Raw genomic sequence first — 223,429 nt, 5'->3', positions numbered from 1 at the left:
CGAGGGCAGCCGATCTATTTACTTGCGTGAATCAGTGTTTTACGATCCGGTAACGCAAGTTTTCGCACACAATCCACCATGACTGCACGCTCTGGCGCACCCCGGAGGCTGCTGTGGACCGTCGTACCTTCCTGGCCGGAACCGTCGCCGTGCCCGCCGTTGCGGCGGCCACCGGCCTGATCGCCAGGCCGGCCCACGCCGCCGCACCCGGCTACGTCGTCAACCGCGCGCCGTTGCACCCGGACGCGTTCCTGCGGCTCGCACCGGGCCGCACCCGGGCCGGCGGCTGGCTCGCCACCCAGCTGGCCAACCAGCTCACCGGCCTGAACGGCCGGCTCCCCGAGGTCTCGCACTTCCTGCGGTACGACGAGACCGGCTGGATCCACCCGGAGCTGGGCGGTTGGGAGGAGGTGCCGTACTGGCTCAAGGGCTTCAGCAGCCTGGGCTACGTCACCGGCGACGCCCGGGTCATCGCGGAGACAGAACGCTGGATCGACGGGGTGCTCGCCACCCAGGCGGCGGACGGCTACTTCGGCCCCACCCGGCTGCGGACCGCGCTGAACAACGGCCCGGACCTGTGGCCGCACATGCCGATGCTGCACGCCGTCCGCACCTGCCAGGAGTTCACCGGCGACGGCCGGATCGTGCCCTTCCTGACCCGCTTCCTCCGCTACGTCAACGGCTGCCCGACCAGCGTGTTCTCGCAGAGCTGGGGCAGCTTCCGGTGGGCCGACACGCTGGAGGTGGTGTTCTGGACCTACAACCGCACCGGCGACGCGTTCCTGCTCGACCTGGCCCGCAAGATCCATGCGAACTCGGCGAACTACGTCAACAACCTGCCGTCGCTGCACAACGTGAACCTGGCACAGGGCTTCCGTGAGCCGGCCGTCTACGCGACCCTGTCCGGCGACGCCGCGCACCGCCGGGCCAGCTACCAGGACTACGACCTGATCATGACGACGTACGGGCAGTTCCCCGGCGGCGGGTTCGCCGGCGACGAGAACGCCCGGCCCGGCTTCGGCGACCCCCGGCAGGGCTTCGAGACCTGCGGGATCGTCGAGTTCATGGCCAGCCACGAGATGCTCGGCCGGATCACCGGCGACCCGGTCTGGTTCGACCGGGTGGAGGACCTGGCGGTCAACTCGCTGCCCGCGGCGCTCGACCCCCGGCAGCGGGGCATCCACTACATCACCAGCGCGAACAGCATCGCGCTGCGGGACCGGACCGGCAGCCAGGGACAGTTCCAGAACGGCTTCCCGATGCAGGCGTACATGCTCGGCATCGACAACTACCGGTGCTGCCCGCACAACTACGGGATGGGCTGGCCCTACTACGTCGAGGAGATGTGGGCGGCCACCCCGGACGGCGGGCTGGTCGCGAACCTGCACGGCCCGTCGCGGGTCACCGCCGAGGTCGCCGGGGGTACGACCGTGACGGTCGCCGCCGACACCGCCTACCCGTTCGGCGACACCATCACGTACACGGTCAGCACCCCGGGGCCGGTGGCGTTCCCGCTGCTGCTGCGGATCCCCGGCTGGTGCACCGACCCCGTGCTCACCGTCAACGGCGCCGCCGCGGTGGTCGCCGCCGGCCCGGCGTACGGGAAGATCAGCCGGACCTGGCAGAACGGTGACCGGGTGGTGCTGCGCCTGCCGATGCGGACCCGGGTCCGCACCTGGGCCGCCATGCAGGACGCCGTGTCGGTCGACTTCGGCGCCCTCACCTTCTCGCTGGCCATCACCGAGAACTGGGCGCGCAGCGGCGGCACCGAGACCTGGCCGACCAGCGAGGTGCGGCCCGGCTCGGCGTGGAACTACGGCCTCGACGGCGCGACGTCCTTCGCGGTGACCACCGGGCTCGGCAACCCGGCCGACCCGTTCACCCCGGCGACCGCGCCGATCCGGATCACCACCCCGGCGCGGAAGATCCCCGCCTGGACGGCCGACAGCGACGAGATCGTCACGCCGTTGCAGGACAGCCCGACGCCGTCCGCGGAGCCGGTCGAGACGGTCACGCTGATCCCGATGGGCGCGGCCCGGCTCCGGCTCACCTCGTTCCCCACGATCGGCGCCGGCCGGCCCTGGGTGCCGCCGGGCGTCGCGTTCCGGATCCAGAACCAGCACAGCGGCAAGGTCCTCGGCGTCGACCAGATGTCGCAGGCGAACAGCGCGCGGGTGGTGCAGTACGCGGACAGCGGCACCGCCGACCACCTCTGGCAGCTCGTCGACAACGGCGACGGCTACCTGCGGATCCGCTGCGTGAACTCGGGCAAGGTGCTCGGCGTCGACCGGATGTCCACCGCCGACTCCGCCCAGGTGGTGCAGTACGACGACAACGGCACCGCAGACCACCTGTGGCAGCTCGTTGACAACGGCACCGGCTACCTGCGGATCCGGAACAAGAACTCCGGCAAGGTGCTCGGGGTGGCCGGCATGTCCACCGCCGACTCCGCCGACGTCGTGCAGTACGCCGACAACGGCACCGCCGACCACAACTGGCGGCTGATCCCGGACGGCACGGTCAAGCTCCAGGCCACGCACAGCGGCAAGGTGCTGGCCATCCAGGACATGTCCGCGGCCAACGGCGCCCAGCTCACCCAGTGGCCGGCGACCGGCACCCCCGACCACGTGTGGCGGTTCGCCGACGCCGGCGGCGGCCACTTCCGGATCGTCAGCAACCTGACCGGCAAGTGCGTCGAGGTGAGCGGCGCCGGCATGAGCGACGGTGCCCGGGTGACCCAGTGGGACTACCTCGGCGGCGCCCACCAGCAGTGGCGGCTGGTCTGGGCCGGTGCGGGGGCGTTCGCGCTGGTCGCCCGGCACAGCGGCAAGGTGCTGGAGGTCTCCGGGCAGTCCCCGGCCGACGGTGCCGTGGTCACCCAGTGGGCGGACCTGGGCGGGGCGAACCAGCGCTGGCGGCTCACCCCCGGTTAGCAGCCGGGCGGGGCGGTCGGCCGGGCGGCGGCGAGCAGGGCCGTGTTCATCTCCGTCGAGGTGGCCAGCCGCTGGAACTCGGTGCCGAGCACCAGGTCGACGGCCCGGCCGTCCCGATCGGGCGAGAACTGCATGACGGCGTCGCCACCCACCAGCGCCCGCACCAGGCCGGCGGCGCCGATCGCGCGGGGTCCGTACCGGATCACCGCCACCGTCCCGACCGTGCCGGTCTCCCGGTCGATCAGGGAGTGCCCGGTCGCGGTGAAGCCGCGCCGGTCGAGCTCCGCGGTCACCGCGCCGGCCTGCAGGGCCGCGGCGTAGACCTGGACGTCCAGCTCGCCAGGCGTGTGGGGCAGGTTGAGGTCGACCGGGAACCGGCAGCTCACCCGCGGGCCGGCGGGCGGCGTCGCGACCGGCTCCGGGGTGCGGCCGGTCACCGAGGCCAGGCCGAAACCGGCCGCCGCGACCACCGTGACGAGCGCGACCGCGGTGCCGGCCCGGCGGCGACGGGCCCGGGTGCGGCCCCGTGCCCGCACGTCCGCGGCCGGGGCGAGCCGGACCTGATCGACGTCAACCGCCAGCTCGGCGAGACGCTCACGAACGGGGTGCGACATCGCTGACCTCCGGGGAGTGGTCGCCGAGCAGCCCGGCGAGCGCGGTGCGGGCCCGGGACAGCCGGGCTTTGATCGTTCCGGTGGGGGTGCCGGTGCTGTGGGCGATCTCCTGCACCGACATGTCGAGCAGGTAGTGCAGGGCCACCGCCTGGCGCTGGGCCGCGGGCAGCCGCTGCAGGGCGGCGACCACCGCCACCCGGTCCGGCGAAGGGCTCGCGGTCACCACGTCGGGTGGACCCATCCGGGCCTGGGCCGCCCACCGGCGCCGCAGGCCCCGCCACCGGTTGGCGGCCAGCCGCCAGCCGACGGTGCGGACCCAGCCCTCCGGGTCGTCGAGCGCGGACACCCGGGGCCAGTGCTGCCAGGCCCGCGCGTACGACTCCTGCGCGAAGTCCTGGGCCTCGGCCACGTCGCCGCAGACCGCGTAGAGGTACAGCACCATGCGGCGGGCGCTCGCTTGGTAGAAGGCGTCGAAGTCAGCGGTGCTCGGCTGCATACCGGAGAACACCCCGCCGGGCCGGTTGCGGTTGCATCCCGCTAGTAGACGACCGCCTGGGCGCCGTCGGACATGATCTCCTCGACGAACACGGCGGCGCCCGCGATCCGGATGCCCGGCAGCACATCGCCGGGCCCGATCTCGCGGCGGGCCGCGCACTGCGTGCAGGCGGTGACCCGGCCGCTGGTGAGCAGCAGCTCGAGCAGGTCCGGCAGCGGCGCCGCGTGCGGCAGCTGGAACTCGGCGGCCCGGTCCGGCAGGGCGAACCACGTCGACTCACCGGTGAGCCAGAACGAGACGTCCACCCCGGACGCGGCCGCGGTCGAGGCCACGGTGAACGCCTGCGAGCAGCGCTCCGGGGCGTCCGCGCCGGCGGTTGCCTTGACGACGAGCAAGCGGGCCATGGGGCTCAGCATAAGATGGCCCGGTCATGGTTACCGAGGTCGGGTTCGTGAGTCTGCTGGTCGCCGGGTTCGGCGGGCTGGCCGGCGGTTTGGGCTATCTGGCGATGCGCATAACAAGGGGACGCTGGTGAGCAGTGAGACGGAAAACCCGCTGGGCCCACCGCCCTGGCTGAACGCGCCGCCGGTCGAGGCGTACCCGTTCGAGGACACGCACGACCTGCGCAAGGGCCCGGACCTGCACCCGGCGCTGCTGGGCCTGCTGCCGTTCATCGGGTTGTGGCGCGGGCGCGGGCAGGGCGGGTTCCCGGAGCCCGAGGACTTCGACTTCGCGCAGGAGGTCCGGATCAGCCACGACGGGCGGCCGTTCCTGGCATACGAGTCGCGGATCTGGATCCTGGACGCCGACTCCAAGCCGGTGCGGATGGCCGAACGGGAGCTGGGCTGGTGGCGGCCCGTGCTGGTCGACGACCGGCCGGGCGACGAGATGGAAGCCACCATGATGACCCCGTCCGGCGTCATGGAGCTCTACGTCGGCCGGGTCGCCGGCACCCGGCTGGAGATGGTGACCGACGCGGTCGTCCGGACCCCGTCGGCCACCGAGGTCACGGCCGGGCACCGGCTGTTCGGCATCGTCGACGGCGCGCTGCTCTACGCCCACGAGATGTCCGGCCAGGGCCAGACACTGGTGCCACACCTGTCGGCGAGATTGCTCCGGGTGGGTGGGTAGGCGGCGTCCGAAGGTCAAAAGCTTGCGGTCGTGCCTGGTTGCATGGTGCTGACCGTCGCTCCCGCCGATCGCGAGGTCCGTGCGTGGCTTCCGGTCGGCTCGGGCTGGTTGCACGAGCTCGGCCTTTCACTTGCCGCCGGTGCCGCCGCCTGCGCCGCCTGCCTTTCGCCGCCTGCCGCCTGCGCCGCCTGCCGCCTGCGCCGCCTGCCGCCTGCGCCGCCTGCCGCCTGCGCCGCCTGCCGCCTGCGCCGCCTGTCGCCGGTGCCGTCGCCTGTCGCCTGCGCCGCCTGTCGCCGCCGTTGATACTGCAGTGCCGCAGCGCGGCAGGTCGTTGCCGGGTAACGAATGCCCCATACAGCGCGTTATCGCCCTCCCCGACAGCGCTCCGCGGCTCGATCACTGCGATCTTGGAGCGCACGGGTTAGGAGCTGACCCGACTTCAACAAGATCCATCGGTGGCAGGCGACAAAGCGCCCACAGTCCCCCTTATCGCGTCCCTGGTGGCTGCCGCGCTGCGGATCTTGGCGCTCGCAGGCGGGGCTCGGCTTTCGCCTCTTTGCGATCAGCGGCTCCGGGGCATCCGGATCATCAGCAACGACATTTGTCGGGCTCTTCGCTTCGGGTGCCGACGAGCATTCCACGGCGACCGCCACGGTCGATCTTCAATCGTGCCGGCGTGGAGTGAGTCACCACGCTCCACGCTCGACAGCCCTCAGCCTCGACCCAGCGCTACCAGCGAGACGGGTCCCGCAGAACGAACCGCTGCCGGTGCCGCTGCGCGCGCAGCCGCCCCGGGTCGGACGCTGTCTTCGGGTCGGACGCTGTCTCCGGGCCGGTGGCGGGTGTGGCCAAGACGTGCGTGATTCAAGGTGTGGTGAAGCCCAGCAGGTTGAGGAGGCGTGACGTCCAGGTCGACGGTGGGCGGGCGGCACCGTCCAGGGCTCGGGCCTCGGCAAGACCGCGCAGTGAGCTCGCCAGCCAGATCGCGTCCGTCGTGGCCAGGGCGGCTGCGCTGATCATGCGTTCCTCCGTGCGGAGCCCCAGCTCCGGGGCTCGGGCGAGCAGGTGGGCGGCCGTGGTGCCGGGGAGGATGCCGGTCTCGCCGGCCGGCACGGTGCAGAGGGTGTCGCCCGCGAGCCAGATCAGGCTTGCGGTGGGTGCCTCCAGGGCTTGCCCGTCGGCGCGGAGCCACAGGACGTCGTCCGCGCCCTGCCGCTGCGCCCAGCGTCGGGCGGCGAGGTTCTCCGCGTACGACAGGGTTTTGGCCCCGGCCAGCGACCAGGGTGGGCGGGCGACGATGCCGGAGTTCGCGGTGATCAGGCGGATGCCGTCGCGGCGTTCGCGGCGGGCGGTGGCCGGCACCGCGGTGACCGTGGCGTAGACCGTGGCCGGGGTGACGATCAGGCGGAGGGCGCCCTCGCCGCCGGTCCAGGCGGCCGCGGCGCGGGTGGCCAGCTCGGCGAGCTCCGGACGCGGCGGCAGTGGCAGGTCGAGCACGGCCGCGGAGGTGGCCAGCCGGTTCAGATGGGCGTCCAGCAGCCAGGGGCCGTCGGGGCGCAGGTGCAGGGTCTCGAAGACGCCCTCGCCGTACAGCAGGCCACGGTCCACCGGGGTCAGCTCGCCTGAGCCGGGGATCACCATCGGACTGTCGCTCACAGCGCGGAGGGTAGCGCCGCGCGAACTATGCTCGTGGCGTGTCCTCCTCTTCGCTTGCCGAGATGCTCCGGGAGCGCGGCCTGCGGCTGACTCCGCAGCGCCAGCTGATCCTGGAAGCCGTCCACGAGCTGGGTCACGCCACCCCTGAGCAGATCCACCACACCGTGCGGGAACGCGCCGCCGGCGTCAACATCACCACCGTCTACCGCACCCTCGAGCTGCTCGAGGACCTCAGTCTGGTCAGCCACACCCACCTCTCGCACGGGTCGCCGACCTACCACCGGGCGGGCGAGGACCAGCACGTCCATCTCGTCTGCCGCGGCTGCGGCTTGATCGACGAGGTTGATCCCGCCGTGCTGCTGCCGGTCACCGAGCAGCTGCAGCGGGACCGCAACTTCCGGGTCGACGTGGGGCACGTGTCCCTGTTCGGCGTCTGCGGCGACTGCAAGGAGCAGCCATGACCACGGTCCTGATCGAGGAGCTGGAGCCGGCCTCGGCCGACGCCGGCGTCCCGGCCCACTACGGCGACCCGATGCGCGAGCAGCGCACCCTGGACACCGCGGTCGGCCTCGTCGACCGCAGCAACCGCGACGTGCTCGCCGTGCCGGGCGAGGAACGGGCGAGCTGGCTGCACACCCTGACCACCCAGCACCTCAGCGACCTGCGCGCCGGGCAGGGCACCGAGCTGCTGGTGCTCTCCCCGCACGGGCACGTCGAGCAGCACGCCCTGGTCGCCGAGGACGGCACCACCGCCTGGCTCGACACCGAGCCCGGAGCGGGCGCCGGCCTGCTCAAATATCTCCAGATGATGCGCTTCTTCACCAAGGTCGAGCCGCGGGACGCGACTGCGGAGATCGCCGTGCTGTCCCTGGTCGGGCCGCAGGCGGTGGCGGCGGCCCGGGAACACCTCGGGGTGGAGCTCGCCGAGCCGCGGATCTTCGACGTGCCCGGCCCCAAGTTCGCCGCCGGGGCGGTGCCGGCCGAGCCGACCGCGCTCTACGACGTCCGGCCGTTCGGCGAGGGGGCGCTGGCCCGCCGGGTGCCGCTCGGGGTCGACCTGCTGGTGCCGCGGGGTGCGCTGGCGGGCGTGCTCGCGCTGCTGGCCGATGTGCCGAAGGCGGGGCTGTGGGCGTACGAGGCGATCCGGGTGGCACACCGGGTGCCGCGGCTGGGCTGGGAGACCGATCACCGGACCATCCCGTCCGAGGCGAGCCTGGTCGCGGCCGCCGTGCACCTCGACAAGGGCTGCTACCGGGGCCAGGAGACGATCGCCCGGGTGCACCACCTGGGCAAGCCGCCGCGTCGGCTGGTGCTGCTGCACCTCGACGGGATCGCCACCGACCAGCCGCCGGCGCAGGGCACTCCGGTGACCCTGGACGGGCGGGCCGTCGGCTTCATCGGCACCGGCGTCCGGCACCACGAGCTGGGCATGATCGCCCTGGCGGTGCTCAAGCGGAACGTGGCCGACGACGCGTCGCTGCTGGTGGGGGAGTCGGCCGCGGCCATCGACGTCTCCTGAGCGGGTCCCGCATGGCAGGATCGCGGCATGACCGGGACCCTCATCACCGTCGCGCCCACCGGCGCGGAGAGCAGTAAGGCAGCCGTACCCGCGCTGCCGGTGACGATCGACGAGCTCGTGGCCACCGCCAAGGAGTGCGAGGCGCTGGGCGCCGCGATCGTGCATGTCCACATCCGCGACGACGCGGCCCAGCCCACGCTCGACCAGGGCCGGCTGCGCGAGACCGTGGCCGCCCTGCGGCAGTCGACCGACCTGATCGTGCAGCTCTCCTCGGGCGGCGCGGTCACCGACCCCGAGGCCGACCGGCTGGCCGTGCTGGCCGCCGGCCCCGAGATGGCCTCCTGCACGATGGGTACGGTCAACTTCGGCGACGGCGTGTTCCTCAACCGCTGGGAGTTCATCGTCGACCTGCACACCCGGATGCAGGAACGCGGCATCGTGCCCGAGTACGAGATCTTCGACCTGGGTCAGCTCACCACCCTCCAGCGCCTGCTCGACCGGCACGGCCTGCCGTACGGCGGCCACGTCCACGTCGACCTGGTGATGGGCGTGCCCGGCGGCATGCCCGGCACCGCCGCCGCGCTGGTCGCGTGCCACCAGGCGATCCGGGACCTGCCCGCGGGCACCACGTTCTCGGCGACCGGCATCGGCCGCAGCACGATCCCGGTCATGCTGGCCTCGCTGTCGGCCGGCGGGCACCTGCGGGTCGGCATGGAGGACACCGTCACGTACGCCAAGGGCCGCGCGGTCGAGTCGAACATGCAGCTCGTCGCCCGGGCGGTCGGTTTCGCCCAGCTCGCCCAGCGTCCGCCGCTGACCACCGCCGAGGCCCGCGAGCTGCTCGGGATGGCGAGCCGATGATCCTCGCCGAGGTGGTCCGCTCCGGGTTCGTCGAGTCCGTGCACCACGGCTCGGTGGTGGTGCTGGACGCGGCCGGCGGGGTGGTCGCCGCGGCCGGTGACGTCACCGGCCCGTCGTTCCCGCGGTCGTCCAACAAGCCGTTGCAGACCGTCGGGATGCTGCGCGCCGGGCTCCGGACCGCCGAGCCGGCCGACCTCGCGCTGATCAGCGGCAGCCACTTCGGCGAGCCGTTCCACGTCGCCCGGACCCGGCAGATCCTCGCCGCCGCCGGGCTGGACGAGTCCGCGCTGCGCTGCCCGCCGTCGCTGCCGCTCTCCGAGCACGAACGGGACGTGGTGCTGCGCGCCGGCGGCGGCGCCACCCCGGTGCTGATGAACTGCTCCGGCAAGCACGCCGGGATGCTCGCCACCTGCGTGCTGAACGGCTGGTCGCTGGAGGACTACCGGGACGCCAAGCACCCGCTGCAGGTGGCGCTGGCCGCGGCGGTGAGCGAGCTGACCGGGGAGCCGATCGCCGCCACCGGCATCGACGGCTGCGGCGCGCCGGTGTTCGCGGTGTCGCTGACCGCGCTCGCCCGGGGCTTCCAGCGGCTGGTGGAGGCCCCGCCGGGCACTGCCGAGCGACGGGTGGCCGACGCGATGCGGGCGGACCCGGAGCTGGTGGCGGGCACCGGCCAGGACGACACGCTGCTGATGCGGGGCGTGCCGGGGCTGCTGGCCAAGGGCGGCGCCGAGGGCGTGGTCGCGGTGGCCGTCGAGGGTGTCGGCGCGGTGGCGATCAAGGTGGCGGACGGCGCCATGCGGGCCCGGATGCCGGTGCTGGTGTCCGCGCTGCGCCGGCTCGGCGTCTCGGCGCCGGTGCTCGACGAGCTGGCGACCGTGGCGATCGTCGGTGGTGACACCCGGGTGGGTGAGGTGCGCTCCGCCTGGTGACCAGCTTCACGCTAGCTCTTGTTAGCGTTTGCTTGCAAGAGCTAGCGCGGCGGACTACCGTCGGATACATGGCCACCCCGAAGGATCTGCCCCAGGACGTCGGCGCGTTCATCCGCGACCTGCGGCAGACCGCGAAGATCTCGCTGCGGCAACTCGCCGACCGGGCGGGCGTGAGCAACCCGTACCTCAGCCAGATCGAGCGTGGCCTGCGCAAGCCCAGCGCCGAGGTGCTCCAGCAACTGGCCAGCGCACTGCGGGTGTCGACGCCCGCGATGTACCTGCGCGCCGGCCTGCTCGATGGTGAAGGCCAGCAGGGCGTGCTGGCCGCGATCGCGGTTGATCCCGATCTGACGATCGCGCAGAAGCAGTCCCTGTCGCAGATCTACGAGACGTTCCGCAACGAGACCATCCGGCACGCGCCGGCGGCGACCGCGCCCGACCAGGGCGCAGCCGGCGAGAGCACGCCTGACGAGAGCCTGCCCGACGAGGACGAAGCGCTGCGCGCCGTCGTCCACGACGTGGCGGTCGCCGAGGGCGGCGCCGCACCCGCACCCGCATCCCAGACCACTGAGCCCGAGGAGAAATCATGACCGAGCAGACCAAGACCCGCATCCCCGCCCCGCTCTACGCCGCCGCCGGCGCCGGTGACCTGGCCTACCAGCAGCTGCGCAAGCTGCCGGCCGTGGTCAACGAGCTCGGTGACCGCGCCGTCGCCTCGCTGCGGACCGCGAACGACACGGCCAACACCACCGCCGCCTCGCTCAAGACCACCGCGACCACGACCGACTTCGACAAGCTGCGGGAGACCGCCACGGCGACCGCCATTGCGCTCGCCCACGCCGCTCAGGAGCGTGCCGTCGCCGTCTACACCTCGCTGGTCGCCCACGGCGAGCGCGTGGTCGGCACCGGCGTGGTCGAGGCCGCCGAGGTGGTCAACGCCGACATGGTGACCACCGAGGAGCCGAAGGCCGTCGAGGCCGCCCAGGCCGTCGAGGCCACGGAGACCGCCAAGCCGCGCAAGCGCACCACCCGCCCGGCCGCCAAGTAAGTAACGACCCGCCACGCATTGATCCGCGGGCCCCGGCATCCGCCGGGGCCCGCGGCATAGACTGGCGGTCATGGCCTACAGCGCGACACCCATCTTCTACGACGACGTCGCGAACCTCATCTCGTTCGCCGTCCTGATCCTGTCGTTGGTGGTGCAGGCAGTCGCACTGATCCACTGCGTGACCCAGCGCGGCGACGGATTCCAGGCCATCGGCACCCTGCCCAAGGGCGCCTGGCTGGCCATCCTCGCGGTCTGCATCATCCTGACGCTGCTCGGCGTCGGCGGCGGCGCCACCGGCCTGTTCGGCCTCATCGGCGTGGCCGCGGCGCTGATCTACCTGCTCGACGTCCGGCCCGGCCTGCGCGACCTGTCGGACGGCAAGGGCTTCTGGTGAAGCGCCTCCGCTGGCCGCCGCCCCCGGACGGCGGCCCGCGGAGCTCCGGTCCCGGCCCGAGCGCGCCGCGCAGCGGCCGGCCCACCCTGCCGATGCCGCCCACCCAGCTGATCGGCACCCCGCGCGGCGGACGGCTCGAACAGCTGGTCACCGGCGTCGGCGAGCCGGTCACCGTCTTCGCGCACGGGCTGGCCGGCGACATCGCCGGCACCCGCCCGCTGGGCAGCGCCGTGCTCGGCCGCCGGGTGTTCTTCCACTTCCGCGGGCACGGCCGCTCCGAGGCGCCGCCCGGGCCGTGGAGCTTCGCCGACCTCGCCGAGGACCTGCGGGCCGTCGCCGACCGGGCCGGGGCGACCCGGGCGCTCGGGGTCAGCATGGGCGCCGGCGCGCTGTGCCGGGTGCTCGCGGCCACGCCCGAGCGCTTCGAGCGGATCGTGCTCTACCTGCCCGCGCCGCTGGACGGCGTACGGCCGCCGGTGGCCGCGGCGCGGCTGGCCCGGTTGCTGGCCGCCGTCGAGTCCGGCGAGGCCTCGCTGGTGGCCGAGGCCGTCGAGCCGGAGCTGCCGCCCTCGGTGCGCAACACCCCGACCGGCTGGAGCTACCTGCGCCAGCGCGTGGAGCAGTTGCTGACCGACGGCCTGGCCCCGGAGCTGGACACGCTGTGGCGCGCCCCGGCGGTGCCGGACGAGTCGGTGCTGGCGGCGTTCCCCGGCCGGGCGCTGGTGATCGGCTGTGTCGGCGACGACGTGCACCCGGCCCCGGTCGCCGAGCGCCTCGCCGGCCTGCTGCCGAGTGCCGAGCTGCAGGTGTACGAGCGCCCGGCGCTGCTGTGGACGCACCGCAAGGAGCTCCGCGAGCGCATCTCCACGTTCCTGAACGACTGACGGCCCGGACCTTGCGGTCCGGGCCGTTTCCGAGATTCAGCGGGGCTCAGCTGGTGAGCTTCTGCACCCGGTACTTCCAGCCGTTGGCGTTGCCGGCCCGGTCCAGGGCCACGTAGTCGACCTCGAGGTAGTAGCCCTTGGAGAGACCGGCCACGCCGACCTTCCAGACGCCCTTGGCGTCCACGCCGCGCCAGGAGACCGCGGCGTTCGGGATCTTGGTCTTGCCCGGGGTGTACTTGACCCACTTCTTGGTGGAGAAGTTGTAGTAGTAGTCCTTGGTGCTGGTCCACTTCCACAGCTGCACGCCGACCGAGTCCATGCCGATCTGGTTGTCCTTGGCCGTGCCCTGGATCGTCTTCCAGGACGCGGCCTTGCTCGGCTTGCTCGGCACCTTGAGGGTGCTGGTGGCCGGCTTCCAGGTGTCGACCTTCGCCGCGTAGCTGCCGGCGGCCTTCGCGGTGGTCTTGCCCTGCGCGTTCTCCAGGGTGACCTTCGCGGCGTAGCTGCCGACCGGGTAGTAGTGCGTGGTCGAGGTGTGGGTCGGGCCGAGCAGGCTGGTCTTGCCGTCGCCCCAGGCCACCCAGACCCGGGTCGCGTTGGCCGGCACGCCGGAGAGCAGCAGCTTGGCGGTCGCGCCGCCGCCTTCCCAGGTCCAGTTCGACGACACGTTGAACTTGAAGGTGCCGGCCGCGGAGGCGACCTGGACGGCGGGCCCGTTGGCCAGCGTGACCGCGCCCGCGGTCTCGCCCTCCGTCAGCGTCACCTTGACGGTGTAGCTGCCGTTCGCCGCGTACTTGTGGGTCGCCTTGACCGCGTCCGCGGGCAGCGTCTCCACCGGGGAGCTGTCGCCCCAGTCGACCGTGCGCTCGGCGGGTGTCTCCGGGGTGTCGTCCACCAGCTCGGACTGCGTCAGCGTGACCTGCTGACCGGTCCAGATGCTGGTGCTGTCCAGGGTGTACGTGCCGCTCAGGGTGCCTTCGGCCCAGGCGGGCGTGGCGAGCAGACCCGCACCGGCCACCGTGCCGGCGCCGAGCGCGAGTGTGAGCATCGCGGCGAGACCGCGAGGGCGTGCGGAATTCATTTCTCTCCCCGTGGAAAAGTGTTCGCATTCGATGCGAGCCGATGGACAGTACCGGGCGGGCCGTCGCCTGATCAAGCGATTGCCGGGCCGACAGTTCGGGTGAATCCCACTACGCCGTAACTTTTCGGGCGCCAATACCGGTGATGGGGACGTGCGGTTCTCCCCCAGATCCATCTTTCTCGGCGTTGTCGCTCTCGGCCTCCCGTTCGCCGTCACCGTCGGCTGGACTATCGGCGCGCCGTCGCCGGTGCCGCCCTCGGTCAGCGCGCCCGGTGGGCTGGGCGGGATCGGCACCGCGCCGTCGCGGGCGACCACCGCGGCCACCTCGCCGGTCGGCGACTGGTCGCCGCGCGCGCCCCGGCCGGTCTCGGTGGAGTCGACGCTGCCGGGACTGCCCCTGACCACCGGCACCGCACCGAGCGGCGCCGTGCCCTCGGCCGTCGTCTCGTCCGGCTCGCCGGATCCGACCTTGACGCTGTTGCCGCCGGTGCCGACGCCGACCTCGGTGCTCACCACGCCGCCGAGCCCGTCGGCGACCGTGCCGTCGGAGAGCGCCGAACCGGAATCACCCGGACTCAACGCGGCACGGCTGGTCCGCAGGTCCTAAGCTCCGGGACCGTGGGAGACAGTCAACTGCGGTCCGTGGCCGGCCGGGGCGCCGCGGCAACCGGCGGCGCGGCACGCCGGTTCGCCACCGGCGCCGGCCTGCTCGGCCGCGGTCTGGGCCTGGTGCTGCGCAACCCCCGGATGCTCGGCCTCGGCCTGCTGCCCGCGGTGCTCTCCGGCGTGCTGTACGCGGCCGCCCTGATCACCCTGGTCGTCTTCATCGGCGACCTGTCCGCGGGTGTCACCTGGTTCGCCGACGACTGGTCGACCGGCTGGCGCGAGCTGATCCGGGTGATCGCCGGCGCGGCCCTGGTCGGGTTCAGCGGCCTGCTCGGCGTGCTGACGTTCACCGCGGTGACGCTACTGATCGGCGACCCGTTCTACGAGAAGATCTCCGGCCTGGTCGAGGCCCGGTACGGCGGCGTGCCGGACGAGGTCGAGGTGTCGCTGGGCCGTTCGCTGGCCCGCAGCCTGGTGGACTCGCTGCGGCTGATCGGCCTCTCCGTGCTCTTCGGCATCCCGCTGTTCCTGGCCGGCTTCATCCCGGTGGTCGGGCAGACGGTCGTACCGGTGGTGGGCGGGGCGATCGGCGGCTGGCTGCTCGCGGTCGAGCTGACCGGCGTGCCGTTCCAGCGGCGCGGCCGGCGGCTGCGGCACCGCCGGGCCGCCCTGCGTGCCGACCGCCCGATGGCGCTGGGCTTCGGGGTGGCCGTCTTCGCGTGCTTCCTGATCCCGCTCGGCGCGGTGCTGCTGATGCCGGCCGCGGTGGCCGGCGGCACGCTGCTCTCCCGCAAGGTGCTGGGCCTGCCCATCGAGGCCTGAGCCGGGCCTACGCCGAGGCGCGGACCACCAGCTCGGTGGGGAGCACGACGGCGTCCGGGACGTCGTGCTTGTCGTTGACCAGCCCGAGCATCTGCCGGGCCATGGTGCGGCCCATGTCGACGATCGGCTGGCGGACCGTGGTCAGCGGCGGATCGCTGAGCCGGCTGATCTCGAAGTCGTCGAAGCCGACCACCGCGACGTCCGCCGGCACCCGCCGGCCGGCGTCCTTGAGCGCCTGCAGCGCGCCGTGGGCCATCATGTCCGACGCCACGAAGACCGCGTCCAGCTCCGGATCGTCGGCCAGCAGCCGGCGCATCGCCCGGATGCCGGACTCGCGGGTGAAGTCGCCGAAGGCCACGTGCTCGGGCAGGCCGGCCGCCCGCAGCGCGTCCTGGTAGCCGGTGAGGCGGTCGATGCCGGCGATCATGTCCTGCGGGCCGGCGATGGTGGCGATCCGCCGGTGACCGGTGCCGATCAGGTGCCGGACCGCCTGGCCCACCCCGCCGACGTGGTCCACGTCGACGTAGGGGACCGGCAGCTCGGCCGGGGTCATCGGGCGGCCGCTGCACACCACCGGGATGCCGAGCCGGGCCAGGGTGCCGGGCAGCGGGTCGGCGCCGTGCATCGAGGCGAACATGACGCCGTCGACGTGGCCGGCCATCGCGTACCGCTCGACCCGGTCGTGGCTGGCCGCCGAGCCCGCCATCATCAGCACGAGCTGCTTGTCCGCCGCCTCCAGCTCCATGCTGACCCCGCGGATCACCGCGGGGAAGAACAGGTCGTCGGAGAAGACCCGGTTGGCGGTCTCCGGCAGGATCAGCGCGATCGACTCGGTGCGCTGGGTGACCAGGCTGCGGGCGGCCTGGTTCGGCACGTAGCCCAGCTCCTCGACGGCCCGGTGCACCGCCTCGCGGATCGCCACGGCGACCGTGGTCGAGCCGTTGACGACGCGGGAGACGGTCGCCCGGGAGACGCCGGCGCGCCTCGCCACCGCCTCGAGGGTCGGTCGCTCCCGCGTCACCATTCAGCTCACTCCCCGATCCGGCCCTGGTCGGTGAGACCGTTACGCCGGATCACCTCCTGGTACCACCGTGCGCTGTCCTTGGGCACCCGGCGCTGCGTGGCGTAGTCCACGTGCACGATGCCGAACCGCTTGGCGTACCCCTCGGCCCATTCGAAATTGTCCATCAACGACCAGGCGAAGTATCCCCGAAGGTCAACGCCGTGGGAAATGGCATCGAGGCAGGCGCGCAGGTGCCCGTCGAAATACTCGATCCGGTTGGTGTCGTGGATCTGCCCGTCGGCGTCCGACGGGCCGTCCGGGTAGGCGGCGCCGTTCTCGGTGATCATCATCGGCGTGCCGGGATAGTCCTGGTGGATGCGGTCCAGCAGGCGGGTCAGCGCGCCCGGCTCGATCTGCCAGCCGATGTCGGTGATCGGGCCGACCGGCTTGCGGAAGGCGATGCCCTCGGTGCCGGGCGCGTCCGGGGAGGCCGGCTGGCCGGGCTTCGCCGAGACGTACGAGGGGGTGTAGAAGTTGATGCCGAGCACGTCGATCGGCGCGTTGATGATCGCCTCGTCGCCGTCCCGGATGAAGCCCAGGTCGGTGAAGCGGGCCATGTGCTCGCGCATGTCGTCGGGGTAGCGGCCGCGCAGCAGCGGGTCCAGGAAGATCCGGTTGCTGAGCCCGTCGACGATCCGGGCGGCATCGACGTCCACCGGGCTGTGCTCGTCGAGCGGGAACACCGCCGACGGGTTCAGGGTGATGCTGACGCTCTGCGCGCCGGCCGACCGCAGCGCCCGCGCGGCGAGCCCGTGGCCGAGCAGCAGGTGGTGCACGGCCTTGAAGGCCGATGCCGGGTCCTGGATGCCGGGCGCGTGCACCCCGCTGGCGTAACCCAGGTACGCCGAGCACCACGGCTCGTTCAGCGTGGTCCACGTCCGCACCCGGTCACCGAGGCGGGCGTGCACGATCTGGGCGTACTCGGCGAAGGCCTCGGCGGTCTCCCGGACCGTCCAGCCGCCCCGGTCCTGCAGGCTCTGCGGCAGGTCCCAGTGGTAGAGCGTGACCACCGGGTCGATGCCCTTGCCGATCAGCTCATCGGTCAACCGGTCGTAGAAGTCCAGGCCGCGGATGTTGACCGGGCCGGTGCCGTCGGGCTGGATCCGCGGCCAGGCGATCGAGTACCGGTACGAGGCCAGGCCCAGGTCGGCCATCAACGCGACGTCCTCGACGTACCGGTGGTAGTGGTCGCAGGCCACGTCGCCGGTGTGCCCGGCGTGCACCCGGCCGCGCTCCCGGCTGAACGTGTCCCAGATGGACGGGCCCCGACCGTCCTCGTTCACCGCGCCCTCGATCTGATACGACGCCGTGGCGGCGCCCCAGACGAAGCCGTCCGGGAACCGTACCCCCGATGCCAGCGGGTCCTCGCTCGGTTCCACCGAGACGGTTGCCGTCATCTTCACCGCTCCCTGCATGATCCGCCGCTGCCGTACCGGGCCGCGCCGACCGGCTTTGATCAGCGGCGGGACTGTGACGGACGACCGGAAGCGATCGTCCTTAACCGGTACAGCGTAGAGCCATTCATCCTTCCGGGAGACATCCGAAAGTTACGGAGTCCCGTTTCGGGAAATGATCGATCAACCGGCCTGTAAAGCGTTGATCAGGCGCCGATCACCCGTCACGACCAGATTGTCCGCTTCGATCCGGCCCATCAGCACCAGCAGCAGGTCGCTGGCCGGGCCGCTCGCCTCCGCCCGCGGGTGGTGGTCGTCGCTGTCGAGGATCGTGCCGGTGTCGAGCAGCGCGATGCCCGCGCCGCGGAGCCGGACGAACCACTCGTAGCTGGCGTCGGTGGCGGTCAGGTGGACCACCCCGTGCAGGTCGGTGGGGCCCTTGCGGCGGCCGGCCGGCAGCCAGGTGTCCAGCACCTCGTTGACCCCGTCGGCGGCGAGCTTGGTCTCGATCGGGGTGGCCCGGCCGGCCGCGGCCTCGGCGTCCCAGCGGTGCACGGACACCTCGTGGGCCATCCGGCGCTGCCAGAAGGCGGCCTTGCGGGCCTGGGCGGGCCAGGTCCAGCTCGGGAAGTCGGGGTCGAGCGCGTCGAGCGTCTCGATGGTGCCGGTCAGCTCCCGGCGCAGCGCGTCGAGCGCCTCCGGCCAGGCCGGCCGGGGCGCGGGGACCACCCGGTCGGCGGGCCGGTCGATCACCCCGCGCGGGGCCAGCTCGCGCACCCAGTGCAGCAGCGAGGTGAGGTGTTCGGTGAGGTCGGCCACCGTCCAGCCGGGACACGAAGGCACGGCGGCATCCGGACCTGTCTCGGCGACGGCGTCCTGGAAGGCCGGCCCGTCGGCGCGCAGGGCGGCGAGCCAGAAGTCCTTCGTCGCGTGCAGCCTGTTCATCAGCCTTCTCCCGCTCGAGGAGGACCACCGGTTTCCACCCGGGGCCCGCGGCCTAGGGTGAACGTCGTGCCTGACGTTAGCGCTGACCCACCAACCGCCGCATCCGCTGTGCATGCCAGTTCGCTGGGGGCGTACACGACGCTACGCCTCGGCGGTCCGGCAAGCACGTTGACGGTCGCGGTCGAACCGGACGAAGCGGTGTCAACCGTACGGGCTGCTGCCCGAAAGGGGCAACCGGTGCTGGTGCTCGCGGGCGGCAGCAACGTGGTGATCGGCGACGCCGGGTTCCCCGGGACGGTGCTGCTGCTGCGCACCCGCGGGGTGCGGCTGCTCGATCGGGACCCCCGGGGCACGCTGGTCCGGGTGGCCGCCGGCGAGCCCTGGGACGACTTCGTCGCGCACACCCTGGAGCTGGGTCTGTCCGGGCTGGAGGCGCTCTCCGGCATCCCGGGTTCGGCCGGTGCGACCCCGATCCAGAACGTCGGCGCGTACGGCCAGGAGGTCGCGCACACGATCGAGGCGGTGCACGTCTACGACCGGCACGAGGACGCGCGGCGGGTGCTCACGCTGCCGGAGTGCGGGTTCGCCTACCGGTCGAGCATCTTCAAGCACAGCGACCGCTGGCTGGTGCTGGAGGTCGACTTCCGGCTGGCCGAGTCCGCCGACTCGGCCCCGATCCGGTATGCGGAGCTGGCCCGCCACCTCGGCGTGACGCCCGACGACCGGGTGAGCGCACGGCGGGTCCGCGAGACGGTGCTGAAGCTGCGCGCCGGCAAGGGCATGGTGCTCGACCCCGAGGACCCGGACACCCGTTCGGTGGGCTCCTTCTTCACCAACCCGGTGCTCTCCGCCGAGCAGTGGGCCCGGGTGCAGGACCGCCTGGTCGACGCCGGCGAGCCGCCGAGCTGGCCGGCGCCGAACGGCACGGTCAAGGTGCCGGCGGCCTGGCTGATCGAGAAGGCCGGCTTCGGCAAGGGGTACGCCCACCCCGGCGGCGTGGCCATCTCGTCGAAGCACACGCTTGCCCTGACGAACTGCGGCGACGGCACAACGGCCGCGCTGCTGGACCTGGCACGCGAGATCCGCGACGGCGTCAAGGACCGGTTCGGGGTCGTCCTGCATCCCGAACCGGTCCTCGTCAATTGCGCGCTTTAACGGTTCAGTTCCAGCCGAACACCTGGGTCCAGTAATAGGTGCCGTTGATCGCCTGCTGCACCCCGGCGCCGAACGATTTCAGGTCGCAGTTGAGGATGTTGCGGCGGTGCGGCGGGCTGGCCATCCAGGCGGCCATGACCTCGGCCGTGCCGGCGAAGCCGTAGGCCACGTTCTCGCCCGCCACGGCCTGGTAGCCGGCCGCCCGCGACCGGGTCTGGAACGTCGAGCCGCGCCAGCCGAAGTGGCCGAAGTCCCCGGTCGCCGCCATGTAGTGGCTCTGCCGGACGGCGGCGACGCTCAGTTCCTCCTCCACGGTGAGCGCGGCACAGCCGGCCCGGACCCGTTCGGCATTGGTCAGCGCGACCACCTCGTCGCCCAGCGTCGGCGCGGTCCTCGGCGCCGTGATCATCGGGCCGGTCGCGGTCGCCGGGACCAGGGTCCCGGCCTGTGCGGGCGCCGCGGTCAGCCCGAACAGGGCGACCGGTGCGGCCGCGGCGAGGGCGAGTCGACGTACGGAATCCAACAAGGTGCTGCCTCCCGGTCCACGGCCGGGCGCCTCTCGCCCGGCACCGTAATCGGACCGGCTTTTCGGGGATACGTCTTTCCTTTCGCCGTTTAGGCAGTACACCTGCGAAGTCTGTGTCAATCTGGGGGGATGGTCGGCGGAAGGGCGATCTCGGCGCCGGCGCCCGTTTCGGGGTCGAATGTCAGGCGCACCGACCCGCCGTGCCGGGCGGCGATGGCCTCCGCGAGCAGCATCCAGACGGCGGTGCTGCGGCGCCGGTGCGGCGGCTCCGGCGTGGCCAGCATCCCGGCCATCAGGTGCTCGTCGGTCAGTTGCTCGGCCTGGCGCGCGGTGACCAGCACCGTCCAGCCCGCCGGCCCGGCCACGGCGTGCACCGTGGCGGACCGGTCGGCCGCCCCGCTGGCCACCGTGCCGACGACCGCGTAGAAGAGGTCCCGCAGCAGGGCGGCATCCGCCATGATCGGCGGTCCCGGGTCGGCCCGCACGGTCGCCGCGGTGTACGGCTCCCGGCCGGCCAGCAGCTCCGCGGCCTCCCGGACGAGCGCTCCCGGGTCCACTTCGCTCGGCCGCAGCTCCAGGTCGCCGGTCTGCAGCCGGGTCACCAGCATCAGATCCTCGACCAGCGTGAGCATCCGCTCGGTGTTGCGCCGGACGGCGGCCAGCGCGACCGAGCGTTCGGCCGCCGCCAGGTCGTCGGTGTCCAGGCTCTCGGTGAACGAGGCGATGGTGGTCAGCGGCGTCCGCAGCTCGTGCGAGATGACCGTGAGGAAGCGTGGCTGCAGCGCGCCGCCCGACAGGGTCGGCGGCGCGGGAGCGGGGACGGAGGTCATCGGTTACCCACCGATCGGCCCCGGAAGCGGAAGCGCACGGTGAACTATAACTTTCCGTATATGAACGGACACGTCACGCTATCGTGGTTTTGGACATTTCATCTTCGTCGTCCGCGGTCGCGGGGGACGCACGCAAGACGCTGACCGATGCCGAGCACGTGCCGTGCCGTTCGGGCAGCCGCGTCTGGCGACGCAGGCGTTGGGGGGTCATGGTGATGGCGGCATGAGCAGATTGCTCGTGGTCGAGGACGACCCGGACATCGCGTTGGCCCTGCGGCTGCTGTTCAGCCGGGCGGGCTACGAGGTGGCGCACGCCGGTGACGGCCGTACCGGCCTCAAGGAGGCGTACGCCGAACACCCCGATCTTGTGGTGCTCGACGTCGGGCTGCCGGAGATGGACGGCTGGCAGGTGCTCGAACGGCTGCGGGACGTCTCGGACGTACCGGTGCTGGTGCTGACCGCGCACGGCCAGGAGGCCGAGAAGGTCCGCGGTCTGCGCGGCGGCGCGGACGACTACCTCACCAAACCGTTCGCGAACAACGAACTGCTCGCCCGGGTGGAGGCGCTGCTGCGCCGCTCCTCCGGCGCGCAGAACAGCTGGGCCAGCCAGATCTACGACGACGGCCTGGTGCACCTCGACCCGACCAAGCGCCGGGTCTACGTCAAGGGTGACGAGAAGCGCCTCACGCCCACCGAGTTCCGGCTGCTCAACGCGCTGGTCCGGCACGCGGGGGCGGTGCTGAGCCCGAACCAGCTGCTGACCCAGGCCTGGGACGACCCGACCGGCATCGGCCAGGAGCGGGTCAAGTTCGCCGTGCTGCGGCTGCGCCGCAAGCTCGGCTGGACCGATCCCGAGGATTCACCGATCGAATCCGTCCGTGGATTCGGCTACCGCTACCGGCGTCCGGGTGGTGACAGCTGAGCCGGACGCGTAGCAGTCCGGGTGTCCTCAGGTGAGGACCCGGTGGGTCGATGAGGGCTTTGGGAAACGAGCAGGAGGTAGTCCGTGGAAGACCTTGGCGAGATCGTCGGCGAATTCCTGATGGAGAGCCACGAGAACCTGGATCAGATCGACCGCGATCTCGTGGCGCTCGAGCAGGAACCGGGATCGCGTGACCTGATCTCACGCATCTTCCGGGCAATCCACACGATCAAGGGAACGAGTGGATTCCTGGCCTTCAGCCGGCTCGAGACGCTCGCGCACGCCGGCGAGTCGCTGCTGTCGCGGCTGCGGGACGGCGTGCAGCCGGTCACCCCGACCACGATCACGACGCTGCTGGCCACGATCGACGGCGTCCGATCGCTGCTGGAGGCCATCGAGCAGGACGGCAACGAGGGCGACGTCGACGTCGACAGCATCATCACCGCCGTGCACGCGCAGATGAACACGCCCGCCGAGGCCGAGGCCGCGGCCGCTGCCGCGCCGGCTCCGGCCGCCGAGGCGCCGGAGCCGCTGGACGAGAAGCCGGCCCGCCAGGCGCCCGAGCCCGTGGAGGGGCAGCGGAAGCCGCTCGGCGAGATGCTCGTCGAGTCCGGCGCCGCGGCGCCCAGCGACGTCGGCTCCGCGCTGCAGCAGCAGCTCGAGGGTGACGAGCGCAAGCTCGGCGCGATCCTGCTCGACGAGGGCAAGGCGGCGCCGGCCGCGGTCAACGACGCGCTGCAGGCGCAGGCGCCGAAGCGCAGCGTCGCGGACAGCGCGATCCGGGTCGACGTGGACCTGCTGGACGGGCTGATGAACCTGGTCGGCGAGCTGGTGCTGGCCCGTAACCAGCTGGTCCGCGGCGTGATGGAGACCGGCGACTCCGGCCTGGTGCGCAGTGCCCAGCGGCTCGGCATGATCACCAGTGAGCTGCAAGAGGGCATCATGAAGACCCGGATGCAGCCGATCGAGCACATCTGGTCCAAGCTCCCGCGGGTCATCCGGGATCTCAGCCAGTCGCTCGGCAAGCAGGTCGAGCTGGTGATGGAGGGCAAGGAGACCGAGCTCGACCGCAGCCTGCTCGAGGCCGTCAAGGACCCGCTGACCCACCTGGTGCGCAACGCGGTCGACCACGGCATCGAGGAGGCGGACAAGCGGGTCGCCGCCGGTAAGCCGCCCGTCGGCACGCTGACCCTGCGGGCGTACCACGAGGGCGGGCACGTCGCTGTGGACGTGGCCGACGACGGCGCCGGCATGGACGTCAACCGGATCGCCGAGAAGGCCGTCGAGAAGGGCCTGCTGCGTCCCGAGCAGGTCGCCACGATGGACAAGCGCGAGATCATGGCGATGGTCTTCCAGCCCGGCTTCTCCACCGCCACCAAGGTGACCAACGTGTCCGGCCGCGGCGTCGGCATGGACGTGGTCAAGACCAACATCGAGCGGATCGGCGGCGCGGTCAGCGTCGACTCGACGCTGGGCGAGGGCACGGTCTGGCGCCTCACCATCCCGCTGACCCTGGCGATCATCCAGGCGCTGACCGTGGACTGCGGCGACCAGCGCTACGTGGTGCCGCAGGTGGCCGTGCTGGAGCTGGTCTTCATCGACGGCCAGTCCACCAAGATCGAGTACGCCTCCGGCGCGCCCGTCTACCGGCTGCGCGGCAAGCTGCTCCCGCTGGTCCGCCTGGACCGGGCCCTCGGCCTCGACGTCGGCGGTGACCAGGGTGTCTACATCATGGTGCTGCACGCCGACGGCCGCCGCTTCGGCCTGGTCGTGGATCGTGTGCTGAACACCGAGGAGGTGGTGGTCAAGGCGCTCAACAGCAGGTTCAAGGACATCGGCCTGTACGCCGGCGCCACCATCCTGGGCGACGGCAAGGTCGGCCTGATCCTCGACGTCTCCTCGCTGGCCCGCCGCTCGCACCTGACCGCCGAATCCGACCGGGAGAACCTGGTCGGCACCTCGCGCGCCAGCAGCGCCTCGGCCAACGGCGAACGCCTGCTGGTCACGGCCGTCGGGGAGCGCCGGGTGGCGATCCCGCTGGACGCGGTCACCCGGCTGGAGGAGTTCCCGCGGGACCGCATCGAGCACGCCGGTTCGCGGGAGGTCGTGCAGTACCGCGGCCAGATCCTGCCGCTGGTGCGGCTGTCGCACCTGCTCGGGGCGTACAGCGAGACGGAGGAGGGCGACACCGTGTCCGTGGTCGTCTACAGCGAGGGTGCGCGCAGCGTGGCCCTGGTCGTCGACCGGATCGTCGACATCGCCGAGAACTCCACCACGGCCCGCCGCGAGGCGGAGGAGGACGGCCTGGTCGGCACCGCGGTCATCCAGCAACGGGTGACCGAGCTGCTGGACGTGCGCCGGGCCATCCTGGCCGCCGACCCGAACTTCTACACCGAGGTCGCCGACGAGTTCCTGGTGGAGGCCTGACATGGCGAGCCGTCAGTTCGCCACCTTCGAGGTGGCCGACCAGCTCTTCGGGGTCGAGGTGCACACGGTGCAGGAGGTGCTCTCCTACAACGAGTACACGCCCGTACCGCTGGCGCCGCCGGCCGTCGGCGGTCTGTTCAACCTGCGGGGGCAGGTGATCGCCGCGGTCGACCTGCGGGTGCAGCTCGGCCTGGTCCGCCAGGCCATGCAGGGGCCCGTCATGAACGTCATCCTGCGCGGCGACGGCGAACCGGTCAGCCTGCTCGTCGACCGCATCGGCGAGGTCGTCGACCTGGACGACGAGGCCTTCGAAGGACCGCCGGACACCCTCGCCGGTCACACCCGGGAACTGGTCACCGGAACCTTCAAGATGGACGGGCGGCTCATGCTCGCACTGGACGTGAACCGAGCAGTCGACACCTCTCGAGCCACCACCTGATGTACAGCCTCGTCAGCGCCCCCGTCCTCGGCTTCGACCTGACCCGCCTCGGCGGCGGGTCGGCGACCGCCGAGGTGCTGCTGCGCGCCTTGCGCCTCAGCGTCGGGGATCTGCCGACGCTGGCCGACCGGCTGCCCGACGAGGGTGTCCGCGGCCCGCTCTGGGTCGAGGTGGAGAGCGCGGCCCGCCGGATGCCGACCCTCAAGGGCCTGAAGGCCGACGACCCGGCCAGCTCGCTGGCCCTGGTCGAGCGGGCCCCGATCGGGTCGGTGGACTCGCTGCTCACCTGCCTGCGGTACGACGTGATGGCGTGGACCTGGCACGGCGCCGGCCGCGACGCCAAGCAGAGCGAGGCCGCCGCCTCGGCGACGGCCCTGCTCTGCGACGCCGCGGTGGCCAGCTACCTGCGTGAGGTGCTGGACGACACGACCCGCCGGATGCTCGGCGCCGGCTGGGTGTCCGCGCTGCGCAAGCTGCCCGCGGGCAAGCCGATCGACCTGGGCCCGCACCACTACGCGATCTCGGCCCTGCTGGACCGGCTGCGCTCGATCCGGGCCAACGACCTGACCCGGCTGCTCCAGTCCGCCGAGGACGCCCGGCGCAACGCCGGCGGGTGGTCCCCGGCGGTGCACTCGGCGTCGTGGGCGGCGTACCTGTCGGACCGGGTGCGCACCGCCGCGGCCGCCCAGATGCTGCTCGTGCAGGCGATCGACACGGCCGCGATCCCGCTGGCCGATCGCGCCGGCGGGGTGTGGAACATGCTCAGCGGCGCGGTGCAGGCCCTGGTGGTCCGGGACCTGCTCGACACCGCCACGGCCCATCGCCTGCTGGCGCCGGTGGTCGCGGCGCTCGGCCCGGCGTGGCTCGGGTGAAGGGCCCGGTGACTTCATGATCAGAGTCCTGGTCGTCGACGACTCCGTGGTCGTCCGCCGGCTCATCGTCGACTCGCTGACCGGCGCGCCGGACATCGAGGTGGTCGGCACGGCCGCCAACGGCCTGCTGGCCCAGGCGAAGATCGACCAGCTCAAGCCGGACGCGGTCACGATGGACATCGAGATGCCGCAGATGGACGGCATCGCGGCGGTCCGGGAACTGCGCAAGCGGCACAAGCACCTGCCCGTGATCATGTTCAGCACGCTGTCGGCCTCCGGGGCCAGCGCGACGCTGGAGGCGCTGTCCGCTGGCGCCACCGACTATGTGACGAAGCCGAGCAACGTCGGCTCGATCGCCGAGTCCATCGCCGCCGTCCGGGACCAGCTGGTCCCGAAGATCCATGCGCTGGCCGGCCGCCGCCCGTCCGGCCCGCCCGGCCCGCCCGCACGGCCCGGCCCGGTGCCGGGCCGGCCGGGGCTGAACCCGGCCCTGGCCACCCGCCCCGGCGGTCCGGTGCCCGGCCGTCCCGGCCTGGCTCCGACCCGTCCGGGCGCTCCCGCCGGCGCCGGCCCGGCCCGGCCGGCACGCCGTGCCGGAGTGGCCGGCCGCGTCGACATCCTGGCCATCGGCTCCTCGACGGGCGGCCCGGACGCGCTGACCAAGGTGCTCCAGGCGCTGCCGGCGGACCTGCCGGTGCCGATCGTGGTCACCCAGCACATGCCGCCGGTCTTCACCCGGATGTTCGCCGAGCGCCTGGACCGCAGCACGCCGTTGCACGTGGTCGAGGCCGGCGACGGCATGGAGCTGGCGCCCGGCACCGTCTACATCGCTCCCGGCGACAAGCACCTCGTGCTGCAGCGCCGGGGCACCGCGACGCTGACCCAGCTCAGCGCCGCGCCGCCGGAGAACTCGTGCCGTCCGGCGGTCGACGTGATGTTCCGTTCGGTGGCCGCGCTCTACGGAGCGTCGGCGTTCGCCGCGGTGCTGACCGGCATGGGATACGACGGACGGGGTGGTGCGAAGGTGCTGCGTGAGGCAGGAGCCGAAATCCTGGCGCAGGACGAGGCCAGTTCCGTGGTCTGGGGCATGCCGGGCGCCGTGGTCGGCGCGGGCCTGGCCGACGAGATCCTGCCGCTGGACCGGATCGCGGCCGCGCTCATGCAGCGGCTCCAGGCCGGTCGCGTGTCGCGCCCGACGGCGGTGACCCGATGAGCCTCTCGGCTGCCGACTTCGCGTTCGTCTCGGCCATGGTGCGCCGGGAGGCGGCCATCGTCCTCGCCCCGGGCAAGGAGTACCTGGTCGAGGCCCGGCTGATCCCGGTGGCGCGGCAGGTGGGCGCGGCCAGCGTGGCCGACTTCCTGGCCAACCTGCAGCGCCGGCCGAACCAGGCCGACCAGCGCCGGGTCATCGACGCGCTGACCACCAACGAGACGTCGTGGTTTCGCGACCGGGAGCCGTTCACCGCGCTCACCGACGTGGTGCTGCCCGAACTGGTCCGCACCCGGGGGACCAACCGCACGCTACGGGTCTGGTCCGCGGCCAGTTCCAGCGGCCAGGAGGCGTACAGCCTGGCGATCACGCTCCAGGAGAACCTGCCTGCCGGGTGGTCGTACGAGATCCTGGGCAGCGACATCTCCACCGAGATGATCAAGCGGGCCGAGGCGGCCGAGTACAGCCAGGTCGAGGTCAACCGGGGGCTGCCGGCGTCCCAGCTGGTCCAGTACTTCGAGCGGGCCGGCGCGCACTGGCGGATCACCCCGGGGCTGCGGCGCAACGTGTCGTTCAAGCTGATGAACCTGACCGCGCCGCTGCCGCCGCTGCCGCCGTTCGACGTGATTTTTCTCCGCAATGTGCTCATCTACTTCGACGTCGCGACGAAGAAGTCGGTGCTGCGCAACGTCGCCCGGCTGTTGCGGCCGGACGGATGGCTGTTCCTCGGAGCTGCCGAGACCACGATCGGCATCGACGACAACTACGAACGGGTGGCGGCCGGCCGGACCTCTGCCTACCGAGTCCGGAGCGCGGTGCCCGTCGGCACCGCGAGGAAGGGGTGAGCTGCGGTGCGTGCCATGGTGATCGACGATTCCCGAGCGATGCGGATGATTCTCAAGCGCATCGTCGCCAAGCTGAACTTCGAGTCGATCGAGGCCGGTGACGGCCAGGAGGCCCTTGATCTGCTGGCCACGATGACCGAGGTGCCGGAGTTGGCCCTCATCGACTGGAACATGCCCAACATGAACGGGCTCGAGTTCGTGACGAAGGTCCGCGCCGAGCCGCGGTTGCGCGAGATGACGCTGGTCATGGTCACGACCGAGAGCGAGCAGAGCCAGATCGTCCGGGCGCTCGCCGCCGGCGCCCACGAATACGTGATCAAGCCCTTCACCGAGGGCGCCATGATCGAAAAGCTGGCCCTGCTGGGCCTCGTTCCGACCGGAGCAAACTCATGAGCAAACCTGTGGTGACCGAGGGAGACCTCGCCGAGATGGTGGAGCAGGTGTGGGTTTCCTACCTCGATCCCGAGGGGATCAGCCCGCTGGTGATCCACGGCGACATGAAGCAGTCGTCCGATGTGCACTCGACGGTCTCGATCACCGGGAACTGGCACGGCCACCTGGTCTACGCCTCGTCGCGGGAGGCGGCCAAGAAGGCCGCCGCGGCGTTCCTGGCGATGGAGCCGGACGAGGTCAGCCAGGAGGACATCTCGGACGTGCTGGGTGAACTGGCGAACATCGTCGGCGGCAACGTCAAGGCGATGCTCCCGGCGGGCTGCTTCCTGTCGCTGCCGACGGTGGTGCTCGCGCCCGACACAGCTTCGTACTACCCGGCCGCCGAGCGGATCAGCGGACTCTACGGCATCTGGGACGGCGAGCCGGTTTCCATCTCGATGTGGCAGAGCGTCAAGCAGGAGGCAAGCGCATGAAGATCCTGATCGCGGACGACAGCCGGGTGATGCGGCAGATCGTGACCCGCACCCTGCGGCAGGCCGGCTTCGGCGACCACGACCTGGTCGAGGCCGCGGACGGGCAGCAGGCCGTGGACATGGCGGTCAACGAGAAGCCGGACCTGGTGATCTCGGACTGGAACATGCCGGAGATGACCGGTATCGAGGTGCTGCGCAAGCTGCGCGCGGCCGGCAACGACGTGAAGTTCGGCTTCGTGACGTCGGAGTGCACGCCGGAGATGCAGCAGGCGGCCGAGGCCGCCGGTTCCGCCTTCTTCATCGTCAAGCCCTTCACAGCGGAACGTTTTGACGAGGTCTTCTCTCCTATTTTGGGATGATATAGCTATGTCTGACACCTCGGTTATCCCCGTCGCACTCAACGTGCGTAACCTGTTCGAGGACCTGCTCGGCCGCGACGTCAACGTCTCGCCGGGTGATCCGATGACCGCGGCCGACCTGCCGACCGGCGTGTTCGCCGTCTACACCGACGAGATGCAGCAGTTCTACGCGGTCCTCGGCATGCAGCTCGCGCTGGCCGCCAACGCGGGCGCCGCGCTGGGCCTGCTCCCGGCCGGCGCCGCGGAGGACAGCATCGAGGAGAAGACGCTCTTCCCGAACCTGGCCGAGAACGTCTTCGAACTCTGCAACGTGCTGACCAGCCTGCTCAACCGCGAGGGCAGCCCGCACGTGAAGCTGTACCAGGTGATCTACCCGGGCATGGAGCTGCCGAACGACGTCCGGGCGCACCTGCTGGCGCTGGGCAAGCGCCTGGACCTGACGGTCGAGGTGGCCCGGTACGGCAAGGGAAAGCTGTCCCTGTCGCTTGCCTAGGCCGCCGGGGCGCGGGTGACCCCCGCGCCCCGTCCGGTCACGGCTGTCCGGCGTCGATCCGGTCACCGGCGGCCTGCGGCTCCGACGGGCCCCGCTGCGGCAGCACCATCCCGGGCACATAGGCCAGGTCCCGGCTCGGCCGCAACCGGCTCGCCGCCCGGCTCAGCCCGCGGCGGGCCGGGGCAAGGCGCTGCGGAACGGCCGTCCAGCCGTAGCGGAGCAGCTCCGCCGGGGCCGGGCGGATCGTGCCGGACAGCTCGTAGCCGCCGGCCAGCAGCCGGGAGCCGAGGGCCGCCTCGCACAGCGCGATCTCCTCCGGGTCCAGCCGGGTCTGCCAGCTCTGCACCCGCTGCGTGGTCACCGGGGCGTGGGTCAGCGCGTGCCAGGTCTTGAACGACGGCACCGCCACCTCCGCCACCGCCGACGGCTCGGCCATCGCCGGGTCGTACTCCTCACCCAGGTACGCGCACATCGCGGCGAGCCGCCCGTGCGGGTCGGACACCAGATCCTCGTAGCGCACCTCGTGCCACTGTTGCGGTCCCAGCCGCCGGGCGGCCCGGCGGGCATCGTCGACCGCCCGCGCCCACGCCGCCACCGTCGCGTAGATGTCCTTGCGGTGCCAGGACATCTCCTTGAGCGAGGCCACGCAGTCCCGGCCGTCGCGGACGATGTTGATGAACTGCGCGTCCGGGAAGAGCCGCAGCAGGATGTCGATGTTGTGCAGGTACGCCGGCCGCTTGTCACCCCAGCGCGGCTTGCCGAAGCGGGCCGCGTACCGCTGGAAGATCGTGCCCAGCGCGGACCCGAGCGTGCCCGGCCCGGCCGTGATGCGCTCGACGATGTCGTCGCCGTCCAGTCCCAGGTCGCAGAACCGGGTGTCCTGGCGGTCGACGATCCGGCGGGCGAGCGCACGCCGGTTCTCCGGGACCGCCAGGTCGCCGAACTCCCGGCGCTCCCGGTACACGGCCAGCATGAACCGGGTCTCGGGCGGAATGGCGATGCGGGGATGGGCGTGCAGCATGAGCTGGAGCATCGTGGTGCCCGAACGCGGGCAGCCGACCACGATGATCGGGCGGTCAGTGGGCACGGTGCACCTCTGGGCAGTCGATCACCAGAGGTAACATATGCTAACAAAACGGACTTGTTAACTACCGGTCAACGCGTGTCGCAGAATCCCGGCAGGGACCTGCCCTCAGGACGGTCCCGCCTCGGCCTCGGCTCCACCGGGCGACGGCCGGGTCGGCGTGCCCGGCTCCTCCGTCGTGCCGTAGCCGTCGGTGACGAAGCGCAGGCCGGCGAGCAGGACCGCGGCGATCGGCACGGCGATGAGGAACCGGATCAGCGTCTGGCTGATGTCGATCTCGTCGGTGACGTAGCGGTACAGCGCCGGTGCGCTCATCAGCAGCGCGAACAGCAGGACGGAGGGCCGGATCACGAGCTACCTGCCCCGCGACGGCCGCCGCGGGAGGGCGGCCATCGGGACCACATCCGCGGCGATCCGGGCGCAGAGCATCGCGGCCCAGGAGTGCGGGGTGGCGGGCTTGCCGTCCAGCGAGACGATCGGCAGGTCCAGGCCCAGCACGGTGGCCGGGTCGGCGGTGATGTCGACGCTGTGCACCACCAGCGCCTCCACCTCGCCCAGCGTCCGCAGGTGCCGCGCGGAGTCGGCGGTCTTGCGGGTCGCGTCCACGACCGCCCAGACGGCGGTCGCGCCCAGCGCGTCGCACATGTCGCTGACCCAGATCGGGTCGGTGCCGCCGACCGGTGCGTCGACCACCACGATCCAGGCGTGGTCGGCGTTCTGCAGCCGGTCCGCCTTCGCCGCGGCGGCCGGCGGATCGCCGAGCACCCGCGAGGAGTGCATGCCGGTGCCGGCCGCGGTCGGCCCGCCCAGCATCAGGTGGGCCTGGTCGATCCCGGACTGCTCGCAGAGCTTCTTGGCGATCGGCAGGGCGTGGTCCAGGTCCCCGCAGACCACCAGGATCTCCCCGGGCGCGTCCGGCACGGGCGGTGCGCTGGGCCGCGAGGCCAGCACGCTCAGCACGCCGGCGTAGGTGTCCCCGCCGACGATCTGCGCCGCCATCGCCTCCGGCATGCCGACCTTCATCAGGTTCAGCTGCACCGGATCGGCCTGCACCTGGCGCAGCACGGCCGGTGGCTGGGCGGTGGTGGTCGCGTGCAGGGTCGGCCCCGGCGCGGTCGCCGGCACCCCCAGGCCCAGCCCGGCCAGCGTCTCGGCCAGCCCGCCGCCGGCCGGTGCGGGTGAGGTCGGCACCAGCCCGTACGCCGCGGCGGCGGTGCGGGGCGGCGCCGGGTTCTGCGCGGCCCGGGTCGCGGCGACGTTGGTCGGGTAGGACGACGAGTCGTTCACCCCCAGGCCGCCCATGAGCTCCGCCAGCGACGGGACCGTCGGCTGCGAGCGGGTGCCGGAGTGGCCGCCGTTGACCGGTGAGCCGGTGGCCTGGGCCGGGCGGAACGGCCGTACCGTCGGCCCCTCCGGCCGGGTCTCGGCGGCCGGCGGCCGCCCCCACGGGTTCGTGTCGGCCTTGTCCAGGCCGGCCATCAGCTCCGCGAACGCGGTGCCCGGGTCGGCCGCGGCCCGGCCGGCCGCGCCCGGCATCCCGGCGCCGATCCCGGGCCGGCCCACCGCGGCTTCCGCGTCGCCCATCCCGGCGTCCCGGCCGGTCAGCCGGTCGGGCGTGGCCGGACCGCCCTCGGGCGCGATCCGGTCGCGTGACTCGGCTCGGGCCAGTAGTTGTTCCAGCGACTGCGGCGGCTCCTCGGCCGCCGGTTGCCGCCTTGACGTATCGCGTTCCTCGACGTCCGGGACCTCGACCGACAACTCGTAGTGCTGCTTGGCGAAGAAACCGCCGAAGCCACCGCTACGGACCTTGTCGGCCGAGATGATCCGGACCGAGGAGCCGTACTCATCGCGCACCTGCGCCAGCAGCGGCTCGATGGCCGGCCCCTCAAGCAGTACCCGCGTAGGCACCGTTCACCACCCCCATGGTCTCGATCTGTGCGGTGGAACCTGAAATCTCGGAATAGGACAGCACCTGCACCCGGCGTGAGCCGGCCCGCAGGAGACGCATCAGTGGCAGCCGCAGCTGCGGTGAGCAGGCCAGCACCGGGGTGATGCCCTGCTGTTCGGCGGCCTCGACCAGCCGGCCCGCCTCGGTGACCATGGCCTCGGCCCGCATGCCGTCGATCGCCATGAAGGCGCCGGTCTCGCTCGGCCGCAGCGACTCGAGCAGGTTCTGTTCGAGCATCGGTTCGAGCGTGATGACGGTGAGCCGGCCGCCGGCCGCGTACTGGGCGGCGATGGCCGGGCCGAGCGCGGCGCGGGCCGCCTCGACCAGGCCGTCGTGGTCGACGGAGACCTTGGCGCGCAACGACAGCGACTCGAAGATCCGGACCAGGTCACGGATCGGCACGCCCTCGTCGAGCAGCGCCTGGAGCACCCGCTGGATCTGGCCGAGGCTGAGCAGCGTCGGCGTCAGCTCCTCGACGACGACGGGGTGGGTGCGCTTGACCATCTCGCTCAGCGCCCGCACGTCCTCGCGGCCGAGCAGCCGGCTGGCGTTCTGCCGGACGATCTCGGCCAGGTGTGTGATGATCACCGAGGCCCGGTCGACGACCGTCGCGCCGGAGAGTTCCGCCTGGTAGTGCAGCTCGGCCGGGACCCACTTGCCGGCCAGCCCGAAGACCGGCTCGACGCCGGCCCGGCCGGGCAGCGCCTGCAGGCCGTCGCCGATCGCCAGGACCGTGCCGGGCGGGGCCTGGCCGGTGCCGGCGTCGACGCCGCTGATCCGGATCGCGTACGAGGAGAGCGGCAGGTCCAGGTCGTCCCTGGTGCGCACGGGTGGCATCACCATGCCCAGCTCCAGGGCCATCTTGCGGCGCAGCGCCCGGACCCGGTCCAGCAGGTCACCGCCGTTGGTGTCGACCAGGTCGACCAGGTCGGGGGAGAGCGCCAGTTCCAGCGGGTCGACGCGCATCTCACCGAGCAACTGCTCGGGCGAATCCGGCGCGGGCCGTTCGAGCTCGGCCGCCGGCGTGCCGGCCGTGTCGGGTTCCGGGTCCTTGATCCGCTGGGCGATCAGCAACACGGCCGCGCCGACCAGCAGGAACGGGATCTTGGGCAGGCCCGGGATCACGCAGAGCCCGAGCGCGGCGCCGCCGGCGATGCGCAGGGGCAGCTTGTTCTGGCTGAGCTGAGTGGTGACGCTGCTGCCCATGTCGCCGCTGGTCGCCGAGCGGGTGGTGATCAGGCCGGTGGCGACCGAGAGCAGCAGTGCGGGGATCTGCGAGACCAGGCCGTCGCCGACGGTCAGCAGGCTGTAGTGGTTCATCGCGTCCGCGGGGGACATGCCCTCCTGCAGGATGCCGATCGCAAAGCCGCCGACCAGGTTGATCACCGTGATGATGATGGCGGCGATGGCGTCACCCTTGACGAACTTGGAACCACCGTCCATCGCGCCGTAGAAGTCGGCCTCGGCGGCGACGTCGGCGCGGCGCTGTTTCGCCTCGGACTCGTCGATCAGCCCGGCGTTCAGGTCGGCGTCGATCGCCATCTGCTTGCCGGGCATCGCGTCGAGGGTGAAGCGGGCGCCGACCTCGGCGACCCGTTCGGCGCCCTTGGTCACCACCACGATCTGCACGATGATCAGGATCAGGAAGATCACCAGGCCGATGACCAGCGAGCCGCCGACCACGAAGCTGCCGAACGCGTGGATGACCTTGCCGGCGTCGCCGTCGCGCAGCACCAGCCGGGTGGCGCTGATGTTGAGCGCCAGCCGGAACAGCGTGGCCACCAGCAGCAGCGCCGGGAAGACCGAGAAGTCCAGCGGCCGGTGCACGAACATGGCGATCAGCAGGATCAGCAGGGCCCCGGTGATGTTGAGTGCGATGAGCAGGTCGAGCAGGAAGGTCGGCAGCGGCACGACCATCATGACGATGATGCCGATGACCCCGATGGGCACGGCGAACTTACCGAGGTTGCGGTTCTTCACAGCACCCCCTCCACTTGCTGATACTCCCGCAGTGGGGCGCGTGATGTGAGTAAATCTCCCAGATTGTGGCTATGCGCCCTAGACGGCCGCCGGGGTCGGGTTCGGATTGCGGTGCAGCCCGGCCGCCGAGCCCCGGGCCTTCAGGCTCATCACGAACGCCAGCACCTTGGCCACCGCGCCGTAGAAGTCGGCCGGGATCTCCATCCCCACCTCCACACTCTTCTCCAGCGCCCGGGCCAGCGGCACGTCCTGCACCATCGGGATGCGGTGCTCGGCGGCCAGCTCGCGGATCTTCTGGGCGATCGCCCCCTGGCCCTTGGCGAGCACCCGGGGTGCGCCCTTCTCCGGGTCGTATCGCAGGGCCACGGCCACGTGGGTCGGGTTGACCAGCACCACGTCGGCGGACGGCACGTCGGCCATCTGCCGGTTGCGGGCCATGGCCAGCTGCCGGGCCCGGATCTGACCCTTGATGTGCGGGTCGCCCTCGGTGTTCTTGTGCTCCTGCTTGACCTCCTCCTTGCTCATCCGCAGCTGCTTGTTGGTGCGCCGGCGCACCACGAAGTAGTCGGCGGCGGCCATCACGATGCCGGCGGCTGCCGCGGCCCGGATCAGCGACAGCGCGGCGTCGTTGATCACGCCGAGCAGCGAGCCGATCTGCAGCTGCCCGGCGGTCATCAGCAGCGGCACGATGTCCTTCATCGTCATGTAGAGCACGCCGCCCAGCACGGAGGTCTTGACGATGGCCTTGGTGCCCTCCCAGAGGGCCTGCGGGCCGAGCATCTTCTTGATCCCCGGCCACGGGTTGAGCCGGTTGAACTTCGGGATGAACAGCTTGGTGGCGACCCGGATGCCGCCCTGGGCGCCGGCCGCCGCCACCCCCACGGCCATCATGGTCAGCGCCAGCGGCAGCACGGCCCAGGCGGCGCTCCACATCCCCTCCTTGAGGATGTGCAACGCCACCTGCGGATCCGGGTCAGCGATGACGTCCGGGATCTTGGCCATCAGCTCCCGGGAGTGGTCCATCGTCGAGCGCAGCGTGCGTGGCAGCACGATGCTGGCGGCCAGCATGCCGACCCAGGCACCGATGTCCTGGCTGCGCCCGATCTGTCCTTCCGCCCGGGCCTTCTTGAGTTTCTGGGGTGTGGGTTGTTCGGTCTTCTCGCCGGCCACGGATCACCCCCCGCTCAGCCGGACGACCGCGGTGACGGCCTTGTCGACCAGGGTTTCGAGCGCCCGGGGCAGGATCGCGATCGCGGTGCCGGACAGCGTCAGGAGCAGGAAGATCTTCGCCGGGAAGCCCAGCTGGAACGCGTTCAGCGCCGGCGCCACCCGGTTGAGCAGGCCGAACGCCACGTCGGTGAGGAACAGCACGGCGATCAACGGGCCGGCGATCTGCACCGCGGCCACCACCATCTCGCCGATGCCGCTGGTCAGCAGCTTGCTCAGGGTCTCCAGCGAGAAGGTCGCATCCAGCGGCAGCGTCCGGTACGACTGCAGGAACCCCCGCAGGATCAGCTGGTGTCCCTCACTGGCGAACAGCAGCGTCGCCGCGACCAGGTTGTAGAAGCGCCCGAAGACCGAGCTCTGGTTCATCGACAGCGGGTCGTAGGCGGCGGCCAGGGTGAAACCGCCGAAGACGTCCAGCAGGTCGCCGGCCGCCTGGATCGCGGCGAAGAAGAGGTACGTGATGAAGCCCAGTGCCGCCCCCACGAAGACCTGCATGATCGTGCTGACGATGATCGCCGAGGTCTGCACCGAGGGCACCGAGGCGGTCAGGTAGGGCGCCATCGGCAGTGCCAGCCCGATCGAGAGCAGCACCTTGATCTGGCCCGGGATCAGCCGCGAGTTGAACGGCGGGCAGAGCATCAGCCACGCGCCGGCCCGGGCCGCGCCGAGCATGATCGCGACCAGCTCCGAGATCGGCAGGTCGAAGTTCATTGATACGAGCCGACCAGCGCAGTGATGATCAGCCCCCACCCGTTCACCAGCACGAACAGCAGCAGCTTGAACGGCATCGCCACGGTCACCGGCGGCAGCATCATCATGCCCAGGCTCATCAGCGAGGCGGAGACGACCATGTCGATGATCAGGAACGGGATGAAGATGACAAACCCGATGATGAACGCCGCCCGCAGCTCGGACAGCACAAACGCCGGAATCAGCGTGGTCAGCTCGACATCGTCGGGGTTCGCCGGCTTCTCCTGGCCGGACACCTTGATCAGCAGGGCCAGCTCGTCCTCACGGGTGCTCTTGAGCATGAACTCGCGCAGCGGCTGCACGCCCTCGTTGAAGGCCTGCGACTGGGTCTTGTCGCCGGCCAGGTAGGGCTGCACGCCCACCTCGTTCACCTGCGTCACCACCGGGCTCATGATGAACAGGCTGATGAACAGCGCCAGCCCGGCCAGCACCTGGTTGGGCGGCAGGCTGGTCAGGCCCAGCGCGTTGCGGGTGATGCCGAGCACCATGAACACCTTGGTGAAGCAGGTGCACAGCAGCAGCGCCGCCGGGGCGACCGAGAGCAGGGTCAGGCCCAGCACGATCACCAGCGAGGAGGCCGGTTTGCTGCCGTCGGGATTCGTACCGTTGATGTTGAAGTTGATGCTGCCGCCGCCGCTCGGGGACACCGTCGGGGCGACCGGGGCCGTCGGCCCGGGCGCCCGGGGCAGCTCGTAGCGGACCGCGACCGCGGCCGGCTCCGGGATCGGCTGCGGGGGCGCGGCCTGCGCCGCGGCGGCCGGCACCAGCGCGCTCAGCGCGAAGAAAAGGATCAGCAGGGTACGCCGCAGCATGTCAGCGCCTCGTCGTCCGGTCGCGGAGGAAGTCCAGGGTCGAGCCCCAGGTCCGCGGCGACAGCAGGGATCCGTCCAGCTTGCCGCCGTGGTGCGGCAGCACCGTCGGGTGCATCGCCGGGAGCGCGGTGCCGGTCTCGGCCCGCGGGTCGTGCCTGGCCGGGTGCGGCTCGGCCTCGAACGCCCCCAGGTCGGTCTCGCCCAGCAGGCTGACCTGGGTGTCGGTGACCCCGAGGATCAGCGCCCGGCCGGCGACCTGGACGACCGCCACCGACGAGCCGCGGCTCAGCGACTGCCGGTTGAGCACCGAGAGGGTGCCCGAACCGCGCCGGCCCACGCCCCCGCGCCGCGCCACCCGGGCCAGTCCCCACATCAGGCCGAAGACGACCAGCAGCGAGAAGGCGATCCGCAGCACGAGTTCGAACAAGGGTTACTCCCGTTCGCTGCCGGGAGAGACGATCTCGGTGATCCGGATGCCGAAGTTCTCGTCGATGACGACCACCTCGCCGCGCGCGATCAACCGGCCGTTGACCAGCAGGTCGGCCGGGCTGCCGGCGGCCCGGTCCAGCTCCACGATCGCGCCCGGGATCAGCGACAGCAGCTCCCGCACGCTCATCCGGGTGCGGCCCAGCTCGGCCGAGACCTCCATCTCGACGTCGTGCAGCATGTCCAGCCCGCCCCGCATGGGCGCGGCGCCCTCGCCGCGCCGGGCCACCCCGCCGGGCGCCGCGCCGGACGGCCACGGCGCCAGCGCCAGCGCGATCACCGCCCGGATGTCACCGCCGTCCAGCAGCGGGACCGCGACGGCGCCGTCCTTGGCGGCGATCGCGCTCAGCGCCACCCCCGGTTCCATGAGCTGTCCGGGGTCGAGCACCACCGGGCCGAACGCGCGGGCCGCGGCCTCCAGCGCCGGCCGGACGGCCGCGGTCAGGTCCAGCTCGCCGAGCGGGCTCTCCTTCAGCGCGTCGGCCAGGTCCTGCCCGACCACCACGACGACCTCGCCGGTGGCCGCGCCGCTGAACTTCGCGGTGACCGCCTGCCCGGTGGTCAGCATGTCGGCGCTCGCGGTCACGGGCGCGCCGACCAGCAGTTCCCGGCTCGTCGGCAGCACGGCCAGGGCCGCCTCGGCGGCGGTCCGGACCAGCGCGAGCTGCGGGTCGGTGATCGTGGGCGCGGTCATCGGCGCTTTTCCTCCTTGGGCGACGGCACGACGAGGCAGGCGAGCCGGGCACCCTGGTTACCGGGCACTGCATGTGCGAAAACGGTCTCGTTGACGGTGACCTCAAGCGGCACGCTGGTCGGATGGGCGAGCGGCACGACATCACCGGGCAATAGATCCACGATGTCATCGGTACGCATCCGAATGGGCTGGAATCGGACAGCTACGTCAATCGGCGCCGCGGAAAGTCCGGCCGTGAGCTTGCGCAGCGAGGTGTCGCGCACCAACCGCTCGGCCGCGGTGAGCTCGATGGTCTCCTGCTTCTCCAGCACCGGCAGGATGGTGGCGAACGGCAGGCAGATGCTGGCCACGCACTCCTCGGTGCCGATCTTCATCTCGAACGAGGCGATCACCACCGCGTCGCCCGGCTGATGGGCGCGCAGGAACTGGGCGTTGTACTCGATCTCCTTGAGCTTCGGCGAGATGTCCACCAGCTGCTCGAAGCCGTACCGCAGCTCGCCGAGCATCCGCTCCATCAGCCCGCGCAGCAGCGGCATCTCGACCTCGGTGAGCGGGCGCTCCGGCTGGGCCCCGCCGGGGCCGCCGAGCATGTGGTCGATAGCGGTCATCACCGCGGAGGAGGAGACCTCCACCAGCACCGTGCCGGGCAGCGGGTCGATGGACACCACCGCGATCACCGTGGGATTGGCCAGCGAGGAGATGTACTCGTCGTAGTTCAGCTGCTCGATCGAGACCAGCGAGACGCTGCTGACCACGCGCAGCCGGGTGGTGAACAGCGTGCCGCAGCTGCGGGCGTACGTCTCGAAGGCGATCTGCAACGTCCGGATGTGGTCCCGGGAAAGCTTGATCGGCTTGCGGAAGTCGTACGTCGTGGGCCCGGTGTTGCCGCGCCGGGACATCTTGCCGGGGGATCGGGTCGGAGACGTGGTCACGTCGTCCTCATCGGCTCGGTTCCGGAACCGCTGAGCCGCAGAGCGTGCTTTGTCGCCAGTTACGCGAAATGGGCAGATCCGCACTCGGCGGACCTGCCCATCCCCTCGGTTACTGGGTGACGAAGGAGGTGAAGTAGAGCCCCATCACCAGGTGCTTGTCGTCGACGTTGTACGCCTTCTCGATCTTCTCGAGCAGCTCCGCCTTGGCCTTGAGCCGGCCCTTCTCGGTCTCCAGCTCGGCGATCTCCATCCCGGTGTACTGGTCGATCGCCAGATCGATCGCCTCGGCGGTGTCGATCTCCTCCTCGCCGGCCTCCTCGGTCATCTGCATGGCGAAGCCGAGCTTGAGGTAGTGCGCGTCGGCCAGGTTGATGGTCATGGTCCCGTCGATCCCGATGACCGCGCCCTTGACCAGCTTCACCTCCGCGGCCTCGGCCGCGTCGCCCTTGAAGAACATGAAGTACGCGCCGGTGCCGCCACCGCCGAGCAGCACCACGGCGAGGATGATGATCATCAGCAGCTTCTTGGACTTCTTCTTCGGCGCATCCGCCGTAGCTTCCTTGTTGTCCTTGCTCATCGGAACTCCTCCTGTCGTGGTCAGTCGTGCGCTGGGGCGGTGGACCCGGTGGTTGATTCGGTTGTGCCGGCCGCTGCTTTAGCCTCGGCCGCCGCCTGTTCGGTGGTAGTTCCGGTGTGCAGCTTCGCGTCGTCACCCGCGGCGGCCGGCAACAGCGCGGCCTGCTCGGGGGTGAGCTGGGTGAGCACCACGACGTCCACCCGGCGGTTCATGGTCACCGCACGCGGGTCCTTCGGGTCGATCAGCGGCTTGGTGTCGGAGAAGCCCACCGCGGTCATCCGCTTCTTGGCCAGGCCGTGGTTGATCAGGTAGCGCACGGTGGTCGAGGCTCGCGCCGCGGACAGCTCCCAGCCGCTCGGGTAGAACGAGGTGGTCGCCTTGAGCTGGTTGGTGTTGCCGTCGACCTCGATGTTGTTCGGCAGCTTGGCCAGCGGCGGCGCGATGGTGTCGAGGATCTTCTTGCCGCCGGGACGCAGCTCGGCCCGGTTGCCGGCGAAGACGACCTCGTTGGTGATGACGGTGACCACCAGGCCGCGTTCGGTGACGGTGAACTTGACCTGGTTGAGCAGCTTGGCGGCGGCGAGCGCGTCGGCGATCTTTTTCTCGACCTCCTTGAGGTTCTCCACCTCCTTGGTCGCCGCCTTGGCGTTAGCCGACGCCTCCTTGCGGCTGGCGGCCAGGACAGCCCGGGCCACCGCCTCCTTCTGTTCCTTGGTCATGTCATCGGTGCCGGTGCTGCCGTCGCCCGGGTTGGTGCCCGGGTCGATCGGTACGACGTTGGTGCTCTGGCCGGCGCCCTCGAGGTTCGAGACGTTGCCGGTCATCGCGACGCTCTGCGCGCCGAAACCCTCGGAGAGGCCGGCCGCCAGCTCGTTGAACTTCTTCTGGTCCACGCTGCTCATCGAGTACAGCACCACGAACAGGACGAACAGCAGCGTCAACATGTCGGCGTACGACACGAGCCAGCGCTCGTGGTTGACGTGCTCCTCGTGCTCCTCGTGCCCACCCTTCTTCCGGCGTCCGCCTCCGCTGCTCACGGTTACGCTGCCTTCTTGCCGGCCGCGGCCTCGGCGGCCTTGGCGACACCCGGCGGGAGCAGGCTGCGCAGCTTCTGCGCGACCAGCCGCGGGTTGGAGCCGGCCTGGATGGCCAGCACCCCGTCGATGACCAGCTCCATCTCCTCGGCCTCGATGCCGGAGAGCCGGTCCAGCCGGGACGCGATGGGCAGGAAGATCAGGTTGGCGGAGAGCACACCCCAGAGCGTGGCGACGAACGCCGCGGCGATGGAGTGCCCGAGCGACTCCGGCTTGTCGAGGTTCTCGAGCACGTGCACCAGGCCCATGACCGTGCCGATGATGCCGATGGTCGGGGCGTAGCCGCCCATGTTCTCGAAGACCTTCTTGCCGGCCTTGTCGGCCTTCTTCTTGGCGCCGACCTCCGCGTGCAGGATGTCGTGCAGCTCCTCGGGGTCCGTACCGTCGATGGCCAGCTGCAGGCCACGCTTCAGGAACGGGTGCTCCACGGTCTTGACCGCGTCCTCGAGGGCCAGCAGGCCCTCGCGGCGGGCCCGCTCGGCGAGCTTGACGATGTCGTCCACCAGCACGTTCGGCGGGGTGACCTTCGGCAGGAACGCCTTCTTCAGCAGCCCGCCGATGCCCATCGCGTCCTTGAGCACGCCGCCGGCCATGGCGGCACAGAACGCACCGCCGAAGACCAGCAGCATCGACGGGATCAGGATGATCGACGCCGGGTGACCGCCCTCCAGGATCTGGACGGTGAAGACGATGATCAGTGCTACGACTACACCAACGATGGTGGCGATGTCCATCAGCGGTCCTTCCGGTGCAGCTGCAGCACGTTCGTCGCAGCGGTCTGGTCGTCGGCGGGGCCGGGCTCGGCCAGCAGGGCCGGCTCAGCCTCGATGCGGCTCGCCTGGGCGATCAGCGAGGCGCGGTAGTGGCGCACCGAGTCGATGAACTCGGGCACGGATTCGGCAATGACGTACTTGGTGCCGTCCACCAGCGTGATGACCGTGTCGGGTGTGCAGTCGGCACGCTCGACCAGGTCGGGGTTGAGGGCGAACACGGCTCCGTTGAGGCGAGTTACGAGAATCACGACATCCGTCCTTGGGGCGTCTCTTGGCTGGTGGGCCGTCCGTGGCCCGTCATCGTTCAGTTCGGCGTGCGGGCGGTTGCTGATGAGCGCGACCCGGTCGCTATCCGGGTGCGAGCTACCCCGGATAGAGCGAAGCCGGGGCGGCCACAGGGGCCGTCCCGGCTTGCGCGCCGGTGCTGCTGGCTACTAGCGCTTCAGGTTGACGAGTTCCTGGAGGATCTCGTCGGAGGTGGTGATGATCCGGCTGTTGGCCTGGAAGCCACGCTGGGCGATGACCAGGTTGGTGAACTCCTGCGCCAGGTCGACGTTCGACATCTCCAGGGCGCCGCTGGTGATCAGGCCGAGGCCCGCCGAGCCGGCGGAGCCGACCTGGGCCAGGCCGGAGTTCACCGTGCTGCGGAACATCGAGTCGCCGATCTTCTCCAGGCCGTTGACGTTGTTGAAGTTGGCCAGCGCCAGCTGGCCCAGGCTCTGCTTGAGACCGTTGGAGAAGACACCCACGATCTGCCCGGTGTTCGACACCGTGTACGAGCTCAGGATGCCCGCGCCGGAACCGTCCGAGGCGCTCACCCGGGCCTCGGTGTTGCCGCTGTAGTGGGTGATGTCGCTGATGTCGACGGCGAGCCCGTCCAGCGTGATGCTGGTCAAGGGGAGGCCGCCGCCGTCCACCGGCTTGCCGTTGGCGAAGGTGATCGCGACCGTGGAGCTGCCGGGCGCGGGCGTCGTGGCGGTCCATTCGCTGGCGCCGGTCTTGGTCATCGTCACGTTCAGCGAGCTGGAGGTGCCGTTGACGTCGATCACCGGGATGGGGATCACCTTGGAGCTACCGGGCAGCACACCGGTGGCGTCGACCGGCGCCTCGAACGACAGGTTGCCGGTCAGCGTGAAGCTGGTGGTGGCCTCGGGCGCCAGGCTGATGCCGATCGGCAGCTTGATGTTGCCCGGCGCGCCGGCCGTGTTGACCGTCCCGTCCGGGTCGGCGCCCCAGCCCTGCACGATCTGGCCGTTCGGGGTGGTCAGCGAGCCGTTGGCGTCGAAGGTGAACGAGCCGGCTCGGGTGTAGACGGTCTCGCCGCCGCTCTTGGTGATGAAGAAGCCGTCACCCTGGATCATCATGTCGCCGGACTTGCCGGTAGTCTGCGCCGCGCCCTGGCTGAAGTTCGCGTTGACGCTGGCCGTGCGCACACCCAGGCCGACCTGGGCGGGGTTGGTGCCACCCGCGCCGTTCTGCGGGGCGCCGGCCGCGTTGACCATCTGCGAGAGCGTGTCCTGGAAGACCGTCTGGCTGGACTTGTATCCGGTGGTGTTGACGTTGGCGATGTTGTTTCCGGTGACGTCCATCATCTGCTGGTGCGCGCGCAGGCCGCTGATGCCGGAGAAGAGAGAACGCAGCATAGGTCAGTTGTCCTTCGTGGTAGCGGAATCATCGGAGGTGGAGGCGGGCGTCGTCGTTGCCGGCGGCGTGGTGGCCGCCGGTGCCGTCGACGGCGTCGTGGCCGTCTGCCCGGTGGTTGTCGCTGGTCCGGTTGCGGTTTGCTGGACTTCCGTGACCTTGGACAGCTGCACATCCGTGTTCCCGACCACGAGCGTCGGTTCGCTGTCTCCGTTGAGCTTCGTCTTGGTGACGACGCCCGTCTGGGTCATGCCGTTCGCGTCCTGATAGGTGACCGTGCGGCCGACCAGCGCGCTCGCGCCGATCAGCTGCTGGGCCTGCATCATGTCGGCGATCTGGCCGAGCTTCTCGACCTGGGTGAACTGCGCGGTCTGCGCCAGGAACTGGGTCGAGTCGGCCGGGTTGCTGGGGTCCTGGTACTTGAGCTGCGCCACCAGCAGCTTCAGGAACGTGTCCTGGTCGGCGACGGACTTGCTGGCGCCGGCGTCGGTGCTGGTCTTGTTCGTGTAGATCGACGTCGCGGTCGCGTTCTTCGCGTCGAATTCCCTGCTGACGTTTCCGCCGATCGGTGACGACATGAACAAGTCCTCCTGAGTTCGAGTCGGTGACCCTCGCCCTCAGTTTCGGCGGGTTCACCGATTCGCTTAGGGCCTGTTTTCCGCTCAGGCCTGGATGTCGAGCCGGCTGTTACCGGTGGTGCGGGCGGGGCTGGGCGGGGCCGGCACCGGCGCGTCCGGCTCGCCGTCGCCGCGGCCGTTCCCGCCCCGGTTGCCGCCCTGGTTGCCCATGAACGCGAACTGCTGGCGGGCCTGGTCCTGCGGGTTGCCCTGGCGCAGATCCAGCGAGGTGTTCGAGAAACCGGACTGCTGGAGCTCGCGGCGCAGGTCGTCGAGGGCGTTGCGGAGCGACTCGTGGCCGGCGTCGGTCGAGCTGGACAGCCGCACGTTGATCTCACCGTTGCGGATCTCGGCGATGACCTGGACCGGGCCGAGGTCGGCCGGGTGCAGGTTGACCGTGAGCCGGTGCACCCCGTCGGCGTCCAGGCGCAGCGGCACGATCCGGGTGGCGAGCTGGGTGGCCAGCGGGCTGGGCGGGGCCGGTGCGGGCGGGGGCGCGTCGGCGACCGGGGCGGTCGGCGCGCTCGGCGCGGGTGCGGCGACACCGCCGACGCCGAACGGCGTTTCCGTGCCCGGCGCCGGGGTGGTGGTCGGCGGCGCGAACGGCGTGCCGGTGCCCGGCTGTTGTCCGGCCGAGCCCTGGCCGGTGGTGTCGCCGCCGGTGCTCGCGCTCTGGTCCGCGAGGGTGGGGGCCTCGGTCGTGGCGGGCGTGGGTTCGGCCTGGTCGGTGGCGGTGGTGGCGGGGCTTTCCGGGAGAGCGGCGGCGGTCGCTTCCGGTGTGACGGGCGCGGGAGCCGGTGTCGGGGTGGCCGCGGCGGCAGGGGCGGCGTCGGAAGCGGGCGCCGCCGGGGCCGGGGCGGCGGCGTCGCCGGAGACCTGCGTGGTGCCGGCCTCCACCGGAACCCCAGGCGCGGCCACCGCAGTCGGCGCGGCCACCGCAGTCGGCGCGGCCACCGCAGTCGGCGCGGCCACCGCAGTCGGCGCGGCCACCGCAGTCGGCGCGGCCGTCGCAGTCGGCACGGCCGCCGCAGTCGGCGCGGCTGTCTCGGCTGTCGCGGTCGGCGCGGTCGGCGCAGCTGGAGTGGTCGGCGTGGTCGCGATCGGCTCAGCGGGTGTGGCGGCAGCGGTTGACGGGGTGGCGACGGCTGGCGCGGCGGTGTCGGATGGCGCGGCGGTGTCGGCCGGCGCGGCGGCCGCTGTCGCGGTCGGTGCTGCCGGTGCTGCCGGGGCGGCTTGCTGGACCGGCGGGGCGGGCGCGGCAGGCTGGGCCGGGGCGTCGGTCAGCGGTACAGGGACGGCGGACGGTGCCGGGGCAACGGGTGTGGCGGAACCGCTCTGCGGGGCCGGCGGGGTCTCGGCGGCGACATCCGCCTGGAATGCGGCGCCCGTGACGGTCAGCGCGGCGCCCGCGTCGAGCACCGGTGCGGCGGCGGCCGGGGCCGGAGCGGCCACTGTGGCCGGAGCGGCGGAAGTGACAGTCGGCTCCGGGGTGGTCAGGACCGGGCCGACGGCTGCCATCGCCGCCTGGAAGGGCAGCAGGACGACCGGCGCGGCCTCGGCGGGTTCGGACTCCTCGACGACCGGCTCGTCGGTCTCCGCGACCACCTTCGCCGCAGCGGTCCCGGCCGTTTCCGGGCGCGGGGACGCGGAGGTCTGCGGCTGCGCGACCCGCTGCTCGGCGGTGCGGCTCTGCAGGACCCGGTGCTGTCCGGTCCGGCCCGGGGCCGCGCGGTTCTGCAGCCGGGCGTCGACCGAGCGGGATTCACCCGGCCCGGACTCCTCCCGGCTCGCGGCGGCCGAACGGTGCAGCGCCGCCTGGTCGTGCGCCCGCTGCTGCGCGGTCCGGCTCTGCGTGGCCTGCTGCCGTTGCCGGTCCGCGCGCTGGGCCTGGTCGGCGGCGCCCCGGTCCAGCTCGGCGGAGAGCGCCGATCCGAAGGCCTCCGCGCCCTCGCCGGGCCGGGCAGCCGTACGGCGCCCGGCTTCGGTCGTCGGCCTGCGGTCAGGCCCGGTCACGGAGCTCGTCATGCGGCGGTTCCCCTCGTCGTGTGTGCGCGGCTCAACCGAGCGCGGCCAGTGCCTTCTGGACCTTGGGCACGTACGCCTGGGTCTCGGCGAACGGCGGGATGCCGCCGTACTTGTGCACGCTGCCGCCGCCGGCGTTGTACGCGGCCAGCGCCAGCGGCAGCGACTTGAACTCCTTGAGGTGACTGGAGAGCAGCTTCGCCGCGCCGTTGATCGCCTGCTGCGGGTCGAACGAGTTGGCGACGCCCAGCCCCCGGGCGGTGGCCGGCATGAGCTGCATCAGGCCCTGGGCGCCGGCCTTGCTGACCGCCCTCGGGTTGTACCCCGACTCGACCTTGGCGACCGCGGCGAGCAGCTTCGGCGACACGTCGTACTTGGCGCCGGCCTTGAGGAACATGTCCGCGTACGGGACGCCGGCCAGCGACGTGGAGTTCTGCAGGCTGGCCGGGCGCACCGCCGCGGCCGCCGCGGCGCCGGTGGCGGAGCGGGCGGTGAGGTCGGTGAGGTCGGTGTTGATGACGCGGCGGATGTGCGTGGGTGTCTCGTACACCGATTGGATCTTGACCTGGTCGCCGGGCTTCGGCGCCGCGATCATCTTGTTGTCGCCCAGGTAGATCGCTACGTGGTCGACGGGCCGGTCGAAGGCGAGGATGTCGCCGGGCCTGGCGTTGCGCAGGCCGTCGACCCGGGTGCCGGCCTGTGCCTGCTCCCGCGAGCTGCGCGGCAGGTCGATGCCCAGGTCCTGGTACACCTTCTGGACCAGCCCGGAGCAGTCCACCCCGGTGGCCGGATCGGTGCCACCGAACTTGTACGGCGTACCGAGGTATTTCCTGGCGGCCTCGACCACCGACTGGCCGGTGACCGCCGGGCTGCCCTTGGCGCCCGTGGCGGCGGAGAGCGCCGTCGCGAAGGCGGCATCCGGCGCGGCCGGGGTCAGTCCGAGCTGCGACTTGAGCTCGGAGATCCGGGACATGACTCCCTGGACACCGATCATGCGCGGCTCCCGTCGTCGGTGTGGTCCTCGTTCTCGACTTCGGCGGGTTCGGCGTTGCGCTTAGCGGCAAGTGTGAGCGGGGCCCGGGCGGCGGCGATGGCCGCATCGGCGTCGGTCAGGTTGACGGTGTGCCGCTGGGCGGCGACCGAGTTCGCGGTCTCCCGGGCCACGTCCTCCCGGTCGGCGGCGGTGCCCTTGCCGTGCCGCAGCGTCAGGGCCCGCTCCTCGCTGACCGCGTCGATGCCCCGGGCGGCGTTGCGGGCCTTCGCCGTCACGGCCATCTCGTCGACGGCGAGCTGCTCGATCTTCAGGTCGTGCGCCTTGACGGTCTCGGCGTGCCGTTCGGCCATCAGCTCCACCGCCCGGCGCCGCTTCGCCGCGTCGGCCAGCTCGGCCTGCTTCTCCCGGCCCAGCTCCTCGGCGTCGGCGACCATCCGGTGCGCGCCGGAGATGGTGGCCGCCATCGACTGCCGGGCCACCATCGACGCGACCATCGCCCGCGCGGTCCCCTCGGTCGGCGCGTCCGCGCCGGCCAGGTCCAGCTGGCGCCGCTTGACCAGCGCCTGCGCCTCCCGGATCTCCTGGCGGGACTGGTGGACGGCGCCCTTGGCGGCGTCCTCCTGAGCCTTGCGGGCCCGCAGGACGGGACCGAGCCGGAACAGGCGATTCACAGGACCTCCCGATACGTCGAGGTGCACCCTCACCAGACCCCGTCGGCCCGGTGCCCGCCCGGCTGAGCACCTGCACCCGAGCTGCAACCGTCAGGAGGCGGCGATGACCTGCCGCAGTGCCTGCCACGCCTCGGGCGCGCTGACCTTCTCGTCCAGCCCCTGGCGCAGGAAGGCGGTGATCAGCGGCCAGACCGCGGTGGCCCGGTCGGCGTCCGGGTTGGTGCCGGGCACGTACGCGCCGATCTCGACCAGCTCGCGGACGTCGCGGTGCGCGGCCAGCAGCCGGCGCAGCTCCGCCGCGTCCTGCTTCTGCTCCGGGGTGGTGATCTTGTTGGCCACCCGGGAGATCGAGTCGAGCGCCTGGATGCTCGGGAAGTGGCCGGCCGTGGCGAGCTTGCGGTCGAGCACGATGTGCCCGTCCAGGATCGAGCGGGCCGCGTCGGCGATCGGCTCGTTGTGGTCGTCACCCTCGACCAGCACGGTGTAGAGGCCGGTGATGCTGCCCCGGGCGCCGGGGCCGGCGCGCTCCAGCAGCGAGGCGAGCATCGCGAAGACCGACGGGGGATAGCCCCGGGTGGCCGGCGGCTCGCCGACCGACAGGCCGACCTCGCGCTGGGCCATCGCCGCGCGGGTCACGCTGTCCATCATCAGCAGCACGTCGCCGCCCTCGTCGCGGAAGTACTCGGCGATCCGGGTGGCCACCGCGCCGGCCCGGAGCCGGACCAGCGGCGGGGTGTCCGAGGTGGCGACCACCACCACCGAGCGGGCCAGCCCCTCCGGGCCGAGGTCGTGCTCGATGAACTCGCGGACCTCCCGGCCCCGCTCGCCGACCAGGGCGACGACGTTGAGCTCGGCGGTGGTGCCACGGGTGATCATGGACATCAGCGTGGACTTGCCGACGCCCGAGCCGGCGAAGATGCCGATGCGCTGGCCGCGGCCGCACGGCACGAGGGTGTCGAGGACCCGGATGCCCAGCGGCATCGGCGCGTCGACCAGCTGGCGTTCCATCGCCGACGGCGGCGCCGCGTCGATGCCGACCAGCTCGCCCAGCAGCGGCGGGCCGCCATCCATCGGCCGGCCCAGGCCGTCCAGGATGCGCCCGCGCAGGTCCGGGCCGACCGCGACGCGCAGCGGGCCGCCGGTGGAGACCACCGGGCTGCCGGCGCTCATGCCGGCGATCGGGCCGAGCGGCAGGCAGGAGAGGCGGTCCCCGTCGATCGCGGCGACCTCGGCGAACACGGCCTCGTCGCCCTCGCCGATCCGCACCAGCTCACCGACCCGCGCCTCCAGCCCGCCGACGGTGACCCGCAGGCCGACCGCCCCGGTGACTTTGCCCCGGCTCTGCGGCTGTGCCGCGCTCAGGGCGGCGTTGATGCGGTTGCGGAAGACGTCGGTCACCCGTGGGAGTCCTTCACAGTCTCAGTGCGGCCCGCGCTCTCGCCACGGCGGTGGCGATGGAGGCGTCGACGGTTGTGGTGCCGGTCTCGGCCACCGCGTCGCCGGGGTGCAGCGCCGGGTCGGGCCGCAGGTGCACCGGCCGGCCCTCGTAGTTGTAGTCGGCGTCGGTTGCCGTGCCGACGAGATTGCGGAAATCGTCGGGATGCAGGCTCACCACGATGTCGCCCTGCTCGGGCGCGGCGTTCATGGCCCGGCGCAGCGCGGCCGCGGCCCGGCCCTCCGGGTCGTCCATGGCCCGGCCGACGATCGCCTCGGCCAGCTCGAACGCGTGCGCCAGCACCGCCTCCTGCAGCTCGTGCAGGGTGGGCATCATCTGGGTCTCCAGGTTGGTCACGGCCCGGCCGAGCGCGTTGATCGCGCTGGCCAGTGCGGCCGCGCGCCGCTGGTCGTGGGCCTGCTGCACGGCCCGGGCCCGCTCCGCGGCCGCCTCGGCCTGGAGCGCCGCGGCCCGCTGGCCCTGCGCCCAGCCCTCGGCATAACCGGTGGTACGGGCCTCCCGCTTGGCCCGCTCGACCGGTTCGCTGTCCGCGGGTACGCCGCGCCGCAGGTCCACGGCGAAGCGGGCCGCAGTGGCCGCCTCGGCGACGCTGCCGCGCAGCACCGGACCGTCCTCAGGCGATGAGCTCATCGACCTCGCCACCACGCTGGATCTCGATCTGGCCGGAGTCCTCCAGGGCGCGGATCACCGCGACGATCTTGGTCTGCGCCTCCTCGACCATCTTGACCTTGACCGGGCCCATCAGGTCGATCTCCTCCAGCAGGTTCTCCCGGCCCCGCTCGGAGAGGTTCTTGGTGACCTTGTCGCGGACCTCCTCCGCCACGCCCTTGAGCGCGGTGGCGAGGTCGGAGGGCTCGACCTGGCGCAGCACCAGCTGCACCGAGCGGTCGTCGAGGTTGACGATGTCCTCGAACATGAACATCCGCCGGCGGATCTCCTCGGCGATCTCCGGGTTGCGCGCCTCCAGGGCCTCCAGGATGAGGCGCTCGGTGGTGCGGTCGGCCCGGTTGATGATGTCGACCAGCGGGTCGAGGCCGCCGACCGTGGACAGCTCGTCCGGCTGCAGCACGGTGGAGAGCTTGCGCTGCAGGGCCAGCTCCACCTGCCGGATCACGTCCGGTGAGGTGCGGTCCATGACCGCGATCCGGTGCGCGACGTCCGACTGCACCTCGGGCGCCAGCCCGGACAGGATCGAGCTGGCCAGCGCCGACGGGATGTGCGCCAGCACCAGCGCGATCGTCTGCGGGTGCTCGTACTGCACGTACGACAGCAGCTGCCGGGGGTCGGCGTGGCTGAGGAAGTTGAACGGCATGTCGGTCATCGAGGCCTGCAGCCGGTCCAGGATCAGCTGCGCGCGTTCGGTGCCCAGGGACGCCTCGAGCAGCTCGCGCGCGTACGCCATGCCGCCGGTGCCGGCGTGCTTGGTCGTGGCCAGGGCGTAGAACTCGTCGATGACGTCGCCGACGACCTCCGGCTCCAGCTTGCCGAGCCGGGCGATCTCGGCCGAGATCTCCTCGACCTCGTTCTCCTTCATGTTGGCGAGCACCCGGGTGGAGTACTCCTTGCCCATCCGCACCAGCAGGATGGCGGCTTTGCGCAGGCCGGTCATCGACGTCGTGCTCAGCGCGGGGGTGGTCAAAGCGGTTCCTCCTTGAACCTAGGGGGAGAGATCACCGGGAGGCGCCGAGCCAGCCGCGCAGCAGGGCGGCCATCTCCTCGGGCTGGTCCTCGACCATTTGCTCGATCTCGCGCTGCCGCTCCTCGAGGGCCTCCAGGTCGGAGTTGGCGGCCTCGATCGCCGCCGACGGGATGGCCGCGTTGAGCTGGGCCAGGCGCTGCTGCTCGAGCGCGGACTGCATGTCCTCGAGGTGCCTGAGCTCGGCGGGGGTCAGCGCCTTGCGCTTCTTCGACCGCCGGCTCGCCCGCCAGGCCAGGAAGATCAGGATCAGCACCACCAGGACCATCCCCGCGGTCTTGTACAGCGAGGTCTGCTTGGCGGACTGCTCGGCGAGGGCGGACGCGGCCAGCGCGTCCTGGGCGGCGGTGGCGGCGCTGGTGTCGAACGGCATGGCGCTCACCGCGATGGTGTCGCCGCGGGTCGCGTCGATCCCGGCCGCGGCGCTGACCAGCGACTGCACGTCGGCGGAGTTGACCGCGCCGGCGGTGGTGCTGTCCAGCAGGACGGCCACGTTGAGCTTCTTGATGCTGCCCGGGGCGCTCTTCCGGGCCTCGGTGGTCTTGTTGACGGCGTTGTTGCGCACGTTGCTGCTGTTCTCGTACTGGCCGGTGCCGGCGGTGCCCGTGCCGTTCGGCACCTGGATGTTGTCCGGGCCGAGCACGCCACCCTGGCCGGTGCCGTTGCCGTTGTAGGCCTCGCGGCTGATGCTCTCCGACAGCGCGGCGACCGACGGGTCCGAGGTGTAGCTCTCGGTGGTCGTCTCGGTCTGGTCGTAGTCCAGCTCAGCGGTGGTGGTCACCACGGCGTGGCCGGGGCCGACGACGCTGTCGAGCATGTTCTGCAGCGAGGCGTTGAGGCGGTTCTGGAAGGCGACGGTCTGCGACTCCGTGCCGCTGTCGCCGCCGGTGGCGATCGCGGCGCCGCCGCCGGTGGACAGGATCTTGCCGTCGGCGCCGGCCACGGTGACCTGCTCCGGCGCGAGGCCCTCGACGCTCGACGCGACGAGGTGCACGATCGCCTGCACCTGCTGGTTGGAGAGCGGGTTGTTGGCCGAGGACTTCACCAGCACGGAGGCGGTGGTCTTGTTCTGGTCGTCGGCGAAGACGTCCTTCTGCGGCATCACCAGGCGCACGGTGGCCGCCTCGACGCCGTCGATCGACTTGATGGTGGAGGCGATCTCGCCCTCGAGCGCGCGCTGGTAGTTCGTGTGCTGCATGAAGTCGCTGGTGGTGATCCCCTGCTGGTCCAGCAGCGAGTAGCCGGTGTCCGACTCGCCGGGCAGGCCCTCGCCGCTGAGCTGCAGCCGCAGGTCGTAGACCTCGTCCTTGGGCACCAGGATGGTGCTGCCGCCGTTGGTCAGCTCGTACGACGTGCCGGTCTTCTGCAGCGACTCGACGATCGCGCTGGCGTCCTTGCTCGACAGGTTGCTGAACAGGGCGGAGTACGACGGCTTCGCGGCCCAGGTGGCGAAGAAGTAACCGCCGATGAGCAGGGCGAGCACGGCGGCGACGGTGACGACCTTCTGTCCCGGGGTGAAGGACTTGAAGGAGTCACCGACCTTGCGTACGGGCGCGGGGAGTCGGTCCGTCATGCTGTGCCTTCCTTTGACATGCCTTCCTGGCCCTCGCCTGCGAGGCCGTCGTCAGGTCCGGCTGGGTGCCGCTCGGTGCAGTCGGTCATGTCAGGCCTGCATCCTCATGATCTCCTGGAAGGCCTCCACGGCCTTGTTGCGGATCGCCATGGTCAGCTGCAGTCCCAGGGCGGCCTCGGTGGAGGCCATCGTGTACTGGGCGGGGTCCTGCAGCGTGCCGTTGGCGACCTGCACGGCCAGGTCGGAGGCCTTGGACTGGGAGGCCTGCACGCTCTCCAGGCCCCTGGACAGCATCCCGGCGAAGTCGGTGTTCGGTCCGCTGACGGTGGCGGCCTTGGCCGCACCCGCGATGCCGTCGACGCCGGAGATGCCGCTGACCGCGCTCAGGCCGCTGATCGCGCCGAGCGCGCCGATCGGAGACGTCATGGTCACGCCCTCCCGAGCTGGATGGCGGCGCTGTAGGACTCGCGCGCCCGGTCGACGACCGAGAGGTTCGCCTGGTATGCCCGCTGGGCCATCATCAGCTGGGCCATCTGGCTGCCCAGGTCGATGTCCGGCCGGCGCACGTAGCCCTCGGTGTCGGCCATCGGATTGTCCGGCTCGTACGCCAGCACACCCTCGGCGCTGCCGTACGCGATGCCGCCCACCTGCGCGCCGTTGCCGTCCTGCGCCTCCTGGGCCACGACGTAGCGGGCCTGGAAGGCGTTGTCGGACGTCTTGCTGACGTTGTCCATGTTGGCGATGTTGTCGGAGACCGCGTCCAGCCACTTGCGGTAGACCGTGACGCCGCTGGCGGCTGTCCCGATCGCGTTGAAGGTGCTCATCTACCTCACGCCCCCTTGATCGCGTCGCGGATCAGTCCGTACTTGCCGTCGAGGGCGCGCAGGGTGAGCTGGTAGCGCATCGTCGTGTCGATGTGCGACAGCGTCTCCTCGTCGAGGTTGACGTTGCTGCCGTTCAGGCGCGTCGGCTCCAGCGAGTTCTGCACGCTCGGCGAGACCGTCGAGGGCGACTGACCGTGAGCGACGGCGCTGCTCAGCGCCTCCTCGAACTTGACCTTACGAGCCTGGTAGCCGGGGGTCTCGATATTGGAGATGTTGTTGGCGATGGCGTTCTGGCGGGCGGACAAGCCGGCCACTGCGACGCGGAGCGAGGACGAGGCGACGTCGTCGAACACGGCAGTTCCCTTCATGCTCGTTCGGGTGCCCGTCCTTGGCGATCGGTCCGAGCAATCCGTTGCTCGTACCCTCCGATTCGGCCCGTCGGCCGATCCGCTGAGTCCCAAACGGTTGCTGGTGGGTTGCACGCAAGAACCCGAGACCCCTGCGTGCGGGTCCCGGGTCCGGTGCGGCTGGTACGAGTGGGTCAGATGGCACAGTCGATGTACGTGGGGACACCCTTGCCGGAGGTGCCCACCTCCACCCGGGAGGCGAAAGCCGTCTGCCGCCGGTTGGCGGTGATCGCCATGGCCGCCGCCTTCGCCGCCTCGAGCTGACGGGTCAGGATGAAGTCGGCCCGGGGCCGCAGGTCCAACGGGATGGGGCCGACCCCCGGCGGCGGCGCCCACGGGGTCGCGCCCGGCAGCTCCTGGCTGCGGTGCTCCTCGGTGATCATCCGCTCGACGGTCTCGACGTCGGCCTCGAGCTCGTCCAGCGCCGCGATCCACACTTGCCGCCACTCGTCGGCCATCGGGGTCACCCCTCGGCGGCCGCGACGGCAAGCGCCGCCTCACGCCAGGTGTCGCGCAGCGGCTCCATCAGCCCCAGCACCGCCTTCACCTTCGCCGCGTCGCCGTGCACGTTGGCGTTGACCAGCTCGGTCTCGACGAAGGCGTACAGCGCGGCCAGGCCGGCGGCGCCGTCCCAGACGTCCAGGTTCAGCGAGACGTGCAGCTCGGTGACGATGTCCTGGGCGTGCTTGAGGTGGGTGTTGGCCTCGGCCCGGTCGCCGGCCAGCAGCGCCTGCTCGCCGCGGTTGAGGTCCAGGACCAGCCGGTCGAAGAGCATCAGCAGCAGCTTGACCGGCGAGGCGGTCGAGACCGAGTCGGTGATGTAGCGCGCGCGCATGGCCGGTGAAGGTGTGGTCATGAAGAGACTCGCTCCGCTCATCCGAGGCCGGCGAGCTGACTCGCCAGCCAGGAGGACTGTTGCTGCATCTTGCCCATGGCGACCTCAAGGGCCGAGAACTGCTTCTGCAGGTTCGTCTTGCGGAGCTCCAGCCGGGTGTCCCACTGGGCGACCTGGTCGTTGAGGCCCCGGATGTTGTCGTTGCGGCGCTGGATCAGGCCCTGGAGGATGCCCTCCCGGACCCGCGCGGGGTTCGCGGGGTCGACGACGCCCTTGGTGGCGATCAGCGCCACGGTCTCCAGCTTGCGGGAGAGGCCGACAGCCTGGTCGTAGCCCGGGTCGAACTTCCCGTTGCCGGTGGTGTCGGTGTAGTGGTTGAAGTACTTCTCGGTGGCGGCCGGGTCCTTCGCGTACGTCTTGAGGAATTCTTCCTTGTTGAACGTCAGCTTGCCGTAGCGGTCGACGCCGATGTTGACCGCGTTGAAGCTCGCGGCCCCGTTCGAGCCCAGCCCGGGGGCGCCGCCGGAGATGGCGCCGATGATGTCCTGGGTGAGCTTGCGCATCGCGCTGTCACCGACCAGCGTGCCGGCCCCGGTGTCGCCAGACTTGACCTTGCTCTGCCCGGCGATCTCGGACAGCGCCACGTTGGCGTTGTCGATCAGGGCCTGCACCTTGGCGGCGATGCCCTCGCCGTCGGGCGTCATCTCGACCGTGATCGCCGGATCCGCCGCGGCGGTCACCTTGGCGGCGGTGATGGTGACGCCGGGGAGCACGTCGGTGAAGGTGTTGGAGCCGGAGGTGAGCTCGAACTGGCCGTTCGGGCCGTCCACCGTCAGCTTGGCGTCGACCGGGGCGAGGGTGATGTTCCCGGTGCCCAGGCTCAGGCCGGTCGGCCCGGCGACAGCGTTGACCTTGTCCGCGCCTGCCGTGCCGCTCTCCTTGGCGGTGAGCTGCAGCGTGTACTGGCCCGGTCCGACCATCACCGCCGAGGCCTTGTACGGCAGGTTGGATTCGCCGTTGATCGCGGCGATCACCGACTGGAGCGAGCTGCCGGAAGCCGTGAGCTGCTTCGGGGTGCCGTCGCTGAGCGTCACGTCGAAGGTGGTGCCGGCCATGACCGGCGTGGAGATCGAGGCGACCGTGGTGTCGTAGGTCTGCTTCTGTGCCACCGCGAGCTGGTCGACGCGGAAGCTCAGGGAGCCGACGGTGCCACCGGGCAGGGCGGTGACGACGGCACCGTCCGAGCTGGAGGTGGCCTTCATCGTGGTCCACGCGTCGGGGTCGTTCAGAGCACTCGCGGCCGTGGCGATGCTCGCCATCCGGGTGCTGATGCTCTGGTACGCGGTCACCACCTTGCCGGCGGTGGTGATCTTCGTCTTGAGGGCTGCCTGGGGGGCCGCTTCGATCTTCATGAGCTGGTTGATGGTGTCCGTGGTGCTCATGCCGGTCACGAGGCCGTCGACGCTGGCCATGGGGGCTCCCTCCGTCTGTGGATCAGTTACGGGGACGGGCGGCCGGCGATGACGCCGACCGCCCGTCTATTCGGTTGTCTATGCCTTGGCCTGAGCCATTCGGCGATTTGTCACGGTGCCGATCAGCGCAGGAGGGAAAGCACGCCCTGCTGCGACTGGTTGGCCTGGGACAGCATCGAGGTGCCGGCCTGGGTCAGGATCTGAGATCGGGTGAAGGACATCATTTCCTGCGCCATGTCGGTGTCACGGATCCGGCTCTCGGAAGCCGACAGGTTCTCGATCGCGACGTTCTGGCTGTTGATCGTGTGCTCGAACCGGTTCTGCGACGCACCGAGCGACGCCCGGGCGGTCGAGATGGCCTCGATCTGGGTGTCGATCGACGTGATGGCCGCCTGGGAGGCGGTCGCGTCGGTGAAGTCCAGGGTGCCGAGGTTGGTCACGACCGTGGTGAGGTTGGCCGAGGTCAGATCCACCTGGATCTGGCTGTTGGCGTCGCCGTCCGCCCCGACCTGGAAGGTCATGACGCCGGCGGCACCCGCGGTGCCGTCGAGCAGCTTCGTGCCGTTGAAGTTGGTCGAGGCGCCGATCCGGGTCAGTTCCCCGGTGAGGCTGTCGACCTCGGTCTTGATGTTGGCCCGAGCCTCGGTGTTGTTCGAGTCGTTACCCGCCTGCACACCCAGGTCACGCATACGCTGGAGGATCGAGTGAACCTCGTTCAGCGCACCTTCAGCGGTCTGCACCACCGAAACACCATCCTGCGCGTTGCGGACGGCGACCTTGAGGCCACCGACCTGGCTGCGCAGGCCCTCGCTGATCGCCAGACCCGCGGCGTCGTCGGCGGCCCGGTTGATCCGGAAACCCGACGACAGCTTCTCCAGCGACTTCGACATCTGGTTGTCGGAGACCGAGAGGCTGCGGTAGGCGTTCTGGGCAGCGATGTTCTGGTTGATACGAAGACCCATTTGAATTTCCTCCTTGAGTGGGGTCTGACCGGCCCATCCGTGAGCCGTTTTGCTTACGCCATCAGAGATCGGTCGGCCCCGGTCCGTCCTGAGAAGTATTCGAAGTTTCTTCGCGGTTGTTGCCGGCGCCCGGAATCCGGCTGCCACCCGTTTGGCAACCAAAAGGAGCCCAACTCCTCAGGCGGGCCCGAACGGTGCCGACGGTTCCGGTGAAGCGGGGGGATGTCCTCCAGCGGAGACGGAGGAGCCGGTGAGCCTGACCGACCTGTCCAGCGTCCTGTGGCGCGCACGGGAGCTGTTGGAGCTGCTGTTGTTCAAGCTGGAGGAGGAGCAGTTGCTGCTCGCCTCCAACCGATCCCGCTGGCTTGCCCACGCCACCAGAGAGGTAGAGGTCGTGCTGGATCAGATTCGTCAGACCGAAGTGGCGCGGGCCGCGTACGCCCAGGCCGTCGCGCTGGAGCTGGGACTGGACGTGGAAGCGTCGCTGGGCCAGCTGGCCGACGCGGCGCCGGCGCCCTGGTCCGACCTGTTGCACCAGCACCGCAAGGCCTTCCTGACACTCACCTCGGAGATCGGTGCCATGGCGGAGGCGAACCGGGACCTGCTCACCGCGGGTCAGCGGGCGGCTCGCGAAACCATGCTCGCGTTCGCCGGAACCGTGGAAACCTATAGCCCGCAGGGCAAAACCGTCAGCGGCGGCGTGCGCCGCCCCAGCCTGGTGGACGAGGCGATCTGATGGCCAGCAGTTTCGGTGGCATCAACACGGCGCTGACCGCGCTCTACGCGCAGCGGCGTGGCCTGGACGTGACCGGCCAGAACATCGCGAACGCCAACACCGAGGGATACACCCGGCAGCGCGTCGACATGCAGGCCCAGGTCGGCTCGATGTCGCCGGCCATGTACGCCAGGACGGACGGCCTCGGCACCGGCGTCTCGGTCTCCGCCGTGCAGCGGCTGAAGGACGAGTACCTGGAGAACCGCGGCCGCGCGGAGCACGGCACCAACGCGTACCTGGCCAGCCAGAGCGCGACCTACACCACGATCGAGGACGCCTTCGCCGAGCCCAGCGACACCGCGCTCGCCGCACAGATGCGCGACATGTGGGGCAGCTGGAACGACGTGGCGAACAACCCGCAGCTCGCCGCGCCGCGCTCCGCGCTCATCCAGCAGAGCGCGACGGTGGCGAGTCAGTTCAACTCCGCCCACGACGCGCTGTCCCGGCAGTGGGAGCAGAACCGCACCCAGACAGAGGTGCACGTCGACGAGATCAACGTCGCGGCCCGGTCGATCGCGCAGCTCAACGACAGCATCATCCAGGCGAACGGCGCCGGGGTGCCGGTCAACGAGCTGGAGGACCGTCGCGACCTGCTGGCCATGCGGCTCGCCGAGCTCACCGGCGCCACCGCGGCGAAGCGGGAGAACGGCGGCATGGACGTCTTCATTAACGGCGCGACCGTGGTGACCGGCACGACGACCCGCGAGGTGGAGTTCACCGGCGCGGCCCGGCTGGAGGACCAGACCGCCGACCCGGTGGCTCTGCGCTGGAAGGACAACGGCGGCAAGATCGAGGCCGGCGGCACCATCGGCGCGGTGGTCGACACCATGTCGAAGATCATTCCGGGCCTGTCGGACCAGCTCGACTCGGTGGCCAAGAACCTGATCGACCGGGTCAACGCCGAGCACGTCAAGGGCGTCAGCGCCGACGGCAGCACCAACCTCAACTTCTTCGCCGGCACCACGGCCGGTTCCATCAAGGTCCTGATCAGGGACCCGGACCAGGTCGCCGTCTCGGCCACCGCCGGCACCCGGGACAACTCCGTCGCCGACGCGATCGCCGACATCGGCGAACTGGCCGGCGGCCCGGACCGCGAGTACCAGAACATGATCGGCCAGCTCGGCGTCATCTCGCAGGCCACCACGCGCCGTTCCGAGATCCAGGGCGTGGTGGCCGAGCAGGTCGACGCGGCCCGCGAGTCGCAGTCCGGGGTCAATCTCGATGAGGAGATGACCAACCTGCTCACCTATCAGCGCGGCTACGAGGCCGCTTCCCGGGTGCTGACCACAATCGATTCGATGCTCGACCAGCTCATCAACCGTACGGGCCTGGTCGGAAGGTAGGTAGTCAGATGGTCAGCGGCAGAATCACCGAGAGCAGCATCCACACCCGGGTGCTGGCCAATCTGCAACGCAATCTCGCCAAGGGTGCGAAGATCCAGGAACAGTTGTCCAGCGGTAAACAGCTCAACCGCCCGTCGGATTCGCCGGCCGGGACGGTCTCCGCCCTGCAATTGCGCAGTGAATCGCTGACCAGTCAGCAATACACCCGCAATGCCGAGGACGGCATGGGCTGGCTGAGCACGCTGGAGGACACGCTGGCCAGTTCGTCGACGCTGACGAACCGGGCCCGCGATCTGACCGTGCAGGCGCTGAACATGAACTCCAACGGCGCGCTCGCCGGCGAGGCGCTGGCCGCGGAGATCGACCAGCTCCGGGACACCCTGATCTCCCAGGCCAACACCCGTTACCTGGACCGGCCCGTGTTCGGCGGCAACACCACCGACCCGGTGGCCTACGACAAGGACGGGGTGTTCACCGGCAACGCGTACGACCCGTCGCAGGTGGCCACCACGAGCGTATCGCGCACCGTCGGCTCGGGCACCAAGGTGCGCGTCGACCTGACCGGCACCGAGGCGTACGGCGACGACACCAACGGTCTTTTCAAGGTGCTGAAAGACCTTTCCGCCAGCATCCGAGCCGGTGACCGCGACCAACTCTCGACCGATCTGGGCCGGCTGGACAAAGCCAGTGATCAGCTGAAATCGGCAGTTTCTGAGATCGGCTCACGATACAATCGGATTGCGCAGATGAAGACATCCGCGCAGGACCGCCTGTTGTCCGTGACGTCGCAGTTGTCTGACATCGAGGACATCGATCTGCCGAAGACCATCATGGACATGCAGCTCCAGCAGACCTCGTATCAGGCCGCCTTGGCCGCCACGGCCAAGGTTATTCAACCGTCGCTCATCGATTTCCTGAGGTGACCATGACTACTCGCACCGCGTCCCGACCGATGGGGGCATCCGTGACCGACATCGAGCAGGACATGCCGATCATCGACATGGCTGTGCCCATGCCCGGCTTCCCCGCGCACCAGCAGTTCGTTCTCGTCCGGCTGAACGACCAGGGCCTGCTCTACGCGTTCACCTCAGTCAAGGATCCGGGTCTCCGCTTCCTGGTGGCGCCGCCGGAGCCGTTCTTCCCGGACTACGCGCCGGAGATCGAGAACGAGGTCTTCGCCGCGCTGAACACCAAGGACCCGGACCGCCTGCTGGTGATGGTGGTCATCACGGCCGGCATGAACGAGACCACGGCCAACCTGCTGGCGCCGATCATCGTCGACCGGGACAGCCGGCGGGCCATGCAGGTGGTGCTCAACGACAGCAACATGCCGGTCCGCGCGATCATGCGCAGCACCTTCTGAGCCGGCTCGACTGAGCCCAGCCGGCCGAAACCGGTGTCCTGTCCACGGATGGAGAAGGGGCAGCCACGATGCTCGTGCTGACCAGGAGGGCCGGCGAGAGCGTGATGATCGGCGACGACGTCGTCGTGACCGTGCTCGAGACGCGCGGTGACGTCGTCCGGCTCGGCATCAAGGCTCCGCGCAGCGTCCAGGTGCACCGCGAAGAGGTGTATCAGGAGCTGCAGGCGGCCAACCGCGAGGCGGCGTCGCCGGACGAGGACGCGGTCCGCGCCGTGACCGAGATGTTGCGCCCGTCGGCCGTCGAGCCGCCGGGCGTCTGACCCTCCGAAGTGGTACCGACCTGGGCCGGCTCCCTGCGGGAGTCCGGCCCGTTGGCCTGCGCCGCCCTCACCCGATGGGCAGGCCCCGGGCCGTGAGGAAGGCGATCGGGCTGATCGCGTTCTCCCGGGTCGCCGGTACGCCCGCGTGCACCTCGAAGTGCAGGTGCGGGCCGGACGACGAGCCGGACGTGCCCACGTGACCGAGGATCGTGCCGCGGGACACGACCTGGCCCACGGTGACCACGGGCCGCCGGACCAGGTGGCAATACCTGGTGATCACGTTGCCCTCGTGCTGGACCTCGACGTACCAGCCGCAGCCGCTCAGCGTGGGCTTGCCGTCCACATCGCAGCTGCCCTTCGAGACGTTGCAGACCACCCGGACGACCGTGCCGGCCGACGCCGCGCGGATCGGGGTGTTGCGGCTCGCGGCGAGGTCGACGCCGTCGTGGGCCGGGCGTCCGACGGTGCGGAAGCCACTGATCAGCCCGGCGGTCACCGGAAGCATCCAGGCGCCCGGCACGGCCGGTAGCGGCGTCGCCGAGGCGCACTTGGGGATCGCGGAGTCGGCACGCCGGACGAACGCGTCGGAGACGTAGCTGTTGTCGGCCAATCGGTCCCAGTAGCCGGTGTTCGTGACGGTCCCGCTGACGAACTGCCCGGCGACCCGGCAGACGATCGAGACGGTCGAGCCGTTCCGGAGGGTGCCGGTCCGGGCGCTGCCCGCGGAGGGGGCGCTGCGCGCGTTGAGCGGCGTGCCGCCGGTGACGACCGTGCCGGTGCCGGCGACCCTGGCGACGGTGCCGGCCGCGGCCGCGGCCGCGGGGACGGTGCTGAGGGTCAGGGCGCTGCCGACGGTGCCGGCGGCGAGCAGGGCGAGAGCGGTGCGCGGATGTCGGCGTTTCAGCACGGGATTCCTTCCGGGGCGTACGCGGTCGCGTACCCGTCCAGGACAGGCTGCCGAGCACCGGATGCCGGGCCCGGTGCGCCGGGAGTGCAGAACAGTTGCGGCAAATGACTAAAAAGGGGCGCGAGTGGGCCGATCCGCCCGGAGGATGGATCTAGTACCGCACCGGTGACGAGCCGCTCGCCACATGGTTGCCTTCGAGGGGAATGCGGATGTCGCGTTTGATGGAAATGGGCATCGCCAAGCGTCTGACGCTTATCGTGTCGGTCGGTGTGCTGGCCCTGCTGGCCCTGGCGGCCATCTCGATGCAGGGGCAGAACCGGCTCGTCGGCCAGTCCGACCGGGTGCGGGCGCTGGAGAGCTGCCTCGGTGCGCTCAACCACCTGGACACCCGGCAGAGCGAGCTCAAGGTCGACGCGTACCGGTCGGCGCTGAAGCACGACGTCACCCAGGACGTCGCCGACGACGTGGTCTCCGCGACCGAGGCGGCCGACGCCGTGCAGTCGTGCGGGCTGACCGGGGCGCTGGCGGCCGAGTTCGGCACGATCCGGCCGAACGTCGACAGCTTCGGCACCTTCATCACCGACTTCGTCACCCAGGCGCTGGCGCCGGGCGCCACCACCGCGCCGGACACCGACCAGATCGCCGAGCGCAACAACGTGGTGGACGACCAGCTCGGCGCCCTGAACGAGAAGGTCACGGCCGCGGCCGAGCAGGAACGCGCGGACATGGCCGACGCGGCCGGCGACACCGACCTGGCGGCCGCGATCGTCGGCCTCGTCGGGCTGGTCCTGCTCATCGGTCTGTCCGTGCCGCTGGCCCGGTCCATCCTGCGCCCGGTACGGCGGCTCGGCGAGGTCGTCGCCGCGCTGGCGAAGGGCGACCTGACCCAGCGCAGCGGCATCACCACCCGCGACGAGCTGGGCCGGATGGCGGTCGGGCTGGATTCCGCGCTCGCCTCGATCCACGCTTCGATCACCACCATCGGCCAGAACGCGGAGACCCTGGCCAGCTCCGCCACCGAGCTCTCGGCGGTGGCCGGGCAGATCGCCGACGCCGCCCAGGACACCGACGCGCAGACGTCCTCGGCCTCGAACGAGGCGGAGGAGATCTCCCGCAACGTGCAGACGGTGGCGGCCGGCTCCGAGGAGATGGGCCAGAGCATCCGGGAGATCTCCCGGAACACCAGCGAGGCCGCGCAGATCGCCGCGGTGGCGGTGGCGGAGGCCGCCCAGGCGACCGAGACGATCCGGCAGCTCGGCCAGTCGTCGGCGGAGATCGGCAACGTGATCAAGCTGATCACCTCGATCGCCGAGCAGACCAACCTGCTGGCGCTCAATGCGACCATCGAGGCCGCCCGGGCCGGCGACGCGGGCAAGGGCTTCGCGGTGGTGGCCAGCGAGGTCAAGGACCTGGCCCAGGAGACCGCCCGGGCCACCGAGGACATCGGCGCCCGGGTGAACGCGATCCAGCAGGACACCAACGGCGCGGTCGAGGTGATCAGCCGGATCAGCGAGGTCATCGCGAAGATCAACGACTTCCAGACGACCATCGCCAGCGCGGTCGAGGAGCAGACCGCCACCACCGGCGAGATGAGCCGCAGCATCGGTGAGGTGGCGTCGGGCAGCAGCCGGATCGCCGCGAACATCTCCGATGTCTCCACCGCCAGCGGGGCCGCCGTGCATGGTGTCACCCAGACCCGGCAGGCCAGCGAGGAAGTGGCCCGCACTGCGGAGGGACTGCGGACCCTGGTCGGCGCGTTCAAGCTCTGACCGGGCGCACCCGGACTGCACCTGGCGCGGCCCCGGTCCACAACGCCGGGGCCGCACCGTGTACCCAGGACGAGATGTGCTCGTCCGGCGGGAACGGTCTCGGGAGTCATCGTGGGTGCAGAGCGCGAATCGGTCATCGACGGCACCACCCTCGCCGCGCCGGCGGCCGCCCTGGAGCTGCGGGCCGACGGGCACGTGCACACCGGCTTCGCGGCCGGCCGGGACAGCGTGGGCGTGATCGTCTCCGCCGCCGACGGCGCCGGGCTGACCTCGGTGACCTTCGCCGACCAGGTGGGGCCGGACACGACGTGGCTGGCCGCGTACGCGGACACCATCCGCCGGGCCCGCCGCCGCACCGAGCTGACCCTGCGCATCGCCGCCGAGGTCGAGGTCGTCCGGCGGGACGGCTGGCTGGCCTGGCCGGCCGACCTGGGCCAGCTGGAGGCGGTGTCGGTGGCCGTGTCGCAGCTGCCGCTGGCCGACGGCCCGGTGACCCCGCGCGAGGTCCGCGCCCTGCTCGCCACCGGCGGGCTCACCCCGGACCAGGTCGCCGAGGTCGTGGTGACCGCGACGATCGAGGGCATGGACCGGGCCTCCCGGTACGCGCCGGTGCAGCTGGCCCGCCCGCTGAGCCTGCTCACCCAGGTCGGCGTCGACGACTCCGCGGTCACCCCGGAGATCCTGGACGCGCTCGCCACCGCCTGCCGGCGCACCGGTACGGCCGTCGAGATCAGCGAGGCCTGGCGCAGCCCGTCACCGCGCGTGGTGGCGATGCTGCGTGGGGCCGATGTGGCGATGCTCGCGGCGAGTGACGCCCGGTACGCCGGTGAGGTCGGCCGATGGCAGTACCTGCGCCGGGTCTGATCGGAAACCGGCCGCTCAATGTAATCGCCTACGTACTCTCAGTCATGCCAGCACTACAGCATGGGAGAGATGCCATGAGTATGGTTCAGCAGGCCGTCGAGATCGGTGCCCCGCTGCACGCGGTGTACGAGCAGCTCGCGACGTTCGAGAACTATCCGCAGTTCATGACCGGGGTGCAGCGCGTGACCCGGGTCGGTGCCGACCGGACCCACTGGATCATGGAGGTGGAGGGGCACCGCCGGGAGTTCGACGCGCAGATCACCGAGCGCTCCCTGGATCAGCGGGTCTCCTGGGCGACCACCGAGGGGCCGCTGCTCGCCGAGACGATCACGCTGCGGCCGATGGGCGAGGCCCGCACCCAGATCGTCGCCCAGCTCGAGGCCGACGTGGCCTACCTGCTGCCGAGCGACCGGCACGGCCAGGAGACGCTCAGCCGCCGGCTCAAGGCCGACCTGAACACCTTCAAGGGCCTGATCGAGGCCGGCAGGCTCGGCGACCCGCACCTGCCCGCCGCCAGCAGCAAAGACCTCGCCGGTATGTCGCGCACCGACCCGGCCTCGCCCGCCTCGGTCGCGGCCCGGGCCCGCGGCGGCCGGCCGCACCCCGGCGCCGGCTGGGGCACCAGCGCCGGCGAGTTCAGCAACGCCAACGCCGGTACGGACGTGGACATCACCTCGGCGCCGGGCATCACCAGCGCCGACGACCTGCGCGACGTGCTGGCCCCCGGCCGGCGCATCGGCGGGGCCAGGACGGTGAGCGGCGGCGCCGCCGCGATGGGCGGCAAGGCCATGGGCACCCGCGACCTGCGCGGCGACGGGGTCGTCAACGAGGAGGAACGCGGCGGCGACCACGACTGGTGACGCACCGGCTCAGTGCGCCGCCTCCAGCGTCACCACCAGGCGCGCACCCCGGGGTTCGGCCCGCTCGTAGCGGACCGAGCCCCGGTTCGCTTCCACCAGGTGCCGCACGATGAACAGCCCGAGCCCGGCGCCGCGCATGAACCGGTCGAAGAGCTTGAGCACCAGGTCCTCGGGGATGCCGGCGCCGCCGTCCTGCACCACCAGCGCGATCGACTCGCCGGCCCGGCCGGCGCTGATCAGCAGCGGGGCCTCGCCGTACTTGAGCGCGTTGCCGAGCAGGTTGCGGATCACGTGCCAGAGGTGCTGCCGGTCGGCCAGCGCGGCCAGGTCGTCGTCGACCTCGATCCGCACCTGGTCGGCGCAGCCCAGCTCGGCCGCCACCGCCGTGACCACCTCCAGGACCGGCACCGGCGTACGCCGCGCGGTGACCGCCCCGGTGTCCAGCCGGAAGAGCAGCTGGAGGTCGTTCATCATCTTGATGAGCCGCTGGGTGTTCTTGTCGATCTTGGTGGCCAGCTCGTGCCGGATGTCGTCGCTGAGCTCGACCCAGTCCTCGCTGAGCAGCTCGGCGAGGCTCGCGATCGAGCTGATCGGCTGGGCCACGTCGTGGGTCAGCATCGAGGTCAGGTCGTTCTTGAAGGCGAGCGCCGCCGCCAGCCGGTCGTTCGACTTCCGCAGCTGCTCGTTGCTGCGCTCCAGCTCGCCGGCCCGCTCCTGCAGCTCGTCCGCGACCCGCTTGCGGTCGGTGATGTCGACGTAGGTCGCCACGTACGCGCGGGGCCGCCCGTCGGTGTCCGGGATGGGCGCCATGGTGGCCAGCACCGGGATCTCCGTGCCGTCGGCGTGGTGGATCAGCCAGTCGCCGGTGCCCGCCGGTGGCAGTGTCGCCGGTTCCGGGCCGGGCGGCTCGCGGTGGCCGGTCAGCTCCCGCCAGCGCCGGTTGACGTCGATCACCCGGTGGTTGGCGTCGAGCACCATCACCGCCTCGTTCATCGACTGCAGCAGCGTGTCCGCGAACTCCCGGCGCTCCCGCAGCTCGGCCACCAGCTCGCGCTGCTGCCGGTCGGCGCCCTCCAGCGAGCGCACCAGGAAGGCGATCAGGGCCAGCACGGCCAGCGCGGCGAGGATCGCGCCGGTGCTGATCGCGGCGGCCGGGCGGCTGATCCCGGTCCGCACCGCCAGCGCGCTGATCAGGGCGGCCACCACCGGCACGGCGATCACCGCGGGCAGCGTACGGCGGATCTTGGTGCCGGGTCCGGCGGCCGCGGCGGTGCGCAGCGGGCCCGCCTCCGGGCGTGCCAGGATGGCGCCCACCGCGAGGGTGAGCAGCGCGCCCGCGTGGTACGGCGACATCACGCTGGCCGGGCCGCCGCCGTCCGGGAACGTCGGCGCGAACATCCGGGGCACCAGCGCGACCAGGGCGATGATCATCGCGCCCGCCAGCAGCGGGTCGGCGACCCGGAACCGGGACTGCTCGCCCGGCCGGCGGAGCCGCACGTCGAGGCAGGTCAGCGCGAGACCGGTGAGCATGGTGGCGACGGCTGCCGCGGGGTGCCGCACCAGGGCGGCCGCGCTCAGCCCCGCGGCCAGCACGGCCAGCAGGCGCGCGGCGACCCGCAGGCCCCGCGCGGTGCGGGTGGGCGCCAGCAGGGACAAAGCGAGCCCGGCGGCCAGCAGTGCGGCCGCCGGGCTCGACGTCAGGGCGTTGTGCGGTGCCGACGAGAACGAGGTGAGCAGGCCCAGTGCGCCGAGAACGGCCACCGCGACACCGGCGCACCCGGCGAGTATCCGGGACAGCCTGCCCACGTCGTGCGCCGCGATCTGCACCGGTGGAACCCCTCTAAATGTGGGCGTTTCGCCCAAGAGTGAGGGAGCGATCATATCGCGGCGGATGTGGTCAAGTGGTCACGCCGGGTGAGACTGCCCCGCCCACTCGAAGCCGTCCTCGATGGTGACCTTCGACGCGAGCCGGCCCAGCCGCTGCGCGTGCTTGTTGGCGTGGTGTCCGCAGAACACCAGGGAGCCACCGCTGCTCAGGGCGATCTCTGCCTTGGCGGCGGCGTTGCAGCTGTCGCAACGGTCGACCAGGGACGGGACGGTGACGATCTCGGGCGACAGCATGGTGGTCATCATCGCTCTCCTTGCTCGGTGGCGGTGCAGCGGTCCTGACAGCGGGTAGTTCGGCCCGCCGCCGGGGCGCCTTAGCCCTCGTGACGTAGATCGGGACCCTGCACCTGAGGCGCAACCGGCAGGGTCCCGAGGTGACTCTGCCCCATCGACAGCATTCCCCTCAGACGCCACCGCCATGCCCGATCGCGGGGGTGAAGAGTTCCGCCGGTGGCTTAACGGGAGGGAATCCAGAATGACTCGTTACGACGGCCGGCGCCGCGCCGCGCGCCTCGTGCTGACCGCCGGCATCGCCACCGCCGCCGCGGTGACCGGCGTGGCCGGCACCGCGCTGGCCGGTACGCCCACCGCGCTGCCCACCGGCTCGATCCGCGCGGCGGGGGCCGCGGACGCGATCGCCGGCAGTTACATCGTGGTGCTCAAGCCCGGTTCCGCCGCGGCCGCCCGGGTCACGTCGGCCTCCCAGGAGCTGGTCCGGCGCTACGGCGGCCGGGTCCGCACCAACTACCTCTCGGCCGTCCGCGGCTTCCAGGCGAACATGACCGCCACCCAGGCGCGCCGGCTGGCCGCGAACCCGGCCGTCGACTACGTCGAGCAGGACGCCGTGGTCCGGATGGCCGACACCCAGACCACGCCGGTGTGGGGGCTGGACCGGATCGACCAGACCTCGCTGCCGCTGTCCAAGACCTACACCTACCGCTCCGCGGCGAACGTGACCGCGTACGTGCTGGACTCCGGGCTCCGCACCAGCCACGCCGAGTTCGGTGGCCGCGCCCTCAACGGCTGGGACTTCATCGACAAGGACGCCATCGCCCAGGACTGCAACGGGCACGGCACCCACGTGGCCGGCACCATCGGCGGCACCACGTACGGCGTCGCCAAGGACGTCAACCTGGTCGGCGTCCGGATCCTGGACTGCACGGGCTCCGGCTCGTACTCGGCGTTCATCGCGGGTGTCGACTGGGTGACCACGCACGCGGTCAAGCCGGCGGTGGCCAACATGAGCGTCGGCGGCCCGCTGAGCGCCACACTCAACGCCGCGGTCGCCAAGTCGATCGCCTCCGGGGTCACCTACGCGGTGGCCGCGGGCAACGACAACAAGGACGCCTGCGGGTTCTCGCCGGCGGCCACCCCCGACGCGATCACGGTCGGCGCCACCGACAGCACCGACGCCCGGGCCTCGTTCTCCAACCTGGGCAGCTGCCTCGACATCTTCGCGCCCGGCGTGCAGGTCACCGCCGCGGGCTACTCGTCGGACACCGGCACTCAGATGATGAGCGGCACCTCGATGGCCGCACCGCACGTGGCCGGCGCCGCCGCGCTGGTGCTGGCGGGGCAGCCGGCCGCCACGCCGGCCCAGGTGCTGGCCGAGCTGACCACGAACGCGTCGGCGGGCAAAGTGACCTCGCCGGGCACCGGCTCGGTCAACAAGCTGCTCAACACGTCCTGGCTGAACGCCACCCCGACCACCGCCCCGACGGCGACGCCCACGACCTCCCCGACCACCGCCCCGACGGCTTCCCCGACGACCGCCCCGACGACCGCCCCGACGGCTTCCCCCACTGCGAGCCCGACGATCGCGCCGACGACCGCGCCGACCGTGGCTCCGACGGCCGCGCCGGTGGTCACCTGTGGGCCGTTCACCATGGGCGCCGACGTGCGGATCGCCCGGTTCGGCACGGCGTTGAGCCGCCGGAACGTCTCGACCTGCACCGGCGCCGCGGCGGCGACCTCGACGGTGAGCGTGGTCGTGAAGCACGGTTACCGCGGCTCGCTCGTCGTCTCGCTGATCAGCCCGCGGGGCACCAAGTACACGCTGAAGAACGCCAACAAGGCGGACAGGACGGCCAATCTGGTGCAGACCTACCGGATCGACCTGTCCGGCACCTCCCGCAACGGTATGTGGACGCTGATGGTCAAGGACACCTACGGCACCACGAGCGGGGTCCTGGACAGCTGGAAGTTGGTCCTCTAAAGCCGGGAAAGCCGTACCGGTGACCGGTGGCGCCGATAGCGTGTTCGTGACAAGAGGCAAGGAGGCCGCCATGACGGAGGTCACGCAGGAGCGTCCCACGGTCCTCGTCGTCGACGACGAGGAGGACCTGCGCGACATCATGCGCCGGATGCTCGAGCGACGCGGCTTCGACACCCTGGTGGCCGGCGACTCGGACCAGGCCATCGCGGTCTGCCGTGAGCACCCGGGGGTCATCGACGTGCTGGTCACCGACCTCGGCCTGCCCGGGGTCTCGGGCGGCGATCTGGCCCGGAACGCCTCGGAGCTGCGTCCGGGGATGGGCGTCGTCTACATCTCGGGCCTGCCCAAGGACATCGCCGTCACCAAGGGGCTGATCGGTCAGGACGCGTTGCTCGTCAAGAAGCCGTTCACCTCGGATCTGCTGCTCGGCGCGCTGCGCTCGATCCTCGACCCGCCGGCACCGACCGCCTGACGCACCACCCGTAGGAACGCCGCCGGACCCCGGGTCCGGCGGCGTTTTCCGTTGTCCCGGACCGGCCGAACGGCGGAGGCGCCGTCGGCCGGAAAACCCTTCATCCGCTGCGGCGTCGGCCGCCCCTGGGTCCTCTGTGGCGTGGCACCTGCCCTGCACCCGTTCACGATCCGGGGCGGCACCCGCACCCGCTGAACCTGAATGTCAGACAGCAAATCTTGTTTGACGTACAGGGGGAACGACGTGACCGCGAGGCGGGGGATGATCGGGGTCGCACTGACCGGGGTGGTGGTGGCCGGCGCGGGAACAGCGCTGACCGGCACGGCGAACGCGGCGGCGACGACCGAGAAGACGAGCACCTTCAGCACCGATGACGCATACACGTCCAGCACCCGCAAGACGGCGAACTTCGGTTCGGCGGACAAGCTGGTGGTCGGCCGGACGGCGGGGGAGACCCGGCTGTCCTATGTGAAGTTCACGCCGAAAGTGGCCGCCGGCGGCACCGTCACCGCGGCCGAGCTGCGGCTGCCGGTGGAGAGCAAGCCGGTCGCCGCGACCCTCGGCGTCTACTCCGTCGCGAGCGGGTGGTCGGAGAAGACCCTCACGGCGGCGAACGCCCCGGCCCTCGGCAAGCTGGTCGGCTTGATCAAGCCGAGGACCACCGACACCACGCTGAGCTTCGACGTCTCCACTGTGGTCACCCGGGCCGGCACGTACGCGTTCGCGCTGAAGTCGGCCGCCACCAGCGGCGTCACCCGGCTGCGCGCGCTCGAGTACGGCAGCACCACCGCGGGCGGCCCGGAGCTGGTGCTGACCGTCAAGCGCACGACGACCACCCCCACCACGCCGGCCACCACCAAGCCGGCCACCGTCCCCACGACCGCTCCCACGACGCTGCCGCCCACGACGCTGCCGCCCACGACGGTGCCGCCGACCACCGCGCCGGTCGAGTGTGTGACCGATGCCCTGCTGGTGCCGTCCTGCGGCGTGCTGTGGGGAGCCGCGGCGGGTGGCTTCACCGACGTGCCGCGCGACCAGGCCCTGAAGGACTGGGAGGCGCTGACCGGGCGCACTGCGACGATCTTCCACGCGTACCACAAGGGTGACGAGCAGTTCCCGACCAAGGCCGAGATCGCCATGACCAGGGACGCGCAGCGCCCGCGGGTGCTGCTGCTGAACTGGAAGATCGCCTACAACTCCACCTGGGCCAAGGTCGCGGCCGGCCAGCAGGACGCCCGGATCGACAAGTGGTCGGCCTACATCAAGGCGAACTACCAGCAGAAGTTCTTCCTGGCGCTGCACCACGAGCCGGAGAACGACGTGCAGACCGCGACCGCGTCGGGCATGACCGCGAAGGACTACGCGGCGATGTACCGGCACGTGATCACCCGGCTGCGCGCCAACGGGGTCACCAACGCCGTCAACGTGATCGCCTACATGGGCAACGAGAAGTGGATGGCGCAGTCCTGGTGGCCGGACCTGTACCCGGGCGACGCGTACGTGGACTGGGTCGGCCTCGACTCCTACGTCAGCGTGGAGCCGGGCTACTACCACTACGGCGACATGGGCGACCTGCTCGACCGGCAGCCCACCGGCGGCGGCCTCGGCTGGTACGACTGGGCCGTCACGAACCACCCGACCAAGCCGGTCATGGTCGCCGAGTGGGGCATGTACCACCGCCGCGCCGTGGTGACCGACAAGGCGGCGGCGTTCGCCTCCGTGGTCCCCGAGCTCAAGGCGCACCCGGCCGTGAAGGCGATCGTCTACTTCGACACCGCCAGCGACGACGAGGGTGACCGGGACATCTCGGTGAACTCCACGCCGAGCGGCCTCGCGGCGTTCCAGCAGGTCGCCGCCGACCCGTTGTTCCAGGTCACCCTCGGGTAGGCCACGGCACGGTCAGTTCGCCGCGGCGCCACCGGGCCGGGCCGGGCAGCACCGGCCACTGCTCGCGGAACCTCTCGACCGTGGCCCGCCAGCGCTGCCGCGGGCCGAACGGGGTCGCCGCGGCGTCCCAGGCCGCACCCAGCGTCAGGAGCAACTCGTGGATCGGCGTGCCGGGCACGTTGTGGTGGATCAGCGCCTTCGGCAGCCGTTCGGCGAAGGTGGCCGGATGGTCCAGATCGGACAGCCGGGCGGAGAAGGTGAGCGTCTGCGGCCCGTGGGCGTCCACCACCGCCCAGGTGGCGATCCGGCCCAGCTCGTCGCAGGTGCCCTCGACCAGCAGGGCGCCGGTGCCGGTCATCGTGGCCCAGGCGGCGGCGACCTCCTCCTCCGGATACTGGCGCAGCACGTTGAACGCGCGGACCACCTGCGGGCGCAGGCCGGCGAGCTCGAACCCGCCCCGGCGGAACTCGAGCAGCGGCGGGTCGGCGTACGGCTGGGCGGCGCTGACCCGTACCGGATCGATCTCCAGGCCGACCACCGCGAGGTCCGGCCGGACCGCGGCCGCGAGCCGCGCGCGCAGCTCGACCGCGGTGACCGGGGTCGCGCCGTAGCCGAGATCCACGACCAGCGGCGCGGCCGCGCGGGTCAGCAGCTCCGCGCAGCGGTACGCGACGAAGTTGTCCACCCGGCGCAGCCGGTTGGGATTGGTGGTGCCCCGGGTGACCGCGCCGACCGGCTTCATCGTCGCTCAGCTCTGTTCCCGGGCCACCTTGTGCTGCGCGGCCTGGGCGATCGGGCGGACCACCAGCCGGTCCACGTTGACGTGCTGCGGCCGGGTGGCGACCCAGGCGACGCAGTCCGCGATGTCGTCGGCGACCAGCGGCTCGCGCACGCCGGCGTAGATCGCGTCGGCCTTGGCCGGATCGCCGAGCCGGTTCAGCGAGAACTCCTCGGTGCGCACCATCCCGGGGTCGATCTCGATGACCCGCACCGGCCGGCCGGCCAGCTCCAGCCGCAGCGTGCCGACCAGCGCGTTCTGCGCGTGCTTGGCGGCCGTGTAACCACCGCCGCCCTCGTAGACCGTGAACCCGGCCGTCGACCCGACGGTCACCACCGTGCCGGCGCCGCTCGCCTCCAGATCGGGCAGCAGCGCCTTGGTGACCCGCAGCGTGCCGAGCACGTTGACGTCGTACATCCACTGCCAGTCGTCCACCGCGCCGGTCTCGACCGGGTCCAGCCCGCGGGCGCCGCCCGCGTTGTTGACCAGCAGCGCGACCGGCGCGCCCAGCCCCCGGACGGCGGTGGCCAGCGCGGCCACGGACGCGTCGGACGTGACGTCACAGACGACCGCGGTGGCGTCCGGGCCGATCTCCGTGATCAACTTCTCCAGCCGGTCCGCCCGGCGCGCCGCGGCCACCACGTGGAAGCCCTCGGTGGCCAGCCGGCGGGCGGTGGCCGCGCCGATGCCGCTGGACGCCCCGGTGACGACGGCGATCTTCTTCTGCACCATCCTCTGATCCTGCCTCACCGCGGCGGGAGAGCTGGGTCACCCCCGGCCGCCGGGCCTTGGGTTGAGGCCTTCCCGGTGGGGAAGATGAACGACGGCGTAACAGTTCCCCGTTACGTTCGACCGCTTCGCGAAGGGATACGACGTGGCTGAGCTGCGGGCCGCAGGCCTCTGGCCGACACCCCGGCGGATTGCCACACTCTCCGTGCACACCTCGCCACTCGAGCAGCCGGGCACCGGCGACGCGGGCGGCATGAACGTGTACATCGTTGAGGTCTCCAAGCGGCTGGCCGAGCGCGACGTCGAGGTGGAGATCTTCACCCGGGCGACGTCGAGCGAGCTGCCCCCGGTGGTCGAGATGGCGCCGGGCGTGACGGTGCGGCACGTCACCGCCGGCCCGTTCGAGGGGCTGTCGAAGGAGGAGCTGCCCTCGCAGCTCTGCGCGTTCACCAACGGCGTGCTGCGGGCCGAGGCCGCGCGGCCGCCCGGCGCGTACGACCTGATCCACTCGCACTACTGGATGTCGGGGCAGGTCGGCTGGCTGGCCCGGGAGCGCTGGGGTGTGCCGCACGTGCACACCGCGCACACCCTCGCCAAGGTCAAGAACAGACTCATCGCCGCCGGTGACCGGCCGGAGCCGAAGGCCCGGGTGATCGGCGAGGAACAGGTCATCGCGGAGGCGGACCGGCTGGTGGCGAACACCCGCTTCGAGGCGCAGGATCTGGTCAGCTGCTACGACGCCGACCCGACCCGGCTCAGCGTGGTGCAGCCGGGCGTGGACCTGGACCGGTTCCGCCCGCGGGCCACCCAGGCCGCCGACCGGCGCCGGCTGGGCCTGCCCGAGCGCGGCTACATCGTGGCGTTCGTCGGCCGGATCCAGCCGCTCAAGGGCCCGGACGTGCTGATCAACGCGCTGGCCGCGGTCGACCTCCGCGAGCAGGACGTGACCGTGGTGATCTGCGGCGGCCCCAGCGGCAGCGGCCTCGACCGGCCCACCGCGCTGATCGAGCTGGCCGCCTCGCTCGGCGTCTCGCACAAGGTGCGGTTCGTGGCCCCGCAGACCGGCGAGGCGCTCGCCGCGCTGTACCGGGCCGCCGACCTGGTCGCCGTGCCGTCGCACAACGAGTCGTTCGGCCTGGTCGCGCTGGAGGCCCAGGCCTGCGGCACGCCGGTGGTCGCGGCCGCGGTGGGTGGGCTCGTGACGGCCGTCACCGACGGGGTGAGCGGGGTGCTGGTGGACGGGCACGATCCCGCTGACTGGGCCCGGGTGCTGGCCGACCTGCTGCTCGCGCCGGCCCGCCGGCTGCGGCTGTCGGTCGGCGCGGTGCGGCACGCCACCAACTTCTCCTGGGACCGCACCGCGGACAGCCTGCTGCGGGTCTATCGCGAGGCCGTCACCGACCACCGCGCGCTGATCGCCGCCCGGCTGGCAGGCTCGTTCTCATGGTGACCGAGATCGGCGCGCTCATCGAGCGGGTCTGCGCGGAACGCGAGCTGGAGTGCGAGCCCACCGGCGACGCGTCGTGGGTGGTGACGCTGCCCGGCACGCACAAGCTCAAGACCGCCTGCAACCTCATCGTGGGCGAGCACGCCCTGCGCATCGAGGCGTTCGTGATGCGCCACCCGGACGAGAAGAGCGAGGAGCTGTGGGCCTGGCTGCTGCGCCGCAACGCCCGCATGTACGGCGTGAGCTTCTCCATCGACGCGACCGGTGACGTCTACCTGACCGGCCGGGTGTCGCTCAAGGGCCTGGACGAGGACGAGCTGGACCGGCTGCTGGGCGCGGTGCTGACCTACGCCGACGAGTCCTTCGACTCGATGCTGGAGATCGGCTTCGGCTCGTCCATCAAGCGCGAGTGGGAGTGGCGGGTCAAGCGCGGCGAGTCCCTGGCCAACCTTCAGGCCTTCGCCCACCTCGCGGATCCCGACCGGGCCGGGGGCACAAACAAAAGCGCCGGCGGCGGCGGGCGACACCCATCCCCATAGGCGTCGCCCGCACTAACCGCCGGTCTCGGGTAACGCCGTCCCCCAACGGCTGATGCCACCCGTCCCCGAACGCCGATCCGCGGTGACCCGAAGGTCAACCCGTTCCCCGAACTGACGGTTCGGCGTCCATCGACCACGCTAGTTGGGCCGGTCAAGGGTCACAAGCAGGTTCGGTGTCTGCCATCTGTCTGAACCGTCACAGCTGGCAACTTCACCCTCACGGACGATGGCCGCCTCGGTCATCCGGCTGTCGACGGCTGGCCGTCCCGGCCCCCCGGATTCCCGGTCGCGCGAGCGGTCAGTCGCGCGCCGGGACCCGGACCGCGCCGGCGGCGAGCGCGGGCGGGGTGGTGTCCTCGTCGTGGCGGAGCTCACCGTCTGACGGCGGCGGCGCGACCGGGGCCGCCGGGAACGTCTCCTCGCGCAGCGCCGCCGCCCGGCGTTCGCGGATCGGCCCGGAGGCGAGCTGGGCCGCCGCCACCACGACACCGATGCCGGCGCAGCCCAGCCACAGCACCGTGCTGCCCAGGTGCTGCTGCACGAAGCCGCCGACGATCGGGGCCAGAGCCGAGCCCGCCGACCACGACAGCGAGTTCACGCCCTGGTAGCGGCCCCGCATGGCGGCCGGCGAGAGCTCGGCGATCAGGGCTGAGTTGGACGGTGTCTGGAGCATCTCGCCGAGGGTCCAGATCACCACCGAGAGCGCGTACAGGGCGATCGTGCCGGCGAAGGCGTTGAGGCCGAAGCCCACGCCGACGATCAGGGTGGCCAGGGCCAGCGCCCGGGAGCGGTCGAACCCGCCGATCAGCTTCGGGACGAACAGCTGACCCGCCACGATCATCAGGCCGTTGACCGCGATGACCCAGCCGAAGGTGGCCGGGCTCAGGCCGTCCGCGCTCATCGCGATCGGCAGCGTCGACATGTGCTGCATGATCACCAGGACCACGAAGAAGTTCAGCGCCACGAAGCCCAGGAACACCCGGTCGCGGAAGACGGTGCCCAGTCCCGGGCCGCGGCGGGCGGGCAGCCCCGGCGCCGGCGCGGGCGGCCGGGCCGGCCGGGTCTCGGCCAGGAAGGTCAGGCTGATCAGCGCGGTGATCAGGGTCGTGCCCGCGTCGACGATGAACAGCAGCAGGTAGTCGAACTGGGCGGCGAAACCGGCCAGCACGGCCGCGCTGGCGAAGCCGAGGTTGATCGCCCAGTAGTTCAGCGAGTACGCCCGGACCCGGTCCCGGTCGGGCACGATGTCGATCATCATGGCCTGGAACGCGGGGCGGACCCCCTCGGCGAACAGGCCGAGCAGCAGCGCGCCGGCGATCAGCTGCCAGAAGCCCTCGGCGAAACCCAGCGCGAGCATCAGTGTGGCCGCGCCGAACTGGGCGGTCAGCAGCGTCGGGCGGCGGCCCCAGCGGTCGGCCAGCACCCCGCCGGTCATCGTGCCGACGGCGCCGCCGACCCCGTACGCGCCCAGCACGAGCCCGGCCTGGCTCTGGCTGAAGTGCAGCGCCTGGGTCAGGTAGATGGCCAGATAGATCACCACGAACGCGCCGAGGCGGTTGATCAGGGTCCCGGTCCAGAGGAACCAGAACTGTCGCGGCAGACCGCCCGTAGCCTGCTGTAACCACCCGCGCACGCGTGCACCCCCGTAAGCACCGGACATCCCATACAGCCTTACAACCTACTGATCGGCGGCGCGCCGCGCAGCCGCGTTTCCACGTGGTGGTCGCCACGGGAGGGTCGGCGCACACGCGGGTCCCGGCTGCGGCAGGATGGAGGCATGACTGTGGGGACCCTTGTGCTGCTGCGGCACGGCGAGAGCGAGTGGAACGCCAAGAACCTCTTCACCGGGTGGGTGGATGTCGATCTCACCGCCAAGGGTGAGCAGGAGGCGCGGCGGGGCGGCGAGCTGTTGAAGGAGCACGGCCTGCTGCCCGACGTCGTGCACACGAGCCTGCTGCGCCGGGCGATCCGGACCAACGAGATCGCGCTGCACGCCGCGGACCGGCACTGGATCCCGGTGTCCCGCTCGTGGCGGCTCAACGAGCGGCACTACGGCGCGCTGCAGGGCAAGGACAAGAAGCAGACCAAGGAGCAGTACGGCGAGGAGCAGTTCATGCTCTGGCGCCGCTCCTACGACACCCCGCCGCCGCCGATCGACGACAACGACGAGTATTCGCAGTTCGCCGACGCGCGCTACGCGGCCCTGCCGCCGGAGCTGAAGCCGCGCTCCGAGTGCCTCAAGGACGTGCTCGAGCGCGCCCTGCCGTACTGGTACGACGCGGTCGTGCCGGACCTGCTCGCGGGCAAGACGGTGCTGGTCACCGCGCACGGCAACTCGCTGCGCGCCATCGTCAAGCACCTCGACCAGATCTCCGACGAGGCCATCGCCGGGCTGAACATCCCGACCGGCATCCCGCTGCGCTACGACCTGGACGCCAGCCTGCGCCCGATCACCGTCGGCGGCGCCTACCTGGACCCCGAGGTGGCCAAGGAGGCCGCCGCGGCGGTCGCCAACCAGGGCCGCTGACCACCGCACGACCACAAGGAGCCGGGACGCCACAGGGGCGTCCCGGCTTTTCCGTGCCGTCGGGTCAGTTGTGTACCGGCTCGCCGGTGATCAGGTAGATCATCTGCTCGCCCGCGTTCACCGCGTGGTCGGCGTACCGCTCGTAGAAGCGGCCCAGCAGCGCGCCGTCGATCGCGGTCTCCGCGCCGTACGGCCAGTCGTCGTGCAGCAGGATCTTGAACAGGTCCCGCTCCAGGTCGTCCATCGCGTCGTCGTCCTTCTCCAGCTCCGCCGCCAGGTCGGCGTTCGGGCTGGCCAGCACGATAGTGATCTTGTCGGCCATGCGGTCGGCGACCTCGGCCATCTGCCGGAACACCGGCCGCAGCTCGGCCGGCACCGCCGGCGACGGGTGCCGGCGCAGGGCGGTCTTGGCCACGTGCTCGGCCAGGTCGCCCATCCGCTCCAGGTCGGCGGAGATGTGCAGGGCGGTGATGACCATCCGCAGGTCGGAGGCGACCGGCGCCTGGCGCGCGATGGTGTCCGCGACCTTGGTCTCGACCTGCCGGTAGATGTCGTCAACCTCGGCGTCGCGGGCCACCACCGCCTCGGCGGCCTGCCGGTCGGCCTTGAGCAGAGCGGTGGTCGCCTTGCGCATCGCGGCGCGGACCGACTCCGCCATGGTCACCAGCAGGCGACTGACCTCCGAGAGGTCGGCCTGAAACTCCTCGCGCATGATTCGTCCCGGGGTTCGGGGCTGCCGGCGAACCGGTGGCAGCCGGGTTGAGCTGGGCTTGCGGGGCCAAGGCTAGGTGGGTGCGGAGGACTGGACATGAACGGCGGTGAACGACGCCGGGCCGGGTGGTGAACATTATTCGAAGCGCGCCGGATTTGTCCGGTTAGCCGTACGGTCCAGGTAAACAATGACCCTACGATCGCAGCGTGGATCCGGTGTACGGCATAACCCTCGTTCTTGTCGCCCTCGCCCTTGGCGCAGTGGCGGGGTTCCTGCTGGCCCGGCGCCGCCGGACCGGGCCACCGGTCGCCGCCGTGCCGGACAAGCCGGCCAAGGCCCGGTCGACCGAGGGGGGACGAAAGATCGACATCGACGAGGAGCGCACCGGCAAGCACGGGCTCAAGGGTCTCGGCCGCAAGAGCCTGGACTCGCTGCGGGTCGGCGTGGTGGTGCTCGACGCCGAGGACGAGCCCGTCCTGGTCAACCCGGCGGCGCGCGCCATGGGGCTGCTGCGCTCCGGCGGCGCGCCCGGGACGATCGCGGCGCACCCGATCCTGCGTACCCTCGCGGGCCAGGTCCGCCGCACCGGCGTCCGCCGCGAGGTCGAGCTCGACCTGCCGCGCGGTCGCGCCGGCGGCGCCCAGGCGCCGCTCGGGCTGCACCTGCGCGCGGTCGCGCTCAACTCCACCCACGTCGCGGTCGAGGCGGCGGACGTCACCGAGTCGCACCGGCTGGCCCGGGTACGCCGGGACTTCGTCGCCAACGTCAGCCACGAGCTCAAGACCCCGATCGGCGCGCTGCAGTTGCTGGCCGAGGCCCTGCTGGACGCGACCGAGCTGCCCGAGGCGGAGCTGGCTGACCGATCCGAGGACCTGATCGCGGCCCGCCGGTTCGCCGAGCGCATCCACCACGAATCCGCCCGGATGGGCCGGCTCGTCAACGAACTGCTCGAACTGACCCGGCTGCAGGGCGCCGAGCCGCTGCCCACCCCGGAGCCGGTCGCGCTGGACTGGGTGATCGCCGAGGTGATCGACCGCACCCGCACCACGTCGTCGGCCAAGGGCATCGAGGTCGTCTACGCCGGTGCCAAGGGCGCCACCGTGTACGGCAGCGACAGCCAGATCGCCACCGCGGTGACCAACCTGGTCGAGAACGCGATCGCCTATTCCGGCGACGACACCCAGGTCGTGCTGGCCATGCGCGAGGACGACGACTGGATCGAGATCGACGTCACCGACCAGGGCATCGGCATCGCCCCGCACGACGTCGACCGGATCTTCGAACGCTTCTACCGGGCCGACCAGGCCCGGTCCCGCTCGACCGGCGGCACCGGCCTCGGCCTGGCCATCGTCAAGCACATCGCCACCAATCACGGCGGCCGCGTCGAGGTCTCCAGCACCCTCGGCGGCGGCTCGACGTTCACCCTGCGCCTACCGGCGCGCCCCCCGGAAACCCCCATGCCGTTACCGGCGGCGATTGAGATCGAGTCCGGCGCGGCCGGGCTCCCTTCGGCCTGATCCAGGCCGGCCCCGAAGGAAGGAACCCCCATTGGCACGCGTGCTTGTGGTCGAGGATGAGGAGTCGTTCTCCGACGCCCTGTCGTACATGCTGCGCAAGGAGGGCTTCGAGGTGTCGGTCGCGCCGACCGGGACCTCGGCGCTGACGCAGTTCGACCGGACCGGCGCCGACATCGTCCTGCTCGACCTCATGCTGCCGGAGATGTCCGGCACCGAGGTGTGCCGGCAGCTGCGGCAGCGTTCCGCCGTACCGATCATCATGGTGACGGCCCGGGACAGTGAGATCGACAAGGTGGTGGGCCTGGAGATCGGTGCGGACGACTACGTCACCAAGCCGTACTCGCCGCGCGAACTGGTCGCCCGGATCCGCGCGGTGCTGCGCCGGCAGGGCGCGGAGGCGGCCGAGGTGACCACCCCGACGCTGGCGGCCGGCCCGGTCCGGATGGACGTGGAACGGCACGTGGTGACGGTGGACGGCACCTCGGTGCAGCTGCCGCTGAAGGAGTTCGAGCTGCTGGAACTGCTGCTGCGCAACGCCGGCCGGGTGCTGACCCGGGGCCAGCTGATCGACCGGGTCTGGGGCGCCGACTACGTGGGCGACACGAAGACCCTGGACGTGCACGTGAAGCGCCTGCGCTCCAAGGTGGAGCCGGAGCCGTCGGCGCCGCGCTACATCGTCACCGTGCGCGGCCTGGGCTACAAGTTCGAGTCGTGACGGAGCCGGCGGGCGGCGTGGATCGCCGCCCGCCCCTTGCTCAATGACTAGTGTGCGTGACGCCGTCCCGGCGCGGCCACCGATGGAATTGGGCGAGGCCGCGCAAGCCCGCCGCACCTCGGGCCCGGTCGGCCCGGACACCCGTGAAGCGGTCCAGATGCGGATCAACGAGGCGCGGGCGAGGCTGACCAGTGCCTGACGGGGCGCGGCCGTGGACGTTGGAATTGTTTCTGGAACGCCTGGATCTCTGGGCGGACGATGCCAAGCCGTCCGCGGACCTCGTGATCATTGTGGCCACCTGGATCCAAAGCCGGATGGACGACCCCTTCGAGGGAGTCGAACGGGTTGAAGGATTCGAGGATCTGTGCCTGGCGCGAAAGGGTGATGTGGGCCGTTCCGGTTGCCGATAGCTTTTCGGCCATGAGCCTCCACACCCCCGCACGCCTGCGGCGGACCGCGCTGACCAACGTCGCCGCGGTTGCCCTTCTCCTCTCCGCGCTGACCGCCTGTGGCGGCTCCGACGCCGGCACCGAGCCGGCCGGGTCGGCCGCCAAGCCCGCCGCCGAGGGTGCGGAGGACGCCGACAAGAAGGCGGTCTCGGCCGCCGACCTCTGCGGCTTCCTGGAGAAGAACGTCGCCGAGTGGCAGTCGATCGGCAGTGAGGTCGGCGCGATGGCCCGGCTCACCACGGATCTCGCGAGTTTCTATGAGGACCACGGGGTGACCCCGGTCGGCAGTGACATGGACGAGCAGACCCTCGCCGAGTGCCCGGAGGTGCGGACCAAGGTCCTCAAGGCCGGCGGGCTGGAGAGCTTCCGCACCTTGTGAGCGTCAGGTTCAGTCGGCTTGCGGTGGGGTGGCGGGCTCGCGTCCGCCGCGCTTCTTCGGGGCCCTGGCGGCCTCCGCGGCCACCGTTGCCGGGTGCGGCGCGACCAGCTTCGACTTCAGCCGGATCGCGCAGTGCCGGGCCAGCTCGTCGTACGCCTCCTGGCCGATCAGCGCGATCAGCTCCGGCGCGTACGTCAGGTACATCGCCTCGGTGCCGACGTGTGCGTCCGGTGAGGACGTGCACCACCAGTCCAGGTCGTGGCCGCCCGGGCCCCAGCCGCGCCGGTCGAACTCGGTGAGCGTGGACAGCAGGTACTTGGTGCCGTCCGGGCGTTTGGTCCAGTCCTGCTCGCGGCGCACCGGCAGCTGCCAGCACACGTCCGGCTTGTAGGTCAGCGGGTGCACCCCGTCGCGCAGCGCCTGGGCGTGCAGCGCGCAGCCGCCGCCACCGGTGAAGTCGGCGTCGTTGAGGAACACGCACGGGCCGTCCTTGGACTGGGTCGCCGTGCGGCGGGCCGGCTTCTCGCCGTCGACCGTGTCCATCTCGGTGTAGTTCTTGAACCCGCGCCGGTAGTGCTGCCAGGTCTCCGGGGTCAGCTTGGCCGCCGCGTTCCGGGTGCGGGTCTCGTCGTCCGCGTCGGTGAAGAACGCGCCGTGCGAGCAGCAGCCGTCCTGCGGGCGGCCGGCCACGATGCCGTGGCAGGCGGAACCGAAGACGCAGGTCCAGCGGGAGAGCAGCCAGGTCAGGTCGGCGCGGACCACGTGCTGGTCGTCGGCGGGGTCGGTGAACTCGATCCATTCACGAGGAAAGTCGAGCGGGACCTCGCGGCTACGGGCGGCGGCCGCCGCGTCCATCACGATGCGAATCTGGGTGCGGCGGCTCACCTGCGACAGCGTACGCGTGCGGGTGGTAAACCCCTGCGCACCCGAGCGATTTGCGCGCTTATATCCAGACTGAGAACTGGTGGGTGTGCCGGACGGGTCTACGCTTGTCCGGTGACTTCCCGTGTCCCCGTGCTCCTGTCCAGCTCCTCCGTCTTCCCCGAGCCGACCGCCGCCGCGTTCGAGATGGCGGCGACAGTGGGCTACGACGGCGTCGAGGTCATGGTCTGGACGGACGCCGTCAGCCAGGACGCCGGCGCCCTGCAGGGCCTCGCCGCCCACTACGACGTCCCGGTCCTGTCGGTCCACGCGCCCTGCCTGCTGGTGACCCAGCGGGTGTGGAGCCCGGACCCGTGGGAACGGCTCAACCGGGCCGCGCAGCTGGCCGAGACCCTGGGTGCGCCGACCGTGGTCGTGCACCCGCCGTTCACCTGGCAGCGTGACTACGCCCGCAACTTCGCCGGCGGCCTGGCCAAGGTGCAGATGCGGCACCCGGACATCACCTTCGCCATCGAGAACATGTATCCGGTGCGGATGGCGGGGCGCACCTTCGTGCCGTACGTGCCGGGCTGGGACCCGACCGAGGCGGGCTACGACGCGTACACGCTCGACCTGTCGCACGCCGCCGCCTCGCGGACCGACTCGCTGGAGCTGGCCGACCGGATGGGCAAGGGCCTCAAGCACGTGCACCTGGGTGACGGCACCGGCGAGGGCCGCGACGAGCACCTGGTGCCGGGCCGGGGCAACCAGCCCTGCGCCGAGTTGCTGCAGTCGCTGGCCGGGCGGGGCTTCCAGGGCTCGGTCGCGCTCGAGGTTTCCACCCGAAAGGTGACCAGCCGCGCGGTCCGCGAGGCCGATCTGCGCGAGTCGCTGGCCTTCGCCCGGCACCACCTGGCGCCGGCCGCGACGGCGACCGCGGCGGTCACCCGGGGCTGAGTGCGGCGGTTACGCCGGGGTCAGGGTGGTGGTCGCGGCGCGCTTGCGGGCGCGGTGCGCGGCCACGTGCGAGCGGGTGGCGCAGCGTTCCGAGCAGAAGCGCCGGCAGTTGTTCGACGAGGTGTCCAGGTAGACGTTGCCGCAGCGCTCGTCCGCGCAGATGCCGAAGCGCGCGCTGCCGTACTCGCAGAGCCAGACCGACAGGCCCCAGACCGCGCCGGCCAGGTATTCCGCGCTGACCGAGGCGCCCCGGCTGGTCACGTGCATGTGCCAGTCGGAGGCGTCGTGCCCGGAGATGCGGGGCTGCACCGGGTACGCCTCCAGCAGAGTGTTCAGCTCGGTGACGGCGTCGGCGTCCCGTCCCGTGGTGCCGTTCTCGAAGACGTCCCGCAACCGGCGCTGGGCCCGGCGGAACACGCCGAGGTCCTTATCGCCGACCTCGTCGCGCATCCAGGCCTGGTCCTCGCTGAACAACGCCCGGAGACCGTCGAGGTCGGCGAGCCCGGCGTTGACGAGCTCGACCGCCGTTCGGGCGTACGCATCGAAGTTCACCCGACAACCGTAGCCGCACGGCGAAGCAATAAGACAGCTCTACCGCGACCCCTGACGGGGACGGGCGATACGCTCGGCCCATGCTCCGTTCCGTCTTTCTCGCCGCCGCCGGTTCGTCCCGGATGGAGCGGCTGATCTCCTCCGCCCCGGTCAGCAAGGGGATCGTCCGCCGGTTCGTGGCCGGCACCGGCGTCGACGACGCGCTGCGCACGAGCCGCGAGCTCGCCGACGACGGACTCGCGATCAGCCTGGACTACCTGGGCGAGGACACGCTGACGGCCGAGCAGGCGACCGCCACCCGCGATCAGTACCTGACGTTGCTGGGCCGGCTCCGGTCCGCCGGGCTGACCCCGGCCGCCGAGGTCAGTGTCAAGCTCTCCGCGCTCGGGCAGAAGGTCGACGACCGGATGGCCTTCGGCTACGCGCAGGAGATCTGCACCGCGGCGGCCGCGGCCGGCACCACGGTGACGCTCGACGCCGAGGACCACACCACCACCGACTCGACCCTGGAGATCCTCGCCGAGCTGCGCAAGGACCACCCGGGCACGGGGGCGGTGCTGCAGGCGTACCTGCGCCGCACCGAGGGGGACTGCCGGGAGCTGGCCACCACCGGGTCGCGGGTGCGGCTGTGCAAGGGCGCGTACGCGGAGCCCGAGTCGGTCGCCTACCAGTCCGCGCTCGACGTGGACAAGGCGTACGTGCGCTGCCTCAACATCCTGATGTCCGGCGACGGCTACCCGATGATCGCCACCCACGACCCGCGGCTGATCGCCATCGCCGAGGACCGGGCCCGCTGGTTCGACCGCTCGGCCGACGAGTGCGAGTTCCAGATGCTCTACGGCGTCCGCCCGGAGGAGCAGGCCCGGCTGGCCGCTGCCGGCCACACCGTGCGCGTCTACGTGCCCTACGGCGACCAGTGGTACGGCTACCTGATGCGCCGCCTCGCCGAGCGCCCGGCCAACGTGGCGCTCTTCGGCCGGGCCCTGGCCAGCAGGAAGTAAGTCACCTTTCGGGGTAGAACGCGCCACACGGGGCGTGTCGACTTGACTTTTTGTGGTTATTTCACGGAACGCATCGCCTTGATCACAGGAGTCTCGATACCGTACTGATGACACGCGCGCCCACCGCCGCGGCGCACGGCCCGACGGCCGCGGCGGAGGCGCCTGCGAAAGGATCGGTGCGAGGAGATGACGGGTCCAGCCCAAGCCGAGGAGCGCCTCGCGGAGGTGCGCTTCCTGACCGTGGCCGAGGTGGCCGCGCTCATGCGGGTGTCCAAGATGACCGTCTACCGGCTCGTGCACGGCGGTGAGCTCAGTGCCGTCCGGGTGGGCCGATCGTTCCGCGTGCCCGAGCACGCAGTGCACACATACCTGCGGGGAGCCTTCAGCCAGACGGCGTGAGCGTGGGGCCGTGTTGGTCCTGGATTCCCCGGGCGGCTACGCTGAAGTGGTTAGCCCCGTGATACCTGTCTGCGTCTGCTGGGCGCCGGGTCAGGGGCAAACCGCCGTCAAGCTCGGTCGGGTGTGCCTACGGGCACGCAGCGACCGGCCCCACATGGTTTCGAGAGGCATTTCGTATGGGCTCCGTGGTCAAGAAGCGTCGCAAGCGTATGGCGAAGAAGAAGCACCGTAAGCTGCTGCGCAAGACCCGCGTCCAGCGTCGCCGTCTCGGCAAGTGATGTCCGGCCGGGCGTGACGCCCGGCCCGGTCACTTGCCTCACCCACCGCCGCATGCGAAAGGCGCGCCCGTGGTGCCGTCTTCACCCGCGGCCCCGCCGAGGGTCGTTGTGGTCACCGGGGTCAGCCGATTCCTCGGTGCCCGGGTTGCTGCCCGGCTCGCCGCGGATCCCCGGATCGACCGTGTCATCGGACTGGATCCGCTCGATCCGCCCCCGGCCCTCGCGGGCCTGCTGGCGGACGTCGAGCTGATCCAGGCCGACGCGCGCGCCGCCACCGGTGCCCTCGCGGAGCTCGGCGCGGAGGCGATCGTGCACCTCGCGGTCACCAGCGCGCCCGATCCGCACAGCGGTGGCCGCGCGGCGATGAAAGAGCAGAACGTCATCGGCACGATGCAGCTGCTCGCCGCGGCCCAGGCCGCCGGGCGGCTGCGCAAGCTGGTGGTGCGCTCCTCCACCGCGGCCTACGGCGCCTCGTTCCGCGACCCCGCGGTCTTCACCGAGGACACCGAGCCCCGGGCGGTCCCGCGTGGCTCCTTCGCGCGCGACATCCTCGACATCGAGGGGTACGTGCGCGGTTTCCGCCGCCGCCGGCCCGAGGTGGCGGCCACCGTGCTGCGGTTCGCGCCGTTCCTCAGCTCCACCGCGGAGACGTCGCTCACCCGCTACTTCGCCCAGCCGGTGATCCCGACCGTGCTCGGCCGTGACGCCCGGCTGCAGTTCGTGCACGTCGACGACGCGCTGGAGATCCTGCACCGCTCGGTGGTCGAGGACCATCCCGGCACGTTCAACGTCGCCGGCGCCGGGGTGCTCGCGCTCTCCCAGGCGGTCCGCCGGGCCGGCCGGATCTCCCTGCCGCTGCCCGAGGGCACGCTGTCCACGGTCGCCGCGCTGGCCCGCAATGTCGGCGTCGGGCAGATCGGTCTCGACCAGATCGACCTGTTCGTGCACGGCCGGGTGGTCGACACCAGCCGGCTGGTCAAGGAGTTCGGCTTCACCCCGCGCACGACGGCGGCCGCGTTCGACGACTTCATCCATGGTCACCTCACCGGCCAGGCGCTGAGCGCCGACCGGCTGGCCGCCGCCGAGCGCGCGATCCTCGACGGCATCCGCCGGGTCCGGTCCGCGGCGTCGCAGGACCAGGAGCACGTGCAGTCATGACCCAGGACGAGTTCCACACCGCGCTGCCCGGGCACGCGGATTTTGAGCTGCCCACGGCCCCGCCGCCGCGGCGGCTGAACGGCAACCGGCCCGGCCGGCGCCGGGCGCTGCCCGCCGCGGCCGGCCACCCGCCGGCGCAGATCGAGGCGGCCGCCCCCGAGGCGGCGCCCGCCAAGCCCGCCGTGCCCGTCGACACGGTCGACATCTGGGACCAGCGGGTCGCCCGCGGGCTCGCGTTCCTGCGCCGCCGGCTGGCCGGGGCATACCAGGTGGACGACTTCGGCTTCGACCCCGAGCTCAACGACGCGGTCTTCCAGCCGATGCTCAAGGTCCTCTACCGGGACTGGTTCCGCACCGAGGTCTTCGGCATCGGCAACGTCCCGGACACCGGCGGCGGGCTCATCGTCGGCAACCACTCCGGCACGCTCGCGCTGGACGCGTTGATGCTCACCGTCGCCCTGCGCGACCAGCACCCGCGCGACCGGCACCTCCGGCTGCTCGGCGCCGACCTGGTGTTCCGCATGCCGGTGCTGTCCGAGTTGGCCCGCAAGGCCGGCGCCACGGTGGCCTGCAACCCGGACGCCGAGCGTCTGATGAGCGAGGGCGAGCTGGTCGGCGTCTTCCCCGAGGGCTTCAAGGGCATCGGCAAGCGCTACTCCGAGCGCTACAAGCTGCAGCGCTTCGGCCGCGGCGGTTTCGTCTCGGCCGCCCTGCGCACCGGCACCCCGATCGTGCCGGTGGCGATCGTCGGCGCCGAGGAGATCTATCCGATCCTGGCCGATCTCAAGCCGCTGGCCCGGCTGCTCGGCATGCCGTACTTCCCGGTGACGCCGACGTTCCCGCTGCTCGGGCCGCTGGGGCTGGTGCCGCTGCCGAGCAAGTGGCTGATCGAGTTCTGCCCGCCGATCCCGACCGCGCACCTCACCGAGTATGCGGACGACCCGATGGTCGTCTACAACCTCGCCGATCAGGTCCGCGAGACGATCCAGACCACATTGCACTCGCTTTTGGAGAAGCGCCCGGACCCGTTCGGCCTGTAACATGTGCAGTGAGGGGCGGCCCCGACTCTCGCAGTCAGACACCGCCCCTCGCCATGCTTGTGCTCGCCCCGCTCAGCTCCCGAAGAGGTTGCCCAGCAGGCCGCCGAGCAGACCCTTGTCCTCTTCGCCGGTGACGTCGCCGACCGGGTCCTGCGAGATCAGTGGCTCCGGCGCCTCCGCCGTCTCCCCGGTCAGCGGCTCGTCGCCCGGCGTGGCCGCGCTGTCGTCGCTGGTCGGGTCGACCGTCGGCGTCGCGGTGCCCTTCGGCCTCGCCTTCTTGCCGGCGTCACCCTTGTTGCCGGTGCCGCTCGTCGCTTCCCGTTGCCCCTGGCCCGACGGCTGGTCGTCGGTCGAGGTGCTGCCCGCGCCGGTGGTGCAGTCGCGCAGCTTCGGGCCGATCGCATCGCTGCCGGCCGGGGTCACCTTGTCGCAGCCCAGCCCGTTCCGCAGGTTGTCGGCCCGCTCGTGCACCGACTCGAGCAGCTTCATCGAGACGAGCGCCCGTTCCCGGTTGCCCGGGCTGAGCTTGTCCAGTCGCGGGTTCAGCACCCGGCGCTGGCCCTCGACGAAGCTGTCGACCGAGGTGAGCGGCGTCTTGTCCGCGCGGGTCACCGCGGACGACGTGAGCAGCTTGACGCCCTGCCGGGTGTCGTTGTCCATGTCGCCGAGCACGTCGCGGAAGCTCGGATTGTCGCCGTCCATCGCGGCCGCCTCGGCGAGCCGGTTGCGGGCGAACGTCAGCGAGAGCTGACCCCGGGTGACATCGGAGCCGGCCATGGCCAGCTGGGCTCGTTCGGTGGAGCGCTTGACGCCGTACAGGGCGTCGCCCGGTGCGGCGTTCTCGCTCGCTGCGGAGATGCCGGAGACGGCCATGGCACCGGCGGCGACGCCGATGACGATGGCACCGCGGGCGCGGATCCGGCGGCCGGTGCGGCCGAGCATCTTGCGGACCGGCTCGGCCGGCTCCTGCTCGGTGGCCGCGGCGGTCGCCCCGATACCGTCCCGCTCGGCCGTTGCCACGAGCATCGCCCGCAGGCCCATCCGGAACTCGGGGTCCACCTGGACCCCGGACCGGGCCGCGGAGAGGCTGTGCCCGATGGCGACCAGTTCGGCGAGTTGCTCGTCGGCCTGCCCCCGGGTGTGGTGGCGACGGCCGCCGTTGGTCTCGTCGAGCAGCTCCGCGAAGCGCTCGGCGCTCCGGCGATCGAAGATGTTCAAGTTCACCGCGGGCACCCCCCTTCGCTCGTGACTGAATCGCCGGCGCCATTGCCGGCGGTCGCGACGGAACCGGTGAGCCGACGGCCCACCACTGGTCGCACCCGGACAAACGCGCGACGGGCGGGCCCGGTTACGGGTGTCAGCTGGGCCGCGGGGCCCACAGAGATCGACATACGGTGAATTGCCGTCACCACTGGAACCCTTCGGGCAGCAGCCGGGCGAGCGCTCGGACGGCCCGGTACTGCAGTGCTTTGATGGCGCCTTCGTTCTTTCCCATGGTCTGTGCGGTCTCGGCCACCGAGAAGCCCTGGAGGAAGCGGAGCACGATGCACTCCTGCTGTTCGGGGTTGAGCTGTTTGACGGCGGTGAGCAGTGCCACGTTGGTGATGTGGTCGACGACGGCGGCCTCGGGACTGCCCTCGGGGCCGCGGTCCTCGCGGTCGGCGTCCAGCACGTCGCCGGTGGTGACCTCGAGCCGGTAGCGGCCGGACTTGAAGTGGTCGGCGACCAGGTTGCGGGCGATGGTGACGAGCCAGGCGCCGAGGTCGCGGCCCTGCCAGGTGAAGCTGCCGATCCGCTTGAGCGCGCGCAGGAAGGTGTCGGAGGTGAGGTCCTCGGCCAGCTGCCGGTTGCCGACCCGGAAGTAGACGAACCGGAAGACCGTGTCGACGTACCGGTCGTAGATCAGCCCGAAGGCCGCGGACTCGCCGGCTTGGGCCCGCTCGACCAGGGCCCACACCTCGGCGGCCGCGTCGCCCGGGTCGGGACGCGCCGGATACTTCGGTGGTTCCACCGCGCTGGGTGGCCCGGTGGTGCTCTGCGCCGGCACGACCACGGTGCTGTCGCTCTCGGTCGTCCCGGTCCGGCGGTCCGGCCCGGCCTGCTGCGGCGCCTGCGGCCGCCCCGGTACGGCCACCCGGCCGGTCCCCGGTTTGATGTTCCCCGTCGGTGGCAGATGCCGGCTCGGGGACTCGTTGATGTGCGGCCGGCTACGGGTCCGCTTGGGTCCGTCGCTGCGGATCGCGTGCGCGATCGTGCCGTCGATGCCCCGGCGGAGGGCGCTCAGGCCCTCCGTGAGCGCGAGACGCGCCGCGAACACGTCACGGCTGTACGGATCGCCGGCGTACACATGACTCACTGCGCCTCCTTGACCCGGCGGGCCGTCGATGAGGGGTGTCAGCACCCGATCCACACAAAAGGGGTGGGGTTGACCGCGGACAGCAGGCCGACCTCACCCACGGATGTGGACTCCGTTACACAGACGGGAAGTATCACGGAGCTTGACCACGGTCAGTCGCACACTGTGTGCGCTGTGCGAAATTACTCCGAAGTGGCGCAGAGTGCACATCAGGAACATCTGCCACCATGTAGGACACCTCGAAAGGGGGGACGGACCTGGCGTCCTGCCACCCGATCGAGGGTCTTCTGTGCCAGACTCGGGCGTCGTGGAGAACAGCGCGCGTGACCCGGTCCGCACATCCGCGCAGCAGCGCCCCGACGCCCCCGCACTGATCGCCGGCCAGACCGTCGTCACGTGGGCCGAGCTGGACGAACGCGTGTCGACAGCGGCCGGGCGGCTGGCCGTGGGCACCGCACCCGGCGACCGGGTGGCGCTGGTGCTCGGCAACACCGTCGACTTCGCCGTCGCCTATTTCGCGGCGCTGCGGGCGGGGCTGGTCGCGGTGCCGCTCAATCCGGGATACACCGCGGACGAGTTGACCTTCGCGCTGTCCGACAGCGGGGCCGGCCGGGTGGTTGCCGAGGATGCGGTGCTGGGTCGGTTGCGGTTGGCGGAGCCGGTAGCCGTACCGCCGGCTGCGCTGCGGTCCGGTGAGCCGGGCGCGCCGCACCCGGTCGCCGCCGACGACCTCGCGGTCCTGCTCTACACCTCCGGGACCAGCGGGCGGCCGAAGGGCGCCATGCTCACCCACCGTGCGCTGGCCGCCAATCACGATCAGCTCGCGCTGATCGAGCCGCCGGTGCTCGCTGCGACCGACGTGGTGCTGCTGGCCATCCCGTTCTTCCACGCCTACGGGCTGAACACCGGCCTCGGCGCGATCGCCCACTACGGCGCCTGCGGGGTGCTGGTGGACCGCTTCGAGCCCGCCGAGACCCTCGAGCTGATCGCGAAACACCAGGTCACCGCGGTCATCGGGGTGCCGTCCATGTACACCGCGTGGTCCCGCGAGGCCGGCGTGCGCTCAGCGCTGGCGACGGTGCGGACGGCGGTCTGCGGCGCGGCGCCCTTCGAGCCGGCCGACGCGGTCCGCTTCACGGCCGAGACCGGCAAGACCGTGCTGATCGGGTACGGCCTCACCGAAGCTGCCCCGGTGCTCACCACGACCGCGGTCAGTCACCGGGAGAAGACCGGCTCGATCGGCCGGCCGCTGCCCGGGGTGTCGCTGGTGCTGCGCACGGCCGACGGCGCGGTGCTGTGGCGCGACGGGCTCGCCGCCGCCGTCGAGGAGGACGCCGAGCTGGACCTCGACCTGGAGGTCAGCGCCGGCACCGACCCGGGGGAGATCGTCGTGCGCGGGGCGAACCTGTTCTCCGGCTACTGGCCGGACGGGCGCGACGGCCCGGACGCCGACGGCTGGTGGGGCACCGGCGACATCGCGTACGCCGACGCGGACGGCGACCTGGTGCTGGTCGACCGGATCGGCGAGCTGATCCTGGTCAACGGCTTCAACGTCTATCCGGCCGAGATCGAACGGGTGCTCGACGCGCACCCGGGCGTGGCCGAGGCGGCGGTGATCGCCATCCCGGACCAGCTGACCGGGCAGGCGCCGTACGCCTACGTGGTGCCCGCCCTCGACCCCCCGCCCACCCCGGCCGAGCTGCAGGTCTACTGCGCCGGCCAGCTGGCCCGGTTCAAGCTGCCGGCCGGCATCGAGCTGGTCACCGAGCTGCCGCACTCGCCGATCGGCAAGGTCCGCAAAGGGGCCCTCCGATGACTCGGATCACCTTGATCAGCCGGGACGGCTGCCATCTGTGTGAGGTTGCCGAGCAGACCCTGGACCGGATCGCTCCCGGGCAGTGGACCCGGGTCGAGCTCACCGGCTCGGTCGAGCTGGAGCGCGACTACGGCGACCGGGTGCCGGTGGTGCTGCTCGACGGCAAGGAGCACGGCTACTGGCGGGTCGAGGAAGACCGTCTGTTGCGGGATTTGGGTAGACCGGCAGGGGCACCCCGGCTGTAATCTCGCGCGGTGGCGCGCACTCATCTTGTCTGGGACTGGAACGGCACCCTGCTCGACGACCTCTCGCTGGTGGTCTCGTCGACCAACCACACGTTCAAGGCGGTCGGCGGGCGCAATGTCGACGCCGACGAGCACCGGCAGCGCTTCCGCCGGCCGGTCGCGGAGTTCTACGCCGAGATCCTGGAACGGGCGGTGGACGCGGCGGAGTTCGAGGAGCTGGACCGGATCTTCCACGAGGCCTACCGGGTCGGGCTGACCACGACCTCGCTGGCCGCCGACGCCGAGGCCGCGATCCGGGCCTGGCCGGGCAGCCAGTCGCTGCTGAGCATGTGGTTCCACGACGAGCTGGTCCCGGCCGTGCGGACGTACGGGCTGGCCGGCATGTTCGCGCGGATCGACGGGCGGCCCACCGAGGTCGACGGCGGGCTCAAGGCCGGCCACCTCGCCCGGCACCTGGCCGAGCTGGGCGTGCCCGGCGACCAGGTGGTGCTGATCGGCGACTCGCTCGACGACGCCGAGGCGGCCGAGTCGGTCGGCGGCGCCTCGGTGCTCTACACCGGCGGGTTCACCGACCCGGTACGGCTGCGCGCCAGCGGCCGCCCGGTGGCGGACACTCTGGTCGACGCGGTACGGCTGGCAAAGGCGTTGTGATACTCGTCGTCGGAATGCGGACGCCATTGGCATAGTCGGGCGTAAAGCGGTAATACTCGGCAGAGAGTTGACGGGGGTTAACACGCCGACTCGATCTTTGTCCAGTTCCGCTATCAAGATCGCGATTTGTGCACGCCTTCACAAGCGCCTACTCTGTGACTCCGACGAGCCCCGCTATCACAGCCGGTTTCCGCAGGCGCCACCGGTCGGAACCTGCAGCAGGGCTCACCGTAGGTTCGCCTCGTCGGCACGGAGTCAGATGAGTCAGCAGCGTCATGGAAGCACGCCGGCAAACACCGGCGCAGTCCCCGCCTTCCCGGATCTTCCGGAGGCGACGATCGCGCGGCTACCCGAATATCTTCGCGCCCTGCACAACCTCGCCGAGACCAGTTCCGAAACGGTCTCCAGCGAGGGCCTCGCCGCCGCGGCCGGGGTCAATTCGGCGAAGCTCCGCAAGGACCTCTCGCACCTGGGCTCGTACGGCACCCGCGGCGTCGGCTACGACGTCGCGCTGCTCATCGACCAGATCGAGTACATCCTCGGCCTGGACCAGCGGCGTGCCGTCGCGCTGGTCGGCGTGGGCAACCTCGGCCACGCGCTGGCCGGCTACGACGGCTTCGCCAGCCGCGGGTTCCGCATAGTGGCCCTGTTCGACGCCGACGCCGACCAGGTCGGCCAGCCGCTCAACGGGCTGACCGTGCGGCACATCAGCGAGCTCGGCCAGGCCGTCGTCGAGGAGGGCATCACCATCGGTGTCATCGCCACCCCGGCCGGCGCCGCGCAGGCCGTCGCGGACGATCTGGTGGCTGCGGGGGTCACCAGCATTCTCAACTTCGCGCCCTGCGTGCTGTCCGTCCCGCCGGGCGTCGACGTGCGCAAGGTCGATCTCGCCATCGAACTGCAGATCCTCTCCTTCCACGAGCACCGCAAGGCGTCGCTGACGGCGCTGCCGGGCGGGCGCTCACCGCAGGCGGGCAACCAGGAGGCGGTCGGCTCGTGAACCTGCTCAGTGTCGGTGCGTCCTATCGCACCGCGGGGGTCGACACCCTCGAACGGCTCACCATCGCCGGCGCCGACATCCCGGCGATGCTGCAGAAGCTGGTCGCGCAGCCGTACGTGGGCGAGGCCGTGGTGCTCTCCACCTGCAACCGGGTGGAGATCTACGCGGCCGTCTCCGGCTTCCACGGCGGCCTCGGTGACGTCTGCAACGTCCTCGCCGAGCACTCCGGCATCAGCGCCAACGACCTCGCCGGTCACCTCTACGTGCACTACGACGACGCGGCCGTACGGCACTCCTTCCGGGTCTCCGCGGGCCTCGACTCGATGGTCGTCGGGGAGGCGCAGATCCTGGGCCAGCTCCGGGACGCGTACCACGCGGCGACCGAGACCGACACCGCCGGCCGGCTCCTGCACGAGCTGATGCAGCAGGCGCTGCGGGTCGGCAAGCGGGCGCACGCCGAGACCGGCATCGACCGCGCCGGGCAGAGCGTCGTCACCGCCGCCCTGGAGGTGGCCGCCGCGGCGTACGACGGCGACCTGACCGGGCGCACCGGCCTGGTGGTCGGCGCCGGCGCGATGGGCGCGCTCTCGGTGGCGACCCTGACCCGCACCGGCGTCGGACCGCTGCAGATCACCAACCGCGGCGCCGCCCGCGCCGAACGGCTCGCCGAGGCGTACGGCGCCACCGCGGTTCCGTTCGACGCGCTGCAGGAGGCACTCGCCGCGGCCGACATCGTGGTCTGCGCCACCGCGTCCACCGAGCCGGTGCTGACCGCCGCGACCCTGGCCGGCCGGGAGAAGCCACTGGTCGTGCTCGACCTGGCGGTGCCGCGCGACGTGGCGCCCGAGGTGGCCGAGCTGCCCGGGGTCACCGTGGTCGACATCGACAGCCTGGCCACCGGGCGGCGCACGCTGCCGGCCGCCGCCGAGACCGCCGCGGTCGAGCAGATCGTCGTCGCCGAGGTCGAGAATTTCCTCTCCTGGCTGCGCGGCACCGAGATCGCCCCGACCGTCGCCGCCCTGCGCACCCGCGCCGACGACGTGGTCAGCGCCGAGCTGCGCAAGCTCTCCGCGCGCCGGCCGGAATTCACCGAGGAGCAACGGGCCGACGTTTCCCGTACCCTGCACCGGGTCGTCCAGCAGCTGCTGCACTCGCCCACCGTGCGGGTCCGTCAGCTCGCCGCCGAACCCGGCGGGGACCAGTACGCAGCGTTGCTGCGGGAGCTGTTCGACCTCGACGTGCCGCACGCCACCCAGGCCGACGCCGTACCTGAGATCGGAGGACAAGCGTGAGCAGCAGCCCGCTTCGGCTCGGCACCCGGGGCAGCGCCCTCGCGCTCGCCCAGTCCCAGCTGGTCGCCGACTCGCTGACCGCCGCCACCGGCCGCCCGGTGGAGCTGGTCCGGATCGTCACCGCCGGTGACCGGTCCGCCGCGCCGGTGGTCCAGCTCGGCGTCGGGGTCTTCGTCTCCGCGCTGCGCGACGCGCTGATCGCCAACGAGATCGACTTCGCGGTCCACTCGTACAAGGACCTGCCCACCGCCCAGCACCCGGGTCTGCACATCGCGGCGATCCCGGCGCGCGAGGACCCGCGGGACGCGCTTGTCGCCCGCGACGGTCTGATCCTCACCGACCTGCCGCCCGGCGCGCGGATCGGCACGGGCGCGGTGCGCCGAATCGCGCAACTGCATGCTTTGGGCCTACAGTTGCAGGTCACGCCGATCCGCGGCAATGTCGACAGCCGCATCGCGCGGGTGCTCGGTCCCGAGGCCGACCTCGACGCGGTTGTCCTGGCCCGGGCCGGCGTGGTGCGTCTCGGCCGGGCCGCCGAGATCACAGAGACGTTGGACCCGATGCTCATGCTGCCCGCTCCCGCCCAGGGTGCGCTGGCGATCGAGTGCCGATCCGACGACGCAGACCTGGTCGAGCTGCTGGCCGCACTCGACCATGCACCGTCCCGCGCCGCCGTCACGGCGGAACGGGCGATGCTCGCCACGCTCGAGGCCGGCTGCTCCGCACCGGTCGCGGCACACGCCGAGCTCGCCGAAGGCGAGCAAGGCGACGAGATCTACCTGCGCGGTGCGGTGATCAGCCCGGACGGGGCCCGAGCTGTCCGGCTGTCGCGCACCGGAACGCCCGCCGACGCGGCGGAGATCGGCAAGGCGCTCGCCGCCGATCTCCTCGATGCCGGCGCCGACACCCTGATGGGGAGCACAGAAGAATGACCACCCGCACCGCCCGCAAGTCCGCAGGGCGCATCGCTTTCGTCGGCGCCGGACCCGGCGATCCCGGCCTGCTGACCCGCCGGGCCCACGACACCCTCGCCGACGCCGACCAGGTCGTCTACGACCGTGGCGTGCCCGAGTCGCTGCTCGCGGCCATCCGGGCGGAGGCCAAGGACGACACCCAGTTCAGTCCCGCCGAGGGGGCACCCGGCGACGTCGCCAAGGTGCTGCTCTCGGCGGCCAAGTCCGGCCTGTCCGCCGTGCACCTGGTCGCCGGTGACCCGTTCGGTCACGAGGCCGTGGTCAAGGAGGTCCAGGCCGTCGCCCGGACCGCCGTGCACTTCGAGGTCGTGCCCGGCCTGGGCCAGGCCGAGGGCGTGGCCACCTACGCCGGTGTGCCGCTGCCCGGCGTGCGCACCGCGGCCGACATCGACGACGTGACCGCGCTGGACTTCGACGCGCTGGCCGCGGCCGCGGTCAAGGGCTCGTTCGCGGTCGCCGTCGACGCCGGCGACCTCGCCGCCGTCCGCGACGGCCTGCTGGCCGCGGGCGTCGAGCCCGGCACGCCGGTCGGCGTGACCGGCGACGGCACCGGCGAGACCCAGTACACGACCACCTCGTCGGTGGACAGCTTCGTCGCGGCGGCGCTCGGCTTCACCGGCCGGGTGGTGCTCACCGTCGGCGCGGAGGTCGCCCAGCGCGACAAGCTGAGCTGGTGGGAAAACCGCCCCCTGTATGGCTGGAAGGTGCTCGTCCCGCGCACCAAGGAGCAGGCGGGCGCGATGAGTGCCCGGCTGCGGGCGTACGGGGCCATCCCGTGCGAGGTGCCGACGATCGCCGTCGAGCCGCCGCGCACCCCGGCGCAGATGGAACGCGCCGTCAAGGGCCTGGTCGACGGCCGCTACGCCTGGGTCGTCTTCACCTCGGTGAACGCGGTCCGCGCGGTCTGGGAGAAGTTCGCCGAGCACGGCCTGGACGCCCGCCACTTCGGCGGCGTCAAGATCGCCTGCATCGGCGAGGCCACCGCCGACGCGGTCCGCGCGTTCGGCATCCAGCCCGAGCTGATCCCGGCCGGCGACCAGTCCAGCGAGGGCCTGCTGGCCGAGTTCTCGCCGCACGACGAGATCCTCGACCCGGTCGGCCGGGTGCTGCTGCCGCGCGCCGACATCGCCACCGAGACGCTGGCCGCCGGCCTGATCGAGCGCGGCTGGGAGGTCGACGACGTGACGGCCTACCGCACGGTCCGCGCGGCGCCGCCGCCGGCCGACATCCGCGACGCGATCAAGTCGGGCGGCTTCGACGCGGTGCTGTTCACCTCGTCCTCGACGGTCCGAAACCTGGTCGGCATCGCGGGCAAGCCGCACGCCCGCACGGTGGTCGCGGTGATCGGCCCGAAGACGGCCGAGACGGCGACGGAGTTCGGCCTGCGGGTCGACGTCCAGCCGCCGCACGCGTCAGTGCCCGACCTGGTCGAGGCGCTGGCGGGATACGCCGTGGAACTGCGCGAGAAGCTGGCGGCGATGCCGGCCAAGCAGCGCCGCGGCTCGAAGGTCCAGGGCCCGACCGCCCTGCGCTTCCGCTGATCCTCCGCGGACCGGCCCGATCCCGGGCCGGTCCGCCGCACGTCCGCCGCACCGGGCCGGCCTCGCGGTCGGCCTTTCGTTCCGCCGGACCGGCCTCGCGGTCGGTCGCTGTTCCACTGGGCCGGCCTCGCGGTCGGTCCCTGTACCGCCGGGCCGGCCTCGCGGTCGGCCCTTGTATCCGCCGGACCGGCGTTTCCGCCGGCCTGGTCGGGTCGGTTGCTCGACCGGCCCGGTTCCGCCGGCTCACCGCGGCCGGCCTGGCTGAGGGAGTGAGCATGTCGTTCCCCGACGTGCGTCCGCGGCGGCTGCGCCGCACGCCGGCCCTGCGACGGCTGGTCGAGGAGACCCGGGTCGCGCCGGCCGAGCTGATCCTGCCGCTGTTCCTCAAGGAGGGCCTGACCGAGCCGCGGGCGATCAGCTCGCTGCCCGGCGTGGTGCAGCACTCGCGGGAGTCGTTGCGAAAGGCCGCCCACGAGGCCGTCGCGGCCGGGGTCGGCGGTCTGATGCTCTTCGGCGTGCCGGACAACGCCCACAAGGACCCGACCGGCTCGGCCGGGCTCGACCCCGACGGCATCCTGAACGTCGGCATCCGCGACCTGATCGCCGAGGTCGGCGACGCCACCGTGGTCATGGGCGACCTCTGCCTGGACGAGTTCACCTCGCACGGCCACTGCGGCGTGCTGGCCCCGGACGGCACCGTGGACAACGACGCCACCCTGGAGATCTACGGCCGGATGGGCGTCGCCCAGGCCGAGGCCGGCGCGCACGTCGTCGGCCCCTCCGGGATGATGGACGGCCAGATCGGCGTGATCCGCAAGGCCCTGGACGCGGCCGGCCACCAGGACGTCTCGGTGCTGGCCTACTCGGCGAAGTACGCGGGCGCCTTCTACGGCCCGTTCCGCGAGGCCGTCGAGTCGACGTTGCAGGGCGACCGGCGCACCTACCAGCAGAGCCCGGCCAACGTCCGCGAGGCGCTGCGCGAGGTCGAGCTGGACGTCGCCGAGGGCGCCGACCTGGTCATGGTCAAGCCGGCCCTGCCCTACCTCGACGTGATCGCCGCCGTCCGGGAGCGGGTCGACGTGCCGGTCGCCGCCTACCAGGTCTCCGGCGAGTACGCGATGGTCGAGGCGGCCGCCGAGAAGGGCTGGATCGACCGGCAGGGTGTCATGCTCGAGACCCTCACCTCGATCAAGCGGGCCGGCGCCCAGGTCATGCTGACCTACTGGGCCACCGAGGCCGCCCGGCTGCTGCGCGAGCGGTACTGACCGCTCAGTCGTCGTTGGTGATCGTGCCGATCGCCCGGGGGTCGGCGAGCCGGATGTTCGCCAGGCCGGTGATCGCCAGCGTGAGCCGTTCGTCCGGCTCGCGCCACCGGTCGCCGCGGACCAGCACCGTGAAGGTCGTGCCGGCCGCGCCCGCCGCCACGACCTTGCAGGCCAGGTAGGGCTCGAAGTCGATGCCGGCCAGCGCCGACCCGGGCACCGTGCCGGCGCAGATCGTCAACGGCCGGCTCAGCGGCCGGGACAACGTCACCGGGAACACCAGCGGGGTGGTGCCGCGGTTGCCCTCGACGACGGTGGCGTCCGCGACCGACAGCGCCGCCCGGGAGTGGAAGCGGGCGATCTGCGGGTCGTGGTCGCTGGAGCCCTTCGACCCGTTGCCCTCGTCCGCGGCGGCCCAGTCGGCGTTGATGTGCGCCGCCCGCATCTCGATCAGGTCGCCGTACAGGGCCTGGTTGACGAAGAGGTGGTCCAGGGTCTGGGCCGAGCCGTCGAAGACGTACGAGTACGCCGACGCGGGCGCCTCCGCCACCAGGTCGTCCCAGAGGCTGTGCAGGCCGGCCTCGTACAGCGGGCCGAGCTGGTCGCCCGGGTCGGCCGGCACCGGGTCGTCCGGGCGCGGGAAGACGTTCAGGTCGCCGCCGTACGCGATCCGCGCCTGCTCGTGGTGCTGCTCGATGGCCGTGGTGATCGCCGCGCCGTAGGCGGCCTGCTCGGTGCGCTGCCCGACGCGGCTGTCCGGCCCCGACGAGTAGTGGTTGCTGATCACCCAGAGCGGGAACTGCTCGGGCGCGCCGGGCACCGCCTTGACGTCGAAGAGGGCCACCTGCGGCGCGCGGGTGAACACGTTCGAGCCGTCCACTCCCGTCGAGGTGTCCACGTCGGCCGGCCGGACGGCGTTGAGCGTCTTCGGGTTCGACACGTCGGTGTTGCCGGGCAGCGGGGTGCCGCGGTAGACGACCTGCGGGTCCGAGCCGAGCACCGGATCGGTCGCGGCCGGGGTGGCCAGCGTGAGGCGGTCGGTGCGGTAGAGGAAGGCCGCGGTGATGCCCCGGGCGTCGGCGCCGCTGCGGTCGGACGCGGCCGCGTACCCGGGACCGCCCTTGCCCTTGATCGTCAGGGCCAGCTCCTGCAGCGTGTCCGGCTGCCCGTCGGCGTTGTCGACCGCGCCGCAGGCCAGGGCGTTGCCGGCGACCGTGCAGAGGTCCTGGTCCTCGGCCTCCTGGGCCAGGATCACGTCGGGGGAGTGCATGCTCGAGACGATCTGGTCGGCCAGGTCGTCGAGCTTCTCCCGGTACGCCGCGTCGCTGGCCGGGACGTAGTCGAACGGCGGGCTCACCCCGGGACAGCCGGTGTTGCCGGTGAAGTCGCAGCCGTCGAACGGGTCGTCGCGGAAGTCGTACAGGTTCTCCACGTTGTAGGTCGAGACGGCGAACTCGGTGCTGCGGTTCGCCGGCCGCGGCGGGTTGTTCCGGGACGGGTCGGCGCCGGGGGTGAAGGCGGCACTCGCCGGCTGGATGCCGTACTTGTTGAAGGAGTAGTAGAGGCCGCCGAGCACGTCGCCGGTGAGCACGTCGAAGGTCTTGGCCGGCGGCAGCAGCGCGGCGCTGTCGTTCGCGGTCGCCTTCACGCCCAGGGTGCCGAGCAGCACCCGGTTGCCGTTGCCGTCGTCGACCGTGCCGGGCAGGTTGTCCAGCGGGTGCGCGTCGCGGAACACCCGCCGGGCGTACGGGTCGGCGCGGTCCAGCAGCGGGTCGTCCCGGTCGATCACCCAGATCTCCGAGTCGGCGGTGCCGGCGAACACGTTGCGCCCGGCGACGACCCCGGCGCCGTCGCGGACCCGCAGCTGCATGCCCTCGTGCCGCTCCCAGAAGCGGTCGGCGGCGGCCAGTTGGGCCGGCGGGATCGCGTCGTCGACCCGCACCTCGCTCATCGGCACGCCCGCGGCCAGCTTGGTGACCAGCGAGGCGCCGGAGAGCTGGGTCATCGAGAAGAACTCCGACACCCGGGCCCGCACCACGATCTCGTCGCCGACGGCCGGCTCGTAGCCGCCGATCAGCGAGGTGAAGCCGCCCATGAACACGAAGATGCCGTCGGAGCTGGCCGGGTCGCCGTCGTCGGCGCCGGTGCGGCTCTGCAGGAAGAAGCCGTGCTGGGCGGCGCCCGCGGCGGTGCGGGCCAAGGTGCGCTGGGTGACCACTCCGCGGACGTCGTACAGGGTGCTGCTGGTGCCGTTGCCGGACGGGTTCGCGAGCGGCGACCGGTCGGTGCGCGGGTTCTCCGTGTCGGTGGTCGGGCCCTGGACGGCGCCCACGGTCAGCGGTTCGTCGGCGGCCCGGGCGACGCCGGGCACCAGGACGGCCGCCAGCAGCGGGGCAGTGAACAGGGCCAGGACGCGGTGGTAGCGCACGGAGCCTCCACAGCTCAGTCGGTGGGCTCGAGTCTCTGCACCAGCTGGGCCACGTCCGCGCCGTACTCGTACCAGTCCCGGTCGGACTGGAAGCCGAGCTCGGCGTTGACCTTCAGCATCGACTCGTTGTGCTGCGCGTTCCAGGTCTGCACCTCGCGCAGGCCGGGCTCGGCGCCACGCAGCTCGAACAGCATCCGGGCCTTGATCGCCCGGTCGATGCCGTAGCCCCGGTGCTCCCGGACCACGATGGTGTCGTACTGGTCGGCGCGTTCCGGGTGCTGCACCGGCACGACCACCTCGGTCAGCCCGGCGACCACCCCGGTGGCCTCGTGGATGGCCAGCACGATGTACGGCTTCAGCCCCCGGCGGTGCAGGGTGTCGAGGCTGTCCCGCAACCGCTGCGGGTCGGACGAGCTGGGCCGCAGGTCGAGGTCGCTGTCGTCGCCGTCCTGCCCCTCCAGCTTGGCCTGCGCGTACGCCTCCAGCAGCGCGGCGGGCGGCCCACCGGGGTGGAACTCGACCCGGTAGCCGGTGCTGATGCCGTTCGCCATCGCGTTGAGCGAGTTCCAGTCCACGCTGGACAGGCTCAGCACGCTGCGAGTCTCCACATACTCCTGCTCGAAGCCGAGCGAGGTGAGGAACGCGATGGCCGGCGTGTCCCCGATCGCCTCGACCCCGATGGAGGAGAAACCCTCAAGATAGGCCCGGCGCGCGGCGACCGAGACCAGCTGCTGACCGAGGCCGCGGCGGCGCAGGCGGGGGTGGACCATGACCTCGAGCACGCCGATGTCGCCGAGCAGCAGCACGCTGACGTGGCCGTAGATGGTGCTCTCACCCTCGGCGAGCCGGTCGTCCTCGGCCACCCAGCTGATCCGGCGCTCGCCCGGCATGGTCTGCGCCAGATAGTCGACGACCTGGATGTCCTGCCACGGTGGATCGTCCGGGAGATCGGTGGCCAGCACGGCGTTGTACGTCTCCACGAGCGACCGGATCTCCCCCGCCGACGCGGTTCGGGGATCCCACTCACGCACCCTCACCCGTACAGCTTGCCGGTATATGGACCTTCAGGGAAGTGCCGGGTGGACAAATGTACGCGACCCGTCACTGTGGGTCGTCGGTCAGACCCGGCTGCGCTGCCCGTAATCGTTGGCCGCCTCGAACACCTTCTGCGCATAAGGACGGATCGCGTTGTACGACAGAATGGCGTCCCACCAGGCATCCGGCTTGGCCAGATCACGCCCGCCCTGGCACAGGTACCTGGCCGCGGCGAGCGAGGCGTCATCGATGTCGTTCGGGTCGGAAACCCCGCTGTTGTCGGCATCAACACCATTGCCGACGGACACCGCGGTCCACGTCTGCGGGATGAACTGCAACGGCCCGATGGCCCGATCGAACTGCGTGTCCCCGTCGAGCGCACCCTGATCGGTGTCCCGGATCTCCTGCCGCCCACCCTTGCCGTCCAGCGGCAACCCGAAGATCGGCGGCGCGACGGACCCGTCGACATTGAGCACCGCACCGTTGGCGCTGCCGTGTGAGGACTCCACCTTGGCGATGGCGGCGATGGTGGTCCAGGTGAGATGACAACTCGGGGTGGTCCGGCCGACAACCAGCTCGGCATAGCCGTAGGCCTGCACGGCGACCACCGGGATGCCGGCCTTGGTGCCGGTCTGCTGCGCCCAGGAGGTCAGCACGTCGGCGGGCCGGGCGCCCCCGACGGGAGGCTGCACACCGGGCAGGGTGCCACCGACGGCGGGCACGGAGGGAAGGCCACTCACGCTGGGCGCCGGAAGCGCCGGCCCGGACCCGGCCGGAGACCCGGCGTCCCCGCCGAAACCGGGCGTCGCGCTGGGTGACGGCACAGCCTGCAAAGCCTGGGGTACGAGGTAAACACCGGCCGTCCCGGCGGCGCCGAGCAGAAGGGCGGCGATGACGGCGGGGAGGATGAGGCGGCCGCTGGGGCGCTTGGCCCAGGCGGAGGTGGTGCGGGCGGTGCTCCGGGCTACCCGGACGGGATTGGCCCGGCGAAGCACCCGGGTGGCCCGCCCTTGCGAAGCGGCGGCGAGGGCGGCGGCTGAGGGGGCGGTGCTTGCTGGCTGGGCGCTGTCCTCTTTGTTGGGGGGTGCCGTCTTGTCGGGCGATATGGCGCTTTCCGGCTTGGCTGTGGCGCCGCCCGACGCAGCTGCGCCTTCCGCTGTTGCTCCCGCAGCCGCTCCGGACCCAGGTGCGGCCCCGGTTTTGGTTCCCGCCTTGATGGAATTCGGTCCGGTCTGCGCTCGGGGCTCGGTCTTTGGTCCGGTGGTTGGTCCGGGGGAGGGGACCGTCGCGCTCTCCGGCTCGGTGCTGCCTGCGGATGCGGTCTTCGGCTCGGTGCTGCCTGCGGCTCCGGCTGTGGCCTGCGGCTCGGTGCTGCCTGCCCCTGCAGCTGTGGCTGCTGTCTTCGACTTGGCGTTGCCTGCGGCCACGACAGCGGCCTGTGGCTTTGTGTCGCCCTCGGCGACCTTGGGCTCCGTCTCTACCTCGCCGGGCTTGTCCGCGCCGACCTTTCCCGTGGGGGATTCGGCAGCAGCGTTCGTCCCGCTCGAATCCGACTTGTCGGATGCGACCGCTGGTGCCGGAACTTCGAAAGCCGACACACCCTGAGCGTCAGCCGCCACCGGTTGGCTGCCGACCGGCGCATTCCCCGCCGACCGCGCCTCCTCGGGCGCCGCACCCGAGCTGCCGAGGGGTCCGTCGAGATGCGGCGCAGGGAGCCGCTGCCCGCGCCGCTTCGGGGATGTGTCCTGCCCGTCCGCCACCCGAACGACACTACCGGGCGACAGCGACCGCCGAGGCCCATGGACCGAGCCCGATATGTCCGCGTGTCTCGGGCAACCCGGGGCGCCGAACTGTCACAGCCGAGCCATACGCTGTGAAGATGCCGCGCTATGACTACCGGTGCCGCGCCTGTGGCGACACCTTCGAGCTCAACCGGCCGATGGCCGACTCCTCCGCACCCGCGGCGTGCCCCCAGGGCCACGCCGACACGGTCAAACTCCTGTCCACGGTCGCGGTCACCGGCCGCGGCGGCGCGACACCGTCACCGTCATCCGGCGGCGGCTGTTGCGGCGGTTCCTGCGGCTGCTGACCGGCGAACGCCACCGACCCGACCCGCTGTCCGCGCCGGATCCCGCTGACGGCCGCCGCCGGCCGGGCGACCCAGCCGCTGCCGGCTGGCCGACCCAGCCGCCGCCGGACCGCGACCCCAGCCGGCGCGGGCCGGGCGACCCAGCCGGGCTGGACCGCGATCCCAGCCGGCGCCGGCCAGGCGACCCAGCCGGCGCGGGCCGGGCGACCCCAGCCGGCGCTGGACCGCGACCCCAGCCGGCGCGGGCCCGCGACCCCAGCCGGGGCGGGACTGCGACCCCAGCCGGGGCCGGTCCGGCGATCAGCTGGCGCCCGCCACCGCCACGCTCTTGGTCGAGCCCGATGCCAGCCGATGTGTCATCCGCCATGCCGCCCTACCCTCCCGACGCCTCGCCCGGTTCGCCCGGTTCGCCCGGCTCGGCGGGTTGGCCCGGCTTGCTTGCGGTGGTGGCGGCGTGACGGTTGGCCGGGCTCGGCGGTCCGCCCGGCTCTGCGGCGCGGCATTTGGTCGACGGCGGGGCTCGCTCGGCTGGCCGGGGTCGACCAACTTGCGCGTCTCTCCCGGCTTGCGCGTCTCTCCCGGTCCCGCAGCCCGCCCACCTCCCGCGACCCATCCAAATCCGCCGCAGTTTGATGTGACCCAGAGGTATCACCACCTACCCTCCCCCGCTCTCTTGTTCTGTCGGCCGTTTCCGGCGTATCGGCGTGACTCTGTGGTGGCCACCAGGTGACCAGTCGGAGTCGCACAAGAGTGACCCGTGCGGGGCCGTCCGAACGGGTCGATGGAATTGACCGAGTGCAGCGCAACCACAACGTGAACCTCGTCGTTACGTCACGCGTAGTGCCGTGCGTAACCGTCGATGACCCGTCCGTGGGTCGCCCTTCCGGGGTCGGCCGTGGCGGGAGGACGGTTACCGACCGTTTCTACGATGTGCCATGTGATTGCGGTGCGGCAGCATGAAGCGCGACTTCCTGAGGGGGCGGAGGTTCTCACCGTGTCGGGACGGACCGAGCTGCCGAGTGGGCTTGTGACCTTCATGTTCACGGACATCGAGGGTTCCACCCGCCTCGCTCGGATGCTCGGCGATAGTTATGGGCGCGTGCTCAACGCTCATCGTGGCGTCGTGCGCGCAGCGCTGAGTAATTACGCCGGGGCCGAGCTTTTCACTGAGGGTGACTCCTTCTTCGTGGCCTTCCGGGATGCCGCGTCCGCCGTGTCGGCCTGTGTGGCAGCACAGCGTGCGCTCACCGCGTACCCGTGGCCCGACGCCGACCTTGCGCCCCGGGTCCGGATGGGGCTGCACACCGGCTGGGCCACGCCGGTCGCCGGGGAATACACCAGTGCCGTGGTGCACCGCGCCGCCCGGGTGGCCGCCGCCGCGCACGGTGGTCAGGTGCTCTGTTCCGAGGCGACCGCGCTCGCCGTCACGACCTGGTCGCCCGAGCTGACCTCCCGTCAGGACGATCTCGCCCTGCTCGGTGCCGGCGTGGGTGGCGCCCGGCCGAGTTCCGACGGGCCGCGCGGTCAGCGGCCGGCGCTCCTCAGCACGGTTGATCTGCTCGACCTCGGCCCGTTCCGGCTGCGCGGCTTCGACGACGCCGAGCGGCTCTTCCAGGTCGTCGCGCCCGGGCTCGAGCGCGCCTTCCCGCGGCCGCGCACCCCGGGCGCGCCGGTCGACAACCTGCCGGCCGCCGTCACGCCGTTCATCGGCCGGCGGCAGGAGGTCGCCGAGGTCAAGGATCTGATCGGGACGCATCGCCTGGTGACCATCGCCGGTGCGGGTGGCGCCGGGAAGACCCGGCTGGCCATCGCCGTCGCCGAGGAGGTGCGGGCCGCGTACCCGGACGGGGTCTGGCTGGTCGACCTCGCCGAGGCGCAGCCCGCCGAGGCGCTGGCGGCCGCGATCGGGGTACGCCCGGAGCCTGCCCGTCCGCTCGTCGACTCCCTGATCGAGCGGTGCGCCGGCAGCCGTACCCTGCTCATCCTGGACACCTGTGAGGGCCGGCACCACGCCGCCCGGCAGTTGGTCCGCCGGCTGCTCGCCAGCTGCCGCAGGCTGGACGTCCTCGCCACCTCGCGGGCCTCGCTGGGCGTACCCGGTGAGCTGGTCTGGCGGATCCCGCAGCTGGCCCCCGACGATGGTTTTGCCCTGCTCACCGCCCGGGCCGCCGCGGCCCGCGGCGGGCGGCCCGGTCCGGCCGGCGAGGCTGCCGACCTGGCCCGGATCGTGTCGAAACTGGACGGCGCGCCGTTGGCCATCGAGCTGGCGGCGGACCGGCTGCGGCTGCTCACCGCGGCGCAGCTGGTCACCCGGCTCGACGATCCGATCGCCGCGCTCGACGCCGGTCGCGACGAGCCGGGCCGGCACGGCAGCCTGACCCGCAACCTCGACTGGTCCTACCGCGGCCTCAGCGAGGGCGCCGCCGAGCTGCTGCGCCGGCTCGCCGTCTTCGCCGGCCCGGTGGAACTCGGCACCGTCGAATGGTCCGGCGAGGACGCCTTCGGCGCCCTGTCGGAGCTGGCCGACCGGTCGCTGGTCGAGGTCGTCGCCGGGCCGCGGTACCGGATGTCCGAGCAGGTCCGGGCGTACGCGACCCGCCGCCTCGCCGCGACCGGGGAGGAACTCGCCGCCCGGGACCGGCACGTCGCCTGGTCGTTGCACACGCTGGCCGGCGTGGTGGTCGACACCGACGGCCAGCCCCGCACCGTCTCCCTCACCGAGCTGGCCCCGTACGTGCAGGAGTGGCAGGCGGCGCTGCGCTGGTCGGCGGGCGGCGGCGACGTCCGGGCCGGCCTGCGGCTCGCCACCGCGCTGGACCCCTGGTGGCGGGAGCACGGCGGCGCCCGGGAGGGCCGTGACCTGCTCTACCGGCTGTACGGCCGGCTGGACGACGAGCCGGCCGAGCGCCTCGACCCGGCCGCGCTGGCGTCCGCGTACCTGGTCCACGCGGGCCTGGCCGAGGACCGGGAGGAGCGGACCCGCTTCCTGGACCGGGCGGAGGACATCGCCCGCCGGATCGGCCACCCGGCGTTGCTGGTCCAGGCGCTGGCCGGCCAGCGTCTCTCGCTGATGGAGGCCGGCCGCACCGCCGAGGCGGAACGGGTGTGCCGCGAGGTCATCGCCCGTGCCGAACGTGCCGGGGTGCAGGGTGCGGCTTTGCCGGCGGTGGTGACCCTGGCCGAGCTGCTCTGGCGGCGCGACGCGCTGGACGAGGCGGCGGAACTGCTCGGCGGGGCGCGACAGTTCGAGGCGGGCCGGCCGGAGGACCGGGGCAGCCGTACCGTGGACTGGTTGCTCGGGATGGTGGCGTTGCGCCGCCGTGACCTGGTCGCCGCGCACGACCACCTGGTGGTTGCCCTGCGGTCGCGGCTGCGGCACGGCTTCCGGGGCGCGGCCGCGGACGCCGTCGCGGCCATCGCCGTCCGATGTGCCGTCGGCGGCGACCCCGGCACCGCGACCGTCCTCTTCGGGGGAGCGGAGTCGGTGCGCGGTGCGCGGCGGGCGACCCAGTTCGGGGCGTTCTGGTCCGGCCAGCAGGCCGCCCTGCGGCGGACGCTAGGCGACACGGCCTTCGACGCGGCCTACGCCGACGGGGCGGAGATCGGCTTCAGCCGGGCGGTGGCGATGGCGCTGGCCGTCGAACACCCGGACCTCGAACACGGCTCGGCCCGCTTCGCCCAGACCCTGGGCTGACCGAGCCCGGCCTGCGATCCGGCCCGGCCTGCGATCCGGCCCGGCCCGGGGAACGGCCAGGGGAGCGGCCCGGCACACAGAGCGGCCCGGCCCGGGGAACGGACCGGGCCGGGCTCGCGGGTGCTACTCGATCAGGCTCTCGGCCCGGTCGATGTCGGACGGGTTCACCGCTTCGAGCGAGCCGAAGATGCTCACCGCCTGGTAGTACGTCCAGGCCAGGCTGAGGCAGGCCGGCCGGACCGCCGCGTGGTAGGTGGCGCACTTGCGCTTGAGGTCGGCGTAGAAGACGTTGTCCACCCGCGCTTTGTTGGCCGAGAAGGTGCCGAGGTCCTTGTAGTTGCGGTAGCCGAAGTCGTGGTGCCAGCACGCGTTGGTGAAGTTGAAGCCGAGCGGGTTGTCCGGGCTGGACGAGCAGTAGTCGGTGGTCCAGTCGAAGCCGTAGCTCGCCCACGGCGCGCGGTCGAGGCGGGCTTCGTTCCAGGCCGCGGTGCTGGCCGCGGTTGTCTGGGTCCAGTTGGACAGGACGGCGGCCTTGCTGTCCGCGGCGGCCGAGGCGGCGACGGAGGGAGCCAGCAGGGCCAGGGCTGAGATCAGGACGACGAGGGAACGGCGGACGGTCCGGTTCATCGAAACCTCCAGCGGTAGGCCGCCAGTGTTTGATCGACGGGTTTCGAAATACAAGACGATCAATGGAGATTTCCTTAACGTTGCCTCAACTTACCGGTGGGTATTCCGTGGCGGGCCTGTCGTGTGCTGTCCTGAAATACGGTGTGGGCCCCGGCCGCTATGGTGTGAACGTGCAGGCGGCCGTTCAGTGATCCGATTACCTCTGGTCCGACAGGGACCACTGCGAGCGCTCGCGGTGCGGCTCGTGGCGGCGATCGTCCTCGTGCTGCTCACGGTGTTGGTGATCTACCTCGACCGGGACGGCTACCGCGACGTCAACGAGGACGGGCTCACCGTCCTCGACTGCTTCTACTACGCGGTGGTGTCGCTCTCCACCACCGGCTACGGCGACATCACCCCGGTGACGTCCGACGCGCGGCTGGTGAACATCGTGTTCATCACGCCGGCCCGCGTGCTCTTCCTGATCATCCTGGTCGGCACGACCCTCGAGGTGCTCACGGAGCAGTACCGGAAGAACATCAGGGTCACCCGGTGGAGGCGAAAGTTGAAGGACCACATCATCGTCTGCGGCTACGGCACCAAGGGCCGTGCCGCGGTCAGCGCGCTCCTGGAGACGGGCTACGACAGGTCCCGCATCGTCATCGTGGAAAGCCGCGACGAGGCCCTGCGCCAGGCCGCAACCGCCGGCCTGGTCGCCATCGAGGGCAACGCGACCCGCTCGGCGGTGCTCCTCGAAGCGGACGTGAAGAACGCCAAGTCGGTCATCATCGCCACCGACAGCGACGAGGCATCGGTGCTGATCACCCTCACCGTGCGCCAGCTGACGGCAGGCCAGGTCCGGATCATCGCAGCGGTCCGCGAACAGGAGAACGCAGCACTGCTCAAGCAGAGCGGAGCACACCACGTCATCGTGTCGTCGTCGACCGCGGGCCGCCTGCTCGGCCTGACCACGACAACCCCACCGCTGATCGACGTGGTCGAAGACCTGCTGACCCCGGGCCAGGGCATGGCCCTGGCGATGCGCTCGGCGGAACGCAACGAGGTAGGCCGCAACCCCCGCGAACTCCAAACACTGGTGGTAGCCCTGATCCGCCGCGGCAAGGTGATGCCACTGGGCGGCCAGCAATCCATCACCATCGACACCGGCGACATGCTGATCTACATCCGCGACGAAGAAAACAGCGGCATCGAAGTAGCGGTATAACCCCCGGCCAGCAAATCAAGGTCAAGGTCACAATGTCGTGCCTGGTTGCATGGCGCTGACCGTCGCTCCCGCCGAACGCAGGCTGGTTGCATGGCTCTCCGTCCGGCTGCGGCTGATTGCATGTTCTATCCGCTGCCTGCTGGTTGCATGGTGGGCTTGGGGGCGGGGATAACCCACTCCGGGCGATCAGGCTTGGTCCCTGCGCGGGTCATCCCCGCCCCCAAGCCCGTTGTGGTCAGGCACCTGCCGCCGCGCACCCATCACAACCGCGGCAACCGCACAGCCGAGGCCAACCTGAGCTGAGCGACACCGCTTCCACGCCCGCACCCGCCAACCCGGCCCCTGCCCGCTGGAGAGCATCCGGAACCAAGGTCCGACGACGCCACCCTGCCAGGACCAACCCACCACCCGGCCCGCAGCCGCAGCCCTGAGCCGCAGCCCAGGAGTGACCCACCACCCAGCCGCAGCCTGCTGAGCGCAACCGGCGCGGAATGTTCGCTTGACCACCACCGAAGCCTGGCCTGCCCGACAGACCCGCCCGGAGCGACCACAGCGCGGAAGCCAGACCCCGCACCAGAAGGTGACCGCACACCTGGAGTTGCAGTCAGAGGGCCGGCGACCCATCCCTCAGCCGCAGCGGGCGAGAATGCAAGGTGGGGGCCGGGGGGGGCCCCCCCCCCCCCACAACCCCCCCCCCCCCCCCGGGGGGGGGCCCCCCCCCCCGGCCCCCGCCGTCCCAGCGCAACCACCAAACCCCGAAACCGCAAGCGTGGGTGAAAGCCTCTCGGCCGGGGCGGCACAGAAGAAGGATCGGCCCCGGGGGTAAGAGCTAGAGGATTGTCCAGGTATCGCCAGCGTTGAGAAGCTCGTTGAGCATCTGGTTCGGCGTACCCGTGACCTGAGCCTTAGCGTCTTCCAACTGCTTGGAGATCAGCTCGTCATAAGAAGGCCGGGTCACGTTGCGGAAAACGCCGATCGGGGTGGTGCCCAGATCCGAGCCCGACAGCCGGCTAAGAGCGAACGCGTACGCAGGATCGTCCACCGTCGCGTCGTGCACCACCGGCGTTTCGCCGCCCAGCTCGGCCGATGAGCGCACCGACAGGCCGAACGCGCCCGCCGGGTGGACCACCGAGAACTGCTTGTCCGCCCCGAACGTGATCGGCTCGCCCTGTTCCAAGCGGATCAAATGGTCGTCGCGGGTGTTCGCGTCCTTGAGCACCTCGAACGCGCCGTCGTTGAAGATGTTGCAGTTCTGGTAGATCTCCACGAACGCCGAGCCCTCGTGCTGGGCCGCCGCCCGCAGCACCGACTGCAGGTGCTTGCGATCCGAGTCGATCGTGCGGGCCACGAAGGTCGCCTCCGCGCCCAGGGCCAGCGACAGCGGGTTGAACGGCGAGTCCGCCGAGCCCGCCGGGGTCGACTTGGTGATTTTGCCGAGCTCTGAGGTGGGTGAGTACTGGCCCTTGGTCAGGCCGTAGATCCGGTTGTTGAACAGCAGGATCTTCAGGTTGACGTTGCGGCGCAGCGCGTGGATCAGGTGGTTGCCGCCGATCGACAGCGCGTCGCCGTCGCCGGTGACGACCCAGACCGACAGGTCCGGGCGGGACGCCGACAGGCCCGTCGCGATGGCCGGTGCGCGGCCGTGGATCGAGTGCATCCCGTACGTGTTCATGTAGTACGGGAAGCGCGACGAGCAGCCGATGCCCGATACGAAGACGGTGTTCTCCCGGGCGATGCCGAGTTCCGGCATGAACTGCTGGACCGCCGCCAGGATCGCGTAGTCACCGCAGCCCGGGCACCAGCGGACCTCCTGGTCAGACTTGAAGTCCTTGGCCGTCAGCTTCACCGGCGTCAGCGGGATGGTGGGGCTAGCCATTCTTGACCACGTCCTCGAGCATGTTCTCCAGCGTCGCGGCCGTGAAGGGCAGGCCGCTGATCTGGTTGAAGGGAACCGCGTCGATCAGGTACCGGGCCCGGATGACGTGGGCTAGCTGGCCCAGGTTCATCTCCGGGATGATCACCTTGTCGTACGACTTGAGCACCTCGCCGAGGTTCGCCGGCAGCGGCGAGAGATGCCGCAGGTGCGCCTGGGCGATCGGCAGCCCGCGCTGGCGCAGCGCCCGGCAGGCGGCGCCGATCGGGCCGTACGTGGAGCCCCAGCCGAGCACCAGCACGCGGGCGTTCTCGTCGGGGTCCTCGATCTCGACGTCCGGCACCGGGATCGCCTCGATGCGCTCCGCCCGGGTGCGGACCATGAACTCGTGGTTCGCCGGGTCGTAGGAGATGTCACCGGTCTTGTCGGCCTTCTCCAGGCCGCCGATCCGGTGCTCCAGGCCCGGCGTGCCGGGGATCGCCCACGGCCGGGCCATGGTCTCCGGATCCCTCAGGTACGGCAGGAAGCGCCCGTCCTCGCCGTTCGGCTCGGTGGTGTACGCCACCGAGATGTCCGGCAGGTCGTTGACCTCGGGCAGCAGCCACGGCTCGGAGCCGTTCGCCACGTAGTTGTCCGAGAGCAGGATCACCGGGGTGCGGTACTTCAGCGCGATCCGGGCCGCCTCGATCGCCGCGTGGAAGCAGTCCGACGGCGACTTCGGGGCGATCACCACCAGCGGCGCCTCGCCGTGCCGGCCGTACAGGGCCATGTTGAGGTCGGCCTGCTCGGTCTTGGTGGGCATGCCCGTGGACGGGCCGGCCCGCTGCACGTCGACGATGACCAGCGGCAGCTCCAGCGCGATGGCCAGGGAGATGGTCTCGCCCTTGAGTGCCACGCCGGGACCCGAGGTCGTGGTGACGCCGAGCGCGCCGCCGTACGAGGCGCCCAGCGCGGCGCCGATCGCGGCGATCTCGTCCTCGGCCTGCATCGTGGTGATGCCGAACCGCTTGTGCTTGCTCAGCTCGTGCAGGATGTCCGACGCCGGGGTGATCGGGTACGCGCCGAGGAAGACCGGCAGCTTGGCGCGCACGCCCGCGGCCACCAGGCCCAGCGCGAGCGCGGCGTTGCCGGTGATGTTGCGGTATGTGCCCGGCAGCATCTTGGCCGGCTTGACCTCGTAGCGCACCGAGAAGTCCTCGGTCGTCTCGCCGAAGTTCCAGCCCGCCTGGAAGGCCGCCTTGTTCGCCGCGACCAGATCCGGGCGCTTGGCGAACTTGCGTTCCAGGAACCGCAGGGTCGACTCGAACGGGCGGGAGTACATCCAGCTCAGCAGGCCCAGGGCGAACATGTTCTTGGCGCGCTCGGCGTCCTTCTTCGCGACGCCGAGCTCGGCCAGCGCGCCGATGGTCATCGAGGTCAGCGCCACCGGGTGCAGGGCGAAGCCGGCCAGCGAGCCGTCCTCCAGCGGGCTCACCGCATACCCGACCTTGGCCAGGTTGCGCTTGGTGAACTCGTCGGTGTTGACGATGATGTCCGCGCCGTGGGGCAGGTCGCCGACGTTCGCCTTCAGTGCTGCCGGGTTCATCGCCACCAGCACGTTCGGCGAGTCGCCGGGCGTGAGGATGTCGTAGTCGGCGAAATGCACCTGGAAGCTGGAGACCCCGGGCAGGGTCCCCGCCGGTGCGCGGATCTCCGCCGGGAAGTTCGGCAATGTCGAGATGTCGTTGCCCAGCTGCGCGGTCTCCGACGTGAACCGGTCGCCGGTGAGCTGCATACCGTCGCCGGAGTCGCCGGCGAATCGGATGACAACGCGATCGAGCTGCTCGACACGCTTCGCGGGAGCGGCCACGTTCCAACCTCCTGAGGGAGCCGACCGGCGGGTACGCACGTCGATGAGCCGGCCCGTTATAGTCACTTCCAGCCTACGTCGGCGCTCCTTACCGTCGCCGGTACGGGGGCGTGTCCGATCTCAGACCGTTGACCACAGTAGCCAGGCAAGGCTTGCCTGAGCCAACCGAGTCCACCCTTCGGTTCGCTAGGCTGCTGACCGTGCAGGGCTATCTGGGTTCGTACGCCACGCTGGGGCTGGTCATCGCCGCCGGGGTGCTCGTGTTCGTCGGCGCGTTCGGCGCGAACAAGCTGCTCAGGCCCGCCAGCCCGGCCGAGCCGGCGGGCAAGCGGCTGACCTACGAGAGCGGCGTCGACCCGGTCGGCGGCGACTGGGCACAAGCCCAGATCCGTTATTACGTGTACGCGTACCTCTATGTGCTTTTCGCCGTTGAGGCGGTCTTTCTTTTCCCGTGGGCGGTCGTTTTCGACCGGCCGGGCTTCGGCCTGGTGACCGTGGTCGAGATGGGCGTTTTCGTGGCAGTTCTGGCGCTCGGCATCGTGTACGCCTGGCGCAAGAAGATCCTCACCTGGACCTGACGTCCCTCGATCCGACCCGGGCGTTTCCGGCCGGGCGGGGTGGCGGGCTCGCACACCCGCAGCGGTCGTGCCACGATCGTGCCCATGGGTCAGCTTTTCCTTTTCGTCGTCGTGGCACTGGTCGTTGCTGCGATCGTGTTCGGGGTGACCGTCATGCTCAGCGGCGGCGACCCGGGCCTGACCCCGGTCGAGCCGGATGGCAAGGCCCTGCCGCTGCCCAGCGACCGCCCGCTGGGCGAGGAGGACGTCATCCGCACCCGGTTCGACATCGCGTTCCGGGGCTACCGGATGGCGCAGGTCGACCAGGCGCTGCAGCGGGCCGCCTATGACATCGGTTACAAGGGTGAGCTGATCGGCGTGCTGGAGGCCGAGGTCGCGGCGCTGCGGGAGGGCCGGACGGCCGACGCGGACGTGCTGCGCCGGGCCCGCGAGGCCGCGGTGGCCCCGCCGCCGCCCGAGCCCGTGGTGGTGCCCGACGTGATCTCCTCGGACGACAAGCCCGCGCCCGCCCCGGACGCCGAGGCGCAGCCGGCTCCGACTGCTGCCGCCGCGCAGCCGGAGAAGGGCCGCACGGCCGCCGCGGACGAGGAACCGGCGGAGAGCCGATGAGCACACCTGGACCGGTCGACGGCCTCGGTGACGCCGCCCGGCCCGGCACCGGTGAGGTCACCGCCACCGTCATCGTCAACGCCCCGGCCGACCGGGTCTTCGCGGCCTTTGTCAACTGGGAGCGGCAGGGCGACTGGATCCCGTTCACCCGGGTGCGGGTGGTCGAGGGCGACGGCGGCGAGGGCAGCCTGATCGAGGCGATCACCGGCGTCGGCACGACCGGGCTGCGCGACGAGATCCGGGTGGTCCGCCTGGACGCGCCGTACGAGGTCCGGGTGGTGCACTGCGGCAAGATCCTGCGCGGTCCCGCCTCGATGCGCTGCACCGCGATGGCCGGTGACCGCACCCAGGTCGTCATGCACGAGTGGTTCCACCTGCCCGGCGGGCAGGCGGTCAAGCTGGCCTGGCCGCTGATCTGGCCCGGCTCGAAGCTGAGCCTCAAGGGCGCGCTGAAGAAGTTCGGCCGCCTGGTCGAGCAGGGCCGCCTGTCCTGAATTCCTGTCGGGGGTCTCTCGTAGGTTGCTCGGCATGACAGACGTGACGGCCGCGGGCCTGGTGCTGGGGCCCGACGGCCTGGCCCGGTGCGGATGGGGCGGCAGCACCCCCGACTACCTGCCCTACCACGACCTCGAGTGGGGCCGGCCGGTGCACGGCGACGACGCCCTGTTCGAGCGGATGACGCTGGAGGCGTTCCAGTCCGGGCTCTCCTGGATCACCATCCTGCGCAAGCGGCCGGCCTTCCGGGCGGCGTTCGCGGGCTTCTCGATCCCGGCGGTGGCGGCGTTCACCGAGGCGGACGCGACCCGGCTGATGACCGACGCCGGGATCGTCCGTAACCGGATGAAGGTCGACGCCGCCCTGCACAACGCCCGGGTGGCCGCCGACCTGCCGGACGGGCTGGCCACGTTGCTCTGGTCCCACGCGCCACCGGCCCGGGCCCGGCCGCGGACCCGGGCGGAGGTGCCGGCGACCACACCCGAGTCGGTCGCGCTGGCCAAGGAGCTGAAAAAACGCGGCTTCAAGTTCGTCGGCCCGACCACGGCCTACGCCCTGATGCAGGCGACCGGCATGGTCGACGACCACCTCGCCGACTGCTTCGTCCCACCGACCCGCCCCTGACCGCCCGCCCGGCGGGAGGACCAGGCTCGGCCGTGGGCCGGGCAGCCGCCCGGCCTCGCCGAGCCGCCTCGCCGGGCGCCGGCAGCCGCCCGGCCGGGCCGGCCCGCCGCCGGGAGTCAGCCGGACCCGGGAGGGCGCTCAGGGTGATCAGCTCGATTCTGCGGGGCCGGGCTCGTCGCCCAGGCAAGACCACCCCGCGCCGCTTCCCGGCCTCCAGCGACCCGCTCAGGCCCCTCGCGCCGCCGTTCTGGGCGCTACCCCGGACACCCCGCCCGAGCCAGCGCCGACCGCTCCCGGCGCGCGTGATGAGATGGTGCGCATGGCGCAGTGGGCGGTGATCATTCCAGCGGATCGGTGGGCGACCGAGCGGTTGTTCCATCACGACACCCTGACCGTGGCGGGTCTGGCCGGGGTGCAACCGGCGGCCGGGGACCAGGTTCTGCTGGTCACGGCGGAGGAGGCCGCGCAGGTGGTGGCGCTCGGTGTGGTTGCCGCCGCGCCGGCCAGGCGGGGTGCGCACGGCGTGCCCGAGCTGTCGGTCACCTACACCCGGCGGGCCTTCGACCAGCCGGTGCCCGGCGGTGAGCTCAAGCTCGCCGAGCCGGTCGCCGAGGTGGACGAGGAACTGTTCCAGCGGCTCGCGGCCCGGCTGGCGGCCGGCCCGGACCGGCAGACCTGGCTGGTCAGCCTGGATCTGCCGATCGAGGCGGCGACCCCGGCGGAGGCCGTGCGGCAGTTCTGGTCGTACGCGCTGGAGCTGGGGCCGGCCGAGCTGCCGACCTTCGTCTCGCCCTCCGGCAACGAGCTGGCCATGCAGGCGTTCGTCCTCGGTGAGCAGGCCAACCTGGACCCGGAAGAGGACGAGGACGACGACTGAGAAGCGGGCCCGGAGCAGCTGCTCCGGGCCCGCTTTCGCACAGCGGGAGGGTCAGCCGCCGAGGCTGGTGGCCGCCGAGGCGATCGTCGAGGCGAAGTAGCTCACCTGGGTGTAGACGCCGGGCTTGTTCGGCCGGGCGCAGCCGTCGCCCCAGCTGACGATGCCGACCTGGATCCAGGCGTTGGCCGAGTCGCGGCGGAACATCGGGCCGCCCGAGTCGCCCTGGCAGGTGTCCACGCCACCGGCCGCGTAACCCGCGCAGATCTCGTTGCTGGCGATGATCTGGCCGGCGTACATGCTGCTGGAGTTGCAGGTGGTGTCGCTCACGAACGGAACGGTCGCCTTGCGCATGGTGGTCTGCTGGCCGCCGCCCTCGGTGGCCGCGCCCCAGCCGGCGATCGTGAAGGTGCCGGTGTCGTACGCCGTGGTCCTGGCGATCGGCAGCGTCGCGAAGCCGGTCACCGGGCTGGCCAGGCGGATCAGCGCCCAGTCCTTGCCGTTGCCGTTGTAGCCGGGGGCCCGGTAGACGTAGTTGGACTTGCGGGTGACCTTGCTCGTCGAGTTGAGGTTGACCACCCCGATGGTCGCGGTGATCGACGTGTTGGTGCCGGTGCCGTTCACGCAGTGGGCGGCGGTCAGCACCAGGGTCGGGCTGTAGAGCGCGCCGCCGCACCCCATCGACAGCCGGACCATGAACGGGAACTCACCCTGCGTTGCCGTGGTGCCACCGACGACCATGTCCGGGCCGTCGGGGGCGGCCGCCGCGGGCGACGACTGCATCAGGGTGCCCATCGCGGCCACCGTCAGAGCGGCTGCCGCCCCGCCCAGGATCCTGCGCCACCTTGCCATCCAGACCTCCCCAGCCGAAGGTGCGCCGTGCGACGCACCGTTCTCGATGGGGCAAAGTCAAACATTTACCGGCATTGATACGGGTATCCCGAAAGACTCATACCGTCGATACGACCCCGCCGGAAGAATCACCGTCCCTGGAAGACCGGCTTCTCCTTCGCCACGAACGAGGTCACCGCGGACTTGTGGTCGGCGGTGCCGCCGCAGATGGCCTGCGCCTGTGCCTCGGCGGCCAGCGCGTCGGAGAGCGAGCCGGCGGTGCCGATCGAGAGCTCCCGCTTGATGGCCGCGTACGCCACCGTGGGGCCGGCGGCGAGCCGGGCGGCCAGCTCCTGCGCGGCCGGCAGCACCTGCTCGTCGTCGGGGAGCAGCTGGGTCAGCAGTCCGTAGTCGAAGCACTCCTGGGCGCGTACCGGCTGGGCCAGCAGCAGCAGCTCCAACGCCCGGGCCCGGCCCACGATGTGCGGCAGCGACCAGGACACGCCGGTGTCGCCGGCCAGGCCGACGTTGGCGAACGCCATCAGGAACGTGGTGCGCGGGCCGCCGATCCGGAAGTCGGCCAGCAGGGCCAGCGACGCGCCGGCGCCGGCCGCGGTGCCCCGGACGGCCGCGACCACCGGCTTGGGCAGGCTGGCCAGCCGCTGGGCGATCGGGTTGTAGTGCTGCCGCACGGTGTCCAGCTCGGTGGCGCCCTTGTTCAGGTCGCGGGCGTGCTCGCGGAGATCCTGGCCGACGCAGAAGGCCTTGCCCGCCCCGGCCAGCACGACCGCCCGGACCGAGCGGTCGGTCTCGATGGCGGCCAGCGTGTCCCGCAGGGCCTCCTTGAGATCCACGTCGAGAGCGTTCATCGCGTCGGGGCGGTTCAAGGTGAGGGTGACGACAGCATCGGTGCGGTCGACGAGCAAGGAATCCGTCATGGTTCTGAGAATCCCACACGTCCGCCGCGGGTCACCGACGCCAGGCACCTCTCGACGAAGCGGTCGGCCTGCGGCCGCAACCGGGCGGCGTGCCGGTCGAAGAAGGTCGCCGCGCTGGTGCCCGGCCAGCGGGCCGGCAGCAACGAGGCGGGCAGCTGCGGGTCGCGGAACAGGAACGAGCGCCACGCGTGCACCAGCTGGAACCGGGCCGCGTACGCCTCCTCGTCGGTGCTGCGGGCGTTGATCGCGGTGACGATGGGTCGCTGTTCGGCGATGAACTCCTCGTAGGCCTGACCGATCCGGGGCAGGTCCCAGGCCCGCCCGACGACCTGGACCGCGCCGGGTGAGCCGGCCGTGTGACTGGCGCTGAACCGCTCGTAGGTGACCCCCGCGTCGGCCAGCACGGCGTCCACCTCGTCCGCGGCGCGCGGGGCGACCCAGGCGAATTCCCCCAACATTCCGTACCCCAGAAAAGTCAGGCGTTTCGCCTCCCGGCGCGGGACCGGGGCGTGCGTGAGCACCAGATCGAAGCGTCCGTCCCAGCCGTTGCGGCCGGTCCGGTAGATCCGGGCCGCCGCCTCGTCGAGCCGGCGGGCGGCTTTCGGGGTGAGCAGATATCCCGGGCCGGAAACCAGTCGCATAGGGTGCAACCAGCCCTGACGCACCATCCGGGAGACCGCGGTGCGGACCGCGGGCGGCGCGATGCCGACCGGCGCGAGCAGTTTGACGAGGGCGGCGACCGGCGCGCGACCGCCTCTCGGACGCAGATAGTCGCCGTAGAGGTCGAAGAGTGCCGACCGCGCCTGCATGACCGCACATTGTGACAGCCCGAAAGGCGATATGCTAGACGCTGTCACATCCGCCCGGGCTGGGTTTGGGTTCGCCGGTGTTCATCAGGGAAAATGTTTGATCGGCACGGTGGGCCACGTCGCGTGACGTCGGTCGAGGCCCGCAGCGCTGCGGTCTCGGGTCGGTCCAGCGGGGGCGACTCCGCCGGTCGGAAACGAGGTACGGCGCATCGTGGGGCTGAGCACGGTGCGTTAGCCGTTCGAAGCAAGTGGCTGTGGGGTAACCCACCGACCCTGATGTAGGTCTGAGGGGAGACAAGATGGCGGCGATGAAGCCGCGGACGGGCGATGGTCCGCTGGAGGTCACCAAGGAAGGACGCGGGATTGTCATGCGCGTCCCGCTGGAGGGTGGTGGCCGTCTCGTCGTTGAGATGACTCCGGACGAGGCCAACGCGCTTGGTGACGCGTTGAAGGCGATCGCCGGCTGACGTTTCACGTGGCCCGCCGGTACGGTACCTGCCGTACCGGCGGGCTTTCCACGTCCTGAGGAAAGGTCATCCTCCAGTGTTCGTGATCAGGCTGACGCCCGAGCTCGCCGCCGGAGCCACCCGCGTGTTCGCGGTCGGCGCCGATGGTTCGCCGACCGGCGCCGGGCCTGTGCCCGCCGACCTGGCGGCCGAGCTCGCAGCCCTGCTGAGCAGCGCGGACGATCCCGGGCAGCCCGGTGCGGTGCAGGTGCTGCCGCGCCCGACGCGGCAACCCGGCAAGGTCCTGCTGGCCGGCGTCGGCCCGGGCGACGAGGCGGGCTGGCGGGCCGCCGGCGCGGCCGTCATCCGGACGGTGCGCCCGGACGAGCCGTTGCAGATCCAGCTCCTCGCCGGGGTGCCCGCCGACGCGCTCCGTGGTCTCGCCGAGGGCCTCTGGCTCGGCGGTTACCGCTTCCGTGACGCGCCCAAGGGCCCCCGCACCACCGAGATCACCATCGCCGCCGGCGAGTCCCAGGCGTACGGGCAGAGCCTCGAGACCGCCCGCGTGACCGCCGCGGCGACCTGGCTCGCGCGTGATCTTGCCAACACTCCGGCGTCGGTGAAGAACCCGGCCTGGTTCGCCGAGCAGGTCGTCGCCGAGGCCGCGACACGCCCGGGCCTGACCGTGACCGTGCGGGAGCCGGAGCAGCTCGCGGCCGAGGGCTTCGGCGGCATCCTGGCGGTCGGCGGCGGGTCCGCCACCCCGCCCCGGCTGCTCGAGCTGAGCTGGGATCCGGGCCCCGCGTCCCGGCATGTGGTCCTGGTGGGCAAGGGAATCACCTTCGACACCGGCGGTCTGTCGATCAAGACCCGCGACGGCATGAAGCTGATGAAGAAGGACATGAGCGGTGCGGCCGCGGTCGTCGCGGCCACGCTGGGCGCCGCCGACCTGCGCCTGCCGGTACGCGTCACCGCGCTCGCGCCGCTGGCGGAGAACGCGGTCAGCGGCTCGGCCTACCGGCCCGGCGACGTGATCACCCAGTACGACGGCAGCACCACCGAGAGCACCAACTCCGACGCCGAGGGCCGGCTGGTCCTGGCCGACGCGCTGGCCTACGCCGTCGCCGAGCTGCGCCCGGACGTGGTGCTCGACCTGGCCACCCTGACCGGCGCCAACTCGGTCGCGCTCGGCAAACGCACCGCGGCGCTGTACAGCCACGACGACGCGCTGGCCCGGTCGCTGGCCGCCGCCGGGGAGGCCGCGGGCGAGCGGATGTGGCGCCTGCCGCTGCCCGACGACTACCTCGACTACCTGCACAGCGACATCGCCGACCGGCACAGCTCGCCCACCCGCGGCGCCGGCTCGGTGGTGGCGGCGCTGTTCCTCAGCGAGTTCCTGGGCGACCAGCTGGACCGCTGGGCGCACCTGGACATGTCGGCGCCCAGCTGGGCCGAGCAGGACGACGCCGACCTCAGCCAGGGCGCCACCGGCTGGGGCACCCGGACGCTGCTGCGCTGGCTGCCTACCGCTTGACCGCGGCGAGCAGGCCGGCGCCGGCCGGGATCAGCGCGGGGATCCATTCCTCGGACTCCCGGACCGCCTTGACCGTCTCGCGGATGGTGATCGTGTCCACGTCGCGGGCCGCCGGGTCGCTGATCCGGCCGCCGGCCAGGGCCCCGTTGACCACCAGCACCCCGCCGCGGCGCAGCAGCCGCAGCGCTGCCTCGGCGCAGGCGCCGAACTCGGTGGCGTCCGCGTCCACGAAGATCAGGTCGTAGACGCCGTCGGCGAGGCGGGGCAGCACGTCCAGCGCGCGGCCGGTGATGATCCGGGTCCGGGACGGGGCGTAGCCGGCCTCCTGGAAGATCCGGCGGGCGATGCGCTGGTGCTCGTTCTCCACGTCGATCGTGGTCAGGACGCCGTCGGCGCGCATGCCGCGGAGCAGCCAGACGCCGCTCACGCCCGTACCGGTGCCGATCTCGACGACCGCCTTGGCGCTGCCCGCCGCGGCGAGCACGCTCAGCACGGACCCCGCGCCCGGGGAGACGGCCGCCAGGCCGACCTCGCGGGCCAGGCTGCGGGCGGTCTGCAGGACGATGTCCTCGGCGGCGTAGGCCTCGGTGAACTGCACCGACTGCGCGGTCGGGGCGCCGAACGATCGGGCTGCGGTGACGATGACGACCTCCGTCTGGAGAGGGGATGCGCAGTCCGGAACCGGTGCACATCGGGTATGAGCGTAGAGCGATGGTCACCCTTCGCGCACCGGGACTTCGGCGGCGGAAAGCGGCGAGGACGGGCCCGAGGTCCCACTGATCGGATGATCTCCACCGATCCGTGTCATCCTGGATGTCGGACCCTGGGGTTCCGGCACGACATTGGGAGGCACCGACGTGACCGACGGCTGGAACTGGCGCCAGCCTCCACCGCCGCCGTCCGCTACGCCTGGCGCGTCGGCCGGGTCGCCGTGGTGGTCCGACGCACTGGCCGATCCGTGGCGGGACCCGTACGCGCCCACGGCGGTGGTGGTGCCGACCGCCCCGGTGAGCAGCGGCCCGCAGCCCGAGCCGGTCGTCGACCCGGACGCGCCGCGCCGCTCGATCGCACCCGTGCTGCTGATCTGCCTGGTCACCGCCCTGCTGGCGGGCGGGCTCGGCGGCACGCTGGGCTTCGTCTTCGCCACCCGCAGCGGCGTCGGCGGCGGCACCGCGCTCGGCGGCCCGCCCCAGGCGGCCCCGTCGGCCGCGCAGCGCGCCCCGGATTCGCTGGCCGGGGTGGCCAAGCAGGTGCTGCCGAGCGTGGTCACCGTCCGGGTCACCGGGGCGATCGGCTCCGGCTTCGTGATCTCCCCGGACGGGTACGTGGTGACCAACGACCACGTCGTCGAGGGCGCCAACGACACCCTCGCGGTGTCCTTCAGCGACGGCTCCACGGCGTCGGCGACGCTGGTCGGCCGCGACCCCGAGTCGGACATCGCAGTGATCAAAGTCGCAAAGAAGAATGTGACGGCGGTCGCACTCGGCGACTCCGACGCCATCGCCGTCGGCGACCCGGTGCTCGCGTTCGGCTCGCCGCTGGCGCTGGTCAACACCGTCACCTCGGGCATCGTCAGCGCGCTCGACCGCACCATCCAGGCCGGCGACCCGGGCGGCACGGTCCGCTACTACGCGGCCATCCAGACCGACGCCGCGGTCAACCAGGGCAACTCCGGCGGCCCGCTGGTCGACGCGGCCGGCCGGGTGGTCGGGATGAACTCGGTGATCCGCTCCGTCGGCGCCAGCGACACCGAGGCCGGCAACATCGGCCTCGCCTTCGCCATCCCGATCAACCAGGCGATGCGGGTGGCCCGCGAGATCATCGACCACGGCAAGGCCCGCCGTACGGTGATCGGCGCCGAGGTCACCACCAGCGGCGCCACCGGCTCGACCGGCTCGACCGGGGCCCGGCTGCGCTCGGTGGAGCCGGCCGGCCCGGCGGCGACGGCCGGCCTGAAGGGCGGCGACGTGATCACCAAGATCAACGGTCACCTGCTGGAGGACGGCACCGACCTGATCGCCCTGGTCCGCAAGTACGCGCCGGAATCGGTCGTCGCGGTCGAATACCGGCGCGGCACGAAGATCCAGACGGCTTCCGTGACGCTGGCGGCAGACGCGAAGTGAACCGCCCTCATGGGCGGACAGCGGGGGCACAGAGGGCGTGCGTACTCTGGCCCGGGAACGGGACGAGGGAGGTCCGCGCGTGTTCGAGAACCTCAACTGGTGGGAGATCGGCGCCCTGCTGATGCTCGCCCTGCTGATCTTCGGCGAGCGGCTGCCCAAGGTGATCGGCGACGGCCTGCGGATGTTGCGCGGCCTGCGCGCGATGGCCCAGAACGCCACCACCGACCTGAGCCGTGAGCTGGGCACCGACATCCAGCTCCAGGATCTGCACCCGAAGGCGTTCATCCGCAAGCACCTGCTGAGCGAGGACGACGAGCAGGCGATCCGCAAGCCGCTGCAGGGCCTCTTCGAGGACGTCAAGAGCGACCTGAACGGCGTGAAGTCGGATCTCAGCGAGGTCGCCTCCGCGGCGGACCTGAAGGCTCAGCGCACCGACGCCGGCGCCGCGGTGGAGAAGTCCACCCCGGCGCCCCGCAGATTCGACCTCGACGCCACCTAGCCCTTGCGGGCGTTCACCAGCAGCCCCAGCGGCTTGCCGACCAGCGACTCGCGCCGGATCGCCAGCCGGTCGGCGATCGCGTCCAGCGCCTTGGCGGCCGGCGTCTCCGGGTCGGCCAGCACGACCGGCGTGCCGGCGTCACCGGCCTCGCGCACCCGGGTGTCCAGCGGGATCTGACCCAGCAGCGGCACCGCGGCGCCCATCGTCTTGGTCAGCGAATCGGCCACCGTCTGACCGCCGCCCGCGCCGAAGACCTCCATCCGGGAGCCGTCCGGCAGCTCCAGCCAGGACATGTTCTCCACGACGCCGACCAGGCGCTGGTGGGTCTGCATGGCGATCGCGCCGGCCCGCTCGGCCACCTCGGCGGCAGCCATCTGCGGGGTGGTCACGACCAGGATCTCGGCGTTCGGCAGCAGCTGGGCCAGCGAGATGGCCACGTCGCCGGTGCCCGGCGGCAGGTCGAGCAGCAGCACGTCCAGGTCGCCCCAGAACACGTCGGCGAGGAACTGCTGGAGCGCGCGGTGCAGCATCGGACCGCGCCAGACGACGGCGGCGTTGCCCGCGGTGAACATGCCGATCGAGATGACCTTCACACCGTGCGACTGCGGCGGCATGATCATGTCTTCGACCCGGGTGGGCCGGCCGTCGACGCCGAGCATGCGGGGCACCGAGTGGCCGTAGATGTCGGCGTCGACCACGCCGACCGACAGGCCCCGCTTGGCGAGCGCGGCTGCCAGGTTCACGGTGACGCTGGACTTGCCGACGCCGCCCTTGCCGCTGGCCACCGCGTACACCCGGGTCTTGGAGCCGGGCTGGGCGAAGGGGATGACCGGCTCGGCGGACTCGCCGCCGCCGCGCAGCGAGGCCTGCAGGGCCTTGCGCTGCTCCTCGGTCATGACCCCGAAGTCGATCTCCACGGTGGTGATCCCGGGGACCTTGGTGACCGCGGCGGTGATGTCGGTGGTGAGCTTGTCGCGCAGCGGGCACCCGGCGACGGTGAGCAGCAGCTCGACCTTCACACCGGAGCCGGCGACGGTGAAGCCCTTGACCATGCCGAGCTCGGTGATCGGCTTGCGGATCTCGGGGTCGTCGACGGTGGCGAGGGCGGCCTGAATCGCGTCCTCGATGGTGGAGGCTGGTGCGGACATGCCGACCATGCTACGTCGCGTCCTTGCCCGCTCTCAGGCCCGCTCCTCCTCCCACTCCTTACGTTCCAGCTTCTGCCGTCGATGGGCGGCCTCGTCGAGCTCGTCGGCCAGCCGGGCCAGCTCCGAGCGCAGGAAGTCGCGGGTGGCAACCTCGCCGACGGCGATCCGCAGCGAGGCGATCTCGCGGGCCAGATACTCGGTGTCGGCCTTCTGCATGGCCGCCCGGCGCCGGTCCTCTTCCATCGTCAGCCGGTCCCGGTCGGCCTGCCGGTTCTGCGCGAGCAGGATGAGCGGCGCGGCGTAGGACGCCTGCAAGGACAAGATCAAGGTCAGGAACGTGAACGTGTACGGGTCGAAGCGCATGTCCTTCGGCGCCAGCGTGTTCCAGGCGAACCAGGCGCCGATGACGATCGTCATGTAGACGATGAACTTGGCCGTGCCCATGTACCGGGCGATGCTCTCCGACCACCGCCCGAAGGCCTCCGGGTCGAACCGTGGCAGCCGGACCCGTCCCGGCTCGATCGGCTGGTCGAGCCGGTCCCGGCGCTGGTCGGTCATGTCCCGGCCTCGTTGTCATCCGCGCGCGCCTGCCGCTGGATCGCGTGGGCCTCTTCCTGGTCGTCCTGGGCGTCCCGGTCCCGCCAGTCCCGCGGCAGCGAGTGGTCCAGCACGTCGTCCACGGTCACCGCCCCGACCAGCCGGTACGCGCTGTCCACCACCGGCATCGCGACCATGTCGTAGGTCGCCATCCGCCGGGTGATCTCGGTGAGATTCGTCTCCGGCTGCAGCGGATCAATGTCGGTCTCGATGAGGCCACCCAGGATCGAGGAGGGCGGCTCGCGGAGCAGCCGCTGGAAGTGGACCATGCCGAGATACTTGCCGCTCGGGGTGGCCGACGGCGCCCGCGCCACGAAGACCTGCGCGGCGACTACCGGGGACAGCTCGGGCTCGCGGATCCGGGCCAGCGCCTCGGCCACCGTGGTGTCCGGCGTCAGGATCACCGGCTCCGAGGTCATCACCGAGCCGGCGGTGCCCGGGGTGTAGCTCATCAGCTGCCGGACCGGCGCGGCCTCCTCGGGCTCCATCAGGTCGAGCAGCACGGCCTGTTCCGCCTTCGGCAGCTCGGCCAGCAGGTCGGCGGCGTCGTCCGGGTCCATCCGTTCGAGCACGTCGGCGGCCCGCTCCCGGTCCAGCTGGATGAGGATCTCGACCTGGTCGTGCTCGGGCAGCTCCTCCAGCACGTCGGCCAGGGTCCGGTCGCTGAGCGCGGCGGCGACCTCGTTGCGCCGCGCGTCGGCGAGATCCTGCAGGGCGTTCGCCATGTCGGCGGGCCGCATCTGCTCCAGCAGCGCCACCAGATTGGACGTGCCCTGGGTGTCGGTCGGCCCGACCAGCCCGCGGACCCGGTTGTAGTCCACCTGGTACGTGTGCCCGCGCCGGGCCAGCCGGCCGGTGTGCTGGCGGACGGCGACCCGGGTGATCAGCCACTCGTTGTTGCGGTTGAGCTCCATGCCCAGATCCACCACGTGCCCGGGCTGGCCGGGACCCTGGAGGTCCTCGGGCTCGACGGTGACCCGCCGGTCCAGCACCTCCTCGAGCACCAGCAGCTCGTTGGGCCGCTTCTCGAACCGGCGCAGGTTGAGCATGCCGGTGCCGAGCACAACGGCCTCGGCGTCCATCGAGGTGACCCGCCCGATCGGCAGGAAGATCCGCCGCCGCAACGCCATCTCGGCGACCAGCCCGACCACCTGCGGCGGCCGGTTGGTGGTGCGCAACCGCAGCACGGCGTCACGCACCCGGCCGACCCGGTCTCCGTTGGGGTCAAAAACGGGCAGCGCCGCGAGCCGCGCCAGATAAACCCTGCTCCCCATGGTCACGCCACCAGCCTAAGTTAGCGTCGGACCATGTCTACCGTGGCGTACGAGATCGTCGACGTGTTCACCGACCGCCCCTTCGCCGGAAACCCGCTGGCCGTGGTGTTCGGCGCGGAGGCGCTGGCCGGCGATCAGATGCAGACGCTGGCCCGGGAGTTCAACCTTTCGGAGACGGTGTTCGTGCTCCCGTCGGCGGCCGGGGCCACGTACCGGGCCCGGATCTTCACCCCGGAGACGGAACTGCCGTTCGCCGGCCACCCGAGCGTCGGCGCGGCGGTGACCTCGGTGCGGCGCGGCCTGGCGAAGCCGGGACAGCTCACCCAGGAATGCGGCGCAGGGATGCTGCCGATCACGGTGATCACCGACGCGGCGACGCTGACCGGCGGCAAACCGACGCTGGGCCCGCCGCTGCCGGCCACGGAGATGCTGGAGCTGGTCGGCCTGCGCGAGGAGGACTTCGCCGGCACGCCGGCGGTGGCCGGCTGCGGCCTGGAATTCGTGATCCTTCCGGTACGCCGGGAAGCGCTGGCCCGCGCATGGGCCGACCCGGAACGCGCCCGGGCGCTGGGCGTGACCGGCATCAGCGTCGTCGCCTGGGAGGAGCGGGAGAAGACGGCGTACGTCCGGGTGTTCTGCCCGGGAGTGTCGGTGCCGGAGGACCCGGCGACGGGCTCGGCGGCGTTGGGGCTGGGCGTGTGGCTGGTGGGTCAGGGGTGGCTGCCGGGGGAGGGGACGACGGCGTACACGGTGCACCAGGGCATCGAGATGCACCGGCCGTCGCTGCTGGAATGCACGGTGACGGCCAGGGGCGGAGCAGCCACCCTCGGGACGGTCTCGGGCCACGTGGTCGCGGTCGCGTCCGGCCGGATCGCCGTCCCACCCTTCATCGGCTGACCGTGGCCTGCGCCTACGGCTTGCGTTTCCGGACGCGGTGCAGGCGGAACGGGCGGCGGACCTTGATCCGGGCCGGGGTCTCGCGGGGCGGCGCCGCCGCGGAGCCCGTCGGCAGATCCGGCGCGGCGATCGGCGGCTCGTCGGCCGGGGTGAGCCGCAGCACCGCGCAGCCGGCCTGCGCCCAGCGCTCCACCAGCTGCTCGGCGGTGCCGGAGGCGTTGAGACGCTTCCCGGCCAGCTGCGGCGCGATCTCGTCCCACGCCTCGCTGCCCGGGGTCAGCCGTTCCACCGACGCTTCGACGATCACGATCAGGGCACCGTTGTCGCCGCGCAGCCGCACCGAGGCACGCTCCGCCTCGGCAAGGCCCGGCGCGGCCTGCTCACCGGGCCCGCAGACCACGATGAGCGACCCGTCGAGCGGCATGACCCACAGGCCGAGGGCCGGCCCGCCGGGCACATTGATCCAGGCGATGCCGGCCTTCTTGATCGCCTCAGCCACGAGCTCGGTCGTCACCCGGCCATCCTCGCACGCGACCCGGCCCCGTTCGGGAGCGCTCACTCGCGCCACCCCCGGCGCCTCAATGCATCCTGCATGCAACTAGGCCAGAGCGGGTTCCCGGTCGAGCAGCTCCAGCATCGCCGTCAGGGATGGCACGCTCGGCCCGGTGAAGTCCTCGTCCGGGTCGAACACCAGGTGGTCGGCCAGGTCGGGCGCGGCCAGCCGGACCGCCGTCATGCCCACCGCGGCGGCGCCCGTCAGCTCCCGGCTGCCGCCGTCGCCGATGTACAGGCAGTTCTCCGGCGCCACCCGCAGCCGCCAGCTCGCCTCCAGGTAGATCAGCGGGTCCGGCTTGCAGAGGCCCACCTCGACCGAGAAGACCGTCGCGTCCAGCAGCGGCGCGATCGGCATGCCCGGCAGGAACGCGGGCAGTTCGTGGGTGCAGTCGCTGATCAGGGCGGTGCGCAGGCCGCGCCGCCGGACCGCCCGGAGCACGGACTCCGCGTCGGCGCGCAGGCGGGTGTCGGCCTTCAGCGCGTCGACCCGGGCGGGCACCGCGGCCTGGAGCTGAGCGGTCCGGGGTCGACCGCCCGCCTGCTCGGTGACCCATCGGAGGGTGGCCTCGGCGGACCCGAGCCGGCCGCGGGCCCGGTCCTGGAACGTACGATCCAGAACGCTCAGCACCGTGTCGGGGTCACAGCCCAGCGCTCGCGCAATGTCGGCGTGCTGGGGTCCCCTCCTGACGGAACGGGTCAGCGTGCCGAAGAAGTCGAACACCACCGCTTGGAACGCGGGCATGGAAAACCACTCTCCAGAGGGATTGACGGAATGCATCGGCGGCGAGCGTAACGACTGGCTCACTTTCCGCTCAACAGAGGTCGACAAACTGTGATGCGCACATATGCAAGAAGTGACTGCGAGGGATGAATATGCGTTCACCCCGCGAACGGCCTGCCTGGCTGACCGCGGCGGCGCTGACCGTGGCGGTGCTCGCGGTCTCGACCTCGGCGCCCCTGATCGCCTTCGCGGCGGCGCCGGCCCTGGCAGTCGCGTTCTGGCGCAACGGGCTCGCCTTCGCCGCGCTGACCCCGATCACGGCCGGCCCCCGGCGCGCGGAGCTGGGTACGTTGCGCAGCCGCAGCGGGCTGTTCGCGGTGCTCGCCGGCCTGGCCTTGGCCCTGCACTTCGCCACCTGGATGCCCAGCGTGCAGCTCGGCTCGGTGGCCACCGCGACCGCGCTGGTGGCGACCCAGCCGGTCTGGCAGGGCCTGATCGCGGCGGCACAGGGCAGGCGCCCGTCGCCGGCCGGCTGGCTGGGCATCGGGCTGGCCGTCGCGGGCACCGCGTGGGCCACCGGGCTCGACGTCGGGGTGTCGGCGCAGGCCGTCCTGGCGGACGTCCTCGCGCTGGTGGGCGCGGTGGCGGCGGCGATCTACACGGCCTTCGGGGAACAGGCCCGGTCGCGGCTGAGCACCACGACCTACACCTGGGTCTGCTACGGCACCTGCGCGGCGATCCTGCTGGTCGTCTGCCTGGCCGCGGGGGTACGCCTGCACGGCTACGACGGCCGCACCTGGGCGGCGATCCTGGCGCTGGTGGTCGGCGCGCAGCTGCTGGGCCACTCGATGTTCAACTACGCGCTGCAGCGGACCTCGGCAACAGCGGTGAGCGTGCTGATCCTGCTGGAGGTGCCCGGCGCGGCGCTGCTGGCCTGGGCCTGGCTGGGCCAGACGCCCCGGGCGGCGGCGCTGCCGGGATTGGCCCTGCTGGTGGCCGGGGTGGCCGTGGTGGTGCTGGGCGGCACCCGGGACCGCCGCCGGGCCACCGCCTCGCTGGCCGACCTGGCGGATCCCGCCGGTGCCGCCGCTCGGCCGGGCTCCTCTCGTTGAACCTTGGCGAACCGCTGCCGTACGCGGTAGAGAGGGGGGATGAGATGCGCCGCTGTCGATACCGGCTCTGTCTGCTGCTGCTCGGGGCGGTGCTCGTGACCAGCTCCTGCGGCGAGCCGGAGGTCCCGGAGTCCGGGCTCACCGGTGGCTGGACCACGGCCGGATGTGAGTTCTCCCGCGAGCCCGAGACCGTGACCGTCGGCCGCCGGGTGCTGCCGGCGACCCCCGCGGCGCTCGCGGCGGCGATGGCCCGGATCGACGCCGGTGGCCGCGCCGACCACGCCGGCAGCTACGCCGGGCTGGAGGTGGACCAGCAGCGGGTGCGCGCGATCGTCTACCGGGTGCCGTCGGCCGCCTTCGACGACTTCATCCGGCTCAGCGCGGACAACACCTGCATCGTGGTCCGCGACACCGCGCACAGCCTGGTGGAGCTCGCCGACTGGCACGACCGGGTCGTCGCCGACATCCCCGCCTGGCAGCCGCACGGGGTCCACATCTCCAGCGTGGTGGCCCGGCACGACGGCGCCGGCGTGGAGATCGGCACCCCCGACGTGGACCGCGCCCGCATCGAGCTGCCCCGCCGGTACGGGCGCACCGCGCCGCTGATCTTCGTCGAGCAGGGTCAGGTGATCCCGCTGGCCGAGCCCGGCGTCCCGACCGCACCCCAGCCCGGCGGCTGAACGGTCAGTAGGTGTCGGGTTGCATGATCACGAAGGCGACCAGGAAGGCGACGCCCAGCACCGCGATGGCCGTACAGACCCAGCCGACGATGATGCCGGCCAGGGCCATGCCGGCGCCGTTCGCGCCGGTCTGGCGGATCCGGCGGCGGGCGACGTGCCCGAGGATCGCCCCGACCAGGCCCAGCACCCCGCCGACCGTCCAGGCGCACAGCCCGAGCACGCCGGCGCACGACACGACCAGGGAGGCGATGGCCAGGCCCTCGGTCGGCCGGGCCGGCGCGTACGGGTAGACCGGCTGCGAGTACGGGCTGCCCGGGTTGCCGTAGTCGTACCCCTGATAGCCGTAACCGGGCGGGGGTTGGTAGGCCTGGACCGGCGGATCCGGCGGCGGCGGGTAGACGCCGTCCGATCCGGGCGGCGGTGGGTAGGACATGGTGGCCTCCGTCCGGCGGTGCTTGTGCGCCCGCCAGGGTAGGCGGACCTGTCACGGCCCCGCCGTCCGCCGGCGCCGGATGTGACCGGTGTGGTCCCTGAGGCGTACGCCACGGTCGTCCGATGTTTGCCCCGGCACGCGGGAGCGGGCAGGATCGCCGCATGGTCTTCGACGCCCGTACCGCCAGCGGCAGCCCGTCGAGGCGGGATGCCACCCGCCCCGCAGCCGGCCGCCGGCCCCGGTCCGCTGCGCCCAGTTCCGAGCCTGAGCAGCAGCAGGGGTCCGAACGGGTCACCGAGTCCGGCCCCGCCCCCGACGAACCCGCGACCGAGGCCGAGGAGTTCCCCGTGACGATGCGGCTGGACGGCAAGGTCGCCCTGGTCACGGGCGCCGGCAGCCCGGACGGCATCGGGTACGCGACCGCGCGCCGGCTGCGCGACCTCGGCGCCCGGGTGGCGATCGTCTCCACCACGCGGCGGATCCACGAGCGGGCTTCCGAGCTGGGCATCACCGGTTTTGTCGCGGACCTGACCGACGAGGCCGAGGTAGGCGCGCTCGCCGACGCGGTTGTCGACCAGCTCGGTGACGTCGAGGTGCTGGTGAACAACGCGGGCCTGGCCAGCCGGACCAGCCCCGAGGTGCTGCGCCCGGTCGCCCAGCTGACCTACGACGAGTGGCGTGCCGAGATCGACCGCAACCTGAGCACGGCGTTCCTGTGCAGCCGGGCGTTCGTGGGCGGGATGTCGGAGCAGGGCTGGGGCCGGATCGTGAACCTGGCGGCGACCGCGGGCCCGATCAACGCGCTGCCCACCGAGGCCGCCTACGCCGCGGCCAAGTCCGGCGTGGTGGGCCTGACCCGCGCGCTGGCGATGGAGCTGGTGGCCGACGGCATCAACGTCAACTGCGTGGCGCCGGGCACGATCTACACGGCCGCGTCCACCGTCACGGAGATCAAGCAGGGCCTCGGCACCCCGATCGGGCGCCCCGGCACGCCGGACGAGGTGGCGGCGGCGATCGCGTTCCTCTGCTCACCGGCGGCGTCGTACATCACCGGGCAGATGCTGGTGGTCGACGGCGGCAACAGCGTCCGCGAGGCCGAGTTCCGCTGAGCCGGACCGCCCGGTGGACCAGGGTCCACCGGGCGCGCCGGACGTCAGTAGGACGTTGTGCCGCTCGAGCCGATCGCGAAGATCGCCACGACGATGTAGAAGGCGCAGATCAGCACGTAGATGCCGGTGAAGATGTAGCCCAGCCACAGGCCGGCGGTGGCCAGGCCGTCGCCGGACTCGCCCGTCTGCCGGATCTGCTTCTTGGCGACGTGGCCCATGACGATCGCGGCGGGCGAGAACACGAAGGCGAAGACCAGGGCCAGGATCGCCATGGTGTTGGTCGGCGCCTGCGGCGTGTACGGCTGCTGCGCATACGGCTGGCCGTAGCCGGGCTGCTGACCGTACTGCGGCTGGCCGTAGGGCTGGCCGCTGGACGGGGCGCCGTAGGGCGGCTGCTGACCGTACGGCTGCCCGCTGGCGGGCGCGCCACTCGCCGGAGCCGCGTACGGGTCCGGCTGCGAATACGGTGATGTGGGGTCGTAACCCGGCTGCTGCCCGTAGGGCTGCTGGGGCTGATATGGATCCGGCGTACCACCGGGCGGCGGGTATGTCATCAGAGGTCCTCCTCGTTCACCCCGGCACGGTACTAGCCGACGGGTAACTGAGGTGACCCGACGCAGCGGGTAGGTCCTGTCCAGGTGGGGTCAGCTCAGTTTGCTGAGCCGTCCGACGGCCCGTTCGACGGCCAGGCACCGGTCCTCGACGTAATCGAGGCCGGCCTCGGTGGCGATCTGCCGGGCCTCGGCGGAGACGATGCCGGTCTGCAGCCAGACGGCCGGCGCCTTGATCGCCACGGCCTGCCGGACGATCTCCACGGCGTCGGCGGCGGGCCGGAAGATGTCCACCAGGTCGACGGGTTCGGGCAGGTCAGCGAGGGTCGGCACGGTCTTGATCCCGAAGATCTCGGCCACGAACGGATTGACCGGAATGATCTTCCAGCCGTGCCGCAACATCTGGAGCGGGACGGTGTGTGCCGGCTTGCCGGGATCCCGCGAGGCGCCGACCACGGCAATGACGTTCGCCTCGGCCAGAATCCGCTGTGCGCTCCTCATGGCACCGACTCTAGCCACGCCCGCCCGTGATCCGCGGCCGGTACGCTGCGCCGGGTGAGCCTGCCGGTGACGTCGCTACCGCGGCCCCCCGCGCATCCGCCGTGGCCGTACGACCTGCTCGACGTCACCGCGTTGCGGCAGTCCGGGTGGCGGCCGGCCGCGATCCGGGAGTTCGTGCTCAAGGTGCATCAGCGCTGCAACCTGGCCTGCGACTACTGCTACGTCTACGAGCTGGCCGACCAGAGCTGGCGGGACCGCCCGGCGGTGATGTCAGCGGAGGTCTGGCGGGCCGCGGCGAGCCGGATCGGCGACCACGCCCGGGCGCACGGCCTGGCGCAGGTGAGCATCGTGCTGCACGGCGGCGAGCCGCTGCTGGCCGGCGTCGACCGCCTGCTCGACCTGATCGGGGACATGCGCCGCGCGATGCCGGCCGGCTGCCGGCTCGACGTGAGCATGCAGACCAACGCCGTCACCCTGGACGCGGACAAGCTCGACCGGCTGGCCGCGGCACAGGTCAGGATCGGGGTGAGCGTCGACGGGCTGCCGGCCGACCACGATCAGCACCGCAGGTTCCGGGACGGCCGGGGCAGCCACCAGGAGGTCGACCGGGCGCTGCGCCTGCTGGCCAGTCTGAGGTTCCGCTCGTCCTACGCCGGCCTGCTGTGCACCGTTGATCCCGGCACGGATCCGGTCGCCACCTACGCCGCCCTGCTCACCCACGAGCCGCCGACCATCGACTTCCTCCTGCCGCACGCCAACTGGACGACCCCGCCCCCGCGATCGTCACGGCACCCGACACCCCACGGCGACTGGCTGATCGCCGTCTTCGACCGCTGGTACGGCGCACCGCGCCGGGAGACCCGCATCCGGCTCTTCGAGGAGATCATGAATCTGCTGCTGGGCGGCTCCAGCCGCTCGGAGCAGGTAGGGCTCAGCCCGGTGGCGATAGCGGTGATCGAATCGGACGGCGCCATCGAGCAGGTGGACTCGCTCAAGAGCACCTACGCCGGCGCCTGCGAGACGGGCCTCGACGTCCGGACGGACCCGATCGACGCGATGCTGGACCATCCGGGCGTGGTGGCCCGCCAGCTGGGCGCCGCGGCGCTGAGCGACACGTGCGCCGCCTGCCCCGTGCAGCGGATCTGCGGGGGCGGGCACTACGCCCACCGCTACCGGGCCGGAGACGGCTTCCGTAACCCGACCGTCTACTGCGCGGACCTCCAGCTCCTGATCGGGCACATCCATCGGCGGATGTCCGCCGACCTCTCCCGTCGGGTCTAGAGCAAGGTCAGCTGCTGGGGCTCCACGGCACGCCGGGTGGTGCGTTCCCGCGCGTTGTCGGTCGCGTCCGCGTCCGCGTAGGCCGTTGCCGGTGCCGCGTTGGCGCCCGCGGTGCGTGCCTCGCCCAGCTCGGCCCGGTGCAGCCCGTGCCGCCGGGCCGCCATCCGGACCCGGGCGCCGAGGTCCTTCTGGAAGCTCTGCGGCGCGTACGACCCGCTGCCGAACAGCTCGCGATAGCGCGGCGCCAGCTCCGGATGTTCCCGGGTCAGCCACGCCGCATACCACTCGCGGGCGCCCGGGCGCAGGTGCAGGGCCAGCGGCGTCACCCCGGACGCGCCGGCCGCCGCGATCGCCGAGACCGTCTCCTCGATGGACTCCTCGGAGTCGGTCAGGCCCGGCAGGATCGGCGCCATCAGCACGTTCACCGGGAAGCCGGCGTCGGTCAGCCGGGCGACCGCGTCCAGCCGGCGGCGCGGGCTGGGGGCGCCCGCCTCGACCGCGCGCCACATCCGCTCGTCGACGAAGCCGATCGACACCGACAGGCTGACGTCGGTGACCGAGGCTGCCTCCTTCAGCAGCGGCAGGTCGCGCAGGATCAGCGTGCCCTTGGTCAGGATCGAGAACGGGTTGGCGAAGTCGCGCAGCGCGGTGAGGATCTCCGGCATCAGCCGGTAGCGGCCCTCGGCGCGCTGGTAGACGTCCACGTTGGTGCCCATGGCGATCGGGGCGCCGGACCAGCGCGGCGCGGCCAGCTCGCGGCGGGCCAGCTCACCCGCGTTGACCTTGACGATCACCTTGGAGTCGAAGTCGTGGCCGGCGTCCAGGTCGAGATAGGTGTGGGTGTTACGGGCGAAGCAGTTGTGGCTCACCACGCCGTCGGCGATGAAGTCGCCGGTGCCGGTGGTGATGTCGTAGAGCGGCAGGGTCAGGCCGAGATCCTCGATGTCGGCGACGGTCAGCTGCGGCTCGCTGCGCACGCCGACGCCCGCGGCGTCCAGGGGCGCCGCGCTGACGCCGGTCACGTGCCGGAAGCGCAGCGCCGCCCACAGGTCACGGGCGACCTCGACCGAGTAGACCTCGCCGAGCTGGGGGTGCGGCGGGCGGCGGCTGGGCAGGCCCAGGTGGGTCAGCGCGTCCGTGACGCGGTCGAGGAAACCCTGGTCGCGGCTGGTGAAGACGACGGCCAGCCGGTCGGCGTAGCCGGTCGCGCCGAATGCGCCGGCCAGGAAGCCGCGACACCAGCCGCCGGACGGCAGCTCCGGCCAGCGCAGCGCCACGTGCAGCGGGATGTCTTCGAGGTAGGAGTCGCCGCGAACCCAGGCGTCGCTCTCCCGGGCGCCACCCGGTGCGCCGGCGTCGCCGCGGACCAGGCCGCACAAGTAGCCGGTGCGGTAGTCGGGGGACTCCTTGGGCGGGTCGGCGAAGCGGCCCACGCCGGCCAGCCGGTCGCCGACGGCCAGCGCGGGAAGACCCGGCTCGGCCGGGCTGACATGCCGCCAGCCGCGGTCGGTGAGGAACCGATGATCTCCACTGGAGACCAGCCGGGTGCCGTCGGCCAGGGTGACCCGGAAGGCCGGCTTGGTGGTGGTCCAGTGGTTGAGCACCGTGGTGGGCACATAGCGCCGGTGCGCGCCGGCGCCCATGGTGCCGAGGACGGCGTCGCCGACCTGCACCTCGGACAGCGGGCGGGTCGAGCCGTCGGCCAGCAGGATCGGGGTGTCGCCGCTCAGGCAGTAGGAGCAGGCGTGCGAGCAGCCGCGGTAGGGATTGATCGTCCACTGGAACGGCACCCGGGAGGCGCCGGGCACCCGGTTGATCAGGGATTTCGCCCGGATCTCGTAGAACGTCATGCCGGCGAACCCGGGGGTGTCGAAGGTGCGGACAGTGGCTCCGGGCAGCGCCAACGGCAGGGGTGGAGCCGTCGGCGCTGCGTCCAGGAGCGAGGCGTTCCTGTCCACGCGCGAGTCATCGTTGGCCGGGGCCGACAGGTTTGACCATCGCATGACGGAGATTCGAACACATGTTCGATCCACTGTCTACCCGCACCCGGCGGACGTACTCAAAAGAAGCGCCGCGGACCGGAAGCGGTCCGCGGCGCCGGTGCTGCGCGGTCTCAGTGGTTGTGCGCCGCCAGCTGCTTGCGCACGTCGTCCATGTCGAGCTTCTCGACCTGGTCGATCAGGGACTCGAGCGCCGACTCGGGCAGGGCGCCGGGCTGCGAGAAGACGATGACGCCGTCGCGCACTGCCATGATCGTCGGGATCGAGCGGATGTCGAACTTCGCGGCCAGCTCCTGCTGCGCCTCGGTGTCGACCTTGCCGAAGGTGATCTCGGTGTGCTTCTCCGAGGAGCGCTCGTAGGTCGGCGCGAAGCGCACGCAGGGCCCGCACCAGCTGGCCCAGAAGTCGACCAGGACGATGCCGCCCTTGCCGGTCACCTCGTCGAAATTCTCTGCGGTCAGCGCAACGGTCGCCATGATCTCTCCGTCCACGGGAAAAAGGCCACGGGAAATTGGCCTACGTGCGGTGTCAACCCGCTGTCGCCCGTACTGATTCCCGGCCCGGCGCCGGTGACACGTGGTCTGCGGCACCCTTCCGGGTCTCCGACGAGGACCTTGGGCACCACAGCGTAACCCAAAGTGAGGAGAGCACTCTCAGTTGTGAAGCAGACTGTGTCGCCCGTTTTGCGGCGGGCGCTGCCCCGATGGCGCCTCCTGGGTACCCGTACCGCAGCTTGATAACGACCAGGTCACCACCGACGGTAATAGGTAACAAAGTTAAATGTGAGTTGGGTCACTCTTGAGAACCCTTCACATCGATACGCAGGGTAAGGCACACTCTTCCTCAACAGAGCGTGGGCGGCGGGTGCCGGGGAGGGCCCCGCCGCTCATTGCGTCTCCCCCCAGGTGCGGCCCGTGGGCCCCTGGATAGCCTGCTCGACCATGACCGTCGACGATTCCGAGACGCCGGCCGAGCCGGTCGCAGCCGACCCGCTGGGCGAGCCGGTCGCAGCCGACCCGCTGGGCGAGCCGGTCGCAGCCGACCCGCTGGGCGAGCCGGTCGCAGCCGGGACGCCGGGCGAGCCCGAACTCGAGGTCGGTGTCGGCCCCTGGCCCGGAGCCTGGCCCGAGGATCAGCATTACGACCCCGAGCTGCTCGCGCGGGGTGATCGCCGCAACGTGGTCGACCGCTACCGGTACTGGCGGCGCGAGGCGATCGTCGCGGACCTGGACCAGCGCCGGCACGGCTTCCACGTCGCGATCGAGAACTGGCAGCACGACTTCAACATCGGCGCGGTGGTGCGCAACGCGAACGCCTTCCTCGCCGCGGAGGTGCACATCATCGGGCTCCGGCGCTGGAACCGGCGGGGCGCCATGGTCACCGACCGCTACCAGCACGTGCGCCACCACCCGACGATCGAGGAGTTCGCCGGCTGGGCGGCGGCCGCGGCGCTGCCGATCATCGGCATCGACAACCTGCCGGGCTCGCGCCCGATGGAGACGGTCACCCTGCCGCGGGAATGTGTGCTGATCTTCGGCCAGGAAGGCCCCGGGCTCTCCGCCACCGCCCGCGCCGCGTGCAGCGCGTTGTTCTCGATCGCCCAGTACGGCTCGACGCGGTCGATCAACGCCGGCGTGGCGAGCGGCATCGCCATGCATTCCTGGGTGCGCGCCCACGCGGGCCCGCCGCCGGGCTGACCCGCGGCGGCCCGCGTTGATCATCACTCGCCGGACGGGTGAACGAGCGGGATGACCCGGGTTCTGCCGATTCGCTTGACGGGGACCCGGCCGGGCCCCACCTTAAGAGGGTGGGTGTCACAGTGAGTTGCCCCCGTTGTGCTGCGCAGGTCCGGCCGCCGGACCTGATGCACAGTGATTGGCGCTGCGACAACTGTGGCGACGTCTCTCCGTTCCACGTGGCGGAGCACATCGGCCCGGAGATCCTCGACAGCGTGCGGCTGCGGCCGGCCCCGACCGTCGAGCACATGCCGTTGTGGTGCCCGTGGCCGCTGCCGCCCGGTTGGATGGTCACCGGCGTGGGCTGGGCGGGCGACGAGCGTTCCGGCGTGCGGGCGACCGCCCTGTCCTGCAGCGGCCCGGAGCCGCTCGGCGGCGGCCCGGCCGACCTGGTGCTGATCGCCGAGCAGCCCGGGGTCGGGCTCGGCACCCGCTTCGCCGGCATCTCCGGCATCGACCCGGGCTACCTGATCGCCGAGGCGCTCGGCGAGCGTGACCCGGGTGGACACCCCGGCCCCCACGCCAAGATCAAGGTGGGCGGTCACCCCACTCCACTGTGGTGCGTGAAGTCCCCGGAGGATCGCAGCGCCTATGTGAGTGAAGCCAAAGGAATGTGGCTCTATGCGGTAGCGTGGCCGGCAAGCGCGGGTTACTTCCTGGCCGAGCATGTCGTCCTGCACGACCTGTCCGACGGGGTGCCGCCCGAGCTCGTGTACGGAGCGCCAAGCCCGTATCTGCACGGCAAGGCCTGAACTTCCGGGCCTGACCTGCGGGAACGGTATCGGCTTTTCGGGCACAATGTTCACACAGAGCAGTCGAACTGATACCGTGAGTGTTGCTGCGGCGATGACCGTACCCGCAACGGAGGAGAAGGCCCGCCATGATCAAGAAGGTTCTCACCTGGCTTGGCATTGCATTCTTGATCTTCTTCATTGCGTTCAACCCGAACTCGGCGGCTGCCGTCTTCGAGTCCCTGGGCGACACCATCGGGGACATTGCCCGTGGTTTCGGAACGTTCTTCACCAACCTCGTCGCTTAACATCACCTGATGGGTCCTGGCGAGCCGCGGCAACCTGAAGACGAGGGTGCGCGTCGCCCTCGGGACGACGACGAGAACTTCGGGTACGACGATCCGGCGTTTCGCGACGACGGGCCCGAGTACCGCCGGGGTGTGGCCTCGGCCGGCCCCGGCTATTCCCCCGACGCCGGCTACTCGCCGAGCGCGGGCTACGGCAGCGACCCCCGCGACGACGACTATCGCGACCCGGGCGAGTACGAGCCGCCGATCTTCACCGAGGAAGAGCTCCAGGGCCTCGGCGGCGAGGGCGCGGGTGTCCCCGGTGGACCCCGGCGGGTGCTGCCGCTCGAGGACGAACCGACCACCCTGGTCTCCCGCTATCTGTTCCCCACCGAGCGCTACCGCGGTGAGTGGAAGCGGCACTGGATCCATCTGTCCACTCCGCTGCTGGTCGGCATCGGCTCGACCCTGCTGCTCGGCTACCTGGCCGGCTTCCTGACCCGGCAGGAGATCGACGGCCTGGTCACCGCCGCGGTGCTGATCTGGCTGGGCGTGATGGGCTGGGTCGCCTGGAAGGTCGGCGACTGGTATTTCGACCGCTTCATCCTGACCAACAAGCGGGTCATGGTGGTCAACGGCATCATCACCCGCAAGGTCGCCATGATGCCGCTGCTGCGGGTCACCGACATGAAGTACGAGCAGTCCGCGCTGGGCCGGATGCTCAGCTACGGCACGTTCGTGCTGGAGTCGGCCGGCCAGGACCAGGCGCTGCGCGAGGTCAAGCACCTGCCCAACCCGAACGAGCTGTACCTGCGCGTGGTCGAGGAGATGTACGAGCCGCAGGCGGTCGAGGCCCGGTTGGGCAAGGACGGTGACGCGGGCGACGACGCCTGACGGTCCGCAGTGACCCACCCGGTAGCGTCTCCGGGTGACCAGAATCGACCTGCACTGCCATTCGACCGCCAGTGACGGCACGCTGACCCCGGCCGAGCTGATGGCGGCGGGCGCGTCGGCCGGTCTGGACGTGATGGCCATCACGGATCACGACACCACCGGCGGCTGGGCGGCGGCCGCGGCGGCCCGGCCCGCGGGGCTCACCCTGATCCGCGGCGCCGAGCTCTCCTGCCGGTGGTACGGAGTGGAGCCGGCGATCCCGCTGCACCTGCTCGCGTACCTGTTCGACCCGGCGGACCCGGTCCTCGCCGCCGACCTGGTGCGCCTGCGCACCGACCGCGAGCAGCGCGCGGAGAAGATCGTCGAGCTGCTCCGCGCGGACGGCGTGGCGATCAGCTGGCCCGAGGTCAGCGCGTACGCGGCCGGCGGCTCCGTCGGCCGCCCGCACATCGCCCAGGCACTGATCCGCGCCGGGCTGGTCCGCACGACCGACGAGGCGTTCGCCTCCCGCTGGCTGGGCGCGCGATACCTCGTACCGAAAGCCGATCTTGATGTTTTCGAGGCCGTGCGGACCGTCCGGGCCGCGGGTGGGGTGCCGGTCTTCGCCCATCCGAACGCGACTGTCCGGGGCCGCATCGTGCCGGACAAGCTGATCGTGGAGCTGGCCGCCGCCGGGCTGTTCGGGCTCGAGGCCGACCACGAGGACCACACCGTCGAGCAGCGGGCGCACGTGCGGGCCCTGGCCGACCGGCTCGGCCTGGTCGCCACCGGATCGTCGGACTTCCACGGCAGCCACAAGACGGTCCGGCTGGGTGCCTTCACCACCGACCCCGGCGCGTACGAGCGGATCGTCGCCGCCGCGGCCGGCGTCGCGGCCCTGGGGTGACGGTCGCCGCAGTTCAGGGCATCGCCGCGCGGTGGGGCCTACGTTGATCCGGTGAATCTGAAGTTGTTCGGCGAGGTCTTCGTGACCCTCCTGGTGATCGTCGACCCACCGGGCATGGTGCCCGTCTTCCTGGCGCTGACCGGGACGCTGCCGGCCAAGGAACGCACCCGGGCGGGCACCCAGGCGGTGCTGCTGGCGCTCGGCGTGATCGTCATCTTCGCGGTCGCCGGCCAGACGCTGCTCGACTACCTGCACGTCCAGCTGCCCGCGCTGCAGGGCGCCGGCGGGCTGCTGCTGGTGCTGGTCGCGCTGCAACTGCTGACCGGCAAGACCGACGAGCCCATGGAGCAGGGCAGCACCAGCAACGTGGCGCTGGTGCCGCTCGGCACCCCGCTGCTGGCCGGCCCGGGTGCGATCGTCGCGACCATGCTGTTCGTGCAGCGGGCCGACGGCGCCGCCGACTACACGGTGATCGGCCTCGGCATCCTCGCCGTCATGATGACCGTCTGGCTGGTGCTGCGCTTCTCCGGCGGCATCGTCAAGCTGCTGCGCCCGGGCGGCATCGAGGTGGTCACCCGGATCGCCGGTCTGCTGCTGGCGGCCATCGCGGTGCAGCTGATCGCGGACGCGGTGGCGGCCTTCGTGAAGCTGTACACCGCCGGGGCCTGATTCTTGTCGGAGGGTGCTGGCAGGATTACGAGGTGCCCAGGATCTCCCCCCGAACGGCCGCGGTGCCCGAGCAGTTGGGCTTCGCCGGCATGCCCGAGCGACTCTTCGTGTGCACGCCGAGCAAGCTCGGCTCCTACGCGGACTGCCCCCGGCGCTACCGCTACACATACGTGGACCGCCCGTCCCCGCAGAAGGGGCCGCCCTGGGCGCACAACTCCCTCGGCGCGAGCGTGCACACGGCCCTGAAGAACTGGTATGCCGTGCCGCCCGAGCGCCGGGTCCCGGAGTCGCTGCCCACGCTGCTGAAGTCGACCTGGGTCCGCGAGGGCTACCGCGACGTGGAGCAGGAACGGGTCACCTACCGCAAGGCCCTGGGCTGGCTCGAGACGTATGTGGCGGGCCTCGACCCGCAGGAGGAGCCGCTGGGCGTGGAGCGGGTGGTGGCGACGAAGACGGCGGTGCTGGCCTTCAACGGCCGCGCCGACCGGATCGACGCCCGGACGGGTGAGCAGGGCCCGGAGGCGGTCATCGTCGACTACAAGACCGGCCGCTCCGGCCTCGACGCCGACGACGCCCGCGGCTCGATGGCCCTGGCGCTGTACGCGTATGCGGCACAGCGGGTGTTCCGGCGCCCGTGCCACCGGGTCGAGCTGCACCACCTGCCGACGGCCACGGTCGCGGTGCACGAGCACACCGAGGCGTCGCTGGCCAGGCAGGTGGCGCGCGCCGAGGACACGGCTCGCGACATCATCGCGGCGGAGAAGGCGGTCGCGGCCGGCGCGGATCCGGACGCGGAGTTCCCCACGAATCCGGGCAGCCTGTGCAGTTGGTGCGACTTCCGGCGAGCCTGCCCGGCGGGGCAGGAGGCCCAGGCCAAGGAGCCATGGGCCGCCGTCGAACACCTCGAACGGCCGCCGGGCTAGCCCCATCGCGGCCTCGGACCTGGCGCGGCCTCGGACCTGGCGCGGCCTCGGACCTGGCGCGGCGCGGGGGCCGTGGCCGTCAGGCCAGGCCGGCTCGTTGCAGGGCTTCCCGGCGCATCGGGGCCATCTTGTACTGCTCCGGGGCCGCCGCCAGGGCGGCACTGAGCAGCAGTCGCATGCCGCGCACCGAGAGGTCGGCGGACAGGTCCGTGGTGGGCAGGCCCAGGCCGCCGTACATCTTGCGGGCCCACGGTGGCAGCAGGGCGACCGCGGTGCCGGCCACGCCGAAGTAGGCCCAGCGGGCCGGGCCGAAGTTCAGGCCGAGCCGAAGGGCGCGGTTGCCCCAGAAGTCCGGCAGCGGCGGCACGGTCAGGAACAGCGCGGTCTCCGCCGCCTCCCGGGTGATGCCCAGCTGCGGCTGCATCTGCTCGTAGTAGGCCGCCACCTCGGCGACCGTGGCGGGCACGGTCGCCGGGTCGAGGCCGACCAGCTCGGCGGCCTTCAGCTGCTCCGTGTAATAGGTGTCGGCTTCCTGCTCGGTCAGCTTCAGGCCGGCGCGGCGGGCGGTGGACAGGAACGACTCCACCTCGGCCACGTGCACCCAGCGGAGCAGGTCGGGTTCGTCGATCCGGAACCGCTCGCCGGTGCGCGGGTCGGTCGCCGTCATCCGCGAGTGCATGCGCCGGATCCGGCTCGCGGCCCGTTCCACCTCGTCGGTGCTGCCGTAGAGGACCGTGCCGACGTATTCCGAGGTGCGGTTGAAGCGGCCCCAGGGGTCCGACTTGTAGCCCGAGTTCTGCGCCACCGCCGCCACCGCCCGCGGGTGCAGCGCCTGCAGATAGAGCGAGCGGAGGCCGCCCATCGTCACGATCGGTTCGTTGTGCACTTTCCAGGTGACCGACTCCGGGCCGAAGAGTCCGAGGTCCGGGCTGCTGTTCATCCCCCCAGCGTGCCACGCCGGCGGCGAATTTGAACAGGTTCAGGCAGCGCGATCCGCGCGACGTTCCTGCTGGCAGGCGGGGCACAGACCCCAGAACGTGACCTCCGCCTCCACGGCCTCGAAGCCGTGCGCGGCGCCGGGCTCCAGGCAGGGTTGCTCGCCGACCACGGCGTCCACGTCCTCGATCGTGCCGCAGCCGCGGCAGACGACGTGGTGGTGGTTGTCGCCGGCCCGCGCCTCGAACCGGGCGTGGCTGCCGGCCGGCTCGATCCGCCGGGCCAGGCCGGCCCGCGACAGCGCGCCGAGCACGTCGTAAACGGCCTGGGTGGAGACGGAGGTGAGGCGGTCCCGCACCTGGCGGGTGATCTCCTCGACGTCGAGGTGGCCGCCCTGGGCCAGGACGGCGAGCACCGCCACCCGGGGACGGGTCACCCGCAGGCCGGCGGCCCGCAGCAGGTGCTCCCCGGTCGGCATCCCACCATGACAGCACGGGATCCTTACCGGCTCAACCTGGTGATCGGCCGGAACGTGCCGCGCCGGAAGATCCTCACGTGCGGTGGTGAACCAGAATGGTCCACTGCGCGTAGGCGCACACAGGGGGATGTTTGCGTCGTCAGAGATTTCTGGTCTGGCGGGCCGGGATCCCGCGCGACTTGAAGGAGGTGGCCGTGTTCGACCAGATCAACGGCATGCCCGTACACGCTCTTGTGGTCCACGCGGCGGTGGTCTTCGTGCCGCTGCTGGCGCTGATGGCCATCGTGTTCGCGGTGGTGCCCCGCTGGCGGGCCCGGGTCGGCTGGGCCGCGGTGCTGCTGGCGGTTGCCGCGCCGGCGACGTCCTGGGTGGCCACCGAATCCGGCGAGGAACTGCGCGAGCGGCTGGTGGCGAACGGGATGAGCGGCCCGCCGCTGGCGGCGATCGACGAACACGTGGGCTTCGGCGAGCTGACGTTCTACTACTCGCTCGGGCTCGGCGCGGTGACGCTGGTCATGGTCTTCCTGGCGCTGCGCCGCTCGGAGCGCCCGCTACCCCGCGCGGCGGAGCTGGGACTGGCAGTGATCATGGTGGCGCTCGCCGCGGTTTCCGGCTATTACGTGTTCAGGACCGGGGACTCCGGGGCCCAGGCAGTCTGGGGCTCGTCGTCCTGACGGTCCGCCGCTCCGGCCGCCATGTGGGGTGGCGGCCGGGGCGGTGCCCGCCCCGGCACGGGCGGCGGGCGCCCGGTCTCAGAAGATGATGCGGGCGCAGAGCAGGCACATCAGGATCAGCGCGACCGCACCCACCACCAGGCCGACGCCGTAGGTCATCGTCCGGGCCGAGCCCTCGGCCTCGTCGAGGGCGTCCATGTCCTGCCGTGGCATCACCCGGGGTGGCGGCGGCTCGTGCACCACCGGCGGCTGCCAGTGCGGCGACGGCGGCGGGGTGCGCGGCGGTCCCTGGTAGGCGGGGGTGGGGTCGGGCGCCGGAAGCGGGCGGCCGGCGCCGAAGGGCTCCGGCTCGGCATCGGGGCGCTGCCAGTACTCGTCGTCGGAACCGGTCGGGGCGCTCACGTTCATCGACGCTACATCCCCCGGGGGCCGACAGCGCACCGCGACGCGTCCTACCCTCATAGCGTGGACATCTTGGACGAGCCTGAACGTGATGCCGACGCCGAGCGCACCGTGGACTTCGAGTCCGAGGAGGCCGCGCCGCTGCTGCCGGAGCAGACCCGCGACGACACCGAGCGGGGCTGGGGCTTCGGCGGCGCCGACTCCAACGACGACCGGCTGCTGGAGGACCGGCCGCCGCACTGGGGCTGAGCCCGCCACTGCCCGGGCATCAGGCGACCGGCCCGGCCGGGCGGTCCGGGGACCGAGCGCTATTCATCGGCTCGGAGGAGGACCGCGTAGCCGCCGGCCGGTGGTATCACCGTGCGCCGGGCCTCCGCGGGAGTCAGGGCCACCAGCAGGGCGCCGGTGCCGACATCCTCCGCGCCGGTGACCTCGAGGACCGGCGCTGCCGTGGCGATGGCCTGCGGGCTGTCGCCGGTCCCGGGGACCCGGAAGATGTCGACGCGGTCACCCGGATGGATGAGCTTGAGCGCGGCGGGATCGGCCAGGCGGACCGGTACGCCGATCAGCCCCGGTGGCACCGCGGGCCGGACGGCCACCGGCGGACCGCCCCCCGGGACCGCGGGCCGGGCGGCCGGCGGGCTGCCGTCCGGGACCGCGGGGTGGACGGCCGGCGGGCTGCCGTCCGGGACCGCGGGGCGGACGGCCGGCGGGCTGCCGTCCGGGACCGCGGGGTTGTGCTGAGCCGGTGAGGCCGGGCAGGTCGGGGCGCACGTCTCGGGGCCGGTCCACATCAGCAGCGCGGCCGTCCCGATCAGCGCCGCCACGACCGCCGTGCGCAGCAGGGCGGATCGGCCCGGCCGGCGCCAGCGCACCGGGTCCAGCCGTGCTTCCCGGCGGGTCTTGCCCCGCATCGCCGCCTCCTGAGCCGGCCGGGGCGCCGTGCGGACGGGCGCCTGGGATCAGCACGGTAGGCGCCGCACAGCAGATCCCGGGGCAGTCCTGTGGACAACCCCGGGATGTGGAAAACCGGATCAGGAGGAGGACGTCGCGGTCTTGGCCGGGCTGGAGCTCGACGAACCGGACGAGCCGGAACTCGACGAACCGGATGAGCCGGAGCCGTTGCCCGACGAGCTCGAACCCGAGGCCGCCGTCGTCGACGCGGGGGCCGCGGCGGGCGTCGACGACGAGGAGTCGGACTTGCTGTCGGCGGCCGGCGCGGCCGACTTCTCCGCGCCTACGTTGCCGGCCCGGGAGTCGTTGCGGTAGAAGCCGGAGCCCTTGAAAACGATGCCGACGGAGTTGAAGACCTTACGGAGCTTGCCGGCGCAGTTCGGGCATTCCGTCAAGGCCGGGTCGGAGAACGACTGCACCGCCTCGAGCTGCTCGCCACACTCGGTGCAGGCGTACTGGTACGTGGGCACTGGTCCTCCGCGTTACTCGCTGACTTGGCACTCGCCGTCTGGGAGTGCCAATGCTCCGTCATCGGAGTTTATTTCGTCCAGTCGGCGGTGTCGCTGAGACCCTCGCCCGGTGTGATCACCGCGTGCACCCGCCGGTCGTGCTGCTCCGCCGGTACGGCCGCCAGCAGCTCCCCGTCGTGCAGCAGGGCCACCGAGAAGGCCCCGCCGGCCCGGGCCAGCACCCGGTCGTACGAGCCCCCGCCGCGTCCCATCCGCAGGCCGCCGCGGTCGACGGCCAGCGCGGGCACGATCAGCAGCGCGGCCGCGGTGACCGCGTCGACGCCGAGCCGGGGCCCGGACGGCTCCCGCAGGCCCCGCGGGCCTGGTCGCAGGGTGTCCGGCCCCGCGTAGCGGACCCAGTCGAGGTCGTTGTCCGGCCGCAGCACCGGGAGGATGAGCCGGTCGCCCAGCACGTCGGGCAGGTCCGGGCCGCCCGGTTCCGGGCCCAGCGGGACATACGCCGCGATCATCGTGGGCGCCTGGGCGCGTACGAGATCCCGCAGGACGGCTTGGACCGCCGCCGCGGCCTGCGCGCGGTCTTTCGCGGACAGTGATCTACGGGCTGCAAGCAGTCGATTGCGCAGCGCAACCTTACGCCGGCCTGGACTTTCCGCTCCACCGGCGAAATCCGGCATGCAACACCCCCTTTTTGAAACCGGCAAACGGGGCACACTATGTCAGCATCGCTCCAAAGAAGGCCACTTCCAGGAGGACGTGTGACTCTGCGTGGCCGACTCACTACGGCTTTTCTGGTGGTCGTGCTCGGTCCGGTTCTGCTCGGGTCCTTCTTCGTCGGTATGACGGTGGCCACGGTGAGCCGGGACCGGACCGTCGAACGGCTCGATCATGCCGCGACCACCGTCCGGACGGCCATCGGCGCCATCTGCCGGCAGCTCCAGGCCGCCGCCGACGCCGTTGCCGTGCTGCCCGACGCCGACCGGCGCGCCGCGGCCGACCAGCTCGTCACCCGCGGCCTGGCCACCGAGATCCGGATCGGGAGCGAACGCGGCGGGCAGCGCGACTGCGCGGCACCGGCCGCCGGGGGCAGCGTGACCGCCATCGTCGCCCGGGCCCGGCAGGGTGAGGTCACCGTCGCGGCCGCTCAGCTGCTGGACGCGGGGTTCGTCGCCCGGCTGGCGGCCTCGAGCGGCGCCGAAGTGACGCTGCTGGCCCACGACGGTCCCGGCGCCGGCCCGGCGCTGAGTTCCGAGCCCGCCGACGTGAGCGCGGCCGTGGCCGCCGCCCTGCCCGGCGAGGTCACCCCGCGCGGGCACCGCTATCTGCGCGCGGTCACCGCCGAGCCGGGCCAGCCGTTGCCGCTGGTGGTCTCGGTGCCGCAGGGGCATCCCGTGGGCCTGTACACGCTGCTGATCCTCGGCGTCGTCCTGGTCGCCGGGGTCGCCATGGTGGTCGCCCGCTGGCTGGCCCGCTCCACCACCCGGCCGCTGGCGGAGCTGGCCTGGGCGGTCGGCAAGGTGGCCGACGGCGAGCTCGGCACCCGGGTGCCGGTCGGCCGCGACGACGAGCTGGGCAAGCTGGCCGGCACGTTCAACCGGATGACCCGCGAGCTGCAGGCGTACGTGCAGGCGCTGACCGCCAGCCGGGACCAGCTCCGCGGCCACCTCGCGATCCTCGGCGACACCCTGTCCAGCACCCACGACCTGCACCGGATCCTCCAGGTCATCCTGCAGACCGCGCTGTCGGCGACCGGGGCCCGCGCCGGCGTCGTGCTGCTCCTCGACCCGACCGACGGCCGGCTCGTGGCCCGCTGCGCCGAGGGGCTGACCGGCCGCTGGGACGTGCCGGAGGCGGAACTGCCCACGCTGCGGGTGCCGCTGGGCACCGGCGTCCTGGGCGCGGTCGCGTCCAGCGGCGAGCCGCGGCGCGGCATCTGCGGGCCCGGCGGCGGCACCCTCGACGAGCCGGCCTGCCGCACCTACGTGGCCGTGCCGATCTGTGCCCCGGCCATCGTCGGCGACCCGCTGGTGCCCGGCGACGCCCTGGTCACCGGGCTGCCGGCGACGCTGGGCGTGCTGGCCCTGTACGACCGGCTGGGCGCGGACGGCTTCGACGACGCCGACCTGCTCACCCTGCGGACGTTCGCCGGGCAGGCGGGGGTGGCCGTGCACAACGTCCGGGTGCACGAGGAGGCCCAGCGGCTGTCCCTGACCGATCCGCTCACCGGGCTCTGGAACTACCGCTACCTGCGCGAGTCGCTGCGCCGCGAGGTGGAGCGGGCCAGCCGGTTCGGCCGGATGCTCACCGTGCTCGTGCTCGACCTGGACCACTTCAAGGACGTCAACGACAAGTACGGCCACGCCGCCGGCGACACGGTGCTGGGCGAGTTCGCCCGGCGGATCCGGATCGGGTTGCGCGAGGTCGACGTCGCGTTCCGGCAGGGCGGGGAGGAGTTCGTGGTGCTGCTGCCCGAGACCGACGCGTACGGCGGGGTGATCGTGGCCGAGCGGCTCGGCGCCGCGGTGCGGGAGATCCCGGTGCCGATCGATGCCCGCCGGCAGGACGCGGCGACCGGGCCGCCGGTCGACCGGGTGGCGATCAGCGTCTCCATCGGCATAGCCGTCTTCCCCGAGCACGGCACGACCGCGCAGCAGGTTCTCGATGCGGCTGACGACGCGCTCTACGCCGCGAAGAATGCGGGACGGGACACGTATCGGCTGGCCGAGACCAAGGGCGTGCCCCCGGCGACTGTGACGGACGCCGCGGTTTCGGCGGGCGTACCGGATGGGCATTTTGATCATGTGGCGGGCTCCGACGTCGTGCCACCGGGCACGCCCGGTGGGCCACAACCGCCGCGACAGGCCCGTGGCCGATAGTCTCGCGGCATGTCCGGGCACGAACTGAGCGAAGGTGCGGTGACCCCTCAGATGACGACAGAGGCCCATGCGAGCGGCCGCCGGGCGGTGAAGGCCGTCATTCCGGCGGCCGGACTCGCGACGCGTTTCCTGCCGGCCACCAAGGCCGTGCCGAAGGAACTTCTGCCGGTGGTGGATCGCCCGGTGCTGCAGTACATCGTGGAGGAAGCCGCCGCGGCCGGGATCACCGACGTGCTGCTGGTGACCGGCCGGGGCAAGACGTCCATGGTCGACCACTTCGACCGGCGCCCCGACGTGGAGGCCCGGCTGGAGGAGAAGGGCGACCTCGAGCGGCTCGCCGCCGTCCGCCGGACCAGCGAGCTCGCCGACATCTACACCTGCCGCCAGGGTGAGCCGCTCGGGCTCGGCCACGCGGTCGGCGTCGCCGCCTCGCACATCGGCGACAACGCGTTCGCGGTGCTGCTCGGCGACGAGTTCGTCGAGGAGGACGAGCCGCTGCTGCCCGCGATGCTCGACCTGCAGGCCCGCACCGGCGGCATCGTGCTGGCCTTCATGGAGGTCAAGCCCGAGGAGACGTCCCGCTACGGCATCGCCTCGGTGCGCCCGTCCGACCTGGGCGAGGACGTCGTCGAGGTGACCGGCCTGGTGGAGAAGCCGGCCCCCGAGGACGCCCCGAGCAACCTCGCCGTCCTGGGCCGCTACATCCTGCCGGCCACGATCTTCGAGGCGATCAACAACACCAAGCCGGGCAGCGGCGGCGAGATCCAGCTCACCGACGCGATGGCCGCGCTGCTCGATTCCGGTACGCCGGTGCACGGCATCATCTACCGCGGCCACCGCTACGACACCGGGATGCCGCTGGGCTACCTGCAGGCCGTCGTCCAGCTCGCGGCCAAGCGTGCCGACCTGGGCCCGGAGTTCCGCGCCTGGCTGGCCGAGTTCGTCGCCGGTGGTACCAAGGGATGACCGCTACGGCCGATGCCGAGGCGGCCGCCAACGAGCTGATGCCTCTCGCCGAATACCTGGGCAGCGTGCTGCGCAGGTTGCGGGCGCTGCCTCCGCTCGACCTCGACCTCACCCAGGCGCACGGCAACGTGCTCGCCAACGACGTGCTGGCGCCGCACCCGTACCCGGCCTTCGACCAGGCGGCCATCGACGGGTATGCGGCGCGCTGGGAGGACCTGGCCGCGGCCGGCCGGATCGGTTCGCACCCGTCCTTCGGGGCGTTCGAGGGCGGGCCGCGACCGGTCCGCCTCAACGTCGTCGGTGACCTGGGCGCGGCCAGCTGGCGGCCGGTCCGGCTGACCCCGGGCACGTGCTTCTCGGTGGCGGCCGGCGCGCCGCTGCCGATCGGCGCGGACGTGGTGGTGCCGGTGCACTGGACCGACCAGGGCATGGCGGCCGTGGAGATCCTGCACGCGCCCAAGCGCGGCTCCGGCGTCCGGCGGGCCGGCGACGAGCTGCCCGTCGGCCGGGTCCTGGCGCCCGCGGGCTCGTACGTGACGCCGGCGATGGTGGCGGTCTTCGCGGCCTCCGGGATCGGGCACGTGGTCGTCCGGCCCAGCCCGCGGGTGGTCGTGGTGGCCACCGGCGACGAACTGGTCGACGTGGGCCGGCCCAGTCAGCCCGGTCAGGTGGTGGACGCCAACTCGCACGCGCTCACCGCGGCGGCGGTCGAGGCGGGCGCGCTCGCGTACCGGATCGGGATCTGCGACGACGACCCCGAGGGCCTGCGCGGGCTGCTCGAGGACCAGACCCTGCGGGCCGACCTGATCATCACTACCGGCGGCACCGGCACCGGCCCGGGCGACATGCTGCGCCGGGTGCTGTCCCGCCGCGACCACGGCCGGGGCACTGTGGAGTTCACCGACGTGGCGCTCTGCCCGGGGGCCACGCTCGGCTTCGGCACCGTCGGCGGCGAGGAGGTGCCGGTCGTCTGCCTGCCCGGTGAGCCGGGCGCCGCCCTGATCGGCTTCGAGGTGCTCGCCCGGCCGGTCATCCAGCTGCTGGCCGGCTCCGAGCCGGTGTTCCGGCCCAGCGTCAAGGCCCACCTGCTGGAGACCGTGTCGTCCCCCGGTGGCCTGCGCGAGTTCCGGCCGGCGCACGTCGCCGAGCGGCGTGGCGGCGGCTACACTGTGCAGCCGCTCGCCGGAGGGCCGTACACTCTCTCCGGCCTCGCCGAAGCCAACGGACTGCTGGTGCTCGGTGAGCGGGTCACCTCGGCGGCAGCCGGGTCGACCGTCGACGTGTTGCTGCTCGACCGGAGGCGATGATGCTGGGGTCCACGCCCGGATGGCCTGCCGTCCTGGCGGACGGGCCCGTGCTGCTCAGGCCGTACCGCCGCGGGGACGCGCGGGAATGGGCCGAGGTGCGGATTGCGAACCAGGCGTGGCTGAGCCCCTGGGAGTCCTCGCCACCCGGGCCGTGGGCGGAGATGAACTCCGCCCGCGCCTACCTCTACGTCTACCGCGACATGAAACGGGCCGCCCGGCGCGGCGACAGCATGCCGTTCGCCGTCTGCCTGCGCGAGGAGGACGGCCGCGAGCGGCTGGTCGGGCACATCAACCTGGGCAGCATCGTGCGGCGGGCGTTCAGTTCGGCGTACGTGGGCTACTGGGTCGACGCCCGGGTGGCCGGCCGGGGCGTGATCCCGACGGCGCTGGCGCTGGCGGTGGACCACGCGTTCGGCGCCGGCGGCCTGCACCGGGTGGAGATCAACATCCGGCCCGAGAACGTACCCAGCCGGCGCGTCGTGGAGAAGCTGGGCTTCCGCGAGGAGGCGTACCACCCGCGCTACATGCACATCGACGGCGCCTGGCGCGACCACCTGGGCTTCGCGATGACCAGCGAAGAGGTCGCCGCCGAGGGCGGCCTGGTGGCCCGCTGGCGCCGGCTGCGCGCCAACGCGAAGTAGCCGGCCTCGCTTAATTGATCATCGCGACGGTACGTCCCCGGCGCGGCGTGCCGTTAAATCGCAACTCCCGTGCGTAGCCTCGGGGAGATTGGGACTTTTGTGTGCCCGGAGCTGTCCGGCCCGGGCACCGGTTGAGGCTGACGGGAGGGGTGAGGGTGCCGACCTCGGTGCTCCTCGCCGTCCTCGCCGCGGCCGGGTTGCTCGCCCTCGCACCGGCGCTCGTGCGCCGATACGACGCCACCGAGCGCCTGGCGGCGGAGCGGGCGTCGTCGACGGCTCGGGTGCTGCAGCGCCGCCGTCGGCTCCGCACCGTGCCCGGACGCCGACCGGTCAACCCCGCACGCCAGTATGTGGTTACGTCGCGGACCCTAACGGGTGATCCACCGCCACTCCCGGCCGCCCCCGTCTCGGCACCCCCGGCCCGCCGGCTCCGCCTGGTCCCGGCCCGCCGCCCGGTCCGCCGCCCCCCGGTGCGCCGGCAGACCCCGGCCGTCGTCCGCCGCCGCCGGGTCTTCGCGGCGCTGCTGCTGCTCAACGTGATCGAGCTGGTCGGCGTGCTGGCGGTGGGCCCGGGCTTCTGGATCGGCTTCGCGGTGACCGGCACGCTGCTCGGCGCGTACCTGGTGCACCTGCGCAACCGCGCGATCGCGGACCGGCACCGCCGCCGGGTCGAGGCCCGGGAAGCGGCCTGGCTGGCCGCACGGCAAGCAGAGGTACGGCGGGAACAGGCCCGCCGGGCAGCGGCGCGCAGGGAGGCCCAGCGGCGCCTGGCGGCCCAGAAGGAAGCGGTCCGGCGAGCGGCGATGGGCCTGGACCGGGACCCGTCGGACCTGCCGGCGGCGGTGAACGGGGGCTCGGTGTCGTACCGGCGGGGTGGTGGGCTGCGTGGACGGGCCTATGAGGCCGGGGGGCGGGGGTCTTCGTATCCCGCTTAGGGCGCGCCGGGGAGGGTGATTCGCAAGCGGCCGGGCTGACCTGTTAGCCTTGCTGCGGTCCTACGGGGCCGGGGGGCTGTGGCGCAGTCTGGTAGCGCACCTCGTTCGCATCGAGGGGGTCTGGGGTTCAAATCCCCACAGCTCCACCCTTGAGTTCCTTCTCGAACTCACTACGGCGGTAGTGCCCGGTCGGGCATTGCCGCCGTTCTTGCTTTCCCTTCCTGTGAGATCGACGGTCTCGGCAAGGTCGGTGGTCGCGACGTAGGGACCGTCCCGGTCGACAGCCCGTGAGGGTCGGCGCGCAGGTCGAACTCTTCCTGTCGCAGGGCAGCCGATAGAAAGCAGGTCGGCCCCCTGCTGCACGGCTCCGTGCGTCGTCGCCTCGGGTGCCGCCGTTCGGCGATGGCCGGCCGTGGTGGCCACTGGCTAGGGTGGTTCAGCAGGATCTGTCTGTCGTTGTGCGGGCGGGAGGTGTGCGGCCATAGCCGAGACTGGACTACCCCAGGTTGGCGGAGAGTTCGGCGACTACCGGATCGACGCCGAGATCGGCCGCGGCGGGATGGGCGTGGTGTACCGCGCCTGGCAGTCCCGGATGAACCGGCCGGTTGCCCTGAAGGTGCTGCCGCAAGGCGTGGCACAGGACCCGGCCTACCGAGGCCGGTTCGGCCGTGAGGCTGCCGCGCTGGCCAAGCTGGACTCCCCGCACGTGACCCAGATTTACGATCACGGCGAGATCCACGGCAACTTGTATCTGGCCATGCAGCTGGTCCAGGGGCCCGACCTCGGCCGCTTGGTGGCCGGTGGCCCGTTCCTGCCGCGGCGCGCCCTGCGCATCACCGACCAGGTGGCCGGTGCGCTGGGCGACGGGCACGCGGTCGGTGTCGTGCACCGCGACGTCAAGCCCAGCAACGTGCTGTGCCGCCCGCGTGCCCTGCACGACGAGGACGACTTCGTCTACCTGTGCGATTTCGGGATCGCCCGCAGCGCAGCCGACCCCGCGGGCCAGGCCACCGAGACCGGCGACGTGGTGGGCACCGTCGCCTATCTGGCGCCGGAAAGGCTGGACGGCCGACCGGCCACCCCGGCATCCGATGTGTACTCGCTCGGCTGCATGCTGTGGACGCTGCTGACGGGAGCTCCGCCGTTCAGCGGGACCCAGGCTCAGATGATCGTGGGGCATGCGGCGGGCCCGATTCCGCGGCTGGCCGGCTCCGACCCGCGTACGGGTGAGCTCAACGGTCTGCTGGCCGGCCTGCTGGCGAAGGATCCCGTGCAGCGGCCGACCATCGCCGAGGCCCGTCGGCAGATCCGGCAGATCCTGGCGATGCCCACGAGCGACGCGGCGGAGCAGCCCGCGCTGGTCGCGGCTCCCGCCGTGGGAACCGGTCCACGGTCCCTCGGGTCCGCCCCGAGCTCGGCCGGGGAGACCGTTCCGCTCGACGGTGACACGCGGCCGGCCGTTGCCGGCGCGGGCCGGTCGGAACCGGTGACGCCGACGGCTCGGTGGACCGGCGCCCAGCCCTGGCCGGCGGGAGCGCCGGGCGGCCGATCGGTCGCTCGCCGCAGCGTCCTCGTCGCCGGCGGCGTGGCCGCGGCCGTGCTGTTCGGCGGTGGGGCGTGGCTGCTCCTGGTCGATCGCGGTCCCTCGCCGGCGGAGCGGCTGACGGCCGCGACGCCGGCCGGTATCACCTGCCGGAACATCGAGCTGGAGGACGCCGACCGGCAGGCCGGGGCTCAGGCCGGTCGTGACTGCGAGCTCGCGGACGCCTCCGCCGGGTCGCTGCGGCTGATGGCACTCAACGAGCCGGGAACGGTGGCCGGCTACCTTCGCCATCTCGGCGGTCCCGACCCTTCGGCGCTGCCGATCGGTACCTGCCCGGACAATGTGCCGGCCCAGGAACAATGGTCCCGTGGCAGTCGCTCGGGCACGCTCTACTGCTTCGTCACGGCCAAGAATCTGCGGTACGCCTGGACCGTCGGCGACAACGTGCTGACCGTGCTCGACGGCGACCCCGATCGCCCCTACCCCGCGGATGTGAACGGCGTCCGGCGCACCTTCGACGCATTGAGCTATCCCGGCTGACCCCCGGGAGAGTGGAGTCAGTCCACCGCCGTCCGGTGCCACCAGGCCTTGAGCTGGGCAGGGCTCATGGTCGGGTGCCGGTACACGGCGATGGCGAGGGTCCGCTGCTCAGCACCTTGGCCGGCCGTGTCACGGTAGACCAGTTCCGAGTAGAGGACCGACTGGCTCGTCGTGCTCTCCTGGTAGTAGGTGAGCGTCCCGCCCTTGTGGTCGGTGCTGACCTCCCAGGCCTCGCTGTGATGGGAACCAGGCACCGCGTTCGCCGAGGATGCGATGTCCTTGCGATAGACGGCGTAGGAGTCCGCGTCGTCGACCAGGACGTACCACGCCGTGACCCCCTCCTTGAACGTGCAGGTGACCTGTTCGGCGGCCCGCCGGAACGGCCCGCCCGGATCCGCCCGGCAGCGCAGCTCCGGCTCGTTCAGGTCGTTCTGTGCCAGGTCGGCCAGCACGCCGGACCGGAACTGCGCGGCGTCCAGCTCCGGCCGGGTCAGGCCGCCGAACCGCCGGCCGTCGTAGAAGTCGACCAGTTCGGGCAGCGACAGCCGCGCGATGGTGGACCCGGCTTCACCGGTCGCCTCCGATCCGGCGGAGTTGGTCACGACGGCGCTCTGCGGGCGGGGCAGGACGGAGTCCCAGTAGACGGTGGCCGCCCCGGCGCGGTCCTCGTGCATCGAGAAGGCCGCATCCCGGTCCAGCACCTGGCCGAAGCGCACCCACTCGATCGTGCTGTCCACGGTGCGGGCACGTTCCAGCCGGAGCTGGGCCGCGGAGCCGTACTGGACCAGGTCGAGCGTGCGGTCGGTGAAGTCGCAGCGCACGTGCTCGACCTCGCTGACCTGCGGCGCCAGCGGGACGCAGCGACGGGCGCCCGCCAGGAGCGTCGCCCCCAGCTCCCGATATCGCTGCGCCACCTCGGACAACGCGAACCGGTCCACGACCGGGGCAGGCTCCTGCACGCCGTCGCGGTTGAGCGCGATGACGCCGATCGTCGCCGCCGTGGCACCGGCCAGGCACAGGATCACCACCGCCGTGCGACCGCGACGCAACGCCGCGACCAGCCGGTTTCCGCCGGTCCGTCGATCGGCAGGTCCGGATGGTGTGACCGGCGGTAGCGGTGTCACCGGGTCAGATGTCCCGGTGCCGTCGTCCCACGACAGGACGGCATGAGCAGGCGTCACCGCCGCGGCGGCGGGTGACATGGTGTGCAGAACCGGATCCTGGGTCGGGTCGGCGTCCAGTTCGGTCTCCACGCCGGCAGTGCCGCCGGCCGATCCGATCGGCCAGGGTTTCGTCGGATCGGTACCGGGGCCGCGGAGGGCAGTGACGAAGGCTTTGACGGCCCGTCGAACCGCCACGTCGGAATACCCGGCGGCGGCGACCACCCGGACAGCCGTCTGGGCCACGGTGTCCTCCTCCGCGGTGCCTGCGGCGGATCGCAGGCGGGGGACCAGGCCACTGCCGGCCACCGCCACGAGAAGGTCTGCCTCGTGGGGCGCCAGCCGGGGGACGCCGCCGGCGCCCAGGGCCGCCCGCAGCGCCACGGGATCGACCAGGGCGGCGCCGCCGTGGGTAACCGCCACGTGGGTGAGCGCGGCGGGCATCGGGTCACGCGCGGCCATGATCATCGCTCCGGGTCGGCCCAGAACTCGCGCAACTCGGTCCGGTTGGCGGTCAGCGCGGAGAACGTGGCGGAACACAAGATGGACTCCTGGTCGAAGTAGAGGGTGGGCCTGCCCGTGTTCACGCTCTGGAACCGCACCCGCAGGCCCTCGGCACGGGCCCTGGTGCCCATCGGGATGCCCACCTTCGTCCCCGCCCGTTTGTCCACGAACCGCCACGTCAGCTGCCGCACGGTGCCGTCCTTGGCGGAGACCTTGCCGTCGATCAGGCCGTCCCGGGCGTTGCGCATCGCCTCCGGGCCCAGGTATTTGTAGAACAGGCCCACCACTTCGTGGTCGCCGAAGCTGCACGCCACGGCTTCCTGGACGCCCAGCGGAGTCTCCGACGGGCGGCACTGCACCCTGCCGGACTTCAGGTAGATCTCGGCCAGCCGCCGCAGCTCGGGTGCTTGGAAGGCCTTGAGCGGGTCAGCGGCGAAGCCGGGCGTCGCCGCACCGGCAGCAGTGGGCGTTTCCGACGTGCTCGGTGTCGGGTTTGCGGCCGGCAGAGCCGGCGCTGTGGTCGAAGGCCCCGCGGACGCGCTTGGCGTCGCCTGGGCGGCGGTGTCTCCTGCCCCGCCGAACTGGGTCCCCGCCAGGGCGGCGACCGCTGCCACCGCCACGACGGCGCCGGCTCCCACGACCGGACCCACGCGTCTGCGCGAACGGCGCCCCATCGGTGCACCTGCCCCGTGTGGCGGTTGGGCGGACCCCGCGGCCTCCTGCTCAGCCATGTGTCGCGGCAGCAGGCCGCCTGCGCAACCCAGTTGTGTCACCGCCCACCGGGCCGCTTCCGTGTGCATCCCACGGCCGGCTCCCGAGGCCAGGGCCACCGCTTCGTCGAGGGCCGACGGGACCGGCGTCCCGATCTCCAGCGCGCTCCGCAGCCGACCCGGCGCACCGGCTGCGGCCGCCTCCGTGAGCAGGCTGATCTGGTCTTCCGGCAACGGGTCCGTCAGTCCCCGCAGGGCCGCTCCCAGCGCCAGGGGATCGGACAGCGCCTTCGGTCCGAACCGTTCCACCACTGTGTCCAGGGCAGCCAATACTGTGGTCATCGCACCCCTCCAGGGAGAATATCGAGGTATCGACTGGACGCTGTCCAATCTCATTCTGACGGCCACCAGTTCAGCTCAAGCCGCTTCAGCGGCGCTGTAGTGGCCGAGGCGGGGGTAGCGCAGGAGCGGCGGGAGGGCCGGTGAACCAGCAGGCGGAGCAGGTGCCCGGTCCCGGCGTGAGCCTGCTCGGGCCTGTGGTGCTGACCGTCGACGGTGAGCCCGTCGCCCTGGCCGGGGCCCGGCAGCGCGCGCTGCTGGCGGCCCTGACGGCCGCGGCCGGCGCCGCGGTGCCGGCGGACCGGCTGGCCGAGGCGGTGTGGTCCGACACCGGTCAGCCGGCAGCTCGTAGCACCCTGCACGTGCACGTGCATCAGGTGCGGCGGGCCCTCGGCCGGCAGGCCGCCGCGTTGCAGCACGGCCCGGCCGGCTACCGGCTGGTGGCCGCCAGCGACGTGCAGGCCGTCGAGGACGGCCTGCGGCGCGCTCGGGCCGCCGACCGGGCCGGTGACGCCGCGGCCGCCGCTGCCGGGTACCGGTCCGCGCTCGCCCGATGGCGTGGCGAGTTCTGCGCCGACCTGCCGGACCATGAGTACTTCCACGCGGCCCGCACCGTGTACGAGACGGTCCGGCTGGACGCGATGGAGGCCGTGCTGGCCGCGGAGCTGCGCCTGGGGATGCCGGGACTGGTGCCCGAGCTGGAGGACCTGGTGCTGCACCATCCGTTGCGCGAGCGGTTCTGGGGGCACCTGATGGTGGCGCTGTACCGGGACGGCCGGCAGGCCGACGCGCTGGCGGCGTTCCGTCGGGCCCGCCACGTCCTGTCCGCCGAGCTGGGTCTGGATCCGGGGAGCGCCCTGCGCGAGCTGGAGCAGGCGATCCTGGGCCAGGCCGCCACCTCGCAACTGCTGCGGGTGGTCGCCCCTCAGCCGGTCGGGACGGGTCGCCCGGTGTTGACCTGGCTGGACGCTGCTGGTGTGGTCCGCCGCCGGGAGCTGCCGGGGGCCGGTGAGCTGGTGATCGGCCGCGCCGAGGCCGCCGACGTGTTGTTGTCCGGGGACACCGCGGTGTCTCGACGCCACGCCGCCGTCCGGGTGGCGGGCGGGGGCGAGGTCACCGTCGTCGACCTGGGATCGCGCAACGGCACATTTCTGAACGGCGCCCAGCTGGGTCCGTCGGGCGGCACCCAGGTCCGGTCGGGCGACCTGTTGCGCTGCGGCGACACCGTGCTCGCGTTCACCACGCCGGCGCAGCAGGGAGCGGCGGCGAGTGACGGGCTGCTGCTGCCGACCCGCACCGGCGCTGCGACGCCCCTGGTCCACGTGGCACTCGGCTCGGCGGCCGGCCCACAGACCCCGGCTGCCACCGGGCAGGGCGACCACGAGTGACCGGACGCCGTCCCGCGCGACGTGGTCCTCCCATTGTGTTGCGCAGGCGAGCCCGGCCACCAGCAGATGCAGATGCATCTCGACATCGAGGTGCCGGATCTGGATCGGGCGGTGGGCGCGGCCGGCCGCAGGACACGGTACGGGTCATGCTCGACCCCGCCGGCCACCCGTTCTGCCTGTACGTCGACACGAGCGCCGCGTGATCGTGCACGTCCTGATTCCGACGCTGTAGGAGTTACGACCGTTCGGTTGTCAGGCTCGGGCTGCGCCGGATCATGAGCGCATGACGACGTTCATCGCTCAGCTCAGCGACTCGCACATCACCACCGGGCCGCTCGGGGCGGGGCCCGCCGCCGGACTTCAGCTCGCTCTCGCCCGCATCATGGGCCTTGACCCGCGCCCGGACTGCGTCGTCATCACCGGAGATCTCACCGATCACGGCCGGCCCGACGAGTATGCGGCGCTGCGGGAGATCATCGGCGATTTTCCGCTGCCGCTGCACCTGACGACCGGCAACCACGACTGCCGGCAGCCGCTGCTCCGGGAGTTCGGCGGCGAGGCGCACTACGCGGTCGAGTATCCGGAGTTCACCCTCGTCGCCCTGGACTCGCTGATCGAGGGCTCGCCCGCCGGCCGGCTCGGTGCCGCGCAGTTGTCCTGGCTCGACGGCGTGCTGGGCCAGCGGCCGCAGGTGCCGGCCCTGATCGGGCTGCACCATCCGCCGATGCCGGTCGGCATCAAGTTCCTGGACGGGATGCGGCTGCTCGACGGCGACGACCTGCGGGAGGTCGTGGCCGCGCACCGCAACGTGGCCCGGGTGATGGCCGGGCACGTGCACCGGCCCATCACGGCCGCCTTCGCCGGCAGCGTGCTCACCGTCGCGCCCAGCCTGTGGCGGCAGACCGGGTTGCTGCTCAGCTCCGACGCGCCCCCGGGTTACCTGGCCGAACCCACCGGTTTCCTGCTCCACATGATCGACGGTGACGATTGCGTGACGCACACCGTGCAGGTCAGTCATGCCGCCGCCCTGCTCGGCGCATACTGATGCCCGCTCGGCGCACGGGATCAAGTTATGTCGTACCCCGGGGATAGGTTAGGTGGGCGGCGAGAGGGGCTGATCATGATCGACCATGTAGTGCTCGGAGTGCACCACCTCGATGACAGCCGGCATTTCTACGAGCACGCGCTCCGGCCGCTCGGCATCAAGGTCGTCGTGCAGGAGGCCAAGCTGGTCGGCTTCGGCGACGACAGCGGCAAGCCGTTCTTCTGGCTGGCCCTGCGCGAGCCCTCACATCGGGTGCACGTGGCCTTCACCGCCGCCGACCGGGCCGCGGTTGATGCCTTCCACGCCGCCGCGCTGCACGCCGGCGGGGTCGACAACGGCCCGCCCGGCCCGCGCCCGGAATACCACGAGAACTACTACGCCGCCTTCGCGTTCGACGCCGACGGCAACAACATCGAGGCGGTCTGCCACCGCCCGGCCTGACTGGTTTTTCCGGTACGGCGGGTCTCGCTACTTTTGGGTGGTATCCCTGGAGTTGTCTCCAGGAGGTGACAGTCATGCCGGCACCCCTGCCCAGCAACGAAGCCGACCGGCTCGCCGCTCTCTACGAACTGCACGTGCTCGACACCGCGCCCGAGACCGACTTCGACGACATCGTCAAGCTCGCCTCGACGGTCTGTGACGTGCCGATGTCGTTGGTCAGCCTCATCGACATCGACCGCCAGTGGTTCAAGGCCAAGATCGGCACCGACCTCACCGAGACCCCGCGGGACATGTCCTTCTGCGGCCACGCGATCCTCGGCAAGGACGTGCTCATGGTGCCGGACACCTGGGAGGATCCGCGGTTCGCCGACAATCCGGCGGTCACGCTGGACGGCGGGGTCCGCTTCTACGCGGGGGCACCACTGATCACCAGTGACGGCTTCGCGCTGGGCACGCTCTGCGTCATCGACTCCCGGCCCCGCCGGCTCGACAACGAGCAGGTGCAGGCGCTGCGGGCGCTGGCCCGGCAGGTGACCTCCCAGCTCGAACTGCGCCGGTACGCGAGCGCGCTGGTCAACACCACCGCCCGCCTGCAGGAGCTGGAACGCCGCAAGGACGACATCGCCGGGCTGGTGGACGGCCAGCTGCGCGCCCCGCTGCGGCTGATGCGGTCGTACCTGGCGGATCTCGGCAACACCGGCCGCCACGACCCCGAGCTGGCCGAGCTGGTCGGGCGCGCCACCGCGGCACACGTCCGCGGGTTCAGCGACCTGCTGGACCATCTGGCGTCGATGGCCGAGGCCGGCCACGGCGCGGACAGCCTGCACATGCGCGAGATCGACCTGACCCGGCTGACCCAGCGGGCCGTCGAGGCGGTCCGGCCGATCGCGGCGACCAAGCAGATCTGGATCCTCAACCAGGCCGGCGGGCCGTCGCTGCCGATCATCGCCGATCCCGTACGGCTGGAGCAGGTCCTCATGCACCTGCTGTTCGCGGCGGTCAAGTACACACCGCGGGGTGGCCGGGTCCGGGTCGGCACCGACATCGAGTCCGGCCCGACCGTCCGGCTCGACGACATGGACATGCCGGACGGGCTGCGCCCGGACCTGTTCCCGCACCTCTACTACGGCGCGATCGCGAACCCGACCGCCGTGCAGGGCCCGGACCAGGGCCTGTCCGTGGCCAAGCGGATCCTGGACGCCCACCACGCGACGGTGGCGCTCTCCGACCGGCCCGGCGACGGCACGTCCCTGCACCTGGTGTTCCCGTTCGCGGAACGCGAGCTGGCCACCGCCTGAGCGGCGCCGCACCGCAGGGGTCCCGCACCCGCCCGGCTGCAGTTCGGGCGGGTGCGGGACCTTCTCACACCCCGCGCGTGAACACGGGGCCGGAACCGCCGCCCGGGGGCGAGCCGGCCGACGGCAGGTCCTCGTCGGTGTCCGGTGGCAGCGCCTGGCTGGGCACCGGGGGGCGGGCCGTGGCCCGGCCGGCTGCCGGGTGGGCCGGGTCGGTGACCTGGCCCAGCACCGGCGGCCAGGTGTCGACGGCCGGGGCGACGCCGTGGCCGGGTCCGGGTGGGGTCGAGGGGATCATCGGGGCCTCCGCGGCGGGGGTGCGCGCGCCGGTGAGCCCGGCGCGGTGCAGTTTGTGCCAGCGCAGCCGGGCGCCGGTCATGGCGGTCACCGCGGACTGGATCAGCACCAGGTACATGAGCTGCCGGTACGCGAACTGCTGCAGCGGCAGCCGCCAGAGCGGGCGCATCGACTCGTGGTCGAAGCGGAACGCCACGGCCGCGGTGAGCAGCTGCAGGGCCAGCATCAGCCCCCAGGCGACCACGGTCGCGCTCAGCTCCCAGAACACCAGGCCGTACAGCAGCATGATGTCGACGACCGGGGCCAGCAGCGGCAGCGCCACCCCGAACAGGGTCAGGAACGGCAGCCCGACCCGGCCGAAGCGCCCGGAGGCGCCGGAGTCGGTCAGCGCCTTGCGGTGCTTCCACATCGCCTGCATGGTCCCGTAGCTCCACCGGTAGCGCTGGCGGTAGAGCTGCTCCAGCGTTGTCGGCGCCTCGGTCCAGGCCCGGGCTTTCTCCTCGTAGACGACCCGCCAGCCGGCCCGGCACAGCGCCATCGTCACGTCGGTGTCCTCGGCCAGGGTCTCGTCGCTGACCCCGCCGACCTCGGCCAGCGCCGAGCGGCGGAACGCGCCGATCGCCCCGGGCACGGTCGGCATGATGTTCAGCACCTCGTACAGCCGGCGGTCGAGGTTGAAGCCGATCACGTACTCGATGTGCTGCCAGGCCGCGACCAGCGTCTGCCGGTTGCCGACCTTGACGTTGCCGGCCACCGCGCCCACCGTCGGGTCGGCGAACGGCTGCACCAGCATCCGGATCGAGTCCGGCTCGAAGATGGTGTCGCCGTCGACGGTGACGATGAGGTCGTGCCGGGCGAGCGCGACGCCGGTGTTGAGCGCGTTCGGCTTGCCGCCGTTGGGCACCCGGATGACCCGCACGCCTGCCAGGCCGAGCCGCTCGACGATGCCGGCGGTGCCGTCGGTGGAGCCGTCGTCGACGACCACCACCTCGATCTCCGGGTAGTCGCCGCCGGCCAGCGACCGGACGGCGGCCTCGATGCCCTCCTTCTCGTTGTAGGCGGGCACGATGACCGAGACCGGTTCGGTGACCGGCGGGCCCCAGCTCCAGCCGGGCTTGCGGCGCTGCCGGGCGTGCCGGGTGGCGAGCACCAGCAACAACGCGGTACGCCCGATGGTCAGCAGCCCGACCACCAGGAACAAGCCGGCCAGGCCCCAGACCAGGCCGTCGGCCAGCCGTACGGTCCACAGCAGCCCCGCCCCGCGCAGCCGGTCGGTCGAGCTGGCCTCGGGGTTGACCGGCAGCATCGGCACCGCCGCGGCGGCCGCGTCCTGCTGCTCGGCGATCGACAGGTTCAGGCCCTCGGTGACGGTGGTGAACCGGTAGCCGCGCTCCTTCATCATCGGGATGAACGCCTTCAGGGCGGCCAGGGTCTGCGAACGCTCGCCGCCGGCGTCGTGGAACAGGATGACCGCAGAGGTGTCGCCGGGCGGGGTGGCGTTGCGGATGATCTGCGCGACGCCGGGCCGCTGCCAGTCCTCGCTGTCCCGGTCGTTGACCACGACCAGGTAGCCCTGCCGGCCGGCCTGCTTGATGATCTTCCAGTTCACCTCGTCGATGGCCTGTGGCTTCGACGAGTACGGGAACCGCACCAGGTTGGTGTGCACGTTCGCGGCCCGGGCGACGGCCACCTGGGTCTGCGACATCTCGAGGTCCCGCCGCCACGGTGCGAGCCGCTGCATGTTCGGGTGGGTGAACGTGTGCAGGCCCAGCTCGTTGCCGTCCGCGGTGATCTTCCGGGTCAGCTCCGGGTTGCGGGCCACCTCGGAGCCGACGACGAAGAACGTGCCGTGGGCGTCGTTCTCCCGGAGCACCTCGAGGACCTTCGGCGTCCACTCCGGGTCCGGGCCGTCGTCGAAGGTCAGCGCGATGGTGCGCGCGGGCAGCCGGTTCGAGCTCTCCTGGCCGCCGGTGGTGTTGATGATCGGCCCGCCGCTGCGGATGGCGGCCGGCACGCCGGCCTGGTCACCGACCTCGGACTCCAGGTGGTCGCCGGTGAACTCGGCGTTGATGTACGCCTGGACCACCAGCACGCCGACGAACAGGCTGATCAGCAGCGTGCCGAGCAGGACCCGGGGCCGGGGCAGCAGGCGGCGCCGGGTGCGGCCGCGCCGGACCGGCGGCGTGGTCATGGGGCGTCACCGGCGGCGGCTTGGGGCTCCGGCTCGGCCGGCGGCTCGGGGTCCGTGGCGGGTGCGGCGGGCGCGGCGGCCGGCTTCGCCTCGGCGGGTTTCGGTGCGGCGGGCTCGGGCCTGGCCGGCGTCACCGCCGGCGGCCAGGGCTCGACCGGTTCCTGGGGCTCGACCGGCGCCGCGGTCGACCCGCCGCCCACCGCGCCGCCACCGCCCTGGCCGCCTCCGCCGCCCGGGATCGGCGGTGGCGACGGGGCCACCGGCGGCAGCGTGGTCTCCGACTCCGACGGCGACGGCGTGCCGCTGGACACCGGTGGCTTGGTGTCCGTCGACTCGACCGGCTTGGCGGAGGTCGGCGAGGGCTTGGCCGAGGGCGTCGGTGACGGCCGGGTGCCGGCGGAGCGCGGCGTGCCGGCCCCCGCCTCGCGGGGCCGGGTGACCGGCGCGCCCCGCGTCGGGAACGCCTCGAGGATGGGCTGGGTGGCCGCCCGGGTGACCACCGGTTCCGGGGTCGGGCTCGGCCGGGCCACGACCACGGCCTCCTCGTTGTTGTCGTCCGCGAGGTCCGGCAGGGGCAGCACAGCGCTCGAGCTGACCGGCCCGCCGGCCAGGCTGACGCTGACGAGTCCGCCGTAGACCATGCAGAGGGCACCGAAGCCGTACGCGACCTTTCGCAGCATGCGCCGGCGGCGTCCGGTCGAGTCCACGAACACCGGCGAGGGGTGCGCGACGACGATCACCTCGGTGTCAGGCATGTCGACGTCGGCAATTGGCGGGTTATGGGGCTCCTGCAATGTCACGTCGCGAGCTTAGAAAGATCTACGGCGATCTTGGTCGGCGTCATTCGACCTGATGACCACCGAACGTGGACCGGAATCAACCGAAACGGTGAGGTCTCACGTTTGACCTGCTGGCGAGCGTGTGCGCGGGATATTTCGGGCCGCCGCTGACCTGCGGACAATCGTTCGGGAGGCAAAGGTTACGTCTATTTGCGCTACGGCTTGGTGTCGTATTACCGACCGACCCGGACGCGATTATCTGAATGGCTTTCACCAGGGGATAAGTGGCTTTAAAAACAATATACCCTTATGACCGTTTTGCTCTTCAGGACACGACGTACGCGCCTGGTCACAGTCTGACGACGGGCCGCGACAATTTTCCCGATAACTGAGTCAGTCCACCCGTTGTGTCCGCCATCGGCGGTCGTTAAGCTTCTTCATGCGCGCCTCTATCGCCCGCTTCCCCCGTGGCAGGCGATCGGGGCGCGCACCTACTTTCACGAGAAACGCCCGCCGCTCCTCGAGCGACGGGCGTTTCCGCGTTTCCGGGGCTCTCCGGCCCGGTCAGATCCAGCGGCTGCCCAGCCACATCCGCGCCGACCAGTCGCTGTAGGGGATCAGCTGGCCCACGAAGATCGGATGGAAGTACGCGAAGCAGAGCGCCACCAGCAGCACGTAGACGCCGGCCACGACGGTGCCGACCAGCTGCCGGTCGGTGCGTCCCGGGCCCGCCACGATCCCGGCCGGTGGCGTCATGATGGCGCCCAGTGTGTACACCACGGCCAGGATCAGGAACGGCAGCGCCGGCAGCACGTAGAACGCGAACATCGTGCGCCCGTCGGCCACCGCGAAGTAGAACCACGGCAGCAGGCCGGCCACCACGCCGGTGCCGATGGCGAACGCGCGCCAGTCCCGCCGCGCGATGCCGAACCAGACCAGCGCGCCCAGCGCCGGCAGGAACGACCACCACAGGATCGGCGTGCCCAGCAGCAGGATCTCCGCGGCGCAGCTCGGCGCCCCGCAGCTGCCGTTGCCGTTCCAGTAGAAGGCCACCGGGCGGCCCAGCAGCAGCCACTGCCAGGGCCACGACTGGTACACATGCCGGTCGGTCAGGCCGCTGTGGAAGTTGTACGCCTCCGAGTGGTAGTGCAGCAGGTTGATCAGCGCGCCCAGCACCGGCGGTTCGCGGTGGCCGTTCGCCTCCTGCCAGTGCCGGAAGTAGCCGGTGTCGGTGACGAACCAGCCGGTCCAGGTGGCCAGGTAGAAGACGAACGTCAGCACGAGGCTGAGCACCAGGTAGCCGAGGTCGCCGAGCAGGCCGCTGAGCACGGGCCGGCGCACGCCCGCCGAGCGCCGCGCCTGGATCCGCCAGACCAGCACCAGCAGGCCGAAGAACGGCGCGAAGAACAGCGCGCTCCACTTCACCCCGCAGGCCAGGCCGAAGAGCATGCCCGCGGTGAGCAGCCACCAGGGCACGATGCGGGGCAGCCCGCGCGCATTCGCCGGGTCGTAGCCGCGCTCCAGCGCCCGCCGCCAGCGCCGGCGGTAGTGGTCGCGGTCCAGCACCAGCGCCGCGAAGGCCGCCAGGATGAACAGCCCCAGGAAGATGTCGAGCAGCGACGTGCGGGACAGCACCAGCTGGAAGCCGTCCAGCGTCATCAGCAGGCCCGCGATCCCGGCCAGCACGATCGAGTGGAACAGCCGGTAGGCGACCCGGATCAGGATCAGGATCATCAGCGTGCCGGCGATCGCGCCGGAGATCCGCCAGCCCAGCTCGTTGTTGCCGAACGCCTTCTCGCCGAGCGCGATCAGCCACTTGCCCAGCGGTGGATGCACCACGTACGCCGGGCCGTTGGTCTTCTCGTCCCACTCCACGCCGTACTGCAACATGTCCCAGGCGTCGGTCGGGTAGTAGACCTCGTCGAAGACGTAGCCCTTGGGCCGGTCCAGCCCGACCAGCCGCAGGATCGCCGCGATCCCCACGATCACCGCGGTGACCAGCCACGAGTACGGGTTCCACCAGCTGTCGAGCGTCGCCAGCCGGCGCCGCACCGCCTCGGGCACGCCGCCGGCGCCGCCGGTCGCCGGGGGTTCCGAGGGCTCGTCCGGGGGGACGTCTCTGCTGATCGCTGTCTCAGCTGTCGCCGAAGTCACCCCGCGATCGTAGGCCGCGGGACAAGTCCACGGCGCCCGGTGCCCGCGCGTCGTCGTGTGATGGACTTCCCGGGTGACGGAGACGGGTACGGGCCGGGTCGTACTGGTCGGCGCGCCGCTGGGCAACATCGGTGACGCGTCCGCCCGGCTGCGGGAGGTGCTGACGGGCGCCGACGTGGTGGCCGCCGAGGACACCCGCCGGCTGTTACGGCTGGCCCGGGACCTGGAGGTCACCGTCACCGGGCGCATCGTGTCGTACTTCGAGGGCAACGAGGAGCGCCGTACCCCCGATCTGGTCGACGCGCTGCGGGCCGGCAAGGTCGTCGCGGTGGTCACCGACGGCGGCATGCCGAGCGTCTCCGACCCCGGCTACCGGCTGGTCCGGGCCGCCCTGGACGCCGGCTTCCCGGTCACCGCCGCGCCCGGGCCCAGCGCCGTGACCACCGCGCTGGCGCTGTCCGGGCTGCCCAGCGACCGGTTCTGCTTCGAGGGTTTCCTGCCGCGCACCGGCTCGGGCCGCCGGTCCCGGCTGCGCGAGCTGGCCGCCGAGCCGCGCACGCTGGTCTTCTTCGAGGCGCCGCACCGGATCACCGCGGCGCTGACCGACCTGGCGGCGACCTTCGGCGCCGAACGCGAGGCGGCGGTCTGCCGCGAGCTGACCAAGACCTACGAGGAGATCCGCCGCGGCCCGCTGGGCGAGCTGGTGGCCTGGTCGGCCGAGACCGGGCCGCGCGGGGAGATCACCGTGGTGGTGGCGGGCGCGCCCGCCGGGCCGGCCGAGCGGCCGGCCGACGCGGACCTGCGCGCGGCCGTCGCTGAGCGCGAGGCCGCCGGCGCCTCCCGCCGGGACGCGGTGCAGGCCGTGGCCGACGCGTACGGGCTGCGCAAGCGCGAGGTGTACGCGCTCGTGCACACCGCCCCGTAGAGCGGCTCAGAAGGCGACGGCGAGGAACCCGGCGAGCAGCACGAGCGGCCCGGCCAGGCTGGCCAGCAGCGCGCCGCGCCGGGCCGGGATCGAGTCCAGCCGCCGCGCCCCGGTCAGCCCCGCGATGCCCAGCCCGCAGAGCAGCACCAGCACGAAGCTCAGCGCCCAGCGCAGGTGCATCAGCAGGCCGGTGCTGCCCACGTACGCCTGCCGGCTGTCGCTGCTGACCATTCGCGCCGGTGAGCTCATCCCGGGGGCGCTGCGGTCGGGCTCGACGCCGAACAGCGCGAGGGCGTACACCCGGTAGGCGCCGTCGGCGGGGACGAACCGGCCGGTGCAGCGCTGGGTGACGCCGGCGCCGGTGCAGCGCTCGACGGTCGCCGAGCCCCGGTCGCCGTGCCCGACGGCGAGCCAGAACGGCTCCGCGCCGACCCAGGCGAAGAACGCGGCGACCAGCGCGAGGGCGAGCATCGCGAACAGCCCGGTGGCGGGCCGGCGGGGCGGGCGGGCGCGGCGGCGGGACGGGCGCCCGGTGGTGGCGGGCTGCTCGCGGGTCTCCGGGGGCGGCGGCCACGTGTGCGCGCGGCGTTCCTCCTCGGCCTTCCAGAAGGGCGAGGTCTCCAGCAGGGCGGCGGTGCGCTCCTGGCGTACCCGGTCCTGCAGGGCCCGGTCGGCGCGGGCGGGGTCCGGCCGGCCGCGGCCCGGCCGGGGCGGCCCGGCGGGCGTCTGGCCGGGCACGGCGGTGCGGTCCAGCGCGACGGTCGGCCGGTTGCGCTCGGGCTCCGGCAGCACCATCACATCCGGTACGGCCGCGACCGGCTCGGGAACCGGCGTCGCCTCGGGAACCGGCGTCGCCTCGGGCACGGGCGCCGTCGAGGGGACAGGCGCCGTCTTGGCGGCGGGCGCCGTCTTGGCTGGGGCCGCCGTCTTGACGGGAGCCACCTCGGCAATGCGGGTCGCCTCAGCGCGGGTCGCCTCGGCGCGGGTCGCCTCGGCGCGGGTCGCCTCAGTGTGGGTCGCCTCGGCGCGGGCCGTCTCCGTGTGGAGCGGCTCGGCTGCGCGGGTCCGGCTGCGGGCGGCGTACACGGTGCCCTGGCCGGCGGTGTTGAACCGTTCGGCGTCCACCCGGTCGTGGTCCTGCTCGACGGCCTTGCCGTCGCCGGGCTGGGCGTGCCGCGGCTGCTTCTCGGTGGGCTTCGCCACCTTCAGCTCCGCCACCGGCGGATGGCCGGGGACCGTGGGCGCGGCGGCCTTCGGCGGTTCGCCGGTCAGGGCCGCGAGCACGTCCTGGCCGCCCGCCCGGTGCGCCTCGGCGGCCGCGCCGGTGTGCTGGGCCGGCTGCGGCGTCTCGAGGGTGGGTGCCGGGGCGGCCCGGCGGCGTGTGCCGCGTGACCGCTCGGCGGCCTGGTCCGGCTCGTCGGCCCGCCACCAGGGCGAGGCCGGGTCGGCGTGCGACCACGGGGTGCCGTCGTCGCGCGGTGTTTCCCCAGGCTGTGGCGCGTCACCCGTCATGGTTCCCATTGGACTACGGCGGTCCGCGGCGATCAGGGAGATGATGGGGCGTGTCGGGACAAAAAGGGCGGGCTGCCCGCCGTCCGCGGGGGTCACTACGCTTAGGCACCATGAGTCACGTTCTTGCCGCGGTCGCCTGGCCCTACGCCAACGGCCCGCGCCACATCGGTCACGTCTCCGGCTTCGGGGTGCCCTCCGACGTTTTCAGCCGGTACATGCGGATGTCCGGCCACGACGTGCTCATGGTGTCGGGCACCGATGAGCACGGCACGCCGATCCAGGTCCAGGCCGACGCCGACGGGGTGACGCCCCGGGAGCTCGCCGACCGCTACAACCGGGTGATCGTCGAGGACCTGCACGGCCTCGGGCTGTCCTACGACCTGTTCACCCGCACCACCACCCGCAACCACTACGCGGTCGTGCAGGAGCTGTTCACCGGCCTGCACGACAACGGCTACATCGTCGCCAAGACCACACTCGGCGCGATCTCGCCGTCGACCGGCCGCACCCTGCCGGACCGCTACATCGAGGGCACCTGCCCCATCTGCGGATACGAGAGCGCCCGCGGCGACCAGTGCGACAACTGCGGCAACCAGCTCGACCCGGAGCAGCTGATCAACCCCCGCTCCCGGATCAACGGCGAGACCCCGCAGTTCGTCGAGACCGAGCACTTCTTCCTGGACCTGCCGGCCTTCGCCGAGTCGCTGGGCACCTGGCTGGACGCCCGCGAGGGCTGGCGCCCCAACGTGCTCAAGTTCTCCCGCAACCTGCTCGACGACCTGCAGCCCCGGGCGATCACCCGGGACCTGGAGTGGGGCATCCCGATCCCGCTGGACGGCTGGCGCGACCGGCCCGACAAGCGCATCTACGTATGGTTCGACGCGGTCATCGGCTACCTGTCCGCCTCGATCGAGTGGGCCCGCCGCTCCGGCGACCCGGAGGCCTGGCGGCAGTGGTGGTCGGCCGACGCCCAGGGCAAGGACGCGCTCGGTTACTACTTCATGGGCAAGGACAACATCGTCTTCCACTCGGTGATCTGGCCGTCGCTGCTGCTCGGCTACTCGGGCTCGGGCGACAAGGGCGGCGCGCCGGGCTCGCTGGGCGGGCTCAACCTGCCCACCGAGGTGGTCTCCAGCGAATACCTGACGATGGAGGGCAAGAAGTTCTCCTCCTCGCGCAAGGTCGTCATCTACGTCCGCGACTTCCTGGAGCGCTACGACGCCGACGCGCTGCGCTACTTCATCGCCGCCGCCGGCCCGGAGTCCAACGACACCGACTTCACCTGGGCCGAGTTCGTCCGCCGCAACAACGACGAGCTGGTGGCCGGCTGGGGCAACCTGGTCAACCGGTCGATCTCGATGGCCGCGAAGAACTTCGGGGCGATCCCGCCCTCGGTCGATCCCACCGCCGAGGACCAGGCGCTGCTCGACACGGTCCGGGCCGGCTTCGCCTCGGTCGGTGAGCTGATCGGCAAGCACCGGCAGAAGGCGGCGATCGGCGAGGCCATGCGGCTGGTCGCCGAGGCCAACAAGTACCTGTCCGACCAGGCGCCGTGGAAGCTCAAGGACGAGGCCGTCAAGCCGCGGATGGGCACCGTCCTGGCGACCGCGCTGCAGGCGATCAGCGACCTGAACACGCTGCTGACGCCGTTCCTGCCGCACTCCGCGCAGCGGGTGCACGAGCTGCTCGGCGGCACCGGCGTGCACGCGCCGATGCCGTCGATCGTCGAGGTCGACGACCTCGACGGCGGCCCGGGCTACCCGGTGCTCACCGGCGACTACACCGTCGGCGCCAAGTGGGAGTCGGTGCCGCTGGTGGCCGGCACCCCGCTGGCCGCGCCCAAGCCGGTCTTCCGCAAGCTCGACCCCTCGGTGGTCGAGGAGGAGCTGGAGCGCCTCGGCTCCTGATCGATCCACGGCGATAAACCGGATTGATCTCTTTCGTGGTCGTCGGGTACCTTCAGCGCGAACCACGGGGGATACGCAAGCGTTTCATCGGTACGGCAGCGTTCTGACGTAGCTGCCGTACCGATGACGTGTCTCCTTCGGGGTGCGGAACCCCCTCGAAGGAGCTTGATGAACCCACGCCTCACCCGCCCGCTGCTGGCCGTCGCCGTCACCGGCGCACTGCTGACCGGCGGCAGCCTGGTCGGCGCGCCCGCGTCCGCCGACCCGGGCGTCACGCACACGCTCCCGCCGGAGGCAGCGGCCCTGCTGGACGACCCGGCGCCGGGCCCGACCGCCACCACCGCCGAGCCGACGCCCGAGCCGACCGCGACGACCGAGCCGACCGCGACGCCCGAGCCGACGCCGGAGCCGACCGCGACGACGGAGCCCACGCCGACGCCGACGGTGCCCACGGACCCGGACCCGGCTGACACGGTCGCCCCGGCCGGCCGGTTCACGCTGAACTCCGCGGCGCTCTGGATCGGCCAGTCGGTCAGCCTCGTCCAGGGCGCGGTCACCGACGACACCAGCGCCCCGGACCAGATCACCCGCGTCGCGGCCTGGGGTGACGGCACGTCGAGCACGCTGGCGGCGGACACGGCCACGTACGCGCACAAGTACCCGAAGAACGGCAAGTTCACGGTCACGGTGACCTACCGTGACGCCGCCGGCAACACCAGCAGTGCCGCCTCCGTGGTCACCGTCACGACGCCGGGCGCGTTCAAGCTCAGCAAGACCACGGTCTGGTCGAACGAGTCGTTCACCGTCACGTTCTCGAAGGTCCCGGCCGGCACCACGAAGATTGTCTTCGACCAGGGCGACGGCTACATCGCGACGTTGACGGGTAAGAACCAGACCTCGCGGATGTACCTCGACACCGATGAGGACGGCGGCAAGATCTCGGGCGCCGTGTCGCTCCGGGCGACCTTCCACAACCGGTACGGCGCCTCGTCGGCTTTCGTGATCGGCAAGGTCACCGTCAAGCGGGACAGCTGGAAGCCCGTCACCACGGTCAAGAAGCCGAAGAGCAGCAACCGGATCAAGTCCTGGAAGTACGCCACCGGCACGGCCAAGGACAAGGGATCCGGGGTGTACCGCGTCGCGGTGTACGCCTCCCGGCTCACCGGCAGCAAGTTCTACTGCTACAGCGCCAAGAACACCTGGAAGCGGGTCACCAGCGACGCCCAGGCCGACAAGTACTGCGTGCCGCACTACGTGAAGGCCAAGAAGGGCAAGTGGACCCTGCGGCTGAAGGGCGTGGCCAAGGGCACCCTGTGGGTCGACGCCGCGACCCAGGACGTGTCCGCGAACTGGGGCAAGTTCAAGACGGTCAAGGTCAAGATCACCCGGAGCTGACCGGGAGCGCGCCGGCCACCCGCCGCCTACAGCTGGTACGGCAGCTCGGCGATGTGGTGGTCGGCCAGCTCGCGCAGCGGCGCCCACACCTCGTAGACGCCGCGTTCGTAGCAGCGCGCCCCGACCGCGGACACCGCGTCCGCGTCGGGGTGCACCAGCCGCAGCCGCGCCCAGCTGTCGTCGCGTTGCAGCACCCAGCACGGCACCGCGCGCCACACCGCCTGCTCGGCCCGGCGGCTCAGCGTGGTCACCGGGTAGCGGGCGGCCCGGGTCAGCGCCCGCACCCGGAACTCCTCCGGCGGGTCGGCCACCGCCTGGTACTCGTGCTCGTTGATCCGCCCCACCAGCCGCGCCGAGCCGGCGTCGGTGCACGGCACGTACTCGCGGTCCGGGCTCACCCCGGGCAGCCCGTCCAGCAGGTGCCGCCAGCGCGGGCCGGCCAGCCGCAGCCAGCCGTGCTGCTCCGGCTGGTAGGTGTAGAGCACCACCTCGTCGCCGGTGCCCGGATAGGCCAGCAGCTGCGCGTTCGCCGGCAGCGGCAGGTCGGCGAAGCCCGCGGTGACGAACTCCGGGATCAGGTCGTCGGTGCTGGGCGTGAACCCGGTGCCCAGCACCATCGGGCCGATCCGGGAGTGGGCCGGCAACGCGGTCAGACCTTGCTGGACCTCGCCCATCGGGATCTCGTAGTCGCTCGGGTCGACCGCGCGCCAGCGCAGCGCGTACGTCACCGCCGGGTCGCCGGCGCCGTCGGTGCGCAGCAGCGCCAGCTCGGTGGGCAGCCGCAGGTGGGCGATGTCGCAGGCGCGGTAGCAGAAGCCGTACGGCAGCCAGCCGGCCAGGTGACCGGCGAGCTGGGCCGCGGAGAGCACTTTGGTCATCCGGGTGCCCCGGCGCACCGCCGCGGTGGCCCGGATCCGGTGCAGCACCGCGTCGTCCCGGTGCCCCGCGGACTGGCTCATCGACTGGACCCGGTCCCAGGTCAGGTCGCGGCGCAGCGGGGCCAGCAGGGGAGGTTCGAGAGGATCGGCACCGACCTCGGTGTCCTCACCGGTCACGGTCACGGGTGCAACTTAGGCCCTGCGGGTGGATTCGAAATGAACGCGAGGTTACCCGCCGTCCTGTGTGATCCTGGACGGCGATGAACAGTTCTCAGCCCACCGAGTCACGCAAGGCCCGGGCCGCCCGGCGCGCCGGCGAGTTCCCGCCCGCGCCCGAGCCGCTGGCCGTACCGGTCTTCGACAGCCATACCCATCTCGACATCACCGTGCACGAGGCCGGGGTGCCCGGCGGCGCCGCCGGCGACGACCCGGTCGAGGCCCTGATCGACGCCGCCGCGAAGTCCGGAGTGGACCGGCTGCTCCAGATCGGCGTCGACGTGGCGTCCTCGCAGTGGGGCGCCGAGCTGGCCGCCCGGCACCCGGCGGTGCTCGCGACCGTGGCCCTGCACCCGAACGAGGCGCCAAGGCTGTCCGATCTCGACGAGGCGCTGCGCCGGATCGAGGCGCTGGCCGCCCTGCCCCGGGTCCGCGGCCTCGGCGAGACCGGCCTGGACACGTTCCGCACCGGCGAGGACGGCCGGGCCGCCCAGGAGCTCAGCTTCCGGGCGCACATCGGCTTCGCCAAGCGGTACGCCAAACCGCTGATCATCCACGACCGGGAGGCGCACGCGGACGTGCTGCGGGTGCTCGATGAGGAGGGCGCGCCCGACGTTGTGGTGCTGCACTGCTTCTCCGGTGACGCGGAGTTCGCCGCGGAGTGCGTACGCCGGGGGTATCTGCTCAGCTTCGCCGGGACGGTCACCTTCGCCGGCGCGGTCCAGCTGCGGGCGGCGGCGGCGCTCACCCCGCCGGAGCAGGTGCTGGTCGAGACCGACGCGCCGTACCTGACGCCGGTGCCGTACCGGGGGCGGCCCAACGCGTCGTACCTGATCCCGCTGACCATGCGGGCGCTGGCCGAGGCGAACGGCACCGACCTGGACGCGCTCTGCGCGGCCGTCTCGGCCACCGGCGAGCGGGTCTTCGGCCCCTGGCGCTGATCAGGCCAGCGGGTATGCGGCGCAGTCCAGCTGCTCGCCCAGCCCGCCCAGCAGCTTCGCGAACGCCGTGGGCGCCGCGGCCAGCGGACCCCGGGAGACGAACCGGACCGCCCAGCGGTGCCCCGGCGCCACGTTGAAGATGCGGTGGCGCACCAGCGAGCCGCGCTCGTGCGGCTCGACCCCGGTGACGCCGCGGTACCACCACTCGCCCTGCTCGGTGATCGAGCGGGCGGCCCGGTCGAGGGTCACCGTGATCGTGCTGCCCTCGCGCACCACGGTGAACTCGTCACCGCGGGACGGGACCGCCGAGCCGGTGGCCGCCAGCGGCGAGCGCCCGCCCGGCCGGGCGTCGAGCAGCACCCCGGCGACCTCGTCCGGGGCGGCTTCCACCACCCCGCGCAGCTCGAGCAGCTCGGTCATGACCTCGTTCTACCGTGTCCGGGCCACCCGCCGCTGCCCCGTGCCGCCGCGTCACTCCCCGGCGGCCGTAGGCTCTGACCTCATGGCTGACGCACTGCTCGGCCCGGCGGAGATCCGGGAGCTGGCCGCGCGCCTCGGCGTCGCGCCGACCAAGAAGCTCGGCCAGAACTTCGTGCACGACCCCAACACGGTCCGCCGGATCGTCGCCGCAGCGGCCCTGACCAGCGACGACGTGGTGCTGGAGGTGGGGCCCGGGCTGGGCTCGCTGACCCTGGGACTGCTCGGCGCGGCCGCCCACGTGCACGCCGTCGAGCTGGACCCGGTGCTGGCCGCCGCGCTGCCGGAGACGGTGGCCGCCCGCGCCGATGTCGGCAAGCTGACCGTGCACCACGCCGACGCGCTGCGCGTCCGGGCAGCCGAGCTTGCCCCCGCGCCGACCACGCTGGTCGCGAACCTGCCGTACAACGTGGCGGTGCCGGTCGTGCTGCACCTGCTCGCCGAGCTGCCGACCCTGCGCGGCGGCCTGGTGATGGTGCAGAAGGAGGTCGCCGACCGGCTGGTCGCCGGTCCCGGCTCGAAGGTGTACGGCGTCCCGTCGGTCAAGCTCGCCTGGTACGCCGCGGCCCGCGCCGCCGGCAAGGTCCCGCCCGCGGTGTTCTGGCCGGTCCCCAACGTCGACTCCGGGCTGGTGTCGTTCACCGCACGCACCCCGCCCGCCGGCGCCGACCGGCGCACCGTCTTCCAGGTGATCGACGCGGCCTTCGCCCAGCGCCGCAAGACGCTGCGGGCCGCGCTGGCCGGCTGGGCCGGCGGTGCGGCGCAGGCCGAGGAGGTCCTGGTCGCGGCCGGGGTCAGCCCGCAGGCCCGGGGGGAGTCGCTCACGGTGGGCCAGTTCGCCGCGATCGCGGCTGCCGCCACAGGCCCGGGGTACGGCGGTAAGCTCAGCGCGTCGGGCAGGCGGCACGAGGAGGTGGACCGATGACGGCGGAACCCACGGGCCACGTCATGTGGACCCCGGACCCGATCAGGCAGCGCGCGGCGAACTACACGGTGGTAGACGTGTTGGAATTGCCGGATGACGCGCCTCGGGTCGAGCTGAACGATGGAGTCATGGTCGTGGTCCCTTCATCCACTCTCGGCCACCAGGACACGGGAGCGTTGTTGTGGATGTGGTTCCGTCAGCATGCTCCAGAAGGATATCGCCCGGGTCTGGCGGTCGGCGTCGCGACAGGATTCAAGAACTCGCTCGAACCCGATGTGGTTCTGCTTCGTGAGCCGGTGGTGAACAGCCACTTCTATGACGCGGCGCAGACTGCCATTGCCGTCGAGATCGTGTCGCCCAGCACGAGGAAACGGGACCGCCTCCAGAAGCCGGTGGAATATGCCGCTGCGGGTGTGACCCACTACTGGCGCATCGAACAGGACCCGCTACACGTCTTCGCATATGACCTGGTGGGCAGCGAATACCAGCTGGTCGCAGACTCGACTGACGAGCTGGTGCTGAGCGCGCCGTTCGAGATCCGGCTGGCGATCTCGGACATCACTCCGTGACGGAGGCGTGGGGGCCGGACGACGACAAGCCCCGCCGGTACGCCGGTCCGGTCAAGGTCCGGGTCCCGTCGAAGATCAACCTGCACCTCGGGGTCGGTCCGCTGCGTGCCGACGGCTACCACGAGCTGAGCACCGTCTACCACGCGATCAGCCTCTTCGACGAGCTGACCGCGCGCCCCGGCGACACCCTCACGCTGACCATGGAGGGCGAAGGCGCCGGCGAGCTGGCCCTGGACGACAGCAACCTGATCCTGCGGGCGGCGCGGGCGCTGGCCGCCAAGGCGCGCGTACCGGCGCATGCCCGGCTGCACCTGCGCAAGACGATCCCGCTGGCCGGCGGCCTGGCCGGCGGCAGCGCCGACGCGGCCGCCACGCTGCTCGCCTGCGACCTGCTCTGGGGCACCGGCTACGGCAAGGACGAGCTGGCCGAGATCGGCGCCGAGCTGGGCTCGGACGTGCCGTTCCTGCTGTACGGCGGCACCGCCCTGGGCACCGGCCACGGCGAGTCCGTCAGCCCGATCCTGGCCCGCCCGACCACCTGGCACTGGGTCGTCGCGATCGCCGACGGCGGCCTGTCCACCCCCGAGGTCTACCGCGAGCTCGACCGGCTGCGCGACAGCCCGTGGCCGCCGACCGCGCTGGAGAGCGCGGACGAGCTGATGGGCGCGCTGCGCCAGCGCAAGCCCGAGGTGCTCGGCGCGGCCCTCGCCAACGACCTGCAGCCGGCCGCGTTGTCGCTGCGCCCGGCCCTGGCCGACGTGCTCAAGGCCGGCTACGACGCGGGCGCGGTCGCCGGCATCGTCTCCGGCTCCGGGCCGACCTGTGTCTTCCTGGCCGCCGACGGCGCGCACGCCGACCAGGTGGCGGCCGACCTGAACAAGGCGGGGGTCTGCCGGAGCGCGGTCACCGCGCGCGGGCCGATGCCGGGCGCCCGGGTAACCTAGAACCATCGTGGCCAACATCATCAATCTGGACCGGGTGAACAAGGGCTACGGAGCCGCCGGTCAGCTGCTTACCGACGTTTCGCTGGGGCTGGACGACGACGCCCGGGTGGGCATCGTCGGCCTCAACGGGGCCGGCAAATCCACCCTGCTGCGCATGCTCGCCAAGCTCGAGGAGCCGGACTCCGGCCGGGTCACGCACCGCCGTGACCTGCGCGTCGCCGCACTTCCGCAGACGCTGACGCTTGCCCCCGAGGCGACCGTCCGCGATGTCGTGCTGGGCACCGCCTGGCTCGACGAGGGCATGGGCGCCGAGCACGAGTGGGCCGGCGACGCCGGCGTCCGGGAGATCCTCACCGGCCTCGGCATGGGCCACCTGGGTCTGGAGACCCCGGTCGGGCCGATGTCCGGCGGTGAACGCCGCCGGGTCGCGCTGGCCGCCCTGCTGGTGCGCGAGTCCGACCTGCTCATCCTCGACGAGCCCACCAACCACCTGGACGTGGCCGGCGTCGACTGGCTGGCCCGCTACCTGCTGGGCCGGCGCGGCTCGCTGGTCGTGGTCACCCACGACCGCTGGTTCCTCGACGCCGTCTGCACCGCCACCTGGGAGGTCGTCGACCAGCAGGTGTTCGCGTACGAGGGCGGCTACGCGGCCTGGACGCTGTCGCGCGCCGAGCGGCTGCGGGTCGCCGTCGCGGTCGAGTCCCGCCGGCAGAACCTGCTCCGTAAGGAGATCGCCTGGCTGCGCCGCGGCCCGCCGGCCCGGACCTCCAAGCCGCAGTTCCGGATCGACGCCGCGAACGCGCTGATCGCCGACGTGCCGCCGGTCCGCGACCAGGTCAGCCTGCAGCGGCTGGCCACCACCCGGCTCGGCAAGCAGGTCTACGACCTCGAGAACGTCACCCTGCACGCCGGCCCCAAGCCGATCTTCAAGGACCTCACCTGGCAGGTCGGCCCCGGCGACCGGATCGCGATCCTGGGCGCCAACGGCGCCGGCAAGACCACCCTGCTGCGGCTGCTGGCCGGGCTCACCAAGCCCGACGGCGGGCGGCTGGTCACCGGCTCCACCGTGCGCCCCGCCTTCCTTTCCCAGGAGCTCACCGAGCTGCCCGGGCACCTGCGGCTGCTCGAAGCGGTCGAGGAGGTCGCCCGGCGGGTCAAGCTCGGCGACCGGGAACTCTCCGCGGGTCAGCTCGCCGAGGTCTTCGGCTTCACCGACAAGCGCATCTGGACCCCGGTCAGCGACCTCTCCGGCGGCGAGCGCCGCCGCCTGCAACTGCTGCGCCTGCTGGCCACCGAGCCCAACGTGCTGCTGCTCGACGAGCCCACCAACGACCTCGACACCGACACGCTGGCGTCGCTGGAGGACCTGCTCGACTCCTGGCCGGGCACGATGATCGTCGCCAGTCACGACCGCTACCTGGTCGAACGCGTCACCGACACCGCGTACGGGATGTTCGGCGACGGCCGGCTGGTGCACCTGCCCGGCGGCATCGACGACTACCTGGTGCGGGCCGGCAACCCGGCCGCGCCGCCCGGCGAACTGCTGACCAACGGCGGCAAGGCGCCCGCGCCGGCCGCCGGGATGTCCGCCGCCGACCTGCGGACCGCCCGCAAGGACCTGTCCCGGCTGGAGCGCCAGGTCGGCAAGCTGGACGAGCGGATCTTCAAGATCAATGAGAGCCTGGCCGCGCACGGCAGCGACTACGACAAGCTCATGGAGCTGGACGCCCAGCTCAAGGCCGCCCAGGCGGAACGCGCCCAGGTCGAGGAGGCCTGGCTCGAACTCGCCGAACGCGTGCCGGAGAGCTGATCCGGGGGTGCCCCTGCGCCGTCCCCCGGCGATGCGCGAGAATCTCTTCCGACACCACCCGACGTTGGAGACGGACACCATGGGGCACAACCCGGTCAACCATCCGCTGCGGCCGATCTACCGCGCCCTGGGCGCGCTCACCGGGGCCTATCTCGTGCTCTTCGGGGTCCTCGGCGCGATCATGACCGGTGGCGACGGCCTGTTCGGCCACCCCGACGACCGGGTGCTCGGCCAGCACACCAACCTCTTCTGGTCCGTCGTGGCGGTGCTCGTCGGCGTGATCGTGCTGATCGCCGCCGTCCTCGGCCGCAACTCCGACACCGTGGTCGACCGCTACTTCGGCTGGGGACTGCTCACCATCGGCACCTTCTCGCTCGGCGCGATCCGCACCGACGCCAACTTCCTCAACTTCAGCATCTCCACGGTGGTCGTCAGCTACCTGCTCGGCCTGGTGCTCATCATGGCCGCGTACTACAGCAAGGTCGCCCCGCCGGAGCAGACCGGAGCGCCGCGGCAGGCACGCGAACGCCAGTCCCAGTCCGCCTGACGCCTCACCGGGGGCGGGTCAGCAACGTCGGCTTCGCCTCCAGGTGGGACAGCCCGTTCCAGGCCAGATTGACCAGGTGGGCCGCCACCATCTCCTTCTTCGGCTTGCGCGCCTCCCGCCACCACTGCCCGACCAGCGCCACCATGCCCACCAGCGCCTGCGAGTAGAGCTCCGCAAACTTCGGATCCAGCTCCCGCGCCCGGAACTCCGCGCCCAGGATGTGCTCCACCTGGTGTGCCACGTCGTTCATCACGCTGGAGAAGTTGCCGCCCGGCGACAACGCCGGCGACTCCCGCACCAGCACCTGGAAGCCGTGCGGCTCCTGATCGATGTAGTCCAGCAACGCCAGCGCCGCCTGCTCCAGCAACTCCCGCGGATGCCCGGCGGTCAGCGCGGCGGCGATCCGGTCCAGCAGCGCCCGCACCTCCCGGTCCACGACCACCGCGTACAGGCCCTCCTTGCCGCCGAAGTGCTCGTACACCACCGGCTTGGAGACCTTCGCGCGGGCCGCGACCTCCTCCACCGAGGTGGCGTCGAAGCCACGCTCGGCGAACAGCTGACGGCCGATCGAGATCAGCTGCTCACGGCGCTGGGCGGCCGGCATCCGGACCCGCGCGGCGCCCTTACCCGACGCCGCCGCGCGCGGACTGCGGGCGCGCCGGCCACGGGGCTCTCCGCCTGGCTCGCTCTGATCTGTCACCCGGCCATCCTGCCAGCCCGCCGACTATGCCGGTCGCCCGAAAGTCGCATGACAACTAGTCTTGCGACTAGTAGAGTATCGACATGCTTACACCCGTAGAGGAAGACCCTCGCGCCGGGGAAGCCCGGCGCCTCCGTGCCGAGAGCCGCATGTCGCTCGCTCAACTCCGCGAGCACTTCGGCGTCAGCCGCGACACCATGGCCGTCTGGCTCTGGGACGAGCCGACTCCCGAATGGACCCGCCGGCCGCGCGCCAAGGACGACCTGCGCGCCCAGGCCATCACGCTGCGCCAGGACGGGCTGACCGTCCCGCAGATCGCCCAGACGCTCGGCGTCTCCAAGTCCACTGCCTACCTGTGGGTCAAGCACCTGCCGCTGGACGAGACGAGTGAGCTCGCTCAGCAGCGGCGCAGCGAGCACTCCCGGCGGGTCTCCGAGACGCGCTGGGAGCCGCTGCGCAAGAAGCGCGACGCGGACCGCGCGGCGGCCAACGAGGACGAGGCATCGTGGGTGGGTGAGCTCTCCGACCGTGAGGTCAGGCTGCTCGGCGCGGTGGCCTACTGGTGCGAAGGCTGCAAGTCGAAGCCTTGGCGACCCAATCGCTGTCAGGTCACCTTCATCAACAGCGACCCGGTGCTCATCCGGCTCTTCATCCGCTTTCTGGGGCAGATGGGAGCGGATCGGATGCGGCTGAACTACCGGGTCAGCATCCATGAGTCTGCTGACGCGGAGGCGGCAGGCCGGTGGTGGGCGGCAGTGGCCGACGTGCCGTTCGAGATTTTCCGTCGCCCGACGTTGAAGACGCACAATCCGTCCACGGTTCGGTACAACATCGGAGAACCTTATCGGGGCTGTCTCATCGTGGATGTGCCCAAGTCGCGAGAGCTCTACTGGAAGATCGAGGGCATGATGCGAGGCATCGGCGACGCGACTGGTTGTAAGGGAGACGCTAGTATGTGAGCCGCGAACATGACCTAGATGTTATGTCCGCTTTGCCCTCCCGGGTCGTCTAAGGGTAGGACCACGGCTTTTGGTGCCGTTTATAGGGGTTCGAATCCTCTCCCGGGAGCTCTGTGTCTGCGGTTGAGTCGGCGCCGCGTTCTGCACATCACTGCGATCAATGGAGTCCGCGTGAGCCAGGCCCGGAGTCGTACCGTCGTCGTTCTCGCCGCCGGTGAGGGCAAGCGGATGAAGTCCGCGACGCCAAAGATGCTGCACCCGCTGCTCGGGCGCACGCTGCTCGGCCACGTCCTGCACGCCGCCGACGCCGTCCGGGCGTCGCGCACCGTCGTGGTCGTCGGCCACAAGGCCGACCAGGTCCGCGCGCACCTCGCCGAGATCGCCCCCGGCGCCACCCCGGTCCTGCAGGCCGAGCAGAACGGCACCGGCCACGCCGTCCGGATCGCCCTGGACGCGATCCCGGAGGCCGCCGGCACGGTGGTCGTGCTCAACGCCGACGTGCCGCTGCTGCGCCCCGGCACCGTGGAGGCGCTGGTCACCGCGCACGAGTCGACCAGCCGGGGCGCCACGGTGCTGGCCGCCGAGGTGCCCGATCCGGCCGGGCTGGGCCGGATCGTGCGGGACGGCGCCGGCAATCTGGAGCGGATCGTGGAGGAGCGGGACGCCTCGCCCGAGGTGCGGGCCGTCCGGGAGGTCAACGCGGGCATCTACGCGTTCGACGCCGCGCTGCTGCGGGAGGCGCTGGGCAAGCTGTCCACGGACAACGACCAGGGTGAGGAGTATCTGACCGACGTGTTCGGGCTGCTCGCCGCGGTCGGTCACGCGGTCGGTGTGCATGTCGCCGAGGACGCGCTGGAGACCCTGGGCTGCAACGACCGGGCCGAGCTGGCGCGGTTGCGGGCCCTGCTGCGGGACCGGGTCAACACCGAGTGGATGCGGGCCGGGGTGTCGATCCTGGACCCGGCGACCACCTGGATCGACGTGACCGTGACGCTGGAGCCGGACGCGGTGGTGGATCAGAATTCGCAGCTGCAGGGTCTGACCACGGTGGCGACGGGTGCGGTGATCGGCCCGGACACCACGTTGGTGGACACGGTGGTCGCGGCGGGCGCCGTGGTGCTGCGGACGCACGCGATCGGCGCGCAGATCGGCCCGGACGCCTCGGTGGGCCCGTTCTCGTATCTGCGGCCGGGCACCCGGCTGGGCCGCAAGTCGAAGATCGGCGGGTTCGTCGAGGCGAAGAACGCCGAGCTGGGCGCGGGCGCGAAGGTGCCGCACCTGACGTACGTGGGTGACGCGACGATCGGCCCGAAGGCGAACATCGGCGCGGGCACGATCTTCGCGAACTACGACGGGGTGCACAAACATCACACGACCGTGGGCGAGGCCGCGTTCGTGGGCAGCGACACCGTGCTGATCGCGCCGGTGGAGATCGGCCCGGGGGCGTATGTGGCCGCGGGCAGCGCGATCGGCAAGGACGTGCCGGCGGGCCAGCTGGGGGTCACCCGGGCGCAGCAGCGCAACGTCGAGGGCTGGGTGGCGCGCAAGCGGCCGGGCACGGTGTCGGCCGAGGCTGCGGATCGGGCCGGGAAGGGCGAGACTGAGGACACCGGGGCGTAGCGGGCGCAAGCTGGGGTGAGGGATCCCACGACCGGGATGCGGGGCGTGGCGCCGGTTGGGGTCCGGGTAATACTTCTGGTGACAACCCCCTCGATTTCACGGGAGCGGACGGGCCCATGGGCAGCATCGTCGCGGAGAACCGTAAGAGTTTGATGCTTTTCTCCGGCCGGGGCTTCCCGGAGCTGGCGGAGGAGATCGGGCAGGTGCTCGGCATCGCGCCGACCGCGTCGGATTCCTACGAGTTCGCCAACGGGGAGATCTTCGTCCGGTTCAAGGATTCGGTGCGGGGCTCGGACGCGTTTGTCGTCCAGTCGGTGACCGAGGGTGTGAACCGCTGGGTCATGGAGACCCTGATCATGGTGGACGCGTTGAAGCGCGGGTCGGCGAAGCGGATCACCGTGGTGCTGCCGTTCTACCCGTACTCGCGGCAGGACAAGAAGCACCGGGGCCGGGAGCCGATCTCCGCGCGGCTGGTCGCCGATCTGCTGAAGACGGCGGGCGCCAACCGGATCCTGACGGTGGATCTGCACACCGCGCAGATCCAGGGCTTCTTCGACGGCCCGGTGGATCACCTGTTCGCGATGGACATCCTGGCCGAGCACATCATCAAGAAGTTCGAGGGCCGGCCGATGACGGTCGTGGCCCCGGACTCGGGCCGGGTGCGGGTGGCGGAGCGGTGGACGGACCGGCTGGGCGGGTGCCCGCTGGCGTTCATCCACAAGACGCGCGACCCGTTGAAGCCCAACCAGGTGGTGGCGAACCGGGTGGTCGGTGAGGTCGAGGGCCGGGTGTGCCTGATCGTCGACGACATGATCGACACCGGTGGCACGATCACCAAGGCCGCGGACATCCTGTTCGACTCGGGCGCCGCCGACGTGATCGTGGCGTCGACGCACGCTTTGCTGTCGGATCCGGCGACCGAGCGGCTGAAGAACAGCCGGATCAGTGAGCTGGTGGTGACGAACACGTTGCCGCTGCCGCCCGAGAAGCAGCTCGACAAGATCACCGTGCTGTCGATCGCGCCGCTGCTGGCCCGCGCGATTCGCGAGGTTTTTGATGACGGATCGGTCACCACCCTGTTCGGTGGCCTGAGCTGAGCGACGCCTCCCGCGCCGTGTCCGGTTTGTGGCGCGATGGCGCCTGCAAGTTGCATCCGTGCGAGTGAAATTTCCGCAGGGTGGGGGATCTGGCGGGACCCGCCGGTCCGGCCGCCGTGGCGGCAGGTAAGCTGGTGCGGTTGCCACGGCGAGGGTGCCACGCGGTCTGCTGCAGTTTGCAGAGTTCGCTTGAGGCACCGTGATCGACGCGGTGCTCCGGGCCTGTGCCCGTGCGCCCCTTCGCCGAGCGCCGATTGCCCGCAGCCCGCCGACTTACTTCACGCCGCCCGATCCAACGTTTTCAGGAGTTTCCCCGTGTCCGAGGTAAAGATCAGCGCCGAGCCCCGTACCGAGTTCGGCAAGGGTGGTGCCCGCCGCACGCGCCGGGCCGGCCTGGTGCCCGCCGTGCTGTACGGACACGGCGAGGCCCCCGTCCACATCGCGCTGCCCGCGCGGGAGTTCGCCGCCGCGATCCGGCACGGCGGTCTCAACCAGGTGTTCACCATCGACGTGGTCGGTGGCACCGGCGCGACGCTAGCGCTGCCGAAGGCGATCCAGCGTGACCCGATCAAGGACACCTACGAGCACGTCGACCTGATCATCGTCAAGCGTGGCGAGAAGGTCCAGGTCGACGTCCCGGTGACGCTGGTCGGCGAGGCCGCCCGCAACACCCTGATCGTCAACGAGTCCAACACGCTGGCTGTCACCGCCGAGGCGATGCACCTGCCGAGCGGTTTCGAGGTCTCGGTCGAGGGCCTGGAGGCCGGCTCGCAGGTCACCGCCGGCGACGTGACGCTGCCGGAGGGCACCGAGCTCGCGGTCGACCCCGACTTCGTGCTGGCGATGGTCACCGCGGCGCAGACCGCCGAGCAGCTCGAGGGCGACTCCGCCGACGCTGCCGAGGCCGCCGTGACGGCCGACGCGCCGGCCGAGGAAGCCGCTTCCTGATCTGACGAACCGCGATCCACAGGGAAAGTGCCGTCGGGCACTTTCCCTGTTGTCGTTGAGGAGGCCTGTCGTGACCGCCTGCACCGAGCCACGCCTGGCCGGCTGCCGTCCGCGGCCGGGAGTGCGAGGGCCGGAAGGGCTCGACGAAAGGAAGCACAGTGTCTGAGGACGCACCCTGGCTGGTGGTCGGCCTGGGCAATCCCGGCCGGGAGTATGCGGCCAACCGGCACAACGTCGGCTTCGCGGTGGCCGACCTGCTGGCGTCGCGGGTGGGCGCCAGGTTCGGCCGGGCCAAGCGGGTCGTCGCCGAGGTGGCGGAGGGCCAGCTGGGTTTCGGCGGCCCGAAGCTGATCGTGGTGAAGCCGCTGACCTTCATGAACCTGTCCGGGTCCCCGGTGGTGGCGCTGAGCCAGTTCTTCAAGGTGCCGGTGGAGAACGTGGTGGCGGTGCACGACGAGCTGGATGTCCCGTTCGGGCAGGTACGAGTCAAGCGCGGCGGCGGTGAGGGTGGTCACAACGGGCTGCGTTCGATGTCGAAGTCGCTGGGCAGCAAGGAGTACGCGAGGGTCCGGTTCGGCATCGGCCGGCCGCCGGGTCGGCAGGATCCGGCCGACTACGTGCTGTCGGATTTCTCCGCCGTGGAGCGCAAGGAGCTGGATTTCCTGGTGGACCGGGCCGCCGACGTGGTGGAGGCCGTGGTGCTCGAGGGTGTGGAGTGGGCGCAGAATAAATACCACGGAACCTGATCCAGTGTGACGTAACGGACAGGACGGTTGGACCGTTTTGTCCGTCTAACGGTCCCGTGACGCTACCCCCGGTTAGCGCGTTGGTCACGTAGCGTCCCCAAACGGGACGAGTTGATCAAGCGGTACGGGGGAGGTTCGGGTGCGACAGGAACTCTCCGAGGACCACGAGGCGGCACTGGGCGAGCCGACGGCGGCGCTGCCGGCGGTGCACCGTCGCGATGTGGTGCCCTCGGAGCCGCCGGAGAGCCACGGTCCGGCCAACCATCCGCCCGGCAACCACGGACCCCGCCCGAACCGGCCGATGCTGTACCGGAGCCGGAACAGCAAGATCCCGTCGCCGGCCCGGCCGGCCGGCGGCGACCCCGTCGAGGAGCCCGCCGACAACGCCGCCCCGCTGGCCGGCGCCGGTGGCCGGGCGGCCGACGGGCGCGCCCGCAACCGGGCCGTCGAGCGGCACTGGTCGCCCGAGCGCAACCGGTCCGGCGCGGCCCGGCCGGCCGGCCGGCCGTTCGTCCGGGTCCGCGGCCGGCACGCGGCGATGTCGCGGCGGCAGCGCTGGGAGCGGCAGTACGTGCGTGCGCTGGTCCTGTGTGACCTGCTGGCCGGGGTGGCCGCGGGCGGGGTGACCTTCGGGCTGCGCTTCGGCGACGAGGTGACCACCTACAACCGCTCGTACCTGTGGCTGTCCGCGCTGCTGCCGCTGGCGCTGCTGGCGGTGCTGGTGGTGAGCCGGGCGTACGAGCGCCGCTTCCTGTTCGTCGGCACGGACGAGTACCAGCGGGTGTTCCGCGGCGGGGTGGGCCTGATCGCGGGTGTGGCCGTCGTGTCGTACGCCCTCGACCTCGACCTGGCCCGGTCGTACGTGCTGGCCGCGCTGCCCACCGCGATGTTCTCCGCCGTGGTGCTGCGGTTCGCCCTGCGCAAGCGGCTGCACCTGGCCCGGGCCCGCGGCGAGCGGCTGCGCCGGGTGATCGTGGTCGGCCACGAGCTGTCGGTCATCGGCATCACCCGGCAGCTGCGCCGGGAGCGGTACCACGGGCTCGAGGTGGTCGGCGCGTGCCTGCCGCCGGACCACGACGGGATCATCGACCTGCCGGTCTTCGGCACGTTCGACGACGTGGCGACCGCGGTGGACGCCGCCGACGCCGACACCGTGGTGGTGCTGAGCTGCCCGGAGCTGGACGGCGCCGCGCTGCGCCGCCTGGCCTGGCGGCTGGAACGCGACGAGGTCGACCTGGTGGTGGCGAGCGCGCTGATCGACGTCGCCGGGGCGCGCACCACCATCCGGCCGTTCGACGGCCTGCCGATGCTGCACGTCGAGCACCCGCGGCTGCACGGCGGCGCCCGCATCGTGAAGGACCTGGTCGATCGGATCGGTGCACTTTCGCTGCTGGGGCTGTTCGGCCCGCTGCTGTTAGCCGTCGCACTCTGCGTCCGGGTGACCTCCCGCGGGCCGGTACTCTTTCGTCAGGTGCGGGTCGGGCGTGACGGGTCCGAGTTCCGCATCTTCAAGTTCCGCAGCATGTACGTCGATGCCGAGGCCCGGTTGGCCGAGCTCCGGCATCTCAACGAGCACGACGGTGTGCTCTTCAAAATGCGCGACGATCCGCGCGTGACGCCGGTCGGCCGGTGGTTGCGGAGGCTCTCCCTGGACGAGCTGCCCCAGCTGCTGAACGTGATCGCCGGACAGATGTCGCTGGTCGGGCCGCGACCGCCGCTGCCGTCCGAGGTGGCCATGTACGCCGACGACGTGCGCCGGCGGCTCGCCGTCAAGCCGGGCATGACGGGCCTATGGCAAGTTTCCGGACGTTCGGACTTGTCGTGGGAGGAGGCGGTCAGGCTTGACCTTCGCTATGTGGAGAACTGGTCTCTCAGCTTGGACCTGGTGATCCTTTTGCGCACGATGACGGCCGTGGTCCGCTCTTCCGGGGCGTACTGAGCTTATTGAACATGAGGAGCGAGGCGATGAGCGAGCAGACAGGGACGTCCGCGCGCATAGCCGGCCAGCGGGAGCCCGCCGGCGACGGCGGCACCCCGCCGGTCATCGACGCGGCGTTCGCGCGCTGGCTCGCGGACCGGGCCGGCCAGGTGCTGCTCCAGGTGCGTGCCGACCTCGGGTACGCCGACGGCAAGGCCCTCAAGGCCGCCGGGGACAAGGCCGCGCACGACCTGCTGCGCGCCGAGCTGGCCCGGTGGCGCCCGGCGGACGCGGTGCTGTCGGAGGAGGACGACCACTCCCGCCTCGCCTGGCAGGACGACCGGCACGACGCGGTGCGCCCGGACCGCCTCGACGCCTCCCGGGTCTGGATCATCGACCCGCTGGACGGCACCCGCGAGTTCTCCGAGGAGGGCCGCACCGACTGGGCGGTGCACGTGGCGCTCTGGACAGCCGACTGCTCCCGGCCCAGCCGCCTGGCCGCCGGCGCCGTGGCGATGCCGGCCCAGCACCGGACGCTGGCCACCGACCAGCCGCCCGCGTACCCCCCGCTGCCGCTGGCGGCCGCGACCGGCGGCCCGATCCGGATCGCCGCCAGCCGCACCCGCCCGCCGGCCTTCGTCACCGCGCTGGCCGAGGACATCGGCGCCGAGCTGGTGCCGATGGGCTCCGCCGGGGTGAAGATCGCCGCGGTGATCAACGGCGACGCGGACGCGTACGTGCACGCCGGCGGGCAGTACGAGTGGGACAGCGCAGCCCCGGTTGCTGTGGCGTCGGCCACTGGACTGCATGCTTCCCGAATCGATGGAACTGCGCTGAAATACAACCAGGCCGATCCGAAGTTGCCGGATCTGGTGGTATGTCGCAAGGACCTTGCGCCCCGTCTGCTCGCAGCGTTGCAGCGACACCTCCCGTAATCCCCCCGGATGACGGCCGACACCGAAAGGTCTGGAAATCCATGAGCCAGACGAAGCCCTATCGCGTCTCGCATCTCGACGCTCTCGAAGCCGAGAGCATCTTCGTCATGCGTGAGGTCATGGCCGAGTTCGAGCGGCCGGTGCTGCTCTTCTCCGGCGGCAAGGACTCGATCGTGATGCTGCGCCTCGCGGAGAAGGCGTTCGCGCCCGCGCGCATCCCGTTCCCGGTCATGCACGTCGACACCGGCCACAACTTCCCCGAGGTGCTGGAGTACCGCGACACCCGGGTCGCCGAGCTGGGCCTCAACCTGGTCATCGCCAGCGTGCAGGAGGCCATCGACACCGGCGTGGTCCGTGAGCTGCCCGACGGCACCCGCAACCGGATCCAGACCCCGGTGCTGCTGGCCGCGGTGGAGAAGTACCGCTTCGACGCGCTCTTCGGCGGCGCCCGCCGCGACGAGGAGAAGGCCCGGGCCAAGGAGCGGATGTTCAGCTTCCGCGACGAGTTCGGCCAGTGGGACCCGAAGAACCAGCGACCCGAGCTGTGGTCGCTCTACAACGGCCGGCACCACCCCGGCGAGTCGATCCGGGTGTTCCCGCTGTCCAACTGGACCGAGCTGGACGTCTGGCACTACATCGCCAAGGAGGACATCGGGCTGCCGAGCATCTACTACGCCCACGACCGCGAGGTCGTCGAGCGCGCCGGGATGTTCTACGCGGTCAACGAGTTCATCGTGGCCCGTGACGGCGAGCCGGTCGAGAGTCGCCGGGTGCGGTACCGCACCGTCGGCGACGCGTCGCAGACCGCCGCGGTGCTCTCCGACGCCGACACGGTCGCCAGGGTCATCGACGAGGTCGCGGCGACCCGGATCACCGAGCGCGGCGCCACCCGGGGCGACGACAAGGTCAGCGAGGCGGCCATGGAAGACCGCAAGCGGGAAGGGTACTTCTGATGAGCCAGTCCGTGCTGGAGCCCGAGGCCGCGCAGGCCCGGAACATGGACCTGCTGCGGTTCGCCACCGCAGGCAGCGTCGACGACGGCAAGTCCACTCTGATCGGCCGGCTGCTGTTCGACACCAAGTCGCTCTTCTCCGACCAGCTCGAGGCGGTCGAGGCGGTCAGCGCCGCGCGCGGTGACGAGTACACCAACCTGGCGCTGCTCACCGACGGCCTGCGCGCCGAGCGGGAGCAGGGCATCACCATCGACGTGGCATACCGCTACTTCGCCACGCCGCGGCGCAAGTTCATCATCGCCGACACTCCCGGGCACATCCAGTACACCCGCAACATGGTCACCGGCGCCTCCACGGCCGACCTGGCGCTGATCCTGGTGGACGCCCGCAAGGGCCTGGTCGAGCAGTCCCGCCGGCACGCGTTCCTGACCAGCCTGCTGCGGGTGCCGCACCTGGTGCTCTGCGTCAACAAGATGGACCTGGTCGACTGGGACCGCGAGGTCTACGAGCGGATCGCCGACGAGTTCACCTCGTTCGCGGCCAAGCTGGACGCGCCGGACCTGACGGTCATCCCGATCTCGGCGCTGGACGGCGACAACATCGCCTCCCGCTCCTCCAAGAGCCCCTGGTACGAGGGCCCGTCGCTGCTGCACCACCTGGAGCACGTGCACATCGCCTCGGACCGCAACCTGGTCGACGTGCGTTTCCCGGTGCAGTACGTGATCCGCCCGCAGTCCAAGGACGTCACCGACTACCGGGGCTACGCCGGTCAGGTGGCCTCGGGCGTGCTCAAGCCCGGCGACGAGGTGATGGTGCTGCCGTCCGGGCTGACCAGCACGATCTCGGCGATCGACACCGCGGACGGCCCGGTCGACGAGGCGTTCCCGCCGATGTCGGTGACGGTGCGGCTGACCGACGAGATCGACATCTCCCGGGGCGACATGATCTGCCGGCCGCACAACGCGCCGGCGGTGGCCCAGGACGTCGAGGCGATGATCTGCTGGATGGACGAGACGGCCCCGCTGCGGGTCGGCGCGAAGTACACCATCAAGCACACCACCCGCACGGCCCGTACGGTGGTCCGCGGCCTGCAGTACCGGCTGGACGTGAACACGCTGCACCGCGACGAGAACGCCCCGCAGCTGGGCCTGAACGAGATCGGCCGGGTCAAGCTGCGCACCACGGTGCCGCTGCTCGCCGACGAGTACCGGCGCAACCGCACCACGGGTGGTTTCATCCTCATCGACGAGGCCAGCAACCGTACGGTCGGCGCCGGAATGATCATCGAAGCGCAGTAGGGCGGGGCGGGTGCCTCCGGGTCTGAAGGACGTGGCCGCACAGGCAGGCGTGTCGATCAAGACCGTCTCCAACGTGGTCAACGGCTACGTGCACGTCGCCCCGGAGACCCGCGCCCGGGTGCAGCGGGCCATCGACGCGCTCGGCTACCAGCCGAACATGGCCGCCCGGCAGCTGCGCAGCGGCCGGTCCGGGGTGATCGCGCTGGCCGTGCCCGAGCTGCAGTCGCCGTACTTCGCCGAGCTGGCCGGGCGGATCGTGCACGCCGCCGAGCGCCGGTCCTGGACCGTGCTGATCGACCAGACCGACGGTCAGGCCGAGCGGGAACGCAACCTGGTCACCGGCCTGCGCCGGCACGCGATCGACGGGCTGATCTTCAGCCCGCTGGCGCTGGCCGGCGAGGAGCTGGCCCGCGGCGGCGACGAGACCCCGATGGTGCTGCTCGGCGAGCGGGTGTGGCACGGCCCGGCCGACCACGTCGCCATCGACAACACCACCGCCGCGGCCGACGCCACCCGGCACCTCTGCGCGTCCGGGCGCCGGCGGATCGCGGCGATCGGGGCCCAGGACAGCCCGTCGGCGGTGACCGCGCACCAGCGGCTGGCCGGCTACCGGGCGGCGCTGGAGGAGGCCGGGCTGCCGGTCGACCCGGCGCTGATCGCCGAGGTGGCGATGTTCCACCGCGCCGACGGTGCCGCCGCGATGGCCCGGCTGATGGACGGCCCGCAGCCGCCGGACGCGGTCTTCTGCTTCAACGACCTGCTCGCCCTGGGCGCGATCCGCGCCCTGCTGGAGCGGGGCTGCGCGGTGCCCGGCGACGTGGCCGTGATCGGCTTCGACGACATCGAGGACGGCCGGTTCAGCACCCCGACCCTGAGCACCATCGCCCCGGACCTGGGCCGGATCGCCGAGCTGGCGGTCGACCTGCTCGCCGAGCGCCTGGGGGAGGGGGAGGCGGCCGTCGCCGCGCCCCGGGAAGTGCGGGTCAGCCACCGGCTGGTCGCGCGGGAAAGCACGTTAGGCCGCTAAGCGCCACAAAACGCAACGCTCCCTGGTAACGACAGTGTGTCGGCCTCTTTACAACGTTGGTTCCAACGTTGTAAACAGTGTGAGGCGGCACACAGATCGAGGACGGGAGCACTACGTGGACCAGGCTCGGCTGACCCTCGACCCCGCTTTTGCCATCGGCCCGGTGGACCGGCGGCTCTTCGGTTCGTTCGTGGAGCACATGGGCCGCTGCGTCTACACCGGCATCTTCGAGCCCGGCCACCCCGCGGCCGACGCCGACGGGCTGCGCACCGACGTGCTCGAGCTGGTCCGCGAGCTGGGCGTCACGCTGGTGCGCTACCCCGGCGGCAACTTCGTCTCCAACTACCGCTGGGAGGACGGGGTCGGCCCGGTCGGCGACCGGCCGCGCCGGCTCGACCTGGCCTGGCGGTCGCTGGAGAGCAACGCCTTCGGGCTCAACGAGTTCATGCGCTGGGCCGGGCTGGCCGGCGCCGAGCCGATGATGGCGGTCAACCTCGGCACCCGCGGCATCGCCGAGGCCGCCGAGCTGGTCGAGTACTGCAACCTGCCGGACGGCACCGCCGCCGCCGACCTGCGCCGCAAGCACGGGGTGACCCGGCCGCACAACATCCGGCTCTGGTGCCTGGGCAACGAGATGGACGGGCCCTGGCAGATCGGCAGCACCACGGCCCTGGAGTACGGCCGGCTGGCCGCCCGCGCCGGGCACGCCATGAAGCGCGTCGACCCCGGCATCAAGCTGGTCGCCTGCGGCAGCTCGAACTCCGCCATGCCGACCTTCGCCGGGTGGGAGGCGACGGTGCTGGAGCAGGCGTACGACCAGATCGACTACCTGTCGCTGCACACCTACTACGACCCCGAGCGCCACGACGAGGCCAGCTTCCGCGCCGCGGCGGTCGACCTCGACGCGTTCGTGGACGACGTGATCGCCACCGCCGACCACGTCCGGGCCAAGCTGCGCCGCACCAAGCGGATCAACCTGGCCCTGGACGAGTGGAACGTCTGGTACCAGTCGCGCTTCACCGAGCCGGAGGACCGGCCGATCGCGGACACCCCGGCGCTGATCGAGGACGACTACACCGTCACCGACGCGATGGTGGTCGGCAACCTGCTGATCAGCATGCTGCGCCACGCCGACCGGCTCACCGTCGGCGCCCAGGCGCAGCTGGTCAACATCATCGCGCCGATCCGCACCACGCCCGGCGGGCCGGCCTGGCGGCAGACCATCTTCCACCCGTTCGCGCACACCGCCCGGCTGGCCCGGGGCACCGTGCTGCGGGCCGCGGTCCAGTCACCGGCCATGATCACCGGCCGCTACGGCGAGGTGCCGGCCGTGGACGCGGTCGCCACCCTCGACGAGCGGAGCGGCCGGCTCGTCGTGTTCGCCGTCAACCGTTCCACCGAGGCGGTCCCGCTGACCCTCGACCTGCGGGCCTTCCCCGGGCTGCGGGCGGGTCGGCGGGTCAGCCTCGCCGAGGACGACCCGTCGATCGGCAACACCGCCGCTGCGCCTGATCGCGTGGGCACCCGTACCGAAGAAATGCCCGCCCTCGACGGCGGCCGCGCCGCCGTCGTCCTTCCCCCCGTCTCCTGGCACGCCCTGAGCTTCACCCCCGAGGAGAAACCGTGAAACCACCTCTCACCCGCCGCGGCCTGCTCGGGCTCGGCGTCGGCGCCGGCGGCGCCGTTCTGCTCGGCGCCTGCGGCGACGACGGGCCCAACCCCGTCGTCGGCGGTGGCGGCGAGAACGCGCAGCCCGCGTCCACCAGCTACGCCGGCCCGAACGTCGCGCTGGCCTTCTGGAACGGCTTCACCGGCGGCGACGGCCCGGTGATGAAGGCGCTGGTGGACAAGTTCAACGCCGCGAACCCGAACATCAAGGTCACCATGAACGTCTACGAGTGGGCCGACTACTACCAGAAGGTGCCCGCCGCGGTCTCCACCGGCAACGGCCCCGACCTGGGCATCATGCACGTCGACCAGGTCGCCACCAACGCCGCTCGCGGGGTGATCCTGGGGCTGGACGACCTCGCCACGTCGCTGCGGCTCAACGAGGGCGACTTCTCCCCGCCGGTGTGGCAGGCCGGGGTCTACAACGGCAAGCGCTACGCGATCCCGCTGGACGTGCACCCGCTGGGCATGTTCTACAACAAGAAGGTCCTGCGGACCGCCGGGCTCGACCCGGACAAGCCGCCGGCCACCGCCGACGAGTACGCCGCGGACCTGGACAAGCTCAAGGCCAAGGGCGTCCAGGGGCACTGGGCGACCCCGTTCCCGTTCACCGGCACGCTCCAGTTCGAGGCGCTGACCTGGCAGTTCGGCGGCCAGCTGTTCGACGAGAAGGCGACCAAGCCATTGTTCGCCGAGCAGCCCGGGGTGCAGGCGCTGACCTGGCTCACCGACCTGGTCAAGAACGGCCACAGCCCGAAGAACGTGGCCCAGGACGCCGACCTGATCGCGCTGCAGAACGGCAAGACCGCGTTCAACTGGAACGGCATCTGGACGATCAACACGCTGCGCGCGGTCAAGGGCATGGAGTGGGGCGTCGCACCGCTGCCGCAGATCGGCACCCAGCCCGCCGCCTGGGCCGGCTCGCACCAGTTCGTGCAGTTCAAGCAGCGCAGCCAAGACGCCAACAAGCTGCAGGCCGGCAAGGTGTTCATCAACTTCATCAGCCAGCAGTCGCTGGAGTGGGCCAAGGGCGGGCAGGTGCCGGCCCGTAAGGAGATCCGCGACAGCGCCGAGTTCAAGGCGCTCACCGAGCAGGCCGCGATCGGCACGCAGATCGACAACCTGCACTTCCCGCCGTCGGTGCCGGGCATCCCGGACGCGCTGGCCACCGTGGACACCGCGGTCAACGAGGCGATCCTGCTGCGCAAGGAACCCGGCAAGGCGCTGGCCGACGCGGCCGCCAAGGCCAACCAGATCCTCGAGCAGAACCGCAAGAAGTACGGCGGCTGAGCACCGATGGCCGATGCGCCGGCGACAGCCGACCGGGCGCCGAAGCGGGGGGCAGGTGTCACTCCCTACCTGTACCTGTTCCCCTACTTCGCGCTGTTCCTGACCTTCACGCTCGTGCCGGCCGGCTACGGGCTGTGGATCAGCCTGCACGAGTGGGACTACCTGCTGCCCGGCAAGCCGTTCGTCGGGCTGGACAACTACGCCGCCCTGTTCGACAGCGCGTCGCCGCAGTTCGACTTCTTCTGGCAGAGCATGCAGGCCACCGCGGTCTTCACGGTGTTCAGCGTGCCGCTGCTGGTCACCGTCCCGCTGACGATCGCGCTGCTGCTGAACCGCTCGTTCAAGGGGCGCACGTTCTTCCGGGCGGTGTACTTCGCGCCGTACGTGCTGGGTGTTGCGGTCATCGGCGTGCTCTGGCGCTTCCTGCTGGACCCGAACCTGGGCGCGGTCAACGGGCTGCTCGGCGCGATCGGTCTGCCGGACGACACCGCCTGGACCACCGGGCTGCCGTGGGCGTGGATCTCGCTGATCGGCGTCACCATCTGGTGGACGCTGGGCTTCAACGCGGTCATCTACCTCGCCGGGCTCCAGGACATCCCGCGTGAGCTCTACGACGCGGCCAAGGTGGACGGTGCCGGCCGCTGGCCGGAATTCCGCCACGTGACGCTGCCCGGGCTGCGGCCGGTGCTGCTGTTCGTCGTGATCAACACGATCCTGGCCTCCAGCAACATGTTCGGCCAGGCGTACCTGATCACCCAGGGCGCGCCGGGCGTGGAGACCCGCACCGCCATCATGTTCATCGCCGAGGAGGGTCTGCGCAGCTTCCGGATGGGCAGCGCGTCCGCGATGAGCTACCTGCTGACCCTCGGCCTGCTGCTGGTCAGCATGATCACTTTCCGGCTGTTCCGGACGAAGGACTGACGTCATGGTTCGCCTGCGCGGTGTTGCCTGGTACTCCCTGCTCAGCCTGCTCAGCCTGGTCTTCATCGCCCCGCTGGTGTGGATGCTGACCACCAGTTTCAAGAGCGCGGACGAGGCCACCCGGGTCCCGCCCACCCTGCTGCCCGCGGAGCCGACGACCAGCGCGTACGCCACGTTGTTCGGCGGCGACTCGCAGGCGCCGGTGCTGCGCTGGTTCCTCAACAGCCTGGTGGCCGCGGGCGGGCAGGCGCTGCTGGTGCTGGCGGTCGCCGCGATGGCCGCCTACGCGCTGGCCCGCATGGAGTTCCGCGGCAAGAAGATCATCTTCGCCCTGATCATCGCGACGCTGTTCGTGCCGATCTTCACGCTGCTCATCCCCAACTTCCTGCTGATCGACCGGCTCGGGCTGCTGGACACCCTCTGGGCGCTGATCATCCCCGGCGCGGCCAGCGCCTTCGGGGTCTTCTTCCTGCGGCAGTTCTTCCTCGGCCTGCCCCGGGAGCTGGAGGAGGCGGCGCTGCTGGAGGGCGCCAACTCGTGGCAGATCTTCACCAAGGTGATCCTGCCGCTGTCCAAGCCGGCCCTGGCCACGCTCGCCGTGATCAGCTTCCTGACCAACTGGAACGACTTCCTCTGGCCGGTCTACGTCATGTTCAGCCCGGAGAAGTTCACGCTGCCGCCGGGGCTGGGCACGCTGCAGGGCGCCTACGGCATCAACTATCCCGTGATCATGGCCGGCGCCGCGCTGGCCAGCATCCCGGCGCTGATCCTGTTCATGGTCAGCCAGCGCTACATCATCGAGGGTGTCTCCCGGTCCGGACTGAAGGGCTGATCTCATGCGACGGTTCCTGGCCGCGCTAGCCGCGGCAACACTCCTGCTCATCCCGGCCGCAGCGCAGGCCAACCCCGTCTCCGCGGCCTTCGCGGACACGTTCGCCGACCCGATGGTCGTCCGTGGTGACGACGGCTTCTGGTACGCCTACGGCACGACCGACCCGCTGCGGGAGGGCGAGAAGGTCTTCCACCGGATCCCGACCGCCCGCTCGGCCGACCTGGTCACCTGGACCTACGTCGGCGACGCGTTCGCCGCCGGCCAGCGCCCGGCGTTCGCCGCCGAGAACGCCGCCTACTGGGCCCCCGACGTGCGCCGCATCGGCGACCGCTGGGTCATGTACGTGACCGTCACCGAGACCACCGGCGGTCCGGGCCGCTCGGCGATCGGCGCGGCCACCGCGCCCACCCCGGCCGGGCCCTGGACCTTCGCCGACGAGCCGGTGGTCGCACCCCGGCCCAGCGGCGACGGCGGCTGGCTGTGGACCTTCGACCCGGCCCGGCTCGCCACCCCGGACGGCCGCAGCTTCCTCTACTACGGCAGCTACTTCGGCGGCATCTGGGTCAGCGAGCTGTCCACCGACGGCCTGCGGATCACCGGGACGCCGACCCGGGTGGCGATCGACAACAAGTTCGAGGGCGCCTACGTGGTGCGCCGCGCCGGCTGGTACTACCTGTTCGCCTCCTCGGCCAACTGCTGCGCGGGCCCGACCACCGGCTACTCGGTCTCCGTGGGCCGCTCCCGCGACCCGCGCGGGCCGTTCACCGACCGCGCCGGGCTGCGGCTGGACGCCTCCCGCGCCGGCGGCACCCCGGTGCTCGCGCCGAACGGCAACAAGTGGGTCGGCACCGGCCACAACGGCCTGATCACCGACCTGGCCGGGCAGGACTGGCTGGCGTACCACGCGATCGACCGGGCGGACCCGTACCTGGACGAGCCGTTCGGCATCAACGAGCGGCCGATGCTGCTGGACCGGCTCGACTGGATCGGCGGCTGGCCGACCGCAACCGCTTCGGAGCAGCCCGTTGCGGCGCCGGTAACCCGGACCCCTCTGCAGGACGGTTTCTCGTCCCTGTCGTCGCGGCAGTGGCGGGTGGCCGACGGCAGGTGGGCGGCCGTCGACGGCCGGCTTTCCGGCCACGGCACGCTGCTGTCCCGGACCTCGGTGCGGGGAGACCTGCGTGCTGAGGTCGACCTCCGCGGCCCGGCCGGCCTGAAGATCAACACCACGACGGTACGGGTGTCAGCAGGCGTCCTCCGCGTCGGCGCCGCGTCGGTCGCGCTGCCCGCCGGGTTCGACGCCACCGCCTGGCACCACCTGACCGTGGACCTGCGGGACGGCCGGCTCACCGCCACACTCGACGACACCGTGGTCGCCTCGACCCCAGTGCCGTCCCGCGGCCGGCACGTCATCGGCGTCGTCGCCACCGCTCCCGCCCAGCTCGACAACATCAGCGTCGGCCCGCTCGCCTCGCCCGTCCGCCGGGCGCCGGCGGTGCCGGTGCCGGGACGGGCGCTGCCCGGCTACTCGGATGAGTTCGCGACGCTGGGCCCGGCGTGGACCTTCGTGCGGCCCGACCCGGCGGCGACCGTGAGCGGGGGCGCGCTGCGCTGGCCGGTGCAGGGCGCCGATCTCACCGGGACGTCGAACAACGCGGGTGTGCTGCTGCGCGACGCACCCGCCGGGAACTGGATCGCCGAGACGAAGCTGACCCTGGACCTGGGTGAGGGCTCGGTGCGCAACTATCAGCAGGCGGGGCTCATCGCGTACGTCGGCGACGACCGGTTCGCGCGGCTGTCGGCGGTGGCGATCTGGAACACCCGGCAGGTCGAGTTCGGCCTGGAGATCCCGTACGCGGGCGCCACCTCGTACGGCGGCACCATCGCCGGCACGCCCGGCGCGACCACCACCTGGCTGCGGCTGGCGCACCGGACCGACCCGGCCAACGGCGAGCACGAGTACCGCGCCGGGGTCAGCCGCGACGGCCGCGGCTGGACCTGGGGCGGCGTGTGGACCCTGCCCGCGGACACCACGCCCCGGATCGGCCTGGTCGCGCACGGCGGCGCCGCCCCGGCGGTCACCGCGTCCTTCGACTACCTGCGGTTCAGCCGGTGGTGAGAAGGCTGGCCTTTGTCTTGCCCATCGTCATGCTGGCGGCGTGCAGCAGCGGAGAGGCTCCGGTTGTGGCTACTTTCACCAACCCGGTCCACCTGGAGAACTTCCCCGATCCGGGGGTGCTCCTGGTCGACGGCACCTGGTACGCCTACGGCACCAACAACACGGCGAGCAACGTGCCGATCCTGACCTCACCCGACCTGGTCACCTGGACCCCGGCCGGGGACGCGCTGCCCGAGGTCGGCAGCTGGGCCGAGCGGGGCAACACGTGGGCGCCCGAGGTGATCGCGGCCGACGGCGGCTACCTGCTCTACTACACCGCCCGGTCCACGGCCGCGAACCTGCAATGCGTGGGCGTCGCCCGCGCCGAGGCGCCACAGGGCCCGTTCGTGGACTCCTCGGCACAGCCGCTGATCTGCCAGGCCGACGAGGGCGGCTCGATCGACGCGAGCCCGTACGCCGACGCCGACGGTGGCCTCTGGCTGCACTGGAAGAACGACGGCAACCACATCGGCGAGCCCACCCACCTGTACGGCAGCCGGCTCAGCACGGACGGCCGGTCGCTGCGGGGCGATCCGGTGCGGCTGCTGACCAACGACGCCGCCTGGGAGGACCACGTGATCGAGGCGCCGCAGCTGGTCCGGCACGACGGCAAGCTGTACCTGTTCTACTCGGCGAACGCCTTCGACAAGGACGTCTACGCGGTGGGCTACGCCGAGTGCGACGGCCCGCTGGGCCCGTGCCGCAAGGCCGCCGAGAACCCGATCCTGCGCTCAACGCCGGCGGCGGCGGGCCCCGGGCACAGCTTCCTGGTCACGACGCCGGCGGGGGAGAGCTGGCTGCTGTACCACGCATGGCCGCCGGAAGCGGTGGGCAGCGTGCTGCCGGGCCGCCAGCTGTGGCTGGACCGGGTCGACTGGGTCGACGGCAAGCCGGTGGTGCGCGGCCCGAACGCCGAACCCCAGCCCGCACCACGCTGACCCGCCGGCCTGGCCCGGTTCGATGGTCCGGCCTGTCTCGTCGGCCCGATGGGTCGCCGGCGTGCCGGGGTGGCGCGGGTCAGCGGTCGGTGTCGTCGCCGTGGGTCGCCCGGTTGATGCCGTCGGAGATCGACCCGGTGAGGTCGTCCGACGGCACCGCAACCCGCTCGGCCTCGGCCCGGTCGGCCGGATCCGGCTCGGGCTGGGGCGCCGTGCCGCCACCGGCGAAGCCGAACTCGTTGGGCTGGTCGGACTCGGATTGCGTCGTCATGTCCAGACCCATACCCCTCCGGGAGCGGCCGACACGCCGCGAACGCGTCGGCGCGGGTTTTGTCGACGGGCTTGCGACCTCAGGGCAGGCGGGCGGCTCCCGGGCCGGGGGTGGCCGACCAGGCCGTCGGAGCCGTGAAGCCGCGTTCGGCGTACGCCTGCTCGATCGCCGCCGTCGTTTCCGCCGCCCGGTCCGCGTCGACCAGGGCCAGGACGCAGCCGCCGAAGCCGCCGCCGGTCATCCGGGCGCCGTACGCGCCCGCCGCCAGCGCCGTCTCGACCGCCACGTCCACCTGGTCCACCGTGATCTCGAAGTCGTCGCGCATCGAGGCGTGCGAGGCCGTCATCAGCGGGCCGATCTCCCGGATGCGGCCGGTGCGCAGCAGCTCCACGGTGTCGAGCACCCGCTGGTTCTCGGTGACGATGTGCCGGACCCGGCGGCGCATCACGTCGTCGTCCAGCTTGCCCAGCGCCGCGTCCAGGTCGGCCGGCGGCACGTCGCGCAGGGCCGGCACGCCCAGGATGCGGGCGGCCTCCTCGCAGGACTTGCGGCGGGCGCCGTACTCGCCGTCGACGTGCTGGTGCGGTGCGTTGCTGTTGACGATCAGGATGGCCAGGCCGGCCGCGGCCAGGTCGAACGGGATCTGCTCGACCGCCAGCGACCGGCAGTCCAGGAACAGCGCCTTGCCCGCCACGCAGCGGATCGAGGCCGACTGGTCCATGATGCCGGTCGGCGCGCCCACGTAGACGTTCTCGGCGCGCTGGGCCAGCGCCGGTCGCTGGTCCACCGGCAGGTCCAGTCCGCCCAGGTCGACCAGGGCGGTCAGCACGGCCGACTCCAGCGCCGCCGACGAGGACAGGCCGGAGCCCAGCGGCACGTCCGAAGCGACCGCGATCCGGGCCGGCGGCACGGTGAAGCCCGCCTCCCGCAGCGCCCAGACGATGCCGGCCACGTAGCCGGCCCAGCCCTCGACCCGGGCCGATTCGGTCGTGGTGAAGGTGACGGTCTCCTCGGCCAGCGTCGAGCACACCGTCCAGCCCGGCGTGCCGGCCGGCGCCGCCGCGGCCACCACGTGCTGGGGCAGCGCGAACGGCAGCACGAAGCCGTCGTTGTAGTCGGTGTGCTCACCGATCAGGTTGACCCGCCCGGGCGCCGCCCACAGTCCTGCGGGGTCGGCGCCGTAGGCGTTCCGGAAGGCCTCGGCGGCCGAGGAGGCGACAGTCATGTCCACGATCAGATCACGCGACGTGGCCGCGGTAGAACGCCCAGGCGTCACCGATCATGTCGGCCAGCGTGTTCTTCTCCGGCACCCAGCCGAGCTCGTCGCGGGCCCGCTGCGACGAGGCGACCAGCGTCGCCGGGTCGCCGTCGCGGCGCGGGGCGATCTCGACGGGCAGCTCCGCGCCGGTGACCTCGCGGGCGGCCTCGGCGACCTGCCGGTTGGAGAAGCCGTTGCCGTTGCCCAGGTTGTAGATCTTGTGCTCGCCCGGGGTGGCCGCCTCGAGCGCGAGCAGGTGCGCCCGGGCCAGGTCCTGCACGTGGATGTAGTCGCGCACGCAGGTGCCGTCGACGGTCGGGTAGTCGTCGCCGAAGAGCTGGAGCTTGTCCCGCTTGCCCGCGGCCACCTGCAGGGCGATCGGGATGAGGTGGGTCTCCGGGGCGTGCCGCTCGCCGATGGCGGTGCCGTCGGGGCGGATCAGCGCGCCGGCCACGTTGAAGTAGCGCAGCGAGACCGCGGCCAGCTGATGCGCGAACGCCTCCGAGGTCAGCGCGTAGTCGAAGGCCAGCTTGGTGGCGCCGTAGGTGTTGGTCGGCGCCTTGACCGCGTTCTCGGTGATCGGCAGCTCGGTGGGGTTGCCGTAGACCGCGGCGGTGGAGGAGAAGACCAGCCGCGGCACCCCGGCGGCCCGGACGGCGTTCAGCAGGGCCAGCGAGCGCACCATGTTGTGGTCCCAGTACAGCTCCGGCTTGCTCATCGACTCGCCCGCGGCGATCAGGCCGGCGAAGTGCACCACCGCGTCGAAGCCCGCCGCCGGGGTCAGCACGGTGCCGGCCTCGGCGATGTCGGCCTGCACGAAGGTGGCGTCGGGCGCGACCGCCTCCCGGAAGCCGGTGCTGAGGTTGTCCAGGACGGTGACCTCGTGTCCGGCGTCGAGCAGCAGTCTGCTGGTGACGCTGCCGACGTAACCGGCCCCTCCCGTGACGAGCAGTTTCACGTCGTGACCTTTCGTAGCGGATGCTGGACGGACGCGCCTAACTCAGAATAGCTTTCCACCAAGAACGCGCATAAGTCAACACGTTCAAACATCGCAGCATGCCGAGGCGGGCGTTTGACGGAAAGCCCGCCGAAGCTGACACAATGGCGCTCATGTCCGACGCCGACCACCGTCCCCGGGTGCTCTCCGGCATCCAGCCGACCGCCGATTCTTTCCATCTCGGCAACTATCTCGGCGCGGTCCGCAACTGGGTCGCCATGCAGGAGACCGCCGACGCCTTCTACTGCGTCGTCGACCTGCACGCGATCACCATGGGGCATGACCCGGTCGCTCTGCGCAACCGTACCCGGCTGTCGGTGGCGCAGCTGCTCGCGCTCGGGCTCGACCCGGAGCGCTGCACCCTGTTCGTCCAGTCGCACGTTCCGGAACACGCGCAGCTCGCCTGGGTGCTGAGCTGCATCACCGGGTTCGGCGAGGCCGGCCGGATGGTCCAGTTCAAGGACAAGTCCGCCAGGCAGGGTTCGGACACCACCAGCGTCGGGCTGTTCACCTACCCGATCCTGCAGGCCGCCGACATCCTGCTCTACCAGGCCGACGCCGTGCCGGTGGGCGAGGACCAGCGCCAGCACCTCGAGCTCACCCGCGACCTGGCCCAGCGGTTCAACACCCGGTTCGGCAAGACCTTCACCGTGCCCTCGGCGTACATCGTCAAGGACACCGCGAAGATCACCGACCTGCAGGACCCGACCGCGAAGATGAGCAAGTCCGCGTCGTCGCCGAACGGCATCCTGGAGCTGCTCGAGGAGCCCGCCCGCTCGGCCAAGAAGATCAAGTCGGCGGTCACCGACACCGGCCGGGAGATCCTCTACGACGAGCAGAACAAGCCCGGGATCAGCAACCTGCTGACCATGTACGCGGCGCTGACCCAGCGGACCATAGACGAACTGCTCGAGGAGTACGACGGCCGCGGCTACGGCGACCTCAAGAAGGACCTCGCCGAGGTGTTCGTGGAGTTCGTCAAGCCGGTCCAGGACCGCACCCGCACCTACCTGGAGGACCCGGGCTACCTCGACAAGGTCCTCGCGGTCGGCGCCGACAAGGCCCGGGCGGTCTCCGCGGTCACGCTGGCGAACGCCTACCAGCACCTCGGCTTCCTCAGCCCCGTGCGCGAGGTCTGAGGAGCGTGGCCGAGGGCACGACGCGGATCGGCGTCGCGATCGACATCCCCGAGCCGTGGGGCTCGGCGCTGACCCGCCGGCGGGGCGCGGCCGGCGATCCGCAGGCGGCGTACACGCCGGCGCACGTCACGCTGCTCGGGCCGACCGAGATCCGCACCGACGCGCTGCCGGACGTGGAGAAGCACCTGGAGGCGGTCGCCTCGGGCCAGGAGCCGTTCACCATCCACCTGCGTGGCACCGGCACGTTCCGGCCGATCACCGAGGTCGTGTTCGTGACCCTCGCGGTGGGCATCAGCGAGTGCGAGCTGCTGGCCGCGGCGATCACCGCCTCCGACGCGATCAACCGGGACACCCGGTTCCCGTACCACCCGCACGTGACGGTCGCCCAGGACGTGCCCAGCGACGCCCTGGACGCGGTCTTCGAGGACCTGGCGGATTTCTCCGCGCGGTTCCACGTCAGCGGATTCACCCTCTTCTCGCACGGCGGCGAGGGTCCGTGGCAGCGCCGCCGCGAATATCCGCTCGGCGGGCTGCGTTAGCCGCCCCAGCCCGGCCGAAAACCCGCCCGGGCCTGCGGAGTCAGGCCCGGATCCAGTGGGTACGGTCAGCGGCGTGAACGCCATCGAGCGGGCATACGCGGCGGTAGAGAAACGGGTCCTGGTGCTGCGGCACCGATCGAAGTACTTCGACCATTTCTGCCGGGCGGTCCTGCGCTACGACGGGGTGGACGGCGGCCGGCTCGCTGCCGCGATCGCCTACTACGGCTTCTTCGCGGTGTTCGCGCTGGCCCTGATCGGTTACTCGGTCTTCGGCTTCCTGATCAAATCCAACACCGGGCTCTTCCGGGTCGTGCAGGAGTTCCTCGGGGAGAACCTGCCGTTTCTCAACGTGCAGGCGATCGTGGACAGCGGCCGGACCGTCGGCATCGTGGGCCTGGTGGGACTGATCTTCACCGGCATCCGCTGGGTGGAGGCGATCCGGTCCTCGCAGCGGCTGATCTGGCGGCTCAACGAACAACCGGGTTACATCGGCGTGCGCCAGGTCGTCGACCTGGTCGTGATGATCGGTGTCCTGCTGCTGCTCGGCATCTCGGTGTTCGCGGCCTACGGCCTGGAGTCGCTGCTCGAATGGATGGCCGGGGGGAACGTGTCGTTCCTGCGCTCGGTCGTCAGCCTGATCCTCACCATGGGCACCAACATGCTGCTCGCGGCGGCGCTGCTGGCCGCCGTGCCGCGGCTGCGGATGACGGCACGCCGGATGGCGCCGCCGGTGCTGCAGGTCGGCATCGGCATCATGCTGCTGAACACGGTCGGCCGGACCTTTGTCGGCCTGGTGGAGCGCAACCCCGCGTACGGCCTGGTGGCCAGCGCCGTCGGCGTGCTGGTCTACCTGTACGTCTTCAACCAGTTGCTGCTCTTCGGCGCGGCCTGGGCGGCGACCAGCCCGCACGGTCGAGTGGTGGACCTGTCAGCTGACGATAAAACTGCTCCGGTGGGGCAAAATACCTGGATTCGGCACGACCGCCCGGAATGATGGGCGGGTGGGCACCCTCGTGACGCTGCACCTGCCGCCTGACTCGCCGGTGGCGAACCTGCCGTGGATCATCACCATCGGCGCGCTCGACGACGACGAGGAGTGGGAACCCATGGTCTGCGGGCCGTACGAGCGGCCGCACGCGTTGGCGCTGGCCCAGGCGGTGGTGGCCGACGAGGACCTGATGGCGGTCGTCGAGCCGCTGCTGCCGCTCGCCGACGCCGCGGCGATCCGGGACGAGGTCGAGCTGGCCCGCTCCGGGCAGGACATCGACACCACGGCGACCGAGGTCAACGGCGACGAGCCGCTGCGCACCACGCCGGGCCGGCCGCCGACCGAGGCCGAGGTGCGCGCCGGCTTCGCCCGGATCGCCGCGAAGCTCAGCGCCGGCGCCTGATCAGCCGGCGGACCCGCCCGGGTGGCCGATCAGGGCGCGGAGCCCGTCGAGGTAGGTCGCCTTGTCCGGGTTGCCGACGAGCTGGCGTTGCAGCGTGTAGCCCGGCAGCAGGCCCAGCAGCACCGCCGCCAGCGCGTCCGGATCCGGCCCCGGCGCCACCTCGCCGCGGGCCAGCGCCAGCGCGGCGATCTTCCGGAACGGCCGGCGCAGCTCCAGGTAGCGGGCCCGGACGATCTCGCCGATCGCGGGATCGAGGACCGCCTGGCTCCAGACCTGGATCACCAGCGGGAAGTTGCCGTCCGCGCCGACCTGCCGGTCGGCCAGGTCCAGCGCGCCGCTGATCGCCTCCAGCAACGGCAGGTCCCGGTCGGCCAGCTCGTCCAGCCTGGCGACCAGGCCGCCGGCGACCTCGACCGAGATCGCGTTGATGATCTCGTTCTTGGACTTGAAGTAGCGGTAGACCGCGCCCACCGACAGCCCGGCCTCGGCGATCAGGTCCTGCATCGAGGTGTTGTGCAGGCCGTTGCGCAGGAAGCAGCGCCGGGCCGCGGCGAGGATCTGCTCGCGGCGGGCGGTCAGGTGGTCGGCGGAGACGCGTGGCACGCCCCACAGTATAAAACGAACGCTCGTTCTTGACGAATGCGCCCTCTCGGCGGACGCTGAGATGAAAGAGAACGAGCATTCGTTTTAGGAGAATGTCATGTCCGAGCCGCCCCGGGCCACCACCCTCGCCGTGCTGGTCGCCGTTGTTGTCGTCGCCTTCCAGGTGCTGCTGGTGCCGCTGTTCGCCGGGCCGGCCGCGCATCTCGAGCCGCGGGACCTGCCGCTGGCGGTCGCCGGGCCGGCCCCCGCGGCGGCCCAGCTCGCCGAGCAGCTCCGCACCGCCCGGCCGGGCGCCTTCGACGTCCGGGTGGTGACCGACGCGGACGCCGCGATCCGCAACCGCGAGGTCTACGGCGCGGTCGTGCTCGGCGCCGACGGCCCGTCCCTGCACGTCGCCTCGGCGGCCGGCCCGGCCGTCGCCACGCTGCTGACCCAGGCCACCGCCGAGCTCGGCCAGGGCCGCCCCGTGCCGGTCGTGGACGTCGTGCCCACCGACCCGGACGACCCGCGCGGCGCCGCGTTCGGCGCCGGGTTCCTGCCGCTGGCTATGACCGGGATGCTCGCCGGGGTGCTGACCTTCCTGCTCGTCAAGCGGCGCCCGGCCCGGCTGGTCGCGCTCGGCGCGTTCGCCGTGCTGGGCGGGCTCGCCGGCGCCGCGGTCCAGCAGCTCTGGCTGGGGGTGCTGCCCGGTGACTTCCTGGCCACCGCGGGCGTGCTGGGGCTGTTCGGGCTCGCCGTCGCCGGCCCGGTCGCGGGGCTGGCCGCCGTGCTGGACCGGGCCGGGCTGGCGCTCGGTGCGCTGCTGGTCTTCCTGATCGGCAACGCGCTGTCCGGGGTCAGCTCGGCGGCCGAGCTGCTGCCGCAGCCGTGGGGGGCCGTCGGGCAGGCGCTGCCGATCGGGGCCGGGTCGACGCTGCTGCGCTCGGTCGCGTACTTCGACGGCCACGGGGGCGGGCAGGCGCTGGCCGTGCTGAGCGCGTACGCGATCGGGGGTCTGGTGCTGGTCGCGGCCGGGCGGCGCGGTCTCGGCCGGCCCGCCGCGGCGGTCGCGGCCGAGCCGGAGCGCGAGCCGGCGCTGGTGGGGTGACGGGTGCCGCGGCGCGGCGCGGCATACTCGTGGCGTGGTGCTCTCGCGGCGGTGGTCGGCGTTCCTGGTCCTGGTCGGTGTCTGGACGTGGCTCATCTGGCCACGGTTCGGGCTGGCGATCTGGCGGGACGACCGGTCGTTCGCCGGCGGGAGCCCGACGTCGTTCCTGTGGGTGCACGCGCTGCTGATCGGCGCGTCGCTGCTGATCGGCACGACGGTCGGCGTGCTGGGCGTCCGGGCCTGGCGCGCGACCGCCCCGGCGCGGCGGCGCGCCGAAGAAAACGTGGCCTCGGGTCCGGTCGCGCCGAAAGATTAACGGCGCGTTACTCGGCCAACCGGGCAATTCCCGCCTCAGCCTTGCTAAAGCGGCGTTCAGGAGGCCGCCCGGCCGCGTCCAGATAACGGTGCGCCAACAGTCCGGCCCGATTTCCTGACGCCGCCTTGGCCTGCGGCTACGCTCCCGACCTGAGACGCACCGCGACAGTGTTGGTGCGCTGTGGAAGGAGGGCGTCTTGCGCCCAGTACGTGGGAAGCGAATCGTTGCGATTCTCGCGGCGGGTGGGCTCTCGCTCGCCGCCGCTGCCTGTGGCGACGCCCCTGAGGAGACCCCGAGCGGTTCCGGCGCGAGCACCGCGGCGGCATATAAGGCGTGCATGGTCACCGACACCGGTGGCATCGACGACCGGTCGTTCAACGCTTCGGCCTGGGCCGGCCTGCAGGCCGCCAAGGAGGCGCAGAGCAACGTCGACCCGAAGTACGTGGCATCGACCGCCGAGGCCGACTACGAGCCCAACCTGCGGCAGTTCGTCACGCAGAAGTGCAACTTCATCCTCTCGGTCGGCGGCCTGATGGGCGACGCCACCAAGAAGGTCGCCGCGGAGAACACGAGCCAGCAGTTCGGCATCGTGGACAGCAGCATCGAGGGAGCGACCAACGTCTTCCCGATGCAGTTCGCGACCGAGCAGGCCGCGTTCCTCGCCGGCTACGTCGCGGCGGGCTACTCCAAGACCGGCAAGGTGGCCACCTACGGCGGCCTGAAGATCCCGCCGGTCACCGTCTTCATGGACGGCTTCGCCGACGGCGTCGCGCACTACAACAAGGTCAAGAGCAAGAACGTCAAGGTCATCGGCTGGGACAAGGCGAAGCAGAACGGCACCTTCGCGGAGAACTTCGGCGATCAGAACAAGGGCAAGACCATCACCAACTCGCAGGTCTCGCAGGGCGCCGACGTTGTCATGCCGGTGGCCGGCGGCACGGGCCTGGGCACCGCGGACGTCGCCAAGGCGTCCGGCGGCAAGGTGTCGGTCATCTGGGTCGACCAGGACGGCTGCAAGAGCGCGGAGCAGTACTGCGACGTCTTCCTGACCACCGTCGTCAAGAACATCACCGACGCGGTCGAGACGGCCGTGGCGGACGGCGCGGCGGGCAAGACCCTCGGGTCGGCCCCGGGCTACCTGGGCACGCTGGAGAACGAGGGCGTCTCCATCGCGCCGTTCAACCAGTTCGACAGCAAGGTCGACGCCGGCCTCAAGGCCGAGGTCGAGAAGCTCAAGGCGGACATCATCGCGGGCACCGTCAAGGTCGAGTCGGCCAACGCACCCAAGTGATCCGCGGTTAGTTCCAGCATTTTTGGCCGCCGCGCGGCCACGGGTCACCCCGTGGCCTGCGCGGCGGCTCTGCTCAGGCTGCTAACGTCCCCCCGTTGATCACCAGCCTCTCGTCTGCAGGAGATTCCGCTGAGACTCGAACTGCGCGGCATCACCAAGCGCTTCGGCGACCTGGTGGCCAACGACCACATCGACCTGACCGTCGAACCCGGCGAGGTGCATGCCCTGCTCGGTGAGAACGGCGCGGGCAAGTCCACCCTGATGAACCAGCTCTACGGGCTGCTCCAACCCGACGCGGGCGAGGTGCTCGTCGACGGCGTGGCGCGGACCTTCCGCAGCCCCCGGGACGCCATCGCGGCCGGCATCGGCATGGTGCACCAGCACTTCATGCTCGTACCGGTCTTCACCGTGGCGGAGAACATCGCGCTCGGCGCGGAGAAGGCCCGCCTGGGCTTCCTGGACCGGCGCCGGGCCCGGCGCGAGGTCATCGAGGTCTCCGAGCGGTACGGCCTGCCGGTCGACCCGGACGCGCTGGTGGAGAACCTGCCGGTCGGCGCCCAGCAGCGGGTCGAGATCGTCAAGGCGCTGACCCGCGAGGTCGACCTGCTCATCCTGGACGAGCCGACCGCGGTGCTCACCCCGCAGGAGACCGGCGAGCTGCTGGCGGTCATGCGCGGGCTGGCCGACGCCGGCAAGTCGATCGTCTTCATCACCCACAAGCTCAAAGAGGTCAAGGAGGTCGCCGACCGGATCACCGTGATCCGGCGCGGCAAGACCGTCGGCACCGTCGCGCCGGAGACGCCCGAGGACGAGCTGGCGTCGCTGATGGTCGGTCGCGCGGTCAACCTCACGGTGGACAAGGCGCCGGCCGAGCCCGGCCGGGAGGTCCTGAAGATCTCCGGCCTGATCGTCGACGACGACCGCGGCGTGCGCGCGGTGGACAGCGTCGACCTGGTGGTCCGGGCCGGCGAGGTGCTCGGCGTGGCCGGCGTGCAGGGCAACGGGCAGACCGAGCTGGTCGAGGCCGTGATGGGCCTGCGCGAGCTGCGGGCCGGCACGATCGAGGTCGACAACGAGGACCTGACCGGCATGACCACCAAGCAGATCCTGCGCTCCGGGATCGGCTACGTGCCCGAGGACCGCAGCACCGACGGGGTGGTCAAGGAGTTCACGGTCGCCGAGAACCTGGTGCTCGACCAGTACGACCGGCCGCCGTACGGCAACGCGTTCCGGCTCAACCCGGGCGCGGTGGCGATCAAGGCCCGCGAGTGGGTGGAGCAGTTCGACATCCGGACGTCCTCGGCGGACGCCACGGTCAGCACACTCTCCGGCGGCAACCAGCAGAAGGTCGTGGTGGCCCGCGAGCTGTCCCGGCCGCTGCGCCTGTTCATCGCCGCGCAGCCGACCCGGGGCGTGGACGTGGGCTCGATCGAGTTCATCCACGGCCGGATCGTGCGCGAGCGCGACGTCGGCACCGCGGTGCTGGTGGTCTCCAGCGAGCTGGACGAGGTCGCGGCCCTGGCCGACCGGATCGCCGTCATGTACCGGGGCCGGATCCTGGCGATCGTCTCGCCGGACACCCCGCGCGAGGAGATCGGTCTGCTGATGGCCGGCATCACGGACCCGTCGACCCCGTCGACCCCGGCCGTCGACCCGGCTGCCGAGGCCGAGCCGGGTGCCGAGCCTGAGCCGGTTTCGGAAGTCGAGCCGGAGGCGCCGGGTGGGGCCGACGGTGACGGTGCCGGCGACGGGGCCGCAGAGAAGGGGACCAAGTGACCACCGACCAACCGGCCGGCGCACCGCAGCAGCCGGCCGACGAGCCGGCCACGGCTGCCGCCACCGCCACCGCCGCTCCCGCGAAGGAGCAGCCGGCTGCCGCTCCGGGCAAGGAGAAGCCGGGCGACGGCGACTCCTTCATGAGCCACTTCCTGTACAACCTGTGGTCGGCCAACACCGTCACGGTGACGCTGCTCTCGGTCGTCCTGGCCATGGTCATCGGCGCGATCCTGATCATCGTGTCCGACCCGGCCGTGCTGAACACGTTCTCGTACTTCACCGCCCGCCCGGGCGACGCCCTGGACGCCAGCTGGACCGTGGTCAGCAACGCGTACGCGGACCTGGCCAAGGGCGCGATCGTCGACCCGGCCACGATCACCGCCTGGGCCGACGGCTCCGGCACCTGGCGCCAGGTGTTCTTCCCGATCTCCGAGACGCTGACCTACGCGGCCCCGCTGGTCTTCACCGGGCTCTCGGTGGCGCTGGCGTTCCGCGGCGGCCTGTTCAACATCGGCGGCCAGGGCCAGGCGGTCGTCGGCACGGTCTGCGCCGGGCTGGCCGGCTTCCTGCTGCCGCTGCCGCCGGTGATCCACCTGCTCGCCGCGCTCGCCGCCGGTCTGCTCGGCGGCGCGCTCTGGGGCTTCATCCCGGGCATCCTCAAGGCCCGGACCGGCGCCCACGAGGTGATCGTCACGATCATGCTCAACTACACCGCCAACCTGTTCCTGAGCTGGCTGATCCTGCAGAAGGGCATCCAGCAGAGCGGGCGCAGCGACGCGATCAGCGAGCCCGTCGACACCTCGGCGCGGCTGCCGGCGGTGGGCGGGGAGCTGCGGGTCAACCTGGGCATCGTGCTCGCCGTGCTGGCCACCGCGGCGGTCGCCTGGCTGCTCAACCGGTCGGCGTTCGGCTTCGAGCTGCGCGCGGTCGGTGCCAACCCGGCCGCCGCGAAGACCGCCGGCATCAGCGTCGCGCGGACCTACACGATGCTCATGGTCACCGCCGGCGCGCTGGCCGGGCTCGGCGGCGCGACCCAGGTGCTGGGCACCGCGCACGCCCTGACCACCCAGGTGGCCGGCAACATCGGCTTCGACGGCCTGCTGGTCGCCCTGCTCGGGCGCAACCGGCCGTGGGGCACGCTGCTCGCCGCGATCCTGTTCGGCGCGCTGCGGGCCGGCGGCAACCGGATGCAGTCGTTCTCCAGCATCTCGCTGGAGCTGGTGACCGTGCTGCAGGCCCTGATCGTCATCTTCATCGCCGCTCCCGCCCTGGTGAAGGCGATCTTCCACCTCCGAGCCGCCCGTTCCGCGCGGCTCGGCGCATCGATGGCGAAGGGCTGGTGACCCCGGTGTCGACGGCGACAGTGGACGACCTGACGCAGACCACGGCACCGGCCCGGTTCTGGGACCGGCAGCGGCGCCTCGGCGTCGGCGTGGTGCTGATCGGCCTGATCGCGACGGTGATCTTCGGGCCGCTCGCGCCCTCGGAGACCGCCCGGTTCACCCTCAGCGAGGACGCCGCCGGCGCCGCGCTGAGCATCAACGGCCAGCTCGGCACGATCCTTTTCGGCCTGGTCGCGGTGGTCGCGGGCGCGGTGCTGCTGGCCGGGCTGGCCCGCCGGTTCCAGACCTCGGTGCTGAGCCTGGGCATCCTGGGCTTCGTGCTGTCGTTCCTGTGCTGGCAGGTGGCGGGCAAGTTCCTGCCGCTGGTCGACACGGCGAGCGGCACCCTGGAACTGGCCGTGCCGCTGGTGCTCGGCGCCCTGGCCGGGGTGCTCGGCGAGCGTTCCGGCGTGGTCAACGTGGCCATCGAGGGCCAGTTCCTGATGGGCGCGTTCGGCGCGGCGCTGATCGGCACGATGGCCACCAGCGTGTGGGCGGGCCTGTTCAGCGCGGCGATCGGCGGCGTGCTGATCGCGGCGATCCTGGCCGTGCTGGCCATCCGCTTCCTGGTGGACCAGGTGGTCGTCGGCATCGTGCTCAACCTGCTCGCGCTGGGCATGACCGGCTTCCTGTACGAGCGCCTGATGCAGACCGACGCGCAGTCGTACAACCAGCCGCCGCGGATGCCCGAGTGGCGCATCCCCGGCCTGGCCGACATCCCGGTCGTCGGCCCGGTGCTGTTCGACACCAACCTGCTGGTCTGGCTCGCCCTGATCCTGGTCTTTGTGATCCATTTCGGGCTCACCCGGACCCGCTGGGGGCTGCGCACCCGGGCGGTCGGCGAGCACCCGACGGCGGCGGACACGGTCGGCATCCGGGTACGCGGCCTGCGCTACCTGAACGTGCTGCTGGGCGGCGTGATCGCGGGTGCCGGTGGGGCGTACTTCACGCTGGTGGCCACGGGCAGCTTCAACAAGAACATGACGGCCGGCGCGGGCTTCATCGCCCTCGCCGCGCTGATCTTCGGCCGCTGGACGCCGTTCGGGGCGCTGGGGGCGGCGCTGTTCTTCGGGTTCGCGCAGAAGCTGGCCACGTACCTGAGTGTCGCGGGCAGTTCGGTGCCGAGCCAGTTCCTGAACATGCTGCCGTACCTGGCGACGATCATCGCGGTGGCCGGGCTGGTGGGCCGGGTGCGCGCGCCGGCGGCCGACGGTCAGCCGTACATCAAGGCCTGAGCTGTGCCCGCTCCCCTGAACAGTCGTTCAGGGGAGCGGCGACCGGCCCGAACGGCGGTGAGGCAGAATCGGCGGCATGGAGATCGACTGGGGCTCGCTGCGGGCCGCCGCCATTGAGGCCATGCGCCGCGCCTACGCCCCCTACTCCGACTTCCCGGTCGGCGTGGCCGGGCTGGTCGACGACGGCCGCGTGGTGGTCGGCTGCAACGTGGAGAACGCCTCGTATGGCGTCGGGCTCTGCGCCGAGTGCGGTCTGGTCAGCTCCCTGCACGCCACCGGCGGCGGCCGGCTGGTGGCGGTCTCGTGCGTGGACGCCAACGGGCTGCCGCTGATGCCGTGCGGGCGCTGCCGTCAGCTGCTCTACGAGCACGGCGGCGCGGAGTGCCTCGTCGAGGCGCTGCCCCGGCCGTTGCGGGTGGCCGAGCTGCTGCCGTACGCGTTCGGGCCGGAGGATATCGAGAAGGTCACCGGACCGTCCGCGGTGCCGGCCGTGCCCGCCCAGCTCGCCAAGTGGCGCGGCCGCGGCACCGTCTTCGTGCACCCGGACCTGGCCGGCGGCGAGCAGGTCTGGACCGGCTACTGGGAGCGGTCCACCGGTATCGCGGGCGAGGCGGACGCGGAGAAGGGCATCCTGGAGGAGGGGCCGATCTTCCCGAGTGCCGGTGCGGCCGTCACCTGGGGGCTCACCCGCACCGCCCGGGTCGTGGTCGTGGACGCCGCGGGCGGGCTGTCCTGGGCCGGCGAGGGTGAACCGCCGGAAGGCATCGGCGCCAAGTGGGAGCAATCATGAGCGAGTTCGCGGCTGTGGACGTCATCCGGACCAAGCGGGACGGCGGGGTGCTGTCCGACGGGGCCATCGACTGGGTGGTGGACGCGTACACCCGGGGGGTGGTCGCGGACGAGCAGATGTCCGCGCTCGCCATGGCCATCCTGCTGCGCGGGATGACGCCCGCGGAGATCGCCCGCTGGACCGCCGCCATGATCGCCAGCGGCGAGCGGCTCGACCTGTCCGCCGTCTCCCGGCCGACCGTCGACAAGCACTCCACCGGCGGGGTCGGCGACAAGATCACGCTGCCGCTCACGCCGCTGGTCGCCGCGTGCGGCGCCGCCGTGCCCCAGCTGTCCGGGCGCGGCCTGGGCCACACCGGCGGCACCCTGGACAAGCTGGAGTCGATCCCGGGCTGGCGGGCTGCGCTGAGCAACGCCGAGTTCGTCCGCCAGCTCCAGGACGTCGGCGCGGTCATCTGCGCCGCCGGCGACGGGCTCGCCCCCGCCGACCGCAAGCTGTACGCCCTGCGCGACGTCACCGGCACGGTCGAGGCGATCCCGCTGATCGCCAGCTCGATCATGAGCAAGAAGATCGCCGAGGGCACCGGCGCGCTGGTGCTCGACGTCAAGGTCGGCACCGGCGCGTTCATGAAGGACGTCGCGATGGCCCGCGAGCTGGCCCGCACCATGGTCGAGCTGGGCACCGCGCACGGCGTCCGGACGGTCGCCCTGCTCACCGACATGAACACCCCGCTGGGCCTGGCGGTCGGCAACGCGATCGAGGTCGAGGAGTCGCTGGCGGTGCTGGCCGGCGGCGGCCCGGCCGACGTGGTCGAGCTGACCCTGGCGCTGGCCCGGGAGATGCTGGCCGCGGCCGGGCTGGAGGCCGACCCGGCCAAGGTGCTGGCGTCCGGCGCCGCGATGGACTCGTGGAAGGCGATGATCCGCGCCCAGGGCGGCGACCCGGACGCCCCGCTGCCCACCGCTCGGGAGACCGAGGTGCTGCGCGCCACCACCGACGGCGTGGTGGCCGGCATCGACGCGATGGACGTCGGCCTGGCGGCCTGGCGGCTGGGCGCGGGCCGGGCCCGCAAGGAGGACCCGGTCAGCTTCGGCGCCGGCGTCCTGCTCAAGGTGCGCCCGGGTGATCCGGTACGGGTCGGCGACGTGCTGCTCGAGCTGCGCACCGACGAGCCGGGCCGGATCCCGGCGGCGCTGACGACGGCGGCCGGCGCGGTCCGGATCGCGCAGAGTGCGCCCACCCCGGCACCGCTGCTGATCGACCGCATAGCCTGACCGGTCATGAAGGCCGCCCCCGATCCCCGAGCGGTGCGCGACGCCAGCCTGACCGAGCTCGAACGGCTCGGTCTGCCGCTGCCGCCACCGGCGTTCCCGCTGGTCTGGGAGCCGGGAGACGGGGTGGAACTGCGGCCGACGACCGAGATCGAGGCGCGCGCGGCGGTGCTGCACGTGGTCGTGGCGTGCTGCTTCGGCATGCCCACCGACACGGCGATGAGCTGGCTGCTCAGCTCGCACCTGGTGGACTTCGTCACACCGCCGGAGTGGCAGTTCGTGGCCGCCGGCAAGGGTGACCACCGGTCCTTCGTGCTGCACCACGACGCGGTCTTCGCGCTGGCCTGGCTGCTCGGGCTGAGCCGGCACCTGGACCCGACCGCGCCGCCCGAGGACCGGTTCATGCAGCAGATGCCCGACCTGCCGGGCGGTGAGCTGTTCGACCGGTGGCGCTCCCGGTCGCTGGTCGCGCCGCGGGACGCGATCGAGGCGGCCGTGCTGCTGGACCTCTACTACTGCCTGGACTGGGCGTTCCAGGAGACGGAGAAGGGCGGCGGGCGGCTGCCCGGCGAGGTGGACAGCAACGCCATCGGGCAGCGGCGGTGGGCGCTGGAGTGGGCGGTGGTGTTCGCCGGGCCGTACCACGAGGCGCCGCCCGAGTGGGAAGAAGTCGATCTTTCCGTCTGAGGGCTACGCCGGGCGGTAGACGGTCAGGTCGATCGCGGCCGTGACCGTGATCTCCGTGGCCCTGAGGTCGTCCCGCGAGACGTGGCGGGCGCTCGGGGTCATGCCGATCAGGGTGCGGGTCCGGGCGGCGGTCAGGTGCAAGGTGCGGCGCCGGGTGACCGTGCCCTCGGCCCGCCACGAGCTGCCCAGGGTCTCGGCCACCCGCTCCGCCTTGGCCGGGTCGACGCGGATCAGGCCGTACGTACTGATCAGCTCGCGGAGGTGGTCCTGGGCCGGGGTCGCCACCAGCAGCACGCCGGTCGGGCGGAGGACCCGGTGGAACTCCGGGCCGTTGCGCGGGGCGAAGACGTTCAGCAGCACCGAGACCGAGGCGTCCGCCAGGGGCAGCGGGCGCCAGAGGTCGGCGAGGGCCGCACCGGCGCGGGGGTGGGCGCGGGCGGCGCGGCGCAGGGCCGGCTTGGAGACGTCGAGGCCCAGGCCCGGTGCGTCCGGCAGGGCCTGCAGGACGCGGGCCAGGTAGTCGCCGGTGCCCGTACCGGCGTCCAGGACGAGGCCGTCGTCCGGCCGTACCGTTTCGGCCAGCGCCTCGGCGATGAAGCCGTAGTGGCCCTCGGCCAGGAAGGCCGCGCGGTCCGCGATCATCTCGGCGGTGTCGCCCGGATGGGGCGACCGCCCCGCCGTCAGGTTGACGTAGCCCTGCCGCGCGATGTCAAAACTGTGCCCCTGGCGGCAGCGGAGCGCCTGGTCGCCGGCGCGCGCCAGCCCTTCGCCGCAGACCGGGCAGCGCAGGTACGGCAATGCTCCGTCGATCATTCGCTGCTTCCCTCTAGCATCTGTTGATGGTCGCCATCACCCACGCCGACATCGTCAAAGCCCCCAAGGCCCTGCTGCACGACCACCTCGACGGTGGGCTGCGGCCGGCCACGATCGTGGAACTCGCCGCCGCGGTCGGGCACGAGCTGCCCGAAACCGATCCGGCACGGCTGGGCGAGTGGTTCGTCGCCGCGGCCGACTCCGGGTCGCTGGAACGCTACCTGGAGACTTTCGCGCACACCGTCGCGGTGATGCAGACCGAGGAGGGACTGCACCGGGTCGCCAAGGAGTGCGCGCTGGACCTCGCCGCCGACGGCGTCGTCTACGCCGAGATCCGGTACGCGCCGGAGCAGCACCTGGAGCGCGGGCTGAGCCTGGACGCGGTGGTGGACGCCGTGCACGCCGGGTTCCGGGAGGGCTGTGCCGAGGCGGCTGCGCTGGGTAACCAGATCCGGATCGGCACGCTGCTGACCGCGATGCGGCACGCCGCCCGTTCGCAGGAGATCGCCGAGCTGGCGGTCCGCTACCGCGACGCCGGGGTGGTCGGCTTCGACATCGCCGGCGCGGAGGCGGGCTTCCCGCCCACCCGCCACCTGGACGCGTTCGAGTACCTGCAGCGGGAGAACTTCCACTTCACCATCCACGCCGGCGAGGCGTTCGGGCTGCCGTCGATCTGGCAGGCCATCCAGTGGTGCGGCGCCGACCGGCTGGGGCACGGGGTGCGGATCGTCGACGACATCACCGGCGACAAGCTGGGCCGGCTGGCCTCGTACGTGCGGGACAAGCGGATCCCGCTGGAGCTGTGCCCGTCGTCGAACGTGCAGACCGGCGCGGTGCCGTCGATCGCCGAGCACCCCATCGGGCTGCTGCACGACCTGCGCTTCCGGGTCACGGTCAACACCGACAACCGGCTGATGAGCGGCACGTCCATGGCGCGGGAGATGACGCTGCTGGCCGAGGCCTTCGGCTGGGGCTGGAGTGAACTGCAGTGGCTCACGATCAACGCGATGAAGTCGGCGTTCATCCCGTACGACGAACGGCTGGCCATCATCACCGACGTGATCAAGCCGGCCTACGCGAAGTTGTTGACCTAAAGTCCGCTTTTAAGCGGCATTGGCGACACGTCCGTACTTTCGTCCCGCGATACTGCCGATTCGGTCAGCCGCCTCATCCTTTCGGACAGATTGCTGTCTCAAACACTGCACAATCCGGCATCTTGCCTTGCCGTCGGCTCCCGTGCGAGCAATCGTCTGTGCTGCCGCGATTGCTGCTGGATCGGGTCTGATCGGTGCGCACGGACACCCCGTCGCGCCGCTCGGGGCGAGTGACTTTCAGAGAAGCACCGATATACGAGCAGTGACGACCGACCGGCGATGTTCAACTCTTCGGACGCAACATCGCATCACACAAACGGTCCGGGTCGGGCTGCTCTTTCTCTTTGACACTCGTCGTGATGGAATCTCGGGGGCCCGACCCGGTGAGTCGGCCGTGTGCGGTGCCCGGTGATCCGAAGGCCGGGTCCGAATCAGGAGGACGGTGACGTGAGCAAGCGCCCCAAGACGGCGAACGCTGTCATGTCGCGTCTCCGCCGGCCGGCCGGCCGGCTGCGGGATCTGCCGATCTGGTCGAAGCTCGGGCTCATCATGCTCGTGCCCACCCTGGCGACGGTCGTCGTCGGCACCAGCGGCCTGATCGACCACATCAACGAGGCCAGTGACGCCGAGCGCGCCCGCACCCTGTCGGTGCTGTCGCAGGCCGCTGGTGGTCTTGTCGATCACCTGCAGAACGAACGTGCCTTCGGCGTGATGATCGCGACCTCGAAAGACAAATCGCCGGACCGCATCGCCGCGGACCTCGCCTACAAGCGTGAGCACCCCAAGGTGGACGCGGCGAAGCTGCCCTACTCCCAGCAGAAGGCCGCCCTCGACGACGTCCCGGACCAGGTCTCCGTCCTCCTTCTGCGCCTCGACCGCAACCTCGAGGAACTGCCCTCGATCCGCAGCCAGACGGCGAACAACAAGTTCAAGCCGGGCGAGGTCGAGGACAGCTACGACCCCCTGATCAACGACCTGCTGAACGTCCGCGACGCGTCCGCGCAGCTCGCCCAGGACACCCGGCTGAGCGACCGGCTGCGCGTGGTCGCCGCCGTCGCCCGGGCCAAGGACTACATCGCCCAGCAGCGCGACGTCGGCCACAAGGTCCTGCAAGAGGGCGAGTTCACGCCCGGCCTGCGCCGCGAGTTCCTGCTGACCGACACCGGCCTCCAGATCGCCGACGCCACCATGCGTCAGGTCGCGACCAACGAGGAGCAGGCGCTCTTCGACCGGGTCGTCGCCGGCCCCGCGAAACGGGCCGCGACCAACCTCACCGGTCAGCTGCAGAACCTCAACGGCACCAACACCAGGGCCATCCCGTACGACCGGGAGAAGTGGGAAACCGCGCTCATCGGCTACAACGACCTGTTCCGCAGTGTGGAGAACAGGCTCGACGTGCTGATCGTGTCGCAGGCCACCGAGATCCGCGACGACGTGCAGACCCGGGTCTTCGTGGAGACCAGCGTCCTGCTCGGCCTGCTGCTGCTGGCCATCGTCTTCGCCTGGCTGGTCGCCCGCTCGATGGCCCGGTCGTTGCGCGAGCTGCGCCAGGGTGCCCTCAACGTCGCCCAGTTCGGCCTGCCCCAGGCGGTCGAGCGGCTGCGTGATCCGGCGCTGATCGGCTCACTGACCCCGGCCCAGGTGGCCGACCAGGTCGCCGAGCCGCTGCCGGTGCGCAGCCGGGACGAGTTCGGGCAGGTGACCGAGGCGTTCAACGCGGTTCACCTCGAGGCCGTCCGCACGGCGGCCGAGCAGGCCGCGCTGCGGTCTTCGGTCGCGACGATGTTCGTCAACCTGGCCCGCCGCTCGCAGATCCTGGTCGACCGGCTGATCGGTCACCTCGACCGCCTCGAGCGCGGCGAGGAGGACCCGGACCGGCTGGCCGAGCTCTTCCAGCTCGACCACCTGGCCACCCGGATGCGCCGGAACGACGAGAACCTCCTGGTCCTCGCCGGCGCCGACTCGACCCGCGTGCAGCGGGAGCCGGCCGCGCTGATCGACGTGCTGCGCGCCGCGCAGTCCGAGGTCGAGCACTACACCCGCATCGAGTTCGGCATGATCGACCGGGACATCGAGGTGTCCGCGCACGCGGTCAACGACATGGTCCACCTGGTCGCCGAGCTCTTCGACAACGCGACCGCGTTCTCCCCGCCGAACTCGCACGTCATCGTCGAGGCCCGGCGCCTCGGCGACGGTGCGGTGCTCTCGGTCGAGGACCGCGGCATCGGCATCAGCCGTGAGCAGCTGCGCGACCTCAACGAGCGACTCGCCAACCCGCCGATGGTGGACGTGGCCGTCTCCCGGATGATGGGCCTGGTGGTGGTCGCCCGGCTGGCGAACCGGCACGGCGTCAAGGTCGAGCTGCGCCCGGCCGACACCGAGCGCGGCACGGTCGCCGACGTGGGCCTGCCGTCCAGCGTCATGGTCTCCGCCGCCGCGTCGAACCGGCTGCCCGGCTCGAACCCGTACGACCAGCCGTCGCGCCCGTCCTTCACCGAGCCCCCGCTGGCCCTGGAGAGCAGCTCCAACGGCCGCGGTGGCTACCCGGCCGGCCGGCCGTTCGACCCGAACCCGCCGATGCCTGCCGGTGGCATGCTCGGCGCGGGTGCGAACGGCAACAGCGGCAACCGCTCGGTGCCGGCCTGGTCCGACCTGACCGGCGCGCCCTCGAACGGCTTCGAGCCCGCCGGCAACGGCTTCGGTGGCCCGAGCAACGGCTTCGGCGGACCGGGTAACGGCAACGGCTTCGGCGGCGGCGCCAACGGGGCCAACGGCTTCCACGGCCCGCGCAGCAACGAGCCGATCCCGCCGCTGCCGCAGTCGCCGGCCGGGCCGCAGGGCTTCAGCGGTCCCGACGGGCTGCCGCAGCGCCGCAACGGTGAGACCTATCGTCCCGAGGACACGGGCTCGTACGGCCACACCATCCCGCGTCAGCTCCCGGCCAACCCGGACTCGCAGAGCCGCAGCACGTTCGTGCCGCCGGTCTCGGCGCCCCCGGTCCCGCCGGTCTCCGCGCCGCCGATGCCGTCCGCCCCGCCGTACGGTGGTGGCCGGCCGGTCTCCGCGCCGCCGGTGTCGGGTGCGCCCGCCTCCGCACCGCCGTACCAGGGTCAGCAGCCCGGCCAGAACCGGCCCAGCTCGGCGCCGCCCGCGCCGCAGTCGGCCGCCTCGGCCCCGCCTGCCTGGCCGCCGACCACCGCCGACCGCGAGTCGGGCAGCAACGCCCCGCACGTCCCGGAGAGCCTCGCGGCCGCCCTGGACATGACGGCTGAGCTGCCCCGGTACCGTCCGGACCGCGGCACCACGGGCCCGCAGCCCCAGGTGGCCCGGCCGACGAACCCGCAGAACGCGACGCCGCCGTCCGAGGCCGAGCGCTCGGCCGCGGCCGCGGCAGCCGCGCACGAGGCAGCGACCGCGCAGGCAGCCGCCGCTCAGGCGACCGCCGCCGCGCAGATCGCCGCCGCCCAGGCCGCCGCCCGTCAGCGGGCAGCCGGAGACTCGTCGACGCAGTTCGCCGACGAGACGATGGAGCTGCCGATCTTCCGTGAGCTCGAGTCGGCCTGGTTCACCACGGCCCGCCCCGAGCCCGCGAAGCCGGCCACACCGGCGCCGGCCCCCGCCGCCGCACCGGCATCGCCGTCTCGCGACGACAGTGCCGATTCGGTGGTCACCACCCAGCGCTTCTCCACCGGGGAACCGGCGCGCTCGGTCGGGGTGCCGCAGCAGGTCTCCGCGGAGTCCCGCAACGGCGACCGGGAGCCGACTCCGGTCGGTGCGGTCGCGGGTAACGGCAACAGCTCAATCAACGGCACCGCGTCGAACCCGTGGCAGACTGCTGCGGACGACGGCTGGCAGGCGGCCCGCAAGGCTGCCGAAATGCCGGTCGACACCACGACGACGGCCGGTCTGCCGCGCCGTACGCCGATGGCACAGCTCGTCCCGGGTGGCGTAGACCGGGCCGAGACCTCCGTACAACGCCGCACACCCGAGGCGGTGCGCGGGCTGCTGTCCGCTTACCATCGCGGGGTGCAGCGGGGTCGCACGAAGGAAAATTCGACCAACCCGGAGGAGACTCCGGGAGGGCAGCAGTCCTCGCAGGCTGGCAAGGAGCATGAAGCATGACAAGTACGCAGGATCTGGGTTGGCTTCTCGCCAACTTTGCCGACCGCGTTCCCGGGGTGGCGCACGCGATCGCGGTCTCCGCCGACGGTCTGCTTCTAGCGGCCTCCAGGGACCTTCCGCGCGACCGTGCCGACCAGCTGGCGGCCATCGCCTCCGGCCTGGTCAGCCTGACTCAGGGCGCCGCGCGGTGCTTCGAGGGTGGCGCGGTGCTCCAGACGGTCGTCGAGATGGACAACGGGTTCCTCTTCCTGATGTCGATCTCTGACGGTTCGTCGTTCGCCGTGCTCGCCGCCCGCAGCTGTGACGTGGGTCAGGTGGGCTACGAGATGGCGCTCCTGGTCGACCGGGTCGGCGAGGCGTTGACCGCCCGCGCCGCGCTCCGCGGCCGGAGTTCTGGGCTGAACGGATGGTCCGCCGGCTCCGGTCGGCATCTGTCCAAAAGCTTGACGACAAGAGACAC

General features: G+C 71.7%; 221 protein-coding genes, 2 tRNA genes and 4 pseudogenes. 136 read left to right on the top strand and 91 right to left on the bottom strand.

The genetic code is table 11. The features are described from left to right. Positions 1 to 113 precede the first annotated feature (113 nt). Positions 114 to 2,933: an RICIN domain-containing protein gene (locus tag ACIBQZ_RS08790; RefSeq protein WP_396087882.1), complete on the top strand. Its 2,820-nt coding sequence runs from the start codon at positions 114 to 116 to the stop codon at positions 2,931 to 2,933. Here the strand turns inward: ACIBQZ_RS08790 and ACIBQZ_RS08785 are convergent. Genes ACIBQZ_RS08785 through ACIBQZ_RS08775 form a run of 3 tightly spaced genes read right to left on the bottom strand, consistent with a single transcriptional unit; the run spans position 2,930 to position 4,459 of the window. Then, entirely contained in the window at positions 2,930 to 3,547 is a 618-nt protein-coding gene (locus ACIBQZ_RS08785; RefSeq protein ID WP_396087881.1) for a LytR C-terminal domain-containing protein, read from the bottom strand. The two genes, ACIBQZ_RS08790 and ACIBQZ_RS08785, sit on opposite strands and share 4 nt — an antisense overlap. Then, positions 3,528 to 4,043 carry a SigE family RNA polymerase sigma factor gene (locus ACIBQZ_RS08780; RefSeq protein WP_396087880.1) on the bottom strand — a complete coding sequence of 172 codons (516 nt, stop codon included), beginning with the start codon at positions 4,041 to 4,043 and terminating at the stop codon, positions 3,528 to 3,530. Before ACIBQZ_RS08780 ends, ACIBQZ_RS08785 begins: the two co-directional genes overlap by 20 nt. A gap of 41 nt (positions 4,044 to 4,084) precedes the next feature. After that, positions 4,085 to 4,459, bottom strand: a complete 375-nt coding sequence (locus ACIBQZ_RS08775; protein WP_396087879.1) for a DsrE family protein — start codon at positions 4,457 to 4,459, stop codon at positions 4,085 to 4,087. A gap of 14 nt (positions 4,460 to 4,473) precedes the next feature. Between ACIBQZ_RS08775 and mtfM the strand changes: the two genes are divergently transcribed. The 3 genes from mtfM to ACIBQZ_RS08760 are packed head-to-tail and all read left to right on the top strand — an operon-like array spanning position 4,474 to position 5,477. Continuing rightward, a complete protein-coding gene (gene mtfM / locus ACIBQZ_RS08770; protein WP_354724109.1) occupies positions 4,474 to 4,578 on the top strand; it encodes a small membrane protein MtfM in 105 nt (34 codons plus the stop codon). Continuing rightward, positions 4,575 to 5,174, top strand: coding sequence for an FABP family protein (locus ACIBQZ_RS08765; RefSeq protein WP_396087878.1), 600 nt, complete (start codon positions 4,575 to 4,577; stop codon positions 5,172 to 5,174). The genes mtfM and ACIBQZ_RS08765 overlap by 4 nt, the downstream gene beginning before the upstream one ends. A gap of 42 nt (positions 5,175 to 5,216) precedes the next feature. Then, positions 5,217 to 5,477 carry a hypothetical protein gene (locus tag ACIBQZ_RS08760; RefSeq protein WP_396087877.1) on the top strand — a complete coding sequence of 87 codons (261 nt, stop codon included), beginning with the start codon at positions 5,217 to 5,219 and terminating at the stop codon, positions 5,475 to 5,477. A 561-nt stretch (positions 5,478 to 6,038) separates the two neighbouring features. Here ACIBQZ_RS08760 and ACIBQZ_RS08755 read toward each other — a convergent pair. Continuing rightward, complete coding sequence (locus ACIBQZ_RS08755) at positions 6,039 to 6,830, bottom strand: aminotransferase class IV (RefSeq protein WP_396087876.1); 792 nt, start codon at positions 6,828 to 6,830, stop codon at positions 6,039 to 6,041. Positions 6,831 to 6,892: 62 nt separating this feature from the next. Here ACIBQZ_RS08755 and ACIBQZ_RS08750 point away from each other — a divergent pair, with 62 nt between their 5' ends. From ACIBQZ_RS08750 to ACIBQZ_RS08715, 8 genes are all read left to right on the top strand, one after another. After that, positions 6,893 to 7,291, top strand: a complete 399-nt coding sequence (locus ACIBQZ_RS08750; RefSeq protein WP_396087940.1) for a Fur family transcriptional regulator — start codon at positions 6,893 to 6,895, stop codon at positions 7,289 to 7,291. After that, positions 7,288 to 8,349, top strand: a complete 1,062-nt coding sequence (locus ACIBQZ_RS08745) for a YgfZ/GcvT domain-containing protein (RefSeq protein WP_396087875.1) — start codon at positions 7,288 to 7,290, stop codon at positions 8,347 to 8,349. Before ACIBQZ_RS08750 ends, ACIBQZ_RS08745 begins: the two co-directional genes overlap by 4 nt. 27 nt (positions 8,350 to 8,376) lie before the next feature. Next, entirely contained in the window at positions 8,377 to 9,210 is an 834-nt protein-coding gene (locus tag ACIBQZ_RS08740; RefSeq protein ID WP_396087874.1) for a 3-keto-5-aminohexanoate cleavage protein, read from the top strand. Continuing rightward, a complete protein-coding gene (locus ACIBQZ_RS08735; RefSeq protein WP_396087873.1) occupies positions 9,207 to 10,142 on the top strand; it encodes an asparaginase in 936 nt (311 codons plus the stop codon). The genes ACIBQZ_RS08740 and ACIBQZ_RS08735 overlap by 4 nt, the downstream gene beginning before the upstream one ends. Before the next feature lie 68 nt (positions 10,143 to 10,210). Next, on the top strand, positions 10,211 to 10,732 hold the full coding sequence (locus tag ACIBQZ_RS08730; protein ID WP_396087872.1) for a helix-turn-helix domain-containing protein: 522 nt from the start codon (positions 10,211 to 10,213) through the stop codon (positions 10,730 to 10,732). Beyond that, a complete protein-coding gene (locus ACIBQZ_RS08725) occupies positions 10,729 to 11,190 on the top strand; it encodes a hypothetical protein (RefSeq protein ID WP_396087871.1) in 462 nt (153 codons plus the stop codon). Before ACIBQZ_RS08730 ends, ACIBQZ_RS08725 begins: the two co-directional genes overlap by 4 nt. Positions 11,191 to 11,260: 70 nt before the next feature. Continuing rightward, positions 11,261 to 11,584, top strand: coding sequence for a DUF2516 family protein (locus tag ACIBQZ_RS08720; protein WP_023562718.1), 324 nt, complete (start codon positions 11,261 to 11,263; stop codon positions 11,582 to 11,584). Next, entirely contained in the window at positions 11,581 to 12,468 is an 888-nt protein-coding gene (locus ACIBQZ_RS08715; RefSeq protein ID WP_396087870.1) for an alpha/beta fold hydrolase, read from the top strand. Before ACIBQZ_RS08720 ends, ACIBQZ_RS08715 begins: the two co-directional genes overlap by 4 nt. 46 nt (positions 12,469 to 12,514) lie before the next feature. On the opposite strand, the gene ACIBQZ_RS08710 is transcribed toward ACIBQZ_RS08715, so the two are convergent. After that, positions 12,515 to 13,549, bottom strand: coding sequence for a hypothetical protein (locus ACIBQZ_RS08710; protein WP_396087869.1), 1,035 nt, complete (start codon positions 13,547 to 13,549; stop codon positions 12,515 to 12,517). Between the two features lie 151 nt (positions 13,550 to 13,700). Here ACIBQZ_RS08710 and ACIBQZ_RS08705 point away from each other — a divergent pair, with 151 nt between their 5' ends. Further along, positions 13,701 to 14,156 (top strand): hypothetical protein, encoded by a 456-nt coding sequence (locus tag ACIBQZ_RS08705; protein WP_396087868.1) that lies wholly within the window; start codon positions 13,701 to 13,703, stop codon positions 14,154 to 14,156. Between the two features lie 11 nt (positions 14,157 to 14,167). Beyond that, positions 14,168 to 14,977, top strand: a complete 810-nt coding sequence (locus tag ACIBQZ_RS08700; protein WP_396087867.1) for an EI24 domain-containing protein — start codon at positions 14,168 to 14,170, stop codon at positions 14,975 to 14,977. A gap of 7 nt (positions 14,978 to 14,984) precedes the next feature. On the opposite strand, the gene ACIBQZ_RS08695 is transcribed toward ACIBQZ_RS08700, so the two are convergent. From ACIBQZ_RS08695 to ACIBQZ_RS08685, 3 genes are all read right to left on the bottom strand, one after another. Then, complete coding sequence (locus ACIBQZ_RS08695; RefSeq protein WP_396087866.1) at positions 14,985 to 16,001, bottom strand: LacI family DNA-binding transcriptional regulator; 1,017 nt, start codon at positions 15,999 to 16,001, stop codon at positions 14,985 to 14,987. Positions 16,002 to 16,006: 5 nt separating this feature from the next. After that, positions 16,007 to 17,437, bottom strand: a complete 1,431-nt coding sequence (locus tag ACIBQZ_RS08690) for a GH1 family beta-glucosidase (protein WP_396087865.1) — start codon at positions 17,435 to 17,437, stop codon at positions 16,007 to 16,009. Between the two features lie 180 nt (positions 17,438 to 17,617). Continuing rightward, on the bottom strand, positions 17,618 to 18,379 hold the full coding sequence (locus ACIBQZ_RS08685; RefSeq protein ID WP_396087864.1) for a maleylpyruvate isomerase family mycothiol-dependent enzyme: 762 nt from the start codon (positions 18,377 to 18,379) through the stop codon (positions 17,618 to 17,620). A gap of 66 nt (positions 18,380 to 18,445) precedes the next feature. Between ACIBQZ_RS08685 and ACIBQZ_RS08680 the strand changes: the two genes are divergently transcribed. Beyond that, complete coding sequence (locus tag ACIBQZ_RS08680; protein ID WP_396087863.1) at positions 18,446 to 19,534, top strand: UDP-N-acetylmuramate dehydrogenase; 1,089 nt, start codon at positions 18,446 to 18,448, stop codon at positions 19,532 to 19,534. 4 nt (positions 19,535 to 19,538) lie between these two features. Here ACIBQZ_RS08680 and ACIBQZ_RS08675 read toward each other — a convergent pair whose 3' ends face one another. Both ACIBQZ_RS08675 and ACIBQZ_RS08670 read right to left on the bottom strand, forming a co-directional pair. Then, positions 19,539 to 20,057, bottom strand: coding sequence for a CAP domain-containing protein (locus ACIBQZ_RS08675; RefSeq protein ID WP_396087861.1), 519 nt, complete (start codon positions 20,055 to 20,057; stop codon positions 19,539 to 19,541). A gap of 119 nt (positions 20,058 to 20,176) precedes the next feature. Further along, the gene (locus tag ACIBQZ_RS08670) at positions 20,177 to 20,890 is read right to left on the bottom strand and encodes a sensor histidine kinase (RefSeq protein ID WP_396087860.1); all 714 of its coding nucleotides are present in this window, start codon (positions 20,888 to 20,890) and stop codon (positions 20,177 to 20,179) included. 223 nt (positions 20,891 to 21,113) lie between these two features. Here ACIBQZ_RS08670 and ACIBQZ_RS08665 point away from each other — a divergent pair, with 223 nt between their 5' ends. The 10 genes from ACIBQZ_RS08665 (at position 21,114) to ACIBQZ_RS08620 (ending at position 29,323) form a co-directional block, all read left to right on the top strand. Next, positions 21,114 to 21,812, top strand: a complete 699-nt coding sequence (locus tag ACIBQZ_RS08665; protein ID WP_396087859.1) for a response regulator transcription factor — start codon at positions 21,114 to 21,116, stop codon at positions 21,810 to 21,812. An 84-nt stretch (positions 21,813 to 21,896) separates the two neighbouring features. Continuing rightward, positions 21,897 to 24,239: a chemotaxis protein CheW gene (locus tag ACIBQZ_RS08660; RefSeq protein WP_396087858.1), complete on the top strand. Its 2,343-nt coding sequence runs from the start codon at positions 21,897 to 21,899 to the stop codon at positions 24,237 to 24,239. Between the two features lies 1 nt (position 24,240). Beyond that, positions 24,241 to 24,678: a chemotaxis protein CheW gene (locus tag ACIBQZ_RS08655; protein WP_396087857.1), complete on the top strand. Its 438-nt coding sequence runs from the start codon at positions 24,241 to 24,243 to the stop codon at positions 24,676 to 24,678. Continuing rightward, complete coding sequence (locus tag ACIBQZ_RS08650; protein WP_396087856.1) at positions 24,678 to 25,550, top strand: hypothetical protein; 873 nt, start codon at positions 24,678 to 24,680, stop codon at positions 25,548 to 25,550. Before ACIBQZ_RS08655 ends, ACIBQZ_RS08650 begins: the two co-directional genes overlap by 1 nt. A 16-nt stretch (positions 25,551 to 25,566) precedes the next feature. Further along, a complete protein-coding gene (locus ACIBQZ_RS08645) occupies positions 25,567 to 26,763 on the top strand; it encodes a chemotaxis response regulator protein-glutamate methylesterase (RefSeq protein WP_396087855.1) in 1,197 nt (398 codons plus the stop codon). After that, positions 26,760 to 27,605 carry a CheR family methyltransferase gene (locus ACIBQZ_RS08640; protein WP_396087854.1) on the top strand — a complete coding sequence of 282 codons (846 nt, stop codon included), beginning with the start codon at positions 26,760 to 26,762 and terminating at the stop codon, positions 27,603 to 27,605. Before ACIBQZ_RS08645 ends, ACIBQZ_RS08640 begins: the two co-directional genes overlap by 4 nt. 15 nt (positions 27,606 to 27,620) lie before the next feature. Continuing rightward, the gene (locus ACIBQZ_RS08635; protein ID WP_396087853.1) at positions 27,621 to 27,998 is read left to right on the top strand and encodes a response regulator; all 378 of its coding nucleotides are present in this window, start codon (positions 27,621 to 27,623) and stop codon (positions 27,996 to 27,998) included. Next, positions 27,995 to 28,471 carry a chemotaxis protein CheX gene (locus ACIBQZ_RS08630; RefSeq protein WP_396087852.1) on the top strand — a complete coding sequence of 159 codons (477 nt, stop codon included), beginning with the start codon at positions 27,995 to 27,997 and terminating at the stop codon, positions 28,469 to 28,471. Before ACIBQZ_RS08635 ends, ACIBQZ_RS08630 begins: the two co-directional genes overlap by 4 nt. Next, a complete protein-coding gene (locus tag ACIBQZ_RS08625) occupies positions 28,468 to 28,830 on the top strand; it encodes a response regulator (protein ID WP_396087851.1) in 363 nt (120 codons plus the stop codon). The genes ACIBQZ_RS08630 and ACIBQZ_RS08625 overlap by 4 nt, the downstream gene beginning before the upstream one ends. A gap of 7 nt (positions 28,831 to 28,837) precedes the next feature. Further along, complete coding sequence (locus ACIBQZ_RS08620; protein WP_396087850.1) at positions 28,838 to 29,323, top strand: hypothetical protein; 486 nt, start codon at positions 28,838 to 28,840, stop codon at positions 29,321 to 29,323. 37 nt (positions 29,324 to 29,360) lie between these two features. Here the strand turns inward: ACIBQZ_RS08620 and ACIBQZ_RS08615 are convergent, their stop codons facing one another. The 30 genes from ACIBQZ_RS08615 to ACIBQZ_RS08470 all read right to left on the bottom strand — a co-directional run bounded on the left by ACIBQZ_RS08615 (position 29,361) and on the right by ACIBQZ_RS08470 (position 57,012). After that, on the bottom strand, positions 29,361 to 30,410 hold the full coding sequence (locus ACIBQZ_RS08615; RefSeq protein ID WP_396087849.1) for a sulfotransferase family protein: 1,050 nt from the start codon (positions 30,408 to 30,410) through the stop codon (positions 29,361 to 29,363). Positions 30,411 to 30,515: 105 nt separating this feature from the next. Then, positions 30,516 to 30,758: a hypothetical protein gene (locus ACIBQZ_RS08610; RefSeq protein ID WP_396087848.1), complete on the bottom strand. Its 243-nt coding sequence runs from the start codon at positions 30,756 to 30,758 to the stop codon at positions 30,516 to 30,518. A 3-nt stretch (positions 30,759 to 30,761) separates the two neighbouring features. Continuing rightward, positions 30,762 to 32,315 (bottom strand): hypothetical protein, encoded by a 1,554-nt coding sequence (locus tag ACIBQZ_RS08605; RefSeq protein ID WP_396087847.1) that lies wholly within the window; start codon positions 32,313 to 32,315, stop codon positions 30,762 to 30,764. Further along, positions 32,293 to 34,335: a flagellar biosynthesis protein FlhA gene (gene flhA, locus ACIBQZ_RS08600; RefSeq protein WP_396087846.1), complete on the bottom strand. Its 2,043-nt coding sequence runs from the start codon at positions 34,333 to 34,335 to the stop codon at positions 32,293 to 32,295. The genes ACIBQZ_RS08605 and flhA overlap by 23 nt, the downstream gene beginning before the upstream one ends. 78 nt (positions 34,336 to 34,413) lie before the next feature. Then, positions 34,414 to 35,505 carry a flagellar biosynthesis protein FlhB gene (locus tag ACIBQZ_RS08595; protein ID WP_396087845.1) on the bottom strand — a complete coding sequence of 364 codons (1,092 nt, stop codon included), beginning with the start codon at positions 35,503 to 35,505 and terminating at the stop codon, positions 34,414 to 34,416. A gap of 3 nt (positions 35,506 to 35,508) precedes the next feature. Next, positions 35,509 to 36,273, bottom strand: a complete 765-nt coding sequence (locus tag ACIBQZ_RS08590) for a flagellar biosynthetic protein FliR (protein WP_396087844.1) — start codon at positions 36,271 to 36,273, stop codon at positions 35,509 to 35,511. Further along, positions 36,270 to 37,124 carry a flagellar type III secretion system pore protein FliP gene (fliP, locus tag ACIBQZ_RS08585; RefSeq protein WP_396087843.1) on the bottom strand — a complete coding sequence of 285 codons (855 nt, stop codon included), beginning with the start codon at positions 37,122 to 37,124 and terminating at the stop codon, positions 36,270 to 36,272. Before fliP ends, ACIBQZ_RS08590 begins: the two co-directional genes overlap by 4 nt. A 1-nt stretch (position 37,125) precedes the next feature. Beyond that, positions 37,126 to 37,551: a flagellar biosynthetic protein FliO gene (fliO, locus tag ACIBQZ_RS08580; protein ID WP_396087841.1), complete on the bottom strand. Its 426-nt coding sequence runs from the start codon at positions 37,549 to 37,551 to the stop codon at positions 37,126 to 37,128. Positions 37,552 to 37,554: 3 nt separating this feature from the next. After that, the gene (gene fliN / locus ACIBQZ_RS08575) at positions 37,555 to 38,304 is read right to left on the bottom strand and encodes a flagellar motor switch protein FliN (RefSeq protein ID WP_396087840.1); all 750 of its coding nucleotides are present in this window, start codon (positions 38,302 to 38,304) and stop codon (positions 37,555 to 37,557) included. After that, positions 38,301 to 39,236 carry a flagellar motor switch protein FliM gene (locus ACIBQZ_RS08570; RefSeq protein WP_396087838.1) on the bottom strand — a complete coding sequence of 312 codons (936 nt, stop codon included), beginning with the start codon at positions 39,234 to 39,236 and terminating at the stop codon, positions 38,301 to 38,303. The genes fliN and ACIBQZ_RS08570 overlap by 4 nt, the downstream gene beginning before the upstream one ends. A gap of 109 nt (positions 39,237 to 39,345) precedes the next feature. After that, on the bottom strand, positions 39,346 to 39,813 hold the full coding sequence (gene fliL / locus ACIBQZ_RS08565) for a flagellar basal body-associated protein FliL (RefSeq protein ID WP_396087837.1): 468 nt from the start codon (positions 39,811 to 39,813) through the stop codon (positions 39,346 to 39,348). Positions 39,814 to 39,833: 20 nt separating this feature from the next. Further along, positions 39,834 to 40,850, bottom strand: coding sequence for a flagellar motor protein MotB (locus tag ACIBQZ_RS08560; RefSeq protein ID WP_396087836.1), 1,017 nt, complete (start codon positions 40,848 to 40,850; stop codon positions 39,834 to 39,836). Positions 40,851 to 40,852: 2 nt separating this feature from the next. Next, positions 40,853 to 41,641: a flagellar motor protein gene (locus tag ACIBQZ_RS08555; protein WP_396087835.1), complete on the bottom strand. Its 789-nt coding sequence runs from the start codon at positions 41,639 to 41,641 to the stop codon at positions 40,853 to 40,855. Beyond that, on the bottom strand, positions 41,641 to 41,928 hold the full coding sequence (locus ACIBQZ_RS08550; RefSeq protein WP_396087834.1) for a flagellar FlbD family protein: 288 nt from the start codon (positions 41,926 to 41,928) through the stop codon (positions 41,641 to 41,643). Before ACIBQZ_RS08550 ends, ACIBQZ_RS08555 begins: the two co-directional genes overlap by 1 nt. A gap of 186 nt (positions 41,929 to 42,114) precedes the next feature. Further along, positions 42,115 to 43,323 (bottom strand): flagellar hook protein FlgE, encoded by a 1,209-nt coding sequence (locus ACIBQZ_RS08545; protein WP_396087833.1) that lies wholly within the window; start codon positions 43,321 to 43,323, stop codon positions 42,115 to 42,117. A gap of 3 nt (positions 43,324 to 43,326) precedes the next feature. Next, positions 43,327 to 43,899, bottom strand: coding sequence for a flagellar hook assembly protein FlgD (locus tag ACIBQZ_RS08540; protein WP_396087832.1), 573 nt, complete (start codon positions 43,897 to 43,899; stop codon positions 43,327 to 43,329). Positions 43,900 to 43,983: 84 nt separating this feature from the next. After that, positions 43,984 to 45,963, bottom strand: coding sequence for a flagellar hook-length control protein FliK (locus tag ACIBQZ_RS08535; protein ID WP_396087831.1), 1,980 nt, complete (start codon positions 45,961 to 45,963; stop codon positions 43,984 to 43,986). A 31-nt stretch (positions 45,964 to 45,994) separates the two neighbouring features. Further along, on the bottom strand, positions 45,995 to 46,954 hold the full coding sequence (locus tag ACIBQZ_RS08530) for a transglycosylase SLT domain-containing protein (protein ID WP_396087830.1): 960 nt from the start codon (positions 46,952 to 46,954) through the stop codon (positions 45,995 to 45,997). Continuing rightward, complete coding sequence (locus tag ACIBQZ_RS08525; protein WP_396087829.1) at positions 46,951 to 47,625, bottom strand: flagellar export protein FliJ; 675 nt, start codon at positions 47,623 to 47,625, stop codon at positions 46,951 to 46,953. The genes ACIBQZ_RS08530 and ACIBQZ_RS08525 overlap by 4 nt, the downstream gene beginning before the upstream one ends. Before the next feature lie 90 nt (positions 47,626 to 47,715). Further along, a complete protein-coding gene (locus tag ACIBQZ_RS08520; RefSeq protein WP_396087828.1) occupies positions 47,716 to 49,023 on the bottom strand; it encodes a FliI/YscN family ATPase in 1,308 nt (435 codons plus the stop codon). Between the two features lie 13 nt (positions 49,024 to 49,036). Further along, on the bottom strand, positions 49,037 to 49,711 hold the full coding sequence (locus tag ACIBQZ_RS08515) for a FliH/SctL family protein (RefSeq protein WP_396087827.1): 675 nt from the start codon (positions 49,709 to 49,711) through the stop codon (positions 49,037 to 49,039). Continuing rightward, positions 49,695 to 50,720, bottom strand: coding sequence for a flagellar motor switch protein FliG (fliG, locus tag ACIBQZ_RS08510; RefSeq protein WP_396087826.1), 1,026 nt, complete (start codon positions 50,718 to 50,720; stop codon positions 49,695 to 49,697). The genes ACIBQZ_RS08515 and fliG overlap by 17 nt, the downstream gene beginning before the upstream one ends. A gap of 31 nt (positions 50,721 to 50,751) precedes the next feature. Beyond that, positions 50,752 to 52,350 (bottom strand): flagellar basal-body MS-ring/collar protein FliF, encoded by a 1,599-nt coding sequence (gene fliF, locus ACIBQZ_RS08505; protein WP_396087825.1) that lies wholly within the window; start codon positions 52,348 to 52,350, stop codon positions 50,752 to 50,754. A 90-nt stretch (positions 52,351 to 52,440) separates the two neighbouring features. After that, entirely contained in the window at positions 52,441 to 52,776 is a 336-nt protein-coding gene (locus tag ACIBQZ_RS08500) for a flagellar hook-basal body complex protein FliE (RefSeq protein ID WP_396087824.1), read from the bottom strand. A gap of 2 nt (positions 52,777 to 52,778) precedes the next feature. Next, positions 52,779 to 53,174 carry a flagellar basal body rod protein FlgC gene (locus ACIBQZ_RS08495; protein ID WP_396087823.1) on the bottom strand — a complete coding sequence of 132 codons (396 nt, stop codon included), beginning with the start codon at positions 53,172 to 53,174 and terminating at the stop codon, positions 52,779 to 52,781. Between the two features lie 5 nt (positions 53,175 to 53,179). Next, positions 53,180 to 53,527, bottom strand: a complete 348-nt coding sequence (locus tag ACIBQZ_RS08490) for a flagellar basal body rod protein FlgB (RefSeq protein ID WP_396087822.1) — start codon at positions 53,525 to 53,527, stop codon at positions 53,180 to 53,182. A 188-nt stretch (positions 53,528 to 53,715) separates the two neighbouring features. After that, positions 53,716 to 54,039, bottom strand: coding sequence for a hypothetical protein (locus ACIBQZ_RS08485; RefSeq protein WP_396087820.1), 324 nt, complete (start codon positions 54,037 to 54,039; stop codon positions 53,716 to 53,718). A 5-nt stretch (positions 54,040 to 54,044) separates the two neighbouring features. Then, a complete protein-coding gene (fliS, locus tag ACIBQZ_RS08480; RefSeq protein WP_396087819.1) occupies positions 54,045 to 54,437 on the bottom strand; it encodes a flagellar export chaperone FliS in 393 nt (130 codons plus the stop codon). 17 nt (positions 54,438 to 54,454) lie between these two features. After that, positions 54,455 to 55,888, bottom strand: a complete 1,434-nt coding sequence (fliD, locus tag ACIBQZ_RS08475) for a flagellar filament capping protein FliD (RefSeq protein WP_396087818.1) — start codon at positions 55,886 to 55,888, stop codon at positions 54,455 to 54,457. A 122-nt stretch (positions 55,889 to 56,010) separates the two neighbouring features. Then, the gene (locus ACIBQZ_RS08470) at positions 56,011 to 57,012 is read right to left on the bottom strand and encodes a flagellin (protein WP_396087817.1); all 1,002 of its coding nucleotides are present in this window, start codon (positions 57,010 to 57,012) and stop codon (positions 56,011 to 56,013) included. 88 nt (positions 57,013 to 57,100) lie between these two features. Here ACIBQZ_RS08470 and flgN point away from each other — a divergent pair, with 88 nt between their 5' ends. From flgN to csrA, 5 genes are all read left to right on the top strand, one after another. After that, a complete protein-coding gene (flgN, locus tag ACIBQZ_RS08465) occupies positions 57,101 to 57,586 on the top strand; it encodes a flagellar export chaperone FlgN (protein ID WP_396087816.1) in 486 nt (161 codons plus the stop codon). Then, a complete protein-coding gene (flgK, locus tag ACIBQZ_RS08460; RefSeq protein WP_396087815.1) occupies positions 57,586 to 58,968 on the top strand; it encodes a flagellar hook-associated protein FlgK in 1,383 nt (460 codons plus the stop codon). Before flgN ends, flgK begins: the two co-directional genes overlap by 1 nt. 8 nt (positions 58,969 to 58,976) lie before the next feature. Beyond that, positions 58,977 to 59,891: a flagellin gene (locus ACIBQZ_RS08455; RefSeq protein ID WP_396087814.1), complete on the top strand. Its 915-nt coding sequence runs from the start codon at positions 58,977 to 58,979 to the stop codon at positions 59,889 to 59,891. Between the two features lie 41 nt (positions 59,892 to 59,932). After that, positions 59,933 to 60,331, top strand: a complete 399-nt coding sequence (gene fliW / locus ACIBQZ_RS08450; RefSeq protein WP_396087813.1) for a flagellar assembly protein FliW — start codon at positions 59,933 to 59,935, stop codon at positions 60,329 to 60,331. 68 nt (positions 60,332 to 60,399) lie between these two features. After that, positions 60,400 to 60,651 carry a carbon storage regulator CsrA gene (gene csrA, locus ACIBQZ_RS08445; RefSeq protein ID WP_396087812.1) on the top strand — a complete coding sequence of 84 codons (252 nt, stop codon included), beginning with the start codon at positions 60,400 to 60,402 and terminating at the stop codon, positions 60,649 to 60,651. Between the two features lie 67 nt (positions 60,652 to 60,718). Here csrA and ACIBQZ_RS08440 read toward each other — a convergent pair whose 3' ends face one another. Beyond that, positions 60,719 to 61,558, bottom strand: a complete 840-nt coding sequence (locus ACIBQZ_RS08440; RefSeq protein ID WP_396087810.1) for a peptidoglycan DD-metalloendopeptidase family protein — start codon at positions 61,556 to 61,558, stop codon at positions 60,719 to 60,721. A 209-nt stretch (positions 61,559 to 61,767) separates the two neighbouring features. Between ACIBQZ_RS08440 and ACIBQZ_RS08435 the strand changes: the two genes are divergently transcribed. The 3 genes from ACIBQZ_RS08435 (at position 61,768) to ACIBQZ_RS08425 (ending at position 65,051) form a co-directional block, all read left to right on the top strand. After that, positions 61,768 to 63,327, top strand: coding sequence for a methyl-accepting chemotaxis protein (locus ACIBQZ_RS08435; protein WP_396087809.1), 1,560 nt, complete (start codon positions 61,768 to 61,770; stop codon positions 63,325 to 63,327). Positions 63,328 to 63,438: 111 nt separating this feature from the next. After that, positions 63,439 to 64,191 carry a hydrolase gene (locus ACIBQZ_RS08430; RefSeq protein ID WP_396087807.1) on the top strand — a complete coding sequence of 251 codons (753 nt, stop codon included), beginning with the start codon at positions 63,439 to 63,441 and terminating at the stop codon, positions 64,189 to 64,191. 74 nt (positions 64,192 to 64,265) lie between these two features. Beyond that, on the top strand, positions 64,266 to 65,051 hold the full coding sequence (locus ACIBQZ_RS08425; RefSeq protein ID WP_396087806.1) for an SRPBCC family protein: 786 nt from the start codon (positions 64,266 to 64,268) through the stop codon (positions 65,049 to 65,051). Positions 65,052 to 65,060: 9 nt separating this feature from the next. On the opposite strand, the gene ACIBQZ_RS08420 is transcribed toward ACIBQZ_RS08425, so the two are convergent. After that, positions 65,061 to 66,878, bottom strand: a complete 1,818-nt coding sequence (locus ACIBQZ_RS08420; RefSeq protein WP_396087805.1) for an ATP-binding protein — start codon at positions 66,876 to 66,878, stop codon at positions 65,061 to 65,063. Between the two features lie 78 nt (positions 66,879 to 66,956). Then, positions 66,957 to 67,184 carry a hypothetical protein gene (locus ACIBQZ_RS08415; RefSeq protein ID WP_396087804.1) on the bottom strand — a complete coding sequence of 76 codons (228 nt, stop codon included), beginning with the start codon at positions 67,182 to 67,184 and terminating at the stop codon, positions 66,957 to 66,959. 229 nt (positions 67,185 to 67,413) lie between these two features. Between ACIBQZ_RS08415 and ACIBQZ_RS08410 the strand changes: the two genes are divergently transcribed. The 3 genes from ACIBQZ_RS08410 to ACIBQZ_RS08400 all read left to right on the top strand — a co-directional run bounded on the left by ACIBQZ_RS08410 (position 67,414) and on the right by ACIBQZ_RS08400 (position 71,512). Then, the gene (locus ACIBQZ_RS08410) at positions 67,414 to 69,153 is read left to right on the top strand and encodes a S8 family serine peptidase (protein ID WP_396087803.1); all 1,740 of its coding nucleotides are present in this window, start codon (positions 67,414 to 67,416) and stop codon (positions 69,151 to 69,153) included. 70 nt (positions 69,154 to 69,223) lie between these two features. Beyond that, positions 69,224 to 69,625: a response regulator gene (locus ACIBQZ_RS08405; protein ID WP_396087802.1), complete on the top strand. Its 402-nt coding sequence runs from the start codon at positions 69,224 to 69,226 to the stop codon at positions 69,623 to 69,625. Positions 69,626 to 69,868: 243 nt separating this feature from the next. Continuing rightward, complete coding sequence (locus tag ACIBQZ_RS08400; protein ID WP_396087801.1) at positions 69,869 to 71,512, top strand: DNRLRE domain-containing protein; 1,644 nt, start codon at positions 69,869 to 69,871, stop codon at positions 71,510 to 71,512. Here ACIBQZ_RS08400 and ACIBQZ_RS08395 read toward each other — a convergent pair. Further along, complete coding sequence (locus ACIBQZ_RS08395) at positions 71,499 to 72,254, bottom strand: class I SAM-dependent methyltransferase (protein ID WP_396087800.1); 756 nt, start codon at positions 72,252 to 72,254, stop codon at positions 71,499 to 71,501. The genes ACIBQZ_RS08400 and ACIBQZ_RS08395 overlap by 14 nt on opposite strands. A 6-nt stretch (positions 72,255 to 72,260) precedes the next feature. Beyond that, complete coding sequence (locus tag ACIBQZ_RS08390) at positions 72,261 to 73,022, bottom strand: SDR family oxidoreductase (RefSeq protein ID WP_396087799.1); 762 nt, start codon at positions 73,020 to 73,022, stop codon at positions 72,261 to 72,263. Positions 73,023 to 73,164: 142 nt separating this feature from the next. Here ACIBQZ_RS08390 and mshA point away from each other — a divergent pair, with 142 nt between their 5' ends. Both mshA and ACIBQZ_RS08380 read left to right on the top strand, forming a co-directional pair. Further along, complete coding sequence (gene mshA, locus ACIBQZ_RS08385; protein WP_396087798.1) at positions 73,165 to 74,469, top strand: D-inositol-3-phosphate glycosyltransferase; 1,305 nt, start codon at positions 73,165 to 73,167, stop codon at positions 74,467 to 74,469. After that, positions 74,463 to 75,005 (top strand): YbjN domain-containing protein, encoded by a 543-nt coding sequence (locus tag ACIBQZ_RS08380; protein ID WP_396087797.1) that lies wholly within the window; start codon positions 74,463 to 74,465, stop codon positions 75,003 to 75,005. The genes mshA and ACIBQZ_RS08380 overlap by 7 nt, the downstream gene beginning before the upstream one ends. A gap of 298 nt (positions 75,006 to 75,303) precedes the next feature. Here ACIBQZ_RS08380 and ACIBQZ_RS08375 read toward each other — a convergent pair whose 3' ends face one another. Continuing rightward, complete coding sequence (locus ACIBQZ_RS08375) at positions 75,304 to 76,665, bottom strand: MDR family MFS transporter (RefSeq protein WP_396087796.1); 1,362 nt, start codon at positions 76,663 to 76,665, stop codon at positions 75,304 to 75,306. Positions 76,666 to 76,782: 117 nt separating this feature from the next. Here ACIBQZ_RS08375 and ACIBQZ_RS08370 point away from each other — a divergent pair, with 117 nt between their 5' ends. Continuing rightward, positions 76,783 to 77,532, top strand: coding sequence for a phosphoglyceromutase (locus ACIBQZ_RS08370; RefSeq protein ID WP_396087795.1), 750 nt, complete (start codon positions 76,783 to 76,785; stop codon positions 77,530 to 77,532). Between the two features lie 64 nt (positions 77,533 to 77,596). Here ACIBQZ_RS08370 and phoU read toward each other — a convergent pair whose 3' ends face one another. Continuing rightward, complete coding sequence (gene phoU / locus ACIBQZ_RS08365) at positions 77,597 to 78,244, bottom strand: phosphate signaling complex protein PhoU (RefSeq protein ID WP_396087794.1); 648 nt, start codon at positions 78,242 to 78,244, stop codon at positions 77,597 to 77,599. A gap of 206 nt (positions 78,245 to 78,450) precedes the next feature. On the opposite strand from phoU, the gene ACIBQZ_RS08360 reads away from it, so the two are divergent. The 3 genes from ACIBQZ_RS08360 to ACIBQZ_RS08350 all read left to right on the top strand — a co-directional run bounded on the left by ACIBQZ_RS08360 (position 78,451) and on the right by ACIBQZ_RS08350 (position 81,304). Then, entirely contained in the window at positions 78,451 to 79,761 is a 1,311-nt protein-coding gene (locus tag ACIBQZ_RS08360) for a sensor histidine kinase (RefSeq protein ID WP_396087793.1), read from the top strand. A 31-nt stretch (positions 79,762 to 79,792) separates the two neighbouring features. Further along, complete coding sequence (locus ACIBQZ_RS08355; protein WP_396087792.1) at positions 79,793 to 80,476, top strand: response regulator; 684 nt, start codon at positions 79,793 to 79,795, stop codon at positions 80,474 to 80,476. A 420-nt stretch (positions 80,477 to 80,896) separates the two neighbouring features. Then, positions 80,897 to 81,304: a hypothetical protein gene (locus ACIBQZ_RS08350; RefSeq protein WP_396087791.1), complete on the top strand. Its 408-nt coding sequence runs from the start codon at positions 80,897 to 80,899 to the stop codon at positions 81,302 to 81,304. Between the two features lie 9 nt (positions 81,305 to 81,313). Here the strand turns inward: ACIBQZ_RS08350 and ACIBQZ_RS08345 are convergent, their stop codons facing one another. Further along, positions 81,314 to 82,159, bottom strand: coding sequence for a hypothetical protein (locus tag ACIBQZ_RS08345; RefSeq protein WP_396087939.1), 846 nt, complete (start codon positions 82,157 to 82,159; stop codon positions 81,314 to 81,316). Positions 82,160 to 82,300: 141 nt separating this feature from the next. Between ACIBQZ_RS08345 and ACIBQZ_RS08340 the strand changes: the two genes are divergently transcribed. After that, a complete protein-coding gene (locus ACIBQZ_RS08340) occupies positions 82,301 to 83,122 on the top strand; it encodes a sugar phosphate isomerase/epimerase family protein (RefSeq protein WP_396087790.1) in 822 nt (273 codons plus the stop codon). Between the two features lie 9 nt (positions 83,123 to 83,131). On the opposite strand, the gene ACIBQZ_RS08335 is transcribed toward ACIBQZ_RS08340, so the two are convergent. Continuing rightward, a complete protein-coding gene (locus ACIBQZ_RS08335) occupies positions 83,132 to 83,674 on the bottom strand; it encodes a CGNR zinc finger domain-containing protein (RefSeq protein ID WP_396087789.1) in 543 nt (180 codons plus the stop codon). 80 nt (positions 83,675 to 83,754) lie between these two features. Here ACIBQZ_RS08335 and ACIBQZ_RS08330 point away from each other — a divergent pair, with 80 nt between their 5' ends. The 5 genes from ACIBQZ_RS08330 (at position 83,755) to ACIBQZ_RS08310 (ending at position 87,550) form a co-directional block, all read left to right on the top strand. Beyond that, positions 83,755 to 84,675 carry a proline dehydrogenase family protein gene (locus tag ACIBQZ_RS08330; protein WP_396087788.1) on the top strand — a complete coding sequence of 307 codons (921 nt, stop codon included), beginning with the start codon at positions 83,755 to 83,757 and terminating at the stop codon, positions 84,673 to 84,675. A gap of 186 nt (positions 84,676 to 84,861) precedes the next feature. After that, the gene (locus ACIBQZ_RS08325; protein WP_125803603.1) at positions 84,862 to 85,074 is read left to right on the top strand and encodes a helix-turn-helix domain-containing protein; all 213 of its coding nucleotides are present in this window, start codon (positions 84,862 to 84,864) and stop codon (positions 85,072 to 85,074) included. A 176-nt stretch (positions 85,075 to 85,250) separates the two neighbouring features. Then, positions 85,251 to 85,352: a 30S ribosomal protein bS22 gene (locus ACIBQZ_RS08320; protein WP_007465623.1), complete on the top strand. Its 102-nt coding sequence runs from the start codon at positions 85,251 to 85,253 to the stop codon at positions 85,350 to 85,352. Positions 85,353 to 85,421: 69 nt separating this feature from the next. Then, positions 85,422 to 86,510, top strand: a complete 1,089-nt coding sequence (locus tag ACIBQZ_RS08315) for an NAD-dependent epimerase/dehydratase family protein (protein ID WP_396087787.1) — start codon at positions 85,422 to 85,424, stop codon at positions 86,508 to 86,510. Then, positions 86,507 to 87,550: a lysophospholipid acyltransferase family protein gene (locus ACIBQZ_RS08310; RefSeq protein ID WP_396087786.1), complete on the top strand. Its 1,044-nt coding sequence runs from the start codon at positions 86,507 to 86,509 to the stop codon at positions 87,548 to 87,550. Before ACIBQZ_RS08315 ends, ACIBQZ_RS08310 begins: the two co-directional genes overlap by 4 nt. Positions 87,551 to 87,622: 72 nt before the next feature. Here the strand turns inward: ACIBQZ_RS08310 and ACIBQZ_RS08305 are convergent, their stop codons facing one another. Both ACIBQZ_RS08305 and ACIBQZ_RS08300 read right to left on the bottom strand, forming a co-directional pair. Further along, positions 87,623 to 88,774, bottom strand: a complete 1,152-nt coding sequence (locus ACIBQZ_RS08305; protein ID WP_396087785.1) for a DUF5667 domain-containing protein — start codon at positions 88,772 to 88,774, stop codon at positions 87,623 to 87,625. A gap of 181 nt (positions 88,775 to 88,955) precedes the next feature. Then, entirely contained in the window at positions 88,956 to 89,906 is a 951-nt protein-coding gene (locus tag ACIBQZ_RS08300; protein ID WP_396087784.1) for an ECF subfamily RNA polymerase sigma factor, BldN family, read from the bottom strand. A gap of 307 nt (positions 89,907 to 90,213) precedes the next feature. Here ACIBQZ_RS08300 and ACIBQZ_RS08295 point away from each other — a divergent pair, with 307 nt between their 5' ends. From ACIBQZ_RS08295 to hemB, 8 genes are all read left to right on the top strand, one after another. Continuing rightward, entirely contained in the window at positions 90,214 to 91,722 is a 1,509-nt protein-coding gene (locus ACIBQZ_RS08295) for an AMP-binding protein (protein WP_396087783.1), read from the top strand. Further along, positions 91,719 to 91,967 carry a glutaredoxin family protein gene (locus ACIBQZ_RS08290; RefSeq protein ID WP_396087782.1) on the top strand — a complete coding sequence of 83 codons (249 nt, stop codon included), beginning with the start codon at positions 91,719 to 91,721 and terminating at the stop codon, positions 91,965 to 91,967. Before ACIBQZ_RS08295 ends, ACIBQZ_RS08290 begins: the two co-directional genes overlap by 4 nt. Before the next feature lie 9 nt (positions 91,968 to 91,976). Next, positions 91,977 to 92,618 carry an HAD family hydrolase gene (locus ACIBQZ_RS08285; protein WP_396087781.1) on the top strand — a complete coding sequence of 214 codons (642 nt, stop codon included), beginning with the start codon at positions 91,977 to 91,979 and terminating at the stop codon, positions 92,616 to 92,618. Positions 92,619 to 92,877: 259 nt separating this feature from the next. Beyond that, a complete protein-coding gene (locus ACIBQZ_RS08280) occupies positions 92,878 to 93,618 on the top strand; it encodes a redox-sensing transcriptional repressor Rex (protein ID WP_396087780.1) in 741 nt (246 codons plus the stop codon). After that, positions 93,615 to 94,910 (top strand): glutamyl-tRNA reductase, encoded by a 1,296-nt coding sequence (locus ACIBQZ_RS08275; RefSeq protein WP_396087779.1) that lies wholly within the window; start codon positions 93,615 to 93,617, stop codon positions 94,908 to 94,910. Before ACIBQZ_RS08280 ends, ACIBQZ_RS08275 begins: the two co-directional genes overlap by 4 nt. Continuing rightward, a complete protein-coding gene (gene hemC, locus ACIBQZ_RS08270; protein WP_396087778.1) occupies positions 94,907 to 95,842 on the top strand; it encodes a hydroxymethylbilane synthase in 936 nt (311 codons plus the stop codon). Before ACIBQZ_RS08275 ends, hemC begins: the two co-directional genes overlap by 4 nt. Next, positions 95,839 to 97,425, top strand: a complete 1,587-nt coding sequence (locus tag ACIBQZ_RS08265) for a uroporphyrinogen-III synthase (RefSeq protein WP_396087777.1) — start codon at positions 95,839 to 95,841, stop codon at positions 97,423 to 97,425. Before hemC ends, ACIBQZ_RS08265 begins: the two co-directional genes overlap by 4 nt. A gap of 275 nt (positions 97,426 to 97,700) precedes the next feature. After that, positions 97,701 to 98,690 (top strand): porphobilinogen synthase, encoded by a 990-nt coding sequence (gene hemB / locus ACIBQZ_RS08260; protein WP_396087776.1) that lies wholly within the window; start codon positions 97,701 to 97,703, stop codon positions 98,688 to 98,690. A 4-nt stretch (positions 98,691 to 98,694) separates the two neighbouring features. Here the strand turns inward: hemB and ACIBQZ_RS08255 are convergent. From ACIBQZ_RS08255 to ACIBQZ_RS08245, 3 genes and pseudogenes are all read right to left on the bottom strand, one after another. Then, a pseudogene (locus ACIBQZ_RS08255) lies at positions 98,695 to 101,037 on the bottom strand (endonuclease); the annotation flags it as partial. 92 nt (positions 101,038 to 101,129) lie between these two features. After that, entirely contained in the window at positions 101,130 to 102,152 is a 1,023-nt protein-coding gene (locus ACIBQZ_RS08250; protein WP_396087775.1) for a GNAT family N-acetyltransferase, read from the bottom strand. Between the two features lie 81 nt (positions 102,153 to 102,233). Further along, entirely contained in the window at positions 102,234 to 103,910 is a 1,677-nt protein-coding gene (locus tag ACIBQZ_RS08245) for a murein transglycosylase (protein WP_396087774.1), read from the bottom strand. A gap of 119 nt (positions 103,911 to 104,029) precedes the next feature. On the opposite strand from ACIBQZ_RS08245, the gene ACIBQZ_RS08240 reads away from it, so the two are divergent. Further along, positions 104,030 to 104,239 (top strand): zinc ribbon domain-containing protein, encoded by a 210-nt coding sequence (locus ACIBQZ_RS08240; RefSeq protein ID WP_396087773.1) that lies wholly within the window; start codon positions 104,030 to 104,032, stop codon positions 104,237 to 104,239. A gap of 994 nt (positions 104,240 to 105,233) precedes the next feature. Further along, complete coding sequence (locus ACIBQZ_RS08235; protein WP_396087772.1) at positions 105,234 to 107,933, top strand: adenylate/guanylate cyclase domain-containing protein; 2,700 nt, start codon at positions 105,234 to 105,236, stop codon at positions 107,931 to 107,933. Positions 107,934 to 108,056: 123 nt separating this feature from the next. Here ACIBQZ_RS08235 and ACIBQZ_RS08230 read toward each other — a convergent pair whose 3' ends face one another. After that, positions 108,057 to 108,560: a phospholipase gene (locus tag ACIBQZ_RS08230; RefSeq protein WP_396087771.1), complete on the bottom strand. Its 504-nt coding sequence runs from the start codon at positions 108,558 to 108,560 to the stop codon at positions 108,057 to 108,059. Positions 108,561 to 108,747: 187 nt separating this feature from the next. Here ACIBQZ_RS08230 and ACIBQZ_RS08225 point away from each other — a divergent pair, with 187 nt between their 5' ends. After that, positions 108,748 to 109,764 carry a potassium channel family protein gene (locus ACIBQZ_RS08225; protein ID WP_396087937.1) on the top strand — a complete coding sequence of 339 codons (1,017 nt, stop codon included), beginning with the start codon at positions 108,748 to 108,750 and terminating at the stop codon, positions 109,762 to 109,764. Positions 109,765 to 110,593: 829 nt separating this feature from the next. On the opposite strand, the gene ACIBQZ_RS08220 is transcribed toward ACIBQZ_RS08225, so the two are convergent. Then, positions 110,594 to 111,640, bottom strand: coding sequence for a 2-oxoacid:ferredoxin oxidoreductase subunit beta (locus tag ACIBQZ_RS08220; protein ID WP_396087770.1), 1,047 nt, complete (start codon positions 111,638 to 111,640; stop codon positions 110,594 to 110,596). Continuing rightward, complete coding sequence (locus tag ACIBQZ_RS08215; RefSeq protein WP_396087769.1) at positions 111,633 to 113,486, bottom strand: 2-oxoacid:acceptor oxidoreductase subunit alpha; 1,854 nt, start codon at positions 113,484 to 113,486, stop codon at positions 111,633 to 111,635. Before ACIBQZ_RS08215 ends, ACIBQZ_RS08220 begins: the two co-directional genes overlap by 8 nt. Positions 113,487 to 113,686: 200 nt before the next feature. Between ACIBQZ_RS08215 and ndhC the strand changes: the two genes are divergently transcribed. From ndhC to ACIBQZ_RS08190, 5 genes are all read left to right on the top strand, one after another. Then, a complete protein-coding gene (gene ndhC / locus ACIBQZ_RS08210) occupies positions 113,687 to 114,064 on the top strand; it encodes an NADH-quinone oxidoreductase subunit A (RefSeq protein WP_396087768.1) in 378 nt (125 codons plus the stop codon). Positions 114,065 to 114,148: 84 nt separating this feature from the next. Then, positions 114,149 to 114,673 (top strand): DivIVA domain-containing protein, encoded by a 525-nt coding sequence (locus tag ACIBQZ_RS08205; RefSeq protein WP_396087767.1) that lies wholly within the window; start codon positions 114,149 to 114,151, stop codon positions 114,671 to 114,673. Beyond that, entirely contained in the window at positions 114,670 to 115,167 is a 498-nt protein-coding gene (locus ACIBQZ_RS08200) for an SRPBCC family protein (protein WP_396087766.1), read from the top strand. Before ACIBQZ_RS08205 ends, ACIBQZ_RS08200 begins: the two co-directional genes overlap by 4 nt. 34 nt (positions 115,168 to 115,201) lie before the next feature. Beyond that, positions 115,202 to 115,792: a DNA-3-methyladenine glycosylase I gene (locus tag ACIBQZ_RS08195; protein WP_396087765.1), complete on the top strand. Its 591-nt coding sequence runs from the start codon at positions 115,202 to 115,204 to the stop codon at positions 115,790 to 115,792. Between the two features lie 319 nt (positions 115,793 to 116,111). Further along, positions 116,112 to 116,669, top strand: a complete 558-nt coding sequence (locus ACIBQZ_RS08190; protein ID WP_396087764.1) for a hypothetical protein — start codon at positions 116,112 to 116,114, stop codon at positions 116,667 to 116,669. 51 nt (positions 116,670 to 116,720) lie between these two features. On the opposite strand, the gene ACIBQZ_RS08185 is transcribed toward ACIBQZ_RS08190, so the two are convergent. The 3 genes from ACIBQZ_RS08185 to ACIBQZ_RS08175 form a co-directional block, all read right to left on the bottom strand. Then, positions 116,721 to 117,518: a S1 family peptidase gene (locus tag ACIBQZ_RS08185; RefSeq protein ID WP_396087763.1), complete on the bottom strand. Its 798-nt coding sequence runs from the start codon at positions 117,516 to 117,518 to the stop codon at positions 116,721 to 116,723. 128 nt (positions 117,519 to 117,646) lie between these two features. After that, positions 117,647 to 118,435, bottom strand: coding sequence for an enoyl-CoA hydratase-related protein (locus ACIBQZ_RS08180; RefSeq protein WP_396087762.1), 789 nt, complete (start codon positions 118,433 to 118,435; stop codon positions 117,647 to 117,649). Continuing rightward, on the bottom strand, positions 118,432 to 119,244 hold the full coding sequence (locus ACIBQZ_RS08175; RefSeq protein WP_396087761.1) for a PaaX family transcriptional regulator C-terminal domain-containing protein: 813 nt from the start codon (positions 119,242 to 119,244) through the stop codon (positions 118,432 to 118,434). Before ACIBQZ_RS08175 ends, ACIBQZ_RS08180 begins: the two co-directional genes overlap by 4 nt. 299 nt (positions 119,245 to 119,543) lie before the next feature. On the opposite strand from ACIBQZ_RS08175, the gene ACIBQZ_RS08170 reads away from it, so the two are divergent. Beyond that, positions 119,544 to 119,711 carry a DUF3117 domain-containing protein gene (locus ACIBQZ_RS08170; protein ID WP_015625691.1) on the top strand — a complete coding sequence of 56 codons (168 nt, stop codon included), beginning with the start codon at positions 119,544 to 119,546 and terminating at the stop codon, positions 119,709 to 119,711. Between the two features lie 124 nt (positions 119,712 to 119,835). Then, positions 119,836 to 121,224, top strand: a complete 1,389-nt coding sequence (locus ACIBQZ_RS08165) for a leucyl aminopeptidase family protein (protein WP_396087936.1) — start codon at positions 119,836 to 119,838, stop codon at positions 121,222 to 121,224. Here ACIBQZ_RS08165 and ACIBQZ_RS08160 read toward each other — a convergent pair. Beyond that, the gene (locus ACIBQZ_RS08160) at positions 121,214 to 121,822 is read right to left on the bottom strand and encodes an O-methyltransferase (protein WP_396087760.1); all 609 of its coding nucleotides are present in this window, start codon (positions 121,820 to 121,822) and stop codon (positions 121,214 to 121,216) included. The two genes, ACIBQZ_RS08165 and ACIBQZ_RS08160, sit on opposite strands and share 11 nt — an antisense overlap. Positions 121,823 to 122,081: 259 nt before the next feature. Between ACIBQZ_RS08160 and ACIBQZ_RS08155 the strand changes: the two genes are divergently transcribed. Next, the gene (locus ACIBQZ_RS08155) at positions 122,082 to 123,347 is read left to right on the top strand and encodes a S1C family serine protease (protein ID WP_396087759.1); all 1,266 of its coding nucleotides are present in this window, start codon (positions 122,082 to 122,084) and stop codon (positions 123,345 to 123,347) included. Between the two features lie 79 nt (positions 123,348 to 123,426). Beyond that, positions 123,427 to 123,846, top strand: coding sequence for a preprotein translocase subunit TatB (locus ACIBQZ_RS08150; protein WP_396087758.1), 420 nt, complete (start codon positions 123,427 to 123,429; stop codon positions 123,844 to 123,846). On the opposite strand, the gene ACIBQZ_RS08145 is transcribed toward ACIBQZ_RS08150, so the two are convergent. From ACIBQZ_RS08145 to ACIBQZ_RS08135, 3 genes are read right to left on the bottom strand one after another with little or no spacing between them, the layout of a single operon-like run. Continuing rightward, positions 123,843 to 124,994 (bottom strand): Mrp/NBP35 family ATP-binding protein, encoded by a 1,152-nt coding sequence (locus tag ACIBQZ_RS08145; protein ID WP_396087757.1) that lies wholly within the window; start codon positions 124,992 to 124,994, stop codon positions 123,843 to 123,845. The genes ACIBQZ_RS08150 and ACIBQZ_RS08145 overlap by 4 nt on opposite strands. 33 nt (positions 124,995 to 125,027) lie before the next feature. Next, complete coding sequence (locus ACIBQZ_RS08140; protein ID WP_396087756.1) at positions 125,028 to 125,552, bottom strand: DUF1003 domain-containing protein; 525 nt, start codon at positions 125,550 to 125,552, stop codon at positions 125,028 to 125,030. Beyond that, complete coding sequence (locus tag ACIBQZ_RS08135; protein ID WP_396087935.1) at positions 125,549 to 126,865, bottom strand: magnesium transporter MgtE N-terminal domain-containing protein; 1,317 nt, start codon at positions 126,863 to 126,865, stop codon at positions 125,549 to 125,551. The genes ACIBQZ_RS08140 and ACIBQZ_RS08135 overlap by 4 nt, the downstream gene beginning before the upstream one ends. 33 nt (positions 126,866 to 126,898) lie before the next feature. Between ACIBQZ_RS08135 and ACIBQZ_RS08130 the strand changes: the two genes are divergently transcribed. Next, complete coding sequence (locus ACIBQZ_RS08130) at positions 126,899 to 127,762, top strand: PhzF family phenazine biosynthesis protein (protein ID WP_396087755.1); 864 nt, start codon at positions 126,899 to 126,901, stop codon at positions 127,760 to 127,762. 13 nt (positions 127,763 to 127,775) lie between these two features. Here the strand turns inward: ACIBQZ_RS08130 and ACIBQZ_RS08125 are convergent, their stop codons facing one another. Both ACIBQZ_RS08125 and ACIBQZ_RS08120 read right to left on the bottom strand, forming a co-directional pair. Next, positions 127,776 to 128,276: a hypothetical protein gene (locus ACIBQZ_RS08125; RefSeq protein ID WP_396087754.1), complete on the bottom strand. Its 501-nt coding sequence runs from the start codon at positions 128,274 to 128,276 to the stop codon at positions 127,776 to 127,778. 84 nt (positions 128,277 to 128,360) lie between these two features. Next, complete coding sequence (locus ACIBQZ_RS08120) at positions 128,361 to 129,059, bottom strand: HAD family hydrolase (protein WP_396087753.1); 699 nt, start codon at positions 129,057 to 129,059, stop codon at positions 128,361 to 128,363. Positions 129,060 to 129,190: 131 nt separating this feature from the next. Here ACIBQZ_RS08120 and ACIBQZ_RS08115 point away from each other — a divergent pair, with 131 nt between their 5' ends. Beyond that, positions 129,191 to 130,150 carry a DMT family transporter gene (locus ACIBQZ_RS08115; protein ID WP_396087752.1) on the top strand — a complete coding sequence of 320 codons (960 nt, stop codon included), beginning with the start codon at positions 129,191 to 129,193 and terminating at the stop codon, positions 130,148 to 130,150. A 44-nt stretch (positions 130,151 to 130,194) separates the two neighbouring features. Then, on the top strand, positions 130,195 to 130,830 hold the full coding sequence (locus ACIBQZ_RS08110; protein ID WP_396087751.1) for a hypothetical protein: 636 nt from the start codon (positions 130,195 to 130,197) through the stop codon (positions 130,828 to 130,830). Between the two features lie 4 nt (positions 130,831 to 130,834). Here ACIBQZ_RS08110 and ACIBQZ_RS08105 read toward each other — a convergent pair whose 3' ends face one another. Further along, positions 130,835 to 131,263, bottom strand: coding sequence for a DUF4190 domain-containing protein (locus ACIBQZ_RS08105; RefSeq protein WP_396087750.1), 429 nt, complete (start codon positions 131,261 to 131,263; stop codon positions 130,835 to 130,837). Positions 131,264 to 131,616: 353 nt separating this feature from the next. On the opposite strand from ACIBQZ_RS08105, the gene ACIBQZ_RS08100 reads away from it, so the two are divergent. Continuing rightward, positions 131,617 to 132,372: an SDR family NAD(P)-dependent oxidoreductase gene (locus ACIBQZ_RS08100; RefSeq protein WP_396087934.1), complete on the top strand. Its 756-nt coding sequence runs from the start codon at positions 131,617 to 131,619 to the stop codon at positions 132,370 to 132,372. A 44-nt stretch (positions 132,373 to 132,416) separates the two neighbouring features. Here ACIBQZ_RS08100 and ACIBQZ_RS08095 read toward each other — a convergent pair whose 3' ends face one another. After that, a complete protein-coding gene (locus tag ACIBQZ_RS08095; protein ID WP_396087749.1) occupies positions 132,417 to 132,926 on the bottom strand; it encodes a DUF4190 domain-containing protein in 510 nt (169 codons plus the stop codon). Between the two features lie 90 nt (positions 132,927 to 133,016). Further along, on the bottom strand, positions 133,017 to 133,424 hold the full coding sequence (locus ACIBQZ_RS08090) for a CoA-binding protein (RefSeq protein ID WP_396087748.1): 408 nt from the start codon (positions 133,422 to 133,424) through the stop codon (positions 133,017 to 133,019). A 54-nt stretch (positions 133,425 to 133,478) separates the two neighbouring features. Between ACIBQZ_RS08090 and ACIBQZ_RS08085 the strand changes: the two genes are divergently transcribed. Continuing rightward, complete coding sequence (locus ACIBQZ_RS08085; protein WP_396087747.1) at positions 133,479 to 134,705, top strand: FxsB family cyclophane-forming radical SAM/SPASM peptide maturase; 1,227 nt, start codon at positions 133,479 to 133,481, stop codon at positions 134,703 to 134,705. Here ACIBQZ_RS08085 and ACIBQZ_RS08080 read toward each other — a convergent pair. After that, on the bottom strand, positions 134,702 to 136,708 hold the full coding sequence (locus tag ACIBQZ_RS08080) for an intein-containing Rv2578c family radical SAM protein (RefSeq protein WP_396087746.1): 2,007 nt from the start codon (positions 136,706 to 136,708) through the stop codon (positions 134,702 to 134,704). The genes ACIBQZ_RS08085 and ACIBQZ_RS08080 overlap by 4 nt on opposite strands. A gap of 110 nt (positions 136,709 to 136,818) precedes the next feature. Then, complete coding sequence (trxA, locus tag ACIBQZ_RS08075; RefSeq protein ID WP_396087745.1) at positions 136,819 to 137,181, bottom strand: thioredoxin; 363 nt, start codon at positions 137,179 to 137,181, stop codon at positions 136,819 to 136,821. 465 nt (positions 137,182 to 137,646) lie between these two features. Between trxA and ACIBQZ_RS08070 the strand changes: the two genes are divergently transcribed. The 7 genes from ACIBQZ_RS08070 to ACIBQZ_RS08040 all read left to right on the top strand — a co-directional run bounded on the left by ACIBQZ_RS08070 (position 137,647) and on the right by ACIBQZ_RS08040 (position 142,831). Then, complete coding sequence (locus ACIBQZ_RS08070; RefSeq protein ID WP_396087744.1) at positions 137,647 to 138,402, top strand: TrmH family RNA methyltransferase; 756 nt, start codon at positions 137,647 to 137,649, stop codon at positions 138,400 to 138,402. A 110-nt stretch (positions 138,403 to 138,512) separates the two neighbouring features. Then, positions 138,513 to 139,193, top strand: a complete 681-nt coding sequence (locus tag ACIBQZ_RS08065; protein WP_396087743.1) for a DUF6758 family protein — start codon at positions 138,513 to 138,515, stop codon at positions 139,191 to 139,193. Between the two features lie 128 nt (positions 139,194 to 139,321). Beyond that, the gene (locus ACIBQZ_RS08060) at positions 139,322 to 139,480 is read left to right on the top strand and encodes a hypothetical protein (RefSeq protein ID WP_015625668.1); all 159 of its coding nucleotides are present in this window, start codon (positions 139,322 to 139,324) and stop codon (positions 139,478 to 139,480) included. 9 nt (positions 139,481 to 139,489) lie between these two features. Beyond that, complete coding sequence (locus tag ACIBQZ_RS08055; RefSeq protein WP_396087742.1) at positions 139,490 to 140,353, top strand: PH domain-containing protein; 864 nt, start codon at positions 139,490 to 139,492, stop codon at positions 140,351 to 140,353. Positions 140,354 to 140,387: 34 nt separating this feature from the next. Next, positions 140,388 to 141,239, top strand: coding sequence for a PHP domain-containing protein (locus ACIBQZ_RS08050; protein WP_396087741.1), 852 nt, complete (start codon positions 140,388 to 140,390; stop codon positions 141,237 to 141,239). Between the two features lie 51 nt (positions 141,240 to 141,290). Next, positions 141,291 to 141,908: a MarC family protein gene (locus ACIBQZ_RS08045; protein WP_396087740.1), complete on the top strand. Its 618-nt coding sequence runs from the start codon at positions 141,291 to 141,293 to the stop codon at positions 141,906 to 141,908. Positions 141,909 to 141,997: 89 nt separating this feature from the next. Next, a complete protein-coding gene (locus tag ACIBQZ_RS08040; protein ID WP_396087933.1) occupies positions 141,998 to 142,831 on the top strand; it encodes a RecB family exonuclease in 834 nt (277 codons plus the stop codon). A 79-nt stretch (positions 142,832 to 142,910) separates the two neighbouring features. Here ACIBQZ_RS08040 and ACIBQZ_RS08035 read toward each other — a convergent pair whose 3' ends face one another. Both ACIBQZ_RS08035 and ACIBQZ_RS08030 read right to left on the bottom strand, forming a co-directional pair. After that, positions 142,911 to 143,771 (bottom strand): oxygenase MpaB family protein, encoded by an 861-nt coding sequence (locus ACIBQZ_RS08035; protein WP_396087739.1) that lies wholly within the window; start codon positions 143,769 to 143,771, stop codon positions 142,911 to 142,913. A 39-nt stretch (positions 143,772 to 143,810) separates the two neighbouring features. Next, positions 143,811 to 144,245, bottom strand: a complete 435-nt coding sequence (locus ACIBQZ_RS08030; RefSeq protein WP_396087738.1) for a Fur family transcriptional regulator — start codon at positions 144,243 to 144,245, stop codon at positions 143,811 to 143,813. Positions 144,246 to 144,439: 194 nt separating this feature from the next. Here ACIBQZ_RS08030 and ACIBQZ_RS08025 point away from each other — a divergent pair, with 194 nt between their 5' ends. Next, the gene (locus ACIBQZ_RS08025; RefSeq protein WP_396087737.1) at positions 144,440 to 144,919 is read left to right on the top strand and encodes a DUF2231 domain-containing protein; all 480 of its coding nucleotides are present in this window, start codon (positions 144,440 to 144,442) and stop codon (positions 144,917 to 144,919) included. A gap of 78 nt (positions 144,920 to 144,997) precedes the next feature. Here ACIBQZ_RS08025 and ACIBQZ_RS08020 read toward each other — a convergent pair whose 3' ends face one another. Then, positions 144,998 to 145,327 (bottom strand): translation initiation factor 2, encoded by a 330-nt coding sequence (locus tag ACIBQZ_RS08020; RefSeq protein ID WP_396087736.1) that lies wholly within the window; start codon positions 145,325 to 145,327, stop codon positions 144,998 to 145,000. A 57-nt stretch (positions 145,328 to 145,384) separates the two neighbouring features. On the opposite strand from ACIBQZ_RS08020, the gene ACIBQZ_RS08015 reads away from it, so the two are divergent. Further along, the gene (locus ACIBQZ_RS08015; RefSeq protein ID WP_396087735.1) at positions 145,385 to 145,570 is read left to right on the top strand and encodes a hypothetical protein; all 186 of its coding nucleotides are present in this window, start codon (positions 145,385 to 145,387) and stop codon (positions 145,568 to 145,570) included. 59 nt (positions 145,571 to 145,629) lie between these two features. On the opposite strand, the gene ACIBQZ_RS08010 is transcribed toward ACIBQZ_RS08015, so the two are convergent. The 3 genes from ACIBQZ_RS08010 to ACIBQZ_RS08000 form a co-directional block, all read right to left on the bottom strand. Then, on the bottom strand, positions 145,630 to 146,235 hold the full coding sequence (locus ACIBQZ_RS08010; RefSeq protein WP_396087733.1) for a hypothetical protein: 606 nt from the start codon (positions 146,233 to 146,235) through the stop codon (positions 145,630 to 145,632). 120 nt (positions 146,236 to 146,355) lie between these two features. After that, positions 146,356 to 146,745 carry an FmdB family zinc ribbon protein gene (locus ACIBQZ_RS08005; RefSeq protein WP_396087732.1) on the bottom strand — a complete coding sequence of 130 codons (390 nt, stop codon included), beginning with the start codon at positions 146,743 to 146,745 and terminating at the stop codon, positions 146,356 to 146,358. 68 nt (positions 146,746 to 146,813) lie between these two features. After that, a complete protein-coding gene (locus ACIBQZ_RS08000; protein ID WP_396087731.1) occupies positions 146,814 to 147,419 on the bottom strand; it encodes a 5-formyltetrahydrofolate cyclo-ligase in 606 nt (201 codons plus the stop codon). A gap of 81 nt (positions 147,420 to 147,500) precedes the next feature. Between ACIBQZ_RS08000 and ACIBQZ_RS07995 the strand changes: the two genes are divergently transcribed. The 7 genes from ACIBQZ_RS07995 to ACIBQZ_RS07965 all read left to right on the top strand — a co-directional run bounded on the left by ACIBQZ_RS07995 (position 147,501) and on the right by ACIBQZ_RS07965 (position 155,550). Beyond that, a complete protein-coding gene (locus tag ACIBQZ_RS07995; RefSeq protein WP_396087730.1) occupies positions 147,501 to 149,618 on the top strand; it encodes a diguanylate cyclase in 2,118 nt (705 codons plus the stop codon). 51 nt (positions 149,619 to 149,669) lie between these two features. Continuing rightward, positions 149,670 to 150,584, top strand: a complete 915-nt coding sequence (locus tag ACIBQZ_RS07990; protein ID WP_396087728.1) for a UTP--glucose-1-phosphate uridylyltransferase — start codon at positions 149,670 to 149,672, stop codon at positions 150,582 to 150,584. Beyond that, on the top strand, positions 150,581 to 151,891 hold the full coding sequence (gene glp, locus ACIBQZ_RS07985) for a gephyrin-like molybdotransferase Glp (protein ID WP_396087727.1): 1,311 nt from the start codon (positions 150,581 to 150,583) through the stop codon (positions 151,889 to 151,891). Before ACIBQZ_RS07990 ends, glp begins: the two co-directional genes overlap by 4 nt. Beyond that, the gene (locus ACIBQZ_RS07980; RefSeq protein WP_396087726.1) at positions 151,888 to 152,532 is read left to right on the top strand and encodes a GNAT family N-acetyltransferase; all 645 of its coding nucleotides are present in this window, start codon (positions 151,888 to 151,890) and stop codon (positions 152,530 to 152,532) included. The genes glp and ACIBQZ_RS07980 overlap by 4 nt, the downstream gene beginning before the upstream one ends. 155 nt (positions 152,533 to 152,687) lie before the next feature. Then, positions 152,688 to 153,467 carry a hypothetical protein gene (locus tag ACIBQZ_RS07975; protein WP_396087724.1) on the top strand — a complete coding sequence of 260 codons (780 nt, stop codon included), beginning with the start codon at positions 152,688 to 152,690 and terminating at the stop codon, positions 153,465 to 153,467. Between the two features lie 72 nt (positions 153,468 to 153,539). Next, positions 153,540 to 153,613 (top strand) — tRNA-Ala (locus tag ACIBQZ_RS07970). A 335-nt stretch (positions 153,614 to 153,948) separates the two neighbouring features. Next, the gene (locus ACIBQZ_RS07965) at positions 153,949 to 155,550 is read left to right on the top strand and encodes a protein kinase (RefSeq protein ID WP_396087932.1); all 1,602 of its coding nucleotides are present in this window, start codon (positions 153,949 to 153,951) and stop codon (positions 155,548 to 155,550) included. Between the two features lie 17 nt (positions 155,551 to 155,567). On the opposite strand, the gene ACIBQZ_RS07960 is transcribed toward ACIBQZ_RS07965, so the two are convergent. After that, positions 155,568 to 157,172: a hypothetical protein gene (locus ACIBQZ_RS07960; RefSeq protein ID WP_396087723.1), complete on the bottom strand. Its 1,605-nt coding sequence runs from the start codon at positions 157,170 to 157,172 to the stop codon at positions 155,568 to 155,570. A gap of 2 nt (positions 157,173 to 157,174) precedes the next feature. Next, on the bottom strand, positions 157,175 to 158,236 hold the full coding sequence (locus tag ACIBQZ_RS07955) for a hypothetical protein (RefSeq protein WP_396087722.1): 1,062 nt from the start codon (positions 158,234 to 158,236) through the stop codon (positions 157,175 to 157,177). 170 nt (positions 158,237 to 158,406) lie between these two features. Between ACIBQZ_RS07955 and ACIBQZ_RS07950 the strand changes: the two genes are divergently transcribed. From ACIBQZ_RS07950 to ACIBQZ_RS07930, 5 genes and pseudogenes are all read left to right on the top strand, one after another. Then, complete coding sequence (locus ACIBQZ_RS07950) at positions 158,407 to 159,651, top strand: BTAD domain-containing putative transcriptional regulator (RefSeq protein ID WP_396087721.1); 1,245 nt, start codon at positions 158,407 to 158,409, stop codon at positions 159,649 to 159,651. Between the two features lie 54 nt (positions 159,652 to 159,705). Next, a pseudogene (locus ACIBQZ_RS07945) lies at positions 159,706 to 159,854 on the top strand (VOC family protein); the annotation flags it as partial. Between the two features lie 80 nt (positions 159,855 to 159,934). After that, positions 159,935 to 160,696, top strand: coding sequence for a phosphodiesterase (locus tag ACIBQZ_RS07940; RefSeq protein ID WP_396087720.1), 762 nt, complete (start codon positions 159,935 to 159,937; stop codon positions 160,694 to 160,696). Positions 160,697 to 160,771: 75 nt separating this feature from the next. Continuing rightward, the gene (locus ACIBQZ_RS07935) at positions 160,772 to 161,137 is read left to right on the top strand and encodes a VOC family protein (protein WP_396087719.1); all 366 of its coding nucleotides are present in this window, start codon (positions 160,772 to 160,774) and stop codon (positions 161,135 to 161,137) included. A 74-nt stretch (positions 161,138 to 161,211) separates the two neighbouring features. Further along, positions 161,212 to 162,435 (top strand): GAF domain-containing protein, encoded by a 1,224-nt coding sequence (locus ACIBQZ_RS07930; RefSeq protein WP_396087718.1) that lies wholly within the window; start codon positions 161,212 to 161,214, stop codon positions 162,433 to 162,435. 64 nt (positions 162,436 to 162,499) lie between these two features. Here the strand turns inward: ACIBQZ_RS07930 and ACIBQZ_RS07925 are convergent, their stop codons facing one another. The 3 genes from ACIBQZ_RS07925 to ACIBQZ_RS07915 all read right to left on the bottom strand — a co-directional run bounded on the left by ACIBQZ_RS07925 (position 162,500) and on the right by ACIBQZ_RS07915 (position 167,853). Continuing rightward, positions 162,500 to 164,920 (bottom strand): bifunctional polysaccharide deacetylase/glycosyltransferase family 2 protein, encoded by a 2,421-nt coding sequence (locus tag ACIBQZ_RS07925; protein WP_396087717.1) that lies wholly within the window; start codon positions 164,918 to 164,920, stop codon positions 162,500 to 162,502. Beyond that, positions 164,917 to 165,675: a hypothetical protein gene (locus ACIBQZ_RS07920; RefSeq protein WP_396087716.1), complete on the bottom strand. Its 759-nt coding sequence runs from the start codon at positions 165,673 to 165,675 to the stop codon at positions 164,917 to 164,919. The genes ACIBQZ_RS07925 and ACIBQZ_RS07920 overlap by 4 nt, the downstream gene beginning before the upstream one ends. A gap of 588 nt (positions 165,676 to 166,263) precedes the next feature. Beyond that, positions 166,264 to 167,853, bottom strand: coding sequence for a dolichyl-phosphate-mannose--protein mannosyltransferase (locus ACIBQZ_RS07915; RefSeq protein ID WP_396087714.1), 1,590 nt, complete (start codon positions 167,851 to 167,853; stop codon positions 166,264 to 166,266). A 73-nt stretch (positions 167,854 to 167,926) separates the two neighbouring features. Here ACIBQZ_RS07915 and rsmI point away from each other — a divergent pair, with 73 nt between their 5' ends. Further along, entirely contained in the window at positions 167,927 to 168,778 is an 852-nt protein-coding gene (gene rsmI / locus ACIBQZ_RS07910; RefSeq protein ID WP_396087713.1) for a 16S rRNA (cytidine(1402)-2'-O)-methyltransferase, read from the top strand. A 6-nt stretch (positions 168,779 to 168,784) separates the two neighbouring features. On the opposite strand, the gene ACIBQZ_RS07905 is transcribed toward rsmI, so the two are convergent. Beyond that, positions 168,785 to 170,290 carry a hypothetical protein gene (locus tag ACIBQZ_RS07905; RefSeq protein ID WP_396087712.1) on the bottom strand — a complete coding sequence of 502 codons (1,506 nt, stop codon included), beginning with the start codon at positions 170,288 to 170,290 and terminating at the stop codon, positions 168,785 to 168,787. Positions 170,291 to 170,400: 110 nt separating this feature from the next. Between ACIBQZ_RS07905 and metG the strand changes: the two genes are divergently transcribed. Next, positions 170,401 to 172,197 (top strand): methionine--tRNA ligase, encoded by a 1,797-nt coding sequence (metG, locus tag ACIBQZ_RS07900; RefSeq protein ID WP_396087711.1) that lies wholly within the window; start codon positions 170,401 to 170,403, stop codon positions 172,195 to 172,197. 168 nt (positions 172,198 to 172,365) lie between these two features. Then, entirely contained in the window at positions 172,366 to 173,592 is a 1,227-nt protein-coding gene (locus tag ACIBQZ_RS07895; RefSeq protein ID WP_396087710.1) for a PKD domain-containing protein, read from the top strand. A gap of 26 nt (positions 173,593 to 173,618) precedes the next feature. Here ACIBQZ_RS07895 and ACIBQZ_RS07890 read toward each other — a convergent pair whose 3' ends face one another. Beyond that, the gene (locus ACIBQZ_RS07890; RefSeq protein WP_396087709.1) at positions 173,619 to 174,653 is read right to left on the bottom strand and encodes a hypothetical protein; all 1,035 of its coding nucleotides are present in this window, start codon (positions 174,651 to 174,653) and stop codon (positions 173,619 to 173,621) included. Between the two features lie 77 nt (positions 174,654 to 174,730). On the opposite strand from ACIBQZ_RS07890, the gene ACIBQZ_RS07885 reads away from it, so the two are divergent. Beyond that, entirely contained in the window at positions 174,731 to 175,627 is an 897-nt protein-coding gene (locus ACIBQZ_RS07885) for a TatD family hydrolase (RefSeq protein WP_396087708.1), read from the top strand. Here ACIBQZ_RS07885 and ACIBQZ_RS07880 read toward each other — a convergent pair whose 3' ends face one another. Next, a complete protein-coding gene (locus ACIBQZ_RS07880) occupies positions 175,628 to 176,047 on the bottom strand; it encodes a hypothetical protein (RefSeq protein ID WP_396087707.1) in 420 nt (139 codons plus the stop codon). An 82-nt stretch (positions 176,048 to 176,129) separates the two neighbouring features. On the opposite strand from ACIBQZ_RS07880, the gene rsmA reads away from it, so the two are divergent. The 5 genes from rsmA (at position 176,130) to ACIBQZ_RS07855 (ending at position 180,899) form a co-directional block, all read left to right on the top strand. Beyond that, entirely contained in the window at positions 176,130 to 177,029 is a 900-nt protein-coding gene (gene rsmA / locus ACIBQZ_RS07875; RefSeq protein ID WP_396087706.1) for a 16S rRNA (adenine(1518)-N(6)/adenine(1519)-N(6))-dimethyltransferase RsmA, read from the top strand. After that, positions 177,026 to 177,598, top strand: a complete 573-nt coding sequence (locus ACIBQZ_RS07870) for a Uma2 family endonuclease (RefSeq protein WP_396087705.1) — start codon at positions 177,026 to 177,028, stop codon at positions 177,596 to 177,598. The genes rsmA and ACIBQZ_RS07870 overlap by 4 nt, the downstream gene beginning before the upstream one ends. Continuing rightward, on the top strand, positions 177,595 to 178,542 hold the full coding sequence (locus tag ACIBQZ_RS07865) for a 4-(cytidine 5'-diphospho)-2-C-methyl-D-erythritol kinase (protein ID WP_396087704.1): 948 nt from the start codon (positions 177,595 to 177,597) through the stop codon (positions 178,540 to 178,542). The genes ACIBQZ_RS07870 and ACIBQZ_RS07865 overlap by 4 nt, the downstream gene beginning before the upstream one ends. 7 nt (positions 178,543 to 178,549) lie before the next feature. Further along, on the top strand, positions 178,550 to 180,352 hold the full coding sequence (locus tag ACIBQZ_RS07860) for an ABC-F family ATP-binding cassette domain-containing protein (RefSeq protein WP_396087703.1): 1,803 nt from the start codon (positions 178,550 to 178,552) through the stop codon (positions 180,350 to 180,352). Between the two features lie 79 nt (positions 180,353 to 180,431). Continuing rightward, entirely contained in the window at positions 180,432 to 180,899 is a 468-nt protein-coding gene (locus ACIBQZ_RS07855; protein ID WP_396087931.1) for a DUF4383 domain-containing protein, read from the top strand. A gap of 4 nt (positions 180,900 to 180,903) precedes the next feature. Here ACIBQZ_RS07855 and ACIBQZ_RS07850 read toward each other — a convergent pair whose 3' ends face one another. Further along, entirely contained in the window at positions 180,904 to 181,503 is a 600-nt protein-coding gene (locus tag ACIBQZ_RS07850) for a TetR family transcriptional regulator (protein WP_396087930.1), read from the bottom strand. Positions 181,504 to 181,682: 179 nt separating this feature from the next. Between ACIBQZ_RS07850 and ACIBQZ_RS07845 the strand changes: the two genes are divergently transcribed. From ACIBQZ_RS07845 to ACIBQZ_RS07765, 17 genes and pseudogenes are all read left to right on the top strand, one after another. Beyond that, positions 181,683 to 182,558, top strand: a complete 876-nt coding sequence (locus ACIBQZ_RS07845; protein WP_396087702.1) for a helix-turn-helix domain-containing protein — start codon at positions 181,683 to 181,685, stop codon at positions 182,556 to 182,558. A gap of 38 nt (positions 182,559 to 182,596) precedes the next feature. Next, positions 182,597 to 182,667: transfer RNA gene (locus ACIBQZ_RS07840), tRNA-Gln, on the top strand. A 119-nt stretch (positions 182,668 to 182,786) separates the two neighbouring features. Beyond that, positions 182,787 to 184,261: pseudogene (glmU, locus tag ACIBQZ_RS07835) on the top strand (bifunctional UDP-N-acetylglucosamine diphosphorylase/glucosamine-1-phosphate N-acetyltransferase GlmU); the annotation flags it as partial. A 33-nt stretch (positions 184,262 to 184,294) separates the two neighbouring features. After that, positions 184,295 to 185,275 (top strand): ribose-phosphate diphosphokinase, encoded by a 981-nt coding sequence (locus tag ACIBQZ_RS07830; RefSeq protein WP_396087929.1) that lies wholly within the window; start codon positions 184,295 to 184,297, stop codon positions 185,273 to 185,275. A gap of 315 nt (positions 185,276 to 185,590) precedes the next feature. Continuing rightward, complete coding sequence (locus tag ACIBQZ_RS07825) at positions 185,591 to 186,223, top strand: 50S ribosomal protein L25/general stress protein Ctc (RefSeq protein ID WP_396087700.1); 633 nt, start codon at positions 185,591 to 185,593, stop codon at positions 186,221 to 186,223. Positions 186,224 to 186,381: 158 nt separating this feature from the next. Then, positions 186,382 to 186,969, top strand: coding sequence for an aminoacyl-tRNA hydrolase (gene pth / locus ACIBQZ_RS07820; protein WP_396087699.1), 588 nt, complete (start codon positions 186,382 to 186,384; stop codon positions 186,967 to 186,969). Between the two features lie 139 nt (positions 186,970 to 187,108). Next, positions 187,109 to 188,908: a sugar transferase gene (locus ACIBQZ_RS07815; RefSeq protein WP_396087697.1), complete on the top strand. Its 1,800-nt coding sequence runs from the start codon at positions 187,109 to 187,111 to the stop codon at positions 188,906 to 188,908. Positions 188,909 to 188,934: 26 nt separating this feature from the next. Further along, complete coding sequence (locus ACIBQZ_RS07810; RefSeq protein WP_396087696.1) at positions 188,935 to 189,822, top strand: 3'(2'),5'-bisphosphate nucleotidase CysQ; 888 nt, start codon at positions 188,935 to 188,937, stop codon at positions 189,820 to 189,822. Between the two features lie 41 nt (positions 189,823 to 189,863). Beyond that, positions 189,864 to 190,775: a sulfate adenylyltransferase subunit CysD gene (cysD, locus tag ACIBQZ_RS07805; RefSeq protein WP_396087695.1), complete on the top strand. Its 912-nt coding sequence runs from the start codon at positions 189,864 to 189,866 to the stop codon at positions 190,773 to 190,775. Beyond that, positions 190,775 to 192,073, top strand: coding sequence for a sulfate adenylyltransferase subunit CysN (gene cysN / locus ACIBQZ_RS07800; protein WP_396087694.1), 1,299 nt, complete (start codon positions 190,775 to 190,777; stop codon positions 192,071 to 192,073). Before cysD ends, cysN begins: the two co-directional genes overlap by 1 nt. A 10-nt stretch (positions 192,074 to 192,083) precedes the next feature. After that, positions 192,084 to 193,100 (top strand): LacI family DNA-binding transcriptional regulator, encoded by a 1,017-nt coding sequence (locus ACIBQZ_RS07795; RefSeq protein WP_396087693.1) that lies wholly within the window; start codon positions 192,084 to 192,086, stop codon positions 193,098 to 193,100. A gap of 115 nt (positions 193,101 to 193,215) precedes the next feature. Then, positions 193,216 to 194,727, top strand: a complete 1,512-nt coding sequence (locus tag ACIBQZ_RS07790) for an alpha-N-arabinofuranosidase (protein WP_396087692.1) — start codon at positions 193,216 to 193,218, stop codon at positions 194,725 to 194,727. After that, positions 194,724 to 196,058: an ABC transporter substrate-binding protein gene (locus tag ACIBQZ_RS07785; protein WP_396087691.1), complete on the top strand. Its 1,335-nt coding sequence runs from the start codon at positions 194,724 to 194,726 to the stop codon at positions 196,056 to 196,058. The genes ACIBQZ_RS07790 and ACIBQZ_RS07785 overlap by 4 nt, the downstream gene beginning before the upstream one ends. Before the next feature lie 6 nt (positions 196,059 to 196,064). Continuing rightward, a complete protein-coding gene (locus tag ACIBQZ_RS07780; RefSeq protein WP_396087690.1) occupies positions 196,065 to 196,979 on the top strand; it encodes a carbohydrate ABC transporter permease in 915 nt (304 codons plus the stop codon). A gap of 4 nt (positions 196,980 to 196,983) precedes the next feature. Further along, complete coding sequence (locus ACIBQZ_RS07775) at positions 196,984 to 197,811, top strand: carbohydrate ABC transporter permease (RefSeq protein ID WP_396087688.1); 828 nt, start codon at positions 196,984 to 196,986, stop codon at positions 197,809 to 197,811. 4 nt (positions 197,812 to 197,815) lie between these two features. Further along, positions 197,816 to 199,930: a family 43 glycosylhydrolase gene (locus tag ACIBQZ_RS07770; protein WP_396087687.1), complete on the top strand. Its 2,115-nt coding sequence runs from the start codon at positions 197,816 to 197,818 to the stop codon at positions 199,928 to 199,930. A gap of 65 nt (positions 199,931 to 199,995) precedes the next feature. After that, positions 199,996 to 200,907 (top strand): glycoside hydrolase family 43 protein, encoded by a 912-nt coding sequence (locus tag ACIBQZ_RS07765; protein ID WP_396087686.1) that lies wholly within the window; start codon positions 199,996 to 199,998, stop codon positions 200,905 to 200,907. A 79-nt stretch (positions 200,908 to 200,986) separates the two neighbouring features. Here the strand turns inward: ACIBQZ_RS07765 and ACIBQZ_RS07760 are convergent, their stop codons facing one another. From ACIBQZ_RS07760 to galE, 3 genes are all read right to left on the bottom strand, one after another. Further along, positions 200,987 to 201,178, bottom strand: a complete 192-nt coding sequence (locus ACIBQZ_RS07760) for a hypothetical protein (protein WP_396087685.1) — start codon at positions 201,176 to 201,178, stop codon at positions 200,987 to 200,989. A 79-nt stretch (positions 201,179 to 201,257) separates the two neighbouring features. Then, the gene (gene galK, locus ACIBQZ_RS07755; RefSeq protein WP_396087683.1) at positions 201,258 to 202,403 is read right to left on the bottom strand and encodes a galactokinase; all 1,146 of its coding nucleotides are present in this window, start codon (positions 202,401 to 202,403) and stop codon (positions 201,258 to 201,260) included. Positions 202,404 to 202,416: 13 nt separating this feature from the next. Continuing rightward, the gene (gene galE, locus ACIBQZ_RS07750; protein WP_396087682.1) at positions 202,417 to 203,394 is read right to left on the bottom strand and encodes a UDP-glucose 4-epimerase GalE; all 978 of its coding nucleotides are present in this window, start codon (positions 203,392 to 203,394) and stop codon (positions 202,417 to 202,419) included. A 152-nt stretch (positions 203,395 to 203,546) separates the two neighbouring features. Here galE and trpS point away from each other — a divergent pair, with 152 nt between their 5' ends. The 4 genes from trpS (at position 203,547) to ACIBQZ_RS07730 (ending at position 206,502) form a co-directional block, all read left to right on the top strand. Then, positions 203,547 to 204,572: a tryptophan--tRNA ligase gene (gene trpS / locus ACIBQZ_RS07745; RefSeq protein ID WP_396087681.1), complete on the top strand. Its 1,026-nt coding sequence runs from the start codon at positions 203,547 to 203,549 to the stop codon at positions 204,570 to 204,572. Continuing rightward, on the top strand, positions 204,569 to 205,111 hold the full coding sequence (locus ACIBQZ_RS07740) for a 2'-5' RNA ligase family protein (protein ID WP_396087928.1): 543 nt from the start codon (positions 204,569 to 204,571) through the stop codon (positions 205,109 to 205,111). The genes trpS and ACIBQZ_RS07740 overlap by 4 nt, the downstream gene beginning before the upstream one ends. 73 nt (positions 205,112 to 205,184) lie before the next feature. Beyond that, a complete protein-coding gene (locus ACIBQZ_RS07735) occupies positions 205,185 to 206,105 on the top strand; it encodes a YihY/virulence factor BrkB family protein (RefSeq protein WP_396087680.1) in 921 nt (306 codons plus the stop codon). Between the two features lie 7 nt (positions 206,106 to 206,112). Then, complete coding sequence (locus ACIBQZ_RS07730; protein WP_396087679.1) at positions 206,113 to 206,502, top strand: hypothetical protein; 390 nt, start codon at positions 206,113 to 206,115, stop codon at positions 206,500 to 206,502. Here ACIBQZ_RS07730 and ACIBQZ_RS07725 read toward each other — a convergent pair whose 3' ends face one another. Further along, a complete protein-coding gene (locus ACIBQZ_RS07725) occupies positions 206,503 to 207,105 on the bottom strand; it encodes a TetR/AcrR family transcriptional regulator (protein ID WP_396087678.1) in 603 nt (200 codons plus the stop codon). It lies immediately after the preceding gene. Positions 207,106 to 207,202: 97 nt separating this feature from the next. Here ACIBQZ_RS07725 and ACIBQZ_RS07720 point away from each other — a divergent pair, with 97 nt between their 5' ends. The 9 genes from ACIBQZ_RS07720 to ACIBQZ_RS07680 all read left to right on the top strand — a co-directional run bounded on the left by ACIBQZ_RS07720 (position 207,203) and on the right by ACIBQZ_RS07680 (position 216,940). Further along, positions 207,203 to 208,192 (top strand): hypothetical protein, encoded by a 990-nt coding sequence (locus ACIBQZ_RS07720; RefSeq protein WP_396087677.1) that lies wholly within the window; start codon positions 207,203 to 207,205, stop codon positions 208,190 to 208,192. A gap of 34 nt (positions 208,193 to 208,226) precedes the next feature. Then, positions 208,227 to 208,508 carry an SCO4848 family membrane protein gene (locus ACIBQZ_RS07715; protein ID WP_396087676.1) on the top strand — a complete coding sequence of 94 codons (282 nt, stop codon included), beginning with the start codon at positions 208,227 to 208,229 and terminating at the stop codon, positions 208,506 to 208,508. 196 nt (positions 208,509 to 208,704) lie between these two features. Next, entirely contained in the window at positions 208,705 to 209,799 is a 1,095-nt protein-coding gene (locus tag ACIBQZ_RS07710; RefSeq protein WP_396087675.1) for a BMP family protein, read from the top strand. Positions 209,800 to 209,973: 174 nt separating this feature from the next. After that, positions 209,974 to 211,575 carry an ABC transporter ATP-binding protein gene (locus ACIBQZ_RS07705; RefSeq protein WP_396087674.1) on the top strand — a complete coding sequence of 534 codons (1,602 nt, stop codon included), beginning with the start codon at positions 209,974 to 209,976 and terminating at the stop codon, positions 211,573 to 211,575. Positions 211,576 to 211,715: 140 nt separating this feature from the next. Then, a complete protein-coding gene (locus tag ACIBQZ_RS07700) occupies positions 211,716 to 212,918 on the top strand; it encodes an ABC transporter permease (RefSeq protein ID WP_396087927.1) in 1,203 nt (400 codons plus the stop codon). Between the two features lie 5 nt (positions 212,919 to 212,923). Then, complete coding sequence (locus tag ACIBQZ_RS07695) at positions 212,924 to 214,192, top strand: ABC transporter permease (protein ID WP_396087673.1); 1,269 nt, start codon at positions 212,924 to 212,926, stop codon at positions 214,190 to 214,192. A gap of 76 nt (positions 214,193 to 214,268) precedes the next feature. Next, positions 214,269 to 214,982, top strand: a complete 714-nt coding sequence (locus tag ACIBQZ_RS07690; protein WP_396087672.1) for a cytidine deaminase — start codon at positions 214,269 to 214,271, stop codon at positions 214,980 to 214,982. Beyond that, on the top strand, positions 214,979 to 216,256 hold the full coding sequence (locus ACIBQZ_RS07685; protein WP_396087671.1) for a thymidine phosphorylase: 1,278 nt from the start codon (positions 214,979 to 214,981) through the stop codon (positions 216,254 to 216,256). The genes ACIBQZ_RS07690 and ACIBQZ_RS07685 overlap by 4 nt, the downstream gene beginning before the upstream one ends. A 6-nt stretch (positions 216,257 to 216,262) precedes the next feature. Further along, positions 216,263 to 216,940, top strand: a complete 678-nt coding sequence (locus ACIBQZ_RS07680) for a DUF4272 domain-containing protein (protein ID WP_396087670.1) — start codon at positions 216,263 to 216,265, stop codon at positions 216,938 to 216,940. A gap of 3 nt (positions 216,941 to 216,943) precedes the next feature. Here ACIBQZ_RS07680 and ACIBQZ_RS07675 read toward each other — a convergent pair whose 3' ends face one another. Further along, on the bottom strand, positions 216,944 to 217,753 hold the full coding sequence (locus ACIBQZ_RS07675; RefSeq protein ID WP_396087669.1) for a putative RNA methyltransferase: 810 nt from the start codon (positions 217,751 to 217,753) through the stop codon (positions 216,944 to 216,946). Positions 217,754 to 217,779: 26 nt separating this feature from the next. On the opposite strand from ACIBQZ_RS07675, the gene ACIBQZ_RS07670 reads away from it, so the two are divergent. The 3 genes and pseudogenes from ACIBQZ_RS07670 to ACIBQZ_RS07660 all read left to right on the top strand — a co-directional run bounded on the left by ACIBQZ_RS07670 (position 217,780) and on the right by ACIBQZ_RS07660 (position 223,371). After that, positions 217,780 to 218,847 (top strand): adenosine deaminase, encoded by a 1,068-nt coding sequence (locus ACIBQZ_RS07670; protein WP_396087668.1) that lies wholly within the window; start codon positions 217,780 to 217,782, stop codon positions 218,845 to 218,847. A 447-nt stretch (positions 218,848 to 219,294) separates the two neighbouring features. Next, entirely contained in the window at positions 219,295 to 222,969 is a 3,675-nt protein-coding gene (locus ACIBQZ_RS07665; RefSeq protein WP_396087667.1) for a nitrate- and nitrite sensing domain-containing protein, read from the top strand. Beyond that, positions 222,966 to 223,371: pseudogene (locus ACIBQZ_RS07660) on the top strand (roadblock/LC7 domain-containing protein). Before ACIBQZ_RS07665 ends, ACIBQZ_RS07660 begins: the two are co-directional and overlap by 4 nt. The last annotated feature ends 58 nt before the right edge of the window (positions 223,372 to 223,429 follow it).

Source organism: Actinoplanes sp. NPDC049599, assembly GCF_044465625.1.
Taxonomy (GTDB): domain Bacteria; phylum Actinomycetota; class Actinomycetes; order Mycobacteriales; family Micromonosporaceae; genus Actinoplanes.
This window is presented reverse-complemented; position numbering and strand designations above follow the sequence as displayed.

Coding starts and splice junctions, on each gene's coding strand:
- ACIBQZ_RS08785 (WP_396087881.1), bottom strand. CDS start 3,547: ATGTCGCACCCCGTTCGTGAGCGTCTCGCCGAGCTGGCGGTTGACGTC.
- ACIBQZ_RS08780 (WP_396087880.1), bottom strand. CDS start 4,043: ATGCAGCCGAGCACCGCTGACTTCGACGCCTTCTACCAAGCGAGCGCC.
- ACIBQZ_RS08775 (WP_396087879.1), bottom strand. CDS start 4,459: ATGCTGAGCCCCATGGCCCGCTTGCTCGTCGTCAAGGCAACCGCCGGC.
- mtfM (WP_354724109.1), top strand. CDS start 4,474: ATGGTTACCGAGGTCGGGTTCGTGAGTCTGCTGGTCGCCGGGTTCGGC.
- ACIBQZ_RS08760 (WP_396087877.1), top strand. CDS start 5,217: ATGGTGCTGACCGTCGCTCCCGCCGATCGCGAGGTCCGTGCGTGGCTT.
- ACIBQZ_RS08750 (WP_396087940.1), top strand. CDS start 6,893: ATGCTCCGGGAGCGCGGCCTGCGGCTGACTCCGCAGCGCCAGCTGATC.
- ACIBQZ_RS08745 (WP_396087875.1), top strand. CDS start 7,288: ATGACCACGGTCCTGATCGAGGAGCTGGAGCCGGCCTCGGCCGACGCC.
- ACIBQZ_RS08740 (WP_396087874.1), top strand. CDS start 8,377: ATGACCGGGACCCTCATCACCGTCGCGCCCACCGGCGCGGAGAGCAGT.
- ACIBQZ_RS08735 (WP_396087873.1), top strand. CDS start 9,207: ATGATCCTCGCCGAGGTGGTCCGCTCCGGGTTCGTCGAGTCCGTGCAC.
- ACIBQZ_RS08730 (WP_396087872.1), top strand. CDS start 10,211: ATGGCCACCCCGAAGGATCTGCCCCAGGACGTCGGCGCGTTCATCCGC.
- ACIBQZ_RS08725 (WP_396087871.1), top strand. CDS start 10,729: ATGACCGAGCAGACCAAGACCCGCATCCCCGCCCCGCTCTACGCCGCC.
- ACIBQZ_RS08720 (WP_023562718.1), top strand. CDS start 11,261: ATGGCCTACAGCGCGACACCCATCTTCTACGACGACGTCGCGAACCTC.
- ACIBQZ_RS08710 (WP_396087869.1), bottom strand. CDS start 13,549: ATGAATTCCGCACGCCCTCGCGGTCTCGCCGCGATGCTCACACTCGCG.
- ACIBQZ_RS08695 (WP_396087866.1), bottom strand. CDS start 16,001: ATGGTGACGCGGGAGCGACCGACCCTCGAGGCGGTGGCGAGGCGCGCC.
- ACIBQZ_RS08690 (WP_396087865.1), bottom strand. CDS start 17,437: ATGACGGCAACCGTCTCGGTGGAACCGAGCGAGGACCCGCTGGCATCG.
- ACIBQZ_RS08685 (WP_396087864.1), bottom strand. CDS start 18,379: ATGAACAGGCTGCACGCGACGAAGGACTTCTGGCTCGCCGCCCTGCGC.
- ACIBQZ_RS08670 (WP_396087860.1), bottom strand. CDS start 20,890: ATGACCTCCGTCCCCGCTCCCGCGCCGCCGACCCTGTCGGGCGGCGCG.
- ACIBQZ_RS08665 (WP_396087859.1), top strand. CDS start 21,114: ATGAGCAGATTGCTCGTGGTCGAGGACGACCCGGACATCGCGTTGGCC.
- ACIBQZ_RS08655 (WP_396087857.1), top strand. CDS start 24,241: ATGGCGAGCCGTCAGTTCGCCACCTTCGAGGTGGCCGACCAGCTCTTC.
- ACIBQZ_RS08650 (WP_396087856.1), top strand. CDS start 24,678: ATGTACAGCCTCGTCAGCGCCCCCGTCCTCGGCTTCGACCTGACCCGC.
- ACIBQZ_RS08645 (WP_396087855.1), top strand. CDS start 25,567: ATGATCAGAGTCCTGGTCGTCGACGACTCCGTGGTCGTCCGCCGGCTC.
- ACIBQZ_RS08640 (WP_396087854.1), top strand. CDS start 26,760: ATGAGCCTCTCGGCTGCCGACTTCGCGTTCGTCTCGGCCATGGTGCGC.
- ACIBQZ_RS08635 (WP_396087853.1), top strand. CDS start 27,621: ATGGTGATCGACGATTCCCGAGCGATGCGGATGATTCTCAAGCGCATC.
- ACIBQZ_RS08630 (WP_396087852.1), top strand. CDS start 27,995: ATGAGCAAACCTGTGGTGACCGAGGGAGACCTCGCCGAGATGGTGGAG.
- ACIBQZ_RS08625 (WP_396087851.1), top strand. CDS start 28,468: ATGAAGATCCTGATCGCGGACGACAGCCGGGTGATGCGGCAGATCGTG.
- ACIBQZ_RS08620 (WP_396087850.1), top strand. CDS start 28,838: ATGTCTGACACCTCGGTTATCCCCGTCGCACTCAACGTGCGTAACCTG.
- ACIBQZ_RS08590 (WP_396087844.1), bottom strand. CDS start 36,273: ATGAACTTCGACCTGCCGATCTCGGAGCTGGTCGCGATCATGCTCGGC.
- fliP (WP_396087843.1), bottom strand. CDS start 37,124: ATGCTGCGGCGTACCCTGCTGATCCTTTTCTTCGCGCTGAGCGCGCTG.
- fliN (WP_396087840.1), bottom strand. CDS start 38,304: ATGACCGCGCCCACGATCACCGACCCGCAGCTCGCGCTGGTCCGGACC.
- fliL (WP_396087837.1), bottom strand. CDS start 39,813: ATGAGCAAGGACAACAAGGAAGCTACGGCGGATGCGCCGAAGAAGAAG.
- ACIBQZ_RS08555 (WP_396087835.1), bottom strand. CDS start 41,641: ATGGACATCGCCACCATCGTTGGTGTAGTCGTAGCACTGATCATCGTC.
- ACIBQZ_RS08545 (WP_396087833.1), bottom strand. CDS start 43,323: ATGCTGCGTTCTCTCTTCTCCGGCATCAGCGGCCTGCGCGCGCACCAG.
- ACIBQZ_RS08540 (WP_396087832.1), bottom strand. CDS start 43,899: ATGTCGTCACCGATCGGCGGAAACGTCAGCAGGGAATTCGACGCGAAG.
- ACIBQZ_RS08535 (WP_396087831.1), bottom strand. CDS start 45,963: ATGACGAGCTCCGTGACCGGGCCTGACCGCAGGCCGACGACCGAAGCC.
- ACIBQZ_RS08530 (WP_396087830.1), bottom strand. CDS start 46,954: ATGATCGGTGTCCAGGGAGTCATGTCCCGGATCTCCGAGCTCAAGTCG.
- ACIBQZ_RS08515 (WP_396087827.1), bottom strand. CDS start 49,711: ATGAGCTCATCGCCTGAGGACGGTCCGGTGCTGCGCGGCAGCGTCGCC.
- fliF (WP_396087825.1), bottom strand. CDS start 52,350: ATGACGGACCGACTCCCCGCGCCCGTACGCAAGGTCGGTGACTCCTTC.
- ACIBQZ_RS08500 (WP_396087824.1), bottom strand. CDS start 52,776: ATGACGTCTCCGATCGGCGCGCTCGGCGCGATCAGCGGCCTGAGCGCG.
- ACIBQZ_RS08495 (WP_396087823.1), bottom strand. CDS start 53,174: ATGAGCACCTTCAACGCGATCGGGACAGCCGCCAGCGGCGTCACGGTC.
- ACIBQZ_RS08485 (WP_396087820.1), bottom strand. CDS start 54,039: ATGGCCGACGAGTGGCGGCAAGTGTGGATCGCGGCGCTGGACGAGCTC.
- fliS (WP_396087819.1), bottom strand. CDS start 54,437: ATGACCACACCTTCACCGGCCATGCGCGCGCGCTACATCACCGACTCG.
- fliD (WP_396087818.1), bottom strand. CDS start 55,888: ATGGCCAGCGTCGACGGCCTCGTGACCGGCATGAGCACCACGGACACC.
- flgK (WP_396087815.1), top strand. CDS start 57,586: ATGGCCAGCAGTTTCGGTGGCATCAACACGGCGCTGACCGCGCTCTAC.
- ACIBQZ_RS08455 (WP_396087814.1), top strand. CDS start 58,977: ATGGTCAGCGGCAGAATCACCGAGAGCAGCATCCACACCCGGGTGCTG.
- csrA (WP_396087812.1), top strand. CDS start 60,400: ATGCTCGTGCTGACCAGGAGGGCCGGCGAGAGCGTGATGATCGGCGAC.
- ACIBQZ_RS08435 (WP_396087809.1), top strand. CDS start 61,768: ATGTCGCGTTTGATGGAAATGGGCATCGCCAAGCGTCTGACGCTTATC.
- ACIBQZ_RS08425 (WP_396087806.1), top strand. CDS start 64,266: ATGAGTATGGTTCAGCAGGCCGTCGAGATCGGTGCCCCGCTGCACGCG.
- ACIBQZ_RS08415 (WP_396087804.1), bottom strand. CDS start 67,184: ATGATGACCACCATGCTGTCGCCCGAGATCGTCACCGTCCCGTCCCTG.
- ACIBQZ_RS08410 (WP_396087803.1), top strand. CDS start 67,414: ATGACTCGTTACGACGGCCGGCGCCGCGCCGCGCGCCTCGTGCTGACC.
- ACIBQZ_RS08405 (WP_396087802.1), top strand. CDS start 69,224: ATGACGGAGGTCACGCAGGAGCGTCCCACGGTCCTCGTCGTCGACGAC.
- ACIBQZ_RS08395 (WP_396087800.1), bottom strand. CDS start 72,254: ATGAAGCCGGTCGGCGCGGTCACCCGGGGCACCACCAATCCCAACCGG.
- ACIBQZ_RS08390 (WP_396087799.1), bottom strand. CDS start 73,022: ATGGTGCAGAAGAAGATCGCCGTCGTCACCGGGGCGTCCAGCGGCATC.
- ACIBQZ_RS08380 (WP_396087797.1), top strand. CDS start 74,463: ATGGTGACCGAGATCGGCGCGCTCATCGAGCGGGTCTGCGCGGAACGC.
- ACIBQZ_RS08375 (WP_396087796.1), bottom strand. CDS start 76,665: ATGTCCGGTGCTTACGGGGGTGCACGCGTGCGCGGGTGGTTACAGCAG.
- ACIBQZ_RS08370 (WP_396087795.1), top strand. CDS start 76,783: ATGACTGTGGGGACCCTTGTGCTGCTGCGGCACGGCGAGAGCGAGTGG.
- phoU (WP_396087794.1), bottom strand. CDS start 78,244: ATGCGCGAGGAGTTTCAGGCCGACCTCTCGGAGGTCAGTCGCCTGCTG.
- ACIBQZ_RS08350 (WP_396087791.1), top strand. CDS start 80,897: ATGAGCCTCCACACCCCCGCACGCCTGCGGCGGACCGCGCTGACCAAC.
- ACIBQZ_RS08345 (WP_396087939.1), bottom strand. CDS start 82,159: ATGGACGCGGCGGCCGCCGCCCGTAGCCGCGAGGTCCCGCTCGACTTT.
- ACIBQZ_RS08330 (WP_396087788.1), top strand. CDS start 83,755: ATGCTCCGTTCCGTCTTTCTCGCCGCCGCCGGTTCGTCCCGGATGGAG.
- ACIBQZ_RS08325 (WP_125803603.1), top strand. CDS start 84,862: ATGACGGGTCCAGCCCAAGCCGAGGAGCGCCTCGCGGAGGTGCGCTTC.
- ACIBQZ_RS08320 (WP_007465623.1), top strand. CDS start 85,251: ATGGGCTCCGTGGTCAAGAAGCGTCGCAAGCGTATGGCGAAGAAGAAG.
- ACIBQZ_RS08310 (WP_396087786.1), top strand. CDS start 86,507: ATGACCCAGGACGAGTTCCACACCGCGCTGCCCGGGCACGCGGATTTT.
- ACIBQZ_RS08290 (WP_396087782.1), top strand. CDS start 91,719: ATGACTCGGATCACCTTGATCAGCCGGGACGGCTGCCATCTGTGTGAG.
- ACIBQZ_RS08280 (WP_396087780.1), top strand. CDS start 92,878: ATGAGTCAGCAGCGTCATGGAAGCACGCCGGCAAACACCGGCGCAGTC.
- ACIBQZ_RS08265 (WP_396087777.1), top strand. CDS start 95,839: ATGACCACCCGCACCGCCCGCAAGTCCGCAGGGCGCATCGCTTTCGTC.
- hemB (WP_396087776.1), top strand. CDS start 97,701: ATGTCGTTCCCCGACGTGCGTCCGCGGCGGCTGCGCCGCACGCCGGCC.
- ACIBQZ_RS08240 (WP_396087773.1), top strand. CDS start 104,030: ATGCCGCGCTATGACTACCGGTGCCGCGCCTGTGGCGACACCTTCGAG.
- ACIBQZ_RS08230 (WP_396087771.1), bottom strand. CDS start 108,560: ATGAACCGGACCGTCCGCCGTTCCCTCGTCGTCCTGATCTCAGCCCTG.
- ACIBQZ_RS08220 (WP_396087770.1), bottom strand. CDS start 111,640: ATGGCTAGCCCCACCATCCCGCTGACGCCGGTGAAGCTGACGGCCAAG.
- ACIBQZ_RS08205 (WP_396087767.1), top strand. CDS start 114,149: ATGGGTCAGCTTTTCCTTTTCGTCGTCGTGGCACTGGTCGTTGCTGCG.
- ACIBQZ_RS08200 (WP_396087766.1), top strand. CDS start 114,670: ATGAGCACACCTGGACCGGTCGACGGCCTCGGTGACGCCGCCCGGCCC.
- ACIBQZ_RS08195 (WP_396087765.1), top strand. CDS start 115,202: ATGACAGACGTGACGGCCGCGGGCCTGGTGCTGGGGCCCGACGGCCTG.
- ACIBQZ_RS08190 (WP_396087764.1), top strand. CDS start 116,112: ATGGCGCAGTGGGCGGTGATCATTCCAGCGGATCGGTGGGCGACCGAG.
- ACIBQZ_RS08185 (WP_396087763.1), bottom strand. CDS start 117,518: ATGGCAAGGTGGCGCAGGATCCTGGGCGGGGCGGCAGCCGCTCTGACG.
- ACIBQZ_RS08180 (WP_396087762.1), bottom strand. CDS start 118,435: ATGACGGATTCCTTGCTCGTCGACCGCACCGATGCTGTCGTCACCCTC.
- ACIBQZ_RS08175 (WP_396087761.1), bottom strand. CDS start 119,244: ATGCAGGCGCGGTCGGCACTCTTCGACCTCTACGGCGACTATCTGCGT.
- ACIBQZ_RS08170 (WP_015625691.1), top strand. CDS start 119,544: ATGGCGGCGATGAAGCCGCGGACGGGCGATGGTCCGCTGGAGGTCACC.
- ACIBQZ_RS08145 (WP_396087757.1), bottom strand. CDS start 124,994: ATGTCCGCACCAGCCTCCACCATCGAGGACGCGATTCAGGCCGCCCTC.
- ACIBQZ_RS08140 (WP_396087756.1), bottom strand. CDS start 125,552: ATGACCGACCAGCGCCGGGACCGGCTCGACCAGCCGATCGAGCCGGGA.
- ACIBQZ_RS08135 (WP_396087935.1), bottom strand. CDS start 126,865: ATGGGGAGCAGGGTTTATCTGGCGCGGCTCGCGGCGCTGCCCGTTTTT.
- ACIBQZ_RS08130 (WP_396087755.1), top strand. CDS start 126,899: ATGTCTACCGTGGCGTACGAGATCGTCGACGTGTTCACCGACCGCCCC.
- ACIBQZ_RS08120 (WP_396087753.1), bottom strand. CDS start 129,059: ATGCCCGCGTTCCAAGCGGTGGTGTTCGACTTCTTCGGCACGCTGACC.
- ACIBQZ_RS08115 (WP_396087752.1), top strand. CDS start 129,191: ATGCGTTCACCCCGCGAACGGCCTGCCTGGCTGACCGCGGCGGCGCTG.
- ACIBQZ_RS08110 (WP_396087751.1), top strand. CDS start 130,195: ATGCGCCGCTGTCGATACCGGCTCTGTCTGCTGCTGCTCGGGGCGGTG.
- ACIBQZ_RS08105 (WP_396087750.1), bottom strand. CDS start 131,263: ATGTCCTACCCACCGCCGCCCGGATCGGACGGCGTCTACCCGCCGCCG.
- ACIBQZ_RS08100 (WP_396087934.1), top strand. CDS start 131,617: ATGCGGCTGGACGGCAAGGTCGCCCTGGTCACGGGCGCCGGCAGCCCG.
- ACIBQZ_RS08095 (WP_396087749.1), bottom strand. CDS start 132,926: ATGACATACCCGCCGCCCGGTGGTACGCCGGATCCATATCAGCCCCAG.
- ACIBQZ_RS08090 (WP_396087748.1), bottom strand. CDS start 133,424: ATGAGGAGCGCACAGCGGATTCTGGCCGAGGCGAACGTCATTGCCGTG.
- ACIBQZ_RS08080 (WP_396087746.1), bottom strand. CDS start 136,708: ATGCGATGGTCAAACCTGTCGGCCCCGGCCAACGATGACTCGCGCGTG.
- trxA (WP_396087745.1), bottom strand. CDS start 137,181: ATGGCGACCGTTGCGCTGACCGCAGAGAATTTCGACGAGGTGACCGGC.
- ACIBQZ_RS08070 (WP_396087744.1), top strand. CDS start 137,647: ATGACCGTCGACGATTCCGAGACGCCGGCCGAGCCGGTCGCAGCCGAC.
- ACIBQZ_RS08060 (WP_015625668.1), top strand. CDS start 139,322: ATGATCAAGAAGGTTCTCACCTGGCTTGGCATTGCATTCTTGATCTTC.
- ACIBQZ_RS08055 (WP_396087742.1), top strand. CDS start 139,490: ATGGGTCCTGGCGAGCCGCGGCAACCTGAAGACGAGGGTGCGCGTCGC.
- ACIBQZ_RS08040 (WP_396087933.1), top strand. CDS start 141,998: ATGCCCGAGCGACTCTTCGTGTGCACGCCGAGCAAGCTCGGCTCCTAC.
- ACIBQZ_RS08035 (WP_396087739.1), bottom strand. CDS start 143,771: ATGAACAGCAGCCCGGACCTCGGACTCTTCGGCCCGGAGTCGGTCACC.
- ACIBQZ_RS08030 (WP_396087738.1), bottom strand. CDS start 144,245: ATGCCGACCGGGGAGCACCTGCTGCGGGCCGCCGGCCTGCGGGTGACC.
- ACIBQZ_RS08020 (WP_396087736.1), bottom strand. CDS start 145,327: ATGAACGTGAGCGCCCCGACCGGTTCCGACGACGAGTACTGGCAGCGC.
- ACIBQZ_RS08010 (WP_396087733.1), bottom strand. CDS start 146,235: ATGCGGGGCAAGACCCGCCGGGAAGCACGGCTGGACCCGGTGCGCTGG.
- ACIBQZ_RS08000 (WP_396087731.1), bottom strand. CDS start 147,419: ATGCCGGATTTCGCCGGTGGAGCGGAAAGTCCAGGCCGGCGTAAGGTT.
- ACIBQZ_RS07990 (WP_396087728.1), top strand. CDS start 149,670: ATGACGACAGAGGCCCATGCGAGCGGCCGCCGGGCGGTGAAGGCCGTC.
- glp (WP_396087727.1), top strand. CDS start 150,581: ATGACCGCTACGGCCGATGCCGAGGCGGCCGCCAACGAGCTGATGCCT.
- ACIBQZ_RS07980 (WP_396087726.1), top strand. CDS start 151,888: ATGATGCTGGGGTCCACGCCCGGATGGCCTGCCGTCCTGGCGGACGGG.
- ACIBQZ_RS07960 (WP_396087723.1), bottom strand. CDS start 157,172: ATGGCCGCGCGTGACCCGATGCCCGCCGCGCTCACCCACGTGGCGGTT.
- ACIBQZ_RS07940 (WP_396087720.1), top strand. CDS start 159,935: ATGACGACGTTCATCGCTCAGCTCAGCGACTCGCACATCACCACCGGG.
- ACIBQZ_RS07935 (WP_396087719.1), top strand. CDS start 160,772: ATGATCGACCATGTAGTGCTCGGAGTGCACCACCTCGATGACAGCCGG.
- ACIBQZ_RS07930 (WP_396087718.1), top strand. CDS start 161,212: ATGCCGGCACCCCTGCCCAGCAACGAAGCCGACCGGCTCGCCGCTCTC.
- ACIBQZ_RS07925 (WP_396087717.1), bottom strand. CDS start 164,920: ATGACCACGCCGCCGGTCCGGCGCGGCCGCACCCGGCGCCGCCTGCTG.
- ACIBQZ_RS07920 (WP_396087716.1), bottom strand. CDS start 165,675: ATGCCTGACACCGAGGTGATCGTCGTCGCGCACCCCTCGCCGGTGTTC.
- ACIBQZ_RS07905 (WP_396087712.1), bottom strand. CDS start 170,290: ATGACGGGTGACGCGCCACAGCCTGGGGAAACACCGCGCGACGACGGC.
- metG (WP_396087711.1), top strand. CDS start 170,401: ATGAGTCACGTTCTTGCCGCGGTCGCCTGGCCCTACGCCAACGGCCCG.
- ACIBQZ_RS07895 (WP_396087710.1), top strand. CDS start 172,366: ATGAACCCACGCCTCACCCGCCCGCTGCTGGCCGTCGCCGTCACCGGC.
- ACIBQZ_RS07885 (WP_396087708.1), top strand. CDS start 174,731: ATGAACAGTTCTCAGCCCACCGAGTCACGCAAGGCCCGGGCCGCCCGG.
- ACIBQZ_RS07880 (WP_396087707.1), bottom strand. CDS start 176,047: ATGACCGAGCTGCTCGAGCTGCGCGGGGTGGTGGAAGCCGCCCCGGAC.
- rsmA (WP_396087706.1), top strand. CDS start 176,130: ATGGCTGACGCACTGCTCGGCCCGGCGGAGATCCGGGAGCTGGCCGCG.
- ACIBQZ_RS07870 (WP_396087705.1), top strand. CDS start 177,026: ATGACGGCGGAACCCACGGGCCACGTCATGTGGACCCCGGACCCGATC.
- ACIBQZ_RS07855 (WP_396087931.1), top strand. CDS start 180,432: ATGGGGCACAACCCGGTCAACCATCCGCTGCGGCCGATCTACCGCGCC.
- ACIBQZ_RS07850 (WP_396087930.1), bottom strand. CDS start 181,503: ATGCCGGCCGCCCAGCGCCGTGAGCAGCTGATCTCGATCGGCCGTCAG.
- ACIBQZ_RS07845 (WP_396087702.1), top strand. CDS start 181,683: ATGCTTACACCCGTAGAGGAAGACCCTCGCGCCGGGGAAGCCCGGCGC.
- ACIBQZ_RS07830 (WP_396087929.1), top strand. CDS start 184,295: ATGGGCAGCATCGTCGCGGAGAACCGTAAGAGTTTGATGCTTTTCTCC.
- ACIBQZ_RS07810 (WP_396087696.1), top strand. CDS start 188,935: ATGAGCGAGCAGACAGGGACGTCCGCGCGCATAGCCGGCCAGCGGGAG.
- cysD (WP_396087695.1), top strand. CDS start 189,864: ATGAGCCAGACGAAGCCCTATCGCGTCTCGCATCTCGACGCTCTCGAA.
- cysN (WP_396087694.1), top strand. CDS start 190,775: ATGAGCCAGTCCGTGCTGGAGCCCGAGGCCGCGCAGGCCCGGAACATG.
- ACIBQZ_RS07780 (WP_396087690.1), top strand. CDS start 196,065: ATGGCCGATGCGCCGGCGACAGCCGACCGGGCGCCGAAGCGGGGGGCA.
- ACIBQZ_RS07775 (WP_396087688.1), top strand. CDS start 196,984: ATGGTTCGCCTGCGCGGTGTTGCCTGGTACTCCCTGCTCAGCCTGCTC.
- ACIBQZ_RS07770 (WP_396087687.1), top strand. CDS start 197,816: ATGCGACGGTTCCTGGCCGCGCTAGCCGCGGCAACACTCCTGCTCATC.
- ACIBQZ_RS07760 (WP_396087685.1), bottom strand. CDS start 201,178: ATGACGACGCAATCCGAGTCCGACCAGCCCAACGAGTTCGGCTTCGCC.
- galK (WP_396087683.1), bottom strand. CDS start 202,403: ATGACTGTCGCCTCCTCGGCCGCCGAGGCCTTCCGGAACGCCTACGGC.
- trpS (WP_396087681.1), top strand. CDS start 203,547: ATGTCCGACGCCGACCACCGTCCCCGGGTGCTCTCCGGCATCCAGCCG.
- ACIBQZ_RS07720 (WP_396087677.1), top strand. CDS start 207,203: ATGTCCGAGCCGCCCCGGGCCACCACCCTCGCCGTGCTGGTCGCCGTT.
- ACIBQZ_RS07700 (WP_396087927.1), top strand. CDS start 211,716: ATGAGCCACTTCCTGTACAACCTGTGGTCGGCCAACACCGTCACGGTG.
- ACIBQZ_RS07690 (WP_396087672.1), top strand. CDS start 214,269: ATGGAGATCGACTGGGGCTCGCTGCGGGCCGCCGCCATTGAGGCCATG.
- ACIBQZ_RS07685 (WP_396087671.1), top strand. CDS start 214,979: ATGAGCGAGTTCGCGGCTGTGGACGTCATCCGGACCAAGCGGGACGGC.
- ACIBQZ_RS07680 (WP_396087670.1), top strand. CDS start 216,263: ATGAAGGCCGCCCCCGATCCCCGAGCGGTGCGCGACGCCAGCCTGACC.
- ACIBQZ_RS07675 (WP_396087669.1), bottom strand. CDS start 217,753: ATGATCGACGGAGCATTGCCGTACCTGCGCTGCCCGGTCTGCGGCGAA.
- ACIBQZ_RS07670 (WP_396087668.1), top strand. CDS start 217,780: ATGGTCGCCATCACCCACGCCGACATCGTCAAAGCCCCCAAGGCCCTG.